A 230,686-nucleotide genomic window follows, 5' to 3' on the forward strand; every position below is an offset into this window, starting at 1 on the left:
CAAAAGCCGACATCACAGATGCTGACATCAACACAACTGCAGCATCAGTCAATAATTTTCTGTCTAATTTCATCTTATTTTGATTTGTATAGTAGTCATAACGTCGAGAATCGAATTTGCCATTAAACCACGACAATAAAGGAATCTCAATATATTTCAAATAGCGAAGATATAAAAAAACGGCGATATAACAATCGAGCATTAAGAAAATCACATTTTCCTTAATACTCGGTTTAAAACGATTTAGCATTCTAATTCAAGATCGCTGCCACCTCATCTTTGTTAATTCCGGTTATCTCTACAATTTGCAGAATGTTCATACCTTTTGAATAGAGAGATTTTACTATGTTTTTAAGCTGCTCGCTCTTCTGCTGGAGTTGCTCGCTCTTCTGCTGGAGTTGCTCGCTCTTCTGCTGGAGTTGTTCGCTCTTCTGCTGGAGTTGTTCGCTCTTCTGCTGGAGTTGTTCGCTCTTCTGCTGGAGCTGTTCGCTCTTCTGCTGGAGCTGCTCGCTCTTCTGCTGGAGTTGCTCGCTCTTCTGCTGGAGTTGTTCGCTCTTCTGCTGGAGCTGCTCATCCTTATGCTTCAGTTCCTTGTCACGGTTCATTATTGCCGTGTCACGGTCCTCTATTGCCTTGTAATATTCATCCTCCACGTTCATGTCCTGACGCATCTCGGAGTCGGCGGCAGCGGCTGTAAGACGATGGAGCATATACATCATGTCGGCATCATCCTCATATTTGTTCTCGTCAATATTGAGAACCTGCTTGTCTTCCGCATCTTTCCTCGACTGGTCGAAAACGCTGAGCACCTTCTCAAGGCGGTTGTTCACACGACCTTTCAACCTCGGTATCTGCACAATTATGCTGTTGTGGGTGAGACTTTCAACGAACGGGTCTTCCTTGCCCGCCTTTACCACCTCGCCGTTGTAGTCGAACACGTCGTGGTTGACATAAACCACCGGCTCCTCAATGTCGCCGACTCGATGTCCGAGAAGGTAAACGGCAACCATTGGATATGCGAAGCCTTTCGGCGAGTCTTTGCGGATGTTTATCTTGTTGCTGTACTGCGCACCCAGATACTGGCGGAAGCGCAGGGTCTCCGTGTCGAGCCATGTCTTCTGCAGTTCTATAAGGATGACGCGGTCCTTGAATCCCTCGCCCTCAGCATCCTTCTCCCTCACGGTGGCTGCAAAGTCAATGCGGAACATTGAAAGCGTGTCTCGTGTGGTGTTCACATACTCGTGCGGGCGCATCTCCACCTTCACCACCTCTTTCTTCAGCAGTGCAGAGAGGATGGTCTTTGATATGCGTTCGTCAGACATTATGTATTTGAACACGGAGTCGTAAATCGGATTGGCTACATGTAATATCATATACTATGGCGTTTACAGGTTATTATATTTGCAAACTTACACATTTTATGTGAATTACGGACACTTACATTACTTTTTTTTAGGGACGTCCAACAGAAAAGTGTCATTCGACTTTTTATCATATAGAATTCTCCCCCTAACGTGGGGAATGAAACCCCACATTAGGGGGTGATGTTCCCCACGCTGTGGGGGAAAAATCAAGGCCAGGAAACATAGTTGGAAACTTGCCAAATGTAAGGAGCAAGAGACATGTCACCTCGTATACAAAATAAAAGATGGAAAGCTGCACATTGAACTTTCCATCTTTTATTATTTATTAAAATTAAAATCTATATCATTACTCTGCCGGAATCCAACGTGGGTCACCGAGATTCTTGTAAGAAGAGTTCTGCACTGTAAAGTCAGCACCAGTCTTGGCAGGATTAGCCCAGAGCTGGGCAGATGTCTCAGAAATCTGAGAACCGATCTCATAACCAGAGTTCCAGTTGAAGTCACTTGTATATACAGTGCCAGTAGCATCGATATCCTTCAGACTGCTACCCTTCACTGTCTGCGCTGCATCCTTGAAGTCGTAGTATGCTCCGATGAGAGAGTTTGTACAAGCTACTGTAACTCCTGTCTGCTTCTGCAAGTCGAAGTATGGCTTGGTAGCAGGAACACAGTTCCAGATTGTGCAGTGGTCGAGAGTGATAGAGAAGTTAGCCTGGCTTGTATTCGTCAACACAGAGTTGATTGTGTTGAGAGTACTGTTGGTAATGCTGACTGTTCCCAAAGTCAATGATTTCTGGTCCTTGGTATTCACGATACCATAAGTACCAATGTTTGTCAATACACAGTCATTTATCTTGATAGCATTGACGGTAGAATTCACGATACTCTGGAAACGGAAGATACCACGGATATCCTTAACGTCACACTTCTCCATCTCGAGAGAGTTGAGAGTGAAAGTACCAGACTGGTTCAATACGTAACCGTCTGAGTTGGCACCATACTGGAGATTGAGGTTATAGAAACGGACAACATCCATGCTTGATGAGTCGAAGGAAACGCCCTTGAACTTGACAGTTGCCTTAGACTCGCCGGCTGCTCCCCAGAAATAGACAGACTTGATATTCTCTGGAACCTTGATTGTAGAGGTCTGTGCCTCCTCATTCAGAGCGGTATATTCCATTCCCTGTGGGAATACAACAACAACCTTGTCTGAAGTGGCATTAGCAAGAAGGTCTTTCACGTCATCGCCAGCAGCTACGTTGATAACCTCGTATCCGTCAGGGAAAGGTTCAGTGGTAGTGAACTTCATCTTACCACGAACGTTCTCGCCGTTGAGCAGCTGCACAGTGTAAGAAGTCTTTGCATTGAGACCACTGATTGTGAGTTCACCGGCAGCAACCTCGTCTGCAGTAACAGGCTGTGAAACGAGCACCTCATCGTCTTTTACAATCTGTGCTTCAGTAATCTGTTTGCCAGCCTTGAAGCTGACCTTCACGGTCTTTGAACCAGGCACAACATCGAGGATAATCTGCTCAGACTTGGTTGTGAAGCTATAGTTTGATTCTGTATCATCAAGATACTTCCATGTAGAACCCTTGCCGTTTGTAGCGCAGCTCTTGATACGGAAGTAATACTTTGTAGAACCCTCAAGTCCTGTCATAGTGTAAGGAGAAGTAGTGATTCTCGCATCCTCCTTGTCACCGAAATAGATGCTATGCTCAGTTGTTTCAACCTCATCGAAAAGAGTGTCGGTGCTGATTTCTATTACGTAGAACTCAGCATCTGGCATCTTCTTGAATGTAACCTCAGCCTGGTCCTCACCTGGGCTTACGGAAACCTTGGAGGAATGGAACAGACGGTCGTAAGCAGGATCAACGTCCCAGTCGTTCGTCTCAGTACAAGCGGTGAACGACGCACCTCCGAGGAGCATCATAGCTCCGAAGAGAGCCTTGCTTATAATTGATTTATTCAGTTTCATCTTGATTTCTAAAATTTAAAATTATTTATGGAGGAATCCATAAGAATTCTGCAATGAACCCTCAGACTCGTTGATGGTACTGCTGTAGATTGGCAGGAGATAGCGGTTCTTCACCTTCTCATTCAAGCCACCGCTGATGAACTCGAGGTTTGCTACATTAGTCTTTTTGGTGTTAGACTCCTTAGCCTCGTCGCCCCAGAATGTAACATACTTATAGTCAGCAGCATTCTCAGGAGCCTCGGTGTCATACCAGCGTACAGACTTCATGTCGATCTTAACGAGTCCGTTCTCTGTATAAGTCTTATAGTAGAGCTTTGTAGGATACTCATAAATCTGAGTCATATAGTCATTCTTCATCTGGTCGATCTTGGCGCTAAGCAAGTTCCAACGCTCCAGCTCGTACTTACGAACACCCTCACCAGCGAACTCCAGAGCGTTCTCGTCAACGATGGCGTTGAAGAAAGCGTCCTTGTCTGAAGAGATACCATCGATATAAGCCTTTGCCTCAGCCTTGTCAGCGTCAGCATAGGCACGCTCGTGAACGAGAGCAAGAGCCTGACGGGCAGTCAGACCGCAACCGCCGGTAGCGACATCAGGATTACCGTTGAGTTCGTTCATCACCTCAGCATACCAAAGAAGGACCTGAGAGTAACGAAGCTTCACATAGTTGATACCAGTACCGAACTTGGCATTCTTGATCTTTGCGATAGCAGACCAGTCGTCGCTGAACTTGCGAACGTCCCACTTTCCGCAATAGATGTTGAATGGTTTGTTGCCGAGCATTGTCTCGGTGGTAACGCCATTGTCAACCTTGATTTCGAAGTTGGCACATGTAACGTCGCGACGAGTATCCTTGCCGCTGTGGTCGTACTTCCAGAAGAGAGTAGAAGGCAACTGAACGTTAGCTGAAGAGTTTCCCTTCAGAGCATAAGCACAGTTGTCAGCAAAACGCACACCGATACCATAGCCCAACTCGCTGGAGTTGCCCAATCCCATAGGAACCTCGAAAAGGTTCTCCTGATACTGGGTGTCGAGAGTCTGCTTGTTGATGAGGGTCCACTCATCCTCGAAGCTTGGGTTCAGCTGGTGCTTGCCAGAACTGATGACAGCATTGAGATGTGTCAGCGCAAGGTTGTAATACTTCACGCGGTCTTCATCGCTGCAACGCTGTGTAGGATATGTAGGATCACTATTCTCTGTAGCTGTTACATATCCCTCCTTTGCAGCCTCACGAATAGCCCAACCAGAACGCTGAAGTGCAATCTGAGCGAGGAGAGCGTGAGCATAACCCTTTGTGGCATGCTCTGTGGTATAGCTGCTCTGACCAGCCCAAGGCAGATAGTTGATTGCCTCTTCAAGGTCATTGATTAGATAGTCCATGATCACATCACGGTCTGTCTTGCCGGTATTGATGTTAGAGAGGTCGTTCTTTGTAGGCTCTGTCTTGAATGGAACATCACCCCAGTTGCGTATCAACTCATGATAAAGCATAGCTCTGAGAGTGAGCGCCTCGCCCTTATACTGAAGGAGCTGCTTTTCCGTCTTGTCAGTTGTCTCTGGAGAAATTCCCTTGAGACCCTCAATGATGTTGTTGCAATACTCGATACTCTCATAGAGGTGATCCCATGCATCACGAGACTTTGCGAAAGAAGCGTCGTTGTCGGCATAATAGTTGTTCAGATCACGGCCCTTACCCTCAGCCTTGGCATTCGACTCGCCATAGGCATTAGCAAACTCAACGTCGGAGTTAGCCATAAAGGTATAGCAAAGCACCTGAGAATATGTGTAGTCCTCACAGAGAAGGCCATATGCCTTGTTGAGCACATTCTTGGTATAATATGTTGACTGCCAAACGTTGCTTGCGTCGGTGTCTGACGGTGATTTCTGGTCAAGGAAGTCGCTGCACGAAGAGAACGTAGCCAGGGCGACACCTCCCAACAATATCGTCTTTAATATATTTTTCATTTTGTTTTACTCCTTATTATATATTAGAATGATACGTTAACTCCGAATACATACAGACGGCTCTTAGGATAAGAAGCATAGTCTACACCCGGAGACATTCGAGACTTCTTGCTACTTGAGTCAACCTCTGGGTCGTTGCCTGAGTAACCTGTGATAGTAAGAAGGTTGTAGCCTGTGAAATAGAAACGCACGTTATTGAGGAACAAGTTCTTAAGCAATGACTTAGGAAGCGTGTAACCGATTGTGAGATTCTGAAGACGCAGGAAAGAAGCGCTCTCCACGAAGTAGTCGAGGAGATACATCTTGCTTACAGATACAGGGTTGTAGATGCTTGCGTTAGCGTTGATCTCGTTCAAGCGAGCGATAACGTTAGCCTCGTCACCACCATAATACTGTGCTACGTTTGTCGGGTTAGCCAATGACAGACCGTTTGCAGGGTCGATGTTTGTATATCTGTTCAGGAAATCACGGTTGAGGTTGTATCCCTTGCGTGTATCGTGGAAGAATGAAGAACCGAGCTTTGTTCCGTTCACGATCTTGTTGCCGAACTGATAGTTGAAGAATACAGAAGCGTCGAAGCCGTAGAATGTAGCGTTGAAACCGAAACCACCAGCCCATGGAGCGATGGTGTTGCCGAGCTTCTCCTTAACCACATTGCCTTCCTCGTCAACCTTCAGCTTTGGAGAACCAGGCTGCAGAGTACCGATTACTGTAGAGCTCTTGTCGAGCAGACCCTCACGGAGCTGCCATTTCTTGCCATCCCATGTGAGTTCACCGTTAGGATTCTTCTCTGCATCGTATGCTGTATAGTAGCCACGGAGTCTGTAACCCCATACTTCACCAAGGGAACCTCCCTCAACGACACGGAAGTTCTGACCTGTGTTCACGTCAGGAATAGTATAGTTTGTATCCCACTCAGAACCAGTGTTCAACTCGTCGATCTTGTTCTTGTTGTAAGAGATGTTTGCAGTCATGCTGAGAGTGAAGTTCTTCTTCTCGATGATTGAAGCATTCACAGCGAACTCAACACCCTTGTTAGATGTCTGACCGAAGTTCTTGTACATGAAGTTATAACCTGAGCTTGAAGAAATCTTGCTCAGCATCAGAAGGTCTTTGGTAGTGTTCCAATATAAATCCAAGTTACCGTTGATACGGCTGTTGAAGAATCCGAAGTCGAAACCGAGGTTACGTGTGATAGTAGTCTCCCACTTCAGGTCATTGTTTGACTTTGAGTTTCCGAGTTCCATCACAGTTCCCATCTCGCCACCGAAATATGGCTCTTTCAGTTTGCTGTAGTCGTTAGGGAAAGAGAATGGCTGATAGATGCTGCCAGAAGGGATACGGTTATTACCGGCCTCACCATAGCTCAGACGGAGCTTCAAGTTAGAAAGCCAGTCAACAGACTTCATGAAGTTCTCCTCGCTGATACGCCATCCGAGGGCTACAGCAGGGAAGAAGCCCCAACGGTTGCCAGAAGCGAACTTGCTTGAACCGTCGGCACGGAATGTAGCTGTCAAAAGATATTTGTCAGCATAGGTATAGTTCACACGTCCGAAGAATGATGCCATATTGTCCTTGGCACCGATTCTGTTGGCGTTAGGCTGAGCCTCGCCAGCACCCTGGTGGGCGAGTACCTCACCGATAGAGAAATCTGTAGGGAAATTGATTGTAGAAGAATAATAATCCTTCTGCAATGAGCTTGACCACTCCTGACCAACCAACACATTCAAACGGTCGCCCTTTGCGAAGGCATCCTTGGTATCGTATGTCAGGGTGTTGGCGTTACGCCAGTTGCGCACGTCAGTGCGGGAGAACTTAGACTTTGGAGCACCGGCACCTGTATTGTCGCTACGTGTAGCGAGCTTGTCCCAAGCCTGGTCAGTATTTTCAAATCTCCATGTGAAACCTAATTCAGAGCGGAAAGTGAAATGCTTGAACGGCTTCCAGTTCAAACCTGCATTGTAGTCCTGACGGAAACGACGCTGCTGCTTGTAAGTACCGCTCATACGGTCGTATGGATTGATATCGGTATTTGACGACTCGTCAGCATCGTCATCACTTGATGCGTTAAGTGGTTCAACAGGACGGTATGTGATTGCCTTGTTGATGATTGAGTTTGAGGCGCTTGCGTCGTTGGTATCGCCACCGGAGTTAAGACCGTCGACTACAGAATATGCCAAACGGGCATTGAAGTCGAGTGTCAACCATTTGTTCAACTTGCTGTTCAACTTAGCATTAACGTTGTTCTTGCTGAAGTTTGAACCCATCATAATGCTCTTGTCGTCGGTACGAGAATAGCTGACGTTGAACTTTGTCTCCTTGGAGCCACCGCTTACAGATATGTTGTAAATCTGCTGCAGACCGGTTCTGCCGAAGAGCTCATCCTGCCAGTTGCGACCGGTAACAGACTTCCAGATATCCATATCTCTCCAGTCACCATACTCCTGCTCCTTGCCATACTGAGTCTCATACTGATACTTGGCATAGTCGTATGGAGAGAGGACGTCGAGTTCCTTCATCACCTTGCGCACACCGAGAGAAGCGCTGAAGTTCACCTGTACCTTGCCTTCCTTACCGCTCTTGGTTGTAACGATTACAACACCGTTGGCACCACGTGCACCATAGATAGCCGTTGATGAAGCATCCTTCAACACGTCGATGCTCTCGATATCGTTAGGCGCAATGTCGCTGATTGAGCTGACAGGGAACCCGTCAACGATGTAGAGAGGAGAGTTGTCCTGAGAAAGAGAACCACCACCACGCACACGAATCTTCACATCGGCATCTGGTGAACCTTCTGTTGTAGTAACAGTCACACCAGCCATCTTACCCTGGATAGCCTCAGAGGCTGTAGATACAGGGATGTTTGCCAAATCCTTGGCACTGACAGAAGTGACAGAACCGGTAAGATCCTTTTTCTTCACCGTACCGTAACCGATTACAACGACATCATTCAAGGTTGTCGCTTCGTCCTCCATTACGATGTTAACACTGCTCTTGCCGCTAACATTGACAGTAGCAGTCTTCATACCGATGTATGAAACTGTAATCTGTTTGCCACCGGAAAGTTTGATGGAGAAGTTACCGTCAAGATCGGTAACAGCCATGTTCTTGGCTCCTTTCTCCTGGATGGTAGCTCCGATGATCGGCTCACCAGTGCTATCCTTCACATTTCCTTTTAGCGACTGCGCTGACAGACTGCCTACGAAGAACAGCATAAGCGCAATAAGTCCTAGTCGAAAAGTTTTTAAATTACCAAACATAGTTTTTACTAATAAAAATAAAATAATTAAAAAGATATTGCAAAGTTACAATTTTTCAAAATATAAACAACATAAAGAGGTGTCAAACTGCACTTAATGCGTTAAAAACTCCACAAACCATATATATTTCAATGGCAAACAACTTGTTTTGCAATGAAAACATAAGGCAAAAGGAGCGCACACCAAAAGAAGATGCGCGCACCCTTAAATATTTATACCAATGAAAAACTTCTATAAATTACTTCACGATTTTAGTCGTTTTCATGCTGCCGTCATTCATTTCCTGAACCATGATGAGCACACCACGCTGACTGCCGTCAACACGCACACCCTGGAGGTCATAGAACATTGTAGATACAACATTCTCGCCATCCACTTTCATGCTGTTGATGCCTGTGGTAGTTGTTGAACCTCCACCGAAGCCTCCCATTGCATTTGCGGCACGCACGAGATAATCGGCAGCTTTCTTGCCCTCGGCAACCGTCCATGATGTTGACGATGTCATGCCAACGAACAGCTCATCGCAGAACACTGCATATGCCTTAGCTCCTTCGGATGCAGCCCATGTAATGGTGTTGCCTTCGGATGTCAAGAGACCGAGTCCCACCTGTGCGCAGTCTGCATCAGGAGTCCATGTAGGGAACACTTTGTCAAGAGCATACTCAGCTGCCTGGTCAGCAGTGAGGATTGTCTCCATCTCGTTTACTTTATTGTCCTTTGTGAACTTCAGCACGTTAGAAGCAGGAGAAACCACATTGCCCTGGGCATCCTTTGTGTTAAACTCTACGAACTTGTCGGCAGGAACGTTCATTCCACCAACAGTGAAACGGTCCTTGATAATCATGTCTGGCTGAAGAAGAGTTGTGTTCAAGTATGCCAGACGAGGAGTTCCTCCCCACGCACGACCATAGTTGAAGGTCTCTGCATAGTTGTCTACAACACATTCGTTCATCACGTAGCCCCATTTTGAACCGTCTGTATAAGGTGCTGCTATAGTACAACCACCCTTACCATCGGCACTACGTTTCTCAACAACGAACTTACACCTATTATAATATACATCGCCACCACCGCAGAGGAAGTCAACAGTACCATGGATTTCTGAGTCTTCCCAATAATACTTACCTCCATTGTTGTTGCTATAGTATGTATCCTGATAAGAAAGCATCTTCACATTCTTGCAGATGGTTCCGTCACCCTTGTCCTGCAGACAAACCGCACGACCGGCAGAACCAGAACTGTAGTAGTCAAGTGCGTTCTGAAGAGTCAGGTCCTGTATATATAGATTCTTTCCTGTAACATAGAGAGTCGCTGTTGTTCCGATTCCCTCGTTCTTCACATCCGGAGCATTCTTGATGATGGTCTTGTCCATGCTCTGACCGATGATAGAGATATTGTTTCCAGAAACATCGGTCAGCGCAACCTTACCGAGGTCGTATGTTCCGTTTGGCAGGAAGATACATGTGCGCTCAGTAGCGCTGCTGTTTGCATTGGCAAGATCGAGCATAGTGAGGAAGTTGCCGCCGTTGCCTGGCTGGCAGACATAATATCCGAGTTCGTTCTTCTCAGTTGAAGCGTCGCCAAGGTTGGCAACAACGAGCTTGTGCATATACATGCCACCATCGGCAACGAGAGTAAGAGTTCCTGGCTCACCGGTATATTCGATGCTCTGCATCACACCGTCATTGCTCTTGTCGAGAGCGATCGAAGCGACCTCTGTTTCACCGTTCATGAGTTTCAGGTTAGCAGCACCGCTATATTTGCAGCCTGTAACGAAGATGAGAGAGTGACGGCCAGAGAGGATATCAATCTTATCGCCGTCGCTGAACGACCAGCCATGCTGCTTGTCGTGGAAAGCTCCACCTGTAGGACAGAAGCCTTCATGGTCTTCTGCATAGAAATATGGATCTGCGAGATTATAAGTATAGCGGTTTACGTCGCTTGTCACTTCAATGTCGGTTGCCACAGCGTAAAGGCTGGTAGGACCAGTCACGATGTCAGCAGTAGTATATTTGCGTCCGCCATCGCTCTTTACGAACCATCCGCGGAACGCCTTTCCGTCGGTAACGATTACGCCGTCGCCGTTTCTCAAGTTTGCTATTGGAGAATCCTTCTCCACCTGCTGAACAGCCTCAAGCACAGTTCCGTCTGTATTATAATATGTGAGGGTATAGTCTGGCTTGAATGCCACTGTCAGTTTATATGTCACAGTCTTGTCGCCTGCAGCCACCACCACGGTAACGACAGTACTGTTGTCATCCCCCTTATTATATTCAATGCTCTTGATTTCTCCATTGTCTGGAGTTCCGAACACTACAGGGTTGGCAGCCTCGTCTACCATCTGCTCCTTCTTTGAAATCTCGACGGTAGCACACATGTCGCCGTCTGCGTTTTCCTCACAGATATCAGCAGTCTGGTAATCAACTCCGTTGATTGTCACCTTGCCCAAAGCCGGAGTCTTCGAGAGGTCAACGAGTCCGTAGATGGCAAGTTCGAGAAGATATGCATTCTGGTTTGTTGTGATATTCTCAAAACGCAGTTTACAGTTTGTCTTGTTCACGTCAACATCAACATCGCATCCCGATGCCGGGTTGGCAACAGTGCTTGACACTACCACCCAGTCTGCATCACCGTCACCTTTGGCCAGGAGTTTCCATCCGCGGTTGCCACCTGTAGCACCATGACGGAAATGAACCTTAGTGACAGATGCCAAAGCCGAAGTCTCTATATATGGAGTCTCGCTCTTGGCAGCCATCAGCATACCGCCGTTCCAATCAGGGAATTTACTGGTATTGAAGTTTGTGGCACCAATCTGGGTATTGAAAACAGAGAAGGTAAGAGACTCATGACTGTATTTGGTATTCCATACCGCTGTAGTCACCTGTTTGTCGTCAGCCTTTGTCTCGTAAGCTCCCCAATCAGAGAAATCGGTGCTGTAGAGTTCTTTTGTAGCGATGGCTGAAACGAAAGTCACCTGCACTCCATAAAGATAACCACTATCAGTAGCCTTTATCTCTACATATCCTTTAGCCACTTCATCGGTTGTGGCGCGATGCTCGTTCACATCGGCTGTTGCTGCCACACCGCCAACGGTGTAACCACGATAATTGGGATAGTTCTCCACTACTACGATGTCGCGGGTTGACTTTACCGGCACCTGCAGAATCGTGCCACTGTTGAACTGTGCGTTGTTTCTGCCGATACAATAGAGTTTGCCGTTGGTGGCATCTACATGCATCGACACGCCTTCAACTGTGGAAGGAATGTCAACTGTGGTCTTCTGATAGTTCGTAGTTTCCTGGATGCCTGCCGGCAGGTCGTTCTTGAAGTCCCATTTTGCAGTCACGTCACCCTGTGCCTTAACCGATACGGCAGACAACAAGGCAATGACGCAAAACGTCAATGTCCTTAGAAAATTGTTCATGCTTTGATATAGATTAGTTTGTTTATTATGGCAAAGTTAACTCATTTATTGGACATTTACAAATAAAGCTAAAAAAAACATCCCATTCATTGTAAAAAAAACAACGAACAGGATATTTATATAGACATTTACATTTTCTTACTTGTTATTTTACCACGACCTTCAGACTTTCTTTCAGGTTCTTGCCATTGACTTTCAGTATTATCATACCATTTGACTTTGGTAGATAAATGCTTGTGTTGGTACCGTTGAAGTCGTGTTTGCCCAGGAGCATCCCGTCGGCATCGTAAGCGCTGATGACGAATTGGTCTTTTGCCTGTGCACCGTCAACACTTACTATCACCTGACCGTTGAAAGCCTGAACGAGACGCACCTTCTTGCCGTTGCTCTCGCTGTTCTGAATATAGCCAATGCCGTTGGTGGCGGAACCGAATGCTACAGATTTGCTCTTCAAGCCAAGTTCAAAAGCACCGAGGTCTGGTGCGGCGCCAGCATAGCGTATTGCCGGTATTCTGACGTTTTGTGAAGCATATTTTGTATTTTCGTCCACCACGGTGCCCTTGTCCACGAGCAGGGCATTGCCTTCCACGGGATGTGCCCAAGTGATGTTGTCCCACTGCAAATCGCCATTGGCGTCACGATCGGCAATAAGTTCTGCATAATTGTCTTCGTTTACCACATTCGACGGATCAACACTAAGGTCTGTCGTAACGAGGGTGCCGACAGAAATCTGGGTTCTTCCATATTTCATGCTTTTCTCGCCAAGCTTAGTAGGGTCTTCATGATGTGTGTCCGTCTTCAGATTGTCGTTGATGGATATACAGTTTGTTGCCACCAGCTCATGACCTGCCGCTATATCCTCATAGGCTCTATACGAATATGATTTCTTGAGCGTAAGACCGTCTACGCTTTTCAGAGCATAGCCCGTACAGTTGTTCATGATGATGTCGCCTGAGTTATGGTTCTGGTCGAATCCTTTGTTCACATTGTTTACTGCGATGCAGCGGTTCAAAACCACGTTCATCGCTCCCTGGTCTGAACCACACTTGAATCCGTTACCGTTTCCTTCAGTCAAGACACCATTGATAATAGCGTTTTCGTAAGCGAGACAGTTTTCAAACACTATCGTGACATTGTCCTTGAAGCCTCCGCTTTTCTTGAAGAAAACGTCGTAGCCGTCGTCTGAATTGTTGTATGCACGGCAGCCATAGAAATAATTTCCTGTTCCCACGGAAATCTTCGGTGCGAAACCGTCGGCATCACCATCTCCTTCGTCCTTGTTTTCAAAAGCGTCGCAGTTGAGGATATAGTTATAGGCTCCGAGATTCTTTATCTGAACGCCCGTATCACCGTTTCTATAGAATTTGCAATCTTCAATGATGTTGTCGTGGGCATCCTGTGTCCTGTTCTGGATGTCGGTTGACGAACCGCCGGTCGGCTTGTTGCGTTCGATGAGCAGTCCGTTGTCACTGGCGTTTGTCACGTCAACATGATAGAAATGCCAGTAAGACGAGGTGAGGCGTATTCCCTGGTATGGGTTGTCGCTATGCGAATGGTACGGATGGTCGCAGTTAATCACGGCGCGCCCGTCGAGGCAGACCAGCGAATTGTAATTGTCTGCCGTACCATTGCGGTCGTTGATGTTTATGCGTGCCGTAGGACGGTATTCTCCGGCTGCGAGACAGATTGTTGTTCCTGGATCCACAGCTTTGTCTATGGCAAGCTGAATGCTGGCAAGTGCCGTCTCCGGTGTCAGTCCGTCGTTGGCGTCGCTTCCCGTCGGTGAGACATAGATCTTTGGTCCTGATCCCAACTTTGCCGTTGCTATGGGTGCATCTCCCGTCATATAGTCGAGACCTGGTGTCTGGTCGTTCGGATTGTCGGGGTTGTCGGGCGATGTACCACCGCCTCCTCCTATGGTTTCCTCATCGCCGACGGCAAGGCTATAGATATACATTCCTCCTGTGATGCCTACCACTACGTCGCCATCAGCAACTACTTTACCGCTGCCCTGCTGATGTTCTTTTCCTGTAGAGGCAGGGAACGTGCCTTCAAGATTGACAAGAGCAAGCGAACGGGTTGACGACTTATTAGAAGTGCAGTATTCTATCTTCACCATCTCTCCCGCCTTGCGGTTGGGAATCACAAGCGAAGACGCATCGCCGAGCCACAACGCACCGGTGCTGCCGCCAAGTCTCAAATTACCATTGTCATTGGCAGTAATCGTGAAAGTCAATCCCTTAGCTACATCAAGTTCCGTATCGTTGGCCTTCACTGGCGCATTGTCCATGGCGAGAACATAGCAATAACGACTCTTTGAATCTTTCTTCCAGTTTGCATCACCGGAAATCAAACTTACATCAGCCTGCGAGACAGAGGTAAACGACCACGACCGATTGTCTGATTCTACATCTTGAGCCGAAAGTGTGGCACAAGACATTACCGTGGCTACAAGAGCCCATAATTGTTTCATAGGATAAGTATTAATGTTAGTAGATTACTGTATATATTGTTTTCTTTCATCTTGTCACTCCAAGATGTATGATCAGCATTGCAAATATAGTAAAATACAGACAATCCTATTCCAATGTAAGGCAAGTTATCAACGTAAACGTTTACGCCCAAATTATCAATTCCAACAATCCATAATTGCCGATATATGTAAAAGGCCGGATAGTGTGCAAAGGGGCAAAGGAGCCCCTTTCCCTTAGTATTTGTTCCGTATTCTCATCCTATTTCCGCTTGCGGCGGAAATAAAGCAGGTAACCTGTCACAGGCAGCGAAGCTCCGATGAGACTGACCACGAAAGTGATGATCTTCGTTATCATTCCTCCCCACGAACCGATGTGGAGTTGATGGAAGACCTGCATCATCTCCGTTCCCTTCGGCACAAGTTTCAGACCGAAGCCCAAGCCTGTTACGGCGAGAAGCATCAGCCAAAGGAGTGTCCACCAGCCAAGACTGACATGAAGGTCGAACAGGCGGCGTTTGCCTCCCTTGCCCCACTCCACCTTGAAGCGATGACACAGCTGCTTGCCGTTTTGGGGCAGGAATACGAATATTCCGCTTATCAGTATAAAGACAAACAACAATGTGGTGTAGGTGACAATAATCTTGCCCACCGGTCCCATCATGAGTCCGGTGTGGAATTTGGTGACATAGGAGAAGAAGTCTCTCTTTGTAGTAGTACCGTATGGTGCATCCTTGGCAGGAGACTTGGTCTTCAATGCGTCCTTGCCCTTTGCCACATCCTTATCCTCTACAGAAGATTCTTTCTTGGATGCCGGTGCGCCCTTACCAATGACGTCATCCTTTGCAGAAGGTGACGGATGGCATTTTTCTCTCGAAGAACACTTGTCGCATCCGTCGGGAGAACATTGGTGGGGAGCTGCTGCCTTTTCCTTTCGGAAAGAAGCTGTCTCGTCTTTTGCGCCTTTTCCCTTTATGGCATTGTCTGTTTTTCCTCCTTTGTCGCCCTTGGCGTGCGGAGCAACGACTCTTGGCATTCCGAGAGCATTCCTTATCTCATTCTTGAACACGAGGGTGGCTCCCGACAGGCAGATAAGCATTATGATAATGCCCAAAGGCAACGAGAGCCACAGATGGATTTTCAGAAGTATTTTCTTTGTCATAGATGTTCTTTTATCAAAACAGCACAAGGAGAGCAGAGAACCAAAACATGATGATTCTGCCACTCTCCTTAGCATAACGTAAAAATGTCTGTTTTATTTTGCGAAATTCACCTTTAGTCCTACTACAAGCATTCTGCCCGGTGAATAGAGGGCAACTTTCTGCGAAGGAGTGTCGATGCGATGGTCGGTCTTGTCGAAGATATTGTCGATGCCGATGCTTGGAACGAGCTTGAACATCCTGCCCACCGTGAAGGTATGGGTGGTGTTCAGATTTATGAACCCATGGCGTTAGGGGTGAACGACACCTGGGGCATGAGCTTTGTCAGCACATCCTGGAAGTCTGTCGCTCCTGTTTCCTTGATTGCTTTCTGCGAAAGCACATGCACGGGTGTAGTGGTGGACTTCAGCAGCTGATGGTGACCGTTTCCTGTTACCACCACCGGGTTGAGGTCTATTGACTTGCGAATGTCGTTGTCGCCATCCGTTCCATCATATACATTACTTGCCACGGCATTTACGCAGCCCAATGAAGCGGCTACGGCAACATTTAGTTATATTTGATGTTTCCTTATCGTATTTGTTTATTACCCATTTTAAAGTCTGAATCCAATCAATCCCCAATGACCGATTTGGGTAAAAAAGACTAATACCTATTTTTTATTATTTATGAAATGTTGCGTTGTTTGTCTTTCCTGAATCCACATCCTTTACCTGTTCGGCTATCTTGCCTATTATCATTTCCTGTATTTCCTTCATTTCTCCGAGTCCTTTTCCAAACACTTCCACATGATAGCCTTTTGTCTGAAGCCGCTGCTTCCACACGCCGTCGATGTCATCCTTCTGATGGTTGCCTGCGATATAGAGCAGAGGGACGAGAAGCACATTGGGATTCCTGACGCCTGCCAGCTGCTTCTCCACATTATCGATTGTAGGGAAACCTTCTATCGTGCCCACATGCCACGATGGCTTACCCTCTGCTTTCAGCAGATAGTCTATCTGACTGTACATGGCATTTGCCGGACTGTCGCTGCCATGCCCCACGAGCACAACCTGCGTTTTTGTGGCATCCACAGACTTGTCTGCAAGAAGGCTCTTGTTTATCATCTCTATCATCATGCGGCAGTCATCCACAGAATATAGCAAAGGGCGAACTGCCGACACGGAGCGGAAGTCTTTCTTCACCCGGTTTACCTCCTTCTTCAGCATCTCCGTCATCACTCCGTCGAGGAGCATCGTGCTCTGCACTACGAGCTTGCTGCAACCCAAAGTCTTCAGGGAGTCGATGGCCTGTGAAACGGAAAGTTTCCTGACGCCGCGCTTTGCAAGCATCTTTATAACCGACGGAGCGGAATATGCCTCAACGACGGCACAGTCGGTGAATATCTCTGCCACACGAGCATTAAGTCTGTCGATGGTCTGCATACGAGAGTTGTCGTTTGAAGTGCCATAATGCACAAGAAGGATTCCTGTCTTACCGTTTTCTGCATTCTGCGCCATGCTTGTTGCAACGCAGAACAAAAATATAATTATCGTCAATATGTTTCTTTTCTTCATATCAAATGGAATATAATGATTTTATTCATTACCGATTCAGACAAAGACACACGAAATACGTTACACCTGTCTTCTGAACCGCGGTGCAAAGTTAAAGACAATTGAATATATAGGCAAAACCTAAAAACTATGATATTGCATAGGCGACATTGAGATATACATCATTGATTCCACTACTTCCAAACTCGTCTGTAGAGGGCACGTCTATCCTGACGTAATTTCATTTTTGCATCGAGCTATCTCGATGCCGCTAAAACAACAATTAAAAAAATCGGCAAGCCTAATTACCGGTTTTTGAAAACCGCATCAGGCTGCCTCTCCAAAAGGAGTTCTTGGACAAGCCAAGCATCCTCGGAGTTCCTCGGCTGATCGCCTTCGGGGAGCAAGCTCTGGCAGATTTTTCACATTGATTTGACACACTCATTATACACCGCTAACCCTTTCACGGTCAACAAATATTTCTGGCGAGGATGGCGTGGTGAATCTTGAAATTTCATTTTTACCAAGCCTTTAGTAACGGCTGGCGTAAGAGAATATTCAAGGAAATTGGGACGATTCTTCAAACCGACCGCCTCCATCATTTCCTTTACGCTCTTCTCATCTGTTCCTATCGCAACAACTAACCGTTTTATATTTTCAGATAACGTAGATACGGTTTCATCAGAACTTGTATGGGTGCTTGTATGGGTACTTGTATGGGTGTCACCAACATCTGCATATCCAATCAGCATATAACGGTTCTTCAGTTCATGATGTTCGCCCAACATCAAATTACGAAAGAACTTGATGAGGAATGACTTGTTTGGCTCTATACCCTTTGACGGATTACGATAGTTAGCACGAACAAGGGCATTGCGGAAGTACCAAGAGTTGTCGGCAAACAAATCGTTGTCCACTTTGAATCCGATAGAGCGCAGATATTTGATGACAAACACCGCAGTTGTTCTTGTGTTGCCCTCACGAAACGGATGGTTCTGCCATAGCAAGGTGACGAAATCTACAATGTGACTGATGATTTCATCCGTTGACAGTCCTTTGTAATTAAAGTCCTTTTCTTGCTGAATGTCATATCGCAACGCCATCATAATGTCGGCAGCACGTCCATACACAACAGTATCTCCTTGCAATATCCATTCCTTCTTGCTGATGTCATAGGGGCGTACTTCACCAGCATGTTTGAATACACCCTCAAACAAGTGCCTATGGATATTCAGAAATTCCAATGCTGTAAACGAAAAAGACTTCTCGCTCAGTAGCTTGGCTATATTGGCAGCCACACGGTCGGCCTCTTCCTTTTCAGCATCGTCCTCGTCATGAGTAGTTTTGTTGACATAATACGATTTCAACTGCTCGCGCACATCATCAATGGTAATATCACCCTCAATGTGTCTGACAGCCGTTTCCTTCAGATAGTCCGACACCTTCAGTCCGTCAACATCCTGCAAACCAATAGCAGTGCGCCATGCCGAAGCCCTTTCGCGCTTATGTGGCTCTGCCACACGCTCGTAGGCTTCGAAGTCAAGGTATAGTTGTTTGTTTTTATCAGTCATTATTGCCAACCTTTATGTTTCCAATCTTACACACAAAAGGAATGTACCTGTCACTGCCTTTCCTCTGTGCTTTCAGTATATCACACTCTCCTAAATCTGCTGGCTTATCGGAATTGTACTCTATGAGTAGGTACTGCTTGGCATTCTTTTCTTGTCGAATCAAGAAACCTTCTGGAATGCTTTCCTTTTCCACAAGGCGAACAGGCGCAGTCAATTCAAAAGGCGTTGCTTCACTATTTTTCCAATAATGGAACATGATATAGCGAACACTTTTGAATGCTTTAATAGCTTCTGCCGACAAATTTGTTTCTTTTATGCCTAACGCAATTTTGCAAGCAGATTCAGTTTTGTGACGAGCTGAAGGAGTAATGGCATACATAAGAAGCAAATCAAGATTACCCTCAAACAAGTCTTCTCGTTTTGTATTCCAAAGTCTTACTTCGACACTATATGGAATAAATATATTGTCAGCAACCATCATCGAAACATCCTCTTCTTGCATTTCGTAGTGTTTCGAGCCAAACGATGGTTGCAAAGATGACTTTTCGGTATCATCATCTTTCACTATATCCATTGTCGTCTTTATTTCTTTAGCTCGCCAATCTTTAACTCTTTGAATTGTCAACTTTTCTATCGCACGGATATATGTCTCCATAAATTTGTAGTCAATGGAGCTAGAAGAAGTGACGGGGAGAATTATCTCATCCTTTTCCATGAGTTCTTTAGTCCATTTATATGTATATCCATACTTCTTTCCACTTTTTCTAAGTGAAGCGCAAAAGAACAGAGCAAGTCGTTCATTCAATAGACGCTTAAAGGTCAATACATTCACATCATCTGAAGCCCAATAACTATCGGTTTGGTAAAATGCTTCACCGACAGAACCATTGTATGTAACAGTAATGGTATTGCCATTGTGTATATGTGAAGAGTTTGAAACCTTTGCGGTTACACCATTATTTACAGATGTTGAGCCAATAAAGTTAATTGTTCCAGGAATCATATTGTCTTTTGTCAACCTTTTTCCTTTCTTTATATCAAATATGGTACTTATTACTATTGGTCTTGTTTTGTGATTTTTAAAGTCTCGTAGTGTAGACCACTCTTCCTCCGTCAATTCACAATCCTCAAATCCTGCAACTTTTAGATAAGCCTCCATCTCGCGGATGCGAGATTCCTCCATCTCGCGGATGCGAGATTCCATAAAGGCAAAGTCCAATCCGCCAGTTTTTGTTACAGGCAGATGAATGCATTGTTCCTTGATCTTAGTCCAAGTCCCCATATTGTTATATGAGAAAGCCTTTTTCATATATGACATCGTGCTCACGAGATAAAGACCTATATTGCGATTCTTTATGATGTCTCCAGACAAAGAAAATACATGATTATGCGTCGCCATTTTGTACTCAAAATCGCGATAATATGCATTGCCCCAAAAATCGATAGTTATGGTGTTACTCTTGAATATTTTTGCCTTTCGATCAGTCTTTCCTTTTATGCCTTGAGCTTCTACCCCCGAATTGATAAAATAAGCACCTTTACCATTTATGTCCTTCTGTTGTAAATCTGTGTCACCTGTTTGAGCAGAAAACAATTCTCCTATCTTAAACTTCTTATACGCCCACGCCTTCAGCTTTGAAGGTCGTGGGCAAACTATTTTCCCAGGTCATTCTCTCCTTTAAGCACCTGTCCTACTTTCCACGAAAGATATTCTCTAACCACATTTTGAAAGTCTTCCTCTGTTGGCACAGTATCTATTTTTTTGTGTTGTCCGTAGGTCCAATCATTACCCGAGAAAGTGATATAATCCTCTATATAGCAATCTTTGAAGTAGTGCAAATTTTTATCGTTTGCACCTTTGCCATAAAGTACAAGTCTGCATACTTCGTCATAGCGTTCCTTGGCATGGTCGGTATCACGAAGGTTTACGCTCTGCCCAGATTTTTTACGGTTCATACGCGTGTAGCCATCGTTGCTGAAATCGATGAAGCGTACCAAATCATTATCCGCATTATGCGGACGGTTCACCTCAAGCACATAAATGGCAGTCTGCACGCTTGCCTTTCCACAGAATATGTCTGCCATTTTGATTGATGCACGTAATGTATTGTTTTTGAGAATATTTGCAGTGAACGGCAAACCATTGCCACTACCAGCATTCTCTTGAATGAGGACTGCTGCCCGTCCGCCATGAGTCATTTTTTTTAATGCCTTTTCTACAAAAACGAATCCCTTGCCATCAGCAGAATAAGGAGGATTAAGCAGAAACACATTGGCAGGAAATGGTTTGTCCTTCAAGTCACCCTGTTTGTAATTTCCATCGTATTCCAAAGAGTTACCTTGGATGATGTTTGCGCTGCCGTCCTTCATTAGGATCATGTTCAAAACGGCAAGCATATATACATCCGGCAACTTCTCTATACCGAGAAGCTGTTCCATCTTGATATGGCTGATTTTCTCTTCCAGTTTGTGCGGACTATTGATTTTTTGCTTAGCATCATCTATCATGTGGTGCATTGCCGAAATAAGGAAACCTGCTGAACCCGTGGCAAAATCCCATACATAAGAGTTCATATTCACTTCACATAATTTAGCCATTAGCTCAGTAACATAGCGAGGCGTCAGTACAACATCGTTTTCGCCACCATCAGGAACATCAACCCATTCGTTCATTACATTAAACAAACGGCCAGTAAAATCAATATTGTGCAATTCTCCCGTGACATATGGCAGGATGTCATGTTTTACATCTGCATAAATAGAATGTAACTTACTTAATCCCCCCTCGTCTGGGTTCTGCAACCCTGATTGCAAAAATACCACTTTGAGAATATCCGTGATCATCTCTATTTTTTCCTTTGGCAGTTTTTTGTGCGACAGATACAGCCTTATCTTACTCATTATAATCTGTCCGTCATTATCCTCTTTATCTGTTTTTCCTGTCAAATCTTCAATACGGAGAGGCTGAACACCTTCTGCACCAAGTCCTGCCATGATAAGACCTGCTACCAACTGAACACGATTGTTAACCACTATCTGCTTTTCATCATGCAGGTTCTGATTCAATGCTTTTAGTTTGCGTTCTATTTCATCTTCAAGTGCCAGTTTGCGCTCTTCAAGTTCTTCTGGGCTTAAAACAAGTGCATCAATTTTCTCGATAAAAGTCTTTGCATTGTCTTTCAGTAAAAAAGAAATATCCTCATAAATCCCCACGTGTTTTGGCACAAAGAGATTGTCTTTAGACACATACCACACATCTACTTCGTGAATTTCCGTTTTGGCTTCATCATACCCATTTACGCCTATTGCCAAAGCCTCTTTATAGCTATCTGTAAAACTGAGTATGGCATTGGCATAATGAACAGCACCATTAACAGCATACTTCGAAATATTCTGATAATTAGGCTCTAAATTTTTCTTTGTATTGTCAACTTCGCCTTTGTCGTTAACCTTAATAAGACACCCTTTCTTGCCTTTCACTTCAATCATCACAGGAATTCTGCGGCAGTTTTCTACAGTAAGCAGATATTTAATATCTGGATAATTTTTTCCAGAACCGCCCTGTTTGCTTGGAGCCTTTTCAAGAGCCGACTCTATCTCGGAATTGATAAAGTCGGTTTTCGTGTAATATTTCTGTCCTGCGAATTGTTTCTTGCACCAATCCTCAATCCGCTCTTCTATGCTTTTTATTGTCTTAGCCATTTTGCTTTTTCTATTTATACAATTTTACTTCTCATACCCCTCATAATAATAGCTCTGCTCTATTCCCTTGAATATCACTTCGCGGTTCTCCGTATCAGAAGTGAGGTTCTGCGAGAGGAGATAACGCAGTTCGAGGTCATTGATGGGTGAGCGTTCCATGGCCGAGAGGTATTGGTCTTTGTCCACATACTGCCAATTGACCACCTTACCGAGGGAGCGTTTCAGTATCATATCGAGCCAAATGCGGGTGGAACGACCGTTGCCCTCCATGAAAGGATGACATACGTTCATCTCAACATATTTCTCAATGATGTGCTCGAAAGTGTCTTCAGCCATTTTCTCTACGGCAGCGAGGGCTGCATCAAGATAAAGACTATTGGCAAAGCGGAAACTGCCTTTGGCTATATTCTTATCGCGGATGACGCCAGCAAACGGATATAGACCATCAAACAGATAATGATGTATCTGCTGAAGACCTACTGTAGTTCCGACTGGAATTCTATCTATATCGCCCGACTCATAGAGGCGGTGTGCGTTATCTAACGATTTTTCGTCTATTTCCTTTGTTGTCATAATCTTCTAATTGTATTCGTCTTACTGGTTTGATGAGATATTAAGAAGTTTCTCCGCCTCTATCTCAATCCGGCTTTTCTTCGTCTGCACAATGAGAGAACGGACATCCACATCAAGTGCCTCTGCCACTTGAACAAGTGTTTCAAGGCTTGGTTGCGAATAGTTGGTACACCATTTACTCACTGTTGCAGGATCTTTACCCAATTGGTCTGCCAACCACTTCGCAGTTCGTTTGTTTTCTACCAATACTATTTTTATGCGATTGATGTCTTTCCGTGCCATATCTTTTAATTTATTTCATATGCAAAGATAAAAACATTCTATGAAAATCACGAAAGACTATGGAAATAGTCGCCTAAATTATTGCGTTTTACATCTATTTCGACACAAAACATGACTATTCCTAAAATTAGTTGACAGAATTGGATGCGATTAACTAATTAGGTTTACTACTTTTATTCAGTTCTCTGTTTTACTTTACAAGTTCTGTTAGTTGAACTGATTTGTTTTACAAGATTTCATCAGTAAACTGATTTGCTTTACTACCTTCTCGCATTCCAATTGCAAAGTTAATGATTATTCCTTTGATTAGTGCAAGAAATAAAAATATTTCGTAATTTTGCTGTCAGAAGCCGAAGAGGAAGCGAGCTCTGCTGAGGAGCAACTCGCCAGCAATAGGTTTCTGCATCACACTGAAATAGTGGTATGGGCGTTGTCTTTCGGGGCAGCGCCCATTATTTTAGGAGATGCTGTATGGCTAAGAAAAACCTATCAGCTGCCTGTGGCAGCAGGTCTGTTCCATGGATTGCACCAACACCTTTTTTGTTCTCCAACTTCTGTATGTACCGTTTCGGGAGTCTTGTATCCAATGCTCATATGCGGACGTTCTGTATTATAGAAACGTATGATACGAGTCAGTTCTTCCTTACAATTCTCTATTGACGGTATGCTCATCTTGTAGAGCCATTCTGTTTTGATGATGCCATTGGCGCGTTCTGCAATGGCATTTTCGAGAGGATCACCGCTTTGGGTCATGCTTATCATTATATTATGTGCCTTTAGCTCCTTAACGTATGCAGCACTACAGTACTGGCTTCCTCTATCAGAATGATGGATGAGACGGGATGCTGTTTCATCGTCAATTGTTGCCAGTGCCATACGCAGTGCCTCCAATGGGTATATGGTTTCCAAGGTCGGTCCTACTGCCCATCCCACAATCTTATGAGAATAGGCATCCGTGATAAGCGACAAGTAACACACACCCTCAGTTGTTTCTATGTACGTTATGTCACTGACCCATATTTCGTTAGGTCGCATGGGAACCACATCCTTTATCAAGTTGTCATATTTGTGGTAATGATGACTGGAGTCAGTTGTCTTGTAGTGACGACGTCTTTTCAACTGCACCATCAATCCATTGGCACGGAGCAATTCTATGAACGCATCTCGTCCAGGCATACGATCAGTGGATTCAAACAAGCGTTTGACGATGAGGTATAGTTTGGCACAACCAAGTCCAGGGTTATCCTTACGGTATTCTCTGGCCTTCTCCACTATCATGGTTTCTAAGGCATTATCGACAAAGTCATTGTCTGGATCTTCACGGTTGTAGAACGACTGTCTGCTATAACCAAACAGCCTGCAAAGGGTATTCATCGATGCTGGTGAAGACTCTTCGCGGAGCAGACTTACTGTTTGGTGCCAGATTTTTTTCTTATTGGAATATTGAATCTTTCTTCTGCAAGGTTAATCATTGTGTCGTAGGCATGGGCACGTAGTTTCTCTAGTTCTGCCTCTTTTCTTGCTTTCTTGAGCTCTGCTTTCAATTCTCTGATCTGCTCGTCTTTACTTTTGTTTGCCATAGTGTCATCGTTGTTCTCCTGCAAAGATACTAAACGATTTTCAGAAAGATAACGACCTACCCAAGAAAACAGCACCTGAATGTTGGAAATATGATGTTTCTCAACTAATTCCTCAGGCGTATTCTCGCCTTTAAGGAAATCAAGTGCAGCAAGTACTCGATCTTCTTCATCATGAATGTAGCGAGTGGATTCTACCCATACCCATTCATACTGACCTGTCGCTTCATTTAGGACACGATCTCTTTCACGTTTTACTTTTGTTCTCATACACTTTTGTTTTAGGCATCCAAAAGTGTCAAGTTTTTTTAGGGTAAGTCACAGTAGCATTTCAAAATTTCACAATCTTATTTCTACCATTTCCTTCCCTTTTCTCACTGATTATAACTATCTTTGCCATATCAGAGCTACCGCAAAATAGCACAAAGAAGAAGCGTGGTACGACAGGATATGTGCAACGGCTGAGTATCAAGGATTTGAACATTCCGAGAATGTTCGGCTAAATGTTGAAATTTCGTCCGTACCGATTAAAGTGCAATGCGCTTGATTATCAAGGATGTGAAGATAATCCGCAGAAAAGTATCATAGTATCATTCTCGGGCTTTACACAAGTACCCAAAGCCCTACAAATCAATAAGTTAAGGACAATGATACTTTTCCGGTTATTTTACAGAAAAGTATCACTAAAGTATCATCGAAGTATCATTACCAATTGGCACATCAGAATACTCCCCACGGCGTGGGGAATGAAACCCCACATAAGGGGGATTGATTCCCCACGCCGTGGGGGAAATCCGAAGCCTATGCTTTGCTCATCAAAAAAAATAGTTTACGATATCTCAACCACGTGGTTTCGCTTCTCTCCATCTTTTCCTCTTTTCAGGAAAAGGAGAAGACTGACACTATCGCCTACTTTCAAAGACTGGCGCATCTTGTCGTCGGCAACGGCAGAAAGACGGGCAAAGCCTTCTTCCGACAAGGTGCCTTCCGGAGTGTCGGCGATTGGAGATGTTATGCGATAGCGCAGATAACCTTCGTCGGTATTCATATATGTTATCTCCGCCTTCATCGTTCCGAAGGCTTTCATTCCTTCGTCATGAGGCAGGACAGTAGAGATTATGGCACTCTTGAACTTGTCTACTGCCGGTATGACTGGCGAGAAAACCACGAAATCCTGCTGCTTGACCATAAGTGATGGCTTCTCTGCCACGAAATGTCGCGACAATGAATCGTATATATGATAATGACCGTGACCCATATCCACACCGTCTACATAACCTACCACGGACGGAAACGCGCCAGCGATGTTTTTCTCTGACACCACTATTTCGTCTGCCCTCTCGTTGCCTTCCTTCGACACCCTTACCGACACGGAATACATCCGTCCCTGTATCTCCCACGGTTTGCATGGAAAGAGGTGGCTGCTCGCCACAAGTTCCATACCGTCTGAAGCCACAAGCTTTGCGAAGTAGCGGCGCTTGCCGTTCATCTGCTTCTCAAACACCTTGACGGCTACCATATCCTTGATGCCGTCAACGGGATGGGGCATCTCGCTCTGATGATGGAGGGCATACGACTGGAGTCTGCGCTCCACACGCTGCATGAGCGAAGGATAGCTGCGGCCGTCCTTTCCCGTCTGCCTCTGCTTGTCTTCTTCGCGCAGATATCTGTCGTAACCCCACATCTGCAGAAACTGCGGAAACTGGAAGTCGGCATACTCCGAACTGATCTTCACGGCGATGCCGAGAACACACGAATGCACCAGCGACGGACGGTCTACCGGCAGCTTGAGATATGCCACCAAAAGCATGCGCACCTGATGCGAGCCCATAGTGGTATAGTTGTTCTGCAAATAACGGTATATTTGCCATGCCGTGTCAACGGGATGACTGGCTGCGGTCTCAAGCGAAGCCAGCAGTTCATCCCATGAGCTGATAGTATCGGAGTCTTTCATAATATAGCGGTTTTAAAATATTGTTATGTAAGGAAAAGGGAGGGTCATAGCTGAGAGAACTTCCTGATTCCCTTGGCATAATATTTCCACAGGATAGAGAAACTGCAGAAGCCCTGTATATCCTTGTTTTCTACCGACCTCGAGGCCTGTATGAAACTGCGGTCGTCTATGAAATCGTCTTTCCATTTCTTGAAATCTCTTCTCGCCTTCACGACAGCCTTGAAGTCCTTGAATTTCCTCTCCAGTATCAGCATCTGAAAGGCGGCGAGATAATCCAGAAACCAGCGCATACGCATCACTCCCTTGAGTTCGTCGTCGGCGAGATTCTTGTATAGCATAGTGAGGTTGTTGCGGAAATTGAGATAGGTCTTCATCGGATTTCCCTTTGGCAGCGTACCGCCTCCCACATGATATGCCACGCTGTCGGGCACGCAGTAACCGTCTTTTCCCATTATCCTCAAACGCCAGCAGAGGTCTATCTCCTCGCTGTGGGCAAAGAAGCGTCCGTCAAGACCGTCGGCACGCCAATAATCTTCGGAGCGAATCATAAGGCAGGCGCCTGTAGCCCATAGTATCTTGGTGGTATAGTCATACTGTCCGTCGTCGGTCTCAACGGTATTGAATATCCTGCCACGGCAGAAGGGATAGCCGTACTTGTCGATATATCCGCCTGACGCCCCGGCATATTCAAAAGAGTTGCGGTCTTTCTCAGAAAGCAGCTTGGGCTGACAGAAGGCTGCTTCGGGATGGCTGTCCATAAACTCGAGCAAAGGCACGAGCCAATGATGTGTCACCTCTACATCGCTGTTGAGGAGCACATAGTATTCTGCGTCTATCTGCGCCAGCGCCTTGTTGTAGCCTTCGGCAAAGCCCCAGTTCTTCTCGAGCTGTATGGTGCGTACCTGCGGAAACTTCTCTTTCAGCATCTGCATGGAATTGTCGGTAGAGGCATTGTCGGCGACATATACCGTGGCGCCATCCTCTATGGAGTATTGCAAGACAGAGGGCAGGAACTTCTCCATCATACCCACTCCATTCCAGTTGAGTATCACTATTGCTATCTTATCCATAGCGCTATGGTTTTTTAATTCCACCGAGACAAGAGGCTCTGCCTATATTATATAATATTGTATTAATATATAATAATGTGTATACCCTCTTATAACGGCATCATTATTGAAAGTTATATTTGTTATCTATCCAAGATTTCACACATCAGGGCTGTCTTGTCATGGTTGAAACCACCGAGTCTGACCATCACGAGCTGGTTGTCAAGATCATCTGAAGACTTTGCCGCCGGCAGCTCCACTCTCACATAGTTGCGTGTGAAGCCATGCATCGCCCTGCCCCGGGTGGATTTCTCGAAGAGCACCTCCGCTTCCTGTCCGATATATCGGGAATAGAACGCCTGTGTCTTCTCGTCGGAAAGTTCTATGAGGCGCTTGCTCCTCAGTTTCTTGTCCTTGTCGGAAACCACATATGGGATACGCAAGGCGGCAGTGCCCGGGCGCTCTGAATATGGGAACACATGGAGATGGGTGACATCGAGGCGCTTCAGGAATTCGTATGTCTCCTCGAAATACTCGGGCGTCTCGCCTCTTGTTCCCACCATCACGTCTACTCCGATGAAGGCGTCGGGCATATATTTCTTTATCAGTTCTATCTTGTGTGCGAAAAGCGCCGAATCATAACGGCGGTGCATGAGTTTCAACACTGCGTCGGAACCGCTCTGCAACGGGATATGGAAGTGTGGCATGAAGGCGCGGCTTCGGGAACAGTATTCGATGAGGTCGTCTGACATAAGGTCTGGCTCCAGACTGCTTATGCGGAATCGCTTTATCTCCTCCACTCCATCGAGAGCCTTCACGAGGTCGAGGAAACTCTCATGGGTGGTGGCTCCGAAGTCACCGATGTTGACTCCGGTGAGAACAATCTCCTTGCCTCCCTCGGCAGCAGCCTGACGTGCCTGTTCCACGAGTGAGCTGATGCTTGGGTTGCGACTGAATCCGCGGGCATAGGGAATGGTGCAATATGTGCAGAAATAGTCACATCCGTCTTGCACTTTCAGGAAGAAGCGGGTGCGGTTGCCTCTGGAGCAGCTGGGAGCGAAGGTCTTGATGTCTTTCGTCTTCACGGAATAATGCCTGTGGAGCGACTCTCCGTTAGCAGCGGTTTCTGAGTCTGACTGCAACTGGGTCCAGGCGTCGGAGAGATACTGTATGAGACTCGCTTTCTCATTGGCTCCCAATACAAGGTCAACACCGTCTATCTTGCTGATGGTCTCTGCCTCAAGCTGGGCGTAACATCCGGTAACGACAACAAAAGCTCCGGGATGCTGGCGCACCATACGATTGATTGCCTGACGGCACTTATGGTCGGCAACTTCGGTCACCGAACAGGTGTTGATGAGGCAGATGTCTGCTTTCTCTCCTTCAGCGGCATTCCTCACTCCCATATCCTGGAGCATCCTGCCGAATGTTGAGGTTTCAGAGAAATTGAGTTTGCAGCCCAATGTGAAATAAGCGGCTGTCTTTCCTTGAAAAACGGATGTATCTATCATTTTCTTGTATTTCGATATTTTTGTTCACCTTGGTAATTACAATTAAAACTGCAATATACCATATATTATTCATCCATACATACATTATTATATATATAAAAGAATCGCTCGTTTTGCAAAGGTAGCTCATTTTTCCATAAAAACCGCTATGCGGGGCTGATGTTTTCCTAAAATTAAGTCAGGAAAAAGAAAAAACCAACTATAAAAACAGGGGATTGTAAAGGCACACAAAAACTATTATAGAAAATTTAACACTTTAATTAATTTCATATTTCACTGATTAACAACAACTTACAAAAAAGTTACATTTTACCCCTAAAAAAAACTCTAAAAAAGAGAACAACGTATCAGAAAAATACTTACCTTTGCAGCGTTTTAATAAACAAATGATTGTTTTACAGATTTAAAAAGCAAAGAAAAATGAAAAAATTGGTTTTAATGTTCGTAGCTATCGCAGCTATCTCTTTCGCATCATGTGGTAACAAAACAGCTCAGGCTGAGGGCGCTGATACAACAGACACTGCAGCAGTTGATACAGTTGACACAACTTCTGTTGACACAACTTCTGTTGACACAACAGCTAACAAGTAATTCTGCGAAAGCTAGAACTATTTAAGCGAAAAGACCAAGCCGAGGAACTCAGTTCTTCGGCTTTTTTGTGTCTATACCCTACAAAGCGACCAACGCAATCCTGCTTATCCGGCACCTGTAATTCATCTGACTGCACCAAGGACAACCCTGAACAGACTCCATCACGCTAACCAGACATACTGAAACCTGCAACCACCTTGTTAGCACCCTGCACACAAGACATCAACACAAAAAGAACGCTTATACTTATTGTTGTAACATTTCATGTAACATTTTAGGGAATCCAACGATTTACATGCTTTTTGAGAGGATTTGCAAGTTTTTTGGAAGAAAATGCCATTTATTTATCTGCCCACCACACCTATCTTTGCAAAAAAAGAAAGCAACAATCCGTTCATCGCATGGCAAAGACACATAAAAAAGATAATATCACGAAAACAATAACGACAAAAAAATCTGTTATGAATAGACTGACACCTTTACTGCTGTTCATGGTGATGATACTCTCATCATGCAACAAGGAAACCAACGACTACGTGACGGCATTCCCTTATATGGAAACGGACAAAGGGAAGTGGGGAATGATAACAACCGATGGAGAAGTGCTGTTCTCACAAGAGTTCAAAAACCAACCTACCGTGGTGAGAAACGGTGTGTTCCTGGTGAAAAACGAAGCCAACCTATGGGAAATATACAAGGCGGAGAAGAAACCGGAAAAGATTGGCTCTGAATATACCGGCGCCACAATCTTCAGCAACGGCAGGGCTATAGTATGCGAGAAGGACAAATACATCACCATCATAGACACTGAAGGAAAAACGATAAAGACTCTGGATGAGATCGACGGAAAGAGAGTCAATACCGTATTCCGATTCCAGGAAGGCTACGCAAAATACATAGCCGGAGAGGACTACGGAGTGATTGACATGGACGGAAACTCCGTAATACCATGCAACTACTGCGCCATAATGGACTGCAGCGACGGCAAGTTCATCGCCATCGACAAGAAATACAAGACGGAATACACAAGCTTCTGTTACGACAAGCTCAAATATACTGTCCTGAACACCAAAGGGGAGATACTGTTCGAGATAGACGGCAGCGAATACAACCTGGTGGGCAAATTCAAAGAAGGCTTGCTGCCGGTGTGTGTAAAGAAGAAGGATTCGGATACGGAAATATGGGGCATCATCAACGAAAAACAGGAAGTGGTGATAAAACCGGACGAAAAGATAACGGGCATCGAACAAATAAGAAACGGTATGTTCACATATTACTCAGAGGGCGGATGGGGACTGATGTCTCTGGAAGGCAAGACGCTGATAAAACCGAAATACAACTACCTGTCGTTTGACGGAGACAACAGGCTGACGGCATATAACTGGGACGAGGACAAAGGAGGCATGTGGTTTGTTGACACAAACGGCAACCATCTGAACAAAGAACCTTATCGCGGGGCGTGTGGATTTGAAGAACTCGACAACAAGCATGCCCTGGTGATGAGGACGGACAGGAGCTATTCGATAATTGATGAACAATACGAAAACCTGGCAAATCTGCCCAAGATGGTACACGCTGAAAACATGATGGGAGATGATGCCGTGGAATGTAACTATCTGGACATACCGCAGCTGCTCGACAAACTGAATGTGAACCAAAACGGAATGGAAGGGGTGTCATTCGAGTCAACTCCTGAGACTGCCGTGAAGGCGCTGTCGAAATTCCTGTATCAATATGGCGACGAGAAACACCCTGGCACTTCTGCATTCTGGTTTAAGGACAAGTCTAAAATAAGCTACGACAGGATGACAGACAATGTCTATCTCTCTGTAGAAATAAACTTCTACGGCAACATAAGCTATAGCGTCAGCGACGGACAGGGCTGCTACAACGTTGAATGGTGTGATGAAGACAACGGCAGGAAAGTGGGCTACATGTGGAACGATGTGAAAGTCAAATCGTTCCGACTGAAATTCTCCAACGATGTCACGATGAAAGGCAAACTGGACAGAATGCTGCAGGAATTGAAGAAACGCATGAGAAAAGCGGGGCGCGTGGTGAAGGAGAACAGCGGGGCGATGGTAGTGGCGCTGGACAACAACAGGACCGCCCTAATATACATGCAACCGAAAGAAATCGTAATGGAATGGGGCGACATCGGTTCGCCAGAGAGCCTGAGCATCCATGAATACGATGGCGTAAGAGAGAATCTCTCGTTAACCCCGGACGAAGAGAGGGCGGATGGAGAAAACCAGGATATCGACATGCCGACAGATGAAGAAACCGCCACAGGCTACGACAACGGTGAAGCAGGCGACAATTCCTACGGAAACACGGACGACATCCAGGAGCCTGAACCTGACGCATACGATTAAACCCCATATCGGTTATCAGAACGTTAAGCCCTAATGACCAATTGGGGTTAAACCCAAAATGAAATCGACTTTCCCGGCAGGCTGTCATACCGGTTGGAAAGTCGATTTTATCATAATCACGAATCTGGAGATTATCGCATAAGTCGCATTAACTCCAAACGGGATAATACCCCATTGAGATTAAACCCAAATCGGTCATTAGGCCGTTAAATGTGATATTTTATAACTACTTGCAGTCTTTTGCTTTTTATAAGGCGTCTTTTGTCCGTTTTTAATTCGCAATAGCTTGCTATTACTCATTTTAAAAGCCAAACAAAATCCACTCTTCTAAAAATCAAAATTCAAGCAAGCCCTAACGACCGATTTGGGTTAAAGCATTGCTTCATCATCAATATACTCTCGGTCCGAAGATGGTAGTGCCAACGCGCACCATAGTGCTTCTGCATTCCACGGCAATCTTGTAGTCGTGGCTCATTCCCCAGGAACGCAGACAGAAAGCCGCAGAGTCGGCAAAATACTTTGCCTTCACCTCATCGAAGAAGTCGGCAGCCTGCATGAACTCTGAGCGTATCTGGTTCTCGTCATCGGTATTCGATGCCATCATCATCAGTCCACAGATACGCACGTTATTAAGATTCCGCCATTCACCATCGTCGAGAAGCTGGCGGCAGGCGTCAATCGTCAGTCCGTATTTCGTCGCCTCCTGTGCGATATGCAGTTCGAGAAGCACATCGATCACGCGGTCGTGCTTTGCAGCCTGCTTGTTGATTTCCTTGAGCAGCTTGAGCGAATCCACGGCATCCACCATAGAGATATACGGTGCGATATACTTCACCTTGTTGGTCTGCAGATGTCCGATGAAATGCCATTGAATATCCTTGGGCAGCGTGTCATACTTCTTTGAGAGTTCCTGTTCGTGGCTCTCGCCAAACACCCTCTGTCCCTCGGCGTATGCTGCCTCTATATACTCGTTGGGATGAAACTTGCTCACGGCAACGAGAGTCACTCCCTCGGGAATGTTGCTCTTAACTTCGCGCAGTTTGCCTGCTACATCATAATCCATGGTAATATAATTTTAGTTGAAAATAAGATTTCCTGACTCTGCTATCTATCACCGCACCTTATTCTGCCGTTGCCCCGCCTTCGGCAGCCGGCTGCTGCTCGTATTCCGGAACGTCGTTGGGCTCCTCTTTCTTCAGTTTGGCGGCTGAGTTATGCTCGAAGACGTCCATTATCTGTGTCTCGGCAACAGAAGCTATTACATAGTCGATAGCTGTAGTTCCCATAACCTTGTCTATGTTGGCAACTGCCTGGTTGAAAGTGTTGGCATGAACGAGGTAGTTCACGTTGCTGCGCTTCTCCTTCTCTGTCTTTTCGTCGATAGTGATAAACTGGAGCTTTGCCTTGAAAAAACGGTCGGCGGATGCATCCTCGCTGAAGAAAATCTCTCCGTAAGGCGCCTTCTTTATGTCGCGCACCTCAAACTCACCGCTTATATAAGCCGACATCTCGTCGATGATAGACGACTCTGCCTCCGTGAAGCTGAGAGCGTCTACAACGTAGAGCTCGGTAATCTTTTTCTGCATTCCATCCTCCATCATCTTGTCGTAACGGATCTTGCACTCAAACCATGTTGAAGTTCTTGTTCTCATAATTCTATAGTTTTATCGATTATTTTCCTTTATATTCTTGTTCTTAATTCTATCCAGCTCTCCATACCATCTCTCCGACAATCTCTACAGGACACAACCAAGTACGTAGGGAGTTAGTTCTTACTGTCGTATCATTCATCTGCTCAATCTTTTTGCCGATATGGGGGTTCAAATGTGTTAAAACCGCCAATGGCTTGCAAAAATAAACATTAAATCGTATATTTGCAAAAAAATAAGAACTACTTTTGCATGATAGACATTAATGTAAGTTTGGACCTGATGGAGTTTGTCGAGACACAGATTCTACCGAGATATGCCAATTTCGACCAGGCCCATCGTCTGAACCACGTCAACCATGTCATCAAACAGTCGCTGGCTCTGGCCAGGAAAATCGGTGCCGACATCAACATGGCTTATGTCACGGCGGCTTACCACGACCTGGGACTGGAGGGACCGAGAGCTATACACCACCTGACGAGCGGGAAAATACTGATTTCAGACACAAGACTGAAGAAATGGTTCTCTGCCGAACAGATGAAAATTATGAAGGAGGCAGTGGAAGACCACAGGGCTTCGGCATCACACGCTCCAAGAAGCATCTACGGCAAGATTGTGGCTGAGGCTGACAGGGAACTCGAACCCGACACCGTGTTCAGACGCACGATACTCTACGGACGCGACCACTATCCGGAGATGAGCATGGAGCAGCAATGGGACAGGTTTACGGAACATCTCGACAACAAATACTCCAATACGGGATACATAAAACTATGGATTCCGGGGAGCGAAAACGAAAAGAACCTGAAGGTGATAAGGGATTATATCAACAACCGGACAGCTCTCAGGGCTTTGTTCGACAGGATTTTCAACGAACTGAACGGAAACGAGGCTGAACAATAACCTTCGGCCATCTTAATCTTAACGATATTAACTTCAATATTATTAATACTGCACAATGAGAAAGAAATTACTATTCGGACTTCTGTTTGCCGCAATGACAGCAGGGGCAGTGAAAATGAAGCCTGGAATCAATATCATCAAGCAGGCTGACGGAACGACTATAACCGTTAGAGCCTACGGAGACGAGGACTTGAGCTATTTCCTCGCTTCTGACGGCACACTGCTCTATCAGGAAGGCACAAACTTCTATATCGCCGGCGTGAAAGCCGACGGCACTCTGTATTCAACCGGAGTGCTCGCCCACGAGCCAAGCATGCGAACGATAAAGGAAATCTCTGCCATCAAAGCGCAGAATGCCAAGGCTTTCTACAATTCGATGGAGACACAGGCAAAGGCAAACAAGGTGAGACGTGAGCCTATGACACCGGACAATTCTTTGCTGCCTTCGCTCGGCAAACACAAGATACCGGTAATCCTCGTGGAATTCAGCGACGTGGAATTCAGCGTGGAGAATCCTAAGGCTACCTTCGACAAATATCTCAACGGCAAAGAACTTTTCAACAAGGAGACCGACCCGGAGATGGGACAGAACTATGCCGGCGTGGCTAAGTATTTCAAAGACATGAGCTTCGGAAAATTCGAGCCGGAATTTGAAGTGTATGGTCCTGTGAACCTTGGCAAACCTCTCGCAACATACGGAGCGGGATATTCATCACAGGAGAATATGGGACTGCTGCTCACCGACGCCTGCACAGCTGTTGACGACGAGGTGGACTTCACCCAATATGACTCTAACGACGACGGTAATATCGACCTCATCTACATCATCTACGCCGGATTCTCACAGAGTATCGCCGGAAACTCTACCGACTGCATACACCCGAAATCGGGTTATCTCTCACTGGCAAAATCGTTTGACGGAATGGACGTGAAGCGCTATGGCGTGAACAACGAGCTGAACGGCACACCGGCTGACCAGGCGAATGGACCGATAATAAACGGCATCGGACTTTTCTGCCATGAGTTCTCACACTGCATGGGACTGCCTGACCTATATCCGAAATCGGGTTCAATTGCAGAGGCTTGCATAAACCAGAATATGGACTACTGGAGCCTGATGGATGCCGGAGAATATACAGCGAACGGATACCGCCCTACTGCTTACACAGCATGGGAGCGCGAGCGTCTGGGATGGATGGAAATCGGCACACTGACCGGTCCTTCAAACGTGGAACTGAAATCGCTTGACGAGGGTGGCGCAGCATTCCGCATCTATAACGACAAGGACGAGACGGGCCACGAGTATTATATCGTGGAGAACGTGCAGAACAATGGTTGGAACAAGAACCTGTTCGGCAACGGACTGATGGTGACCCACGTTGACTATCTCTCAAGCCAGTTCTCACTCGGAGGATGCAAGGTGAACAACACTGGAGGTCATCCACGCATGCATGTCATGGCTGCCGACGGTATGTTCGTTCCTGAATACTTCCTCGGTTCTACCATCGAGGACAGCTACATCACATTCCTGAAGGAGCACAACGCTGACCTCGTGGCAAAATACGGCGGACAAGTATTCAGCATCGAAGACTATAAGGCTGAGGCTGCCGGCGACCTCTTCCCTGGCACATCGAACGCTACATCGCTGACCGACGACTCACAGCCTATGAAGGCATGGACATACAATGGAGAGACAATGGGCAAACCTATCACCGACATCACTAACGATACGGAGAAGGGCATCGTGTCATTCAAGTTCATGGGCGGCGGCGAACCTGTTGACGGTATCAACGAGGTGACTGTAAACAAGACAACTGACAGCCGTGTATACTCTATCAGCGGAACATATATGGGCAACGACATCAACAGTCTGCCAAAGGGTATATACATCCGCAACGGCAAGAAGGTGATAAACAACTAACGGTTATCCCGACGACATCCCGCCTTGTGCCGCATGTTGCCAATGATGACAAGCATTGCAAATGGCAACTGACAATGTCTACGATGACTAACAATGTCTACGATGACTAACGGCACACAGACTTCAACAATATTGCGCCCTGAAAGGCTAAAAGCCAGAATCTTTCTTCTGGCTTTATCCTTTCAGGGCGCTTTTGTTTTTTTTAAAACCCAATCGGTCATTAGGGCTTGCTTGGATTTTGAATTTTTAGAAGAGTGGTTTTTGTTTGGCTTTTAATGAGTAATAGCGAGCTATTGCGAATTAAAAACAGGCAAAAGGCACCTTATAAAAAACAAAAGACTGCAAGCAGTTATCAAAAATATACCTTTAACGGCCTAATGACCGTTTTGGGTTTAAGCCCAATCGGTCATTAGGGCTTGCTTGGATTATGTCTTGTTCATTACAGTCAGGTAAGACTATTGCAAGCTACATAATGGCTGACCTTCTATTCTTATAATAGTATGCTGCCGAATATGAAAATAGGCTGAATCCCAACAAATGAGACCCAACCTAAGGAACTTATTCAATGATCTAAACCAAAGATTCAAAATATGTTGTTCAGAGTCTGAACTTCAGACACTCACTGATTTTCTGCATCGTGGTGAGACGCGTCGGCACAAGAGGAAGACGCAACACATTCTCTATCATTCCCATCTCATGGAGCATCGCCTTCACACCGGCAGGATTACCGTCCACGAACAGGAGATTGAAGAGATCGGTAAACATGTGGTGTATCTTGCGTGCCGGCTCAAACTCTCCATTCTGCTCCAGCCTCAACATACGTGAGAACTCCTTGGGCAAAGCATTGCCGATTACGGAGATTACACCAACCGCTCCACAGGCTATCATCGGGAATGTCAAAGCATCGTCACCGCTGATAACATCAAAGGTGTCGGGCTTGTTCTTTATAATCTCGTCCACCTGCTCCAGATTGCCACTCGCCTCTTTCACGGCGACAATGTTCTTGCAGTCGCGAGCCAGACGAACAGTAGTTTCCGCCTTCATGTTGACACCCGTTCTGCCAGGAACGTTATAGAGCACCACTTTCATGTCTGTGGCATTGGCAATGGTCTTGAAATGCTGGTATAGTCCTTCCTGCGAAGGCTTGTTGTAATAAGGGCAAACGCTCAATATTCCATCGATACCTGAGAAATCGCGCGTATGGAGTTCCTCAACGATGGCTGCAGTATTGTTTCCGCCACATCCCATGAGAATCGGCACTCTGCCTGCCACTACTTCTACTACAAGTTCCTTGATCCTCTGCTTCTCGTCATCTGTCAGAGTCGGGGTCTCGCCTGTGGTGGCGAGGATGCAAAAGAAATCTGCGCCATTTTTCAACTGATATTCCACCAGCTGCTTGAGTACTACATAATCTACAGCGCCAGACGCATTAAAGGGCGTTATAAGGGCTATTCCGAGGCCCTTGAATATGTTTTGAGACATAATGGTTATGATTTCATATTAATATTCTATTGCAAATGTACTATTTTATACGTTATTTGCAAAACATTTTGCGCCCTAAAATTCAAATTCGGCAACATCACGAGATTATTTGCTGCCTATATATAAGAATACCATACCCAAAAGCACAAGAAGAAGGTCTACCATCTTGCTCTTGAGATTCTTTTCATGAAGCAACACGGCACCGAAAAGGAACGATACTATCACACTGCCTCTGCGCACCATCGACACGATACTTATCATGGCATCAGGGAAACTGAGGGCATAGAAATATACGAAATCTGCCGCACTGAGGAAGATGCTGATGAAGATGATTCCCCAATGCCAGCGGAAGGGCGTAGTGGTGTTGCGCTTGGGATACCACAACACGAGCATCATAACGAGCATCATGAAGCACTGATAGATGTTGTACCAGCTCTGCACCATCATACTGTTGAGCCCCACTCCACCTTTATCTTGCGGTGCCATGAGGTATTTGTCGTAGAGTCCGCTGACAGCACCGAGCACAGCGGCAAGGATGATGAAATATATCCACTTGTCGTGTTTGAAGTCGATGCCCTCCTTCTTGCCGCTTCTGCTGAGCATGAAAAAGGATGCGACAGCCAGCGCCACACCAATCCACTGATAAACGTTGAGCCGTTCGCCAAAGACGAGCAAGGCTCCCACCAATACCATTACAGGACGGGTGGCATTGATTGGTCCGACGATAGTAAGCGGCAGATGCTTCATACCGAAATATCCGAATATCCAGGAGGACAATACGATAAAGCTCTTGCCGATTATATATTTGTGGACCTCCCATCCTCCGGATGCCACATGGAATATCGACCCGTCGAGCACCGTAGTGCTTGACGACAAGAGGATGAACGGCAGGAAAATCAATGATGAAAACAACGTGTTGAGAAACAATACCGGAATTACAGCATTGTCGCGCAGCGACTGCTTCTTGAAGGAGTCATAGAATCCGAGAAGCGTCGCTGATAAGAATGCTAATATCAGCCACATGATTATATATATTTTTTTATTGTTTATTGTAGACCAGTTGACGGTTCATCTTCTTACTCATCAAAAGGATACTTCACGTCTTCAAGAAAGAGAGCATTGCCTGGCATGCTCTCGCCTGCCTTGCAGCGGTTTTTGCCTTCTATCACGCTCTGAAACTGTTCCAGAGTCATGCGATGGCGCCCCACCTCGATGAGCGTACCGACTACGGCTCTCACCATATTACGCAAGAACCTGTCGGCAGATATGACGAAATGCCAACAGCCACAGCCGTCGTCCACCCATTCGGCTCTTGTCACCCTGCATATAGTGGTCTTCACATCGGTATGTGTCTTGCAGAATGCAGCAAAGTCGGAAGCCGAAAGCAACAGCGAAGCTGCCTTGTTCATCAATGTGAAGTCGAGGTCGTAATGTGTCTCACACGAGAAGAAGCGATAGAATGGATCTTTACGCATGTGTATATAATAATGGTAGGTGCGCTTCGTGGCACTGAAACGTGCATGCATATCAGCATCCACCGGAATGACCTTCATCACGGAGATGTCGCGCGGCAGCAGTCTGTTGAGCTTGTATGCGAGTTGGGGACAATCAACGGATGCGTCATGCTCGAAATGTGCTACCATCACACGGGCATGCACACCGGCATCGGTTCTACCGGCTCCCACCACTTCCTTCTTCTCGCGAAGCAATGTCGAGAGGGCACGCTGCAGCTCCTCCTGAACAGAATTGCCATTGGGCTGCACCTGCCAACCGTGATATGAGGTGCCGTCATAACTCAAATAAATGAAATATCTTTGCATGAAAGTTTTTATATTATAAAGATTACGAGAACGATACGACATGGAATGAGCCTTGTCTACTTGTCTACTCGTCTACTTGTCTACTCGTCTACTTGTCTACTCGTCTACTTGTCATTTATCTTCTCTCCAACACCTGTGAGATATTCTGCTCTCTATGCACCACCCTCACTTCTATTCCGAACTTCTGGTTGAGATGCTCGGCAAGGTGTTGTGCAGAATACACACTGCGATGCTGACCGCCTGTGCAACCAAAACTGAACATCAGGTCGGTGAAGCCGCGCTGCATATAGCGAGCCACATGAGCGTCTGCCAACTTATACACGCTGTCGAGGAATGTCAGTATCTCACCGTCGTCCTCCAGGAATCGGATTACCGGTTCATCGAGCCCTGTCAATTTCTTGTATGGCTCATAACGACCGGGGTTATGGGTGCTGCGACAGTCAAACACATAACCACCGCCGTTGCCTGACTCATCTTCCGGAATGCCCTTGCGGAATGAAAAGCTGAATACCCTTACGACGAGAGGTCCCCTGCCGTCATACTTCGAGAATGTGGCAGGACCATCCTGCGGATGTCCCTTGAAGATAGAAGCGTCATCGGTCTTGAGTCCGTCAGTGCGACTCTGGCGCGGTTCTTCCTTGGGAGCAAACTGCGGCAACTGTGTGAGACGCTTCAGCATGTCTATCATATATGGATAGTGGAACACGTCGAGTTCCAACAGTTCTCTCAGGTTCTGCATAGCCGCAGGAATACTGTCGATGAAATATTTCTTACGTTCGAAATATCCGCGGAAACCGTATGCGCCGAGCACTTGCAGCGTGCGGAACAACACGAAGAGTGACAATCTCTCCACGAAATGCCTCACCGAAGGAACTTCAGTATAATTCTTCAGCGAATGATAATACTCATATATCAGTTCGCGTCGCAGCTTATGCGGATATTTCGCAGATGCCTGCCAGAGAAAGGAGGCGATGTCATAATAGAAAGGTCCTTTCCTGCCGCCTTGGAAATCTATAAAATATGGATTGCCGGCATCATCGAGCATTATGTTGCGTGCCTGAAAATCACGATAGAGGAAAGAGTCGGTGTTTTCTGATGTCAGGTCTTTGGCAAAGAGTCTGAAATTTGCCTCAAGCTTCAGCTCATGGAAGTCGAGGTCTGTAGGTTTCAGAAAACAATACTTGAAGTAATTGAGATCGAAGAGCACACTGTCCTGGTTAAACTCAGGCTGCGGATAACAATTGCTCCAGTCCAGCCCCACAGCTCCCTGCATCTGTATAGCCGGCAACTCTCGTATGGTGTTCACGAGCAACTGCTTCTCTTTCCGTGTATAGCGTCCACCTGCATCCCGTCCTGCCTTGAGAGCATCGTAGAGCGAAGTGCCGCCAAGGTCGGTCTGCAGATAGCGCAGCTCATCATCCGACACACAAAGAACGGTAGGCACCGGAAGTTTCATCGAGTTAAAATGTTCGGCAAGATATATGAAGGCGTGGTTCTCGTCGCGACTTGTTCCAATGACTCCTATTACAGTCTTGCCTGCCGCATCCGTAAATCTGTAATACTCACGGTTGCTGCCAGCTCCCGCAATCTTCTCCGTTTTGGCGGGCTTCTCACCCGACCATCCTGCATAAAGTTCTATGAGCTTTTCCATGATGCAAAAGTACGCAAATAATTCTACATACAAATATATAGATACAAAAAAAATCGGATGTCTCACGACAACCGATTTTCAAAAACAAACTACTTAAAAACTAATCTACTAAAACAAATCAAAAAATAATGTTATATTATTATGCTAATATATTCTTCTTTTATTTACGCCACAAAATTATGAATAACTTTCATCACTGCCAAATTATTTGACAAGAAAATTATAAATTAGTGATAAAAGGAACAAAAAAGGGAGCCAGCACACAAACCGGCTCCCTCTTTTGTTATCTTAACTTGTCATTTTTTACATCATACCGCCCATTCCAGGGTTTCCCATTGGCATCTGAGGCTTCTCCTCTGGCTTGTCAACGATGAGACATTCAGTCGTGAGGAACATACCTGCGATTGATGCTGCATTCTCAAGAGCTACACGAGCCACCTTGGCAGGATCGATAACTCCCGCTACACGCAGATCTTCATAAACATCCTTGCGGGCATTGTAACCGAAGTCACCCTCGCCTTCGCGAACCTTCTGTACTACTACAGCACCTTCGCCACCGGCGTTGCGCACGATCTGACGGAGAGGCTCCTCGATGGCACGCTCAACGATGTTGATACCTGTCTGCTCATCAGCATTCTCACCCTTTATGTCTTTGAGCACGCCGAGAGAACGGATGTATGTGGTACCACCACCTACTACTACACCTTCCTCGATTGCGGCACGTGTAGCGCAGAGTGCATCGTCAACACGATCCTTCTTCTCCTTCATCTCAACCTCGCTGTTTGCACCGACATAGAGCACAGCTACGCCACCAGACATCTTGGCGAGACGCTCCTGCAGTTTCTCCTTGTCATAAGTACTTGTAGTGTTTGCGATTTCATTCTTGATCTGAGCGATACGGTCGGCGATGTTTTTTTTCTCTCCGGCACCGTTCACGATTGTGGTGTTGTCCTTGGAAACAGTCACCTTGTCGCAAGTACCCAGCATCTCGAGAGTAGCCTGCTCAAGCTTCAAGCCCTTCTCCTCGCTGATAACAACGCCACCTGTCAATACTGCGATATCCTCGAGCATTGCCTTGCGACGGTCGCCGAAACCAGGAGCCTTTACAGCACAGATCTTCAAGCCGCCACGCAGACGGTTGACAACCAATGTGGTAAGAGCCTCTGAATCAACATCCTCAGCGATTACCAACAATGGGCGTCCGCTCTCGGCTGCTGGCTGCAGGATAGGCAGGAAATCCTTGATATTGCTGATCTTCTTGTCGTAGATAAGGATGTATGGGTTCTCCATCACACACTCCATCTTGTCAGAGTCTGTAACGAAATATCCGCTCAGGTAACCACGGTCGAACTGCATACCCTCAACCACATTGATATATGTGTCGCGGCTCTTGCTCTCCTCGATGGTGATAACACCATCCTTGCTCACCTTGCGCATAGCATCGGCGATGAGCTTACCGATTTCCGGGTCGTTATTGGCGCTGACAGTAGCCACCTGCTCAATCTTGTCGTAGTTGTCGTCAACAATCTCAGCATTCTCCTTGATGTAAGCAACGACTGCCTTTACAGCCTTGTCGATACCACGCTTCAAGTCCATTGGGTTGGCACCGGCAGTAACGTTCTTCAAGCCCTCGTTCACGATAGCCTGTGTGAGGATGGTAGCTGTAGTAGTACCGTCACCGGCGTCATCGCCAGTCTTGCTTGCCACGCTCTTCACGAGTTGTGCACCGGTATTCTCGAAACGGTTCTCAAGCTCTACCTCCTTGGCTACGGTAACACCGTCCTTGGTAATCTGTGGAGCACCGAACTTCTTCTCGATGACAACGTTGCGGCCCTTAGGACCGAGTGTAACCTTTACGGCGTTAGCCAACTGGTCTACGCCCTGCTTCAACATCTCGCGGGCATCTACATCAAACTTTATTTCTTTTGCCATGATTGTAATCCTTTTAATTAAATTGTTGTTCTATACTAATTATTTTGTCAATACAGCGAGTACATCGCTCTGGCGCATCATGAGATACTTCTCGCCCTCAAACTCGAGCTCTGTGCCGGAATACTTTCCGTAGAGCACCTCGTCACCCTCTTTCAGAATCATTTCCTCGTCCTTGGTGCCATGACCTACGGCAACGACTTTTCCATGAAGAGGTTTCTCCTTTGCAGTGTCTGGGATAATGATACCACCAACCTTCTCCTCTGCTGGAGCAGGTACGATTAAAACTCTGTCTGCTAATGGTTTGATATTCATAATTGTATGTATTTAATTGTTTATACTATTAATTTCCGCTGCAATCCATTTGCGAGCGTTCACCGGTCCATATACGAATAGTGTGCCAAAACGTCCATACGACATTTTGGCACACCACAGACGTGACTTATTGTCACATCTTGTTGTTTGTTTCTGTTTATTCCGGATCAAGTCCTTCGAAAATACGTTTCTCGCGGCGTTGCGCAATAAGCTGGTTCAGCTTATGCTTCCTCATCGGCATCAGCCAGCGGCGCGCATAGATGTTCGGAATGGCTACACCAATGGCGATGCACAGGATTATGAGCGACGCCTTCACTGCATTAGAGAACGCCTCTGTAAGTTCTCCCACCACGCCCTGCATCTCTATAAGTGCGAAAAGCGCACGATACATAAGCACTCCCGGCACCATCGGTATGACACTCGGAATGGCGAGACACTGATGTGGCGCATGGAACACATGCACGAACTTCACGGCAATGATGCTGATAAGCGTCGATCCTACAAGCGATGCCATGATAGGTCCCTGGTCGAGTCCTACGTTGTTGTTGCTCGCTCCGAGATTCACGAAGTTTCTCGTACATACAGCGATGATACCTCCTATGGCAACTACCCAAAGCAGCCTCTTCGGTATGTTGAAAATCATTGAGAATCCCATTGCCGATATTGCTGCCGCTATAGAATAGCTGATGTATGTGTTGTGTGGCGTCATGCTGAGGTCTTTCACAAAGTTGTCCACTCCACACACCGTAATCGCCATTGATATTCCGAACGACATCGCCGTGACCATAAGCAGCGTGTTGATGGCTCTGCTGAGTCCCATCTGGATATGGCTTTCTATCATATCCGACACGAAGTTTATCAGCGGTACGCCTGGCACAATGAACAATGCGCATGCCATGAGCGGATGCCACGGTGTGTCGGTATGCAAGATGGCATACAGCCATTCTGGCAGATACTGTGCTACAGCCGGTGTCGATATAAATGTCGAGAGCCATGCGAGGAGCGTTGATACGAATGCGGCAATTCCGATGTTCACATATCCGTTAGACCCTTTCTCGTTGAGATAGGCTCTCAATCTGAATCCCACGATGGCTGCTATCGAGGCATAGAAGAATGCCGTCCAGTCGCAGCCGAACTGTATGCAGAAACCTCCGCAGGCAAATCCCGCTCCCACAGCCACCTGATTCACCGTGTAGTTGCGCGGTTTGCCACTTATCTTCTCAAGCTCCTCCTCATATTTGTCGAGAGAATAGTCTTCTCTGATTGCCTTCCATGAGAGTTGGCTGATTTCCGTTATGGCAGTCATGTTTATGCCATGCCTGTCGCAACGTTGGAATTTGCTGAGCGAGTGTTCCTCATCGCTGAGGTTCACCTGAAGCATATTGTACGTCACATGAATGTGCAGATTCTCTTCCGGCAATCCGAGGAATGCTGCCGTACGATGCATGTTTCTGATTATTCTATTTGTATCAGCTCCACTTGCCACGAGCACTTCACCGGTTCTGAGCAACAGGTCAAGTTCGCGTCTGATTTTCTTTTCCTTTAATATTCTGTCCTCCATGAAGATCTGTGCTTGTTCCTTAGTCCTGCTTCTTTATATTTATGTAATTAGTCGATATATACTTTATGAAATCCTTTCCTTTAATCCATCACGCCAGTGGGTTCCATCCCTGCGCTTTCAGTTCAAACTCGTTTCCGTCTCTTGCCACGAGCTGCAAGCCATATTCTTTCTTCGTGATGTTTCCTATCAGTTTCACGTCGTCGAGCTGTCTCACTTTGTCCAGGTCGCCAATTGGCACGGTGAAGAGCAGTTCATAATCCTCTCCTCCGTTCAGTGCGCAGGTGGTCACGTTCATGTTCATCTCCTCTGCCATGACAGCCGTCTGATAGTCTATCGGAATGTTTTTCTCATACACCCTGCATCCGCATCCGCTCTGTTCGCAGATATGCATCAACTCGCTGCTCAGTCCGTCGCTCACGTCCATCATCGCCGTAGGCTTGATGTTCATCTTGCGCAGGTTTTCTATCACGTCGCCTCTTGCCTCCGGTTTGAGCTGTCGCTGCAGCAGATATTCTCTTCCGGCGAAATCGGGCTGGAAGTCCGTCAGCATCTTCAGGGCATTTTTGTCGTTTTTCTTCTTTGCCTCTTCCACCTGCTGATAATACACATGCTTTTCTCTCTCCAGCAGCTGCAGTCCCATATATGCCGCTCCGAGGTCTCCCGACACGCAGATGAGGTCGGTGTCCTTGGCTCCGTTTCTGTATATGATGTCTTCTTTGTCTGCCTCACCTATGCAGGTGATGGAGATAGCCATGCCTGTATATGACGAAGTGGTATCGCCTCCCACGATGTCGATGTTCCATTTGTCACACGCCATCAGCAGTCCGCTATAAAACATCTCCATGTCTTCCACCGAGAACCTCTTGCTTATAGCCAGGCTGACGGTCATCTGCCTTGGTGTTCCTCCCATGGCGAAGATGTCGCTGATGTTTACCATCGCTGCCTTGTATCCCAGGTGCTGCAGGTCGATGTATGTCAGGTCGAAATGCACTCCCTCCATAAGCATGTCGGTTGTCATAAGCACCTCCTTGTCTGGATAGTGCATCACGGCGCAGTCGTCGCCTACACCTTTCAGCGTTGAACTGTTTTTTATCTTTATTCCATCCGTAAGACGATGGATGAGCCCGAACTCTCCGAGCTTTGAGATATCTGTCATTATTTTCTTTTGTTTCTTTATATTATTTGGGTATCGCAAGTATTAAACCTTAATTCCGCAACACTATAATTTAACTTTATTTATAAGTTCCTGAGCAACAAAAAGTTGCCCAGGATTTTGCCATGTCAGAATTTTCACTTATCTTAGTGTTGCAAAAAGAAAACAAGCAAAACTCTAATATGACATGGCAAAAATACAAATTAAATCTGAGAAACTCACACCTTTTGGAGGAATTTTTTCAATCATGGAGAAATTTGACTCCATGCTTTCACCCGTTATCGACTCAACACTGGGTCAGAGATGCAGCAGTATCTTCGGATATCAGTTCAGCGAGATAGTCCGTTCGCTGATGAGCGTTTATTTCTGTGGCGGCTCATGCGTGGAAGATGTAACGTCACAACTGATGCGCCATCTCTCGTATCATCCTACCCTTCGTACATGCAGCTCTGATACCATCCTCAGAGCCATCAAGGAACTGACACAGGAAAACATCTCCTATACTTCCGACCAAGGCAAGACCTATGATTTCAATACTGCAGACAAACTCAACACATTGCTTATAAACGCTTTGGTTTCTACAGGCGAGTTGAAGGAAATTGAGGAATACGATGTTGACTTTGACCATCAGTTCCTTGAAACGGAGAAGTATGATGCAAAACCGACCTACAAAAAGTTCCTCGGCTACAGGCCTGGCGTATATGTTATCGGTGACAAGATAGTCTATATCGAGAACAGCGATGGTAACACGAATGTGCGTTTTCATCAGGCAGACACCCATAAGAGATTCTTCGCTCTTCTGGAATCCCAGAACATCCGTGTAAATCGCTTCAGGGCAGACTGCGGTTCCTGCTCGAAGGAAATCGTCAGTGAGATAGAGAAGCATTGCAAACATTTCTACATCCGTGCCAACCGATGCAGTTCGCTCTACAATGACATCTTTGCTCTGAGAGGATGGAAGACGGAGGAGATTAACGGCATCCAGTTCGAACTCAATTCCATTCTCGTTGAGAAATGGGAAGGCAAGTGCTATCGTCTTGTCATCCAGAGACAAAGACGCAACAGTGGCGACCTTGACCTGTGGGAAGGCGAATACACTTACCGTTGTATTCTGACCAACGATTACAAGTCATCGACAAGGGACATTGTTGAATTCTACAATCTGCGTGGCGGCAAGGAACGTATCTTTGACGACATGAACAACGGATTCGGTTGGAGCAGGCTCCCCAAGTCATTCATGGCGGAGAATACTGTCTTTCTTCTGCTTACTGCATTGATACACAATTTCTACAAGACCATCATGAGCAGGCTTGACACCAAGGCTTTTGGGCTCAAGAAAACGAGTCGCATAAAGGCTTTTGTCTTCAGATTCATCTCCGTACCTGCCAAGTGGATCATGACTGCAAGGCAATACGTGCTGAATATCTACACAGAGAACCGAGCTTATGCAAAACCCTTCAAAACAGAATTCGGATAAGAATCCTTTCTTTCCGGTTTGAATCTGCGTATTACCTCAAGTCGCATCGTGGGGTAAGGGGATGGTGGCTACATATTGATGTTGTGCTGTTGCTTTTTACTGAAAGCTGCTACTAACGACTCATAAATCTACCCTTAATCGTGTATTGGATGATAGTTGCGGATTTTAGGTTAAACTTGCGATACAGTTGACGAGTAAACGAGTTGACAAGATGACAAGTAAACAAGTTGACGAGTTTTAGTGGGCAAAACCAAAGTAACTTGTCCCGTCACCTTATATTATATAGGTCACAGGACAAGTCAATATCCAAACATACTCCCGTCTGCCAGCAGCCCTGGCGTTTCACTACATTGTCTGCCAGTCTGTCTGCCCCACGTGTCTATATGTTTACAAGTTCTCCGTCTCTATCATGCGCGTCTGATCATCTCACGCATGATTTCAGTCATAAGCGGCTGTGCGTTGTTTGCAGCCACCTGCACCTCTTCGTGGCTCACCTCCACCGGTGTGTCCTCGAGTCCGAGGTCAGTGATGATGCTGATTCCGAAGGTCTTGATGCCGCAATGATGTGCCACGATAACCTCCGGCACGGTGCTCATTCCCACTGCGTCGGCTCCCATGCGGTGATACATCTTGTATTCTGCAGGTGTCTCGAATGTAGGTCCCTGCACTCCCATATACACTCCATGCACCACTCTGATTCCCTTCTCTCGGGCGATGTCTTCTGCCTGTTTGATGAGGGCGTGGTCATAGGTCTCGTGCATATCCGGGAAACGTGGTCCCGTGGGGAAGTTCTTTCCGCGCAGCGGATGCTCCGGGAAGAAGTTGATGTGGTCTGTGATGATCATGAGGTCTCCGATCTTGAATTCCGGGTTCATGCCTCCCGAGGCGTTAGACACGAAGAGGGTCTTGATGCCCAGTTCATACATCACTCGGATAGGGAATGTAACCTCCTTCATGTTGTATCCCTCATAATAGTGGAAGCGTCCTTCCATCGCCATGATGTCTACGCCTCCGAGCTTGCCGAAAATGAGTTTTCCGGCATGGCCCTCCACTGTAGATACAGGGAAGTTGGGGATTTCAGAATAGGGAAACTCATAGCTGTCAGTTATTTCTGAAGCTAATTGTCCGAGTCCTGTTCCCAGAATTATCGCTGTTGTCGGACTTGTTGTCATCCTTTGCTTTAGCCAGGATGCTGTTTCTTGAATTTTTTCGTACATAGCCAATAATATTTTCGTTAAAATCTTCTTCTTGGTCTAACATGAAGCCCACTTCCACGGGCAGCACGTAGATATTCTTTTTCACCTCGTCGCTCAGTCCTTCCATTCCGCAGAGTCTGGCGTTGTCTTTTTCCGTGGTGACAATCATCTTGTCGTTGCCTTTCATCGCCTCAAATTCAGCATTGATGCGGTCGATGTCGGCATCGGTATACTGATGGTGGTCAGGAAAGGTGAGCGGTGTGATACGCTCCGTGTATGGCTTCAGGTCTACTATCATCTGCTGCGGCGACGCTATTCCCGTGAGCAGCAATATCGAGGTATCGCCTGTCAGCGTATCGAGTTTTCTGTCCTCACCGCCGTAGATGGGTCTCAGACTGCCGTATTTCAGCGTAGTGAAATATAGTTTCTGATACGGGAAGAGGTTCATCGCCTTGGTTATGACCCTGAATTCCATCGGTTTGAGTTCGGCGGGACATTTCGACACTATCACGATGTCGGCTCTCGCCTTCCCCTTCTGCGGCTCTCTGAGTCTTCCTGCCGGCAGCAGTTTGTCATACATTATCAGTCTGTGATAGTCAACGAGCAGTATGTTCACTCCCGGCTTCACGTAGCGGTGCTGATAGGCATCGTCGAGAAGTATCACGTCGGTGTCTGACGTCTCCTCGTTAGTCGTCAACTGGTCGATGCCATGACAGCGGTCTTTGTCAACAGCCACATAGATATCGGCGAATTTCTTCTTCATCTGATACGGCTCGTCGCCAATGTCGCTCATCGGAGTGTCGGCGGTGGCAAGCATATATCCCTTGCTCTTGCGCTTGTATCCGCGGCTTAGCACAGCCACTTTCACTTTGTCTCTGAGCAGATTGATGAGATACTCCACATGTGGTGTCTTGCCGGAGCCTCCCACGGTGATGTTACCAACGGAGATTACGGGGATGTCGAAGCTGCGGCTCTTCAGCATGCCCATTTCGAACATCTGGTTTCGCAGCCTCACTCCCGCTCCGTAGATCCAGCTCAGCGGCAGCAGCCAATCGTTGATTTTGATGAAATCGCCTTCCATATCTGTTGTGGAGTTATTGTTTTTTCGCTATTTTATTGTTATGACATAAGGCATGCGTGCCTGGATTGCCGACTGCCGGTTGATGTTTTTCAGCAACATGAATGTGGAGTAGTATTCTCCCATCGTCATGCGCATCTGCTCGTCGATGTAGCTGCCCGAAGAGAATCCGTTGTCCAGCAGGTCGTCCATCCAGCTTGCCTTTGCCGGATATTCGGCAGTATAGTAGTCATTCACCTTCGCAAGTTTCGCAGCCTTTGCCACGGCGTCATCGAGTCCGCCGAGCTGGTCTACGAGCTTTATCTTCAGCGCATCCTGTCCGAGCCATACTCTGCCCTGTGCTATCTTCTCCACAGCATCGGTAGAGAGACGGCGTCCGTCTGCCACACGCTGGCGGAAGAGTTTGTATCCGCGGTCGATATATGCCGAGAGATAACCCATCTCCTCTTCAGAGAACGGGCGAGCCATAGTGCCGAAACCGCTGTTCTTGTTTGTCTTCACCTCGTCGAACTTCACTCCGAGCTTCTCTGTGAGCAGTCCGCTGGCGTCTGGGAACATACCGAAGATTCCGATACTTCCCGTCAGCGTGGTTGGTTCTGCCACAATCCAGTTGGCAGAGCAGCTCATGTAGTATCCGCCTGATGCTGCCATTCCGCCCATAGAAACCACTACCGGCTTCTTTGCCTTCACGAGTTGCACGGCTCTCCATATCTGTTCTGAGGCATAGGCGCTGCCGCCTCCTGAGTTTATCCTTATCACCACTGCCTTCACGTCGTCGTCATCGGCGAGGTCGCGCAGGTCTGCCGACACCTTGGCGCCGTCGATCACATGGCTGCGAGATGCCATTCCTGTGGCGTTGTCCACGATGTCGCCATAGGCGTAATACACGGCGATGCAGTCTCCGTCGTCGGCTCCGCCGGGCACTCCGGTCATTCCTGTTATGCCAATTGTGTTCACATCGTCGTCATCCTTCAGGTTCATCAGTTTCTTCACCTCTGCCTTGAGCTGGTCAACATAGAGCAGCTTGTCCACGAGCTTGTATTTCACGTAGTCTTTAGGATCGCCCAGCGTTATCATGTTGTCGGCATACTGGTTGAGCTGTGCAACGGTCACCTTGCGGCTCTTCGCCACGTCGGTACACACCGTGTTCCATATTCCGTTGATGAATGCAGACACCTGCTCCTTGTTGGCGTCGCTCATCTTGTCGCCGGTGAACATCTCGGTTGCACTCTTGTAGGCTCCTACTTTCACCACCTGCATCTTGACGCCGAACTTTGCCATCAGGTCTTTCACGAACATCGTCTGCGAGCAGATTCCGCTCCATTCCACCTGACCGCTGGGGTTGAGATACACTTTGTCGGCAACCGACGAGAGGTAGTATGTGGCCTGTGTATACACGTCGCCGTATGCCACTATCCACTTGCCGCTCTTCTTGAAGTCTACCAACGCCTTGCGCACCGCCTGCAGCGAAGCGTAAGAGTCAGAGACGAAGAGTCCCGACTGTATGTAAATGCCCTTCACCTTGTCGTTGTTCTTTGCCTTCTTGATGGCGAGCAGCAGGTCGTCGAGTCCTATCACGTCGGTTCTGCCGCCGGAGAGCACCGCCATGATGTCGTCTTCGGCACGCTCCTGCAGCTGTCCGTTCAGGTCTATCACGAATACCGTGTTGTCAGCAACGTCCTTTGTGGCACTTGACGAGGCAATCATGCCCACGATGCTCATCACGCTCATCACTCCCACTACGAGGCAGAAGATCATGATACCTACTACCGTAGCTCCTACTTGCTTGAAAAATTCCTTCATACTCTTTCGTTTTAATGTCAATACTACTTATATAACGCTGGCAGTATCTGGAAAACTACAGCATAGTTGACATTTATTTGATTTTTCTTTCCTTCCCGTCCGCTACTCTATGGTGACGGTCACGGGATTGTCGAGTTCTTTTTTCCATTGCTTCATCCATGCGAACCACTCCTTGGCGTCCTTATAGCCGAAGGTTTCCTTGTCGCAGGTGAATGCCATGTTGTATGTGAGATAATTGCCGCCTGCCGTGTGCATGACATAGAGATACTGGTCTTTCTCCGTCGTCGGCTCGCTATCCACATATTTCTCCGGCACGTTGACTGCCAGACCAACCACGATTTTCGGTTTTCCGGCTATCGAGTCCTTGGCACCGTTAGGCCAGTTGCCGCCCCAGTCGCCCACGAGTCCGCGATGGTCGGAATACATCTTGTCGTTTAGATTGATGACTCCCGTGGCAAACTTCACGTCTTTTGCCGGCGTGTCCACCCAGGCATGCACCTCGCAGTCTCTGTGTCCGGCATAGATTATCACGTTCTGCCTCATGTTGAAGGTCTCGCCTGAGAGCTGCCACCCCTCGTCGGTGAGTTCCACGATGGTGCGGACGGGTCCGCTCGCCACCATACGCTGGCCTCTCGACAACACCGGACTGACCATTGTCGGTTTCTCGCCGTCCCAACCGCGCAGGGCTCCGAGTCCCACAGTCTTGCCTGCCCAAAGCACATCGTCACCATATCCGTCGGCAAGCTGCTTGTCATCGGGATAGAACTGGCTTGTTTCGAGTTCGAGCTGCTTCTTGTACTTGCCGTAGAGGTCGAAGGTCTGACGCTCGTCGAAATACACTCTGTATGCCACGAGTTCTGATTCGAAATCTGCTCCGTGGTGATGCAGAAGATGGAATACGTCAACTCCTTCGGGCACTGAGACCGAGTGGACGTAGGAACGGAATCCGTTCTTCACCTTCGTCTTGTTGTCTCTCATTATCATATCGCCGTATGTGCGGCGCGGATAGCTGCGGTCCGCCTGCTTTTCCGAATACAGGTCTACGGTGACCACCTTCTTGCCCTTGGCGTCCATGTCTATCACGAAGGCGAGTTCGTCATTGTGCAGGTCACGGTCCAGGTCGTCTATCTGAGATGCCACTTCCCTACCCTCGCATCTCACCACTACATCCTTCACGTTGAAGGGCACATCTTTCAGTTGCAACACCACCGGAACGTCAGCACGCCTTACATTGAGAGGATTCTTCAGCGTCACGGTGAGTGTCTTGGTATCGGCAGCTGCTTCAATAGCGCCTGCCGTAAATACAGCGAGGCAGAGGAGCCTCACGATATTACTTTTCTTCATCATTTTGTTTGTTTCGATAGAGCTGCGAGTTTACACTTGCTACTCATGGATTAGTCTTATTATATAGTAGTAGTATGTTTCTTTCCACCTTGCAGATGGGGCTTTCGGAAATCAGATCACGACTGCCGTACCGCTGCAGACCACCATCAGCATGGAGTTGCCTGAGCCAACGGTTTCATAACTGAGGCGAACGCCCACAACGGCATTGCCGCCGAGATTCACGGCATGCTGCTCTATCTCACGGAAGGCGTTGAATCTCGCTTCGGCAAACACCTGTTCATAGGTTCTGCTCCTGCCGCCGAAGAAGTCACGGATACCTGCCATGAAGTCTCTGATGGCATTGGCGCCGATTATCACTTCGCTGGTCACAATGCCCTTATATTCCTTAACCGGATGTCCCTCTATAGAGGGTGTTGTAGTTATAATCATTTCCTTTTATTTTAGTCAATACATAATTTGGGTGCTAAGTTACACATTTTTATTATTATTACCAACTTAAGTGACGCTGAAAATTAAATTGGTGTGATTTGTGCCTCATATCTTTGAGATATTTTCTTCACTCGAAGAGGGTGTATAGCATATTTGACTTTTTCACTGATTTTTTCTTAGACGTGTATTCATTGGATTTATTTTGGGATTTTCGTGGATTCGCGAGTGCTTGGGGCACTCCCTATCCTTAGCTAATAGTCTCGGCTGCTGATTTAAGACAAAAACCAGGATAAACCCAATGTTGATGATCTTTCCTGCTGACATCAGCCCCCACTCGTTCTCCCCCTTAGGGGGAGATGCAGATTACTCTTGAATATTGATAACACTCTGATAATCAAGCAACAAGGGCATCTGTCCCTCCCCTACGGGGGAGGTTAGGTGGGGGCTGATGGCTATTGGCGGAGTCATATTAAAAACTTAATGCGCAGCCGGTTTATCTTGGTTTATCGCTTGTATGCTTTTGCGAGGTGGTGACATAGTCGCCACCGATTAGTGGCGTGCAGGGTGACAGTCGAGAGCTCGCTCTCGTAAGGTCGACCTGTACGGCAGGAATCAAGCCGTAAGGCTCGCAAAAGGATACAGGTGTCTATCCCGGTTTTTGTCTAAAATCATTGGCTAAGGAAAGGAAGTGCCCCAACACTTGCAAATCCAACTAAATCAAATCAAAATCCAAGAATCATTAGTTCATATTATCAATAAATGGATGCTAACAGGTGGGAAACGGGTACAAAGTCGGCGGTTTGTAAATGTCAAACATATCGCTTTAGGGTAAAAAACCACAGGTTATAATACCCCTACACGAAGCATAGAAAACATAACTGCAAGCTATTGCGAATTAAACCCAAACAAAATCCACTCTCTAAAAGCAAAAGACTGCAAGCTGTTGCTACATATTACATAGAACGGTCTGATGAACGATTGGGGCTAATGTTTTGGGCACTTTTCATACACGGATTCTGCCCAACAGGGGCAAGCACCGTGCCCAACAGGGGCAAGCACGTTACCCAACATGGGCAAGCACCGTGCCCATTTCTTGCACTTTTTTGTTCTCCTTGCCAATGATGCTTGTGGCACTCCCTTTTCCCTTGCTGATTTCTATGCTGGATAATCTTTAGACAAAAACCAAGATACCCCCCGATGATACTTCTATGATACTTTTATGATACTTTTCTGTAAAACATTCAGAAAAGTATCATTGACGTAATTCTTTCACCGCCAGTACTTTAGATTCTGAAGTGATGCACAAAATGATACTATGACACTTTGTTTCAGAAAAACAATAATACAGGAAACGACCTCAAAGAACAAAGATTCTGACCAGATATACAATGATTTCAACAACAGGAAGATCAACCATATAGTCTCTGTCAATATTCTCAATGAGAATGCCAATCTTACAGACTGCAAGTATGCTGTATTTGCAAACTATTCTTCATCAGAGGTTATTGGACCACAAAGGCTTGGAAGATCCTTAAGGCATAAGTCACCTATCATAATAATGCCTTTTTATGAAGGTACAAGGGAACAGGAAATCCTTGAAAACATGATAAAGGACTTCAACAAGGATGCCATATACACCATCCATACTCTTGGTGAGTTGGGAGAATTTATAAAGAAATGATGTATCTCCTCATACAAGATACTGAATAAATTCATATCTTTGTATCCATAAAGTAAAAAACAAAGGAAACCTTAGCAGGAAACTAATCTTTTTTAAGGTTGTCCTTTGTTTTCTTACCTTTGTCATCAAAAGATTAACATTATGACTAAAAAAAGAAATAATACAGGAGATATAAGCCTCTCAACCAGTTTGGATGGGCTTTTTGGATTGTTCTATGATGACAATGGCAACAAGGTAGAAAGGGAATATTATCAAGGACCCAATGGAACATTCTTTACTTATGATGATAACTACAATACTGTTCCTCTACTCATGTTTGACCAGATGGCTAACTAGACATCCAAATAAATTAACTAATTATATTAGAAATATGGATGCTTTGGAAGCTGTAGGTGGTAATCCCTTTATGCTTGATATGCAGGTGTCTCCTGATCTTATGTTTACTAAAAAAGTTAATACACAATAATAAATAGTTTTATATTATGATTTTAGGTATTTGTCTTCTCATATTGTTAATTACAGTTTTTTTAGCAGCTTATTGTATAGGCAAGGCTTTAGACTTAAAATATAAGGATGATTATTTGTTTACCAATAATTCTGGTAATGGATTTGGTTGCTCTTTTACAGATGATAAAGATGAATTTGTAATTAAAGATAAAAAAGATAATGAAAAAAAATAGAGATACTAATTTTCAATATGTACCATTAGGAGCAATAATTGCTTTTCCATTTGCTATTACAGTAAAGATACTATTGGCAATTGGTAAGGTCTTTCATCTGTCATACAATGCAGTGAATATTATAGTATGGTATATGCTCTTGCCTCTCGCTTGGGCAGCAATACTTGACTATAAGCTGCATAAGCTGATATTGTCACCAATGTGGCTGCTGTTATGCGTTTGCATTATAATCCTTCAGAGGAAACAGTTCAATCAGTTCTGCGACACAATGTTCCGACTCTCACAGATATTCATTGCCTCCTTCGGCAATTACTACCTTTGGTCAGTAATCATCTGTCTACTATTGCCAACACTGATAACAGCAGTACTCCTGCTATGCTGAATCCTTATGCAATAGTGCAGAGTAGGAAAGGCATTGACCTTTAATAAAATATTTTATAGCACAACAGCAATCCTTGCATGACAAGCCCATGGACAATATCAGAAAGATAATACACATCGACATGGATGCCTTCTTTGCTGCAGTGGAACAAAGAGACAATCCGGAGCTGCGCGGCAAACCGATTGCCGTGGGGTTCGACGGACCACGCGGCGTGGTGTCTACGGCGAGCTATGAGGCAAGGCGATATGGAGTGCGCTCGGCTATGTCGATGGCAAAGGCGAAACAGTTGTGCAAGGAACTGATTATCGTGCCGTGCAGGCATGAGGTGTACAAAGAGGTGTCGCGACAGATACACGCCATTTTCCAACGCTATACAGAGCTGATAGAACCGTTGTCTATCGACGAGGCTTTTCTCGACGTGACCTGCAACAAGCCGAAGATTCTGCTCGCTCAAGACATAGCAAGGGAGATAAAGGAAGCGATAAGGCAGGAGACGGAGCTGACGGCAAGTGCGGGAGTGTCGTACAACAAGTTTCTCGCCAAGATAGCCTCTGACTACCGCAAACCCGACGGACTGTTTACCATCCACCCTGACCGTGCTCTCGACTTCATCGCAACGCTGCCGATAGAGGATTTCTGGGGCGTGGGACCGAAGACGAGAGAGACGATGCACCGCATGGGGATATTCAACGGGGAACAGTTGAGACAATGCTCGCTGAAGCATCTCACTGAGGTGTTCGGAAAGGCGGGACCCACGTTCTATAATTTCGCACGTGGCATAGACGAGCGGCCTGTAGAGAACGTAAGGATAAGGAAGTCGGTGGGTTGCGAACAGACTTTTATGGAGGATATTAACAAAAGGTCGGCGATAATAATAGAACTATACCACACTGTTATGGAACTGCTGACAAGACTGGAGAAAAGCGGATTCAGAGGACTGACGCTGAGCCTGAAAATAAAATACTCCGACTTCACCAACATCACACGCAGCATAACGTCTGACAGGGTGCTCACAAAGAAACAGGACATCCTGCCACTGGCAAAGGAACTCCTCAGACAGGTGGACACCACAACGAAACCTATCCGGCTCATCGGACTGAGCGTGTCGAACCCCTGCGACGACAAGAAGAGACCACAATGGGTGGAACAGGAACTGCACTTCAAGGAATGGGACTGAAGCTGCATACAGATGACCATCATCAACGGTTCAGCCCCTGAACGAAATCGTTTTAGTTGAATAACAGCAAATAATCACAACACCTGAGACGGAAATAGAAATTATTGTTGTATTTTTGCATTGAATTTAAATAGGTAAATAATATACAGGTATGAAACAAACTAAGATTGTAGCTTCTATCAGCGACCGCAGATGCAGTGTAGACTTTATCCGCCAGCTATTCCTGGCAGGTGTGAACGTAGTCAGAATGAACACCGCACATGCCTCACACGACGGTCTACGCGAGATTATCAAAAACACGAGAAAGGTGTCAAAACACATCGGAATACTCATCGACACCAAAGGACCGGAAGTGAGGACCACAGCCACTGACCAACCCATTGAATACAAAACGGGGGAAAGGGTGAAAATCTACGGACACAATACAGAAGATACTACTCACGACACAGTGAACGTTTCATACGAAAATTTCATTGACGACGTGAAGGTGGGCGACCATGTGCTCTTCGACGACGGAGAACTGGATATGCTCGTCTATGAAAAAGACGGCGACTCGCTCTGCGTGGAGGTGCAGAACGACGGAAAGCTGGGTTCGAAAAAGAGCGTCAACGTTCCGGGAGAGCATATCGACCTGCCGGCGCTGACTGAAAAGGACAAAGCGAACATCCTGCTCGCAATAGAAGAGGACATCGACTTCATAGCCCACTCTTTCGTGCGCAGCAAGGAAGACGTGCTGGCTGTTCAGAGAATCCTTGACGAGCACAACAGCGAGATAAAGATCATCTCAAAGATCGAGAACCAGGAGGGCGTTGACAATATTGACGAGATTATCGAGGCGTCTTACGGTATCATGATCGCCCGTGGCGACCTGGGCATCGAGGTGCCTATCGAGCGCATTCCGGGAATCCAGAGAATGATCATCAAGAAGTGTATCGAGGCAAAGAAGCCTGTTATCGTTGCCACACAGATGTTGCACACGATGATAAACAACCCTCGTCCTACACGTGCCGAGGTGACCGACATCGCCAATGCCATATACTACCGCACCGACGCCCTGATGCTCAGCGGCGAGACGGCATCGGGTAAATACCCGGTGGAGGCTGTAAAGACAATGGCTGCCATAGCCGAACAGGCTGAGAAGGACAAGATGCGCGAAAACGACATCCCTGTGCCATTGAGCAACGACTGCAACGTGAGCGAATTCCTTGCAAAACAGGCTATCGAGTCAACGGAGCGTCTCGGAGTGAGGGGAATCATCACCGACAGCCTATACGGACGCACAGCACGCAACCTGGCGGCTTTCCGCGGTCCTAACCCCGTGCTCGCCATCTGCGTAAAGGAAAGGGTGCAGAGACTGCTGGCTCTGAGCTACGGAGTGATTCCGGTGTTCCAGCATAAGAAACTGCAACCGCAGGACCAGTTCGTGGCAGCGCTGAGAATGCTGCGACAGAAGGGCTACCTGAAGATGGAGGACAAGATTGCATATCTGAGCGGCAGCTTCGGAAGGGGCGGAGGCACCACGTTCCTCGAAATCGACAAGGTGGCTGACGTGTTCAACAAGGACTTCAAACTGCCTAACACGATGAGACCTTGACAATACACGGAACAAGAAATACACAATGACTGAAAAACCGGCTTCATGGTCCGCATCGCAGGAAACTCCCGCAATGCGGACTTCTGGAACTGGGTTTATAATAATCTTTTGATAACCTTATTTTTATGAAACACGCATTGATAACAGCACTACTTGCATCGGCAACTCTTCTGGGCAACGCACAGAACCAGCAGAAAGCCGAAACCTGCAACCAACAGCATTACGTGCCGACAGCAGAGAATCTGCAGGCACGAAATGAATTTTCTGACAACCGATTCGGCATTTTCCTGCATTGGGGACTTTACAGTATGTTCGCACAGGGGGAATGGTATCTCAACTATGGTCCCAACAAGGACGAATATGCAAAGGTGGCTGACGCTTTCTATCCGCACTCCTTCAACGCCGAGAAATGGATTTCGGCGATAAAGGCTTCGGGAGCCAAATACATCTGCTTCACAACCCGCCACCACGAGGGTTTCTCGATGTGGGACACCAAACAGTCCGACTACAACATCATGAACACGCCTTACGGCAAAGACATCGTGAGACAGCTGGCTGACGAATGCCACAAACAGGGCATTGGACTGCATCTCTACTACTCTCACATCGACTGGACACGAGAGGACTACCCTGCCGGCAGAACAGGACTGACAACGGGCAAAGACCCGAAGAAGGCTGACTGGAACCACTACTACAAATTCATGAACGCACAGCTCACCGAACTGCTGACAAACTACGGAAAGGTGGACGGAATATGGTTTGACGGATGGTGGGACCACGACGAGGACACTATCCCATTCAACTGGCAGCTGCCTGAGCAGTATGCCATGATACACAAACTGCAACCGGCGTGCATCATCGGCAACAACCACCACCAGACTCCGTTTGAGGGCGAAGACATGCAGATGTTTGAAAGAGACATTCCGGGAGAGAACAAGAACGGTCTGTCTGGACAGTCTATCAGCCGGTTGCCGCTGGAGACTTGTCAGACGATGAACGGCATGTGGGGATACAAGATAAAAGACCAGAACTATAAATCGGCCAAGGAACTCATCAGACTGCTCGTGCGCACAGCGGCTAAGGGAGCCAACCTGCTGCTCAATATCGGTCCGCAGCCAAACGGCGAACTTCCGGCAACGGCTCTCGACCGTCTTGCCGACATGGGCAAATGGCTGAACGGCAATGCCGGCGAAAGCATATACCGCACTGTGGCAGGAGAAGTGGCGCTTGGCGACAGCATCGTGTCGACATGCGGAAAGGGGAAAAAGGCTCCTCTCTATATACATATCCTCACAGACAAGAAGGATGGTGAAATCGCCGTGACAATGAAGGGTAAAGCCAAGAAGGCGACAAACCTCATCACAGGCGACAAACTGGCGTTCAGAAAGGACAAAGCCACTGGCAAGACAATCTTCGAGCTGAACGACAGAAAGGGTGACGAAGACGACTATATCATCAAAGTGGAATTCTAATCCTTCATATATACAAAAAAAATGGCATAATCGCTGAAAAGTGCGATTATGCCATTTTTTTAACCCAAATCGGTCATTAGGGCTTGCATGGATTTTGTTTTTTAGAAGAGTGGATTTTGTTTGGCTTTTAATGAGTAATAGCGGGCTATTGCGAATTAAAAACGAGCAAAAGACACCTTGTAAAAAAGAGACTGCAAGCAGTAATTAAAAAACACAATAAACGGCCTAATGACCTCTAAGTTTGCAGAAGATTGCGACGAAGTCGCATAAACTCCAAAATAATCAAGGTAAAACTATGATTGCTAAAGACAGTTTCGTACCTTTGTTGTAAAAAGGTAGAATCGGTCTGTCGAAGAGGTAAACCAGCTAATGACCCAGCCGTAAAGCTATAAATCGTTTAGGTCCTCATCGACATAGTTGCAAAGACCAGATAGAAAGTTATCGGCTCTGAGCCTTGTTAGAGTGTTAGTCCATACAACTATTGACCAATTCTACACAATATAACTCGTACAAAGTTATGAAGAATTTATTTATCGGAGTTGATTTTTCGAAAGAAAAAGTTGATGTGGCTATCCTTTTTGCAGACGGACTGGCAGAAACCGCTGCTAGAGTGTTCAACGAGTTCAAGACAACCGTGTCTGGCTATAGGCAGTTGGTCAAGTGGGTTGAGCAGAATTCCTGCGGTATCGACTCGTCCTTGTGGCTCTTCTGTGGCGAGAACACGGGCGACTACAGCAAGGGACTGTGCAACTTCCTCTACGGTAAAGGCTACGACATGTGGCTTGAGAACGCAAAGAGCATCAAAGACGCATCTGGTCTTAGACGATTGAAGTCTGACCGTGCTGACGCCTCGATGATTGCAGAATACGCCATGAGGAATTACGATAAAGCCGTTATGTACGAGCCTCTTAGCGAGTCGCTTACACAACTGCGTGAGCTGTTCCTATACCGTCAGATGATCGTAAGACACAGATGCAGTTTCCAGGTGCGTAGAGGCGAAAAGCGACTCACTATGGAGAAGTCGCCAGTCAAGACAATGATTTCGCAGAGCGGACGGCACATCGTCTCTGAACTCAATAAGGAGATAGAGAAGATAGATAAGCGCATTGCCGATCTCATCAAGTCGGACGAGGAACTCACCGAGGTGTTCACCATCGTGACCTCGGTGCCTGGCATAGGAACGCAGAACGCTGTGTGCCTGATGGTGTACACCGACAACTTCCGGCGTTTCAACTACGACTCACGCAAGATTGCCTGCTATTACGGCCTAGCTCCATTTGGCAAAGATTCGGGAACCAGTGTGCATTCCGATCCGCATGTACATTATATGGCTAACCGCCAGATAAAGGCCATGCTGACGCAAGCGGCACTAGCTGCCGTCAACTTCAATCCCATTATGGCGAGGTACTACATGCGCCTCGTAGAACGAGGAAAGAAGAAGCAGGTTGCACTGAACAATGTCAAGAACAAACTTGTACATTTGGTCACAGCCATGGTCAGAAATCGCCAAACATTCACCCCTGAATATAAAATCTCAGCATAAATTGAAAATAATGGTCAAAACATTTGGATATTAACATAGAAAGCGATTTGGGTTTAACCCCAATCGGTCATTAGGTCGTTTTTGGGGTGGTAAAAAAAACTCAGCCAAGGACTCGGCAATAACTGAATCCTTGGCTGTTTTTATTATGGTAACTATGTACCTTTATTCTTGGAGTATATCAACTCCAGCTTATCACGATTAATATTCACCCCATGCCTTAATCTCGATATCTGAGAGCTTGGTAGTGCAGAATGCTGATATGAATGCACTGGCAAGACGGCTGTTGGTAATCAACGGAACGTTGAGGTCGATTGCCGCACGGCGAATCTTGTAACCGTTGGTAAGCTCAGAGCTGGTGAGGTTCTTAGGAATGTTCACCACCATGTCAATCTCGTGGTTGTGGAGCATATCAAGAGCCTTTGGAGTCTTGCCGTCGTCCGGGTCTGAAGGCCAGAGCACATGGGTGTTCTCAATGCCGTTCTCAGTGAGGAACTTACTTGTTCCGTCTGTTGCAAAGAGCTTATAACCATGTTTCACGAGCATCTGTGCAGCGTCGAGCATGTCTGCCTTCTGCTTTGCACTACCAGTAGAAAGAAGAATGTTCTTCTCCGGAATACGCTGACCTACGGAAAGCATACTCTTGAGCACGGCACAGCTTGTGTCGTTTCCGATACATCCAACCTCACCGGTAGAACTCATGTCTACACCGAGAACTGGGTCAGCCTTCTGCAGACGGTTGAACGAGAACTGAGAAGCCTTGATTCCCACGTAGTCAAGATCGAAGAGGTTCTTGCTCGGTTTCTCTACCGGCAGACCCAACATAACTCGTGTGGCAAGCTCGATGAGGTTGATCTTCAATACCTTGCTCACGAATGGGAACGAACGGCTGGCACGCAGGTTACACTCGATGACGAGGATATCATTGTCGCGAGCCATAAACTGGATGTTGAACGGTCCGTTGATGTGGAGTTCCTTGGCAATCTGACGGCCGACGCGCTTCACACGGCGCACGGTCTCAACATAGAGTTTCTGTGGAGGGAACTGTATTGTAGCGTCGCCGGAGTGTACACCGGCAAACTCGATATGCTCAGAAATGGCGTAAGCAATGACCTCACCGTCTTTTGCCACGGCATCCATCTCAATCTCCTTGGCATGCTCGATGAACTTGCTCACTACGACCGGATGATCCTCGCTGACATTGGCAGCCAACTGGAGGAAACGCTTCAGCTCGTCCTCATTAGAGCATACGTTCATGGCAGCACCTGAGAGCACGTAGCTTGGGCGCACGAGAACAGGGAAGCCTACCCTATCGATGAACTTGTCGATGTCTTCCATGCTGGTCAGAGCGCTCCACTCAGGCTGGTTGATACCGTTGTTGGTGAGCATCTGAGAGAACTTGGCACGGTCTTCGGCATTGTCGATGTCCTTAGCCTTGGTACCGAGAATCGGCACATGCTGCTCATCGAGGCGCATTGCAAGGTTATTAGGAATCTGTCCTCCGGTGGAAACGATTACGCCATAAGGCTGCTCCATGTCGATGATATCCATAACACGCTCGAATGTCAACTCATCGAAATAGAGACGGTCGCACATGTCATAGTCGGTAGAAACGGTCTCAGGGTTATAGTTTATCATCACCGAGCGGTAGCCCTCCTTGCGGATAGTATTGAGAGCCTGCACGCCACACCAGTCGAACTCAACTGAAGAACCGATGCGGTATGCACCTGATCCGAGCACCACGATGCTGCGGTGGTCGTTCTCGAAGGTGATGTCGCTCTTCACACCGGCGTATGTAACATACAGATAGTTGGTCTGTGCCGGATATTCCGCAGCAAGGGTGTCTATCTGTTTTACTACAGGAAGGATGCCATAGTTCTTGCGCAACTGTCTTACTACAAGACCTGCCTTAGCCATGCTGTGAAGCTCCTGCTCCAAGCCGACTGCACGAGCTATCTGGAAGTCGGTGAAACCATAGACCTTAGCCGTGCGCATCAGTTCCTTGTCAAGAGTATTTATGTTGCACTTCTTCATCTCCTCGTCGATGTCGATGATATGCTTCAGCTTCTCGAGGAACCACTTGTCAATCTTAGTCAGTTCATGGATATCGTCAACGGTATATCCCTTGTGCATAGCCTTCGAGATGACGAAGATACGCTTGTCTGTAGGTTCACGAAGGGCGGCGTCGATATCAGGAATCTCAAGTTCCTTGTTCTCAACGAAGCCGTGCATACCCTGACCGATCATACGGAGACCCTTCTGGATAGCTTCCTCGAAGTTGCGGCCGATAGCCATTACCTCACCGACAGACTTCATCGATGATCCCAACTCCTTGTCTACGCCACGGAACTTGCTCAAGTCCCAGCGTGGTATCTTGCAGACCACATAGTCGAGAGCCGGTTCGAAGAATGCGCTGGTGGTTTTGGTCACGGAGTTCTTCAGCTCGAAGAGTCCGTAGCCCATACCGAGCTTTGCAGCAACGAAAGCCAGAGGATAACCTGTTGCCTTTGAAGCGAGAGCTGACGAACGGCTCAAACGGGCATTCACCTCGATCACTCTATAGTCTTCGCTCTTTGGGTCGAACGCATACTGCACGTTACACTCACCCACGATACCGATATGGCGGATGATCTTGATAGCCAAGGCACGGAGCTTGTGATATTCTGAGTTTGTAAGCGTCTGTGAAGGAGCGATTACGATACTCTCTCCCGTATGGATTCCCAGCGGGTCGAAGTTCTCCATATTACAAACGGTGATACAGTTGTCGTAGCGGTCGCGCACCACTTCATACTCTATCTCCTTCCATCCCTTGAGACTCTTCTCCACAAGCACCTGTGGAGAGAAAGCGAATGCCTTCTCAGCGAGCTTGTTCAGTTCCTCCTCGTTGTCAGCGAAACCTGATCCCAGACCTCCCAATGCGTATGCGGCACGGATAATAACAGGATAACCGAGTTCGGCAGCTGCCTTGCGTGTCTGTTCGATGTTCTCGCAAGCCTCGCTCTTGATGGTCTTCACGTCAATCTCGTCGAGCTTCTGAACGAAAAGCTCACGGTCTTCTGTGTCCATGATAGCCTGCACCGGTGTGCCAAGCACCCTGACATTGTATTTCTCGAGCACACCGCTCTTGAAGAGTTCAACACCGCAGTTGAGAGCCGTCTGTCCGCCGAAAGAAAGGAGGATACCATCCGGACGCTCCTTTTCGATTACCCTCTCCACAAAATATGGCTGGACAGGAAGGAAATAGATCTGGTCGGCAACGCCCTCGGATGTCTGTACGGTGGCGATGTTAGGGTTGATGAGAACTGTTTCCACTCCCTCCTCACGGAGTGCCTTGAGTGCCTGAGAACCGGAATAGTCGAACTCACCGGCCTCACCGATCTTCAATGCGCCTGAACCTAAGAGCAGGACTTTCTTTATATTATCGTCTTTCATTATTATATTATCTTGAGTTTCTTGATACTTTGATTCCACACTGCCAGTCTCAAGAGAGAGAGGACGGCAGAATGTGACTATAACGTGTTTCAGCGAATCATTATTTGAGTGCTTCAACGAACTTGTCGAACATGAACTCTGTATCTACCGGTCCGGAGCAAGCCTCCGGGTGGAACTGGCTTGAGAACCAAGGGTTGGTCTTGTGCTTGATGCCCTCGTTGCTGCCGTCGTTCATATTCACGAAAAGTTCCTCCCAGTCCTTGCCGAGAGTCTTGGCGTCAACGGCATAGCCGTGGTTCTGGCTCGTCACGAAACACCTGTCTGTGCCAGCCATGCGCACTGGCTGGTTGTGGGAACGGTGACCGTATTTCAGTTTGTAGATGCTTGCGCCGCCTGCCTTGGCGAGCAACTGGTTACCCATACAGATACCACAGATTGGCTTTGTAGACTTTGACATCTGCTTGCGGATGATTGCCACTGCTTCCTCACACATGTCCGGGTCGCCAGGCCCATTGGCGAGGAAAAGGCCGTCGAACTCCATGTCGGTATAGTCGTAGTTCCATGGCACACGGATAACTTCCACACCACGGTTGATGAGACAACGGATGATGTTATGCTTCACGCCACAGTCAACAAGCACCACCTTGCGGCCGGCACCCTCGTTGTAGCGGATAATCTCCTTGCAGCTCACACGGTCGACGAAGTTCACTCCCTCATACATTGCCACCGGCACATTGTCCGGCTCGTCGTCGAAGAGAATCTTTCCCATCATGACACCGTGCTCACGCAACACTTTAGTCAGCTCGCGGGTGTCGATGCCGGTAATTCCCGGCACATGCTCGCGCTTGAGCCAATCGGCAAGCGACTCTACAGCATTCCAATGACTATACTGCTCGCTATAGTCGGCAACGATGATTGCCGAAGCATGGATTTTGTCACTCTCCATAAATGTAGCCAGACCATTCTCTTCGATAGTGAACGGAGGCACGCCATAGTTACCTACAAGCGGATAAGTGAGAACCATCAGCTGACCTGCGTAGGAAGGGTCGGTAAGGCTCTCCGGATAGCCCATCATGGCTGTATTGAACACCACCTCGCCAGCAACGGGCTGGTCGTAGCCAAACGACTTTCCGTGGAACTTGGTTCCATCTTCCAAGACTAAAGTTACATTTCTCATTTATATAGTTGTTTTTAAACCTTGCGGTTATTTTGTTATAATTCTATTTTCTCTTCTTGTATTTGTTCTCATAGAAGCTGACGAAGGCTCTGTTTACAAGCTCCGTGCCTCCGGGAGTAGGATAGTTACCGGTGAAATACCAGTCTCCCTTATGGCCAGGTATAGCCTCGTGGAGTCCTTCGATAGACTGGAACACGAGTTCCACCGGTGTTGTCATGCCTTCTGGGCGCAGCATCTCGATGATTTTCTGGTTTATCTCATTCACCGTGAAAGGCGTGTAGATGTCTCTCACGCAGTTGCGCATCTCGGCTCTCGGTTTCTTGAGCTCTGCGAGACAGTTCTCATAAATATCGTCAACGACATGGAGCATGTCGCGTTCCTTCAGCAGCTGCATTGTGGCACCAAAGACACAGAACTCCTCCAGGCTCGGCATGTCGATACCGTAGTAGTCGGGGTATCGTATCTGTGGCGAACTGCTCACCACCACGATCTTCTTTGGGTGCAGGCTGTCGAGAATCTTCAGGATGCTCTCTTTCAGAGTGGTTCCCCTAACGATGCTGTCGTCGATGATGACGAGATTGTCAACGTATGGCTCTATCGAACCGTATGTCACATCGTATACATGCGACGCCAGGTCCTTACGGGTGTTTCCCTCTGTGATGAAGGTGCGAAGCTTGATGTCCTTCCATGCCACCTTCTCACTCCGGACATACTGATGGAGAATCTCCTGCAGCTCGTCCTTAGTCGGTGTATGGCCGAGGTTATACAGACGTTCTATCTTCTGGTCGTTGATATACCTCTTGAAGCCTCCGAGCATTCCGTAGAACGCCACTTCGGCTGTGTTTGGTATGAAAGAGAACACTGTATGTTCGGTGTCGTAATCCACAGCCTTCAGAATACTCTCCGTGAGCTGTTCTCCGAGCTTCTTGCGCTCATTGTATATATCGCGGTCGGAACCGCGGCTGAAGTATATTCTCTCAAACGAGCATTTGCTGTCGCCACGCTGTTCGATTATCTGCTCCAGACTGTCCACGCCGTTCTTTGTCACTACTATCGCCTGTCCGGGCTCCAGCTCGTGGATGTCGTCGCAGTCGAGTCCGAATGTGGTCTGAAGCACAGGGCGCTCGCTTGCCAATGCTATCACCTCGTCGTCCTTATACCAGAAAGCCGGACGAATCCCCCATGGGTCTCTCATGGCAAACATCTCTCCGCTTCCTGTCAGTCCGCACATCACGTAGCCACCGTCGAAGTCGGTCATCGTGGTTTTCAGCACATTAGCCATCTTCACGTTGTCATCGATATAATCGGTGATGTCGCGTCCTTTGAGGCCCTTCTTCTGGGCATCTATGAAGTTGCGCTCCACCTCTCTGTCGAGGCGGTGGCCCATCAGTTCGAGAGTGATATAGGTGTCGCTGTATATTCTCGGCGACTGTCCCATAGCGAGTAGTTTCTCGAAAATCTCATGCACGTTGGTCATATTGAAATTTCCGCAGAGACAAAGATTCTTTGCTCTCCAGTTGTTTCTTCTCAGAAACGGATGCACGAATGTGAGTCCGCTCTTTCCTGTAGTGGAATAGCGCAGGTGGCCCATATACATCTCTCCTGCAAACGGAAGATTGTGGCGTGCATAATCCACATCAGCGAGCTGTTCCTCTGAGAGGTCCATGAATTTCTTGTGTACTGTGCTAAAGATCTCCGTGATGGCGTTGGAACCTTCCGCCCTCTCCCTGAACATATATTCGTGGCCGGGCAAAGCTGCGAGATTCACGCATGCCATTCCGGCTCCTTCCTGTCCTCGGTTGTGTTGTTTCTCCATCATGAGATAGAGTTTGTTAAGACCATACATCCAGGTGCCATACTTCTCCTGGTAGTATTCCAGTGGTTTCAGCAGTCTCACCATTGCCACACCACATTCATGCTTCAAAGGTTCCATTTATGAATTCTTATTAAATATGTATTATCCTTACTGTAACTATTACCCTAATATATTCAAAGCAAGGGGCTCACCCCTCGGAAGAGGAGCAGCCCCAAGATATAGATGTCAATTATTCAACGGTCACCGACTTGGCGAGATTTCTCGGCTGGTCAACGTTCTTTCCTTTGCACACTGCGATATGGTATGCAAGGAGCTGCAACGGAATGGATGCCACAAGCGGCTCAAGACATTCGAGCGTCTGCGGAATCTCTATCACTTCGTCGGCAATCTTGCTTATCGTGTCGTCGCCTTTAGAAACCAATGCTATGACCTTTCCCTTTCGTGCCTTGATTTCCTGAATATTGCTGAGCACCTTCTGATACATCTCATCATGCGGAGCTATTACCACTACCGGCATATCAGAGTCGATAAGGGCGATGGGACCGTGCTTCATCTCTGCAGCTGGGTAGCCTTCGGCATGGATGTAACTGATTTCCTTCAGTTTCAGAGCGCCTTCAAGCGCAACCGGATAGTTGTAGCCACGTCCCAGATAAAGGAAATTGCTGGCATAGGTGAAGGTCTTGCTCAATTCTGATATCCTGTCGTTCAGCTTCAACAGAGACTTCATCTTCTCTGGCACGGTACACAGTTCGCTGACAATCTTGGAGTATTGTTCGTTTGTAATCGTGCCCTTCTCCTTGCCGAGTGCCAGTGCGAGCATCAGAAGCACGGTGACCTGTCCGGTGAATGCCTTGGTGGAGGCAACGCCGATCTCCGGTCCTACGTGTATATACGAACCGGTGTCTGTGTCTCTCGGTATGCTCGAACCGATAGCGTTGCATACTCCATAAACGAATGCGCCGTTGTCTTTTGCCAGGTTCACGGCAGCCAACGTGTCGGCTGTCTCACCGCTCTGGGAGATTGCTATCACGACGTCGGAACTGTCGATAACAGGATTTCTGTATCTGAACTCGCTGGCGTATTCCACTTCCACCGATATGCGGCAAAGCGACTCTATCAGCTGCTTGCCTATGAGTCCGGCATGCCATGACGTGCCGCAGGCAACGATTATCACACGCTTGGCAGCAAGGAGCTGACGTCTGTAGTCTATTACAGCACTGAGTGTAACATTGTTGGCTTCCACGTTTATCCTTCCACGCATGCAGTTCTCCAGACATTCCGGCTGCTCGAAGATTTCCTTGAGCATGAAATGCGGGAAACCGCCTTTCTCTATCTGTCCGAGGTCGAGGTCTACGGTGCAGATTTCCGGATTAAGCGTGTCGTTGAGAGTATTCACCACCTTGAGGTCTTCGCCACGGCGTATCACGGCGATATTGTCGTCGTCGAGATAAACCACCTTGTCGGTGTATTCAATAATAGGAGTGGCGTCGGAACCGAGGAAGAACTCGTCCTCGCCTATACCGATGACCAGCGGACTCTGCTTGCGGGCAGCGATAATCTGGTCTTTGTCTCTCTTGTCGAGCACTGCAATGGCATAAGCTCCGATGAGCTGGGTGAGGGCAAACCTCACTGCCGTAAGCAGGTCTACGTTCTTTCTCGTCTGTATATATTCTATGAGCTGCACGATGACTTCTGTATCGGTATCCGAACGGAATTTCACGCCATCGGCAACGAGTTTCTTCTTCAGGTCAGCATAGTTCTCGATGATGCCATTATGAATGATGGCGATGTTCTTCGACTCTGAATAATGCGGATGTGCATTCACCGACGATGGTTCACCATGAGTAGCCCAACGTGTGTGTGCTATTCCAACAGTTCCGGATATGTCCTTATCCTCACAGAACCGCTCCAGATCTGCCACCTTGCCCTTAGTCTTGTATACGCTGAGGTCGCCATTGTCGTTTATCATAGCGACGCCCGCACTATCGTATCCTCTATACTCTAATCTCTTAAGTCCCTTAATGAGAATAGGGAAGACCTGTCTTTTACCTATATATCCTACAATACCACACATATCAAATAAAAATTTGAAATGACAGAAAGCCTTACAATCTAACCAACGTCACGATAAGCGACGTTATAGACGTCAGAGAACTGATACTTGCAATCCAGATCGACGTACTCGAACCAATTACAGAGTTTCTCTTCTTTGTTTTGTTAGGCTCCACATAAATCTGGTCATTCTGCTGCAGATAATAGTATGGAGACTTTATGATGTTTGCATCTGTCAAGTCAAGCCTGTGGGCAGACTTTCTTCCTTCGCTGTCTTCTCTGATAAGCAACACATTCTGGCGTTTACCATAGATAGTAAGGTCGCCTGCCTGTGCCAAAGCCTCGGGTAGACTTATTTTCTCTGTTTCCACAACAAACTCTCCCGGTTTGTTTACCTCACCATACACGCATACTCTGAAGCTGGACATGCGCACGGTGATGATAGGATTCTCCTTCTCTGCCATATAAGGTTTGATTCTGTCGTGGATGACAGCCTCACACTCGCGTTTGGTCAAACCTGAAACTTTCACCAATCCTATGATAGGGAAATTGATGTAACCGTTGTTGTCAACAAGGTATGTTGACTCCTTGGCATTAGCAATGTTATTATTATTACCAGTATTGAGATTGAACGGCACGGCTGCTCTTGGATCGGTGGTATTTACGGTAATCACCAAGCCATCCTTAGGCATGATCTTGGCATCGAAAAGTCCCTTCGAAGAAGATAAGTCCAGTGTGTCAATGTTCTGATAATAAGCGAATTGCTTTATGCCACCACAGCTAAAGAGGGTGAACACAGCTACCAATAATACAATTGGCATAAGTAGTTTCTTCATACTCGTTCAATTAAGATATAGTTAAAATCTTTGCAAAAATAATCCTATTTTCTGAAAGCGGCAAATATTTCTATACAAAATCCCCATTTCTCTCACATATAATTCATGTGGTGGGAAATGGGGATATGGATTATTCATTCATCGCCCCTCATGCCACTATCCTGGATAGTCAAAGGGGAAACGACTCAGTATGTTCGTCCTGTCCGTCAACTTATCTACTCGCCGACTTGTCCACCCGCTTATTGCGACCGACCTGCCGACGCGTGAACGCGACGGGAATCAATAGAACTTGAAGTAGTTGCGGGCGTTGTTGTAGCTGATGTCCTCAACCATGCGAGAGAGGCTCTCCATGTCGTTTGGCAGCAAGCCCTTCTCAACGTCGTTGCCGAGCAGATTGCAAAGCAGACGGCGGAAATACTCATGACGAGGATATGAGAGGAACGAACGGCTGTCGGTGAGCATACCTACGAAACGGCTCAGCAGACCAAGAACAGAGAGTGCGTTCATCTGGCGTGTCATACCGTCGAGCTGGTCATTGAACCACCAGCCTGAACCGAACTGGATCTTGCCTGGGCATGAACCGTCCTGGAAGTTGCCGAGCATTGTGGCGATAACCTCGTTGGCACATGGGTTCAAGCAGTAGAGGATAGTACGTGTGAGCTTGCCTTCCTTGTTGAGTTCGTTGAGGAAGTGGCTCATCGCTGTTGCTGTGGTAAACTCACCGATTGAGTCGAAACCGGTGTCAGCACCGAGCTTGTCGTACATCAGACTGTTGTTGTCGCGGATTGCTCCGTAATGGTACTGCTGTGTCCAGTCGCTTGCGAAATCCTGTTCAGCGAAGATGCGCAGGATGCAGTGTTTGAACTGGCGGACCTCCTGAGCCGAAAGCTGCTGCTTGCGCATTGCCTTCTCGAAGATTGTCTCGATCTGAGAGTCTGTATATGGTTCGTCGTAGAACTCCTCGATACCGTGGTCTGAAAGGCGGCAGCCGTTCTCATGGAAGAAGTCGTGGCGCTTCTGCAGAGCGTCCACCATATCGGCAAACTTGTTGATTGTGACACCAGCCACCTCACCGAGCTTGTTCACGTATTCAGGGAATTCAGGCTTCTCGATGTTCATTGCCTTGTCAGGACGCCATGCCGGAATCATCTTGATCTCGAAACCGCTCTCGCGAGTCTGCTTGTGGTAGCGCAGATCGTCGATTGGATCGTCGGTGGTGCAGACACACTCCACGTTGTAGCGGCGCATGAATCCGCGTGCGGTATATCCTGGCTGCTTCAGCTTCTCGTTACATTCGTCGAAGATTTCTCTTGCTGTCTTAGGACTCAAAAGTTTGTCGATGCCGAAAGCGGTCTTCAGCTCGAGGTGGGTCCAGTGGTAAAGAGGGTTGCGGAAAGTGTAAGGAACGGTCTCTGCCCATTTCTCAAACTTCTCCCAGTCTGAAGTATCCTTGCCTGTGCAGAATTTCTCGTCAACACCGTTGGTTCTCATCGCACGCCACTTGTAGTGGTCGCCTCCGAGCCAAAGCTCTGTAATACTCTTGAACTGATGGTCGTTTGCCACCATTTCAGGAATCAGATGACAGTGATAATCGATGATTGGCATCTTGGCCGCATGATTGTGGAAAAGTTCCTGCGAGGTCTTGGTTTCAAGCAGGAAGTTTTCGTCCATAAATTGCTTCATGACTTAATATTATTTTAGTATTAATTGTTAATATGTAATTTGTTTAATCTTTTCTGTGCAAATATACGGCATTTTTTTTGATTACATCATTTTTTAAGCTATATTTGCACAATCTAAACGAAAAATCAAATAGGCAAGACCTTTTATGAAAAACAAAAATTCAGTTTCTAACTATTCCTTCAAGCGCACAGACAGAGTGCTTTTGATATACACGGGAGGCACAATAGGCATGGGATGCAACCGTGAATCAGGAGCATTGGAACCTCTGGACTTTAACCATCTAATCAGCTGCCTTCCGGAATTTGCTGCCATCGAGACGGGAATCGACTCTTATCAGTTCACGCCTCCCATCGACTCCAGCGACATGACGCCGCGCTTCTGGTCGCAACTCGTAAGGATCATTGCCGACAGATACGACGACTACGACGGTTTCGTAATACTGCACGGCACCGACACCATGGCATTCACGGCATCAGCACTGTCGTTCATGCTCGAAAACCTGACAAAGCCTGTGGTGCTGACAGGAAGCCAGCTGCCTATCGGTCAGCTGCGCACCGATGGCAAAGAGAACCTCGTGACGAGTATTGAGGTGGCTTCTGCCCACCATGACGACGGCACACCGATAGTTCCAGAAGTGTGTATCTATTTCAACGGCCACCTGCTGAGAGGCAACAGGGCAACGAAAGCAAACGCCGACGGGTTCAACGCCTTTGAATCTTACAACTATCCTCATCTGGCAGATGCCGGAGTGAACATCACATACCACGAGGAGCATATCCTGAAGAGGGACTTCAGGAAGAAACTCATCCCCCACTTCGCATTAGACCCCAACGTCACCGTGTTCACGCTTTTCCCTGGTGTGCAGGAGCAGATCACGCGCCACGTAATCGAGTCGCCGGAGCTTCGCGCCATAGTGATGAGGACCTACGGCAGCGGAAACGCACCACACCACCCCTGGCTCATGCGACTGCTCAAGGAGGCTACAAGCCGCGGAATCACTGTGGTGAACATCAGCCAGTGTGATGCCGGAGCAGTGGAGATGGGCAGATACGACACGGGATTCCAGCTCAAGAACATGGGCGTGGTGAGCGGTTACGACAGTACCGTGGAGAGTGCTTTGACAAAACTCATGTTCCTGATAGGTCAGCACAACGATGTTAATCTCGTGAGATCGAACATTGTGAGAGATATCTGCGGAGAGATAACTGTGACAGAATAAAGGCAAAAGAGAAGTCTCTGACTTTTACAAATAAATCGAGTAGGAGGAAAACGAAGCTGTTTTCTTCCTATTTTCGTATTTACAGTCCTCTCACACCACCGTTCGTGCGGTTCCGCATACGGCGGTTCCTATTTCGGCTGCCATTCGAGATACTATCACATAAGATAGAGAATAGAGATACCGTTTGCCTGATTTTTTGCATTCTATGCCCGTTTGGGGTCAAAGACATACTGTCCCTTCTTGTCGGTAACGCTGCCGAAACGGATGGCATGGCGTGGACAATTATGATAGCAGGCGAAGCAAGTGAGACAGCTGCCATCATGGTTCCATTGCGGCATACCGTCATCGTCAAGCGACATGTTGCCGACGGGACACGATGCCACGCACTTCCCACACGACACGCAGAGCGACTCTTCAACATGGAAATAACGGTCGGTGACGAGTTTGCGCACAAATGCCTCGCCGAGCAGACCACTGTTGATTCTCTTCCATCTGCCCAGATAGCGCATGAAAGCCCCCTTCGCCATCTCTCTTATCTTTTCTGCTATAAACTCCATGCGCGGCTGCGCTTCATGGAGCTTGTCGCTGACCACCTTCTCCTTGTCTACATCCATAAAGGGCAGTCCGACGTATGTATTCGGCATCCGCACATCAAACACGGCATCGAGAGAAACGCCTTGTTTCTTGAGATCGCTGCGCAATATATCCATACTCTCGCCAACGGTGTCGCCAACGGTACAGACTGAATACACATAGGGTTTGACATTGCGCTCCGAACCGACGCTCAACGTCATTCCTGACAACACGCGACGAAGCAGCATCGGCGGGCGCCAACCGTGAACGGGAAAGAAGATGCCGAGAGGCTCTACGGGGTTCAGCTGCACATGAAGGGGCTGGCTGCATACAGAGGCGATGTCTACTACCCTCTCGTCTCCTGTCATGCGGGCGATGCTCTCGGCAACCCACCTGGTGTTTCCTGTGCCGGACAAATACAGTATCATAATCGTGAATTTAGGGTATTTTCTTGTTTTATTGGGAAATATTCAATATCTTAGCAAAGAGTTTGAATGTATAACACTAAATCTATAACTAATAAAGGAATATTGTATGAACGATAAAGAATTAATGCTCAGAGCCATAAGACTGTCTGAAGAGAGCGTGAAAAGCGGCGGCGGACCGTTCGGTGCGGTAATAGCACGCAACGGCGAAGTCGTGGCAGAGGCTTCCAACTGTGTCACTATAGACTGCGACCCTACCGCCCATGCTGAGGTGTCGGCAATCCGCAAGGCGGCAAAGGCTATCGGTTCATTCGACCTGGGAGGCTGCTCGATATACACTTCGTGTGAACCGTGTCCGATGTGTCTGGGTGCTATATACTGGGCACATCTCGACAAGATTTTCTATGCCAACGACCGCAAGGACGCTGCTGCAATAGGTTTCGACGACGACTTCATATACAAGGAACTGGAACTGTCGCCGGACCACCGCAACAAGCCATCGGAAATCATCATGCAGGAAGAGGCGAAAAAGGCTTTCCGCATGTGGGCGGAGAAGACAGACAAGACTGAATACTAACCCAAACCGGTCATCAGAACAGAATACACAGAAATGTCCTGATGACCGATTCGTTTTATCACAAGCCTCAACTGAGCCACAAATAGTATATTGCCGCAAGCACCGCTGCCAGCACAACGAATATGGCGGTCTTTATCAGGCAGCCTGTGATTTTCTTCACAAGCAGGAACACCACGATAAAGGCTACTATACAGAATATGTAATATCCGAAATTTTCCATCTTTTCTTGAGTTTAATGATTAATCGAGCCCAATATAAAAGGGGACTGAGCAATGAAGCTTACCGATTGGCCTACTTGAACAGATGTCTGAACGCCGCCGGAATCATCGTCTCGAACTCCATCGCCTGACGGGTAACGGGATGATAGAAGCAGAGCATATAGGCATGAAGACAAAGGCGATGTATAGGGTCGTCGCCATTGCCGTATTTTATGTCGCCACATACCGGATGTCCCATATCGGCAGAGTGTACACGAATCTGGTTTTTCCTCCCTGTCTCCAATTTGTATTCCACAAGACTATGCTCCGTGGTGCGGTCGAGCACCCGGTAATGGGTGATGGCATATTTTCCGCCATTGTCCACCGGTGACGAATATGTCACGTATGCCTTGTTGTCCTTCAGCCAGTTTTCTATCGTTCCCTCATCATTCTCCATCTCTCCACTCACCACGGCAACGTAGCGTCGGTCAAAAACTATGTCATGCCAGTTGTGCTCCAGAATCTGCTCCGTCTCCATGTCCTTGGCATAAATCATGAGTCCGCTGGTGTCGCGGTCAAGACGGTGTACGACATGTGCCGTGCAGCGCTGGCGGGTCTTCTTGAAATAGTCGTCGAGCACGGCTTTCACGTTGAGCGACTTGTGACCAGCCGCCATCGACAGGATGCCGATGTCCTTCTCTATCACCACGAGATACTGGTCCTCGTAGACAATCTTAACATAACGGCTCTTGAGCTTGTCGTTGTTTCGTTTCGTCTTGCTCACTTCTATCTTGGTGCCGGCAGCAACGGGATAGTCAAACTGTGTCACAGTCTTGCCATTAACCTTGATGCCACGGCCTTGAAGCGTGGCTTTGATCTTAGAACGGCTCTCCTTCACGTTGTTGAGGAGGAAGTTGAGCAACGTATCGTCTTGCTCCACTTGATAGTGGGCGTAATCATTGATGTTTCTGTTATATGTATGTCTCATATTGTCGTCTGAAAGAAATTTCGGGATGCAAATATATGAAAAAATCAGATACTTTTGCATCAATAATGCCAAAAGTCATTGATATTATGGCAACGAGGCGTGTTTTTTTGCCATCATCGCCCCGGCAGAGATTACCGCAGGCGGTGAAGGGATTGCTATGTCGGATAAACCAGCCCAACAATTACGGCGACAAAAATATATCCCTGAATTTTCCCCCACGGCGTGGGGAACGGTTCCCCCCAATGTGGGGTTTCATTCCCCACGTCAGGGGGAGATTTCGAAGTAATGCTTATCGTGATGGCTTTTCGATGGAAATTGATTCGTCTGGCCCCTTCTTTTCCACTCGTCAGCCCGTAAAATATCCACAAAAATTTACTTTTATTTCTCAATATCAATAATTTGCAGTAACTTTGCAGCCGATTTTGCCGTATTGGGCAAAATTCGATGCCAAGGACCAAAAGGTATGCTTCGGGAATGTCTCTGGCAGAAAAGAAAGATAACAATAAGAAAGTACTATATAATAAGGTAGAAGAAAGAAAATGATTACAGTAACCAATCTCGCTATCCAATTCGGAAAGAGAGTACTCTACAAGGATGTCAATATCAAATTCACCAATGGGAACATTTATGGTGTGATCGGTGCAAACGGCGCAGGAAAGTCTACACTGCTCAAGGCTATCAGCGGAGAACTGGAGCCTAACAAGGGAACAGTGGAACTGGGACCGGGCGAGCGTCTCTCCGTGCTCGATCAGGACCACTTCAAATATGACGCATACAGCGTGATGGACACGGTGCTGATGGGACACGAGCCTCTGTGGAACAACATGAAGGAGCGTGAGGCACTCTACGCAAAACCGGAAATGACAGAAGAGGATGGTAACCGCGCTGCCGACCTGGAGCTGAAATTCGCCGAGATGGACGGATGGAACGCTGAAAGCGACGCTGCACAGATGCTCTCTAACCTCGGCATCAAGGAGCACATGCACCAGAAGATGATGAGCGAGCTGTCAAACAACGAGAAGGTGCGCGTGATGCTTGCAAAGGCTTTGTTCGGACACCCCGACAACCTGTTGCTCGACGAGCCTACCAACGACTTGGACCTCGACACCGTGCAGTGGCTTGAGGAATATCTGAGCAATGTGGAGCAGACAGTTCTCGTAGTGAGCCACGACCGTCACTTCCTCGACGCCGTCAGCACACAGACAGTGGACATCGACTTCGGAAAGGTTACCGTATTCTCAGGAAACTACTCTTTCTGGTATGAGAGTTCACAGCTCGCCCTGCGCCAGGCTCAGAACCAGCGTCAGAAGGCTGAAGAGAAGCGCAAGGAACTGGAGGAATTCATCCGCCGTTTCTCTGCCAACGTGGCAAAGAGCAAGCAGACGACGAGCCGCAAGAAGATGCTCGAGAAGCTGAACGTTGAGGAAATCAGACCGTCATCACGCAAATATCCTGGAATCATATTCCAGATGGAGCGCGAACCGGGCAACCAGATTCTGGAAGTGGAAGGACTGAAGGCCGTGGACAACGACGGCACAGTGCTCTTCGACAACGTGAGCTTCAACATCGAAAAGGGACAGAAGGTGGTGTTCCTGAGCCACAACCCTAAGGCTATGACTGCCCTCTTCGAAATCATAAACGGCAACCGCGAGGCGCAGGCCGGCACATTCAAATGGGGTATAACCATCACCACAGCATATCTGCCTCTCGACAACACGGAGTTCTTCCAGAGCGACATGAACCTCGTGGACTGGCTCAGCCAGTATGGTCCGGGCAACGAAGTGGTGATGAAGGGCTTCCTCGGCAGAATGCTCTTCAGCGGCGAAGAAGTGCTGAAGAAGGTGAACGTATTGAGCGGAGGCGAGAAAATGCGCTGTATGATAGCAAGAATGCAGCTGAAGAACGCCAACTGCCTCATCCTCGACACTCCTACCAACCACCTCGACCTCGAGAGCATTCAGGCTTTCAACAACAACCTCGTAGGATTCAAGGGCAACATCCTCTTCAGCAGCCATGACCACGAGTTCATACAGACCGTGGCAGACCGCATTATAGAGCTGACTCCAAACGGAACAATCGACAAGCTCATGCAGTATGACGACTACATCTACGACGAGCAGCTGAAAGAGCAGCGCGCCAAGATGTATGAATAAGAATCCCGCCGTGTAGACGAGGCTGAAATCAGAACCTTTATCAATAATCCGGATAAGGGAAGCTGATTTTTCAGAACAAGCAGAATATCCAAATTCCATTTATGGCAGAACCTTGCCCCTGTTGGCAAGGTTTTTGCTGATTAAAGGGAAAAAGCAAAACATTATGAGCAAAGAAAAAGATATAAAGAAAGAAACGGAAGAGATGGAAACCTCCAAGGCAAAGCAGGCTGAGAATGCCGCCAAGGAGAATGCCGGAAAAGACAATACCGAAAAGGAAGCCGAAAAGAAAGAGGAGAAAGACCCGCTGGAGGCTGCCAAAGAGGAGATTGCTGATCTCAAGGACAAATATCTGAGAAGCGTGGCTGAATTTGACAACTACCGCAAACGCACTATGAAGGAGAAGGCAGAGTTGCTGCTCAACGGTGCCGAGAAGACGGTGGCGGCAATACTTCCTGTGCTCGACGATATGGAGCGCGCTCTTGCCAGCGCCGAGAAGACAGACGATGCCGAGGCTCTGAAAGAAGGAATGAAACTGATATTCCAGAAATTCGAGAAGGTGCTTGGCGGACTTGGCGTGAACAAGATAGAGACAAAGGATGCTGACTTCGATACCGACCTGCACGAGGCTATCGCCATGGTGCCTGGCATGGGAGACGAGAAGAAGGGCAAGGTGCTCGACTGCGTGCTGACAGGATATAAACTCAACGACAAGGTGATAAGACACGCCAAAGTGGCAGTGGGACAATAAGGTAAAGACAGAATATGGCAAACAAGAGAGACTACTACGAGGTGCTTGGCGTAAGCAAAGACGCATCCGAGGACGAGATAAAGAAAGCTTACAGAAAAATCGCCATCAAATATCACCCTGACCGCAACCCTGGCGACAAGGTGGCTGAAGAGAAATTCAAAGAGGCTGCAGAGGCTTACGACGTATTGCACGACCCTCAGAAAAGACAGCAATACGACCAGTTCGGCTTCGATGGTCCGATGGGCGGCGGAGCCGGAGGTTTCGGCGGCGGATTCGGCGGCGGATTCAGCATGGACGACATATTCTCGATGTTCGGTGACGTGTTCGGAGGCCATGGCGGCGGTTTCGGAGGCGGATTCGGTAGCGGATTCGGCGGACGCGGTGGCGGTCGCCCGGCACAGCACAGAGGTGCTGACCTGCGACTGAAGGTTAGAATGACACTCGCCGAGATTTCAACCGGCGTGACAAAGAAATTCAAGGTGAAGAAAGACGTCACCTGCTCATGCTGCGGTGGTAGCGGAGCCGAAAAGGGCAGCAGCAAGGAAACCTGTCCGACATGTCACGGCAGCGGAGTGGTGACACGCACCACACAGAGTCTCTTCGGCATGATGCAGACACAGAGTGTATGTCCTACCTGTCAGGGCGAGGGCATGATAATCAAGAACAAGTGTAAGGCTTGTGGCGGCACCGGAGTGACAAAGGGTGAAGAGGTTGTCGAGATAAAGATACCTGCCGGAGTGGCCGGTGGCATGGTGGTAAACGTGCCGGGAAAAGGCAACGCTGGAATACACAACGGTGTGGCCGGCAACATTCAGGTGCTCATAGAGGAAGAACCGAGCGACACCTTCATCCGCGAAGAAAAGGACCTCATCTACAACCTGCTCCTTGACTTCCCTACGGCAGCTCTCGGCGGACAGGTTGAGGTGCCTACCATCAGCGGCGGCAAAGTGAAGATAAAGATTGAACCGGGCACGCAGCCTGGCAAGACGCTCCGACTCAGGGGCAAGGGACTGCCGGCGATACAAGGCTACGGACATAGCACCGGAGACCTCGTGGTACACATCAGCGTGTATGTTCCAAAGACTTTGACAAAGGAGGAGAAGACAGAGCTCGAAGAGATGCAGAAGAGCGACAACTTCAAGGGTGACACTACGACAAAGCAGACCATCTTCCAGAAATTCAGAAGTTATTTCAGCTGACCGTAGCGACATCTGACACATAAACACTGATAATAGAACAGACTGCAATATAGTCTGACAAGCAACAATGGCGGAGTGTCTTTCATTCCGCCATTGTTGTTTGTATATTGTCATCATAGATGTTAAAACAGTCATAATATATGTTGTTTTAGATAATATATGTTGTTTTAGGCATCGCGTCTTTTGTGCTAAACAGGCAAATCATTAACTTTGCATCCTGATAACTATAAACATAGATAACCATAACAATAATTATACAAACAAATCATGAACTCTGCAGATCTTTTTCTCTGGATTCTCGACAATCTGAGCTATTGGGTAGTGACACTATTCATGGCAATCGAAAGCTCGTTCATCCCATTCCCATCAGAAGTAGTAGTGCCGCCGGCAGCATGGAAGGCGATGGACCCTGACAGCAACATGACATTCATACTGGTGATCGTCTTCGCAACCATCGGTGCAGACATCGGTGCGCTCGTGAACTATTACCTCGCCAAATGGCTCGGCAGACCGATAATATACAAATTTGCCGACAGCAGAATAGGACACATGTGTCTCATCGACCGCCAGTCGGTGGAAAAGGCAGAGGAGTTCTTCCGCAAACACGGAGCCACCTCCACATTCTTCGGACGACTCGTTCCTGCCGTGAGACAGCTCATCAGCATCCCTGCCGGACTGTCTGGCATGCATGTGGGCAGATTCCTCACCTTCACCACTCTCGGTGCCGGCGCGTGGAATACCGTGCTCGCCATGATAGGATGGGCGATATACAAATACACCGACTACAAGACTACACAGGACGTGTATCAGCAGGCGTTGAAATACAGTCATGAGATTGGCTACGTACTTCTCGCTCTCGCCGTAGTAGTGGTAGCATTCCTTGCATACAAAGGATTGAAAAAGAAAAAATGAGAAAATGATGAATTACGAGGAAACGATACAATATCTTTATGACAGCGTGCCGATGTTCCAGAAGGTCGGTGCGTCGGCATACAAAGAGGGTCTTTACAACACCGAGGAGCTGGACAGGCATTTCGGTCATCCACACAGGAAATTCAAGAGCATCCACGTGGCAGGAACAAACGGTAAAGGCTCCTGCTCCCACACCATCGCCGCAATTCTCCAGGCTGAAGGCTACAAGGTGGGACTATACACATCACCGCATCTCGTGGACTTCAGAGAGAGGATAAGGATCAACGGCAAATGCGTCAGCGAGGAATATGTAATCGACTTCGTGGAAAAGGAGAGGGAGTTTTTCGAACCTCTTCATCCGAGCTTCTTCGAACTCACCACTGCCCTCGCTTTCAAATACTTCGCAGAAGAGGCTGTTGACTATGCCGTGATAGAAGTGGGACTGGGTGGCAGACTCGACTGCACCAACATCATATCTCCGGAACTGGCGATAATAACGAACATCAGTTTCGACCACACACAGTTTCTTGGCGACACTCTCGCAAAGATAGCCACGGAGAAAGCCGGAGTGATAAAACCAGAGACTCCCGTAATAATCGGCGAATACACGGAGGAGACGCGCCCAGTGTTTGAATCTAAGGCAATGCAGGAGAATGCTCCAATCACATTCGCACAAGACGACAAGGAGATTCTGACTGCCACTCCAAACTCAGGACAAGGCTTCGACTACGAGACAAAAGACTTCGGCAGACTGCATGGTGAACTGGGAGGCTACTATCAGGAGCGCAACGCCAATACCGTGCTCTGCGCCTGTCGACAGCTCATCAGCATGGGGATAATAAAAGACCAGGACTGCATCAAGAAGGGTTTTGCCAATGTGACAGAAACCACTGGCCTACGCGGACGCTGGGAGAGGATACAGACAAGCCCTACCGTGATTTGCGACACGGGGCACAACGTGGCTGGCTGGCAATATCTGAGCGAACAGATAAAGAAGCAACCTTGCAAGCAATTGAGAATGGTATTCGGTATGGTGGACGACAAAGACATCGACAGGGTTTGCGAACTGCTGCCAAAGAACGCCATATATTATTTCACACAGGCATCTACCCACAGGGCAATACCTGTAGAGAAGGTAAAAGAGGATGGCGAGAAACATCAGTTGCGAGGCAACTCCTACCCTACTGTTGCTGCAGCCTACACCGCCGCTCTCAAGGATGCCGACAAGGATGATTTCATCTTCGTCGGCGGCAGCAGCTATGTGGTGGCGGATTTCCTGACGGATTTCTGAAAAGCAAGCTTACAAGCAGACAAAGAAACAAATTGACGAGTAGACGTGGAATACTATTTCATGATAATTCCCCGTCTGCTCGTTTTTCTTTTTTACTCTTTCCCTTCACCTCGTAAACAGCCATGTCAACCTGTCAACTTGACATTATCCCAATTATCCCAAGCGGATCTAACCATCGGAAATGAAAGGATAGTAAGGTAATGTAATGTCACTGATTTACAGTCTATTAGAAATCCACAAGGCTGCTGACGGCAAGACAGAATACATTGACCATATCCAAGTCAAGACCAAGGACAGAGTAACCATCCCATTGTCGGAAGAAACAAAGAAGTGGATGCCTAAAAGAGAAATGGGGAAGTCATACTTCTTCCCTTTTGTTGATAAATTGCCGTCAGGCTGTATTCAAAAAACGCCTGTGTTCAAATAAATCTGCAAGACTTATCTGGACACAGGCTTTTTCATGTTCAATTTAATCTTTGATATAGATGACAACAGGAGTAATATACGCTCGTGTCTCCAGTATTGGTGACAGACAGAGCACGGAAAGACAGGTCAAGGACTTGTCGGAATTACTAAAAGTACAATCATCGCAATAATACTATTGATTTTACGTTCCTTTCAAAGAAAGGGGTTGTGCAATAGTGGCTTAAAGGCTAAAAGCACTACCTTTGTACGCAATATAACAACACTACGTTTAAGGTCACAATTTGTGATCTCAAAAATAAAGATAGAAATATGGCAAACAACATAGATAAAAAAGAACCGGTCGCAAATTGCGACCAGTCCAAAATAGATGTTACAAAATGCGACAACCATGAACTCGCAGGTAATATCGAACCTCTAATAAAAGTAATTAGAGGGCAACAAGTTATGCTTGATAAAGATTTAGCAATGCTATATGGGGTAGAAGTTAAAGTTCTGAATCAGGCTGTTAAACGCAATGTTGAACGCTTCCCTAATGATTTTCGGTTTCAATTGACAAAGGAAGAATGTTTAAGGTCACAAATTGTGACCTTAAACGGAAAACAAGGTCAACACCTCAAATATATGCCGTATGCTTTTACTGAACAAGGCGTGGCAATGCTTAGTAGTGTTCTCCGTTCACAAACAGCCATTGAGGTCAATATTCAGATTATGCGAGCCTTTGTTTCCATGCGCCACTTCATGGTGAATAATGCTTCTATGTTCAGCCGCTTAGAAACAATAGAATATCACCAGCTGGAAATTTTACAGCACCAACAAGATACAGATAAACACTTGCAAGAATCCGACAAGCGTATAGACGAGGTGTTTCGCAGATTGGACGAGGGTAATGCAAAGCCGAAGCAAGGTGTGTTCTACAATGGGCAAGTTTATGATGCCTATACTTTCGTGTCCGACTTGATTAAGAGTGCAAAAAGACGTATCATTCTTATCGACAACTATGTTGACGAGACTGTACTGACATTGCTCGATAAAAGAGATAATAACGTGTCTGCAATCATCTACACTCAGCAGATAAGCCGTCTGTTCCAACTCGACATAGACCGTCATAATGCTCAATATGCACCGATTGATGTTGAAACATTCCGTTTGTCACATGACCGCTTCCTTTGTATAGACGATGATGTGTATCATATAGGAGCATCCATAAAGGACTTGGGCAAAAAGTGGTTTGGTTTCTCCAAGATGGAGATACTTACACCAGACGAATTGGTGGAAAGGATTAATAGAGAGTAAGACGCCTCTATATGTAAAGCAAAATATAATATGAGAAACTTGTGGATATTTCATAAGAACAAAAACTTAAAATAATGATTATGACAATTAGAAGAATAAGCATAACATTTGTGGCATTATTATTTGCTACAATTTCATTTGGACAAGTAAAAAGCATTGACGAGAGAATAGGCGAGGCTATGAATGGCAGTAATTGGGCCGAACTTAGATCTTTGTATATGTCTGATGGTAAAAACTTGCAGACACCATTTCTAAAACCGCTCTCCAGATTCTTTATAAGTCAATTTTATAATGAACCGGACAGCGCTATCAAGTATGGCAAAGAAATTTTGGAGAAGTATCAAGATGAACTAAATTCATCTGTACCTTCAATTATGTATTTCATGGCAGAAGATTATGCAACATTGGGACACTACGATAAGGCTTCCGCATTATTACACAGTCTGAACGAGGCATACCGCAAGGGTGGACAAACTGTAAATCCTGTATTTGAAGCCTATGAGGACATTTATTCTAAGCTTTCGAAATGCGGCACGTTTTCTGTGGAGAGGCCAGACTATAACGTGAGTGTGCCCTTGTTAACACATACAGGTAACCGCAAAAATCCAGAAATGATGTTTGTTATGGCTAATATCAATGGAAAAAAAGTGAAATGCAATTACGATTCAGGGGCAGGTATAAATATAATGACTACTAAGTTTGCCGAGCATATAAAGGCAACTGTCATACAGACCAAGAACATACAGATGTTGGGTATGTCTTATGCTGATAGCAAAGGCTTAGTAGTGGTGGACTCCCTAAAACTTGGTGATTTAGTTTATCGAAATGTCCCATTTTTTGTTGTCGATATGAGAACTGACAATCCGTTAGCAAACAAAAAGTTGGAGGAGCTTGGATACGAATGCGTTATAGGCAACCAGACAATGATGCCATTGGGTGAGATTTGTTTCGATTTTGACAGAATGCAGCTTGTAATCCCAGCCTCGTACACACCAAGACCTGCATATGCTCCCAATTTCTATCGTTCACCTCAGCGCCTTTTCCATTTGCCATTAACAGATGGTCGTTCAGGGAAAAAGATTGATGCAATAGTTGACACTGGCGCATCAGGAACCATCCTGACAAATCGCTATTATAAAAAGAACGAAAACTGTTTTACTGGTAGAACGGCAACTGATTCATTGCGCACGGCAGGTGTCGGTGGTGTCAATGTTGTAAAAACGATACCTGTGTCATGGACATTTACCCTTGCTGGCGAACAATATACCGAGACAAACATTCCAGTAGTAACATCTTCAGAACAGAATGAGGAATATGATTGCAGAATCGGTTTACCAACGTTAATGGCACATAGGAAATTTATTATCAACTTCAAGAATATGTGGATGAGATTTGAGGATTAGTAGAAATATTTAACACCACCAGTAACCACCCAAACGGTCATTAGGCCATTTAATGTAATATTTTACAACTGCTTGCAGTCTTTTGCTTTTTATAAGGCGTCTTTTGCTTGTTTTTAATTCGCAAGAGCTCGCTATTACTCATTAAAAACCAAACAAAATCCACTCTTCTAAAAATCAAAATCCAAGCAAGCCCTAACGACCGATTTGGGTTAAAAGCCAAACAAAATCCACTCTCCTAAAAGGACAAAATCCAAGCAAACCCTAATGACCGATATGGGATTATGGCCAACCTCTGAATCCACATTAGTGGAAATTAACACTTATTGCTTTTGATTTATTGTTTTTCTTTTGCTCGTTTCATTATTTTTCTTTTACTTTGCAGTAAATAGAATACTAACTAATAACATTTGATTATGAACACAAACGAAGCACCTAATCTATGTGGTTTGAAGAGAGAGGATTTTCAAACCACAGTAAACGGAAAGAAAACTGATTTATATATTCTCAAGAACAAGAATGGCAATGAGGTGGCGCTGACAAACTATGGCGGTGCGCTGGTAGCCATAATGGTTCCTGACAAAGACGGCAACTATGCCAACGTCATTCAAGGACACGACAACATACAGGACGTGATAAACAGTCCGGAGCCATATCTCTCCACACTCATCGGCCGCTACGGAAACCGTATCTGCAAAGGACGTTTCCAACTCGGTGGAAAGGTATACCAGTTGCCTATCAACGACGGTGAGAACTCGCTTCACGGCGGTAACGAGGGATTCAACAAGAAGGTGTGGGACGCTCTGAGGATGAACGACGAGACGGTGGTTCTCAACTACGTGTCGAGCTACGGTGAAGAGGGATTCTCAGGTGAGGTGAAAGTTACCGTTACATACACCTTCAACGATGACAACGAACTGATCATCGACTATATGGCAACGACAAACAAGAAGACCGTAATCTGTCTGACAAACCACGGATTCTTCAGTCTTGCTGGAATAGCCAACCCAACTCCGGACGTATACAACGTGGAATGCGAGATCAACGCCGACTTCTATCTGCCAATCGATGGCAACAGCATCCCTACTGGCGAGATACGCTTCGTGGAGGGCACACCGTTCGACTTCCGCACACCGAAAGCCATCGGCGAGCGCATCGACTCCGACAACGAGCAGTTGCGCAACGGCAGCGGATACGACCACAACTACGTGCTGAACAAGAAGGAAGAGGGCGAACTGAGCTTCGCAGCCCGACTGACGGAGCCAAAGAGCGGCAGAACAATGGAGATGTATACCACAGAGCCGGGAATGCAACTCTATACCGGCAACTTCGAGACCGGCATCAGCGGACAGCATGGCGCTACGTTCCCACGCCGCAGTGCGGTATGCCTGGAAGCACAACACTTCCCAGATTCGCCAAACCGTCCTTACTTCCCGTCTGTAGTGCTACGTCCGGGAGAGCAGTACAAGCAGACCACAATATACAAATTCGGAGTAAAGAAATGACAATCTGCTGACATACAGACTTATCAACAAGCATTAAATGACAATCAGCAGACAAACAGACTAACTAATAAATATTATCACGAACTCAAAATCATTTTAACCTATGGAGATAGATTATGTAAGAAGTCGTTTTGTAAAGCATTTCGACGGAAAGACAGGAAACGTTTATGCATCACCAGGAAGAATAAACCTCATCGGTGAACATACCGACTATAACGGAGGCTTCGTCTTTCCGGGAGCAATAGACAAAGGAATAATGTGTGAAATACGTCCCAACGGCACCAACAAGGTGATGGCTTATTCCATCGACCTGAAAGACCGTGTGGAATTTGACATAGACGACGAAAAAGGCCCTAAGGCAAGCTGGGCACGCTATCTGTATGGCATCGTTCAGGAGATGAAGAAACGCGGAGTTGACGTGAAAGGCTTCAACACCGCATTCGCAGGCGATGTGCCCCTCGGAGCCGGTCTGTCATCATCGGCAGCTCTCGAGAGCTGCTATGCCTACGCCCTAAACGACCTGTTCGGCGAGAACAAGGTGTCTAAATGGGATATGGTGTTGGCAGGACAGGCAACGGAACACAACTACTGTGGAGTGAACTGTGGCATCATGGACCAGTTTGCGAGCGTATTCGGCATGGAGGGCAAACTGATGCGCCTCGACTGCCGCAGCCGCGAGTTCGAATATTTCCCATTCGAACCGAAGGGATACAGACTGGTGCTCGTTGACTCCGTGGTGAAGCATGAACTGGCATCATCGGCATACAACGACCGCCGCAAGAGCTGCGAGAACGTGGTTGCCGCTTTGCAGAAGAAATATCCTGAGAAGACTATCGAAACCCTGCGCGACGCCGACTGGGACATGCTCAACGCCGTAAAGGATGAGGTTAGCGAGGAGGACATGAAGCGCGCCACATTCGTATTGGGAGAGAAAGACCGTGTGCTGGCAGTATGCGACGCACTCAACGCCGGCGACTACGAGACCGTGGGCAAGAAGATGTATGAAACCCACCACGGACTGAGCAAGGAATACGAGGTGTCTTGCGAAGAACTCGATTATCTCAACGACATCGCTCGTGAAGATGGCGTTACCGGTTCGAGAATCATGGGCGGAGGCTTCGGCGGATGCACCATCAACCTCGTGAAGGAGGACCTCTACGACCACTTCATCGCCGACGTGAAGAAGAAATATGCAGAACGCTACGGCAAGGAACCGAAGATATACGATGTGGTGATCAAAGACGGTTCGAGAAAAATCTGCTAAAGCAAAAAGAAAGAAACCAAACATAGCACAACCGAGCGGAAAGTCATTTCATTGTGGCTTTCCGCTTTTTCGTTAATATACCCCTGTAATTGTACACTTAAGATAACAAAACACCCTCTTAAACATGAAGAAAAGACAAAAAGGTGTAGAAACAACACCTACACGGACAAAAAAGTCATAATCTTTTATTGCCGATTCGAAAAATAATAGTAATTTAGCCACGAATTAAATAATTCATTGAATCTTTACGTTCCGAAAATCTATTTAGCATACATATATGAAAGGTATAAAATCTATCATTCTTGGAGCAGGAATGGCTATCGCGACGATGCTTTCATGCTCAACAGGCGGCAACACACAGCTCACTGAGTCTGGCCTCAACCCTGCCGCATTCGACACAACCATCAACAACAAGCCCGTCAAACTTTTCACGCTCAAGAACAAGAGTGGGATGGAAGTATGCATCACAAACTTTGGAGGCAGAGTGGTATCGCTCACCGTTCCCGACAAGGACGGCAAGCCGACTGACGTGGTGCTCGGCTACGACAACATCAGGCAGTATGCCGACTCGGTGAACAGTCCGAGCGACTACGGATCTACCGTGGGCAGATATGCCAACAGAATAGACAAGGGCCATCTTCACGTGAACGGCAAGGACTACCAGCTGCCGCAGAACAACTTCGGCCATTGCCTGCATGGCGGTCCGTCGGGATGGATGTATCAGGTGTATGATGCAGAACAGCCCAACGACACTACTCTCGTCATGAGACTCATGTCGCCGGACGGCGACAACAACTTCCCGGGAACAGTGAAGACCACTGCAACATACAAGGTGCTCAGCAACAATACTCTCGACATCACTTTCGAGGCAACGACAGACAAGGAGACGGTGGTAAACATGACCAATCACAGCTACTTCAACCTCAACGGCGACCCGTCGAAAGAGGGAACAAACATGGTGCTGTATGTCAATGCCGACAATTTCACCCCTGCCGACGACACATACATGACAACGGGCGAGATAAAGCCTGTGGAGGGCACACCGATGGACTTCCGCAAGCCTCATGCCATCAGCGAGACAATCAACGACACAACATATCAGCAGATAAAGAACGCTACTGGCTACGACCATAACTGGTGTCTGAACACATACAAGAACGGAAAGGGCGACGACACCAAGGTATGCGCTTCGCTCTATTCGCCGGTCACAGGCATCCTGCTCGAGATGTTCACCAACGAACCGGGAGTACAGGTATATACCGGCAACTTCCAGGGCACGGGCATTGCCTGCAAGCACGGAGTGAAATATCCCAAGCATGTGTCGGTATGTCTGGAGAGCCAGAAATACCCAGACTCACCAAACAAGAAAGACTGGCCTTCGCCATATCTGAAACCGGGCGAGAGGTATTACAGCCATGTGGCTTACCGCTTCGGAATAAAGAAGTAAATGGGGATTGAGAGAATCTGCCACTGACCAAAAACGGCAAACTATTTTGGAACTGCAGCATCAAGCGTTCCAATAGCCGTTTGGAGGTTAAGACCTAAGCGGAGTGATATCCGCAACAACAATTAACAAAAAAAACAAAACTACTAACTAAATAAATAAACTAATATGGAATTATATGACTGGCTGGTAATTGGGCTGTTTTGCCTGGCCTTAATAGGAATTGTGGTATGGGTCGTGAGCAAGAAGAACAACGACTCTGCAGATTATTTTCTCGGCGGACGCGACGCAACTTGGATTGCCATCGGAGCGTCGATCTTTGCGTCGAACATCGGTTCGGAGCACCTCATAGGTCTTGCCGGTGCTGGAGCATCGTCTGGTATGGCGATGGCACACTGGGAGATACAGGGATGGATGATACTTATTCTGGGATGGGTGTTCGTGCCATTCTATACCCGTTCTATGGTTTACACCATGCCTGAATTCCTGGAGAGACGATACAACAAGGAGAGTCGTACGATATTGTCGGTGATTTCGCTCATCAGCTACGTGCTCACCAAGGTTGCCGTGACGGTATATGCCGGTGGTCTCGTGTTCCAGCAGGTGTTCGGCATCAAGGAACTGTGGGGCATCGACTTCTTCTGGATCGCTGCTATCGGACTGGTGCTTATCACTGCTCTCTATACCATTTTCGGCGGTATGAAGAGCGTGCTCTATACTTCGGTGTTGCAGACTCCTATCCTTCTGCTCGGTTCCATCATCATCCTCGTGCTCGGACTGAAGGCCGTGGGCGGCTGGGACCAGGTGATGCAGATCTGTTCTGCTGAGCCTGTAAACGAATATGGCGACAAGATGACCGACCTGATGCGCGACCTGCGCGATCCGCAATATCCTTGGCTTGGAGCCCTTGTGGGCAGTGCCGTAATCGGTTTCTGGTATTGGTGTACCGACCAGTTCATCGTGCAGCGTGTGCTGTCGGGAAAGAATGAGAAGGAGGCCCGCCGCGGTACTATCTTCGGTGCATACCTGAAGTTGCTCCCTGTGTTCATCTTCCTCATCCCTGGAATGATTGCCTACGCACTGAACGCGAAGAGCGGTGGCGCATTCCTCCCCGTTGATGCCAACGGCGTGGCTATAAGCGATGCCGCATTCCCTACCCTCGTGGCGAAACTGCTGCCGGCAGGATTCAAGGGACTCGTGGTTTGCGGTATTCTCGCAGCATTGATGAGTTCGCTGGCTTCGCTGTTCAACTCTTCGGCAATGCTCTTCACCATCGACTTCTACAAGCGTCTCCGTCCGCAGACATCAGAGAAATCTCTCGTACGCATCGGACAGATCGCCACTGTGGTAATTGTGATTCTCGGTATCCTGTGGATTCCTATCATGAGAAGTGTGGGCAACGTGTTGTACAATTACCTTCAGGACGTGCAGAGCGTTCTCGCTCCTGGCATCGCAGCGGCATTCCTTCTTGGAATATGCTGGAAGCGTGCCACTGCCAAAGGCGGTATGTGGGGACTCCTGGCTGGCATCATAATCGGTCTGACAAGACTCGGCGCAAAGGTATACTACAGTAATGTAACTGATGCGTCAGACAACTGGTTCAAGACTGTGTTCTTCGATTTCAACTGGCTGTACTTCTGCGGTGTGATGCTCATCGTGTGCTGTCTGGTTGTAGTGGTAGTGAGCCTCATGACTCCTGCGCCTACTGAAGACAAGATACGCGGACTGGTGTTCGGCACTTCCACACCTGAGCAGAGGGCTGCCACAAGGGCAAGCTGGACGAAGTGGGATGTGATCCACAGTGTTATAATCCTTGCCATCACAGTGGCATTCTACATCTACTTCTGGTAAAAAAGACGCCCCTGACAATGACACACGAAATAAAGAATAACTATAAAGACCTAAATAATAATACCTTATGACTGACTTTTATAAAGAACACTCCAAGGTGTATGTGTCGGTAGACTGCATAATCTTCGGATTTGAAGCAAACAAGTTGAAACTGCTCATCGGAAACAGGAGAATGGATCCGGGTCGCGGCGAATGGTCGCTCTACGGTGGATTCGTGAAGGAGAACGAGAGTCTCGACGATGCTGCCAACCGCACGCTGAGAGATCTCACCGGTCTCGACAACCTGTATATGAAACAGGTGGGTGCCTTCGGTGCCGTAAACCGTGACCCGGGCGAAAGGGTCATCTCCGTGGCATACTGTGCACTCATCAATGTGAAAGACTACGACAACGAGCTACGCGAGAAGCACCAGCTGAAGTGGATCGATGTGGAGAAGATGCCAAGACTCTATTCCGACCACAACGAAATGGTGAGAAAAGCCATCAACCTGCTCCGCCGCCGCATTTCCACAGAGCCTCTGAGCTTCAATCTGCTCCCAGAACTCTTCACGCTGACGCAGCTGCAACACGTTTACGAGGCTATCCTCGGCGAGGAAATCGACAAGCGCAACTTCAGAAAGAAGATCAAGACAATCGACTTCATCGAGAAGACTGACAAGATCGACAAGATAACGTCGAAACGCGGTGCGGCATTGTATTGCTTCAACAAAGAGGCGTATGACGACGATCCTTATTTCAAACTCTAATGACAACAACATGGCCGGTCCTGAAAGTCTGGAGGCTTAAGGACTGAATCCGGACACAAGGACCGGCCATCAAACACATATCAAGATATTATGTTAGAAGAACTGAAAGAAAAAGTATTCCGTGCCAACCTCGACCTCGTGAAACACAATCTCGTGATTTTCACCTGGGGCAACGTCTCTGGCATCGACCGCGAGAAAGGTCTCGTGGTAATCAAGCCTTCGGGCGTGTCATACGACAACATGAAGGCGTCTGACATGGTGGTGGTTGACCTGAACACGGGCAAAGTGGTGGAAGGCGATCTTAATCCGTCTTCTGACACTCCTACACACCTCGTGCTCTATCGTGCCTTCCCCGAAATCGGAGGTATCGTGCACACCCACTCCACTTATGCCACGGCATGGGCACAGGCAGGAAAGGACATTCCGAACATCGGAACGACACACGCCGACTATTTCCACGACTGCATACCATGCACCGGGGACATGACGGCAGACCAGATGGCTGAATACGAGAAAGAAACGGGAGTGGTTATAGTGAACCGTTTCAAAGACATCAACTACGTACATACGCCGGGCGTGCTGGTGAAAAACCACGGTCCGTTCTCATGGGGAAAGGATGCTGACGAGGCTGTATACAACTCCGTAGTGATGGAACAGGTGGCAAAGATGGCTTTCGTGGCATTCAGCGTGAACCCTGAGACCACTATGAACCCTCTGTTGATAGAGAAACATTTCAACCGCAAACACGGTCCGAACGCTTATTACGGACAAAAGAAAAAATAATCCGGAAGGATCAGAATTACAACCGGTCATTATGAATGGTCTGATGACCGTCTGGAGATAATAACATAACTAAAGAAGAAACAACTACGAAACAATGATCAAGGCATTTGAGAATTTGGAACTCTGGTGGATTACTGGAGCACAGCTCCTCTACGGAGGCGAGACAGTAAAGATTGTTGACGGTCACTCACAGGAGATGGTCGACGGATTGAACAAGTCGGGTATCATCCCGATAAAGGTGGTTTATAAAGGAACAGCAAACTCTGACAAGGAAGTGGCATCTATTATGATGGCTGCCAACAACGAGGAGAAATGTGTGGGCGTGATAACATGGATGCACACCTTCTCGCCAGCCAAGATGTGGATACACGGACTGCAGATGCTGCACAAACCTCTGCTCCATCTTCACACACAATACAACCAGGAGATTCCTTGGGACACGATGGACATGGACTTCATGAACCTGAACCAGAGCGCACACGGCGACCGCGAGTTCGGACATATATGCTCACGTCTGCGCAAACCACGCAAAGTGGTTGTGGGATACTGGAAGGAGAAGAAGACACAGGAGCACATCGCCGTATGGGCTCGTGTCGCCGCAGCCGTTGCCGACGCCAAAGACATGCTTATCATTCGTTTCGGAGACCAGATGAACAATGTTGCAGTGACCGACGGTGACAAGGTCAGTGCTGAGCAGGTTCTCGGTTACCACGTAGACTACTGCTGCGTGTCTGAGCTGATGGAATACTGGAAGCAGGTTGCCCCTGCCGATGTCGACGCATTAGTGGAGGAATACCACAAGCTATACAAAATCGTGCCTTGCGAGGCGGGCGAGGAAATCGGCAAGAAGAAGATATGGAATGCCGCACGCGCAGAGCTTGCCATCCGTGCCTGTCTCAAGGCGAAGGGTGCAAAGGGATTCACAACAAACTTCGATGACCTCGGTTCATGGGGCGACCCTGATGCCGACGACTTCGTAGGATTCGACCAGATTCCGGGCCTCGCATCACAGCGACTCATGGCTGAGGGATATGGCTTCGGCGCCGAAGGCGACTGGAAGTCGGCTGCCCTCTACCGCACTCTCTGGTATATGACTCAGGGTATGCCTACGGGATGCTCGTTCCTCGAGGACTACACACTGAACTTCGATGGAGAGAACTCTTCACTGCTCCAGAGCCACATGCTCGAGGTATGTCCTCTCATCGCTGTCGACGACGAGCCAGTACGACTTGAGGTACACCACCTCGGAATCGGCATACGCAAGCAGCAGACGGCCCGCCTCGTGTTCAACTCAAAGGTTGGCGACGGCGTTACGGCAACGGTAGTCGACATGGGCAACCGCTTCAGACTCATCGTCAACGATGTACACTGCATCAAACCGAAACCACTGCCTAAGCTCCCTGTTGCCAACGCCCTGTGGATTCCGCAGCCTAACTTCGAGATCGGTGCCGGTTCGTGGATTCTCGCCGGCGGCACTCACCACAGTTGCTTCTCCTACGACATCACACCGGAGTATTGGGAGGACTATGCTGAGATGCTCGACATCGAATATCTGCATATCGACAAGGACTCCACATTCGAAAGCGTGAAGAGAGACCTCCGCATCAACGAAGTGTATTACATGCTGAACAAGGCATTGAGATAATAAATCTGATTATGAATGTAGGACAGCTCGAAACATGTAGAGTTGTCCTACAATCATAATCCCCAATCGGTCATTGGGCCGTTTAATGTAATATTTTACAACTGCTTGCAGTATTTTGCTTGTTATAAGGTGTCTTTTGCTTGTTTTTAATTCGCAATAGCTCGCTATTACTCATTAAAAGCCAAACAAAATCCCCTCTTCTAAAAACTCAAAATCCAAGCAAGCCCTAATGACCGATTGGGGATAATTGGTCCATACTATTACAGCAGACAAGAACATTAACACTGATATATATAATAAGGTAATGACAAACAATCCTAAAGCTACAATACAAGAAGGCAAGGCTATTCTCGGTATCGAATTCGGTTCCACAAGAATCAAGGCAGTGCTCATCGACGAGAACAACATCCCGATAGCCCAAGGCTCTCACGAATGGGAGAACCAGCTTATCGACGGACTGTGGACATACAGCATCGAGGCTATATGGAACGGTGTGCAGAACTGCTACGCTGACCTTCGTGCCAACGTGATATCCAAATACGACGTTGAGATAGAACAGTTGGCTGCCATCGGCGTTAGCGCCATGATGCACGGATACATGGCATTCAACGAGAAGCAGGAGATACTTGCCCCTTTCCGCACATGGAGAAACACCAACACAGCGGAAGCTGCCGCCAAGCTCTCTGAACTGTTCCACTTCAACATCCCTCTGCGATGGAGCATCTCCCACCTCTATCAGGCAATACTCAACAAAGAGGACCATGTGAACGACATCAACTTCCTCACCACCCTTGCCGGATATATCCACTGGCAGATAACGGGCAAGAGAGTGCTCGGAGTGGGCGACGCATCCGGCATGCTGCCTATCGACTCCAAGACCAAGAACTACGACGCTGAGATGATACGCAAGTTTGATGAACTCGTGTCACCTTACGGCTTCGACTGGAAGATAACCGACATCTTGCCTCAGGTGCTCTCTGCCGGAGAGGATGCCGGCACTCTTACTGCCGAAGGTGCCAAACGACTCGACATCTCCGGTCATCTGAAGCCCGGCACACCGGTGTGTCCACCAGAGGGCGACGCCGGAACAGGAATGGTGGCCACCAATGCCGTGAGGAAACGCACGGGCAACGTGTCGGCTGGCACATCATCGTTCTCAATGATTGTATTGGAGAAGGCCCTGTCGCGTCCTTACGAGATGATCGACATGGTGACGACGCCTGACGGCAGTCCGGTGGCAATGGTACACTGCAACAACTGTACTTCTGACCTCAACGCATGGGTGAACCTCTTCAAGGAATATCAGGAACTGCTGGGCATACCGGTGGACATGAACGAGGTGTTCGGCAAACTCTACAACCATGCCCTCAAGGGCGACGCCGACTGCGGCGGACTGATGGCATACAACTATATCTCGGGAGAACCCGTTACAGGACTGGCTGACGGAAGGCCTCTCTTCATGCGCTCGGCAAAGAGCAAGTTCAACCTTGCCAACTTCATGCGTGCCAACCTGTACGCTTCAGTGGGAGTGTTGAAGATAGGCAACGACATCCTTTTCAACGACGAGAAGGTGAAAGTGGACCGTATCACTGGCCACGGCGGACTCTTCAAGACCCCAGGCGTGGGACAGCGTATACTGGCTGCCGCCATCAACTCTCCGATTTCTGTAATGGAAACGGCTGGCGAAGGCGGAGCATGGGGCATCGCGCTGCTGGCCGGCTATCTGGTGAACAACAAGAGCAAAATGAACCTCGCCGACTATCTCGACAAGAAGGTGTTTGCCGGTAACACCGGAGTGGAAATCGCTCCTACGAAAGAAGATGTTGAAGGCTTCAACGAGTACATAAAAGAATACCAGAACTGCCTGCCAGTGGAGCAAGAAGCAGTGAAATTAAAAAAATAATAAAGTATTCGCCTTAGTCTTCGCCAAAAACAAAATATTTATATATCTTTGCAACAAAAGAAAAACTTTGTTTAACTAAAGGCGATTAAGGATAAAAAACATATTGTCTTTTAGAATACTACAAAACATAAATCGATATGAACGACAAGAAGATTATGAACAGAGCAGCCGACAACATCCGCATCCTGGCTGCGTCTATGGTAGAAAAAGCTAAATCGGGACATCCGGGAGGAGCCATGGGTGGAGCGGATTTCATCAATGTGCTGTTCTCTGAATTCATGGTATGGGATCCGGACAATCTCACATGGGAAGGTCGCGACCGCTTCTTCCTCGACCCAGGACACATGTCACCGATGCTCTACAGCGCTCTCGCATTGCAGGGAAAATTCACCATCGACGAACTGAAGCAGTTCCGCCAGTGGGAATCTCCTACTCCAGGACACCCTGAGCGCGACGTGAAGCGTGGTGTGGAGAACACATCCGGTCCGCTCGGACAGGGCCACACCTTTGCAGCCGGTGCTGCTGTGGCTGAGAAGTTCCTCCAGGCAAAACTCGGTTCAGAAGTCATCAAGCACAAGATTTATGCATACATCTCTGACGGTGGTGTGCAGGAGGAGATATCACAGGGTGTCGGACGCATCGCCGGCAACCTTGGACTCAACAACCTCATCATGTTCTACGACTCCAACGACATCCAGCTCTCTACTGAGTGCAACGTGGTGATGAACGAGGATACCGCTGCCAAATACAAGGCTTGGGGATGGAACGTGGTGACAATCGACGGCAACGACCCAGACGCTATACGCCAGGCTCTCACCGACGCACAGAAAGAGGAGGAGCGTCCTACTCTTATCATCGGCAAGACTATCATGGGTAAGGGCGCACTCAAGGAGGATGGCTCAAGCTATGAGCACAGCATCAAGACTCACGGTGCTCCTCTCGGCGGCGAGGCTTACGTAAACACCATCCAGAATCTCGGCGGCGACCCTGAGAACCCATTCGTTATATTCCCTGAGGTGGAGAAGCTCTATGCTGACCGCGCTGAGGAGCTTCGCAAGATCGTTGCCGAGCGTCACGCCGAAGAAGAGGCTTGGGCTAAGGCTAATCCTGAAAAGGCTGAATTGATGAAGGAATGGTTCAGCGGCAACGCTCCTAAGGTTGACTGGTCTGTAGTGTCACAGAAGGAGGGTTCTGCCACTCGTGCCGCTTCGGCAGCATGTCTCGGTGCTCTCGCTGAGCAGGTTCCTAACATGGTTTGCTCTTCAGCAGACCTGTCTAACAGCGACAAGACCGACGGTTTCCTGAAGAAGACCCACTCTATCGTTCGCGGCGACTTCAGCGGCGCATTCTTCCAGGCTGGTGTTAGCGAGCTGACAATGGCGTGCATGTGTATCGGTATGTATCTGCACGGTGGAGTGATACCGGCTTGCGGCACATTCTTCGTATTCTCTGACTATATGAAGCCTGCCGTACGTATGGCTGCGCTGATGGAGGTGCCTATCAAGTTCATCTGGACCCACGACGCATTCCGCGTCGGTGAGGACGGACCAACTCATGAGCCTGTAGAACAGGAGGCACAGATCCGCCTGATGGAGAAGCTGAAGAACCACCACGGCAAGGACAGCGTTCGCGTGTTCCGTCCTGCTGATGCCGACGAGACTACCGTTTGCTGGGCTATGGCAATGGAGAACATGGAAACTCCTACTGCTCTCATCTTCTCTCGCCAGAATGTTGCCAAACTGCCTGCCGGCAACGACTACGAGCAGGCTCGCAAGGGTGCATACGTAGTGGCTGGATCTGATGAGGACTTCGACGTTATCCTGCTGGCTGACGGTTCTGAGGTTTCTACATTGGTAGCAGGTGCTGAACTTCTGCGCAAGGACGGTGTGAAGATCCGTATTGTCAGCGTACCGAGCGAGGGTCTGTTCCGCACTCAGTCTAAGGAGTATCAGGAGAGCATCCTTCCTGCAGGAAGCAAGATTTTCGGTATGACCGCCGGTCTGCCTGTAACTCTTGAGGGCCTTGTAGGTGCCAACGGCAAGGTATTCGGTATGCCAAGCTTCGGTTTCTCAGCTCCTTACAAAGTGCTCGACGAGAAACTCGGCTACACTGCTGAGAATGTATACAAGCAGGTGAAGGATCTCTTGAAGTAAGAAAAAAAAAACGGCGGTCTTGTAAGTATCTCTCCTACCTCTCCCGCCGATGGCGGCGACAGAGAACAGAGGATGACAGACTGACCGACTATAAAGGATTGAAGAAAAACAAATAGGAGTCGCGGGAGGACTTCTCTAAAAAAGGAGTCCTCCGCATCTCTAACCCTAAGCCAAGAACATTGAGCTTATAAACGCAAATAATAACCCTTAAAAAACTTACGACTATGGAAGTAAAGACAGTTGGAGTGGCATGTGACCACGCAGGTTTCCCTTTGAAGCAGTTTGTAATCCAGTATCTGGAATCTAAAGGTTATCAGTATAAGGACTTCGGTACATACAGCGACACAAGTTGTGACTATCCTGATTTCGCTCATCCTCTGGCAGAGGCAGTAGAGAGCGGCGAGTGCTATCCTGGCATCGCTATCTGCGGCAGCGGCGAGGGAATGGTGATGACACTGAACAAACATCAGGGCATCCGCGCTGGTCTTGCATGGGACAAGGAAGTGGCTGGTTTGATCCGTCAGCACAACAATGCTAACGTTCTCGTTATGCCAGGTCGCTTCATCGCCAACAAATTGGCTGAGACAATAATGGACGAATTCTTCAAGACTCCTTTTGAGGGCGGACGCCACGAAAGAAGAGTAGAGAAGATTCCAGTAAAATAAACAGTGGTTCGCAATCTGCGGACAAGATGAAAAAAAAGACAAAGTTGTGGGTTTACCTTCATGGCAGACTCACAACTTTTTTATTTCAATAACTACTGTAAAACCGAAACGACAATTATCACTATCGTAATACGGAAATTGTATTTGCGGTCTACAAGATTAACGGCAAAAATTGGGTTCTTCCGTTAAATGCGTAGACGCTTGTCGTGTAGAGCGTATAGCTTTAACGTGAAGAATTCATCATTTCTGAATCCATACATTTGTCTTTTCAGCACTTTAATCTTGTTGTTTATACCTTCAGTAGGGCCATTTGATATCGGGTAGTCATACCATGCAAGTATATATGGCTTGTAGGCCCGCAAGGTAGCAGCCATTTTGACCAATGGCTGTATTTTTGAATCCATGGCCTGCCGCACCCATTCGTTTAGCACCAATTCTGCATCATCCTTGTTGGTTTGGTTCCATATTTCCCTCAAGTCTTCTTTCAGGTAATATGCAATCATCAACGGTTCATTCAAGTTCAGCACATTGTCAAGTCTTGTCTTGTATTTTGCGTCAAAGATGTCGTTGCCGTTTCTCAGCAATATCCAGCGCGTGCCCTTGATTACCTTACGCTTGTTAACGTCTTTCTCAGCATGCCACAACTGGCGGCGCAACTGGTCTATCCTTTCATTCATGAGCTTTACCACATGAAAATGATCCACGACAAGAGAGGCATTGGGGAGATTTGCCGTTACCGCCCCCGTATAAGCAGACGACAAGTCTGTGCATACGGCTTTTATGTCATTCTTTCTGTCTCCGAGCTTGTTCCAGAATTCCTCAAGCGAAGCCTTGCCGTTACCGTCACCTACAAAGACAATCCGCCCGGTTTCCAAGTCTACGACTATCGTCTTGTAAACTTGTCCCTTGTGGGTAGCGAACTCGTCTATGGATATGTATCTGAGGTTTGAAAGGTCAGGGCTGCCATACTCCTTTTGCAGGAACTCCATCTGTATGTTCCGCACCATGTCCCAAGATACATCCAGGAACCATGCAATGTCCTGTATAGTTGCAAAGCGCGACAAGTCTATAACCATATTGGCGAAAGCGGTCGTATGCCTGCGCTTGCCTTTTGCGAAATCGACATCCTCGTTCTTTATGCAGCCACAATCAGAACATTTGACACGTTGGATCTTCATCTCGACGAAAGTCTTTGAACAACCTATCGGCACGCTCACAAAGCGTCTGGCCGTGAAACCATTACGGACTACATTATGGCTTCCACACTCCGGACAGCAAAGTTTGTCTGATGGAGTTTGGATATTCAAAACTATTTTATTACTTTCGCAACGCATATCCAAACATTCTTGCAAGGATATGCCAAAAGCTTTATGCATTATGCTGGCATTCATTTATCATTGAGTTTGGTCACTACAAAGATAGATGATGCCAGCTTTATTTTTATCATAATATAAAATTTTTTTTTCTATCTATGCATTTAACGGAAGAACCAAAAATTGGGCACGGTGCTTGCCCATCATGGGCACGCTGCTTTCTCATCATGGGCACGCTGCTTGCCCCACTTGGGCAGAATAGGCACCCGATTTATAACCCAAATCGGTCGTTAGGGCTTGCCTGGATTTTGCATTTTAGAAGAGTGGATTTTGTTTGGGTTTACATACTTCTAACGGCATAATGACCGATGGATCATTTCAGCGGCTCCACATGGATATTGATATGCGTGCGCTTGCCGAAGCGGCGACGCAACTCATGTTCTATGTTCGTGGCATGCTCATGCGAAGTCGTCAGACTGATGTCGCCCGGCATTCTGAGGTGCATCTCTATGGCAATGTCGTTGCCTATATGACGGGTGCAGAGATTGTGGATGTCGCTGACACACGGTTCTCTATTGGCAATGGCAACAATCTCGTCTTCCATTTCCTTCGGCAGGCTCTTCTCGAGCAGTTCTCCAAACGAGCTGCCGATTAGTCCGAGGGCTGTCTTCACAATGAAAAGGCTCACCACAACGGCAGCTATAGGGTCGAGCACCGCCCAACTCTTTCCCAACAATATCGCTCCACCGATTCCCACAGCTGTACCTATCGAGGAGAGGGCGTCGCTGCGATGGTGCCAGGCATTGGCAACAACTGCCTGCGACCCAACTTGTTTTCCCACACGTGCCGTAAAGCGGAAGGTCCATTCTTTCAGGCCGATGCCCAGGAGAGCTGCCAAGAGGGCTATCATTCCCGGCTGATGGATTTCCTCGCCACGCATCACATCCCATATCTGAAGGCATCCGTTATAGAATATGTATAGTCCCACAGCGAGCAGGGCGAGACCGATTATCGATGTTGCGAGTGTCTCATATTTGCCGTGGCCATAGTCGTGGTCTTCATCAACGGGTTTTGAACTGATGCGCACGAAGGCTATCACCACAATATCTGTGAGGAAATCTGACAATGAATGCACGGCATCAGCAATCATGGCTGCCGAACCGCCGAGGATACCGGCAACGAACTTGAACACGAGAAGTACCACATTGACGACACTTCCCATCAGCGTGACACGATAAATCTTTTTTTCTCTTTCTTCTATTTCCATGACATACTTAATTCTTGTTATATACAAATGCAAAGGTATAAACAATTACCTATTATTAGGTATAGTTCAAAGAAAAGTATGATTAAAAAAGATAAAAAACAAGTATCAAAATCCACTCTTCTAAAAGCAAAATCCAAGCAAGCGCTAATGCCCGATTTGGGTTAAACAAAAAAATCTCCAATTCCTCAACTCTTGACCATTACAACCGTCAATCCGGTTCGTGTCGTCAAGAATTCAAGAATCAGAGAATTCAGAATATCTTTTTTCCTCCTCAACCTGGCATCACCACCCTGCAAGAAATAAAGCCTACAGGCTAATACAGCTAAGGGAGGGAATATCAATCATCAGTCTTCGTATCCGTTAGGATTGTTCTTCTGCCAATTCCAACTGTCGCGACACATCTCCTCGATGCCATAGTGTGCCTCCCAGCCCAGCTCTGCCTTTGCCTTTGCAGGATTGCAGTAGCAGGTGGCTATGTCACCGGCACGGCGTGGCTTGATAGAATACTTTATCTTGATGCCGTTGGCCTTCTCGAAGGCTTTCACCACGTCGAGCACCGAATATCCGTGACCTGTTCCGAGGTTATATACGGCAAGTCCGCAGTTGCGCTCGATAGCCTTCAGCGCACACACATGACCGGCAGCCAGGTCGCACACATGGATATAGTCGCGCACTCCCGTTCCGTCGGGTGTGTCGTAGTCGTTGCCAAACACGCCGAGCTCTTCTCTCTTGCCCACTGCCACTTGTGTGATGTAAGGCATAAGGTTGTTTGGAATACCGTTAGGGTCTTCGCCGATTTTGCCGCTCGGATGTGCACCGATAGGATTGAAATATCTCAGCAATACCACGTTCCATTCAGGATCGGCATGGTGTACGTCTTTAAGCACTTCCTCAAGCATCCACTTTGTCTGGCCGTAAGGATTGGTGCAGTAGCCCTTCGGACACTCCTCTGTGATAGGAATCATCGCCGGGTCGCCATACACAGTGGCTGAACTTGAGAAGATGATGTTCTTGCAGCCGTGCTTGCGCATCACGTCAACGAGGACAAACGTTGCCACCATATTGTTCTCATAATACTCCAATGGCTTTGCCACCGACTCTCCGACGGATTTCAGTCCGGCATAGTGGATAACGGCGTCGAACTGGTTCTCGCCGAAGATCTTCTCCATCGCGTCCCTGTCTCTCACATCGGCGTTATAGCATTTCACCTCCTTGCCGATAAGCTCTGATACTCTCTTGAGCGCCTCCGGCTTGGAGTTGAAGAAATTGTCCACCACTACTACGCTGTGACCAGCCTTGTCAAGTTCAATGATTGTGTGGGTGCCGATGAATCCGGCACCACCGCATAAAAGAATGTTCATAACTCTTTACCTATTAAAATCTTTCGAGTCAATATCTATAATATCTATCTGCAAAAGTAACGAATTTATGGCAATTACCGCCCCTTGCTCCCCTATTTCTGCTCATACATTGTTGATTTTAACATAATCCAAACATTCATTGCAACGTGGGATTCACATTATGCGTAAGAAATGTTTGCCGTTACAAAGAAAATAAGTAATTTTGCACGCATATCCATTTTTATAATTATAAAAAAGACATGATGCAGGCTATGATATTCGCCGCCGGACTCGGCACCCGACTCAAGCCGCTCACCGACCACATGCCAAAGGCTATGGTGAGCGTGGGAGGAGAACCGCTCATCAGGCACGTCATAGAGAAGCTGAAGGCAAGCGATGCGGAGCGCATCGTAGTGAACGTACACCACTTTGCCGAACAGATAACAGACTACCTAAAAGACAATAACAACTTCGGTGTTGACATCCGCATATCCGACGAATCGCAGAAGCTGCTCGACACGGGAGGCGGAATAAAGAAGGCTGCGCCACTCTTCCTCGGCGACAGGCCGATACTGATACACAATGTGGACATACTGAGCAACGTAGACCTGCAACGTTTTTATGCCGAGGCTGACCATGAGAGCGGTGTCGACGCATTGCTGCTCGTGAGTGAGAGAAAGACGAAACGCTATCTGCTCTTCAACGACGACATGAGGCTCGTGGGATGGACCAACATTGAGACGGGAGAGGTGAAATCCCCTCATGAAGGTCTCGATCCGGACAAATGCCACAAATACGCCTTCGCCGGCATACATGCATTTTCACCAAGGCTGTTCCCGCTGTTCAACGGGTTCGGCGACAAATTCGGCATCATTGACTTCTATCTCAAAGCATGTGCCGACCACAATATCCGGGGATATCTGAAAAAGGACCTCCGCCTGCTCGATGTAGGGAAGCTCGACACGCTGAAGGAGGCTGAGGATTTCATCTCCGGGTTATAAAGGAATATTAATGGATATAAAGTGACTCAGATACAAGAAACAATATCATCTAAACAATATAAGTAAATGCAACAGAAGATCATTATTTTAGACTTCGGCTCACAGACCACGCAGCTCATCGGACGCCGCGTACGCGAGCTCGACACCTTCTGCGAGATTATGCCTTACAACAAGTTTCCGAAAGACGACGAGAGCGTCATTGGAGTGATACTCAGCGGAAGCCCCTACTCTGTTCACGACAAGGAGGCGTTTAAGGTTGACCTCAGCCAGTTCATCGGCAGAATCCCTGTTCTGGGCATCTGCTATGGAGCGCAATACATCTCCTATTCCAACGGTGGAAAGGTGGAGGCTGCCGACTCTCGCGAGTACGGAAGGGCATGTCTGGAACAGTTCGACAAAGAGGACCCTCTCTTCAAAGGCTTCGTGGACAAATCGCAGGTGTGGATGAGCCACGGCGACACGATAACGGCGATACCGGAGGACTACAAGTGTATCGCGTCGACAGCAAATGTGAAGTTTGCTGCCTACGCTTCTACAAAGCAACCGGTATGGGCGGTGCAGTTCCATCCGGAGGTGTTCCACTCGCTGCAGGGCACTCAGTTGCTGAAGAACTTCGTGGTTGACATCTGCGGAAGCCGCCAGGACTGGAGCGCAGACTCCTTTGTGGAGACTACGGTGAAGGAACTGAAGGAGCAGCTGGGCGACGACAAGGTGATTCTCGGACTCTCCGGCGGCGTGGACTCAAGCGTTGCCGCCGTATTGCTCAACAAGGCAATCGGCAAGAACCTCACCTGTATCTTCGTAGACCATGGTATGCTGCGCAAGAACGAGTTCCGCGACGTGATGGAGGATTACAAGTGCTTGGGTCTGAACGTTATCGGTGTGGACGCAAGCGAGAAATTCTTCGCCGACCTGGCAGGAGTGACAGATCCTGAAAAGAAGCGCAAGATTATCGGAAGGGACTTCGTAGAGGTGTTCAACGCCGAGGCGAAGAAGCAGACGGGAGCAAAATGGCTGGCTCAGGGCACTATATACCCTGACCGCATCGAAAGCCTCAACATCACGGGCAAGGTGATAAAGAGCCACCACAACGTGGGCGGACTGCCAAAGGAGATGAACCTGCAACTCTGCGAACCGCTGAAATGGCTGTTCAAAGACGAGGTGCGTCGCGTGGGTCGTTCGATGGGAATGCCTGAGCATCTCATCACACGCCATCCGTTCCCGGGTCCGGGACTGGCAGTGCGTATCCTCGGCGACATCACTCCTGAGAAGGTTCGCATCCTACAGGATGCCGACGATATCTATATCCGCGGTCTGCGCGACTACAAGGTGCGTCTCTCCGGAGAGGATGCGCGTCGCGTATTGGCTGCCGGCGTTCCTGCCGACATGCAGAACGGCGAGATTGAGGTGTCTCTCTACGACCAGATATGGCAGGCAGGCACGGTGCTCCTCTCCACAGTACGTTCTGTGGGTGTGATGGGCGACGAGCGCACTTACGAGCATCCTGTTGCTCTGCGCGCCGTGACTTCTACCGATGCCATGACTGCTGACTGGGCTCATTTGCCATACGATTTCATGGCCAAGGTGAGCAACGAGATAATAAACAAGGTACGTGGAGTAAACCGCGTATGCTACGACATCTCCTCAAAGCCACCAGCAACTATTGAGTGGGAATAATCGGAATACCGATGAACAGCCACTCAAATAAAGATGAATTAATTTAAACTCAATAAGTTAGGGGATTCGTTGACGTAACAGCTTAATAGTCAACAAATCCCCTTTCTTGTACATTTTATCCAAAACCATCCCCGATTTCGTCCCTGCTTATCCCCGATAGGATAGCTATCCGATAGAGTTGAAATCCAATAGCTTGGCAATCTGTTCGGGGGTTGCCCTTACATATTTGTAGAACGTGCGTTCATTGGTATGACCTGTCAGCTGCATAATGGTATACATTTCACAAATGCCTTCCAAATGAATTTCTTTCCGTTGAGGGATGGAGTTATGTCTATATCAAATTTGTACATGTCACTTGCTTATTAGAACAATCCCCACTCGGCAAATTTCTCGAATCCGCCAATTCTCGTGATGTAGTTACGAGCGATTTCCACTATTTCACGATAAGGCTTACCATCTATTTCTGTGTCACCGATGGCACAGAATAACTCCACAGGCTTGCCTGTTTTTTGAGCTTTCAAGAAAGCGTAGATATTGACAGAAACATCTGCCTTGGAAAGGTCCTTTCCCATTAGACCGCCACCCGAAACTGATTGCGCCATATCACTGCCCAACTTTCTGTTTGTTGCACCCGAATCGACATCTGTTCCGCCACTCCAATCTCCAAGAGGATTAATGACAGCGGTAGGATAGAGCTTCTTTAAATCCTCAGTCTTGGCGTTACTTTGACAAATAATCAATTTATCGTCAGCTAATACATACTTGCCATCCGAAGGGTAACTCTCATAGATGTCATGGGCAATCTTGCTGAGTTCTTTCTCCTCGTCAGTCAATGGAATGCCCTTGAAAATACCATTGTCGCCACAGCGGATTTCTCCGTCTTGGTTGCTTGCAAGGATAGGGTCTTGTGCTACCATTACGAGAGATACTTTTAAGTCTCTACGCTTAGTAATACGGCTAACAATAGCTTCAGCCTCAGCGTCTGAAATGTTCACACTACTCTCAATAATGAGATTTGCAACACCATGTCCGAGCAATACTTCAACTGCTATTTTCGGATTCTCTTCTTTCTTGTACGCAAGGTCTACAATAGCTCCTGCGATACGGTCTGCCACTTTATCCGGATGGCTTGGATTTACTTTTTCAATCATAATTTATTACTTTAAATTAATTGTTTTTATGTTGTCTAAAAGTTCTGTCAACGTAATTGCTTCGTCACCTTCTGCCTCCTTGAATAATTCTTGTTGCGTAAGGGCAAGAGTATGCGCACGGCTAAGGAAACTTCCAACTTGGGCATTGCCGTTTTTATGGCAATGTATGCACTTGTAGGATATTGATGTTGTGCCACTCAACGGACTACCTGCAAAACTATATATGAAAGCCTTGTGCCCACATTCGCATTGATATGTAAGCCACTCGTTTTCATTCGCCCAAAGTCTTAACATCGTGCCAATACAGATAGGTTGACATACCATATATACTTTCAATGGTATTGTAGCCATTGCCCATTCCTTATGAGCAAGAATTTCATTTCGATGCTCATAAAGCAATTCGATGTTGTCTATATATGGACTCCATATCCTTTTTTCAGCCAAATTATGCTCTCTTTGTTTGACTAATGATGTAATTGTATCATGCACGTTTTTGAGCGTAAGATGTTCGTATTCACCTGCCGCCTTGCTGTATCGGCTACAGTGTTGCTTTAAGCGACTTAGCCTGTCGGAATTGTCTTTTTGAAAAAGAACATCTTTGATTACCTCCGATATGGTAGCCACTTGTGTAATACTTTCCAACCATTCCAATAAACCACCTAAAGTGTATATGAAATCTCTGTCTTGATATACAGGTATCAAAAACATACGGCTGTTATCGAAAATGAACTCTCTATGTTCGTAAAAGAAATCAGCATGTTCGCAAAAATACCTTATGGTATTCTTGTTACTGTGCTTTTGGCCGCCATAGAGCTTTAACTCCTTGCCACTCTTTATTTTGATTGTATTGCTAATTTTCATGCCACTATATGTAAGTTAGACATTGGTGTGTTATTGGTTGGGAACGTGAGGCGTTTGCCCATGATGTGAATGTCTTTTGACTCCAAAAGAGCGTAGTCTATTGGTGGTTCTACGCCTTGTATTAGACAATCACGGCAAATCATGAGAATCTTGCCTAAGTTGTTTTGACCGACAAACGTTCCAATGCCATTGACTTTGCAAGTCTCACTGTTTACCAAACGCTTCAAAGCAGCCTTGGATATGTTTGGATAGTCTGCCTTAGCCTGTTTGATGGTTTCCTTTTTAACCTCTGCTCTTCTTGCAGCCAACTCAAAGTTGGTGCATCCCCAAACTTCCTTTGTGTCGCAATGTTGTTTGGTTGTGTCCTCGATAATGATAGCGTCATTTGGTAGTTGCAAGAGCATCTTGGCAAAATCCGCATTGTCCTTGCACTTCTGCCATACTACGTAAAGCATCCACTGTATGCGAAATGTCGAGAAGTCACTACGGATGAATCTCTTGTATTTGTTCTTGACAAAGCGTTTGGCTGCAAAGCCGCTTGTCTGTCGGTGCATTTCCTCCTGTATAGCCCGATGTTCGTCAGATGAGTCCGAAAACTCACCGCACAAATAAAGCGTCTCACTATCATGCCAAGTCGCACCACCGAATGAAAACGGATAGCCACCTGCCATGTTAGAAAGACGCACGTTTATGCCATTCACCATATCCGAAGCCTTAGCGAATGACAAACAATTAAAGTGCGAAGCATTGATGTACTCCACACGACCTAAGATGATTTCTAATGTTTTTGATGTTGCCATAAAATTTTAATTTAAAGATGAATAATCAAGCCTTAAACTCACATCTATTTTACCACCGTGGCAATGGCTAATCTGCTCGGTTGGTTCTGTATTTAAACAGTCTCTTGATGCTTGTCAATAAATAAAAGAACAACTCCCCATTTTGGAAAGCGGTTGCAAAATTACGTTCTTATTCTGAGAAAAACGAAAAAACAGTGCTAAGAATGGTTAATCAAGAATTGTTTGGATTTTTACTAAATTACATTTGTGCTTACGCAAATGATTCCATGTGGGGCATCGTAAAATGAAAAGAGACTGCCAGAAGCAGCCTCAATTTAATCTGTTACGTTACTCGTCTAAAGTAAATATTATCGTACCATTGATTGTAATTTTTTGCTTATTGCTTGAACTGATACTTGTCATTGAATTGTATAAAATTCTCAAAATCGTCTTCGGCTTGGACTTTGCCTGTTCCCAAATATTTTTCTCTTGTGTTTTGGTGCTTCACGCCAATTTCGTTCTTGCTTATTTCCGAATGTATTTTGCCTATATCTTAGGACTTCACCCCGATTTCTCATTACCTTACGATTCTGATAAGTTCTATTGACTGATTGTGGGGCATTTGGCTCGTCTTCTACACCGAATAGAATATTTAATATTGATTTTTTCTTTTTTCTGATTGGGTGTTCTGATTCTGTGTCAGCTTCATGTGGTGATACGATATTGCCTTTGGCAACATACATGTCATCATTACTACTGTCTTTATGTACGTTGTCCGCTTCTATTTTTTTTGTACTGTCTTTCACCTTTTTGCCTTCGCGGTTAATCTCCCAAACTTTGTCTTTGCGATACACCTTGCATGTGCCGTTTTGGAAATGTCCAACTCTGTCGTACTCGTGGGGCTTTATTACCATGACTCCGGAGGCGTCAATAAACAGATACTTTCCTTTTTCGTTCTTTACAGCAGCAAGGCCTTCAGAGAAGTTGTCGGCATGACTGTACGTAAGAGGAATGCATTCCTCTCCATTTGAGTTTATATATCCGTATAGGTTGCCGCACTTTGCAACAATCATATTCTCGGAAAACACTCCAAGCGAATCGTATTTTACGGGAATGAATGCTTTGCCGTTCTTATCGATCATTCCCTGCTTGTCGCCGATAAAAACATACATGTTGTCATGGAATGTGCCATCAGGAGTGAAGGCTTCAGACAGCATGTTGTTGTTTATCTTGATTTTGTCGTAGATGGCTTCCTGAATACTATTATTCTGTATGTCCATAATGCCCCATTTGTTGTTGGCTTTATAGAAAGCCCTTTCGTTAATGACGGGCGAGATGTATCCGTACTTGCAAGGAATGACAGTCTTGTATGTCTTTCCGCTAAGTACGCCTGTCAATCCGTTCACCACGATGTGTATGTAAGGAGTGGATGGATCTGGAAAATCGTCGAATGTAAGATAAGTCGTGCCGCTGTTTTCGTTCATGACGTAAGCCTTTTCTATGTCCCAAGGCTGGATGACAGTACCGTCAATGTTGTATATTCCGTATTTGCCGTCCTGTTCTACCCAAGCCATATTGTAAGCGCCGACATTATAGAATTTGCCTATGTTGGAATATTCGAAAGGAATGACAATCTTGTTGTTGCCGTCTATCATACCTTCCTTTCCATTATAGGTAGCACGCATCGGAGCATTTTTTGAATAGCTCTCCAACTTGTCGTAGATACATGGGATGAGTGATTTTACTTCGTCTGTACCTTTCAATTCAGCATATCCGTTTTTCCCATTCTTTATGAGATACACGTACTCGCCAGAGTGCTTTATGCTGCTATATTCGCATTGCAGTAGAGTTATGTCTTGTGCGTTTAACAGACCCAACTTGCCGTTTCTCTGACATTTGTAGACATTATCACGATAGTTGTTGCCCTCTTGGAAAAGGCTGATTTCGTCATAGTTTACTGGTATGTAAACCACACCCTCCTCGTCTACCACACCATATTTATATTCGCCATCTTCTGTATACTTGCTTGCTATTGCCAAACCATTTTGGAATGAAGACACATCCGCATAAATGTGCAGCGGATTCTTCTCCTCCTCAGCTTTTCTTGCGAGGTCGGCTATGGACTGTGCATGGCTGAGTGAGGAGAATAGAAGAGATACAATTATAATAAAAAATCTCATCATCTGTAGATTTAATTAATTCTCATAATATACATCGCCGCTGTTGTTGTCAACGAGCTTGTTTCCTTCCCATTTTATTGAAATGGAAATAGACGGACGAGCCGTTACTTTACCAACGAATTGCGAAACTCTTTTGAATACCGGGCTTGACGATGATATCTTGTTGTCGTTCGCATACACACCGTTCTCGGTAATTTTAAGAGTTACGCCATTATAATAATAGCTGTTGCCAACGACAAAGTTCTTGACATCCGAATTCGTGTTGAAGCCTTCTTTTACTTCTTCTACGCTCTCGTATACGGGGTCAGAGTAAACCGTATCGGCAACATTTTCTTCAGTATATGGGAATGAGTCACTTTCGAGACTATCGTCAAAATCTGCTGTGGTGTCAACCGCTGTAGTGTCTGCATTTGTAGTAAAGCGCAAAGTTTTGCCATTATAGTAACGCCCTCCGCTAACCAGGTATATAGCAAATACTCCAACTATTATGGCAAGTATGATTACTGCTGTTTTCAATCCGCCATTTGCTTCTTCCTCCTCAATAGGTTCGTAATCTTCTGAGGTGGTCGTTTGTGCGTCTGGAGCTGGTTGTTGTGAAGGCGTAGAAGTGATTGTGCCACCACATTTAGGGCATGTCGTAGCTCTTTTTGAGACAGTTGCTCCGCAATATGGGCAGACGGACAGTTTAGGATTGTTGTCTTTGGTGTTGTTTACAATAGTATCATCTGTTGTCTTATGTGGATCGTTGCCACAATGCGGACATACTGTTGCTTTGTCAGAGACCATTCCTCCGCAGTTGTTACATTTTATAAGTGCCATGATTATTTGTCTTTAGAGTTGAACTTGTTTTCCATTGCCCACTTTGCTTCGGGCAAACCACACTCTGCTGCCTTTCTGCACAAATCCTTTGCCTTATTATAGTCAGGAGCGACCTCTCCGCTTTCTCCATGATAATAAATCTTAGACAATTCATATTGGGCTTCAGGCATTCCTTGGTTAGAGGCTAATGTAAGCCATTCTATGCCTTTGCTAACATCTCTTTTTATTGTATTTCCTCCATAATAATATAAAAATGCAAGCTTATATTCAGCGAAATGAAGACCTTGTATTGCAGATTTTTCAATATACTTAAGTGCTTCTGTTGTATCTTTTTTAACAGCTAAACCGTTTAGATGGTATATTCCCATATTATATTGAGCTATAGGGTCATTTTCGTCCGCAGCCTCTTTAATCAAATCAAATGCCTTTTGTTGGTTTTTTGGAACACAATAACCAATCTCATATAAGTATCCCAACATATTTTTGCCACGTGGACAATTCATGTCGGCTGATTTTTGGGCAAGTTCGAGCGCTTCTTTACATTCTGTTTCTTTGTGCGTAATCTGTATTATGCTACTAAGCATAGCCATAGCTTCAGCGTCACCAGTTTCAACTCTTTGTCTTAGTTCGCTTTCCGACATATTCTCATAAGTGGGTATGTATACCTTATGTCTCAGAAATATTCCATTTTCTGAGTGATATAAGTCATACCCGAGGTATATGGCTACCTCACAACCTATCGCAGCCATCAATACTATGGCTGCTATAATAAGAAGATTATTCTTATTCATATCAAATACCAATTTTATAATAGAGAATTTTATATAACCATACAGTCAAAAGAATAAGATAAAATATTGAACACATCTTTGGATATACAGATTGAAACAAATGCCAAGTATACTGATTATGACTAAATAAATCGTATATAACTATTGGAATGAATAATCCTATGGGTACAAATATAACTAAAGGGTTAGATAATATTGCATACGTAAATTCACCTCCAAATAAATAGTGGCAAGCATGAGTTAATCCGCAAAGTGGGCATGGCAAACCAAAGATAGCTTTAAAGGGACAGAAAAAGAATTCTGTCCCCCATGTAGTATATGATAATATAAGCCAAGCAAGACCTGTCACACACACTATAGATACCGATATGTAAAATGTCTTCTTAGACAAATGACAACGTTTCTCTTAATAGTTTGTAGTTGTAATCTAATGTCAATCTGTTGATTTGGAATATATCTATAACCCACCATATTAAGCCTACACCACAGCATAATGTAAGCAACAGTTTTAAAGCGCCATTGGTAGTATCTCCAAGTACGAAACGGTCGACTCCAAACTCACCTACCAATATAGAAAGAACAAGCAACAGGGTGGGGTCTTTGAATGTGATGTATTCGATGGTCTCCCATTGTTCATCTGTGAGGTTAGAAAGAATGTCCCTAATCTCATTGAACTTGCTCTGTGGTAGTTTTTGGCGATTTTCGACAAGAAAATGCTGAACACGTTTTTTGCGTTCTTCTGATATACCTACTGTTTTCTGCTCAGTATTGCGTTGTTCAGAAGATTGTTCCTTCGCTTCTTTTGAGAAATTTGGACATCCACAATTTGGACACATTTCAGCATCAGCAGAATATTCTGCACCGCAATCTTCACATTTTGTCATTTTTTCTATTGGTGCTCCACAATGTGGGCATACAGTGGCTTTATCTGAAATCATTTCGCCACATTCTGTGCATTTAATAAGTGCCATATTAATAGTATTTAGTGTTACTGAATAAGTCACAACAATTTGATAAACATTTATCAAAAAAATAGAAATGCTTTTTCATTTTGCTTCATTTGACGCACCTTCAGCCCAAACAGTGTTGTTAGTAATTTGATGTTAGGGAGCATAAAAAGAAAAGTGAGGCTTTATTGCTCCTTTTCCCTCTGTGTGACGGCTTGGACTCCGTTGGTTTATGGAAAAAGGAGAATAAGCCCCACCTGTACGTATCTCGTTTTTGTATACGAATACACGCCAAGCAGAGACATATTCTCACTACACTCCAATAAACCATTTTGCGAAAGTGTCCAAGTTTCACTCGTATAGGAATATAGCGAAATACGCTTCTCTAAATATGTCCGTCAATAAAGCCTATTTCGGCAATATGACACTGCAAAGATAACAATAAATGTTGAGACTAAAGAATTTCTCTTCATGAATTTGCTGTTTTGTGTTTGTATTTAGAACCCGTTGGCGGAATTAGATTAGTGCACACTTAATCCTAATGTCAGTTTGTATTAAATTGGGCACGCTGCTTGCCCAACTGGGGCAACGTGCTTGCCCATCATGGGCAACGTGCTTGCCCTAGTTGGGCAGATTTGCTGTCAGACGTCTGCCCAATAAGTTAATGTTGCAACACCCATATTCCTGTTTTCAGGATTCTGCCAACGCATACAATTCCTGTCGTCTAAATTCCTTTCATCTGATAATTCTTTTTATCTGACAATTCTCTTTTCATCAGCAAACCATCCAGACAATAGGCTGACAATTGCCTGACAGCCAACTATCTGTCTGTCAGAACATTACGGCAAAAAACCAGATGGTCTGACAGTTTTTAAGCAATTCTTGGTTTTTACTGAGAATCAGCGATATGGGCAACTTTTGCTCATATCGACCAACTTAAATTAATTCCGCCAACGGGTATTTAGAATAATTTTTTATCTGTGCAATCTATACTGCATCTGTGTCACAATAATCTTTTAGATTTGATTGATACATTTTTTATATGGTTTTATTTCTATCATTTATTCTCATGTTGCAAACATACTACTTGAGAGACTACTATTGCAAAATTGAATATTAAAAAATCTGAAGACTTGAAAGAAAAGGCATTTTGTATACCGGAAAATTTTCTAAAAGATGCATGGCAACCCCTTGTGGTCGATGCCTCGCTCCCTCTATAGGGGTATGCAAAGAGAGGATACGGTGGAAGCCCTCCCTATAACTCATATATATACAGTACTTTAGAGTAGCTTGAATAGCTTTTGCTGCTACTGAATGCTACACCTTATAATATAAGGTGGGCAACTATGTTTGCCTTGTATATACATAAAATTACGTGAATTTACACCTTATTATATTTATAAGGACTGATGTAGATTGTCTTTTTGAGGCTTGAAATCAATTGATTTTAAGTAGAGTAAATCGTGTAAGTGACTGATATCATGGTTGTGTATGAAGTTCGTGCAGTCCCCGATAAATATCCCAGACAATAACTAACTCTCTGAATATCAGATATAGAGTATAATCGAGTTGGAATAATCCTGATGCCCCATGCCTTGACATGATGCCCCGGCTTGAATCCGGGCGTAATGTCACCTGCTTGAATATGGGCAAAGAATAAATACCAACTACAAAGAGACTTGTCTCGCAGCCACACGACTGCCGACAAGTCTCTTTTGTTTTCCATCATGATCTTAAGACCTTTTCCAAGAGGAGAAATAAATTACTCCTACTATTGACTTCAGCCCCCACCTAACCTCCCCCGAAGGGGAGGGACAGATACAATTGATAGTATGATTGTCAAAGGATAATCCATAATCGGAGTAACCAGTTCCTTCCCTTGGGGAAGGTTAGGATGGGTTGTCCTACGGGGGAGAACGAGAGGGGGCTGAAGTCGATCTGGTATTCAGATTATCAACTGTCTATCACGTTCCATAACCTTCTACGCAAAAAATAATCGAAACCCCAAGTTCTTCACAGAGCCTGGGGTTTCTTGTCAAACAACGCATTTCTGAAAAACTGTTCTGAAATGCGCAAGCAAGTCAATCACTCTCACCATGAAGGTGAATCTTTCTGATAGCCTGCCCAATTGGAATTGACAGACTCATCATATTCATTAGCATCGTCATCCCACAGTCCTTTCTTGTGAGATTTACTGTCTGCCCAGTTGTCATGAGATCCAGCGAGCATCCTACCATAGGTCTGGACATTCACGACTCCTGTTGCCGGCTTGATATATTTATTCTTTTTCATAATTCATTCATTTTAAGTCGTTAATATTCAGTCAGTGCATCAGAATGAGGGCTATCTTACCACAACCTTCGTTCCATTCACCATGTAGATGCCGCTTGGCAATGCCACTGTGCGTGTCTCGCCAGCCTTAAGAGAGGTAGTGTCTATTGTCTGTCCGTTGATGTTGCGGATATTGGTGCGCAGGTCCTTCGTTGCCGTGATGGTCAGCTTGCCTGTCTCTGCCGAGAACATGAAGCCGGCGCTCGTCGTTGTAGTCTCCGTAGCATTGTCTATCCATGATGTCTCAGTGTTCGGCTCAAGAGAGATGTTGAGGTAGCGCACATTGTTCGCTCCGTTCTGACATGCGTAGTATGATCTGAATGGCAATACGTACACATCCTGGAATCTCTCGTCGAGGAGAAGTGATGAAATGAACTTGTCCTTGTTGAAATAGAATATTCCGTCAGTCTTCGGCACTTTCACTCCGCAGTATGATCCGTAGTTCACGAGGGTTGTTGCTTCGCCCTTGATCTTGCCCGTTGCAGTCTCACCCTGGATGAGAGGCTGTGTGAGCGTTGCCGGTGTAGCCTCGATAGTAGAACCGCTCTGGCGAACAACGAAGAGTACCTTGTCGCTGTTGGTTTCCTCCATCTGGTCGATGCTCACGATGTAAGACTGGTTTGGCTTCGTAACGGGCACTCCTTTGAATGGCGAGAAGTGTGCGTCTGCCTCATAGATATATTCGCCTGTCTCCTGGGCGTTGCTGAATGTGTTGTCGGTATTCATCGTGTAGAACGTGAATGCGCAGTTGTCTTTGGTCTGCACATAGCTTCCTGTCTCTGTGTCCACTGCCACTGTGAATGGGAGCATCAGCGATACCCACTTCTTTGTTTCATTGTGGTTGAGCGTCACCTTTCTCTTGTATACCACCTCGTTGGCAGCATTGAGTCGGATGCTGTAAGGAGCGAAGAACGGCTGCTGGTCTACCAGTTCGATATCGTTTTCCGACACGAAATCGTCACCGGAGAGGGATTTCGTCACTACGTTCTTCAGGTTGGCTGTCACACCCTCCGGCATATAGAGCAGTGCGTTGTCGCCGAGCTTTGCCTTAAGGTCGGTGAGGGTTCCCCATGTAGGATCCGTATCACTGAAGAGAAGCGAGTTGATGTTGCTGGCGTCAAAATAGAGGATGTGCTTGGTGTCTACAGGAGCGTTCTCCTTCTTGTTAGTGATGTCCTCAGCAATCTTGTCGATAATCTGCTTTGCGTATACATATCCCTGACCGGTTGCGATAGGATTGTCGTCAGTGTCTTTCAGCGATACCTTCACGCCTACGTAATAGTTTGCGTCATAAGTGTTTGGCACTACGGCGTCGTTGTACACCTTGGTATAAGTCAGCTCCGGCGCATAGTCTACTGTAGTCAACTTGAGGTCTGTAGAGTAGTATGCATAGAAGGCATGGCGTGGAGTAGTTGTAGGAGCGATGTTGTAGCGGGTCTCGTCGCAGACCACGAGATAACGCTTCACGTAGTCGTCACCATTGTTCACGCGCATCTCCTGCCAAGTTCCGCCCTGAGTATTGTATGCTGTATTTGAATAGCGGTTCTCTACATAATAGTATGTACCGTCACCTGTTGTTCCAGCCTTGAAGATGTCAGAGTTGTTACACTTGAACGCCTTTGTTCCTGCCACCTTCACCTCAATCTTCTTGGTGTAGTCGTAGTCGGCAGCATCAGAGCGATGAGCCTGGAGGTTCTCATTAATCAAATCGTAGTAATCAGACTTCACGAAGTGGTAGCGAGAGTGCTTGCCCTCTGAGCCAATGTTAGTGTATGTCTCATCAGCATTCTTGTGGTGGAGTCCCTCGAAAGCGAAACGCAAACCATTAGTACCGAAGTTTTTAGGCACTGCGAAATCCACCTTGCCGTTAGTACCGATGGTGAAGTCGTCGGCGAGATACTGGTTCTTGAGTTTCTTCTCTCCCGATGGCTGGGTACAAGAGATATCCATCTTGTCGATGTATGGGTTGAGAGCCTCAAGCTGTACCTGCAGGCAAACGTATGCCAACTGATCACCTGTAAGTCCTTCAATCTGGAACTTGATGGCGTCGTTGTTAAGTTTCTCAAGAACGATGTCGCCAGTAGGATTCTCTCTGTTTACTGCCACTTCTTGAGCTACACCATTACCTGTCTTGTCAAACATCCTGACAGTGAATGAATTGTCAGAGCTTGTAACCGCTGAGTTAACAGCGATAGCATTAGACTGAGTAATGTTATAGGCGGCTTTACCATTACTATCATAAGAAATTATGTAAGAATGTGTACCGCTGACATAGAAGAGGGTTGTACCATCGGTATTAAATGAAGAGGCTTGGTTAGACTTGGTCGTAGTTTCCAAAGAATAGGTTGTAGGACCAAACCAACTAGAATTTTCTATGTGACGTAAATAATAAACCGTTGAGTTTCCCGATTTCGTTGACAACTTTCCATCTGTAGCATAATTCCATTCCACTTTGGTTGGAGTGAACTTCAGACTGGCATTCATATAATTACCCTTACCGTCGGTGATATAGATTTTGTCACCTGTCTTGATGTTCTGAGCAACATTATTTGCGTAAACCAAGCGAGCGCCCACAATACGATAGCCTACAGGGATGTTGACTTCACCCTGTGCTACGGCATCAGTTGGTGTTTCAAGCCAATAAGTATTGTTCTTGAGACCAATATAAGTATTGGTTCCATCAAAGCTTAATTTGGCAATGTTTCCTTCACCAGCGGTTCCAGGTTTTGCAGTACCACCAACTATTCCAGAATTATCGTATAACAGGAAGTCGGCCTTGAGATCCTGTACGTTTTTGTACCAATACTTATAAGATGTATAGCCTTTTACTGTTTCCTGTTTGATAGATCCAAGGTCTACTCTCTGTGTCTGGAAAGGCAAAGCAAGACAACTTACACCTCTCGTCAAAGTGGTTACACCTGGCTTAAGGTTCTCATTGAACTTTTCCGTACATTCGAAAGTAATGACAAAGGAAACTATATCGACTTTTGCAAGCCCCGATTGTCCAGCATTAGGATGTTCCTGTTTAAAATACAGAATATTTCCCATGTCAGTATTGTTCATAGAAGTTCTCTGCATAGTAATGCCCGTACTACCTGTCTTTTGTATAGTTACAGACTCCTTTGTATCTTTAAACGTAGCATCCATTTCCTTAAGTGTTGTGGAAACTGCAGCTTCACTATTTGAATTTATTACCAACTTATAACTCGTAAAGCGATATCCCTTTGGTAATGAAAGAGACATGTGATTACAAATTGTACTCGAACCTGAAGCAATGATTAGCTTACCATCAGTCTGTGCTGAAACATTATTAGCATGAACACTCATCAAACCTGCTTCTGTAAGGGTTGCTTCGTCTGAAGTAATCAATGTCAATGGCAATTGGTTATGCACCCAGGCTCCACCATAGCCATTAAGATGTTGTTCATTATCGGTACTCGACGCCGATATCACATTACCGGTCTTTGGACTAATACTAACGGTCTGCGCACAGAGACCACCGCAAATCATCGTCAAGATGAGAATTGCGGCAGCCCTGATTACGCTTCTGTAATTAGCGACATTTAAATTTGTAGTTTTACTTTTCATAATTTTTAGTTTTTGTGGCCGCCTCCCGAAGGAGGCTGTCCATGATTAAACTTACTTTTTTGTTAGCGACATTATCTGTTTTAAGATTCACAACATTATTAATTATTGCTTACTTATTTTATATGTGGAGAACCTGCGACCATAAAGATTCAGCAGGTGTGTTGGCTTGTTTCCGATAAACCTGTCGGTCTAAGGTGGCGACCGTCGTGTCAGGTTCTTGTTTGTTGTAACGATGCAAAGTAAATGAAATAATTCCATACTTGCAATAATTTCATTTCACTCATTGTAGCAATACACTTTGTTTCATGTAACGCTACGCAGAATAATACAATTGTTACAAAACAACACGTTTTTTATAAAATTTGGATACAAAACAAAATAAACCAAACAGGATATTTTTTACAAAGTTACAAAATCAATGAATGTCGTAAATTCTCGCATCAAGCTAAAGCACAACGTTTTACAAAATACAAAAAGCATAATAACGCAATTTGTAACATTTGCAATCTACAAATTTTTGCGACATATCGCAAGAGAGGCTTGAAATGTAATTATTTTGCTATTATTAACAAAGAAAAGAAGTATGAATAAAAGAAAATAATTATATTTGCAGCGAATAAATAACGCGATTAATATATAATTGCATCGCAATTAAAGCTAAATCATTCAATACTAACCATACAAAGAAGACTTACCGAGAAACCTCCTGGGAAACAGCATCACTCCTTGACACTGAAGCAAGCAAATGAAATATAACGACATATAAGGAAGTGGACCGATACCGACAACGGAAATGGATGGTAAAGACGTGAAAGGAAAAGACAAATGGAGAAGAAACTAAACACTATATTGCTGATACTGGCAGTGACTATCGCCTTCATAGCTTGTTCACAGGATGAACAGGCAAAATCAACGGCTATAAAGAAGGCAAATTCCAAATACACCTTCGAATACGTTAGAGGCATCAGTCTGACTCAGCCCAAGCGCGCCCTGAAGATGATTGAGACCGGAAAGAAAGACGGTTCGATGACGAACATCGAGGCGAATTATCTCATGAGCATGGTTTACAACAACGCGCTGAGAAACTACAGCAAGGCGGCAAACTATGCCGTGGCAGCCCTCAACGACCCAGACATCAACAAATATCCGGAAAAGGAAAGGCAACTTTACTACATGGCTTCATCGCAGTTTTACAGCTGCGGCAACTATGTGGAAAGCCTTACCATGGCAGACAAGGGCATAAAGTTGGCATACGAGCATAAGGACAGAAAGCTCATGTCACAGCTGCTGATGACCATCGGCGAATGTCATGGCGAAGTGGGAAACATGTGGCATGCCATAAATACCTTCGACCGCTGCATACAGATAATTACAGAACAACTGAAGAAGACTCCCGACTGGGACACATATTTCGACCTCGCCACCGTGTACTCACTGAAAGCGAATTCGGCTATCGACATCAAGGAATACAAGCTGGTAATCGACATGCAGCCGAAATACAAGAAATGCCTGGACAAGCTGAACAAACTGAAGGAGGATGTGAGCGGTGCCAACGACGTGGCAAACGCCGGATACTACTCGCTATTGTCAATAGCATACGAGAAGAGCGGCAATCATGCAAAAGCAAGGGAATGCTTCGACAACCTGCTCTCCACACGTACTGCCCTCTTGCCCGACGGTGCATCATACGTAGTGCCTTATCTGCTGGAGACAAAGCAATACAAAGAGGCGTTGAAAAAAATCAACGAAGAGGAGAAGACTTGGATGTCGCACGGAAGAGACACCGTGGACTACATTTACTCCAACACCATACTCATGAACAAAGCCCGTGTGCTGCAGGCTCTCGGAAGATATGAGGAGGCGATAAATACCGGAATGAGGGCATATAACCTGAGCGACTCGCTGACACGACGCATCAAGGAGCAGAACGCCACATGGCTATCGGAGAAGATGGGCAAGAAAGTGCTGAAGAGTTATATAGAAAACCAGGACAAGCAGCTGACGATAAACAGATGGGCAAACATCATCATGGGTGTATTGCTCTTCATCTGTATCACACTGATTGTCTTCGTCATTCGCGACAACAGGATAATAAAGAACAAGAACAGGGTGTCGTCATCGCTCATCGGGGAACTGTCTAAATACAAAACGGAACTTTTCGACAGGATGTTGGAACATCCAGACAAGGTGAATAATGCAGCATCAGCCAATGACAAGGCATCTGCAACAGATGACAAAGGAAAGGCTGTGAACTCCGGTGAGACAGTAAAGACGGAAAAGAAGACTGACAGCAAGGCTCACAACGAGGAGTATGAGCAATTCCTGAAGATTGAGAAGATGATATTCGAAAAGAACCTGTTCATCCGCACCAAACTATCGAGAACCGAAGTGGCAGCCGAAGCCGGAATGTCGACAAGCCATTTCAATGCCGTATTCGACAAATACTCTCAGCTGACGTTCACTAACTATATCAACAACCTGCGTATGGAGCGTGCGGCAAAGCTGCTGAAGGAAAAGCCGAACTATTCTATCGAAGCCATCGCCCAGGAATGCGGTGTGCCGGTGAGACAGACGTTCTACAGACTGTTCTCGAAGAAATACGGTATGACGCCGGCGGATTATAGAGACAATATCTAATCCTAAAACGGGATTAAGCCGTCTCCCTCCAATGGTAATCAGGACGCTTAACCAAAATCAAGCATCAGGACGCTTGATATGTTAATTTGAACCGACAGAACCCGTTTTATTATTTCATTAGCGGGTTAAATCAGATTTTCATCAGTGGAGCAGGAAATGGCTTGAGGGGCTTACAGTTTCTCCAGCGCTGCCACCACGATTTTTTCTCTCCCCATCTCGAGCAGTCCCTGACTCTCCAGCTCATGCAGGGCTTTAGAAACATTGAGACGGCTCTCGCCGATCTCCCTTGCCAGTCTCACCATACCAACGACAAGCGTTTTCTTGCCGGCAGGATGGAGACAACGGGAAGAGAGGAAAAAAGCAATCTTCTTTCTGATGCCCTCCGGTCTTCGGCGCCAGGGCAGATGCTGCATCCTTTGAGTCAAAGTGCAAAGGATATTCATCAGATTGAGGCGGAACACCTCAGAGGCAGTAACGATTTTCATTATCTCCGCCTTGTCTATCGTCAGGAGGTTACACTCCGTGGCGGCAATGAATTTGCGTGAGTACCGCTGTGTCAATCCGAACAAACGCTCGGGCTGCAACACGCAAGGCGTGGCAACACACTCCACTATGCGATACCCACCATCGTCGGCAACCGTCTCCACATCCAGTTCGCCCTGCAAGACAAACGACAGTCCGTTGCACACCTCTCCTTCGGCAACAACCGTTCCGCCCCGCTCCACCTTGGAGAAGCCAAGTTTGACATGAGCTATGACATTGTCAAACTCGCTCAGGCTCATTCCCTGGAACAGAGGAAGGCGAGCCAGCAGACTATATGGATTGAAGTGATTACCCACGATATATTATTTATCCACGATATATCCCTTCATCGAAGGAGAGAACCACACAGCATTCTTTCCTTCAGAATCAGAATAGATGAAATAAGCCATCAGCTCCGTATGCTTCTCCAACACCTTCTTCGCCTTGTCGAGACCGAGCACCATGAATGATGTGGCATAGGCGTCGGCAGTGGCGCAGTTGTCGGCAATCACCGTAGCAGACAGGATATTGTGCTGCACGGGGCGACCGGTCTTGGGGTCGATGGTATGGGCATATTTCTTGCCGTTCTTATAATAGAAATTGCGATAGTTTCCACTTGTCGCCATCGCCTTGTCGGTGACATTGAGCACGGTCTGCAGTTCCTGGTTCACGTTCAGCGAATCGTCGGTAGGCTTCGTAACACCAATCTTCCACGGCATACGCTCATCGTTGACGCCACTCACCACAATCTCTCCTCCTATCTCCACCATATAGTTCTTTATTCCCTTTGAGGCGAGCAGGCGCGCCACCATATCGCAGCCATAGCCCTTGGCGATGGCACTGCAGTCGAGCATCGTGGCAGGATTCTTCTTCACCACTCTCCCACTCTTCATGCTTACCTTATGGAAGCCCACAATCTTCCTCAGCTGGTTTATCTTCCTGTTGTCAGGCATCTTGCCGTGTTTGAATCCGAATCCCCATGCGTTCACCAATGGCGCCACGGTGATGTCGAAAGCTCCGTCGGTCTCTCCAGACACCTGTTCTGCCAACTTGAACACCTCGGTGAACATACTGTCAGCCACGACATCCTCATTGCGGTTTATTCTGGAAATAATGGACTTTGGATTGAAAGTGGAAAGCGAATTGTCCACCTTCTTCAGCTCAGCCTCGATTTCCGGCTGCAAGTCTTTGTCGCTCTGATATGTAATATTGTAAACGGTGCCGAACACGAAGCCCGTATTCTTCTGGAACGGAGCATTGCGCTGCTTGGCTACAATCAGCACCGCCGCTATAACGACAAACGAGAGGATACCCAACTTGAGGTATCTCATTTTCTTTTTATTATCCATATTTCTTTGATTTGTTTGCATTTATGTCTCTTTGAATTATACCTTATATACCTTTATTATATATCGACGTATACCTTCATTTCTTACATCAACATCAGAGATTACCTTCCTCTGGATGCACCATGCTATATATCCAGCGAGATGTTGAAGAGAGCACCGAAAGCCGTAGTGCCAGTCTTTCCGAATCCCGGCACATACCATGACTTGCCGAGCTTTCCCTCGTCTGCTGTCAGCTTCTGCTTGTAGCGCAGGCTCCAGCCGAGATGCAGCGGACCGACGAGCTTCACGTCTACTCCCAGGGCAGCCTCAAGCCAATGATAGTTGCATTTTGCGCCCTTCACCTCGTATGGCGTGACGCCTCCCCACACGGGGTCTTCAACTCCCGGCGAAGCAAGGTCATACTTGTATGAAGTGAATGCATACCGCGCTCCCACATAAAGCCGGTAGATGTCGTGTTTGTTTTTCAACACGTTGAAATCCATTCCGGCACGGAAGAACGGTGCACTCGTCTTATAAGACATCTGTGTATTCTCCTCCGTGTGGTCTGCCTTGCCGTAACCCACCTCTACCACAGGGAAATACCTGTCACGCAGGTTGAGATGGAGGGCAGCCTCATACTGTCCGTAGTCGCTCACCGCCATCATGACGGGACCTACGGCATCCACCGACACTGAGAAGCCACGGAAGAGCGCCACGGTGTCGCGTTCTGCCACATTCTTCTTGGCAGCGGCATTCCGCTTCTGTGCATTGGCAGGGATTGCCATCACAAGGAGAAGCATCACCACGCTAATGGCGAGGCGAGAAATAAATGTGGAAGTGGGTCTTCGATGTGTCATAGTCAACGTTATGATAGTTAATAGCCACGGAGTCGATGGCGTGATGTGTTGTTGTCACTCCTTTAATCTTGTGGAAATATGATGCCGCACAATCCGTGGACTCAAAGTGCATCATATCTTCCTTGTCCACAACAATGGTGTCGAGGGATGCCGTCACACCATCCGTCAGCTCCACGAAGAAGGAGTCTCTGGGCTGCGCATTGCTTATGGGCAACGAGAATTTCGTGATGTCCTGGTCCTTGTTTATCAGCACGGAGTCAGAACCGTCGGTGCGGTTTGTCGACACCGTCATGGCGAGCCTCATCGTGTCCGTTCTCCCGTCAGCATCGAGCAGGGCATAATTGGTGAGCACCTTGTTGTTGAGCGGACAGTCCACCGAAGAGCAGGATGCTGCGACGGCGGCAACGGCGATAATTGCCGGCAACGACAGGCGGAAGGGTGAAAAATTCATATTTCGTTATTCTTGATTCAAAGATGTATTCTTGATTCAGATTTCCTTCTCCACCTGATAGTCGTTTCTCGTAGAGGAGTTGCGGCTTATCAGGTCGCCGAGGAATCCGGCGAGGAAGAGCTGCGTTCCGATCATCATCATCGTGAGAGCGATGTAGAAGAAGGGCGACGAGGTGACGAGTCTCTGCGGAATGCCGTTGGCGAGACACCAGAGCTTGTCTATGCCAAGTCCGAGAGCCGAGAGAAAACCAATCATGAACACCAGCGTGCCGAGGAATCCGAACACATGCATCGGCTTTCTGCCGAAGCTGCTCAGGAACCACAGCGTTATAAGGTCGAGGTATCCGTTGAAGAAGCGGTTCCAGCCCATGAATTTCGATTTGCCGAACTTGCGTGCCTGGTGGTGTACCGGCTTCTCGCCTATCTTGTCGAAGCCGGCATTCTTTGCCAGATATGGTATATATCTGTGCATCTCGCCATACACCTCGATGTTCTTCACCACATCCTTGCGGTAGGCTTTCAATCCGCAGTTGAAGTCATGCAGATTATGTATTCCGCTGACCTTCCTTGCCGTGGCGTTGAAGAGCTTTGTCGGAATGGTCTTGGAGAGGGGGTCGCCCTGCTTGCGGTTCATCTTGTAGCCCGAAACAAGGTCGTAGCCGTCTTCCTTTATCATGCGGTAGAGCTCCGGAATCTCGTCGGGAGAATCCTGCAGGTCGGCATCCATGGTGATCACCACATCGCCTTCTGCCTTGTGGAATCCGCAATACAGAGCGGGACTCTTACCGTAGTTGCGACGGAATTTTATTCCCTTCACATTCTGCGGATTCTCAGCGCGAAGCTGCTCTATCACATCCCACGACTTGTCGGTGGATCCGTCGTTCACGAATATCACCTCGTATGTAAAGCCTTTGCTCTTCATCACTCGCGCTATCCACGCATAGAGCTCCGGCAATGATTCGTCCTCATTATATAGAGGTATAACTACTGATATATCCATAGTCTGAAAATGTATTATCTATTGTTTGCGCATCAGCGCACCCACGGGCACACTGATGATAATGCCTAATATCACGTTGAGCGTCAGAAACTGGAACGCTATCTCTATCGGCCTTATCGTTCCCATGGTGGCCTGCAGGATTGCTATCATCTGCTTGGGATCCATGCCATACACCTCCGTAACGGCTTTAGCTGTCTCTGGCATTGAAAGCATAGCGATGGTCTGGTTCACCATGTAGCCTTGGTCGATAAACTGGAAATATACGTACTGTCCCACTGCCATGAGGATAGTGGCATAGAAGTATGTCATTATGGAATAGAGAGTGGCTTTGCCAAAGGAGATCCTGCCTCCGAGAATGCGGTCGCGGAACTTGCGGAGCCTCATGGCTGCCAAAATGATGGAGTATATGCCGATTGCCATTCCTGCGAGTCCGAGCATGGGCATCTGCAGATTGCCAATGAAGCAGAAGAAACTGACAACCCACATCACACCGATTATCGCTCCGTCGATTCGGGCAAAGGCGGTAAACTGCCGGTATTCGTCGTTAGAAGACTTGTTGATATCCATATTCTTTGTTCTTTCTTTCTTCTTTCTTTATTCTTTCGTTGTTATTTCGATGCAAAAGTACTTATTTTATATGGTATAACGAGTATAGGCAGACTTTTTTTTGAAATTTCGAAGGAAAAAGTTTGTGGAAAAGATAAAAAGCATTACCTTTGCACCCGCAAAAGTGAACAAGACGGGTAAGTCTTGTACGGTCAGCTCCCTTCGAATCCTCCAGGACGGGAACGTAGCAAAGGTAGTTGGTTGTAGCGACGCGATACAAGTAGCTTGCCCACCCGCCTCTTTAGCTCAGTTGGCCAGAGCACGTGATTTGTAATCTCGGGGTCGTTGGTTCGAATCCGACAAGAGGCTCCACAAATGGGAAATGAAAAGATGAAGGGAAATGAGAGATGATATCCTGGTTTCAGGAAGCATCTCTCTTTTTTTGTTTATATAATGTTTATACACCCCAAACACTTGTGATATTCTACATCGTCAGGCAACGGTTCGTCCCAAATGGGGATTGGCGGATTATCCCGGCTGGCATCACCATAAGTCAGGAATATAGTTTTGTGGTTAGTGCTGCATAGCGAAACGGATGGCGGATATCACTAAAAAAAATGACATAAAAAAAAGCCCTGCTGCTTGCGCAAACAGGACCAATGAAAGGAGGAGTGGTACCACCAGGAATCGAACCGGGGACACAAGGATTTTCAGTCCTTTGCTCTACCAACTGAGCTATGGCACCATCATAAATTTATTAATGCAAACAACGCATAAGCGTGATTTGTGGTTGCAAAGGTACACAAAAAGTTTTAACCTGCAAACTTTTCCTTCATTTTTTATCAAAAAACTTATTAATCGAGAGAAAACAAGAATTCATTTTCTTTTCCTAACGGTTTTTTCAGAAGAAAACAAAGATAACCTTCTGTATGTATTTCCGATTGGACAAGTCCGCTGATTTTTAGAAGAAAGTCAGACGACTTACCCAATTAACAATATGAATATATGCATTTATCCATTTTTGCCTGAAATCAGAGGACAAACCACCAGACAGGCAAGTGAATCAGCCGACAAGGAATCAACAACCCTATCAAAGCCGGACGGAAACAAAGCTATATAGCAACCACAAGACCATCACAACTGTTAAAAAAAGATAGAGCAGCGAGAAATGTCACCCATTTTGTTGTGTCATTTAGAAACAAAGGGTATCTTTGTATTAATAAATAAGTATCTTAAACCGAAATCAGAAGAAGGACAACATACAGTATGGAAGAAAAAGAAATTGAGAAGACGAAAAGAGTGAACCCATTCCTCGAACAATACAAGACACCGCACGAAACGGTGCCTTTCGACAAGATAAAACTCGAGGACTACGAGGAGGCATTCCTCGAAGGCATCAGGCGCGACGACGAACAGATAGAAAAGACTATCAACAATCCCGCAGAACCAACTTTCGACAACACGATAATCAACGTTGACGACGATAAGGACGGATACTACGACTTGCTGTCGAGGGTTTCCACGGTGTTCTTCAACCTGCTCAGTGCGGAGACCAACGACGAGATGGACGCCCTGGCACAGAAGATGCAGCCGATACTGACGAAACACGCCAACGACGTGAGACTCAACAAGAAACTCTTCGAGAGGATAAAGGCGGTATACGACAACCACCGCGAACTGACTCCTGAGGAACAGAGACTGCTCGACAACTGCTACGACGGATTCGTGAGAAGCGGTGCGCTGCTCGACGACGAGGGAAAGGAGAAACTGAGAAAACTTACCGAGGAGGCAAGCATGCTGTCGCTGCAGTTCTCGCAGAACCTGCTGAAGGAGACAAAGGCATACACCCTGCATATCACCGATGAGAAAGATCTCGACGGACTGCCCGACACGGCGAAGGAGGCGGCTGCCATGACTGCAAAGGAACAGAAGAAGGAGGGATGGATATTCACACTCGACTATCCCAGCTACAGTCCGTTCATGACATATTCCACACGCCGCGAACTGAGACGCGAGATGTATATGCAGCGCAACACGATGTGTACTCACGACAACGGGGAGAACAACCTGGAGATATGCAAGAGAATCGTTAACCTCAGAAGGGAGATAGCACAGCTGCTGGGATATGAGACGTATGCCGAATATGTATTGAAAAACCGTATGGCGAGCAATACACAGAACGTGTACAAGCTGCTCGACGACCTCATCGACGCCTATATGCCTACGGCAAAGCTGGAGGTGGCCGACATCGAGAAGAAGGCGAAGAGCATGGAGGGCGACGACTTCAAACTGGAGCCTTGGGACTTCAGCTTCTATTCCCACAAACTGCAACTAGAAAAGTTCAACCTCGACGCCGAGATGCTGCGCCCGTATTTCGAACTGAGCCGCGTGATAGACGGAGTGTTCGGACTGGCAAACAGACTATACGGCATAACATTCAAGGAGAACAAGGACATCCCCGTCTATCATCCCGACGTGAAGGCATACGAGGTGTTCGACAAGGACGGTTCGTATCTCGCCGTGTTCTATGCCGACTTCCATCCGCGCAAGGGAAAGCAGGGCGGAGCATGGATGACGGAATATCAGGGACAATGGATTGACAAGAAGGGGGAGAACGTGAGACCACACGTGAGCGTGGTGATGAACTTCACGAAACCTACTGCCGAGAAGCCGGCGCTGCTGACACTGGGCGAGGTGGAGACTTTCCTCCACGAATTCGGACACAGTCTCCACGGCATGTTCGCAAACACCAGATTCGAGAGCCTTTCAGGAACCAACGTGTGGTGGGACTTCGTGGAACTGCCGTCGCAGTTCATGGAGAACTATGGCGCCGAGAAGGAGTTCCTGCGCACCTTCGCCTTCCACTACAAGACCGGCGAACCGCTGCCCGACGAACTGATAGAGCGGATCAGGAAGAGCCGCAACTTCATGGTGGCATACGGCTGCATGAGGCAGGTGAGCTTCGGACTGCTCGACATGGCGTACTATACAAAGAAGGATGCCTTCACCGACGACATCATACCGTTTGAGAAAAAGGCATGGCAGAAAGCGATGGTGCTGGAACAGCTGAAAGACACGTGCATGACGGTGCAGTTCAGCCACATCATGGCTGGAGGATATGCCGCCGGATACTACAGCTACAAATGGGCTGAGGTGCTCGATGCCGACGCCTTCAGCGTGTTCAAGAAGAACGGCATCTTCAACAGGGAAACGGCACAGAGCTTCCGCGACAACATCCTGTCGAAGGGCGGCACGGAGCATCCGATGACCCTATACAAGAGATTCCGCGGATGTGAACCTACCATCGACGCACTGCTTGAGAGAAACGGAATAAAGAAAGCTTCGGCAGAGGAGAACCGCCAGACTCAACAATAACGACAAACACTATCAAGAATCATGGACGACAAAGAGAAACAGCTCAGGCTTGACCTCAAATACCTGCGCATGGCAGGTATATGGTCGGAGAACAGCTACTGCGAGAGAAGAAAGGTGGGATGCCTTGTCGTGAAAGACAAAATGATAATCAGCGACGGCTACAACGGCACGCCAAGCGGATTCGAAAACGTGTGTGAGGACGAGAACAACGTGACTCACCCCTACGTGCTCCATGCCGAGGCAAACGCCATAACGAAACTCGCCCGAAGCTCCAACAACAGCGACGGAGCGACGCTCTACGTCACCGACGCTCCATGCATAGAATGCTCCAAACTGATAATACAGGCCGGCATCAAGCGTGTCGTCTATGCCAGGGAATACAGGCTCAGCGAGGGCATCGACCTTCTGAAAAGGGCTAAAATCAATGTGATACATCTTAATCCAGACGAATATGAGACAAAATAGACCCAACCGACTGACGCCGATGCTTATGGCAATCTGCGTGATAGTGGGTGTGGTGATCGGCACTTTCTATGCCAACCATTTCTCGGGCAACAGACTGAATATCATAAACTCGGGAAGCAACAGACTGAACAACCTGCTGCATATCATCGACGACCAATATGTTGACGACGTGAACATCGACTCGCTCGTTGATATGGCGATACCGCAGATACTTTCTGACCTCGACCCTCACTCGGTTTATATCAGCGCCGAAGACGTGCAGAGAACGCAGGACGACCTCAAGGGCTCGTTCTCGGGAATCGGCGTGGAATTTGTTATCCGACAAGACACCATCCACGTGCAGAACGTGGTGAAGAACGGTCCGGCACAGCAGGCCGGCGTGTTGGCCGGCGACAAGATAGTCAGCGTGGACGGAAAGCCTTTCGTTGGAAAGGTGGTGACCAACGAAGAGGCGATGCGCCGACTGAAGGGACAAAAGGGCACTAAGGTGAAAATCGGAGTGATGAGGTATGGATCGAAAGCCGTGAAATACTTCACCATAACGCGTGCCAACATTCCTCAGAAGAGCATTTCGGCGGTGTATATGCTCGATGAGAATACGGGATATATCAAGATAAAGAACTTCGGTGAGAACACTTACGCCGAACTGCTCGTGGCTCTGGCGGAACTGTCGCAGGAGGGATTCGCAAACCTCGTGATAGACCTGCGCGACAACACGGGCGGATATCTCGAATCGGCTGTGCAGATGATAAACGAGTTCCTGCCCAAGAACAAGCTCATTGTATATACCGAAGGAAGGAAATCGCCAAGACAGGAGTTCCGCAGCGACGGCAGCGGCAGCTATCAGAGCATACCGCTCGTAGTGCTCATCAACGAGGCGTCGGCATCGGCTTCTGAAATCTTTGCCGGAGCTATACAGGACAACGACCGCGGAACGATAATCGGACGCCGCTCGTTCGGAAAGGGACTGGTGCAGAAACAGATGGAATTCCCCGACGGCAGCATTATCCGTCTGACCACCGCCCGCTACTACACCCCATCGGGACGCTGCATCCAGAAGCCTTATACGGCTGGCGACAATGTTGACTACGAAGAGGACCTGCTGGCGAGATACCAGCACGGCGAATTCTTCTCACAAGACAGCATCAAGCACACGGGACCTGCCTACCACACCGGCATCGGCAGGACGGTGTATGGCGGTGGCGGCATCACGCCTGACATCTTCGTACCGGAAGATACTATCGGCATGACGTCATACCTGAAAGAGGCGAGCATGAGCGGACTCATCCTGCAATTTGCCTTCGTATATACCGACGACAACCGCATCAAACTGAACTCGTATAAGGAGATGATGGAACTGGCTGACTATCTGAAGAAACAGAACCTCGTGGACAAGTTCGCCACATTCGCCAACAAGAACGGACTCCAGAGGCGCAACCTGATGATAAAGAAGTCGCACAGACTGCTCGACCGCTATATCAATAGCCGCATCATATACAACATCCTCGACGAGAAGGCATGGACGCAGTATATCAACGGCGACGACAAGGTGATAGACGCTGCCCTCAACGTGTTCAAGAACAATGCGGCGTTCCCCAAGAAACCTCAGCCTGCTCCTAAAGCTGCCACAAAGAAGGCAGCAGCAAAGGGAAAGAAGCTGCATAATGGCAAATGAGGCGAAACTGGATGACGACCTGAACCCGACCATAATAATCTGACAAAGAAAAACTAACGGTTATGCTTACAAAGACAGAATTGAGAAAGGCTGTCAGACAGCTGAAGAAGCAACATACGCAAGAGGAACTCAAGGCGCTTTCTACCGTAATCACGGGAAAGCTCCTTGAGCTTCCATGCATCAAGGAGGCAACAACGGTGATGCTCTATTGTTCTCTGCCCGACGAGGTGTATACCATGGATATGATACACAGGCTGCACGGCGAGGGAAAGAAAATCGTGTTGCCAAAGGTGATCAGCGACTGCGAGATGGAACTGAGGGAATACGATGGCGACGCTGACCTGGAGGTGGGTAGCTTCGGCATCATGGAACCGTGCGGAAAACTCTTCACTGATTATGAAGACATCGACGTGGCGGTGATTCCGGGAATGGCTTTCGACAAGGACGGCAACCGCCTCGGCAGAGGAAAGGGATATTACGACCGCTTTCTGAACGCTGCCGGAAAGAGGGGCGTCAATGAAAAGTGTGAAAGCGGAAAAGGCGTCAATGAAAAGCGTGAAAACAGGAAGGGGAATACATATAAAATAGGTATATGTTTCCCGTTCCAGTTCGTAGATGCAGTGCCTGCCGACGAACATGACAACAGGATGGACATGGTGGTCTGCGGTCAATAAAACTTTATATCAGTTATTATCATGCTGCCCACCTCGGCATTGAGACGGGTGATGAGCCGCTGCTTCATCATGGAGAGATCTTGACGAAGGGCGGGATTCTTTATCTTCACCATCAGGGTCTGGTTCTTGATGAACTTCTCTCCGGTGTATGCCACCACGCCCGGCCCCACGACCCTATCCCATGCGTTTACAAGACGATGCTGGAGGAGCGGCGTCTCAAGGCCGTTGCGTCTCAAACAGAGATTGAGCACATCGGCAAGATTCTGTACATCACGTCTGAACATATATTTTCTCCTTTCCTTTTTTGATTCTTAATCCAATCCCTACAAACAGCCATCCGGCTGTGTGTATGTAGGTCTATACTATCTTTCCCCCCTCCACATTGAATATCCTGTAACTGGAGTCGCTCGCTTCGAGAATAGAGTCGAGATGGTCGCGGTTGGTGTCGGTGATGAATATCTGTCCGAACGCCTCACCTGAAACGAGCCTTACTATCTGTTCCACGCGCATGGCGTCGAGCTTGTCGAACACATCATCGAGGAGAAGTATCGGACAGGTCTTCGACACTGTGGCGGAGAGATAGTTGAACTGTGCCAGTTTCAGCGCCACCACGAAGGTCTTGTTCTGCCCCTGACTGCCCTCGCGCTTCATCGGGAAGCCATCGAGAAGCATCTCCAGGTCATCCCGGTGTACGCCATGCAGGGAATATCCCACGGCACGGTCTTTCATTCTGTCGCGACGGATAACATCGAGCAGCGGACCGCGCTGACAGTGCGACACATAGTTGAGACTCACCTTCTCCTTGCCGCCGGAGATTCGTGTATGGTAATCCTGAAACTGTGGCAGCAGCTCGCTGACGAAGGCCTTTCGCTTCTCGTATATCAGTTCGCCCTCCTTCGCCATCTGTTCCTCCCAGATGTCGAGCAGTGCGTCGTCTGGTTCTTCTTCCATCTTCAGGAGGGAGTTGCGCTGCTGCAATGCCTTGTTATATCTCGACAGAGCCTGCAGATATGTGGCGTCGGTCTGCGATATCACCACGTCCATCAAGCGCCTCCGCTCGTCGCTCGCTCCCTCGATGAGATATGTGTCTGAGGGGGAAATCATTATCAGCGGAATGAGTCCGATATGTTCCGACAGCCGCTTGTAGTCTTTCTTGTTGCGACGGAAACGTTTCTTCACTCCGCGCTTCATGCCGGTATAGATATCCAGTTCGTCGCCAGCCTCGTTTTCATACACTCCCTCGATTACACAGAAATCCGAGTCGTGGTTGATTACCGTGGAGTCTACGGAACTGGTGGCACTGCGACAGAAAGAAAGATAATACACGGCATCGAGGAAATTCGTCTTGCCCTCTCCGTTTGAACCGATGAAGCAGTTGATGCCCGGCGAGAGCTGGAGCGATGATTCCCTTATGTTCTTATAGCCGAGAATATTGATGTTCTTTAGATACATGACTTTCTTTCCGGAGTATTTTCTGATTATCAAATTTATTGTCTCACAATCTTTTTCCGTGGTGCCCGCTGCCTCTCGCATGGTCTCCACTAACCTCTGCCAACAGGGCTGGCATGGCGAAAATGATTGTTTTATCACTGCAAAGTTAAAGGTTTATGAGTCAAGAAAGAAAAAAAACAATCATAAATTTCAATATATGAGAATATTTACGTAATTTTGCCACGCTTTATAAATTAGGAATAATAAACAAAATCATAAAATGGCAATATCAGTTGAAAAAAAGGGCGCTGAGAACAAAGACAACGCTCTGAACAAGAAAGAGGCTGCCCTCATCAAGAACAGGAAGGCTCTCATCTACGGTGTGTTAGCAATCATCATCATCATCGCTGGCTATCTGGCTTACAAGACTTACTATGCTGAGCCAAGAGAGGACGAGGCAAGCACTGCAATCGCCAAGGGTCAGGATTACTTCGCAAACCAGCAGTTTGACAAGGCTTTCAATGGCGACGGTGCCGGATTCAAGGGTTTCAAGGCCATCACTTCTGACTATAGCGGAACTAAGGCTGGCAATCTGGCTAACCTCTATGCCGGACTCTGCTGCGCAAACCTCGACAAATGGAAAGAGGCTGCCAGCTATCTGGAGAACTATTCTTCTGCCGACGACATGATGATCAGCCCTGCTGCAGTGGCTGCCCTGGGTGACGCTTACGCTCACCTGAACCAGCTCGACAAGGCTGTGGAGTCTTTCAAGAAGGCTGCCAAGATGGCTGACGACGAGGCTGAGGACAACACCAACAACAGTATCTCTCCTACTTTCCTCATCAAGGCTGGCGAAATCCTTGAGAGCCAGAACAAGAAGGACGAGGCTCTGCAGATCTATCAGGACATCAAGAAGAAGTATGTCAACTCTGCCGCTTATCAGCAGATAGACAAATATATCGAAAGAGCTACAACAAAATAATGGCAACAGCATTACACAACTTGTCTGACTACGAGTTTGACAAGATACCCGACGCGAGCAATATGTGCTTCGGCATCGTAGTGGCAGAGTGGAACCCTGAGATTACGGGCGCACTGCTCAACGGATGTATGAGCACGCTTGAGAAGCATGGCGCTCTGCCTGAAAACATACACGTGAAGACGGTGCCGGGAAGTTTCGAACTTATCTATGGTGCACACCAGATGACTCTCAACGGCGGATACGACGCCATCATCATCCTGGGAAGCGTGATAAAGGGTGAGACTCCACACTTCGACTACATCTGTCAGGGCGTGACCTACGGTATCGCAAGACTCAACGCCAAGAGCGAGATTCCTGTAATCTACGGATTGCTCACCACACTCGACATGCAGCAGGCGCTCGACAGATGTGGAGGCAAATACGGCAACAAGGGTGACGAATGTGCAATCGACGCCATCAAAATGGCGAAGTTCTAAACAATGCGCTATTGAACGCAATTTTAAATCAGTAATAAAATCATCTATAATCGGGGCGGGCTGCATCAGGTCCGCCCTTATTTATACACAAGTTGACAAGTTGACAAGTTAACGAGTTGACGAGGAGATTAGTACACTGTTTACCAACTAAAAATCCTATTAAGCGAGAGACATGGGAATGTATTCACATTTCAGAGCGTGAGGATTTTATCAAAAAAAAATGCTATTATGAAATTGATATCATGGAACGTCAACGGACTGAGAGCCTGCGTGGGAAAAGGATTCAGCGAAATATTCAAAGAACTCGACGCTGACTTCTTTTGTCTGCAGGAAACGAAGATGCAGGAGGGACAACTCGACATCTGCTTCGAGGGTTACAAGTCGTATTGGAACTATGCCGAAAAGAAGGGATACTCCGGTACGGCGATATTCACCAGACACGAACCGCTGAACGTGTCGTACGGCATAGGAGTGGAGGAACACGACCACGAGGGAAGAGTGATTACGCTGGAGATGCCGGATTTCTTTCTTGTCACCGTTTACGTGCCAAACTCACAGAATGAGCTGCGCCGACTGGACTACCGTATGACATGGGAGGATGACTTTCTGGCTTATATCAAGAAACTGGACGAAAAGAAGCCGGTGATTTTCTGTGGCGACCTGAACGTGGCTCACGAGGAGATTGACTTGAAGAACCCCAAGACAAACCGCCGCAATGCGGGATTCACCGACGAGGAGCGCAACAAGATGACGACGCTGCTCAACAGTGGATTCACCGACACCTTCCGTTTCTTCTATCCTGACCAGAAGGAGATATACTCCTGGTGGTCATACCGCTTTCATGCGAGGGAGAAGAACGCAGGGTGGCGCATAGACTATTTCATCACATCGGCAAGGCTCAACGACCGCCTCGTGGGTGCAAAGATACACACGGAAATATTCGGCTCCGACCACTGTCCTGTGGAGCTGACGATAAGATAATTAGATAAAAAGATAATCAGAAAAACGGCATAATCACCGATTGGGGATAAGCCCCCAGTCACAGTCATTATGCCGTTTTTTATTTTTATCCCAAAGCGGTCATTAGGGCTTGCTTGTATTTTGCTTTTTAGAAGAGTGGATTTTGTTTGGCTTTTAATGAGTAATAGCGAGCTATTGCGAATTAAAAACAGGCAAAAGACACCTTATAAAAAGCAAAAGACTGCAAGCAGTTGTAAAATATGACATTAAACGGCCTAATGACCGATTTGGGTTTATATCTGCTTTATAAAGTTGACGGGCTGGACAGGGACTAAACGCCCTTACACTCCCTCGTCATCGCTTGAACTCTCGCCATTGGTGTCGCTCTGCTTCATAGAGAAGCTGCCGTCGCGGGAGATGGTGATGGAGATTGGGATATAGTCATCGCTGAGCTCATCAGGACATCCCACGCTGCCGAGGAACACGAGTCTTCCGTCTTTCACCTCAAGGAATGCCAGACCGAGGGCTGTAGACTTGGCGAGATAGGAAGCATCCACAATGTTGGAGTATGCCGCCTTGGTGAGTTCACGCCTTACGAACTCCGAACCGTCGGGTCTGATGATCGTCAGCATGAAGCGGTTGTCATAATACCGCTTGCCGTTGTCGTCGGTAAACTCATTGTCTGTGGCGCTGCGCTTCACGGTCACCTTATAGGTCTCGCCGCCCCACTCCACCTTTTCTGTGCGCTCAAACTCCGACATCTTCTTCGGACCGCTCTGAACGGGCTTTACAACGGGTTTCGTGGCTATTATATCTTTTGTCTTTTTTTTCTCCTCACACGAGGTGATGCCAAGCAGACAAAGTGCCGCAATGGCGAAAAATACGGTTTTCTTCATTCTTATGTCCTTTTCAAATAAAAGCATACTGCCCACTATCCGGCGTATGCAAGTCACTGTCTGCAAAGGTAATGCAAAAAAACGAGCCAGCGTGAAGTAAAGTCCTAAAAATGCTTTACCTTTGAAAGAATTAGGTACACAAAGCCTCATCAAACGTTTTTTTTCATTAACTTTGCATATATTCGACAATCCAAATAGCATTGAAACGAAATGATGAACAGACTATACTTTAACTTTCTTATTGTCTTTGCAGCACTAGCCATGGCCGGGTGCTCCCGGAAGCAGACTCCCCGGCAGCAGCCTGAATCTGTTGACACCATACCGATGCTGGTGATGCAGGTGCAGAAGTGTTCGCGCCTGTATACCGCGGAATACAAGATGCACAAGATAATAACCCACGATGACGAAATACGCATGAAGGGCAAGTTCCTCAACCAGGACTACGACGTGGCGCTGCCCATGGGCTCCCGAAAGATCGCCATACCTATCGACGCCACGGTGAAGGCGTATATCGATCTCTCCTCGTTCTCTGAGAAGAACGTCCGCCGCGTCGGAGACAAGATTGACGTCACGCTCCCCGACCCTCGCATCGAGATGACATCGAGCCGCATCAACCACGGCGAGATAAGAAAATATGTGGCTCTGACCCGACAGAATTTCTCCGACAAGGAGATGGCGGGCTATGAACAGCAGGGGCGACAGGCTATCATCAACGACATCCCGCAGACGGGCATCATGGAGATGGCAAAGGAGAGTGCGGCAAGGGTGATGGTGCCTTTCTTCTTGGGAATGGGATTCAACGAGAAGGACATAACGATATCGTTCCGCAAGGATTTCTCCGACAACGAGATAAAGAAAATGATTGTGACCGCAAGTGATGCGGAAAGAATATAGGAATGGGATATTATGGACAAGACCGGAAAAAACAAGATAACGCTCACAAAACTGAACATCATGCTATGGGCAGTGGCGGTGATTGCCGTGGTGGTATTGGTGTTTGGCTTCTGCCATACGGCGAAGACTTCATCGGCAAGGCTGGAGGTGGACGACAGGATCGATGTGACGCCTACCATCATAACGTCGATGAAACAGATCGGAGAATGGGAATTCCTCTCCGTAAACGACGAGGAACTGGTGGACACCATCAAGAGAGGATTCCTGCGCGACGACAAACTGGTGAGGATATACTACGGCAAACTGAGTCTTGGCATCAACATGCATGATGTGTCGCCTCGCTGGATTCGTCAGCAGGGGGACAGTGTGTTGGTGGCGCTGCCGAAGATTGAACTGCTCGACAAGGATTTCATCGACGAGGCACGGACAAAGGCTTTCATAGAGACGGGCAGCTGGACGGATGCCGACCGCGACTCCCTATACCACCGTGCCTACGCCAAGATGCTGACGCGCTGCCTCACTGAAGAGAACATCAAAACGGCAAGGGAGAATGCCTCTCTGCAATTCGGAAAGATGCTGAAGGCGCTCGGCATTGAGAAATTCGCCATATCATGGCAGGAGTGAACCACACAAAGCGATGATTAATCCCGAATAGGTCGTTATATTAAACCCGAATCGGTCGTTAGGGCTTGCTTGGATTTTGTTCTTTTAGAAGAGTGGATTTTGTTTGGCTTTTAATGAGTAATAGCGAGCTATTGCGAATTAAAAACAGACAAAAGACGCCTTATAAAAAACAAAAGACTGCAAGCAGTAATTAAAAAATACAATAAACGGCCTAATGACCGATTTGGGTTAAATTATCAGCCCCTCCTTTCTTGCGCAATGCGAAAAGGGAGGGGCTGATTCTATAAGACGGGATTGTCTCTTACTTTCTCTTCTCCAGCAATATCACGGTCTTGCCGCTCTTGTCGGTGAGCGTGAGTTTGCCAGTGCCGTCGAGAGAATACTTGGCTGTCTTTCCGAGAGCGTCGAGCACCTGGCGCTCCACTTCCATGTTGGCGCAGAGCATCCGTGTGCAGCCCATCTGACCGAAGTCGATGCCACCGTTGCCCTTCACCTTCAGTGTTCCTGTCAGTCTGTTGCATCCCGTACAGCCATACACGTTGTTGTCCTTGGCATCGAAACCCAGGAATGGAGCTTCCTCCACATCTGCCTTGTCCACCTTAGAACCGTTCACTTCCATTATATTCCACTCTCCGTTGAGAGCTGTAGCGTCGCCAACGCTCTTTGTAGAGCCGCACGACATCATCACGGCAGCAGCAAGGGCTGCCAATGCGAAATTTTTCTTCATGTGCTTGAAACTTTTGTTGATTGTAGTTTGTGTAATATCATGACGCGCTCCGGCATGACGATGCTGGGGGCGCATCACAAATATGAATAATCTTTTTCCTTAAGTAATACCGCTTGATGCAGCGGTTTTATGACTGCTTGCTATCTTTTATCTTTGCCGAGCTCTCCCTTATCATGAGTTTCATCGGCACCACCTCGTGGTAGCGCTTCGTGTCGCCCTTTATCACTCTCATCAGCAGTTCGCAGGCCAGGGTTCCTGTCTTATGCGACTGGTCTTCTATCGTGGAGAGCTTCGGTGTGACATATTCAGATGCCTCGGTGTCGGTGAAACCGATTATCGCCACATCCTCCGGAATCCGCAGTCCCAACGACTTTACCGCTGTGAAGGCGGCATAGGTGATGATGTCGTTGAAGGCAAGGATGGCATCGGGGCGGTTTTCCTTCTTCAACAGGCGTATCGTCTGCTGCTGTGCCAGTGCGAAGTTTATTTTGCCGCACACTATGATATCTCTGTCTATCGGTATCTTGTTTGCCTTGAGCGCCTCCAGATATCCGTGCTTGCGCCGCTTCACCATGTCGAGGTGGTTGGGACCTCCGAGAAACGCTACTCTCCTGCTGCCGGTCTTGATGAGATGCTCCGTTGCCTGCTGCGCTGCCTCGTCACCGTTTGCCACCACTTGTGAGAAGAGTTCCGGCATGCAGGTGCGGGCGAAGAACACAAGGGGGATTCCCATCTTGTGTATCTCCTCGAAGTGGGAATAGTCTGTGGTGTCTTGCGACAGACAGGCTATGATTCCTTCCACGTGCATGTTTATGAAGTTGTCGATAGCCTTCTCTTCCTTCAGATAGTCTTCGTGGCTGTTTATAGCCATCACCAAATATCCTTCCTGCGAGGCATAGTCTTCTATTCCGTCGAGTACAGCTGAATAGTAATGGGTCACGAGATTGGGCACTACCACTCCTATCACCTTCGGTGCTTCGCTTCTGAGGCTCTGTGCGAATGGATTTGGACGATAGTTCAGCTCTTTGGCGAGCTTCTGCACCCGCTCTCTGAGCTCTTCGCCCACTTCATGGCTGTTGCGCAAGGCTCGTGAAACAGTGGCGATGCTGACTCCGAGCTGCGCCGCCAGGTCTTTTAGCGATACTCTATGCTGTTTCATATAAATTCTTTATGATGTAATGAACAAGTCTATACAAAAAAAAAACACCGCCTCTGTTGGTGTCATACGCCGGTGATATGATACTACATATAAGTCGTACTATAATCAGTATGCAAATTTAGACATTTTGTTTGATTCTGCAAACGTTTGCGTGTTATTTTATCCCAAAAGGGGTATGACATTGCCACTTTTAGCATTAACTTTGCAGCGTGAATTCAAAAAGAGTAATGAATAGTTGATAATAAGTTAGTTAGAAAACATGTCGGTCGGGTTATGTTGCGAAACATATCCGACCTTTTTTTATACCCTTCTGGCAATCGGATTTGCATGGATTTATGATTGCTGAAGCACCTACATTTTGGGCACATTTTGGACAGCAACCGTGCCCAACCGGGGCAAGCACGTTGCCCAACCGGGGTAAGCACCGTGCCCAACATGGGCAAGCACCGTGCCCAAAATAAGGACAAATATTGTCTTTTTATCAACACAAAATAACCCGACGGCACCGCTGCCGCCGGGCTTCCCTTTTAAATCATCCAAGTATAGATAGTCTCCGGTTGGTATTCTACGTATTTTTTTCAGCTATTGCTGTTACTCGCCAGTAAAAGTCTTTGCGTCTGTCGTATATATGGATAGTTGGTCCTTTGTATAAGTATGTCTTAACATACAGCGCAAATTTACAAATATTCGTCCTTTTCAGAGTGTCAAACGGTAAAAATGGTGTGTCAATGCGTACAAAGCATTGATTCAGCGGCATTTACAATGGCCGTCAATTCTGACAATTTGACGTATTGACACTCCGGTACTCCTGCGGACTACAGTTGTTTTTCACCGAAAAGGCGCGGCGGAAGGTGGAAAGGGAGTTGAATCCCGACAATTCCGCCACCACATCCAGGGTGTAGTCTGTGGTAGTGAGCAGATTCTCCGAGTGGGAGATGCGGTAGCCGTTCACAAACTCATAGAAGGTGGTCTGCCTCTCCTTGTTGAAGAAGTTGCTGAGGTATGTTCGGTTGGTGCCCAACTTCTGTGCCAGGTCCACGAGGCGCAGTCGCGGTTCGAGATAAACCTTATCTACAGTGAAGAGTTTCTCAAGCTGTTCTGAAAGTAGCTTGATGCGTTCGTTGTCGCTTTCTTCCGTCTCTCCGTCGGCAGCAGCAGGGGCAAGGGGCTCGGCGGTTTCGGTCGGCAATGAGTCTATCACTTCTTTTATCACCAGCTCCTGTCTGTTGATGAAGTAGCACACCACCATCCATCCCACGAGCGACGACAATATATATATGGTGTCGATGAGGGTGGAGGGATATATGCAGTCCACCACCCAGATGCAGAGGATTATGAAGAAGAGCAGTGTCACTCCTCTCAGCCAGTGCAGGTTGATGTTCTCCTGATATGAGTATTCGTTCTTGAGCCAGCGGTGATAGCGTGGCAGGTCGTGTGCCACCCAGACGATGCACCACAGGCCATAGGCGAGCGACAACAGCCAGAGGAGCATATAGAAGAGGTCGTTATGCGTCACTACATAGAGCAGCGACATCACCACGAACGGCACTTCTGTCATCACCATCCACCTCGTCTTTATCCATCCCGGCCGGCACAGTTCCACGAGGATGAAGCCGTATATCGGCACGGCGATGATGTCTACACATGTGGCGATTGCCGACAGCGAGGGGTCGTAGGCGTTGTCGGTGTCTATGATGGCGAGGTCTTTCACATTCTGCAGCGCTATCATCAGCATGATGAAGGCTATCATGTGTTTTGCCCGCCCTTTGGATCGGAACCAGAAGAGCCATGCCATCATCGAATAGAACATGATGGCCATTCCGTATGTGATGAAAAGGTATTTCCAGTCGCCTGTCATGGTATGGTTATTGGGGATTGACTTTATGACTTGCAAATATAATACTTTTCCGCTGATTTACGTGCCAATTGACTTAAGAAAAATACTTATTATAACTCCGCATTCTGACATCAGCCCCCACGTAGCCTCCCCCGAAGGGGAGGGATAGATACTCTGATTATGGATAATCCTTTGATAATCAAACAGTCAAGAGTAACCGTCCCTCCCCTACGGGGGAGGTTAGGTGGGGGCTGAAGTCAATAGCCGAAGTAACTTATTCCTTCCCTTGGGGAAGGTCAGGATGGGTTTGAGGTCAGGTGGGGGGCTGAAGTCATCACACCTCTCACACTTTATCCTCTTCCAGGAACTTGCGTGCTGCCCTCAGCTGATGGCGCATGATGCTTATCAGTTCCTGGCTCTCCTGCAGCATGTTCAGATAGAGCATCGACACCTTCAGGTTTTGGGCGGCGTTGACATCCTGCTGCATACGGTTGATATGGCGGTCGCGGAGTGCCGACAGCTCGTCTTTACACTCGTCGCCGATGGTCAGCGTCTCGCGGTAGAGGTCGTAGCGGTTTGTCGATATCATCTGCTCCGTGTGACTCATCAGCTCGTTGATGCGGCGGCGCACCTCCTCAAACTCGTCGATATACTCCTTTGGCATCGGCTGGAAGTTGTTGTCGAGATGCTCCTTTATCGGGTCGAGCATACGGCGCAGGCAGTACATATACTGCTGGTTGCAGTTCACTCCCAGATGGAACCACGTGTTGCGCTCCAATGCTATGCGCTCCGGAATGCGGCGCATGGCGAGGAATTCCTGTCGGCGTAGCTTCTTCAGCGTTTCGCGCTCGCTGTTCACCTCTCTGTAGCTCACCTTGAGTTCCTTGAGTCTTTCGTTGCTCACGCCGTCCACGATTTTGTTGAACACATCACAGGTGAAGCGTGTCACGAAGCTCTGTGTGCGTCCCACATGCTTGCGCAGCAGGTCCCATACGATATCCTTGTCTTTCGTGCGCATCATCAGGTTGAAAATATCATCCTTCTTGTCCTCGGAACTCTTCTTCTTGTATGCCTGACCGCTACGCCAGAGCAGATAGATGTCGAGCACCATGAAGGCTATCATCACCACGAATCCTCCGAAATGCATCATCGTGCAAACCAATGCACAGGCGGCGAAGGCTACTCCTGCAGTGACGAACCATCCGCCGATTACCGACAGCACTCCGGTGACGCGGAACACAGCACTGTCGCGGCTCCATGCCTTGTCGGCGAGCGATGTTCCCATTGCCACCATGAAGGTGACATAGGTGGTGGAGAGCGGCAGTTTGTAGTTCGTTCCGATGATGATGAGCATGGCGGCGAGCACGAGGTTCACAGCGGCTCTCACTTCATCGAAGGCTGCTCCCTGGGCGAGCTCCATTTCTTCTTTGTTGAATCTGCTGTCAATCCATTTCGTCGAAGAGCTTGGCATGATTTTCGAGAGTCCGTTGCCCATATCCTGCACGGCGCGCACGATGGAGCGGGCTACTTTTGATGATCCGAACATCTCGTCGCCTTCGTCCTGACGGCTCAGGTCTACGCTGGTCTTCACCACATTCTGTGCTTTCTTTGATGTCGCCATCGCAACGATCATTATTATTCCTGCCAGCACCAGATATATCAGCGGACTCTTTGCCGAGGTCATCAGCGAGGTCATCATGAAGGCATTGGGGTCGCCGTTGCCGTTTGCCATGAAGTCCTGCATGGAGTCGAGACCGGCGAGGGGCACTCCGATGAAGTTCACGAGGTCGTTGCCGGCGAAAGCCATTGCCAGGGCGAAGGTTCCGAGCAGCACTATTATCTTGAAAACATTCACGCGCAGCAGATAGAGTATCTCGTTGAGGATGGTGGAAGCCACAAACACTACGACCAGCAGCATCTGGGTGTTGTCATTTATCCAGTTTTTTGTGGCGTCGCTGATGAACGGCGAACCGCCGAGTCCCTTGATGAAGATGAAGTATGCGAGGGCTGTGAATGCTATACCGCCGAAGATGGCGATGCTATAGCGCAGGTGTTTCTTGTATCTGAAGGTGAAGACGAGTCGCGAGAGCCACATCACGGCGGTACCGAAGAAGAAGGCTATCGCCACCGACACGAAGATGGCTATGATGACGCTCAGCGCCTTGCTGGAGTTCATCAGGTCAGTAATCATGAGCGACGGGTCGGCGTTCATCTTGAAGAGTGCCAGGATGAAGGTGGCACCGAGAAGCTCGAAGACGAGCGACACGGTGGTGGAGGTTGGCATGCCGAGGGTGTTGAAGATGTCGAGCACCACCACGTCGGTAACCATCACCGCCAGCAATATCGTCATCACCTCGGCGAAGGTGTAGTTGGCGGGGTGCATGATGCCATGGCGTGCCACGTCCATCATTCCGGCGCTCATCACCGCTCCTATGAGGACTCCTGCCGACGCTACAACAAGGACAGTCCTGAAGCGTGCCACCTTGGCACCTATGGCTGACTGCAGGAAGTTCACAGCGTCGTTGCTCACTCCCACAAACAAGTCGAACACTGCCAGCAAGAGCAGGAATGCGACTATCACAAAGTAGATTGTTTCCATAATTAATATATTTATCCGCTTGCAAAATTACTTTGGCAATATTACAAGCAGTTTAAACAGATATTACATTTCTGTTACAACGGCGATTTTTTCCTGTATTGTTCCGACGGTCTTCTCGCCCTGCCTGTCTGCAAGTTTTCTCTTTTTGGAAGTAATATGCGGATTGATAATGGGCAAACCTGATGTTTTTTTAGAAGGAATATGTAGTTTTGAACTGTAGGGAAACAACTAATATAACTCCGCATACTGATTTTAGCCCCCATCTAGCCTCAAACCCATCCTAACCTTCCCCAAGGGAAGGAACTGGTTACTCCAGCTAAAGGCTATCAGCCCCCACCTAACCTCCCCCGAAGGGGAGGGACAGATACTCTGATTACGGATAATCCTTTGACAATCAAACAGTCAAGTGTAACCATCCCTCCCCTTCGGGGGAGGCTAGGTGGGGGCTGAAGTCAGTAACCAGAGTAACTCGTTCCTTCCCTTTGGGAAGGTTAGGATGGGTTTGTGGTTAGGTGGGGGCTGAAGTCAGTAACCAGAGTAACCTGTTCCTTCCCTTGGGGAAGGTTAGGATGGGTTACCCTTCAGGAAAGTTAGGTGGGTGCTGTTATTCAATACGTATTGAACCAACATTGGGTTTATCCTGGTTTTCTTCTACAAAACACAGGACTATCATACAAACACACTGACATCAGCCCCCACCTAACCTCCCCCGAAGGGGAGGGACAGATACTCTAATTACGGATAATCCTTTGATAATCAAACAGTCAAGTGTAACCGTCCCTCCCCTTCGGGGGAGGCTAGGTGGGGGCTGAAGTCAGTAAGCAGAGTAACTCGTTCCTTCCCTTGGGGAAGGTTAGGATGGGTTACCCTCCGGGAAGGCTAGGTGGGTGCTGTTATTCAATACGTATTGAACCAACATTGGGTTTATCCTGGTTTTCTTCTACAAAACACAGGACTATCATACAAACACACTGACATCGGCCCCCACCTAACCTCCCCCGAAGGGGAGGGACAGATACTCTAATTACGGATAATCCTTTGATCATCAAACAGTCAAGTGTAACCGTCCCTCCCCTTCGGGGGAGGCTAGGTGGGGGCTCAAGTCAGTAAGCAGAGTAACCTGTTCCTTCCCTTGGGGAAGGTTAGGATGGGTTTGAGGCTAGGATGGGGGCTGTTATTCAATTCGTATTAACCACCCAGGGGCTTATCTATGTTTTCTTCGAAAAACCAAAACAAACCATCCTATTCCTTTGCCATTACCCGAAAAATCATTACTTTTGCTATCACATTATTATAAATAACGAAACAACAACCCGCTTATGAGAAAGATAACTAACCCGTTCGCCGGCATGGAAGGATTCCACTGCTTCGGCTGCTGCAAAGACAATGACCACGGCGTACACATGGACTTCTATGAAGACGGCGACGACGTAGTGTGCTTCTGGAAACCCGACGGCGAATACCAGGGATGGCGAAACACGCTGCACGGAGGAATACAGGCAACGCTGCTCGACGAGACGGCGGCATGGGTGGTGTTCAGGAAACTGCAGGTCATGGGCGTCACATCGAAGCTGGAACTGTCATACCGCCGCCCCGTGCTCACCACCGACTCGCAGATCACTCTCCGCGGACATATCACCGAACAGAAGCGCAACCTGGCTTTCGTAGAACTCACGCTGGAGAACTCCAAAGGGGAGGTATGCACCACGGCACGCGCCGTATACTATCTATTTACCCAGGAGAAGTCTAAGGAAAATGGCTTCACCGGCTGTTGAACCGAAGACGAAGAACTCCTGTTCTGACTTCATGGCAATGACTTGCCTTCTTAATGGCTCCTCATCTGATATCAGACAAAGCTGGGCAAAAATACGAACACACACTGGCATCAGCCCCCACCTAGCCTCCCCCGAAGGGGAGGGACAGATACTCTAATTACGGATAATCCTTTGATAATCAAACAGTCAAGTGTAACCGTCCCTCCCCTTCGGGGGAGGCTAGGTGGGGGCTGAAGTCAGTAACCAGAGTAACCTGTTCCTTCCCTTGGGGAAGGTTAGGATGGGTTACCCTTCAGGGGAGGGACAGATACCTTAGGCAATCAGTCTACCATCGGTTATCAGTCTGTCATCGGTTATCAGTCTGTCATCGGTTATCAGTCTGTCATCGGTTATCAGTCTGTCATCGGTTATCATAAAGAGGAGTAACCGTCCCTCCCCTTCGGGGGAGGCTAGGTGGGGGCTGATGTGATTGGCTGAAATCAAGATGCAAAGTAACTTGTTCCTTCCCTTGGGGAAGGTCAGGATGGGTTTAAGGTCAGGATGGGTTTGAGGTCAGGATGGGTTTTTAAATCACATGACACCAGCCCTCCTCTCTGTTAAAATATCATAACACATTAATTTTTTCTCACAACAAACACAATCTCCTACGGAAAAAGTCACTAACTTTGCATCGATTATATAAAAATCGAGTCAATAAAAGCCAGAGGCTGAAACAGAAATGCGGACGCCACTGCTGATAAAGCATATACATAAAAGCGGCGCATAAATGCGTTAGACATCTGAAATACAATTTTATTAATGCTAAGTAAGCTAAGGCTATAAAACGAACAAGAGGCGCAAGCCCACTAAAGCAAAGCCGAGGCAGCACAGTATAGAAGAGAAAAGGCATCAGTAAGTCAGTGTCGCCGCACAGATGTAGAATATATACAGAGAAAGATAATTCATTAGCAAGTAAGACGATAAATTAACTAGAAAATGAGATTAAAACATTTCCCAACAGGTTTATTGCGCTGCGGTATATCCAAGCGCAAGGCTAAACTTTTCGTGACAGCACTTATGGTAGCTGCCACAGCACAGACGTGTTTTGCACAGACTACTGGAACAGGAACAAGTGGCAAAGAGGGTGAACAGTCCAACACAGCATGGACAGGCTGTACACCTGAAGCCGCCAATGACCAAACCGTTTACCTTTATAACGTAGGTACCAAGCAGTTTCTTGGTAAGGGTGGCCGCTGGGGCACCGAGGCTACCATGAACGTGGAGGGTGTGCCGTTTACGCTGAATTATGGAAGTGGCACCTTCACGCTTACCTCACAGGTGAAGCAGGAAAGTGGTTCTTCCACTGGAAAGCTGACCTTGATGGATGGAAAAAACTCGGTGCATGACAAGGGCAATTATTTTGTTGACCAAAATGGATCTTCCTTCACCGCCACGAAGCAGGGTGACGGCTATGTGATTACTTCAAAAGCTACAACTTCAGGTAGCACTATGTATAATAAAACCTATAAAGTGGTGGCGTTAGGTGCAAACCAGAAGGCATATGCCAAACTCTCAAGCGCTGCTTGGTTGGAGGGCGACTCTACCGCCTACGCTACATGGATTATCGTGACGAAGGAAGAGCGCTTAGATGCTTTCGAGAAAGTAAACGACGCCCATAAGGCAGCTGTGAACGCCACCTTCTTGATGTCCGACTTCGACTTCGCCCGTAACGACAACTCTTGCTCGGAATGGAAGACAGGGGCTACCTCCACAGGAACCACCACAGGAACACTCTCTTATAAGGGCAACAAGGTCTGCAAGCCAACGGATGCTATTCCTTCGACCATTAAGGAGTACACGTACACCAGTAAACATGATTATGATTATAAATTTTTTGGTTCTTCCGTTAAATGCATAGATAGAAAAAAAAATTTTATATTATGATAAAAATAAAGCTGGCATCATCTATCTTTGTAGTGACCAAACTCAATGATAAATGAATGCCAGCATAATGCATAAAGCTTTTGGCATATCCTTGCAAGAATGTTTGGATATGCGTTGCGAAAGTAATAAAATAGTTTTGAATATCCAAACTCCATCAGACAAACTTTGCTGTCCGGAGTGTGGAAGCCATAATGTAGTCCGTAATGGTTTCACGGCCAGACGCTTTGTGAGCGTGCCGATAGGTTGTTCAAAGACTTTCGTCGAGATGAAGATCCAACGTGTCAAATGTTCTGATTGTGGCTGCATAAAGAACGAGGATGTCGATTTCGCAAAAGGCAAGCGCAGGCATACGACCGCTTTCGCCAATATGGTTATAGACTTGTCGCGCTTTGCAACTATACAGGACATTGCATGGTTCCTGGATGTATCTTGGGACATGGTGCGGAACATACAGATGGAGTTCCTGCAAAAGGAGTATGGCAGCCCTGACCTTTCAAACCTCAGATACATATCCATAGACGAGTTCGCTACCCACAAGGGACAAGTTTACAAGACGATAGTCGTAGACTTGGAAACCGGGCGGATTGTCTTTGTAGGTGACGGTAACGGCAAGGCTTCGCTTGAGGAATTCTGGAACAAGCTCGGAGACAGAAAGAATGACATAAAAGCCGTATGCACAGACTTGTCGTCTGCTTATACGGGGGCGGTAACGGCAAATCTCCCCAATGCCTCTCTTGTCGTGGATCATTTTCATGTGGTAAAGCTCATGAATGAAAGGATAGACCAGTTGCGCCGCCAGTTGTGGCATGCTGAGAAAGACGTTAACAAGCGTAAGGTAATCAAGGGCACGCGCTGGATATTGCTGAGAAACGGCAACGACATCTTTGACGCAAAATACAAGACAAGACTTGACAATGTGCTGAACTTGAATGAACCGTTGATGATTGCATATTACCTGAAAGAAGACTTGAGGGAAATATGGAACCAAACCAACAAGGATGATGCAGAATTGGTGCTAAACGAATGGGTGCGGCAGGCCATGGATTCAAAAATACAGCCATTGGTCAAAATGGCTGCTACCTTGCGGGCCTACAAGCCATATATACTTGCATGGTATGACTACCCGATATCAAATGGCCCTACTGAAGGTATAAACAACAAGATTAAAGTGCTGAAAAGACAAATGTATGGATTCAGAAATGATGAATTCTTCACGTTAAAGCTATACGCTCTACACGACAAGCGTCTACGCATTTAACGGAAGAACCAATTTTTTGGGGGAACCCAGAGTCATACTTCTGTGATCGTAACCACGGAGGATCATGAAGCTACTTGGGAAAGAGAGTGCCAGGAAGCCTCAGAGCATGGTCGTGGTTATACAACAACAGTTATTTACGAGAAGAAGAAAACTGAGGACAAGGTTGTTGAGGGTTACACCTACTACTTAGGTAACGGTTACGACGAAGGAGAATACACCACCGACCCCATCACAGGCAAGACGATGAGTCAAAAAGAGAACCGTCAGCAATCCTACGGTGGTGCTTGGACTGCCAACATCCACGGTGCCCGCGGTTCGGTGGTGCAGACCATTCCCACTAAGAACATGATCAAGGAGGGTTGGTATCGCGTGAGCTGCGTGGGCTTCACCACCGCCACAAAGGGTATCGCTCGCCTCTATGCCGCAGCAGGTATGGGTAACACTACCGGTTCGGCCACGGCACAGAGCGAAAAGTTTGCTACCGCCAGCTTGCACCGGATTGATCCTGCCAACAAGCCCGCCACCTATGTGGCCGCTTCGAAGCTCCTCGACACGCCCAACGTAAACACCTACGACGCTTCGGTGAAGGTGTATGTGTCGGAGAAGACCCCAGGAGTCTATGAGACGCTCTCGTTTGGTATTCAGGTGGGTAGCGCTGCCGACGAAAGCCAGGACGCCGATGCCGAGGCATGGACCTGCTTCGACAACTTCAAGATTGAGTACCTCGGTACGCCCCCCAACACGCTCATCCTCGATGAGGACCAGGAGGACGGCGCCTATATCAATGCCCAGGCAGCGGACGACAACAAGACGCTCCAGAAGTCGGTGGTTTACCTGCACCGCACCATGAACACTGACAAGTGGAACTCACTGGTGTTGCCCATCAGCCTCAATGTGGGTCAGGTGAAGAGCATCTTCGGCGACCAGGTGCACATCTCTGAGTTCAAGGGTGCATACGATGAGAATCACCCGCAGCGCATCATCTTCGACCCGATCACTGCCAACCGCAACGACCCCAATGCCATCGCTATCGAGGAGGGCAAGCTCTATCTCGTGAAGCCGACGGCCGACGGTGGCATGCCTCAGGGACAGCCGGAAAAGACGTTCACTTACGGTGACAAGACCATCTCGGTGACGAACTACTACACCATCGTGGGTGTGACCTTCAAGCAGAAGAAAGATGTGAAAGACATTAACTACAGCGCTCGCGTGGAGGGCACAAAAGGCTCTGAGGAGTATGGAACAGCCCAACAGGTGCAGTTTGTGGGTACTTACGTGAACTGCTACGACAACAACAACATTCCCGCCTACTCCTATGTGCTCAATGGCAACAACGTGGGTGGCACAACCGGCCTCTGGTACTACCGCACCGTGCCGACCAAGACCAAGGGTTTCCGCGGATGGCTGCAGTCGGTTAATGGCCAGGTCTCAAAGGTCTTCGAGTATGAGATTGAGGGCGTGGTCGAACAGGTGAACGGCAACACGACAGCCATCGACGGCATCGAGGCAGCGCAGCAGCACAGCGCCAACATCTACAACCTCAACGGACAGCTTGTGCGCCAAGGCGCCACCTCTACCGAGGGTCTGCCCAGCGGCCTCTACATCGTAGGTGGCAAGAAGTTGGTAGTGAAGTAATCCATAGGTTAAACTCTTTAATCAGCAATAAACATGAAAAAGCAATATATAAAGCCCACAGCCGTTAAGGTGGCAGTGAAGGGCACCCTGATGCACACCGGAAGCATTCAGAACACCACTGGGGATGTGCAGACAGGTGTACAGGAAAACGATAAGGATGGTTTCGAGGCCGGTTCTAAGGATCACAGCACCAACCTCTGGGACCAGTGGGAGGATTAACCCCCAAGCGAATGTCACCCCGACATTCCTAACAACATAGATGTTTACAGGCGGATGTGTCCGTTATCGTAACAGTAACGATATTTTATTTCGGAATAACTATCCACAAGCCGGCCGTCAACGATGACAGCCGGCTTGTTTTGCTTATGTGAGCCATGAAGATCGTAGCGATAGAGCAACGCGTGCTGGACTCGGTATACCCTGGGTATTTTATCGTATTATCCCAAATCGGTCATTAGGGCTTGCTTGTATTTTGCTTTTTTAGAAGAGTGGATTTTGTTTGGCTTTTAATGAGTAATAGCGAGCTATTGCGAATTAAAAACAAGCAAAAGACGCCTTATAAAAAGCAAAAGACTGCAAGCAGTTATTAAAATTATACATTGAACGGACTAATGACCGTTTTGGGATTATCATTGGTACGCCCTGAAAGGGCAAAAGCGTTAATCCCTAAATACATATTCCTTGTTGTATTTTGCTCATTGACAAATACTCTGGTTTTTAGACAATATAAGAGAAACACTCCATAATCGAAACATGCAAATCTGGGTATAAACAGACGAGGAGCAAGGAATCACATCATCTACTAACAAAAAAAACTTAAATAGAAGAAATTGTTTTCTTATTACAGAGGATTTAGATAACTTTGCAGAATATAGGCACTTGAAGGAAAACAAACGACCTAATGACCGATTTGGGTTGAAGTCTGCAATAGCAAAAACCTCAACTGACCACAACGACAAGAGATATGAGATACGCAATAATAGCAGCCGGCGAAGGATCAAGGCTCGCCACCGAAGGAATAGATATGCCGAAACCACTCGTGGAGGTGAATGGCGAACCGCTCATCGATCGCCTGATAAGGATATTCGCTGACAACAACGCCGAGGAGATTGTAGTGATCTGCAACGACAAGACGACACTCGTCAGCAGCCACCTGATGAAGATTCAGGAGGACGGACTCAACGGCAGACGCATCCCGCTGCGCTTCGTGGTGAAGAGCACACCCAGCTCCATGCACAGCCTATACGAGATAAGCCGGTATCTGGAGGGCGCACCATACTGTCTTACCACCGTGGACACGATATTCCGCGAGAAGGAGTTCAGCAACTATATCATGGCTCTGAACGACGCGATGGAGACATATTCAGCTGACGGACTGATGGCGGTGACCGACTATATCGACGATGAGAAACCGCTGTATGTGGATACCGACGGGACGATGACCATCACAGGATTCCTCGACCATAGCGACTCCTGCCGATATATCTCCGGAGGCATCTACGGACTGTCCCCAAAATCCATCGCCACGCTGCATGCCTGCATAGAGCGCGGAGAGAGCAGGATGAGGAATTTCCAAAGGGCTATGGTGGCTGACGGACTGCATCTGGAGGCCTTCCCCTTCAGCAAAATCCTCGACATCGACCACAAGAGCGACATCGGGAAGGCTGAGGAGTTTTTGAGAGTATGAAGCCTCTCCTAACCTCCCCTAAAGGGAAGGGACTCCAAAGCGCATACACATCGGCTGACATCTGCTACAACGACGTCAATAGCCTCGCCGCTGACAACAGCCCCCACCTAGCCTCCCCCGTAGGGGAGGGACTCAAAAGCCTCCTCCTAACCTCCCCCTAAAGGGAGAGGGACTTGGGTACTTCGGATTATAAGGGGTACTTCGGATTATGAGGGATACTTCGGATTATGAGGGACAAGCGGGGGAAATTATGAATTATGAAAGTGAAGTATGAATTAATCTCCATATATCGGGCTGAGAGGTATTCGCCAAATTCCGTGGAGCGCGACAAAGCCATCATGGATGCGGTATGCGAAAAGCTCAGTACACGATATAACATATATAAAACAAGGGAAGAAGACATCGAGACGGAAGGGATGCCGCTGATGCAGAGACTGCCAGACGCCCATCTGCCACACTCCAGCGCCCCACTACTTGTCCTCTCTATGGCAAGGAGCAGGAAAGCACTCGACATCCTGACGCAGATGGAAGGTGAGGGAGCGAGAGTGATAAACCGTCCGCAACCTGTCCTCAACGCCACAAGGAGCGTCATCGACAGGATGATGAGAGAGAACGACTTTCCCTGTGCCCCACTCCACGGCGACCACGGATGGTGGATAAAGCGAGGCGACGAGGCGGCGCAGGAGAAGGGTGACGTAAGATTTGCTGCCAACGAGAAGGAGAGGGACATCATCACAGAGGAATTCAGAAAGAGAGGAATAACCGACATCGTGACAACGGCACACGTAGACGGCGACCTCGTGAAATTCTACGGTGTGGCAGGAACGGCATTCTTCCACACTACCTACCCGACGGATGGCGGATTCTCGAAGTTCGGCGACGAGAGGCGCAACGGCACATCACGCCACACGTCCTTCGACATTGCCGCCCTGCATAGCGACGCCTCGCGGTTGGCTCAGCTTACGGGAATAGAGGTGTATGGCGGCGACTGCATAGTGAGGTCCGACGGTTCGTATGCCATCATCGACTTCAACGACTGGCCCAGTTTCTCCGTCTGCCGACACGATGCGGCAGAGGCAATAGCGACAATAGCGGAGTGACGTCATCAGCCCCCACCTAACCTCCCCCGTAGGGGAGGGACAGATGGCAATGGCTGTTGACGACTGCTGAGGAAATACAATAGCGAAGTGACCTGCATAGAAAAGACAGTAACGGAGTAACCTCAGAGGAAAGACAATAACGGAGTAACCTCAGAGGAAAGACAATAACGGAGTAACCTGTATAGAAAATACAGTAACAGAGCAACCTGCATCTCCCCTACGGGGGAGAACGAGAGGGGGCTGAAGATGATTAGAGAAGTAACTCCGAATATTGGCATCAGCCCCCACCTAACCTCCCCCGTAGGGGAGGGACAGACAGCAATGGAAGGTGAAGGCTGCTGATAAGACAGCAATGGCTAATAAGGTTGCTGAGGATCTTCAATTAATAAAACAAACAAAACAAACGACATGGCAACATTTAAGGAGATGCTCAAGGCATCAATGAAATCTAAAGATACGGAAGAATGGCTGGACGTGTATTTCACACGACCTATAGGACTGGTGTTCACACTGCTGTGGAAACGCCTCGGAGTTCACCCAACGGTGATAACGATACTCGGCATGATACTCGGAGCAGCGGCAGGATGGATGTTCTGGCATAGCGAACTGGAATATAACATCTGGGGAGTGGTGCTGATGATGCTGAGCAACTTCTGCGACTCCACCGACGGACAGCTGGCACGACTGACAGGAAAGAAGACACTCGTGGGACGAGTGCTCGACGGCTTCTCGGCTGACGTTACATTCTTCTGCGTGTATTTCGCTCTCTCCATGAGAATGATGACCGAACTGATTCCGGGCACCGACGTGACCTGGGGACCATGGATATGGGTGATGGCATTCATGGCAGGCATCATGAGCCACTCGCCGCAATGTCTGCTCTCCGACTACTACCGACAGATACACCTGTTTTTCCTGAAAGGCAAGGAGGGCAGCGAACTCGACAAGTCGGAGGAACAATGGCGGATCTTCCGCGAGCAGCCCAAGAAGGCGCTCTTCTTCCGTGCCTTCTATTACAACTACGCCAAATACTGCGCCACACAGGAGCGACGCACGAAGAATTTCCAGCTCATGATGGCAGAGGCGACAAACCGCTACGGTGCACCGCTGAACCTGCCTGCTGCGCTGAAAGAGGAATTTCTTGCCGGCAGCCGTCCGCTGATGAAATACACCAACCTGCTCACCTTCAACATGAGAGCCATCGCCCTGTATATCGCCTGTCTGATAGACCTGCCATGGCTATATCTGCTGTTTGAAATCGTGGTGATGAACATTATGTATATATACATGCACCATGAGCACGAGAACCTCTGTCACAAGATGGTGCAGAGAATAGTAGCCTGCAGCGAGGCAAAAGCGACGAAGGAAAACGAGAACAAGGAGGAATCCGATGAGAACAAGGAGTCAGAAGACTGCCACAATACAGATATCAAGGAGGACTGACGATGCGGATTAAAGGATTTATCTTTGACTACGGCGGTACGCTCGACACCAGAGGCAACCACTGGGGAAAGGTGTTGTGGCACGGGTATGAGAGAACCGGAGTGCCCGTAGGCGAACAGGATTTCAGAGATGCCTACGTATACGGCGAGCGCACGCTTGCCACCAGTCAGATAGTGAAACCCGACTTCACCTTCCGCGACACACTGCAGGCTAAGATAAGGCTGCAGCTGCAATGGCTGGAGGAGAAGAGGAATCTGGGCGACGCCACAGGATATCTCAAGAGAATCCTCGACGACGTGTATCAGCAGACCATGCAAACGACAAAGGAGTCTGCACTGGTGCTGGAGGAATTGGCAAAGAAATACCCACTCGTGCTCGTGAGCAACTTCTATGGCAATATCGCCACCGTGCTCCGCGAGTTCAGCCTCGACCATCTGTTCGGCGACATCATAGAGTCGGCAGTAGTGGGAATAAGGAAACCCGACGCCCGCATCTTCGCCCTGGGAGTGGAACGGCTCGGCATGAAAGCCGAAGAGGTGGCAGTGGTCGGCGACAGCTACGACAAGGACATCCTGCCCTCCCACTCCATCGGTTGCCACACGATATGGTTCAAAGGCGAAGGATGGACAGACGAGGTGGTGGAGAATCCCGTTGCCGACAAGGTGATAGGGAGTCTGAAGGAGATTCTGTCGCTGGCGGAATGACGGGCGAAGGAGCTCACCTTTGTCTGATGAAGACAACATAAGGATACAATTCCGAAAATCAAGAGAGAAATGAAAAGACTGAAATCATTATTCATATTGCTGCTGCTCTCCACCCTCATGGCGAGCGCACAGCAGATCACCGGTGTCATCGTTGACGAGGCCACCGGCGACAGCATACCCCTTGCCAGCATCAGGTATAAGGGGCACGGCAAATCGTATGTGAGTGACAATGGAGGTCGGTTCACAATAGAGAAGCACGACGGCTGGTATGCCACATTCAGCGCCGTGGGCTATCAAGACCTCAAACTGCTCATAGGCACCAACTCTCCCAACCACATGCGCATCACGCTGAAGCCCGACACCAAGAGTCTGTCGGGAGTGACGGTGAAGTCAAAGCGCAAGAGATACAAGAGAAAGGAAAACCCTGCCGTGGCACTGATGCGACGGGTGATAGCAGCCAAGAAGCGCACCGACATAGAAAATCACGACTTCTTCCAATATGCCAAATACCAGAAGCTGACACTGGCGGTGAACGACATCTCGCCGAAGGAACTGGAAAGGAAGGGCACGAAGAAGACCAACTGGATGGTGAACCAGGTGGAGGCTTGCCCATACAACAACAAGCTGATAATGCCGGTAATGGTTGACGAGACCATCTCGCGGCAGATATACCGCAAGGACCCTCATTCGGAAAAGACAATCATCGTGGGACAGCATATGGACGGCGTGAACAAGTTCATACAGACCGGCGAGGTGATGGGCACAGTGATGAAAGACGTGTTCAGCAACGTGAACATCTACGACGACCAGATACGACTGCTGCAGGCACGCTTCACCAGTCCGATAGGAAAAGACGCCATACAGTTCTACCGCTACTATATCGTAGACACGGTGAAGGTGGAGCGCGACTCGTGTTTCCATCTGCAGTTCCTGCCCAACAACCAACAGGACTTCGGATTCTCCGGCGAACTGTGGATTGTGAAGGACTCCACGCTCCACGTGAAGCGCTGCCATCTGACGCTACCTTCCAAGTCGGGAGTGAACTTCGTGGAGGGCATGCAGATACAGCAGGCTTACACCAAGCTGGACAACGGCGAATGGGTGCTGACGCAAGACGACATGGTGGCGGAGCTGTCACTGCTCAGCGTACTCACCAAGGCGATAGTGATAAGAAACACGCGGATGACAGACTACGGCTTCGACTCCATACCGGCGAAACATTTCAAAGGGAAGCAGAAGGAGATATACCAGCCCGACGCCAAGATCCGCGACAGGATGTTCTGGCAGCAGGTGAGAATGGTGCCGCTGACGAGGTCGGAGGCGAGGATGCCGCAGTTTCTGCGCGACATAGAGAACTCGCGCAACTTCAAATACGCTCTCTTCGCCCTCAAGGTGGCAATAGAGAATTTCGTGGAGACGGGATCGCAGCAGGCACCGAGCAAATTCGACATCGGACCGATAAACACGATGATCACGAGCAACTTCGTTGACGGAACGAGAACGCGACTCAGCGGACAGACTACGGCAAACCTGAACAGGCACTGGTTTCTGAAGGGCTACTACGCCCACGGCTGGGGCAGCAGGAAGAACTACTATAATGCCGACCTCACCTACTCGTTCAACGCCAAGCAGTATCTGCCCCACGAATACCCGAAGCGCACGCTGACACTGTCGTCGTCGCATGACGTATGCTCACCGTCGGACAAGTTCCTGATTACCGACAAGGACAACGTGTTCACATCGCTGAAGTGGACTAAGGTGAAGGAGATGATGTTCTACAACAGACAGCAGCTCGCCTTCGAATACGAATGGTATGGCGGACTGAAGGCTATGGCGAAGCTGAAGACCGAAGAGAATGAGGCGTGCGGCGACCTGAAGTTCATACCGCTGTCGGCAAACGGCGTGGCTCCGGCAGAGCCATGGAAGATACGCACCACGGAGGCCTCGGTGATGCTGAGATATGCACCGGGCGAAACGGTGGTGAACACAAAGCAGAACAGAGTGTCGGTCAACCGCGAGGCTCCTGTCTTCACCATCTCCCACACGATGGGAGTGAAGGGGGTGCTGGGAGGCGACTACAACTACAACTTCACCGAAGCCACGATATACAAGCGCTTCTGGATGAACAGCTGGGGCGACCTGAACGTTGACCTCAGAGGCGGAATACAATGGAACAAGGTGCCGTTCCCGCTGCTAATCATGCCAGCCGCCAACCTGTCGTATCTCGCACAATACGGCACGTTCAACCTCATCAACAACATGGAATTCCTGAACGACCGCTATGCCAGCATCGACGTGTGGTGGAACATGAACGGAAAGATACTTAACCGCATCCCGTTCATCAAGAAGCTCAAGTGGAGGGAGTATATAGGAGTGAAATGTCTGTGGGGTAACCTGACAGAGAAGAACAACCCATACTCTGCCTGTAATATCGGCAACACGCAGCTGATGCAATTCCCCGACGGTGCCAACCTGATGGACAAGAACAAGCCCTATGTGGAAATCGTGGCTGGAGTGAGCAACATCTTCAAGGTGCTCAGCGTGCAGTACGTGAGACGCCTCAACTATCTCGACCTGCCTACGGCTCACAAACAGGGAGTGAGGTTCAAGCTGATGTTCAAGTTCTGACGGAAGGCGGAACAGAGAGAAACAATATCAAATAATCAATAATCAATACCCATACAATAATGCCACAGCAACAATCAGACATAAGACAAAAGACAAGATACAAGAAACCCCGGATGTACAAAGTGACGATGCACAATGACAACATCACGACGATGGAATTCGTAATCAAGGTGCTGATAGAGATATTCCATAGAACTCCCGATGACGCAGAACAGCTGATGCTGAAGATACACCACGAAGGTTCGGCTATGATAGGTGTCTACACCTACGACATGGCACGAACGAAGGTGCGCACCGTCACTCTGATGGCACAGGAGAAGGGCTTTCCGCTCAAGACCACATACGAACCAGAATGATACGGAGAGCAGAAGAATTTAACCCAAATCGGCCATTAGGGCTTGCTTGGATTTTGCTTTTTTAGAAGAGTGGATTTTGTTTGGCTTTTAACCCAAATCGGTCATTAGGGCTTGCTTGGATTTTGCTTTTTTAGAAGAGTGGATTTTGTTTGGCTTTTAATGAGTAATAGCGAGCTATTGCGAATTAAAAACAAGCAAAAGACGCCTTATAAAAAGCAAAAGACTGCAAGCAGTTATTAAAATTATACATTGAACGGACTAATGACCGTTTTGGGTTTAATGAGTAATAGCGAGCTATTGCGAATTAAAAACAGACAAAAGACGCCTTATAAAAAACAAAAGACTGCAAGCAGTCATTAAATAATTCTATAAACGGCCTAATGACCGATTCGGGTTTAAGACTTGGCACAAAAGACAAGACAAAACGGAAACAGAAAGAAGGAAAGTATGGAATTAAGAAACTCACATAGCATAAACAAAGCGGTGGAGACGGCATTGGACATTGCCGTAAGCATGGCACACGAATACATAATGCCGGAGCATCTGCTGATGGGACTGATACAGCAGGAGCCGTTCAAGCTGGCTCTTCAGAAGAGCAGAGTGGACTACAACAAGCTGCATGCAAGACTCACAAAATATCTCAAAGACCAGGACAAGAAGTTTGGCAAATACCAGGTGCCCGTTCCGTCGGCACAGTTTACTGACCTGGTACAAAACGCATGCACCATAGCCAAGAGATTCAAGAAAGAATTCGCCGGCGTGAGAGAATACATTGTGGCACTCGCCAATCTGCAGGACTCTATGGCTGCCTATATACTTGACACCGCAATAGAAGACCATGAGAGCGAATTCATGGAATACCTCACCGAAGCATATCCGCAGTTTCTGGAATATGAAGACGACACTCCCGACCTCGACGATGATGACCTCGACGACGACGATGATATGTTTGACGACGACGGCCAGCCGATGCCGTTCACGAGTCCGGAAGACTGGAAGAGTCTTGTGACCAACATTTCTGAAGTTGCCAAGACCCACACGCCGCTGATAGGCAGAGAGAAGGAGCTGGACAGGACGATACAGGTGATATGCCGGATGGAGAAGAACAACCCTCTGCACGTGGGCGATCCAGGCGTAGGCAAGACGGCATTGATATACGGACTGGCAAACCTGATAAACAAGGGGCAGGTGCCCGACAGGCTGAAGGGTGCCACGATATACGGCATGGACATGGGACAGCTGCTCGCCGGAGCACAGTTCAGGGGCGACTTCGAAAAGCGTCTGAAACTGATCCTCGACGGTGCGAGCAAGGAGAAATCCATACTCTATCTCGACGAGATACACAACATCATCGGCGCCGGCAGAGGCAGCGACGGTGGTCCCGACGCCTCCAACATCCTCAAGCCTTATCTTGAGAGCGGCGCAATATGCTTCGTGGGTGCCACCACGCATGAGGAATACAACCGCAAGATGCTCAAGGACGGTGCAGTGACGCGCCGTTTCCAGACCATCGACATCAAGGAGCCTTCGGTTGAGGAGGCGATAAAGATAGTAACCGGACTGCAGCCGAGCCTGCAGAAATACCACAAGGTGTCGTATCGCAAGGAGGCTCTGGAATATGCCGTGACAGCCAGTGCGAAGCATATATCAGGACGCTGCCTGCCCGACAAGGCCATCGACCTTCTCGACGAGGCGGGGGCTTATCTGGAGGTACACCCAGTGGAGAACCGCCGCCGGTCGTGGGTGACGAAAAGCCTCATCGACGACATCCTCGTCAAGGTGTGCAAGATTCAGGCTACGGCTCTCAAGGAGGAGGACAACGGGGCGCTGATGACCCTGCGCGAGAGGATGCTCGAAAGCATCTACGGACAGGACAAGGCGATTGACGAAGTGACGGAGGCGGTGATGATGGCTAAAGCAGGTCTCACCGAAGACGACAAACCGCTCGCCTCGCTGCTCTTCGTCGGTCCTACGGGAGTGGGAAAGACGGAGGTGGCACGTATGCTCTCAAAAGTGCTCGGAGTGGAGCTCGTGCGCTTCGACATGTCGGAATACACGGAGAAACACGCCGTGGCGAAACTTATCGGTTCGCCGGCGGGATACGTGGGATATGAGGACGGCGGTCTGCTCACCGACGCCATCAGGAAGACTCCAAACTGCGTGCTGCTGCTCGACGAGATTGAGAAAGCTCACAGCGACATATACAACATACTGCTGCAGGTGATGGACTATGCCCGTCTGACCGACAACCGCGGACAGAAGGCTGACTTCCGCAACGTGATCCTCATAATGACATCAAACGCCGGAGCACAGTTCGCCGCACAGGCCAACGTGGGATTCACGGGAAATGTGACGAAAGGTGAGGCGATGATGAAGCAGGTGAAGAAGACTTTCAAGCCGGAGTTCATCAACCGACTCAGCGACATCGTGGTGTTCAACGAGATGGACAAGAACATGGCACGCCTGATCCTCAACAAGAAGCTGAAGGAACTGAAGGACAAGGTGGCTGCAAAGGAACTGACCCTGAAGATCAGCGACGCTGCCTTCGAACACATGCTCGGGAAGTGTTTCACCAAGGAATATGGAGCGAGAGAGGCTGACCGCGTGATTGCCCACGAACTGAAACCGCTGATAATGCGCGAGATTCTGTTTGGAAAGAGAAAGAAGGGCAGCACTCTGGCAGTGGACTTCAACAATGGCGTGATGGCTGTCAGAAGCGGTTCAAAAAGCCAGTCGGCAGATAATGCATAAACCACAAACCGTAACGGCATACTGACAATATGATATTCGGATTAGACTCCACAATAGCCTTCCCCGACCCGAGGCTGGGCGAAGACGACGGACTGTTTGCCGTGGGCGGCGACCTGAGCATCGACCGCCTGCTGCTGGCATACAGCAACGGCATATTCCCATGGTACAGTTTCCGCGACTGCAAGGAAATATGGTGGTACTGTCCCATGGACCGCTTCGTGATATTCCCCGACAAGATACACGTGAGCCACTCCATGCGCACTCTGATGAGGAAGCAGGAATACTCCGTGAGCATCAACCGCGACTTCGACGGAGTGATAAGCAACTGCAGTCAGCTGCGCTACAACGAGGCTGGAGCATGGCTCGGCGAAGATATGATAAAGGCATACAAGGCGCTACACGAACAGGGCTTCGCTGCCAGCGTGGAGGTGTGGGACAAGGACGACAGGCTCGTAGGCGGTCTCTACGGTGTGAACATCGGAGCGGCTTTCTTCGGTGAGAGCATGTTCTCACTCGTGCCGTCGGCTTCGAAACTGGCACTGATAGAGTTGGCAAACATCATGAAGGACAATGGCGGCAAGCTCATCGACTGCCAGTTTGAGACTCCTCACCTGAAGACCATGGGCGGCGAGCATATCTCCTACGACGAATATATGAAGATTCTGCAACAAACAAATATATAGTCACAAATAATAACAGTCTTATAGCACCACCAATAAGTTTTCAACGTTACACTTGCAAAAAATCTCAAAAAGGTGTATATTTGCACTGCGATAAATCTCAAAAAGGTGTATATATGCGCAATTAAAAATCTCAAAAAGGTGTATATTGGCACAGTCAAAAATCTCAAAAAGGTGTATCGTATAGGGGATAGATATTTTGAATAGGTGTAAAAGGCGTTACTATGAAGAGAAAAATATACAAACAGCTCCTTGACTGGAAGGAGAAAAGAAACGGCGAAGTGGCATTGCTCATAGAGGGTGCACGACGCATCGGTAAGAGTTATATCGTAGAAGAGTTCGGCAAGAATGAATACGAGTCATATATTCTCATCGACTTCAACAAGGCTCCGCAAATGGTCAGAGACTGGTTCGACCTCTATTTGGAAGACCTTGATATGCTGTTTCTCTATCTGAGTCAGCATTACAAGGTGAGGCTACACGAACGCAAGTCGCTTATCATTCTTGACGAGGTGCAGCTGTGTCCTAGGGCGAGAGCTGCCATCAAGTTCTTGGTGAAAGATGGTAGATATGACTACATTGAGACCGGATCGCTGGTAAGCATTAAGAAAAATACGCAGGGCATCGTACTACCATCCGAAGAGCGCCCTATACAGATGTACCCAATGGACTTTGAAGAGTTTCTATGGGCCACTGGTAACGACATGCTGATGGACTTGATACGTAAGATGTATGCAGAAAAGAAGCCAATGGGACAGGCTTTCCATCGTCAGGCTATGGATGTATTTCGTCTCTATATGATAGTGGGAGGAATGCCACAAGCCGTCAAGAAGTATGTAGAGACGAAAGATTTCGATGCCGTAGATGCCGCCAAGCGCGACGTGCTGACCATCTACCGTAACGACATCTTCAATTACGCAAGTGAGATTGCCGACAAGGTGGTGTCTGTTTTCGATCAGATTCCTCCTCAACTTTCAACGCATGAGAAAAAGTTCCGTCTGTCAGCTCTAAAACCAGGTGCAAAATATCGTGATTGGGATGATGCTTTCTTCTGGCTGAAGGACGCAAGAGTTGTCAACATCTGCTACAACTCGACTGAGCCGAACATCGGACTGAAGATGAATGAAGACCGTACCACTCTGAAGTGCTACATGAACGATACGGGCTTATTAATCAGTCACGCTTTTGACGAAAAGGGTATTGTCTCGTCAGAGATTTATCAGAAACTGCTCTTTGGAAAACTTGAGGTGAACGAAGGGATGCTCATTGAGAATATTGTGGCACAAATGCTGACTGCCAGCGGCAACAAACTCTTTTTCTATAGTAAGTCATCCGAAGAAGCCGAAAACCGTATGGAGATAGACTTCTTGCTCCAAAAGGACAAAGTGACAACACGTCATAATATTCGCCCGATAGAAGTAAAAAGTGGCAAGAACTATACATTGTCTTCCATAACAAAGTGTATGAAGAAGTTTGGAGAATACATGACCTCTCCTACGGTTTTGCATGCAGCCGACTACAAGGTGGAAGATGGTATCACATATCTTCCGCTTTACATGACACCATTATTGTGAATAAAGAAGCTAATATACAAGCATTGAATGATTACAACTAACAGAATACTATTATGAACACGGAAGGATACAAGAGCAAGGAGTACGGACAGCCAACGAAGCGTTTCGTACAGACCATGCAACTGAAAGACGACTCAGAACTGATGAAGGAATACCGCAAGGCTCACGACAAGGATCATTTCTGGCGAGAGATAGAAGAGGGAATAAAAGCAGTGGGAATACTGGAGATGGAGATATACATCCTTGGCAACCGTCTTGTGATGATCGTCGACGCTCCGCTTGACTTCTGCTGGGACGAGGCGATGGCGCGTCTTGCCACCCTGCCCCGACAGGAGGAATGGGAACGCCATGTGGCGATGTTCCAGGAATGTGCCGCCGATGCCACGTCTGACCAGAAATGGCAGATGATGGAAAGGATGTTCTATCTGTATTGACATAAAAGCCTCATTCCATGGATACTTTTGTCCATTTTGGGGCACGGTGCTTGCCCAACAGGGGCAAGCTGCTTTCTCAACAGGGGCAAGCTGCTTGCCCCACTTGGGCACGGATAGTAATCATTTCCTTTACATTTTGTTGTCCTTGCCAAGGATTGTGATTTGGCTATTTGCAAAATGAAAAAGACCAACCGGAATAGGGTCTTTATGCAGGTCTTACCTGACAGCAACAGTATATTCTTATCACACGCACTGAAAAGGGTGCGTCACAGACTTATGACACACCCTCCTCAATCATTTATGCGAAATTGTTATTTGACTTCAATATTCTTGGTAGCCTTTGTCTCCTCCTTAGGAGTAAGCTTTGGAATCCTCAAAAAAAAATGTGTAACTTGGTCACCAACTTAAAAATCAATGCATGAATCAAATAAATTATAAAAAATCAATAAAGAAACAACTACTTTCTATGGCGATGCTGATGGCGATGTCGCTTTCAGCCAGTGCCCAGCAACTGCTTCCTTATCAGAATACGAACCTTTCTGTTGAGGCTAGAGCCAATGATTTGCTTTCCCGTCTTACCTTGGAAGAGAAGATGAAGTTGATGATGGATACTTCGCCAGCCATTGCCCGATTGGGCATTCCACAGTTTCAATGGTGGAACGAGGCGCTGCATGGAGTGGGACGAAACGGATTTGTTACCGTTTTTCCTATCACGATGCACATGGCGGCTTCGTGGGACGATACCTTATTATATAAGGTGTTTACTGCCGTGAGCGATGAGGCAAGAGCCAAGGCGCAGGAGGCGAAGAAGAGCGGCAACATCAAGCGCTACCAGAGTCTGAGTTTCTGGACTCCGAATATCAATATCTTCCGCGACCCACGATGGGGACGTGGACAGGAAACTTATGGAGAAGATCCTTATCTGACCACAAGAATGGGACTTGCTGTGGTGAATGGTTTGCAGGGACAGACCTTTGATGGCAAACCGATGTCGGCTCCGGGAGTTCTGGCTCCGGCTTCCTCACAGGCTCCCCAATACGTCAAGCTCCTGGCCTGTGCCAAGCATTTTGCCGTTCATAGTGGTCCGGAATGGAACCGGCACAGTTTCAATGTAGAGGATTTGCCTGAGCGTGATTTGTGGGAGACTTATCTGCCTGCCTTCAAATCACTGGTGCAGGATGCAAATGTGGCAGAGGTGATGTGCGCCTATCAGCGGATTGACGGAGCACCTTGTTGCAGCAATGCCAGGTATGAACGACAGATTCTTCGTGATGAATGGGGATTCAAGGGATTGATAACTTCCGATTGCGGAGCCATCAACGACTTTTATGTGCCCGGCCGACATGGTACGGCGAAGACTCCGGCTGAGGCTACGGCGCAGGCAATTGGTGCCGGAACCGACGTGGAATGCGGAAGCGTTTACCGTTCGCTTCCTGAGGCGGTGAAGACAGGAATGATAAGCGAGGAAAAGGTGAACGAGAGCTTGAAGCGCCTGCTGATAGCCCGTTTCCGCCTGGGTGATTTCGATCAGGACAAGAACGTGCCTTGGACTCAGATTCCATCTTCCGTCATCGCCAGCAAGGCGCATAAGGATTTGGCTGAGAAGATGGCAGAAGAGGGAATCGTGCTTCTTCAGAACCGGAAAAATCTTCTGCCGCTGAAATCAGCAGGAATGAAGATCGTCGTGATGGGGCCAAATGCCAACGATTCCATCATGCAATGGGGCAACTATTCGGGTTATCCTACTTCTACCACCACCATCCTGCAGGGCATAAGAAAATATGTGAAGGAAGCCAAGTATATTCCTGCCTGCACGTTGACAAGAAATGAAGTTTCAGAAAGCCGATTCAATCTCCTGACTTCTGCCGATGGTAGCAAGGGGATGAAGGCTACTTATTGGAACAATTCTGAGATGAAGGGCGAGCCGGTGGCTACAGCCATGATGACTTCGCCTATCAACCAGAGCAATGGTGGAAATACCGTCTTTGCACCGGGAGTGAATCTTACGGATTTCTCTGCCCGATACGAGGGCGTGTTTACTCCGGAAGAGGATGAAACCTTGAACGTCAGAATGGGGTGCGATGATGGTTACCGGCTCATCATTGATGGCGATACGGTGGCGAATGTATGGAAGGGACGTGCCCGTGTGCAGATGCTCAACAAGCCAATTTCCGTGAAGGCGGGAAAGCCGATGAAGATACAGGTGGATTATTTCCAGAAGACCGATATGGCGGTGATGCAGTTTGACATTGTGAAGAACTATACGCCAACCGAGTCTCAGCTTCTGGCTGAGGTTGGCGATGCTGACGTGGTGGTTTTCGTAGGCGGAATCTCTCCTAGTCTTGAGGGTGAGGAGATGAAGGTTTCTGAGCCGGGTTTCAAGGGTGGCGACAGAACTGATATCGAATTGCCTCAGGCTCAGCGCAAGGTGATGGAGATGTTGCATCGGGCTGGCAAGCGAGTGGTGTTCGTCAACTGTTCAGGCAGTGCCATTGCCATGGTTCCAGAAACAGAGAATGCGGAATCTATCCTTCAGGCTTGGTATCCGGGCGAACGGGGTGGAGAAGCCGTGGCAAAGGTACTCTTTGGCGAGGTGAATCCATCGGGCAAGCTTCCGGTAACCTTCTATAAGAGCGTGAATGATCTTCCTGATTTCCTCGATTATACGATGAAGAATCGCACCTACCGTTACTTTAGGGGCGAGACTCTCTTCCCATTCGGACATGGATTGAGCTATACATCGTATGAATATGGAAAGCCGACATTGAAGAAAGTTAAGAGTGAAGAACGAAGAGTGAAGAATGAAGAACGAAAAATGAAGAATTCTTCGGCTTATTCCTTGAGTTTCTCTTTATCTAATAAAGGTAATAGGGAAGGAACGGAAGTGGCTCAGGTTTACATCCGTAGAATGGATGATGCTGAGGGTCCTATCAAGACCTTGAAAGCTTTCAAGCGAATTACTTTGAAGGCAGGCGAGAAGCAGCAGGTAACCATCAGTCTGCCTCGTCAGAGTTTCGAAGGTTGGGATTCCCAGACCAATACCATGCGTGTGGTTCCCGGCAAATATCAGATCTTCGTAGGTGGTTCGAGTGCCGATGCTGCGAAGAATGTGATAGAAGTGAAAGTGAAATAAAATGCTTCAAGAGGGTGTGTCATAAGTCTGTGACGCACCCCTTTTTATTTTTTGCCTTTTCACAGATACGAAATCTTTAAAAAACATTTTTATTTATCGAGTAGGAGGTAAACACTAATCATAGGTGTTTATCTCCTACTTTCATGTTTACCGACCTCTCACACCACCGTACATGCGGTTCCGCATACGGCGGTTTCGTGCTTTTACACCTCACGGTGTGTGACAAGTTGTTTTCAGTCATCCCTTCGAGATACGTCACTTCTATTCTATTGTCGGATTCCGTCCTATCTTGTAAATAGAGAGTTCCTTTTCGGACATCTGACTACAAAAGACTCTCAAGGTAGCAGTCATTTACTGTTACACTGCACGATTCAGTCCTTCCCTATAGGCACACGTGCCTTGGGTACTATGACCTCTGCTGACTTCTCACGGCAAGCTTTACTCCGTCATGGTGCATCGAATAACTCATCTTCACCCATGCGTCCGTGAGACCTCACTAGTTAAGCATATTGTCTTTCCATCTTATACCCACTTGATTTACTACATGCAGTTCCGAGTAGTTATTGGACTTTGACTCTTTTTGCAGCCTTATCCCTGTAAGTAGCCTTATATCAAGTTTCTGTGCGTTGGGTCAGATATTTGCCGCTGACTTCTTTCAGATTCCGCGTCACCACGGACACCCTTGTCTCTCTGGCTAGACGATTCCCACTACTAGGGCTCGTAAGGGACTTGCACCCATTAGACAACACACATGCTAGTCAAACAAAAAGGGTGCGTCACAGACATATGACACACCCTCTTTATTGTTGTCGGAGGTCTGTTCTTATTATCCTCCGAAATTATCGAAACGAATCATATCGTCTTCCACTCCGAGTGAATGCAGAAGGTCGAGCACGGTCTTCGCCATCATTGGCGGTCCGCAGAGATAATACTCACAATCCTCAGGGTCCTCATGCTGCTTGAGATAGGTGTCGCCCATCACAGGAGCCACGAAGCCCGGCGTATACTTCACTCCCGCTGCATCTGCCTTCGGGTCCGGACGGTCGAGGGCGAGGTGGAAATGGAAGTTAGGATATTCCTTCTCCAGCTGCAGGAAGTCGTCGAGGAACGGTATCTCCTCCAGTGCACGCGCTCCATAGAAATAGTGCATCTCACGGTCACGGCAGTTTCTCGTTCTCAGCATATGCATGATCTGAGCACGCAGCGGAGCCATTCCGGCGCCTCCGCCCACCCATATCATCTCGCGCTTGGTGTCGTATTGCGGACGGAACTCACCATAAGGTCCCGACATGACGACCTTGTCGCCCGGCTTCAGCGAGAAGATGTATGACGAGGCGATACCCGGACTGACATCAAGGAATCCCTTGCCCTGGTCTTTCGGTTTGAAAGGCGGCGTGGCGATACGAACGTTGAGCATGATGATGTCGCCCTCATCGGGATAGTTTGCCATAGAATAAGCACGGATGGTAGGCTCGGTGTTCTTGCATTTCAGCGAGAAGAGTCCGAAGTCTTTCCATGCCTGCATATATGTATCGCCGATAAGCGACTTGTCGATATCCTTGTCGAAATCCATGTCGAAGGCTGGAATACGGATCTGAGCGTAGGATCCCGGTTCGAAGTGCATGTGCTCTCCCTTTGGCAGAGCCACGGTGAACTCCTTGATGAAGGTGGCAACGTTGCGGTTTTCTATCACCGTGCATTCCCATTCCTTCACTCCCATCACCTCTTCGGGCACCTTCACTTCCATGTCGCCCTTCACCTTCACCTGGCATCCCAGACGCCAGTTGTCTTTAATCTCCTTGCGCGAGAAATGCGGTTTCTCGGAATCGAGAATCTCGCCGCCTCCACGCAGCACCTGGAGTTTGCACTGTCCGCAGCTTGCCTTTCCGCCGCAAGCCGACGGCAGATGGATGCCGTTGTCGTTGAGGGAGTTCATCACAGTGTCGCCCTGCTCCACTTCAATCACGTTGGAGCCATTGACGGTGATTGTCACCTTGCCGCTCGGACTAAGATATTTCTTTGCGACCAGCAGCACTATCACGAGCACGAGTATCACTGCAAGGAATACTCCGATGCTGGCCAATATATAACTGATGTTCATTGTTTGAATTCTGTTAAAGTTATTCTGTCAACTTATCTACTCGTCTATATTTTCAATCCCGAGAAACACATCATCGCTATCGCCATGAGTCCTACGACGATAAACGAGATTCCGAGTCCCTGTAATGGCTTCGGCACATCGCTATACTGCATCTTCTCCCTTATGGCTCCCATGCTCACGATGGCGAGAATCCATCCCAGACCAGAACCGAGGGCATATACGAAGGCGTCGCCCACGCTGCCCAGATACTGGGTGTTTGAAGGGTCGAGGTTGATGCGCTGCTGCATGAAGAGCGACGCTCCCATGATGGCACAGTTAACGGCGATGAGGGGCAGGAAGATACCGAGCGCTCCATAGAGAGTCGGCGAGAAACGTTCAACCACCATCTCCACCAGCTGCACGATGCCGGCGATTACCGCGATGAAGAGGATAAACGAGAGATAGCTAAGGTCTACCCCCTTGATGATACAGTCGGGGCCGAGCACCTTGGTCTGCAACAGGTAGTTGGCAGGCACGGTGACCACGAGCACGAACGTCACGGCGACGCCGAGACCGAGCGATGTCTTCACGTTCTTGGATACGGCAAGGAACGAGCACATGCCGAGGAAGAATGCGAAAATCATGTTGTCCACGAAGATGGACCTAAAGAAAAGGTTTATCAAGTGTTCCATTTACTTCTCCTCCTTGTAAAAATAAGCACGATGAATCCATATCACCACTCCGATGAGGATGAGCGCCATGGCAGGCATGGTCATCGTTCCGTTGTTCAAATATCCCATTTCGTAAACACTCTTTGGCAGGATTTCAAATCCGAGCAGCGTTCCTCTGCCGAGCAGCTCTCTCACCGCTCCCACCACCACGAGGATGATGCCGTAGCCGAGTCCGTTGGCGAAACCGTCGACAAACGACGGCCAGGGCTTGTTCTGCATGGCGAAAGCCTCAAGACGACCCATAAGGATACAGTTGGTGATGATGAGACCTACGTAGACAGAGAGTTCCACGCTGACATCATAGACGTATGCCTTGAGCACCTGGCTCACGATGGTAACGAGGGCTGCCACCACAACGAGCTGCACCACGATACGGATACGCGTTGGCACGGTGTTGCGGATAAGCGAGATGATGAGGTTGCTGAATGCCGTGATCACGGTCACGGCAAGTCCCATCACAAGGGCAGGCTTGAGCTGCGACGTGACGGCGAGTGCCGAACAGATACCGAGCACCTGAACGAGCACCGGGTTCATGAAATTGAGAGGCGCTGTGAAAACGCTTTTTATTTTATTTTCCATATTATCATTGCTTCTTTAAATGATTACTTTTTCTCACCGTCGCCAGCGTCGTTGGCTTCAGTCTGTGAGGTCTGTCCGGCGAAGAGTTTCCTGTATTTTGCGAAGCCCTCCTGCAACATGTCGCTCACTCCCACCGAGGTGAGGGTAGCTCCCGTAACGGCGTCGACCTCGCAGCTCTTGTCTTTTACTTCGCTCGCCTTCTTCACCTTTATCACCGGTTTGCCGTCGGCGCCATAGATGGTCTTTCCGCGGAAGAGGTCCTGCCAAGCCTTTGAATCCTTGATTTCGGCTCCCAGTCCGGCTGTCTCGCCCTCATGGTTGAAGTATGCGCCATAGATGGTGTTGCAGTCTTCGTTCACGGCGATATATCCCCAGATTGGTCCCCAGAGTCCCATACCGTAAACAGGCACCACGAATTTGTGCTTGCCGTCTACGGTGCAGTAATAAACTGCGAGTTTGCCTGCCTTGTAGTCGGCGCTGTTGAGAAGGAATCCTGCAGTCTCGCCACCTTTTCCGCCCTTGGCTATCTCTTTGCCGTCGGCATTGATGACAGCGTCGCGGTCTACCACTTTTGCATACTGTTCGGCACTCTCCTGGTCGGAGAGGTTGCGGATGTTGAGGGCGGCAAGTATCTGCTTCTTCTTGTCGAGCGCCACGTTGACGTCTTGCGCCGGCTTCAGCGAACTGCTCACAAAGGCGAGCAGGAAAGCCACCACTACAACCATTATGCAGCTGTATGCTATGATGTATGTATTGCTATTCTTGTTCATAATCAGTATTTTATACCTTATTGTTATTTCTTGGCTCGTTTCATTCTCTTGCTGATGTTTGCCTCAACAACATAGAAGTCGATTGCCGGAGCCATCATGTTGCCGAAGAGGATGGCGAGCATCATTCCCTCTGGATATCCGGGGTTCATCACTCTGATGATTACGGCGAGTGCGCCGATGAGTATGCCGTATATCCATTTGCCGGTCTCGGTGCGTGCCGATGTCACAGGGTCTGTAGCCATGAACACCGCACCGAAGCAGAATCCGCCCAGCACAATATGCTCATACCACTCCACAGGGGTCTGTCCTGTGGCCTGGAAAATCGCTGCCATCACGCCTCCGCCGAGGAACACGCTGAGCATAGTCTTCCATGAGGCGATGCCTGTCCAGAGGAGTATCACGGCTCCGATGGCTATCGCTATGACACTGGTCTCGCCGATACTGCCGGGAATGAGTCCCACGATGCTGTCGAAAAGCGATGCCGACGGTGCAGAGCCCTGTGCCATCTGTCCGAGAGGAGTGGCGCAGGTGAAGGCGTCGGGCAGCGTGTTGCCGAGTCCGAAGATACTGTCGGTGGCAACCCACACCGAGTCGCCGCTCATCTTCGTAGGATAAGAGAAGAAGAGGAACGCACGGGCGAGAAGTGCCACGTTGAAGATATTCATACCGGTACCGCCGAAGATTTCCTTACCGAAGATTACGGCGAATGCCACTGCGATGGCGATACACCACAACGGGCAGCCAACGGGGAGAATCATCGGGATGATGATACCGCTGACGAGGTAGCCTTCCTGTATCTCCTCACCTTTCCACTGTGCCCAGGCAAATTCTATTCCCAGACCTACCACATAGCTGACGAGCAGCTTGGGCAGCATCACGAGAAATCCGTAGGCAAACATCTCCAGGAGGGTGCCTGTCTGGTGTGCTGCGGCATAGTTCTGGTAGCCGATGTTATACATTCCGAATAGGAGTGCCGGCAGCAGTGCGATTACCACCATACTCATTATTCGCTTTGAGTCAATGGCATCGTGGATATTGGTGCCGCTCTTCGATGTGGTGTTCGGGACATATAGGAATGTCTCGAAGCCATCGAAGACGCTGCGCAGCGAATGCAGCTTGCCGCCTTCTTCGAAGTTCGGCTTTATTTTGTTCAGATAGTTTCTTAAAAATGACATGGTCTGTTGTATTTATAGTTAGCTGTTTTCCTTTCTCAATATGTCGAGTCCCTGACGCACGATGTGCTGCAGCTCGAGCTTGGAGGAGTCAACGAACTCTGCCAGGGCGAAGTCTTCAGGACTCACCTCATATATGCCGAGCTGTTCCTGCTTGTCGATGTCGCCGGCGATGATTGCCTTGATGAGATATTCGGCATAGATGTCCATAGGGAACACCTTGTCGTATTCGCCGCTCATTATCATGTGGCGCTCGCCGCCTTTCACTCTGGCATCGAGGCGATACTCCCTGTTCTTGCCGAAGAGCCATGAGAAATAGCTTCTCGACACGCTGAACTGCTTCAGGCGTGGCATTATCCAGCCTGCCAGCTCGTCGGCGTCGTTGCCTTCGGGGATTATCGTCACCTCGCTGGTGTGTGCGCCGAGGAAACGGCTGTATGATGCAGCACCTGTGTCGGCAGTTTTCTCCACCGGTTTGCCTGTCAGAGGGTTGCCCATGATGATGCGCACGTTGTCGCCACGGTAGGCTCCTGCCACGAGGGTTTCGATGTCTTGGCCCACGAGCATGTCGGCGTAGCATGGGGCTGTAACCTCAGAACCGGCGAGGGCTACCGTGCGACGGAGGTCCACGCGGCCGCTATTGAAGAGTCTGCCGAAGAATATCACCGCCGTAGGGTCTACGGTCCATACCACTTCGCCCTTGTTCACGGGGTCGATGTGATTGACCTGCACTCCCACGTTGCCTGCCGGGCACTTGCCCTTGAAGGTCACCACCTCCACATCGGCAGCGCTTATGTTCTGCTTGTCGCCGACGCCGAGATAGGTCTTCGCCATCTTGCTGAGCGCCGTGAGTCCTGTCTGGAAATCTTTCTCCTGTCCCTCAAGTTCGAATTCGAAATCGCCTGCCAGCGGCATATCCCTGAGAGCGGAAACGAAAATAGCTTTAGGCTTTGTCTGCGGATTGGTTGACACGGCATAGGGCAACTGGTTGATATAACCGAAGAGGCCCGCTTCGAGAAGTGACTTCTCCACATCGTCGCCGGTCATCTCTTTTACGTTTTTCACTCCGAAATCAACAAACTCCTGATTTGCGTCGGCTTTCACCCTCACGCTGAGGAGCTTTCGACGGTCGCCGCGTTCTACAAGACAAACTTCTCCGCTGACCGGTGAAGAGAATCCCACTTCGGGATAGTCTTTGTTGATGAACAATACATCGCCAGCCTTGACTCTGTCGCCTTCTTTCACCATCACCTTTGGTTTTACTCCCTCAAAAGAGGATGGCGTGAGGGCATACACCTCGCCGGGCTTCAAGACGCGCTTTGTCTTTTCTGCCTTGCCGGCAAGGTTGATGTCAAGTCCACGACTTAATCTAACAAATTTTGTCATAAAATACTTGTTTAATTATTTTGCTAAGACACTTATACCATTGGAAACAAATTCTCGGCAAAGATATAAAAAGTATTTATATTATCATATAATTTGGATTTTAAAAGTCTATTAACTATTCGATAAAATGAGATTTACCCTACCCTTTGTCAAGCGTATATTACAAATCACATGCACTGTGGCAAGCGATTTGTGAATTAGGAGACCAAAGCGAACAACGCGCCGCTGACATATATTTGGTTTCTCTCTGGGTTTTCGGATTTCCGAATCTACAGCCAGTTCCTTTCACCACAATTATAGTCTTTCCATAAAAAAGATTTGGCACTTAAAGAGAAATGACGTAAATTTGCACACGCATTGACATTTTTTATCGCAGATGGAAAATTGACAATTTTATCACATGATGGGAATCGACAAAACTACAGACATTCTGAAACAGGCGGCGGAGAGTCTATTATCTCCGGAATGCTCCACGGGAGGCCGTCTACGACTGCATTGCGATGGTAAAGGATTGCTTTCGGACAATGGCATTGAGGAAATTTTGAAGCGTTTCCCACCTTATTTTATATCAGTACATCCGGCGGTGTTACCGTGTCAATACAAACACACTCTCAAGACAATAAGCAAATAAGTATCATAGATTTTTAATTCAATAATGGAACAGGAATTTGAGCTCATCGCCAAAACCTTCATGGGTCTTGAGCCCGTATTGGCACAGGAGCTAACGCAACTCGGAGCTAACAACGTAGAGATTGGTCGCCGCATGGTGTCGTTCACTGGCGACAAGGAGATGATGTATCGCGCTAACTTCCAACTGCACACGGCGATTCGTATCCTAAAACCGATAAAGCATTTCAAGGCCCAGAGCGCCGATGATGTTTATAACGAGGTGAAGAAGATTGACTGGAGCAAGTATCTCGACCTGAAAGATAGCTTCGCCGTTGACTCCGTGGTATTCTCCAACGAGTTCCGCCACTCTAAGTTCGTGGCATACAAAGTGAAGGACGCCATCGTTGACCAGTTCAGAGAGAAGACAGGCAGCCGTCCGAACATCTCGGTGTCGAACCCCGACATACGCCTCAACATGCACATCGCCGAAGACCGCTGCACGCTGTCGCTCGACTCGAGCGGTGAGAGCCTGCACCGTCGCGGATACAGACAGGAATCGGTGGAAGCTCCTCTGAACGAGGTGCTGGCTGCCGGAATGATCCTCATGTCGGGATGGAAGGGCGACACTGACTTCTACGACCCGATGTGTGGTTCGGGAACTATCGTTGTGGAGGCCGCCCTCATAGCACGCAACATGGCACCTGGACTCTTCCGCAAGGAGTTCGCATTCGAGAAATGGAAGGATTTCGATGCTGACCTCTTCAGCAGCATATACGACGACGACTCGCAGGAGCGTGAGTTCACACATCACATCTACGGTTCTGACGTGGACATGAAGGCTGTGAACACTGCCATCATGAATGTTAAGGCTGCCGGACTGAGCAAGGACGTGACAATCACATGTGCCGACTTCAAGGACTTCAAGCAGCCTGGGGGCAAGGCTTTCATGATAACCAACCCGCCATACGGCGAGCGTATCTCTACACCGAACCTGCTCGGAACATACAAGATGATTGGAGAGACGCTGAAGCGCAACTTCAAGAACGGCGAGGCCTGGGTGTTGAGCTACCGCAAGGAGTGTTTCGACGAGATCGGACTGAAACCGTCGCAGAAGATTCCTCTCTATAATGGTTCGCTGGAATGCGAGTTCCGCAAATACCTGATGTTCGAAGGCGGTTTCCGCGAGTTCCGCAGCGAGGGAAACATCCTGAAGACTGAAGAGGAGAAGAAGCAGATGGCTGAAAAGCACCGCTTCAAGGAGCACCGCGAATTCAAGAAGCGTCTCGACGAACTGGAGCATTTGGACGAGGAGGAAGACATCCGTTCGTTCAAATTCCGCAAGAGCCCGTATGCCGACGCACTGAACTTCGGCAAGAAGGCTGACAAGAAGCCGAGAACGAAGACCCGCCGTGATTTCGACGACGACGACAACCGCCGCGCACGCAAGAACTACGACAAGGGCGGAAAGAAGTATGACCGTGGCGACCGACGTGGCGGAAAGAACTTCGACAGGGGATATGACAGAAAAACAAAAAAGTTTTAACTGATATAATGATGAATAAAAACCTTATCAAGACGGTGGCACGACGAGTTGCCGCTGCTGCCGCCTGCATTCTGATCACTATGAACGCAGCAGCACAGTTGAAGCAGTTCTCACTCGAAGACCTGAACTTCGGTGGAACGAACTACCACAACATGATTCCAGAGTATCGCAACATCACATGGTGGGGCGACGAGCTCGTGCTCCGCAACGCTGAGGAGTGTAAGCTCGTAAACAAAGCCAACGGCAAAGAGACGACTCTCTTCACCGAGGCACAGCTCAACGCATGGGCGAAGACCAACGAGGATTCCAAGATACTGAACCTCGGCTGGGCACAGTTCCCATACGCCGGCAAGAGTCTCGTGCTCATCGCCAACAAGCAGGAGCGCATGCTCATCGACTTCAAGAAGAAAGCGGTGGTATGGCGCCAGGCTTCAAAGGGACAGGAGTTTGCCGACTGGAACAACGCATCGAAGGCTGTGGCATACGTTAGCGACCACAACCTCTACGTTATGGACGCTGAAGGAAAGACGACACAGCTCTCTACCGACGGCAGCCGCGAGATTGTATACGGACAGGCAGTACACCGCAACGAGTTCGCCTCGATGAAGGGCACATTCTGGAGCCCGGACGGAACGAAGCTCGCCTTCAACCGCATGGACCAGTCGATGGTGGCTGACTATCCTCAGGTGAACACCTTCGAGCGTGAGGCCACCTATGAGCCTGACAAATATCCTATGTGCGGAATGACGAGCCACAAGGTGACAATCGGCGTGTATGACATGAAGACGGGAAAGACGGTGTATCTGAAAGCCGGCGACCCTACTGACCGCTATTTCACCAACCTGGCATGGGCACCGGACGGCAAGAAGGTGTATATGTTTGAACTGAACCGCGACCAGAACGACTGCCGCCTCACCGCATACGACGCAGAGACAGGAGAGAAGACCGGTGAACTGTATCGCGAGGTGGACGAGAAATACGTGGAGCCTCTCAACCCTATCGTGTTCCTGCCTTGGGACAAGTCACAGTTCATCATGCAGAGCCGTCAGGATGGCTACAAGCACCTGTATCTCTGTACCCTCAGCATGCACGGCAGCAGAATGGCAACCAACACGGAGTCACTTGAAGTAGAGCAGCTGACAGAAGGAAAATGGGAAGTGCTCAGCGTGCTCGGTTTCAACAGCAAGACAAAGAGCATCATATACAAGTCTAACGAGGCAAGCCCTATCCAGCAGAACGTATACTCGGTGAGCGTGGCCAACAAGAAGCGCACACGCATCGATGAAGGCGGCAAGGGATGGCACGAGGGTTCGACAATTAGCGCCAGCGGCAGATACCTGCTCGACAACTACCAGGAGCCTACGGTGCCCCGTCGCATCGTGGCTATCGACACTCAGACAGGCAAGAGCCACTGCATCCTCAACGCCAAGGACCCATGGAAGGAGAAGGGATACAACATTCCGGAATACTCTTGCGGCAAGCTGAAGGCTGCAGACGGCACTACCGACCTCTACTGGAGAATGGTGAAGCCGGTGGATTTCGATCCTAACAAGAAATATCCTACTGTGGTTTATGTATACGGTGGCCCTCACGCCCACAACGTGGACGCACGCTGGCACTACAGCTCTCGCTCATGGGAGACATACATGGCGCAGAAAGGCTATCTGCTCTTCATCCTCGACAACCGCGGAAGCGAGCATCGCGGAAAGGACTTCGAGCAGGCTACATTCCGTCAGCTCGGACAGGAGGAGATGAAGGACCAGATGAAGGGAGTGGAATATCTCAAGTCGCTGCCTTACGTTGATCAGGACCGCATGGGCGTTCATGGATGGAGCTTCGGCGGATTCATGACAATCTCGCTGATGACAAACTATCCTGACGTGTTCAAGGTGGGAGTTGCCGGCGGACCGGTAATCGACTGGAAATGGTATGAGGTGATGTATGGTGAGCGCTATATGGACACTCCGGAGAGCAACCCGGAGGGATATGCAAAGACTTCGCTCCTGAACAAGGCCAAGGATCTGAAGGGCAAACTGCAGATCATCACTGGTATGAACGACCCTACCGTTGTTCCACAGAACTGCCTCATGTTCCTCAATGCCTGCAGCGAGGCCGGCACTCAGCCTGACTTCTTCGCTTATCCTGGCGAGGGTCACAATATGATGGGTCACAAGAGCGTTCACCTGCATGAGCGCATCACACAGTATTTCGAGGATTATCTGAAATAAACCCCAATTTGGGATAATCACATTTTCTTGACTCTACATCAGTCAAGACTGCTATCACAACGAGGGCTTCTGCGATTTGCAGAGGCCCTCGTTGACATAAGGGATATAAAGAAAACGTGGAGCAGATGAATAAAAATCATCGTCAGTATGCTTGTTTGCGGATAATTATCACTACCTTTGTAAAATACAAACCCAAACGGTTTAATTACCGTTTGGGGAATATGTTAGAGCACCACTGGCAATGGCTCCGCCATGATAATCCGAACCACTCAAAAAGATTCTTCAATATGACATACATTATAATAATGACCACGTCGATTATCTCATATCTGATACTGAGATACGGATTCGGCATGGACGACCCGGAAACTTTCATGAAAAGCATGGGCATTGGAGTGATAGCAGGAATAGCTCGCTTGGTATACAAAAGCCATAAAAGGGAACAGGAAATCGAGGCCGATGCAGCAACAGAATCTTCAACAGCAACAGCATCATCAACAACAGCATCATCAACAGACAAGACAATGAAACAAACAGACAACAACATGGAAAGCAGCAGGACGGGAACGAAAGACCTGTGTCTGCAACTGCTCGACAAGCAGGGCATAGAGTATGAACAGGACAAAGAGAACAAAGATGAATACTGGATTGAATACAAAGGCGAGCGGATGTACCTGAGAATGAGCAACGAAAGACCGTTCATCACCATCTTCGACACGTTCTGGAGAAAATACCCGGCGGAAAACCTTGAAATGGTATCGACAGTGAGAAAGGCGATAAACATGGCAAACCTGAACTACAACGGGTTCAAGTTGCTATACTCCTTCAACGAAGACTCCATGTGGCTACATACAAGCGTATTCATGCTGATGATTCCGGAGATACCAGACGTGGAGATATTTTTCACCGAAACACTTGACCAAACGATATTCTCACACAGGGCATTCGACGAGGTGATGTTCGAAGTCATGAAAGAACAAAAAAATGATTAACTATAATTACGCACTATTGTGTGACGGTAAAATACATACCAAGTTATTTTTTCACCGTCACTATTTGGCGATAAACACTTTATATTGTAATTTTGCACCAAATATAAACAAAAGAAACTCTATTTAGATTATGAAAATACTCCTTTTAGGCAGCGGCGGTCGCGAGCATGCACTGGCTTGGAAAATAGCACAGAGCAAGAAAGTGGAAAAACTCTTCATCGCTCCGGGCAATGCCGGAACAGCTCTCGTGGGCGAAAACGTGAATATCAAAGCCGACGACTTTGAGGCTCTGAAAAACTTCTGCGTGGACAACGGCGTCAACATGGTTGTGGTAGGACCTGAGGACCCACTGGTGAAGGGCATCTATGATGACTTCAAGAACGACGAACGCACGAAGGACATTCCGGTAATCGGTCCGTCGAAGAAGGGCGCCGTGCTCGAGGGCTCTAAAGACTTTGCAAAGGGATTCATGGAGCGCCACGGCATTCCGACAGCGAAATACAGGACTTTCGACGGAACATCGCTCGAAGAGGGACTGAAATTCCTGGAAACGCTGAAGGCACCATACGTGCTGAAGGCTGACGGACTGTGTGCCGGAAAGGGTGTGCTCATCCTCCCTACCCTGGAAGAGGCAAAGAAGGAACTGCGCGAGATGCTCGGCGGCATGTTCGGAAACGCATCGGCACAGGTGGTGATAGAGGAATTCCTGAGCGGTATAGAATGCTCGGTGTTCGTGCTCACCGACGGCAAGGACTACAAAATCCTGCCTGAGGCTAAGGACTACAAGCGCATCGGAGAGCATGACACGGGCCTGAACACCGGTGGAATGGGAAGCGTGACACCGGTGCCATTTGCAACGGAGGAATGGATGAAGAAGGTGGAAGACCGCATCATCAGACCTACCGTGGAGGGACTTGCAGAGGAGAACATCGACTACAAGGGATTCATATTCTTCGGACTCATCAACGTGGAGGGCAACCCTATGGTGATAGAATACAACTGCCGCATGGGTGACCCGGAGACGGAGAGCGTGATGCTGAGGATAAAGAGCGACCTCGTTGACCTGCTCGAAGGTGTTGCCGAGGGAAATATCGCAGAAAAGGAGATTGAATTCGACGAGAGGGCTGCCGTATGCGTAATGCTCGTGAGTGGCGGATACCCAGAGAAATATGCCAAAGGCTACCCTATCAGCGGAGTTGACCAGGTGGAGGGAAGCATCGTGTTCCACTCCGGCACGGCAATGAAAGACGGCGAAGTGGTGACCAACGGCGGACGCGTAATCGCTGTGAGCTCCTACGGAAAGGACAAGGAGGAGGCTCTGCAGAAATCGTTCACTGAGGCAAACAAGATCTGCTTCACTGACAAATACTTCAGAAGAGACATCGGACAGGACTTGTAGGAAACAACTGCTGCTGAATGAAAAAGAGAATACAGAACAGACTGGCAGAGAGCCGCTTCGCCTTTCCCGTGATGATCATTTATGGCATAGCGGTATGGCTGGGGGCGGGCACCGTGGCTGAAGGGGCATACCTTCAGCTGGCGTTCTTCGTGGCTTCCACGCTGCTGATGATGATGCTCAACAACACCAACTCGCTGATAAGGATATACAGCCGCATGGTGTCATGCTCGTTCGTGGCAATGACGTGTGCTGCCACATTCCTGTTCAGCTCGCTGGAGAGCTGCGCCACGGGTACTTGTTTCATACTGTTCTATCTCTCGCTGCTGCGTTCTTACCAAGACAAGAGGGCACCGGGAATAGCGTTCTATTCATTCGCATGCCTGGGAATAGCAAGCCTCTTCTTCGTGCAGATTCTGTATTTCGTGCCGTTCCTGTGGATTCTGATGGCATCAAACATGATGGCGCTGACACACAGGATGTTCTGGGCTACAGTGCTCGGACTGGTGATGCCATACTGGTTTGCTGTGGGCTACTATGTGGTGACCAACCAGTTCGACGCATTCATAGACCACTTCGCAGAACTGGCTCAGTTTGAACCGCTCCTGCAATATGAGGCACTCGACATACACCGCATAGCGACATTCGGACTGGTGCTGCTGCTGGCGGTGATAGGAATAATACACTACATGCGCAACAGTTACCAGGACAAGATTCGCACGAGGATGATATTCGAGATGTTCATCACGGTGGACATCCTCTCATTTGTGTTCATCATATTGCAGCCACAGCATTTCGACAATCTGCTGCCGATAATAATAGTCAACACCAGTTGCCTGTTCGCCCACTATGTGGCGCTGACAAGGACCTGGCTCACAAACGTGACTTTCATAGTGATGTGTCTCGCGACATTAGGTTTAACAATTTTCAACTTGATGCCATGACGGAATTTCTTGCACAATTCGGATACCTCGGCATGTTCATATCAGCACTGCTCGCCGGCAGCGTGCTGCCTTTCAACAGCGAAGTGGTGATAGGAGCACTGAAGGTGATGGGACTCGACCCATGGATACTACTCATAGCCGGAACGGTGGGCAACGTGCTCGGCGGACTGTTCAACTACTGGATAGGCACCTTCGGACGCATGGACTGGATAGAGAAATATCTCCACATCAAAGAGGAGAAGATAGAGAGGGCACAGCGTTTCATGGCGGGACGCGGAGCACTGATGGCATTCTTCGCCTTCGTGCCCATAATCGGCAGCGCCATAACTGTGGCACTCGGACTGATGCGTGCCAACCTGCCCGTGACGACATTGAGCATGACGGTGGGCAAGTTCATAAGATACGCACTGATAGTATTTGGAATACAACTGTTCCAATAAACTGCTAACACGACTGTCTAAAGAAGATTCTGACAGCAAACAGAAAATGATTTTCTGACTAACAACATAAATATAACATTTAAAATTAAGATTATGAAACCTACATTAGTTTTGCTCGCTGCCGGTATGGGCAGCAGGTATGGAGGGCTCAAACAACTTGACGGACTGGGACCTAACGGAGAGACCATCATGGACTACTCTATATATGATGCCATACAGGCTGGATTCGGTAAGATTGTATTCATTATCCGCAAGGACTTCGAGGAGGACTTCAGAGAGAAGATCCTCAAGAAGTATGAGGGACACATCCCTGCAGAACTCTGCTTCCAGAGCCTCGACGCACTGCCAGAGGGTTTCTCTTGCCCTAAGGACAGAGTGAAACCATGGGGTACTAACCATGCGGTGATGATGGCAAAGGATGTGGTGAAGGAACCTTTCTGCGTCATCAACTGCGACGACTTCTACAACCGCGACTGCTTCATGGTGATTGGCAAATTCCTGAGCGAACTGCCGGAGGGAAGCAAGAACAGATATGCCATGGTGGGATTCCGCGTTGGCAACACCCTGTCGGAGAACGGCACCGTTTCTCGCGGTATCTGCTCTAAAGACGCCGACGACAACCTCACCACAGTTGTGGAGCGCACAAAGATAATGCGCATCGACGGCAAGGTGAGCTATATGGATGAAGAGGACAAGTGGGTAACAGTAGACGACAACACTCCTGTTTCCATGAACGTATGGGGATTCACTCCTGACTATTTCGAATACAGCGACGAATTCTTCAAGGAGTTCCTCTCAAAACCAGAGAACATGACGAACCTGAAGTCGGAGTTCTTCATCCCGCTGATGGTAAACAAGCTTATCAACGAAGGCACAGCGACAGTGAAGGTGCTCGACACCACAAGCAACTGGTTCGGAGTGACTTATCCAGAAGACAGACCTGGAACCGTGGAGCGCATACAGAAGCTCGTCAACGACGGCGTTTATCCAGAGAAGTTGTTCTAAGATTTCAAGTTGACGAGTTGACGAGTTAACAAGTTGACGAGTTGACAAGTAGACAAGTATACGAGTAGACGAGCGGACAAGCAGGTTAACAAGCAAACAAGCCGGCTCATCTACTCGTAAACTAAATATAAATCCCCGATGAACATAAACCTACTTACTGAGGTTGAGGTAGAGAGCCTCAACCGTCTTATCGATGAAGCAAATCATATTGCAATATACACACACCGCAGTCCCGACGGCGATGCCATCGGTTCGACACTCGGTATGGCAAACTATCTGAAACAGAGAGGAAAGGAAGACGTGAAGGTCATCGTGCCCGACATGTTCCCGAACTTCCTGCAGTGGCTGCCGGGCACGATGGACATTCTGAGACACGACAAGAAAAAGGAGGAGGCAGAAGCTGCTACCCGCAATGCTGACCTGCTGCTGTGTCTCGATTTCAACGATGCAAGCAGGACGGCTGAACTGGAACCGCTCATCACGGAGTCTACGGCCCACAAGGTGCTTATCGACCATCATCTGAACCCGACGGTGGATGCCGACATCAGCGTGTCTCACCCCGAGGCGTGCAGCACATGCGAACTGGTGTTCCGACTGATATGGCAGCTTGGCGGATTCGAGGAGATGGACAAGGATGTGGCAGTACCGATATACTGCGGAATGATGACCGACACGGGAGGTTTCACATACAACTCCAACCGTCCGGAGATATTCTTCATCATCAGCCAACTGCTCACAAAGGGAATCAACAAAGACAAGATATACCGCAACGTGTTCAACAACTACAGTCTCTGGCGACTGAGACTGATGGGCTACGTGATGTATACCAAACTTAACGTATTCGCAGAATACCATGCCGCTTATTTCACTCTGACAAGGCGCGACCTGAAGCATTTCCATTTCATGAAGGGCGATGCCGAGGGACTCGTCAACATGCCGCTGCAGATAAAGGGCATGAAACTGAGCATCTCACTGCGCGAAGACACAGAGAAGCCTGACACCATTTGGGTGAGCCTGAGGTCGGTAGACGATTTCCCCTGCAACAAGATGGCAGAAAAATACTTCAACGGCGGCGGACATCTCAATGCCTCCGGCGGTCATCTGAACTGCACGATGGACGAAGCTGAGATGCTTGTGAACAAGGCTATCAGAGAATTCCGCTGGTAAGCCACAATGCATTCATGACAATGACGCCACGTTAAAGTAACGTAATAAGCCAGTGAGAATAATAGGTATTTGAACAAATATTCGTATTTTTGCAAGGATAAATTCCAACGAATAAAAATGACAATGAAGAAAATAGCATACTTCCTGATGACGCTCGTGGCAGCAGTAACGGTATTCTCAAGCTGCAGCGACGACGAGACATACGCCGACCAGAAGAAGCGCGAGAGAAATGCCATCAACCGCTATATCAGCGAAAAAGGCATCAAGGTGTTGAAAGAAAGTGAGTTTGAAGCCAATGGCTGCGTCACCGACACTGCAAAAAACGAATTCGTTTATCTCGACGACTCCAACGTATACATGCAGATAATACGCAAGGGATGCGGCAAGAAGATTGAAAAGGGCGAGACAACCACTGTGCTCTGCCGCTACGAGGAATACAATTTGCTGACCGACTCCCTGCAGTCAACCAACATGATCGGTTATTACATCTCTGTAGTAGACAAGATGAACGTGCAGAACACGAGCGGCACATTCACCGCCTCTTTCGAAGCCGGCGAGAGTCTGATGTATTCGCTCTATGGCAGCACATCGGTGCCAAGCGGATGGCTCGTGCCGTTTACCTACATCAACGTGGGCAGACCGGAGAAGGAGGGCGACGAGATTGCCAAGGTAAGACTCATCGTGCCTCACACACAGGGACACCAATACGCTACGAGCGGTGTGTATCCATGCCTGTACAACATCACTTACGAAAGGGGAAGATAAACCTATACAAAACAATAAGGCGGGCGAAAGCTTGCCTTTTTTCATCACAGATGATTATAATTAACAAAATATTCACTCACCAATGAAAAGGAATTCAAAGATATGACACTGATAAAGTCTATTTCCGGTATCCGCGGAACGATAGGCGGACAGACAGGCGACACGCTGAATCCGCTGGACATAGTGAAATTCGTGACGGCATACGCCACATTCATCCGCAAGAGCGGAAAATCTGACAGCAACACCATCGTTGTGGGCAGAGACGCACGCATCAGCGGCGAGATGGTTCGCAGCGTGGTGTGCGGTACATTGATTGGCATGGGCTACGACGTGCTCGACATCGGTTTTGCCACCACTCCTACTACGGAGCTTGCCGTTATAATGTCGAAGGCTGCCGGTGGTATCATCATCACAGCCAGCCACAACCCTCGCCAGTGGAACGCACTGAAACTGCTGAACAACGAAGGCGAGTTCCTCACAAAGGCTGACGGCAACGAAGTGCTTGAGATTGCCGAGAAGGAAGACTTCAACTATTGCGACGTTGACCACCTGGGCCAATACAAGAAGGACGACACGTTCAACAAGAAGCATATCGACTCTGTGCTCAACCTCGCTCTCGTAGACAGAGAGGCAATCAGGAACGCACATTTCAAAGTATGCGTAGACACCATCAACTCTGTGGGCGGCATCATACTGCCGAATCTTTTCGAAGCTCTCGGAGTGGAATACAAGATTCTGAACGGCATCCCTGACGGAGATTTCAACCACAATCCTGAACCGCTGGAGAAGAATCTCGGTGGCATCATGGGCGAGATGGCAAATGGCGGCTACGACCTGGGTATCGTGGTGGACCCAGATGTTGACCGTCTGGCTTTCATCTGCGAAGACGGAAAGATGTTCGGCGAGGAATACACTCTCGTGTCTGTTGCCGACTATATCCTGGCTAACACCAAGGGTGGCGGTAACACCGTTTCTAACCTGAGCAGTACAAGAGCCTTAAGAGACGTAACAGAGCGCTACGGCGGCACCTACACTGCTGCTGCCGTGGGTGAAGTGAACGTGACGACAAAGATGAAGGAGGTGGGAGCTCTCATCGGTGGCGAAGGCAACGGCGGAGTGATCTATCCTGAGAGCCACTACGGTAGAGACGCTCTCGTGGGCATCGCCCTCTTCCTCTCTTCACTGGCTAAGAAGGGTATGAAGGTGAGCGAACTGCGCAAGTCCTTCCCTAACTATTTCATCGCCAAAAACCGCATCGACCTCACTCCGTCAACCGACGTCGACGCTATCCTCGTGAAGGTGAAGGAGATGTTTGCCGGCGAGAAGGATGTGAAGGTTACCGACATCGACGGTGTGAAAATTGACTTCCCCGACAAGTGGGTTCATCTACGCAAGAGCAACACCGAACCAATCATCCGTGTCTACAGCGAGGCGCAGACAATGGAAGAGGCTGACGCTATCGGAAAGAAGCTGATGCAGGTGGTGTATGACATGCAGTAAGGCTAAATTCAATTGGTGTGAAGCATCAAAGATAAAGGAGGTGGAGCACATCGATATATGACATCAAAAACCAGCGATGGGAAACATCAAAGATAATGATGCACAACATCAAAGGAAATGATGCACTACATGTAAGACAATCAAGATAAACAAACGACGCAGTTCGAAGGACAACACCTTGAACCGCGTCGTTTTATTTTATACTGATAATGGACAAAAAAAATGCCCAAGAGGGGCAACACCCGAAGCAAGAAACGTGCCCCATGTGAGAAAGCAGCTTGCCCCATGTGAGAAAGCAGCTTGCCCAATATGGGCAAGCCCCGTGCCCAATTTCGAACCATTTCCCCTATGTTTGAGAAGACAATCTGGAGCCGTCATAGACTAACAGCTTCTGATGCAAGAAAAGTAAACTGCAGCTGCAATATACTAAAGCAACTTATGCAAGAAAGTAATCTGCATCTCCCCTACGGGGGAGAAGGAGAGGGGGCTGAAGTCAGTGGAAAAGAATACAATACAGATGATAACCATCGCATAATTACACTAGCCCCCACCTAACCTCCCCCGTAGGGGAGGGACGAATAGCAAATCTTACAAAAGCAGTTTATATTGACAGACTGCTATGGAATCACTCTGCCACCAGCTTCTTTCCCTCGCCATACGCCTGGTGGGCAATTCTGTTTATGATATTCTCAGCCATGTCTACGGCGATGCTGCCGAGCGCCTCACACTCCGTGAAGCCCTCACACGCCTTGGAGAGTGTGGCAAAGGAACCACAGAGCAGCGACTCGAAATTGCGCTTGTATTCGCTCACCATCACATCATAGAACTCATCTGAACGGCAGGCGAAGCGCATCAGATCCATCGGCGTGGTCTTGTTGCCGGCAGCTACGAAAGCCTGCAGCTCGCGCTCCAGTTCTTCTTCCACGTAATTGATACGGGAGATGGCGAAGAACACTTCCTGATTGAAAATCCTCGACACATCCTCGATATGCTCCGACATCACCTTCTTCACGTTCTTCGGCTCATACACGGTCATGTCGGCACTGTCGGCAGACTTGCCTTCTATCACTCCGAGAGTGAAATACTTAAAAAAAGTGCGCACCACAGCGGCGAGCACTTTGTCTTTTCCTATATTCTCCATAATCTGTTATTCAAAAGTCTTGAACTCATATCCTTGTTCCTTGAGCCAGCGCAGCGACTCTGGCAAAGCATAATGCAGTTTGTCGATGCTCTTGAGCGAATCGTGGAAGGTGATTATCGATCCGTTGCGGGCATAGCGCTTCACGTTGGCAACGATATCATCGGCTGTCATCCACTTACTGTAGTCGCGGGTCACGAGATCCCACATCACGATGCGATACTTGCGACCTACCCAGAAATACTGTTCCCAGCGCATCCATCCGTGTGGCGGACGGAAGAGGTGGCTATGTATGAGATCGTTGGCTTTCTGCACATTCTCACTGTAGGAACGCGTGGTATGCTTGAATCCTCCCCAGTGGTTGAAGGTGTGGTTGCCCACTTGATGACCTGCCGCCACGATCTGGTCGTACAGCTCCGGATGCTTGCGCACATTGTCGCCCACCATAAAGAAAGTGGCATGGACACCGAACTCTGCGAGAGTCTTCAGAATGAATGGTGTTGCCTCGGGGATAGGACCATCGTCAAACGTGAGGTATACAGCACGCTCATTCTTGTCCATCCTCCATGTCGCTCTGGGATATAGCCAGCGCAACCATATTGCCGGTTGCTCTATAAACATATTTTGTCCTGTTGTTTTCTCGTTAGAGATATGATATGAGAAGACAGTCTATCGCCTGTTTCTGCCCTACTCCACTGTCATCATGGGGTTGTAGGCTGTCATGCGATAGACTGTCTGAAAGTTCATCTTATTCCTGCGGCATCTGTCCGCCTCTTGCTGAATACTGCTGTGCCACACGGTTCAGGATACCGTTGATGCGACGTGCCTCAGCCGGGTCGAAACTGTTTGCCACCTCAAGTGCCTGGTTCAAGACATAAAGCTGAAGCATGCAGTCGCGCTGCGACATGAGGAAGCGGTCTTGGCTGAGCGAGAGATACCAGTTGGCATACTGCTCTGCGTTCTTCACCACATATCCGAGCATCTGCTTTGCCTTCGCCTTGTTGCCGATTTCGGCGTAGGCGGCGGCATAGTCGAGACCTCCGCTCATGAAGTTCACCGGCACGTTGTATGCCGGCATCATCTTGTCGGCATAGGCGAGCACCTTGGCTGCCTTGTCTTTCTTGCCCTCTATGATGAGATGCAGGGCGAGGGTCGACATCAGCTTGCGGTGGGTGTTACACATGCGCATCACGGTCTCGTCGAGATAGAGTCCCGGTTTGCCGAGGCCGCCGAACTTGAATCGCTTCATCACGTTGTAGTATGTCTTCTCCGTGTCGAAGTTCTTAGCGTTGCCCTTGTTTGTGGTAAACGGCGTGATGCGGTTGGCGAGTCCCTCCTGGATGAAGTTGTCGCCGAGGTTCATGTAGTTCTCCTGTCCCACGGTCATCGCAACATAGATAGGACGCACCCAGTTGCTCTGTGCGATGAGCTCGAGCATCATGAGGTCGCTCTTGTAGAGGGCGTTCTTGCCCTTCAGCGAGATTACCATGCGGTCTGGAATGGTGTCGCTCGCCATCATCATGCCGCTCTTGCGCACGGCGTCCTTGTCTATCGTCACATAGAGTGTGTCGGTAGGGATGAAGTGGCTGTCCTTGTCGCGGCTGCGCACCCAGTATTTCAACACGTTCTTGAGTTCGAACGGATTGTCGCCCCACTGTGCCTTTGCCTGCTCCGGATACTCCTTATAGAAGTTGAGCACCTCCTGCTTGGCGTCTGGATGCACCTCGATGTATTCGTTGGTGCCTGAGCAGTAGTCGAGTCTCGGCCATGTGATTGGCAGCGACGGCGAGTCGTATGCCGGGCGCACCATCTGGTCGATATACCAGTCGGTCTGCAGATACGACAGGTTGCAGACACGGGCATCGGTACGGATTCCCTCTGTATCCTGGTCATACCAGAGAGGGAAGGTGTCGTTGTCGCCGTTGGTGAAGATGATCGGATTGCCCTTGTCTTGCAATGACATGAGATAGTTCTGTCCGAAATCGCGGCAGGTATATCTTCCACTGCGGTCGTGGTCGTCCCATGTCTGGCTTGCCATCTGTATCGGCACGAGCAGACAGGCAACCGAGATGGCTGCTGCCAATGCTACATTGTCTTTCTTGAACTTCTCTCTTATCAGGTCGATGATTGCTGCCACACCCATTCCGCACCATATCGCGAAGGCATAGAATGATCCGGCGTAGGCATAGTCGCGCTCACGAGGCTGCATAGGTGTCTGGTTGAGGTAAATCACGATGGCGAGTCCGGTCATGAAGAAGAGGAAGAACACCACCCAGAACTGCTTTGTTCCCTTGTCGCCCTTGGCGAGTGCCTGCCAGAAGAGTCCGATAAGACCGAGCAGCAGCGGCAAGCAATAGAACACGTTGTGTCCCTTGTTCTCCTTGAGGTCATCAGGGAGCTTGCTCTGGTCGCCGAGACGCAAGTTGTCAAGGAACGGTATTCCTGAAATCCAGTTTCCGTGCTCCAGCTCTCCATTGCCCTGCAGGTCGTTCTGACGACCGGCGAAGTTCCACATGAAGTAGCGCCAGTACATGAAGTTGCACTGATATGAAAGGAAGAAGCGGATGTTTTCGAGCTGTGTAGGCATCTTCACCTGGATAGGCTCTCCGCATCTGTCGTAGTCCACGTTATATCCGTCTACTCCGCCCATCCAGCTCTCGTAGGCATCGGCATGGGATGAGTCGTACATACGTGGGAACACCATGTTCTGGGCATAGTTATACTTGTCTTTGGTGTTCACTATGAAGTATGAGTCTTTCTCGTCCTTGCTTGCTTTCTCCTTGCGCTGGTACACCGGTTCTCCGATGGTCTTCGAAGGAATGCAATACTGTCCGTCTTCGTCGAATTTCACCTGTGAGGTGTATGCCTGTCCGTAGAACAGCGGACGGTCGCCATACTGGTCGCGGCTGAGATAGCTGCCCAGAGTGAAGATATCCTCCGGAGAGTTCTGGTCCATCGGCGGATTGGCGGTAGAACGGATCACGATTACGGCGTATGTGGAATATCCTATCATCAGCATCAGCATGGAGAGCAGCATGGTGTTCTTCATACGGGCGGTGATGAGGTATTTTCCGTCTTTCTTGTATTTCAGGGCGAGATACAATATTGTAAGCACCACAACTCCGATTACCACTGCCGACCATCCGAATCCGTAGAACGGAATACCGAGCAGGCCAACGGAGAGCACGAACGAGAGGTTGCCCCTCAAGCCGTTGTTGCCGTTGAAACTCTCGTAGATAGCCCACACCACGGTGGCAACGAGCAGCATGATGTAGATTATCACTCCTGTATTGAAGCTGAAGCCGAGGGTGTTGACGAAGAAGAGCTCGAACCATCCGCCCACCTTGATGATGCCTGGCACTACTCCATAGAGTATCGCCGCAACGATGATGAACGAGATGAAGAGCGCCACGAGAGAGCCCTTGCCGTTGGCATTCGGGAATTTGCGATAGTAATATACGAGCACGATTGCCGGCACGCAGAGCAGGTTGAGCAGGTGGACACCGATGCTCAATCCCGTCATATACATGATGAGCACGAGCCAGCGGTCGCTATGGGGCTCGTCGGCATGGTCTTCCCACTTCAGTATGAGCCAGAACACCACTGCGGTGAAGGCTGACGAATAGGCATAGACCTCTCCCTCTACGGCGCTGAACCAGAAGGTGTCGCTGAACGTGTATATCAGCGCACCCACCATTCCGCTCGCCTCGATGGCGATGAGCTTTGACTTGGTGAGGTCTTCCCATCCGTTGAGGAGCAACTTACGCGTCAGATGCGTGATGGTCCAGAAGAGGAACAGGATACACGTGGCACTGAGCAGGGCGCTCATGGTGTTGACCATCCTCGCCACCTGCGACGGGTCGCTGGCAAAATGGGAGAAGAGGTTGGCGGTGAGCATGAAGAACGGTGCGCCAGGCGGGTGACCGACCTCCAGTTTGTAACCTGTTGTAATAAACTCCGGACAGTCCCAGAAACTGGCTGTCGGCTCGATAGTGCTGCAATATACAAAGGCCGCAATAAGGAAGGCGAGCCATCCGAGTATATTGTCAACTAATCTAAATTGTTTCATCAAGTTATATTGTTGTTAATGTTTTATGCCAATAATAGATTTGCAAATGTTCCACAAATGATTTGCAAAAATACTAAATTTAAAGCGAGCAGACTCACATTTTTTATATTTTAACTGATAAAGCCATAAATATGCCCCCAACAAAGGGACACCCCGTTCTGGAATCATCAATTCCCGAACGTCTTCCACTCCGGCAATTCCGGAACGGGAGCCTCAACGCATATCGGCTGCTTGGAGACAGGATGCACAAACTCCACCCTGCGGGCGAGCAGCGAGATGCTGCCGTCGGGATTGCTGCGCTTGGCACCATACTTCAGGTCGCCCTTGATAGGACAGCCGATGCTGGCGAGCTGACAGCGTATCTGATGGTGACGGCCGGTGAGGAGCTTCACTTCGATGAGGGTGTAGTTGTCTGTCGCACCGATCACCTTGTATTTCAGTATCGCCTTCTTGGCACCGGGCTTCTCGCGGTCGTAGCTATAGCTCTTGTTCTGCTTCTCGTTTCTCACGAGCCAGCTCTCTATCGTTCCTTCCTCGTGGGGCGGACGGTTCTTGGTGAGCGCCCAATATGTCTTGTGCACGTCGCCCGTACGGAACATGTCGTTGAGTCGCGACAGGGCTTTCGACGTGCGTGCAAAGACCACAAGTCCGCTCACAGGACGGTCTAAACGGTGTACCACGCCGAGGAACACGTTGCCGGGCTTGGCATACGCCTCCTTGATATACTCTTTCACGGTGTCGGAGAGCGGTTTGTCGCCGGTCTTGTCGCCCTGCACAATCTCTCCGCTGCGCTTGTTGACGATGATGATATGGTTGTCTTCGTAAACTACGTTCATGCCTGATGGATAAAAAACTTCAAAAAAAAAGAAGCTCACCCCTACCCCTCCGGAATGAAGGCACAGTGGACGAGCTTCTCTAAACCTTAGATATGTATCTGAATTACATGTTCATTCCGCCGTCGATCTGGATAACCTGACCGCTGACATAGCTTGACATGTCTGAAGCCAGGAAGAGGCATACGTTGGCGATGTCTTCTGTCTGACCGCCACGGCGCAATGGAATCTTCTTCATCCAGTCCTTGCGGATATCCTCTGGCAGCTGGGCTGTCATGGCTGTCTCGATAAAGCCTGGAGCAACGGCGTTGGCACGGATGCCCTTAGGTCCGAGCTCCTGGGCGATACTCTTGGCGAGAGCAATCATACCGGCCTTTGAAGCGGCATAGTTGCACTGGCCTGCATTGCCGTGGACACCCACTACAGAAGCCATGTTGATGATAGAACCACCGCGCTGGCGCAACATGATTGGAGAGCAAGCGTGGATGAAATTGAAGGCTGACTTCAGGTTGACGTTCAGCACAGCGTCCCACTGAGCCTCTGTCATGCGCAGCATAAGTCCGTCTTTTGTAATTCCGGCGTTGTTCACGAGGATGTCGATAGAACCGAAGTCGGCATGGATCTGCTTCACGGTCTTCTCTGTCTCGGCAAAGTCGGCAGCGTTGCCGGCATAAGCGCGGCAGGTCACTCCGAGTGCCTCGATTTCCTTGCGTGTGGCCTCAAGGCCTGCTGCCATATCGTCGTTGAGCACGAGGTCTGTGAATGCGATGTTTGCACCCTCCTGGGCGAATTTCATTGCGACAGCCTTACCGATGCCGCGTGCCGCACCCGTTACGAGTGCTGTCTTACCTGTTAATAATCCCATTTTCGTTGTATTTATATTTATAATATGTATATACTGTATTTCTATCTACCCGTCACCTTATCCTAAGCACGGAGAAGGATGAAACTGTCTGATGCTTCAATCCTGACGCGCACTGTCTGAATTCTTGTTCGTGATCTTGCCCAGCGCACCGTATACCACCTTGGCGACAAGCGGTTTGCTCGCCTCAGGAGTGATGCCATGACCCAGGCGGCCACAGATATAGGGCACTTCCAGTCCCTTGATGCAATAGTGGGTGATGTCGGCTACGAGTTCCACGTTGTCGATGTCGAACTCTCCTTCGCGCTTGCCGTCGGTATACACCTTGCGGAAGAGTTCTATCTCATCCTCGTCGAAATGCTTCCTCACCTTCTCCACCATCCAGATGTTGCGAAAGAAGGCGGCTCTCAGATTACCGTTTCTCACCACGGTTTCCTTTATCATGCTCAGATGGGTGTATATCAGTTCGATGATCTTGTCCTGAGGCCTGACATTCCTCGCCGCCACCTCGTCAAGCTTGTCCGACAAGCGCTCCAGCTCTCCCTCTATCACGGCATAATAGATGTCTTCCTTGCTGCTGAAATAGGTATACAGCGTGCGGCGCCCCTTGCCTGAAGCCTGGGCGATATCGTTCATAGTGGTGTTTTCGAGTCCGTTGCGGGCAAACAACTGTCTTGCCACATCAACCAACTTCTGTCGGGTCTTTGATATTGACATGATAATATGATAAGTGTTCCGTGTATGTTCCACCGGCCATGGCGCTCAGACACACACCGATTGTACCCTCGATGCACATTCCGTCTTCTTGCACACGGCCATTAACATGTGCAAAAGTATTTATTTCTATGGAAATTGCAAAATAAATAACCATTTATGTTCTGTTTTTACATCTTTTTTAACCCCAACAGTCTGTTTACGACCTGTCGCCACCTTTATTAGCCACATAAACCTCCGGACGGAAACTGGATATCCACAAAGCATTTACCACGAGCATTCACCCCTGACAAATTAAACGTGCTAATGACTGTTTTTGAGTGTTATAAATTCTCATCCTGCCACAGACGCCCTGCACACCTTATAATATATTGCCCTTCCGGCACGAATCCGGAATATCCACTACCGACCTATAGACAACAATCTGCCAAACCCAAATGTCCATATATTACGGACCCATATAAGCCATTCCACCGCAATCTCTCCGCCGCATCCATCACGTTCGTGCCAAACATTCTGAACGGTAACGCTATCATATTGCGGCAATCCCTTCACCGCACACATCAAAACGTTCCAAATACCGATTCGAATCAACAAATACGGCATTATTCCATTGATGCAAGTCAATATTACACCAAATACTAAAGATTTCCGCTGAAAAGTTTTGCAGTTTCCCGAAAACTTCATACCTTTGCACACGCAATCAAGAAATGCACAAATAATCAATATCGCGGAGTGGAGCAGTTGGTAGCTCGCCAGGCTCATAACCTGGAGGTCGCATGTTCGAGTCCTGCCTCCGCAACTACGAAAGACGTAATGTAGACAATACATTACGTCTTTTTTTTGTTGTATGCTCGGCACGAGCATTGTCTAACGGGTGCAAGTCCCGAGTAAGCCTTAATAGCGGGAATTACATAGCCAAAGGCAAGGGTGTTCATCGTGAGGTGAAATCTGAAAGAAGCCGGTGGCAAACATCTGACCTAACGTACAGAAACTTCATACAAGGCATATGACCGTGGGTAAGGTTGCAACACAGACCAAAGCCCCATAGCTATTCGGAACGGTCGGTGTAAATGAAGTGGGTATAAGATGGAAAGACAATGCCCTTATCCGAGGAGGTCTCACGGACGCTTCAAATAGTCTTTTTTACGAAAGAAGCGGAGTAAAGCTTACCGTGAGAAGTCAGCAGACGCCATAGTAGTGCAATAGTCGATAACGTTGCACGAAGGGCTGAACCTAACAATTAAACGATAGTAATTGAAACATACCTCATGAAGGAAAGAATGCAGAAAACATTATCCCAAGTTAATGGCTGCCCCCAAAGAGATAGGTCGGAAACCGAATGGTATGGGGGAGTGCAGACCTTCATGTGGATGTGTGAAGACAACATCGTGGAAGTACCATTCGACAAGGAGCACCTTTTCGAGCAAATCCTCAGTCCTTCCAATCTCAACCGAGCCTACAAGGCTGTTATGAGAAACAAAGGCTGTGGTGGTATCGACAAGATGTCATGCGAGCAGTTGCTCCCATGGCTCATGACCAACAAGGATGTGCTCATCCGTTCCTTGATGGACGGCTCTTACCGTCCGAACCCAGTGAAAAGGGTAGAAATACCCAAAGACAACGGCAAGATGCGCCTGTTGGGAATACCTACAGTAGTAGACCGTGTGGTGCAACAAGCCATCAACCAAGTACTGACTCCCATCTATGAGAACCAATTCTCCAAGACAAGCTACGGCTTCCGACCGAGAAGAGGATGCCATGATGCACTGCGTGGAGCGCAAAGGATAATCAACGAGGGCTACACCTATGTAGTAGACCTTGACCTTGAACGCTTCTTCGACACCGTGAGCCATAGCAAGCTCATAGAAATCCTCAGCCGTACGATAAAAGACGGCAGAGTTGTCAGTCTTATACACAAATATCTCCGAAGTGGTGTAATGAACAAAGGCTTGTTTGAAGCGAGTGAGGAAGGAACTCCCCAAGGAGGACCGCTAAGTCCGTTGTTGAGCAACATCATGCTCAATGAATTGGATAAAGAACTTGAACGCAGAGGGCTTCCCTTTGTACGCTATGCAGATGACTCGATGATATTTTGTAAGTCCAAGAGGGCAGCAATGCGAGTGAAGGAGTCTATAACCCGATTTATAGAGAATACTCTATATCTCAAAGTCAACAAGGAAAAGACCGTAGTGTCGTATGTGCGCGGAGTGAAATACCTCGGCTACTCCTTTTATGTGATGAAGGGCAAATGCCAACTCACAGTGCACCCAAAGTCCAAAGCCAAGATGAAATCAAGGTTGAAAGAATTGACAAGTCGCAGCAACGGATGGGGATACGCCAAGAGAAAGCAAAAGCTGAAAGAATACATAAGAGGGTGGGTCGGCTATTATCATCTTGCTAATATGAAACGTCTCTTACTTGATACTGATGAATGGTTAAGACGTCGAATACGCATGTGTATATGGAAAGCTTGGAAGAAAGTCAAGACAAAAGTGGCAAACCTCATCAGATGTGGCATTAATAAATACCAAGCATACGAATGGGGTAATACTCGCAAGGGCTATTGGCGAATAGCTGACAGCCCTGTTCTAAAAAGGGCGATAGATAACAATAAACTACGCTCCGCAGGGTATGCTACTTTAATGGAGGCATATCTCGAATGGTATCCAAAATAGGAACCGCCGTATGCGGAACCGCACGTACGGTGGTGTGAGAGGTCGGAAAACGAAAGTAGGAAGAAAACTGCTTCGTTTTCCTCCTACTCGATTATGCCACTTATAACCAAAGGTATAAAGGTTCACCAGTATACCAAAAGTTGCAGGATGTTTTCGAGGACGAATGACAACCATACCGATGTTGTATTTCGGATTATCAGCAGGGAAACAACCTACAAACGTAAATTCATCAGAACTTCTTTTCTCTGAGCATAGGCTCCTATGTTACAGAGTATTAGCATGAATAGTAATAATGTTCTAACTGTTTGTTTTATTGTTTTCATTCCGTCTCTACATCTTTAGGTTGTACAATCAGTTCCAATCGCTTGACATCGTCTTCTGTCAGTTGGACATTCCCTCCATTTCTGTAATAGTCGAGCACTCTTTCTGCGCCATGTCGGTCCAACACAGCATGTTCTTCTGCTTTCATGTAGTATTCTACAGCAAGTTGCTTGTTTGATTTGCCATTATCGTCAGGTTCATAATAGAGGTCGCCAAGAATCAGATAGGCGAGAGGTACACGATGAGCAATTATGCCAAGCTTTGTTGCATCTGCTCTCAGTCTGCCTTCCCAATCAGGTATGGTTAACAGCAGTTCAGCCAAGGAACAACCTTGATTTGCTGCCTCTTTTATCATATTCATCCCTGATATTGTGTCTCCTTGGTCAACAGTAATCATTCCGAGGAGTGTCTTTGCTTCAGGACTGTCGCTCGCACGTAGTACATGCTCTATACTGTCTGGATCCTCTTGAATATACGACTTATAGCCATCCATTAGGAGAAATAATGTTTTGTAATCATTACCATCTGGCAAGCCGTAGATATAATCATCAATGCGATTGATTGCTCCACGCCACTCAGCCATGTGAGCCATAGTAATCATACCAAAGAAATCCTTCTTTACCCCAATACCATCTCGATAACAATCTGCCAGTTTCAGATATGCCGAACCATCGCCCCAGCGAGCTTGATAGAGTAATGACATGACTGAGTCCTGCGGAGTAACAGTCATGCCATTCTGCTCTGTTAACTTCTGTGAAGACAAAGTTTCCTCCATCACCTGTTGCTCTGAGCAACTTGCAAGAAGCAACATCGTTATTAAATATAAGCACCAATTCTTCATCTTTTATAACTTTGTGTTTGGTTCTTACTCAACATCGTATTAGTTTTTATAGATTACTTACCAATTCAGTTTATGCTTGCCGCATATATCACATTCATTCCATGGAATATGTTCGTCAACATGAACATGTCCACTGCCTTTAAATGTTGGCATCCCTGTAGAATAATTTGGATTTATGCCATACCCACTTCCTCCACAACTACTACATTCCTCAGAAATGAGTCCACCAAGATAATAGTAGTCATATCCAGTACCGTGACAATATCCACAATACAAATAGCCATTAGGAGGCAAAGATTTCTTGTCTGCAGAGCAAGATGTCATTGTACTTAAAAACATCATCATTAATATAATCCACGAATACATATTGAATCTCATCTCACAATACCCTAATTCGTGTCGGGCACAACTTCTAAGTTTGTTATTTTGTATGTTTATGATAATAGAGAGAGAAAAGTAACCTCTAATCTATCACTTCATTGGCTTGACATCATCGAAATTCATCTCTTTCTCTATCAAGAAAATCTTTGGCCAGTCTTACTAGTCTTTTGTTTGCAAGACACAGATGTTCCTGCAAGTTCTTCTTGACAGCATTACTTCCTATCTTTCCTCTCTTGTAGTTCTTGATGAGTAGATTGATATTTTCGAGTTTGCTTCTTAGCAACCATTCAAACAGTGTACCTTGCTCACGAGGCAGATCGGAATACCACTCGTCGATGCCGTCACGATGTGCCCGATAAGTGGTTAGCGTGTACATATAGTCATCGTGAATGAGTTTCGTTGTCTCTTTGTCATTACACAGATCCGCCAGTTGCTTGTATGCTTCTATCAGCCGATAGTCAACAGGCATGACAGAACGCCAGGCTGCCATATTCATGTCGGCTTGGGTACCACAGTCGTATGTTTCCACAACTCCATTAATTACCCGAAATAGTTTTTCGTAACTATTAGGTTCTTGCCATTCGCCACCTGTTTTTTTATAGAAGTGCTTCATCTGTAGTCGTGCTACCTCATGCCAGACAAAGGATGCGCTTGCTTCATCCATACCAGAATTGACCATACTTGCGTATGAATCGAACAGGGCAATAACGATAGAAATGGTGTCTTTGTAGTCTTTTGTAATCCACTTGTTATACTCTTCATTGTCCATGCCCAAGTCTTCCAAACTGTAGCTGCCAGTTTTGCTATACGCTGTATCTGCAATGGATAGCAAGGAGTCAACCGTATGTTCTGAACAGGTAACGTATGCCATCACTTTTTTCTTGTCAACATCCAGATGTTTCAAGACAAATGGAATGCTGTCTTTAGCAACCATCACAGTATCGGATTCCTGATTATCCAATCCGCCTTTATTTCCTTTACAGGATACTACGGAAAGGACAAACAGAAACAATACCGACATTTTGAATATTGCAGTAGTTTTCATGTTGTTCATTTTTGTTATTTAATTTCTATTCTTGCCACCTCATCCACATTCTTTATCCTACGGATATTTTCAATGGCTTGCTTTAGTTCTTTGGAAGAATGCACCTCAGAAAACATGAGATTTTTTTCACAAGCATTTCTGCCTCCTTTGGTTTGGGCATGTTTTCTCTCGCAAGCGTCACCTGAATGTTATAGACAGCGGAATCATTTGTGGTCGCACTGTGTGCATAGCTAAGTGATTTCAACTGACACCATTTTAACATGATTAAGGAGTCACGAACTATTGTTCCTGGAGTATATGAAATGGAATCTGTTGGTATAAACGCTTCTTTGTCATCGTAGTCGTAAATGACAGATCCGTTTTTCAAAGCCTTGATATGAGTGCGTACTTGGCTGTTCTTTGCTTCTATTAGTTTTACTTCCAGTCTTTCATCAGATTTATAGTCGTACTCCGAGAGGTGCTCTTCTACAATTTGACAGATACTGTCCTGCAGTTGATGGCTAATATGATTGTCTTTACGATACTCGCTATTACAGATGTCATAGAGAGTGTAATATCCGTTCTTACGCAGTTCCAACTCGCCAAACCAATGTCTTGCTGTATGATAGACAAAGGCATCATACTCCGGTTTCACCAACAGACCATATCTGTCACGCAGTCCTATCTTCCCTGTTTTCTTGTCCTCTATGCTGAATATGCCAGGATAGGTGTCAAGAGTATAATATCCGGTTCTTCCTACATTGAAGCATGTGTATTGGTTGTTGCCTATTGCCAAACTTGGCAACATTATGCCCACATAGATGGCTGACATAACGGACAGCAACATTTTTTTCTTGTTCTGGTAAAATGAACTACATACATAGATCACCATGCTAAAACTGATGCCCAACATGGCCATTCGCAACAGTCCGGCATGGGTTTGGGCAAAGAAGAATATCAGCATGGATATAACCAACACCCACACTTTTCCTTTCTCCAATCCATAATATCTTTTAAGCAGATGGAAACTCAGTGTCGGAGCCACGACACAGGCGAACAGACATATCCTCGCATTCATAGCGAGACCAGCATACAATGTGCCTGTTGTTATCAACAGTAGGGAACAGTATGTCCTTGCAGTCTTATCCGTCCAGAGCAGTTTGCCAAGTGCGTCTTTCCATGTCAAGGTGTCTGTCAGAAAACCCTTACGGAAGATATTGACGAGGAAGACCGCCAAAGGAACTACCCACAACCATGTAGCCACAGCTAAAGTAAGCCCTACATACCACCATTGGTCAAAGTCGATGTTCAACAATGGAAATACTTTTGAGGCAAGCTCATTAAGTTTTATGTCAAGTTCTGTACTGACAGCGAAGGCTGCCAATCCCATGAACAGCAGTCCTGGAATCCATGATTTCTTTTCCCTATGGTAAAGCGTGAACGAGAGCAGCAGACGTGACATAATAAGTAACATCACAATCCATGTTGCAGGAGTAGCGACCCATGCTATTCTGCTTCCCAATGCGGCTATAGTCCACAATGAACAGATAGCCAAATCAATTTCTAATAGTATCTTTCTCATCTTATCCTTATTTTATTCTATTTCCATCAATATTGCCGTATAGTTGTCATCACCTTGTTTTTGACAGAGAAAGTCAAATACATCAAGTATCTCTTCCAAGGGCTTGTCGTCCAACATCCTTGCTTGCAGGATGTCTGGAGCTATGCTTTTGTATAGTCCGTCCGAACACAGCAACACTCTGTCACCAGTCTGTAGCTGGATTTGTCGAATATCTGGTACAGCCACTTCCGGACGGTAAGAGAAGAAGCATTTGGCAACAATCTCCCATCCGAAATCAAGCCGGATATGGTCTTTTGTCTGATAAAGTAATCCATCACCAGGTCTTTGTACATAACAACGACTATCACCAATATGTGCAATGGTTGCCACATCGTTCTCAATACTTACCATGACCATGGTCGTACCCATCTCTGCATGATGAAGTTCAAATGTCTTTTTGTCAATTGCACAACTCGCTTTCTTGCAAGCAAGTTTCACCTTTGAGTCACAATCGGGCATACTGATATGCTTCTTCCAAAAGTCAGATATAGTATTGCATACCGTTTCACTGGCTGTCTCTCCAAAGGAATGACCGCCCATACCGTCACAGACTATTCCCATGAAACAATTGTGCTCTGGCATTTCCAAAACGTTAAAGCAATCTTCATTATTGCTTCGCCGACCAGTCTTGCTTATTGTTGCATATCTTATCTCCATATTAATGTTAGTTATACGAATAAGGCTCGTTTCAAGTAGTAAGCCTTGACAAGACACCTACATTGAAACGAGCCCTGTATTATATATGCGTATTCAAAGTGTTGGCTATCCCCTTGCCTGTTTTTTTTCTTTATGTGTCATTTTAATGTAATATCATCCGTTACTTTCATATCATCGTATTCATCATCCCAGTATATCATTGGTGCCAATTCTTCCCTTAATTCAGGGAATTGATACTCTCTTAACTTTTCCAATTTGTTTTCAACCTCATCTTTTGACTTTGCAAATACAAAACTACAATGCCAATAATTGTCGCTGAGATAATCACATTCATCAAACCAAAGATGATGTTTCACGAACTGTCCTACATATACACCATCCTTGGGCATTTCCTTACACGAATAGTCTGCTATCTCGTAAATATCCTTAAACGTAGTTCCAAGGACATGTATCTGCTCTGTAATCTTAATTTTCTTCATATCGATTTCCCTAATCCGTGTCGGGCGCAACTTCTAAGTTTGTCTGTTTATGAGATATAGAGATCAGAAGTAACCATATCCTATCAGAAAAAAATTCTTATTTTTCTATAAAGCTCACTTTGTTCAAACATTGCTTTGTAAGCACGATGAATCAAATGTCTCATTATACACCATTTAGCACCCATTTCCAAACAGGCACAACCTCTATTTTCAACCCATCGCGCTCCATCACTCCCTCGTCCTCGTATGTCACAATCATTGCCTTTTTCAGAGGATATAAAGAATTAAGGGCTACCAAGGCTTTTACCTCACGTTCCAATGTAGACTCGTCGCTCATTCTATAACTGGCTTGAACAGCCAGACCCTCGTCGGGTACATAGAAGTCAACCTCAATATTGCGGTTGAAATAATAGATGCCACAGCCATACTTCTTATATAATGTTATGGCACATAGGTTTTCAAGCAACAGTGTGTCAGGGTTGTTGATGAAGAGGTGCAACAGTCCGTTGTCCACAAAATAGTGCTTCTTCACCGTTTCTTTTTCTGTGAACTTAGAGGCATAGTTGTCCAATGATATCAACAGACAAGACTCCTGCAAATATCTCACATACTCCATAATGGTTGACGCACTGCATCGAACACCTGTCGACTTAACCAAGTTGCTCAATCTGTTCAACGAGCAGGGTTGCATCACGCTTTCTGCCAAACGACGCACACACAGACGCAGGGCATCCTCGTTCTTTATCTTATGACGCACAATAAGGTCATTGAAGAATATGCGGTTGTACAAGCTGTTGAGCCAGATGCGCTTCTCGCGGAAGTTGACCAATTCCGGGAAACCTCCCCATTCAAAGTAAGTTCTGAAATGACGCTGCAACTCATTAGCCTTCCTGCCATACTGCCATCCTCCTGCAATGTTTACACCAACAGCCGTAAGGTATTCGTTAAAGCTATACGGAAAGACATTCACACTAAGATACCTGCCTCCCAAAACGGTCTCTATGTCACGGCTCAGCATCTTGGCATTGCTTCCCGTAACATAAACACGATACTTCAAGTTAGCAAGACGACGCGCAAAGTTAGCCCAACCATCCACATTCTGTATCTCATCAAAGAAGAATATCGGCTGACCGCTATACATGCTGTGATAGGCTTGAATTATGAGATCGAAGTCTGTAGCAGCCATCCCTTGCAGACGCTCGTCATCGAAGTTTACATAAACAATGTCCTCCAAAAGCTTTCCTTCTGCCAATAATTGCTGCACACGTTGATACAACAAGTAGGATTTTCCTGCCTGTCTTACACCCACAAACACATAGTTGCCATACTCTTCCAAGTCAAGGGGACGCTCCACCAACGGTATGCTTCCTATATATTCTTGATTCTCAGAGATTATCGTTCTAAATATTTCCTTATCCATACTCTGCTTTTTCCTACAAAGATATGATTTTTATTCGGTGGTGCAAAATAAAAATGGCGAATTTTATTTTGCACCACCGAATAAAAATCATATCTTTCCTGCGGATAAATAACGAAAAATCATCGAAGGATTATCTAAGATGTATCGAAGAATTATCGAATACTTAACGACCGTTGCATTTCAATCCCAAAAAGCAAATTTGTCATACGAGGTGTCTTGCACAAACACTTTATCTCCAAATACCATATCGTCGGGCTTCTTTATTCGAATGATGGGGCAACAGGCGAAAGCACAATCCCCTACACTCGCATTTGACAGAAATTTGATATATAAGAGTCTCTCGTTATGATAAAAAGCTTCTGCTCCTATTCTCTTTAAAGAGTTTGGAAATACCGCTCTTACCATGTTGGAAGGATAGAAGGCACGAACACCTATTGTCTCCAGTCCTTCAGGGAAGTTAATGGTTGCAAGTCTTTCGCAGAATCGGAAAGCATAATCTCTTATCTCTCGGACTCCACTATGCAGTATGACCTTTCGCAGATTACCGCAGAACATAAAACCATCTATCTTCCTAACCGATGAAGGAATGTCAATCTCATGTAGAGAATAACAACATTCGAAGCCATTCAAATAGTTTAGGTTTCGTGGCAGAATTATATTCTGCAACGCTTCACAGTGTCGAAACGCATTTCTTCCTATCTGTGTTATTTCATCATGCAACTCCACACTTTTCAATGATATGCATCCGTCAAATGTGTCGCTCTCTATCTCCATTATGGAACGTGGAATGACAATATGTTCCAATGCTTCACAACCCATAAAAGCAGCATCGCCTATTGAGACAATATCATTATGCAACTCTATATCCCGAAGCCGTTTTTGCAAACAGAAAGCAAACGGTTCAATGACTTTGACGCTTTGTGGAATTATGAAATGCTCTTTCTCTTGCCAACAGTATATCAGACGACTCATGTCTTTGGAATAGAGAACGCCGTCTTTGAGTGTTATATAATCAGACTGATTATCAATCTCTGAAATTTGCACTTTGAAACATTTCGTCGGAGCCGCACAAACAAACGGACGTTGTTCATACGATGCAAACGGACTTTCAAATTGTGTTTCTATTTGAATAGACTTTGGAATATGAAGGACTCCGATATTGTCGTAGTTCTTCCACAACAGCTCATTCTGTTGCATAATGACTTCCTTTTCCATTGCGTTTTAGTCTATATCATCCGTTACCATCACATCATAGAAACTGTCGTCGCCAGCCCAATAAATCATGGGAGCCAATCCCTCCGAAAACTTGTTGTAGTTGGTTTGTGGCGAGACAATCTCCAGCTCTACAAGTTTTCTATCCAGTTCCTCTTTGGTTCTTGCAAACACTATATTCCAAAAGAACCGGTCTTCTGACGCATAGTCTTCTGAGTCGAAACAAGGATATAGCTTAACGTCTTTACCAACGTAGATGCCATCTTTATCCCATCTCTTAATGGCATACAAAATAGCCTCAGTTACATTCACAAACTTTACTCCGAGAACAATAAACGAATCTGTATTCTTAATCGTCTTCATATCAATTGACTTTGCTGTATTTTACATAAACGGTTTCATGTATAGCACAACTATACTTCACTAATGCTGTCTTGCGCCTTGATGGCATCATGCACCTTGACAATTATTTTTCCAAGGTGAACTTCTTTACAACCTTACCTTTTCTGTCTATCACACCATAAAGATTAATTTCCTTATCATTAGTCATGCCAAAGCCATCTTCGTCAGAATAGAACCTGCCGTCTGGATTGATTTCCCATCTCACTTCTGCCACACCATTTTTATAATGATAGATGTCTCCAGGAAAAACGAAAGCACGACATTTTACTATGTCAACAACTTTTTCCGATAATCCTTCCAAACTTCCCCAATCAATATCGTCATCTGTAACAGCCACAAGCTGTTCTCTCTCAGACATAAACTCGTATGCACATTTCGCGTCATCATCCATCAGATAGCGAGGTTTGCAGTAGCCATCTATCGCTTGCCTCACTAATGTCATGCCCTCTCCGAGGCTTCCTTGACTGTATGGAGATTCATTATACCGGGAAGTCCCCAGTACCTTATAAAGTTTCTCTTCTTCAGACATGTTTGCATAATCTGCTGAACCATCATCATACAGCAGAGATTGAGGATCCCCGAGGGCGAATAAACTGCGCAAAGCATCTTCCTTTCCGAGCGCGAAATCATCTTCGTTGATTTCATCCTCATCCTTTGCCATACTTAGGTAACGCAGTTTCCTTATCAAGTCACGTTCTTCCTCATTCGCAATATTATACGCTTCCTGTATAAAGCTATCGAAAGATTTTTTTAAAGCCTTTGCTGCCCTTTCATTAAGAGAGTCATCTCCTTTAACTTTCATTTTAATATCCGCAAACCTCACAAGCCGTCCCAAACACCTGGATTTACTGAGATTTGGCGTTTCATTCAAAAGTTCATCATATCCATCATTCAACTGAACAGACGCATTATTTTCTCCTTTCGAATTAGCTTGCACATTCATCTTCGCTTCTTCATATGACTTATATCCATATATGGCTGCAGCCAATGAAGTAAAACGATCATTATCAACGACCTTTACCGCATCTAACATCATTTCTCTTATTTCATCAGGAGTATTGTCTGTCAATTCTTCAAATTCTTTCATCGTCACCACAACAATGTTATACCATTCATTTCTTCCCGACAAACGAACCTGCGTCATAGGTGATTTTTCAACAGTCTCCTTACCTATTCTTACTACTTCGTAATTGACGGCACAGGCAACATTTTCTTTAACCGGTATTGGGAAACGTAAATGAATGAGTAGCCCTTTGCTTTTTACAACACTCAACGCCACCTGGAAAGTACAATATTTCCCATGTACTCCTGTTATAAACACTTTATCTTCACGGTTGGGTTCTATACCATCCGTTGCAAACATTTTTTCAATACAATCCTCAAGAGTAATAACCTTTTGATTGGTATTGTTGTATTTATTTTTGAAAACATTGAATAATCCCATAGTAAATACCCTAATCCGTGTCGGGCGCAACTTCTAAGTTTATTATTTGTTTATGAGATATAGAGTATGGAAGTAACTACATCCTATCAAAAAGCCTCTAATCTTTCGAACTCCTTCCTGAAATCCGACATTCATATTCAATATCGGCGAAATATACAAGGCATAATGCTATGCTTCAGGCTCATATCGTACCGATTTGGCTATAAGCTCTTGAGTTTTGTTTCGATAATCATTGTTTTCTCGTAACTCTGTCAATATACTGCAAAACTCCTGCTCAGTCAATATCGTTTTGTATGGATTGCTCTCGCCCTTAGTATGATATAATGCCATACCACGTGTTGCCATCAAAGCTGTACGGAAACGCTCACTCTGTTCGAACATAGCATTATAGGCTTGGCGGACAAGAGCTGCGAACTCTCCGCTCTGTCGGTCTATAGCTTTACCTTTCCACCATACTATCTGGTCAGTTTGCCATCCTGCCGAAGTCTGTTTCTTTGCATCTTTTCCTTTCATGCTACATATTCGACGCTGTTTGTTTATGTCCTGCAGCTTCAATGATTGGAGAAAACCCTCCATACTGCCGCAGACAACGCCTTCAAAACGGAAGCCATTGCTGCAAAAGTTACTCAACACATCAGCAGGATAAGCATTCTTTGACCATATGTCTATAGCTTGCCCTCTCCATATCTGCCACTTTACTCTTATCTTTCTGAATATTGAAATCATATTCTTCGTTAATTTGTTACAAATAGTAAAACCTCTCGTAGTTGAACCGTGACAACTCACTTTGCGTGGTGTCCAATGTCTTTAGGCGTTCGGGTATCTCATGCAGTGGTATGCCGTCGTCCAGAAGCCTTCTGAGTTGGGTGAACATGATGCGGTTTGTCCGGTCCATGCTCTCTTTGTCAGTAGCCACACCATACTCTTCTGCTTCACTCATCTCAGATATAATCATACCAGAGAACAGGCCATGCAGTCCTTCCTTCTTGGCAAACTCCATGGCATGACACCATATACCGATGATGCCTCCACAATGTTTGCGAAGATAATAGGCTTGCGGATGCCCGACGATAATACCGTCAAAGCCTTCCTCCCCATCGTTCATACGGAAGTACAAGCCATTGTTCGAACCGTGACCAAGCAGCATGATACGCTCACTTAGCGACGTATGGCGAAGCTGATACCCGATTTCTTTGTTGGAGCAATATGATTCCATCACTCGTGCTCCCAACCCTTCATAAAGGATTGAGAGCATTTCGGTCGTTTTATCTGTCGGATGTATCACTAACATAGTCTTTCCTTTTGTCTCGTTTATGATAATAGGGAGAGAAAAGTAACCTCTAATCTATCACTCCATTGGTTTGACATCATCGAAAGTCATCTCTTTCTCTATCAAGAAAGTCTTTGGTCAGTTTTACCACTCTTTTGTTTGCAAGAGACAGATGTTCTTGCAAGTTCTTCTTGACAGTATTGTTGTCTATCTTTCCTCTCTTGTAGTTCTTGATGAGCAGATTGACATTTTCGAGTTTGCTTCTTAGCAACCATTTAAACAGCTCACCTTGCTCACGAGGCAGATCGGAATACCACTCGTCGATGCCGTCACGATATGCCCGATAAGTGGTTAGCGTGTACATATAGTCATCGTGAATGACTTTTGTTATCTCTTTGTCATTACACAGATCCGCCAGTTGCTTATATGCCTCTATCAACCGATAGTCAACAGGCATGACAGAACGCCAAGCTGCCATATTTATGTCGGCTTGGGTACCACAGCTGTATGTTCCCATGACTCCATCAATCACCCGAAATAGTTTTTCGTAACTGTTAGGTTCTTGCCATTCACCACCTGTTTTTTCATAGAAGTGCTTCATCTGCAGTCGTGCTACCTCATGCCAGACAAAGGATGCGCTTGCTTCATCCATACCCGAATTGACCATACTTGCGTATGAATCAAACAGGGCAATAACGATAGAAATGGTGTCTTTGTAGTCTTTTGTAATCCACTTGTTATACTCTTCATTGTCCATGCCCAAGTCTTCCAAACTGTAGCTGCCAGTTTTGCTATACGTTGTATCAGCGATGGATAGCAAGGAGTCAACCGTATGTTCTGAACAGGTAACGTATGCCATCACTTTTTTCTTGTCAACATCCAGATGTTTCAAGACAAATGGAATGCTGTCTTTAGCAACCATCACAGTATCGGATTCCTGATTATCCAATCCGCCTTTGTTCCCTTTACAGGAAACTGGGGAAAGGACAAACAGAAACAATACCGTCATTTTAAATATTGTAGTAGTTTTCATGTTGTTCATTTTTGTTATTCAATATCTATTCTTGCCACCTCATCCACATTCTTTATCCTACGGATATTGTCAATGGCTTGCTTTAGTTCGTTGGAAGAATGTACCTCAAAATCCACCGTGGTTTCCACAATGCGGTCTTGGGTTACTGTATGGAGTTTCGAAATGGATAGGTTCTGTTGCTCTGTAATGCAAGCAACCACGTCACTGAGCAGATGATGGCGGTCGATGCCACGGATGCAGATACGGACGGGGAAAAGGAATTGTTCGTTCTCCTTGAAATCCACAGCTACAATGGTATCGCCCTGCTTGGATGCCTGACGGATAGCGGTGAGGCAGTTGCGCTTGTGGAGCGTAATCTGTCCCTCTGTATTCTTGAAACCGACGACTTCGTCTCCCGGCAACGGATGGCAGCAGGAACAACGCTTATACTCCATCTTTGGACGGTCGGTGAAGAAACTGCCCAAACTACGCTTTGCCTTATAGGTAAGCACATGGTTCTGCCAATCTGCTTCAGGTACTGCATCCTCTGCAGTGCCTATCTCTACACAATCGCCACGATGGAGCACCGTCTTGACAGAGGACAGCTTACCATTGATACGTGCATACACGGCATGAAGTCCAACTTCGGTATGAATTTCGAAGGCAAAATCGAGTGCAGTGGCATACTTGGGCAGTACGATACATTTGCCTTTGGGTGTGAAAGCCATAATGTTATCATGGTAGAACGATGCCGTCACACCATCCATATAGTCCATCTCGTTGGTGTGGTAAGCTATATCCTTGAGCACAGCCCTGAACTTTTCCAACCATGCCTTTAGGTTTTCCTCCGTGCGTTCAGCAGTACAGCCAAGGCGGTTGTTGCGTATCATACGTTCAGACGAGATATGCACTTCCTCCCATTGTCCCTTTGGATTGAGAAACTTCACATGGAAACTCTGGTAGCCGTTCTCCTTCGGAGCGTTGATATAATTGACCACAGAACAAGGACGCTCCTTGAAATAGTCGGACAACACGGCATAGATATGCAAGCTCTGCTTCTTCTCCTCCTGCAAGCCGTCAGCCTTGTAGATGATACGCAGGTAATGCTTGCTGTCGATATGTTCGAAATCACAACATTTGGACTGCATCTTGCGCCAGATACTGTAAGGTGAGCGCATACGGAGCTCGATGCGTGCGTCAATGCCGTTAGCTTCAAGTATCTCCTTAGTCTTGGCGATAAAGACATCCACATCTGGTTTTTCCGACAGCTGAAGTTCAGCCAACTGCTTCTCTATTTGTTCATACTCACGTGGACAGCGATAGCGGAACGACAGGTTTTCAAGTTCCGTCTTTACGTTATACAAACCAAGGCGATTGGCAAGAGGGGCATAGAAATAATCTGTCTCCGAGGCAATCTTCATCTGCTTGTCAGGGCGCATACTGCTTAGCGTGCGCATATTATGAAGTCGGTCTGCCAATTTCACCAGGATGGCACGCACATCAAACTGTACAGACGATAGCATTTGGCGGAAGTTATCCACCTGCTTCGACTGGTCATACTGAGCTTTCTTCTGCTTAGTCACGACACCGACAAGAAATGCCACATCATCCCCGAAACGTTCACGGATCTCATCTATACTGTACGGACAATCCTCTACAACATCATGTTGAAACGCTGCCATGACAGGGTTAGCTCCCAGTTCCAACTCTTCTGCCACAATGCGTGCCACGGCAACAGGGTGACTGATATAGGGTTCACCCGACTTGCGCAGTTGGTCTTTGTGGGCATAAGCGGCAAAGTTGTATGCTTCATGCAGCAAGTTCATCTGCTTCTCGTCCACTCGTTGAGCCATCAATGTGAAGATAGCGTCCACATCGGTTTGTATCTTCTTTTCATACTTCTCATTCATAGTCTTTTCATTTTTATCGTTCATTATAAGAGAGTGGAAGAGTTGTTGATATTATATCAACTTTCTTCAGAAAACATGAGATTTCATGTTGCAGGAGTACCGACCCATGCTATTCTGCTTCCCAATGCGGCTATAGTCCACAATGAACAGATAACCAAATCAATTCCAAATAGTGTCTTTCTCATCTTGTCTCTCTTTTATTCTATTTCTATCAATATAGCCGTATAGTTGTCATCACCTTGTTTTTGACAGAGAAAATCAAATACATCAAGTATATCTTCCAAGGGCATGTCGTCCAACATCCTTGCTTGCAGGATGTCGGGTGCCATGCTCTTGTACAAGCCATCAGAACAGAGTAATATCCTGTCTCCTTTCTGAATGGTGAACTGCCTAATGTCGGGAACAGCGACTTCTGGACGGTAGCTGAAGAAACAGCGTGACACAATTTCCCATCCGAAGTCAATGCGCACATGATCTTCGGTTTGGTAAAGTAATCCCTCACCTTGCCTTTGCAGGTAGCAACGGCTGTCGCCCACATGGGCTATTGTCGCCTTGTCGCCTTCAATGCTGGCCATGACCATCGTAGAACCCATCTCTGCATGGCTGAGGTCATAGGATTTCTGGTTGATGGCATTACAAGCCTTTCTGCAAGCCATAACAACTTTTTGGTCACTGTCTGGAGTGTCTGTATTATCCTGCCAGTATTTTGAAATGGCATCGCAGACTGCCTCACTTGCCACCTCGCCAAAGGAATGACCTCCCATGCCGTCACATACTATTCCCATAAACAGGTTGTTTTGTGGCATATCAATGACCTTGTAAGCATCCTCGTTATTATGCCTTCTACCGGTCTTACTTATTGTTGCATATCTTATCTCCATATTATGATTATTTTTAGTTTATGATAGTATAGAGGCAAATGTAACATTTTATATATAAGTAACGTAGCTTTTTCTCTTATATTATTCTTGATATTGTCATTTTTACCACTTGATGAATCTTTGCAACTTTGGTTTCAAGTCCTCATGCTTGGAATAGTCGAACATCAAACATCTATTAGCTTCCTTGAAAGGTATAACTGCATGGTATTCGCCTGCAGCAAAGCAATCAATCTGATAAGGATGATATGTCAAGACAATGCCTTCTGGCAGTACGGCAAAGTGAGTCAAAGGAAAATCCTTCTCGGTAAATGCCTTTTCGTTGTAACCATTCCATCCAGCCCAATCATCGCAAGAATAATTATGTACAAGAAATGACCGCATTACCTCGTCCATACCGCTTGTATCAATCATTGGACAATGGAAAGAGAAAATACTATGCGTGAAATCCTCCCATGAATTTTCACGTTCGTAGCAAAAATCGTATTCTTTCTTCAAACTCTCCAATGCTAAATGCCGAAAATGTTGTACCATCGCAGGTTTCACGGAATTGTTGACATCCAACAATCCGCCTCTTCGCTTGTCATATGTGATGTAATACTCACGAGGTAAATCATGAAGTCCTCCATTGTAAAGACTTGCCCAATAATAGTATGTGGTATAGTCTTCACAGTCAACCACTTTCTTCACTCTTATATTGCAAGTCATTCTAAGCTCCAACGTATCTTCTATTTGATACTCTGCCCGACAAAGTTTTTCCCACAATACACCATATTCATCCAAAGAATGCAGTAAATCCTTTAACGATGTACACTTCCCAACTGGAATGCCCCTATTGTTTTCCAACTGATAAAACGCATCGTCTCTAATAGCAGCCATCATCCATTCCCGAATAGCCTTGTCAGACTCAGCATCACCTTTCGGTATATCCAAATCAACACTAAATCCAGCTTCCATCCGTTCGTACTTACTCCTTGGCTTGATATAATAGTTCTTTGCCAATCTTTCTGTTGTCGTATCGGGGGCATCACTCTTTTTCTTTGCGTTGTATAAGTCACCGAATGAAACATCTTTTGTTTGTGCCCCTGCCACCAAAGTTACCATACCTTCTTTCTTAGGTTTGCGACAAAACACATCATCTTGGAGTCCAACACATTTTCCATCAGAGAAGCAAATCGTATCAGAACTTGCGAAAAGATGTAAGCTTTTCCACTGACCAAGATAATAAAATCCAGACTCACAGCATGGAGATGAGAACAATATCTTTCTATCCTTAATGTCATAAACATCATTGTCGTCAATGCTCACATAGTTGACGGTATTGTCAATAGAAGTGATATTTGTTGCTCCAATTTGAGGATAATAGAAGCCATTACGTTCATACTTTAGAAGGTAGCATGGTGTCTTTTCATCGGAATGTTCATAGTTCCAAACGATAAACAGACTGTCACCAATTCGTTCTTGAATAGTGAACGTATCACCATCCAAGACAAGGGTATCTTCGTCAATGACTTCCCCTTTTAATCCGACTCCCATACGCAAACCATGACAGCCAGTAAGAACTGCAAGCATAAGGAATATAAACAGAAGTTTTTTCATAGTGTAATATCATCTGTTACTTTCATATCATCGTATTCGTCGTCCCAGTAAATCATTGGAGCCCATTCTTCCCTAAATCCAGGGAATTGAAACTCTCTTAACTTTTCCAATTTGTTTTCAACCTCATCTTTTGACTTTGCAAATACAAAGCTACGATGCCAATAATTGTCGCTGAGATAATCGCATTCATCAAACCAAAGATGATGTCTCACGAGCTGCCCTACATATACACCATCCTTGGGCATTTCCTTACACGAATAGTCTGCTATCTCGTAAATATCCTTAAACGTAGTTCCAAGGACATGTATCTGCTCTGTAATCTTAATTTTCTTCATATCGATTTCCCTAATCCGTGTCGGGCACAACTTTTATTGTTACTTCTTTCTATTCATCAACCATTCAATCAGTAGGTTCACCTCTATGCTCAACATTCCAATAGTTACTGGAAGTTTATGTGGACGAACAACAACCATACCGATGGTATATTTCGGATTATCAGCAGGGAAGCAACCTACGAATGTAAATTCGTCCGAACTTCTTTTATTGTCATCACATTGTAGAATGTTGTATATACCTGCCAGTTTAATACCTCTTGGAGCAAGCCGATGTTGTATGCCTGTCTTCTCAAAAATGCCAGTAGCTATTTTCTTGACATATTCCAAAGATGATTTTTGATGATACATTTGGTTAAAGGAGATTGCCAACTCTATAGCATTACTCTTTTGGATGGTATCATACGCTTGTTCCCATAAATCCGCTCCATTTGGCATGGTCATGAAAGCCTTGTACATTCCGATTCGTGACTTCATCAGTAACGCATTTTCAAATGTAACTTTTCCATAGCCACCTCTTCGCCAATTATGGTCACGTATTTTTAGACTATCATTAACTTCCAATATTCCGCATTCGGTATCGACCATTTTCCCTAAAGACGTATTTGACTTCTCTAAACATTTTGCAGCTATAAAGGGTACAAAAATATCTGTGGAACAAACCTGTTTCTTGAATGGTACATATACCATGTCACCACACCATCCACAATCGTCATCTAACTGTTTCTCCAATGATGCCCATGCTAATACTTCTGATGTTGTGGCATCAATAACGGCTATTTGCCCATACATACCATCTGTTTCTAACATCATATTTCTATCTAATAGGTTGTAGCATGAGTCTATAAGTTCTTTGTCTGCTAATGGACAAATTTCAACACTATTGTTGAAATAGGAAACTTCTTTTCTCTGAGCATAGACACCTACGCAATAGAATATTAGCATAAATACCAATAATGTTCTAAATGCTTGTGTTATTGTTTTCATTCCATTTCTACACCTTTAGGTTGTACAATCAGTTCCAATCGCTTGATATCCTCTTCTGTCAGATGGATATTTCCTCCATTTCTGTAATAGTCGAGCACTCTTTCAGCACCATGGCGTCCCAATACAGCATGTTCTTCTGCTTTCATATAATATTCCACAGCAAGTTGCTTGTTTGATTTGCCATTCTCATCAGGCTCATAATAGAGGTCGCCAAGAATCAGATTGGCGAGAGGTACACGATGAGCAATTATGGCAAGTTTTGTTGCATCTGCTCTCAGTCTGCCTTTCCAGTCAGGTATGGTAATCAGCAGTTCTGCCAAGGAACAACCTTGATCTGCAGCCTCTTTTATCATATTCATCCCCGATATTGTGTCGCCTTGGTCAACAGTAATCATTCCGAGGAGAGTCTTTGCTTCAGGACTGTCGCTCGCACGCAGCATTTGCTCTATGCTGTCTGGATCCTCTTGAATATACGACTTATAGCCATCCATTAGGAGAAATAATGTTTTGTAATCATTACCATCTGGCAAGCCGTAGATATAGTCATCTATGCGATTGATTGCTCCACGCCCCTCTGCCATGTGAGCCATAGTAATCATTCCGAAGAAATCCTTCTTCACACCAATACCATCTCGATAACAATCTGCCAGTTTCAGATATGCCGAACCATCGCCCCAGCGAGCTTGATAGAGCAATGACATGACTGAGTCCTGCGGACTTACAATCAAACGTTTCTGTTCTGTCAACTTTGTTGCAGAAGCCATTTCTTCCATTATTTGTTGTTCCGAACAACTTGCAAGGAACAACATCATTATCATATATACGAACCAATTTTTCATCTTAAATTTCTTGTTTTTATTCTTACTTACTCAACATAGCATTGGCCTTCTGGGTATAGTCAGCAGCTCTATCTCTTGCTTTGTCTGCTTTATGAGAATATACCAAAGTTTTGTCTGCCATATTCCTCGCCCTGTCTTGATATATCTTCGCCCTGTCATATTTCTTCTGTCTTACATAATACTCGGCTTCTCTTAAATTATTTTGTGTCTGTCTGTTATAGTAATCCGCCTCTCGTTGGTAGCTTTCCGCTTGCCGCAGATAATATGCAGCTTCACGCTGGTACGATTGGGCTTGGCGAACGTAAAAACTTGAAGTCTGAGCATTAATTGCCAGATTAAACATGGAAAATAACAATATAACCACTAAATGTTTCATATTTCAGATGTATCAATATTCTTTCTTATGATAGAGTTTGGAGGTAGAGCATCCATGTGCAGCACAATTAACACACTCTGTATGCCCAGGCTTGTGCTCATAAATTTGACAACCGCACCCACTGTTACATCTTCCATAAAAGAAAGACCGTCCTTTGAAGGAGACATCAGAGTTAGAACGTGTCTCTACATAATCAGCCACAATCTCTCCTGTTCCTCCGCATCTGTTACATGTATATCCTGCATAAACACCATATCCGCTACATAGTGTACATGGGAACGTCTTCTGACTTTCTTCCTCATATATGTTTTCATTTGCGTATGAACCACTCGCAGTTGAAGGTTTTGAGTCACAACTTACAATTGTAGAAGTGACTATAATGCAGAACAATACTACAAAGATACTTGCTAATGACTTCATATTTCAATACCCTAATCCGTGTCGGGCACAACTTCTAAGTTTGTTATTTGTCTGTTTATGAGATATAGAGTACCGAAGTAACCATTTACTATCAGAAAAAAACTGCATTGGAAAACAAAAAGCAGAAGACCATGGAATACAAACTACATAGCCTTCTGCTATTTTATACTTTCAGAATAATCCTGCTGATTGATTATCTTTTCAAAGTGAACTTCTTTACAACCTTACCTTTTCTGTCAATAGCACCATAAAGATTAATTTCTTTGTCATTAGTCATGCCAAAGCCATCTTCGTCAGAATAGAACCTGCCGTCTGGATTGATTTCCCATCTCACTTCTGCCACACCATTTTTATAATGATAGATGTCTCCAGGAAAAACGAAAGCACGACATTTTACTATGTCAACAACTTTTTCCGATAATCCTTCCAAACTTCCCCAGTCAATATCGTCATCTGTAACAGCCACAAGCTGTTCTCTCTCAGACATAAACTCGTATGCACATTTCGCGTCATCATCCATCAGATAGCGAGGTTTGCAGTAGCCATCTATCGCTTGCCTCACTAATGTCATGCCCTCTCCGAGGCTTCCTTGACTGTATGGAGATTCTTTATACAGGGAAGTACCCAATACCTTATAAAGCTCTTCTTCAGACATGTTTGCATATTCTGCTGAGTCATCATCATACACTTTATTCCATAATACTTGATACACATTCCTTCCTTCACATTTTAATAACATTAAAAACATGAAGAGAATTATTTTTCCAATACTTGTCCATACACCTTTGAACGCCATACTTCTTACAACGGAATACATTGTTCCATAGTCATCCACACTGATATTGCAGTACTGGATATACGCAATTATAGCGTTTATCAAACAACCAGCAACAAATAAGTAGAAGCCAACTTTTTCTGCTTTCAAAAGCCAATAGAATCCAGCAATGGCAATACATACAGCACAAGTGCTTCCAAGAGCATAAAGGTCAAAGCCATTGTCTCCTTTCATGAGGTTAATCAAGTTCATAATCAAGCCTAAGCCTGAAAAGGCAATATTAAGCCACAGAATAGCATTAAACCATGAATTCAAACCATTTCCATTCTTCAGTTCCATATTATTCTCCCTATATTCGTGTCGGGCGCAACTTTTATTCTTTTATGTTAATTTTCTCTTACTCTTTCCTCCAAGTATCTAACCGCAAAGTCTAATGACTTGATGATGTGTGGTACTATGTCCTTGGCAGATTCTATGTCTGTAATTTTGTGGTCGTAATCCAAGGACACCTTAGCATCATCTTTTTCAGACAAAAGAGCCTTGATGAACTTCACATTTCTATTCGTCTCATTCACGGCTTCCTTTAGCAACTCCTTATCATTTGACAGAAGTCCTGCTACAAAAGGAATACAGAAACGAATCATGGATTCATCTTTACCAACCACATAAATATATATTTGTTCTTTGTACTTAAAATGCCAACCTAAAGAGGGCATCAGTATCGTTTGACCACACATTTGGCGAATTTCGTTTACAATTTCTTCCTGCTTCATAATCACAATAGTTTTTTGCTATTTATGATAGGAGAGGGAGAAAAGTAACCATTTCCATCAGTCCAACATCACAAACGCTGCCCAATGGAATGGATCGGGATGCTTCTGTCTGATGATTTCTTTGGCTTCCTCAAATGCCTTACGTTTGTTCCAGACATTATTCTTGTCGGCAAGGCATTCATAGAATGTAGTCATAAATTCAGAAGTAACTTTGTCATCTACATTCCATAGCGACATGATGATGGTACCAACACCAGCTTTTTTGAAGGCACGCTGTAAACCAAACACTCCTTCTGCTGTCACTTTACCTTGTCCTGTCTTACATGCTGAAAGAACCAACAAGTCAGTTCCTTTGAAATCAAGATTTGCAATGTCTTTAGCTGTCAGCACACCACCAAGCACACCATCTACATTCTTCTTGCCTAACCAAGCAGCATTGCCTCCAGCAAACACCAATCCAGATAAAGACATCGCATCAGTATAACCACGAAGGAAATCCTTGTCTTTCGCCTCATCCGGAGTATAATAGAAGCCATGTGTAGCTATGTGTACTATGGATGAAGATTTACCACTTAAAGCCACAAAAGACTCTGCATTTCCCTTAGAACCGGAATAGGCTTTTACTGCAACCCCATTGTCCTCCAATGTTTTTTCTATCTTCTTAACTTCATCTTTCGTATTGCGCAAATCCTTAAAACCGGACTTTCCATACTCAGAACGCACCAGCGCTGCCAAATCAGATTTTTCATACGCCTTACTTTCTTCTTCCATCTTTTGTGGAGCCAAACTATATTGCAATCCTCCATAAAGCGTAGCAGTTCTATTGTTTTTACAAGAATGATGAACTTTCACAATTTCTCTTGCGGAAGTCAATCTTACAAATTCATAATGCTGCCCTAATGTCGTTCCATCTGAAAGAGGAAGAGCTTCTAATGCTATGCTATGCATGATGCCTGATGGAATATAATACACAGTACTTCTTTCAGTAATGTTTGCTCCGATTGATTTCCAAATCAAATTAAAAGCCCCATCCTGCAATTGCTCATAATTGTAGAGTGTAAAACTTTGCATACCATCTAAAAGGGAATCAAGTTGCTGCTGGTCGAAACACTTTACTAAAAGAGGATGTCTCTTACTCTTGTCATATATATATGCTACATATTGGCGGACGGAATCTTCTGTTTGATAATCAGAAAAGTCTATCACAACTTCATTATCAGCCAGACAATTCCTAACCTTTTCATAGTTTATGTCAAGATATGTCTCATATTCGTTGTAACTTTGGCATTTGTAGCTAAGCCGTTGTTCCAACTCTCTTTGGCGAATCGTTAAGCTATCTATTTCAAGCTTATTGTATTCATAGTTGCTTCTCAATGCAAGAAGTCTATTGTTTATAGCCAAGAGATTACGATAATTGGCAATGTCTTCATCAGTTCCTTCATTGCGGATAATATCAACTACCGATTTTTCTGTTTCAAGCAGCAAGGACTTTGAGAACAATAAAGCATTATAACAAGTTTCAGTTAATTCACTATCGAAGTTTCCGCATTTTATGGCAAAAGCAGCCGTCCCACTAAGGTTATTCAGCGTTTCCATCCAGAACTGTTCTCTTTGCGAAGGAGTCGAGTATCGCCAAAGTTGTTTCATATTAACAAGCAAGCAATTCATGGACATACGAAACAGACTATCTGCCTCGTTTATATTTCCACGAGCACCTTCAATATTGGCCAACGTGAAGAGCGCCTGACTATAAGTACCAGAAGTCTCTCCATATTTATTCCTGCTCGTCTCTACATATTCACTAAAAGTCGCATAAGCATCATCATAACGCTTAAGCATGAAATAGGCTTCAGACTTGTTCAGTAAGCTTGCGAATTTGGAAGGTGAATCTTCCGTTCTCTTATCATAGAGAGTATTGTATGCTTTATCAAAACACGCTATTGCCTTGTCGAATTTCTTAAAATCGGCATAGCAGCATCCTTTTACATTATAAAAGTTAGCTATCACTTCCTTGTCTTGATAGGAATGACCAACACCACGTTCCAAACTGTCCAAACACGCAAAGGCTCTCGTACTGTCATTGTCCAGGGCATAGAGTGTACACAGCTTACTGTATGACTGGTACTGCTGATCACTATTCCTGCCATTCAAAATTTTAGTTTGCTCAATATAGTGCTTTGCAGCTCTGATAGCATCTTTGTATTGCCTTTGCTGTTGTTTCAGGTTCATCATACTATTATAGTAATTGAGTTTTGCCTGTTCCCGATCAGAGAAAGGCAAATCCAGCATCACATCCCAACATTGCAGCAATTGCGTCTCGACCATGGCAAACTCTTTCCGTGCCAAATATTCATTTGACCAATATAGATGATACACCGTCCTCAGCTTGGCAGAATTGGACACATGATACAGAGAGTCCAACGCTTTCAGATACTGATTATAACCAATAATGTCGCCTACAGTTCTATATAATGCAAGTAAGTCAACCATAACTTTGGATTGAGCGAAATCCTCGTTGGCTTCAGTCGCAATTTGCAAAGCATTCAGATAGTGTTGTTTGGCTTTTTCCCATTCCCCCAATCCAGCTTTCAAGGCTCCCATAGCTTCAGTTGCCTGTATCTGAAAGCCTACATCTCCAAGTTCCCGATAGCCCTTTTGTGCTTTTTCCAGATGTTCATAAGCAATATCAAATTTACCTGCGTGAATATCCAAGGTACCTTGAGCCATCCAATAATGAGGGCTTCCGATTCTATATGGATTTGTCTGTGCCCATATACAAGAGATAGATAAAAGCCAAATAAAAACGACAGATATATAACGTTTATGGTTCATCATCTTATCTTTAGTTTTATTTATGTAATGAAGTTATCGTGTCGGAAGATATTGAGTCGGTATCAATACTATCTGTTGGTACGGTCATATCAAACACATCGTTTTCATCGCCACGCACATTGTCAGTAGGGGAGTTTTCTACAAACAGAGGATTGATGGCAAAGAAACCGATAACCAATACGGCAGCTATGCTTGAAATCCAAAGCCAAGTCTTTCTGTGATAGTGAGACTTCATTTCCATTTGAAACTCTGTCATGGCTTTCAACTTCTCTCCACGGCTCACAATCGCCTGTTTAACATTCTTCGTAAACTCATATTGCTCCTTTTTCTCTGCATCCTCTTCTATCTCTTTCAGAAACTGTACCTTCTCTTCCTCCGACATGGTTTCATCATGAAGCAAGTATTCGTCTATCCGGTCTTGAAAATTAATATTGTCCATATCCATCTGCCATTTTATGAGTTCAAATAGTTGTGATAAATGTTTCGTGCCGAAGTACGCAATGACTCCATGCACTTGTGCTTCTTTGTTTTGAGAGCGTTCTTTGAATCTATTGTCGGTATTTCCAACAGGATTGTGTCCAAGTCCTTTTCCTCATAGTAGAACTTGCTCAATATCTCGCAGCACCGCTCCGACATGTGTGATATGACATCAGCAATGATGTCGAGCATCTTGTTGTCTTCCGAGTCGTATAGCATATTGATGTACTGCTGCGCATCAAATCCCTCTTCCTTGATTTTCCGTCCCATTTCCGTTTCAGGGTCTGCGTAAGAAGGATGCTCCCTTACCCATTCCAGATACTTGATGCGTGCGATACCCATAAAATAAGTAAGGATGCTGCTACTCAGCGGTTCATTGTTCTTGCCCATCACCCTTCCTTCGCTCACATAAATCTTTCTGCGTTCTATATTCTCCCACATCGCAATGAATGTGTTTTGGAAAATTTCCGTGGCAGATTCCTCATCAGCGAAGAACACGCCACGGTAGTTTGCCCAGAAGTATCGTGAGCAATATACATACAGTTCCGACTGTATCTTCTTGTTCTTATCGTACATACCCGCAACAAGTCGGGCTTCCTTCTCCTGTTGCGATGTACGCATTTGTATTGTCTTTGCCATTCTATTTGTTCAAAATATCAGTTATATTATATTTTCCGATGTCTTCACCAGTCATTTCAGGCTGTTGTAGTCTGCTAGTGGTATTGCAGTTGACGAACTTTCTGATTCGTCTTATAAACTCTTCATTGCTTACCTTCTCACTCTTCTTCTGCTCAGTCCACAAGGCGTATGTCAATTTGCCAACGGCAGGTTTCTTCATCTCGAAGTTTACTTGGTCGCTTCTGCATGCACTGATGGTGATCCATCGTTCCGCCAATGGCTTTGCCTTAGTATTAATGATATTCCCTTTGCCATTGTCACCCATAAAAAACGATTTAATCGCCTCAAAGGTTTCATATAAGCCGCGAGCATTTTGGCTGTCAACCACCAATGTATCTTCCACACCTCGTACTATTTCATCATCTTCTCCACGAGTTCCGTCACCACTATGGCAAGCATCTATTACCACAAGTAGTTTACCTTTTGCACCGATTTTGTTGCGGATAGCATTGAGATACACATTCAGTTCATCGTCCGTCAAGTGCTTCTCACCATGATAAGTCGCACTTGCTTTCCGACAAGCATCATACGGAATCCAACATTCATCCAGTCCGTCCTTCTCGTCATTATGCACATCCGTCATCTGTTGTCCATGCCCAGAGTAATGGATATATACCACATCCCCTTGCTTGCACGATGCAGCCATTCTCTTAAACGCCCCCACTATACCACTCTTTGTCGCCTGTCTGTTCACCAATGTCGTTACAGACCTGAAGCCGGCACTTTTCAACATTCCCTGCACAAGAGGCACATCCTTGTCGCCATTAATCTTATTCCATGCCTTGTCCTGCTGTTCGCCCAACCCAATAACCAATGCTCTCTTTGTCTGTGCATTTATCGGCACAGACAAAGAGAGCAACAAAAGAAGGTATGTAATGATTTTTATCCTCATTCGGTGTTCATAAGTATATATAGATCACTTTACAAAGTATCTCATATTACGTGGCAAAGAGACTATATATCATTATATGCATCTTTATCCATCTGTTTTTATTTTATGCCTATTTATTGACTTTCCATGCCTTTCAAACTGAAATGTTTCAAACATTTTCCATTCCAGTCAAAGACTGATATGATGTTGTATCTTCCTCCGCCATTGTAATAAGTGTATGACTGCGCAATGGGCAGTTCTTCTTCCGAAGACATCCCAAGGACACCAGCATTGCAAGGCAACTGTATTGTTGGCAATCCTTCGGTTAGAGGGATTATATACGAATAGCAGTTCCTGTCGTCACAACCCTCAACCAAGATTTTATCCTCTTCCGCATTGATGTACACGTTATTTATCGTTGGAATGGATGTGAATGAAACCCTTTGCGCTTTATCTTCATAGCCAAGACATTCATAATCGCTGCGTGGATTTGTAGTCAACAGTTTCAATAACGTTTTGTCTTTCGGCTTGTATGTCCATAATGTCACGACATCCATTTCATTGTATGTGCTGTCTACGTTTGCAAATACAATAAGATTGTATGACTCTGCAGCAACTCGTGCCGTTGTTGGCAGATTAAGCGATTGTATAAGGGATGAAGAGGTCTTATCAACAGGAATATTTGCAAGGACACATGCAAATGTTGCCATTAACATTACCAACAATACAAAGAATATTCTTCTCATATTATTCCACCATTTCATAATTCGTATATTCAGGCAACCATTTATCCAAAAGTTCATCAGCCTTACGCTCCATTTCTCTGGTCACATGACTTTGCACCTTGCTATAAGCTACGCTCAACGACATCACTTCGTCCAACCACCCGATAATCGGGATACGTTTTGCAGAAATCAAGTCAATGGGCAGCACCACATACGCAATGGCTGTGGCTAAAGCCACCTTATCGCTTGCAGGTGTCTTGCTGTCTAACATCACAAAATAGGTAAGCAGCACTGGTCGTGCAGCCACACGTCCTACCTTCTTGGTGTATTCACCTATATAGAACATCAAGTTCTTGAAATCTATTCCGTTCATAATATTTTTATCGATATTTCTTGATTACGATATGTCCTACACGTTCCAACTCCTTTCGGACTTCACGTTTGAAATGCATATTTTCGGGATTACGCCCTCGGTCGTTCGTGTCGGTGAAATATCCCTCCATACCATCTTCAAACACAACGTATAGTTGTCGGTAAACCTTATCACCTATTTAATAAAGGCGTGCTTCGCCACGTTCAGCGTTGCGCATACGCCGCCATGCCTTGTCACACCACTCAATGCTATTCTCCTTGTAATAAGAACTTCCGCTTGTGAGGTCATCTATAAAGCCAAATATGTCTGAAAGAAATCCCATTGTTCAATTTTTACTTTGTACTTCTTTGAGCAGATTGGATATGGTCTTTCTCCCATTTACGAAACGACTCCGCTTTGCTTGTATGTTCCTTAGCTGCACTCAAATCCCCCCTTGCTATGGCAGCCTCAGCACGCTTTTCATGCCATTCTGCATTATGTTGGGCTGATTCTGCTCTGTCAAGATGATATGACTTGTCATTTACAAAGCCATGCAACTGCTCCTGATCTGCAACATCAGCAAAAGCCACATCTGGACGCAAGCTAACCTGACCTTGCTCCTGAGGTGTTACAGTAGAGGCATAAACATCAGTCTGATTAAAGTTGTCAAGACAATCACTGAAGGTAGGCGGTGTTCCGTTGTGTGCTTCCATATAATCATGAGCAAAAGATACTCCTGCTTCGATTGCTGCCACACGAGCAGCACCATCGGGATGTGTTTCGCTCTCAACCGTTCCACCCAACGAAGCTTCCATCTTTCCTTCGTCCATACCATTCAATCCTGCACGAACTCCAGCCATATAGTCGCAGCAGAGTTCTTCTTGATGAGAGTCAAAACCTGTATTCAGCCCTTGCAATGCACGGTGCGCTCCTTCATGTGTCATCACCAAGTCAAAGCCTTCTTTGTCCGTAATGCCCATATCAAGCATTTGTTGCCGGTTGAATACAAGAATATCATCATCCTCTGTGAAATCCATACCTGTCATCACGCCAGTAGTCCAATCCTCATGAACGTCCATCGGAGCATTCATATTGAAGAAGTCACTTGCTTCTTGCACAGATTGCAACACCATTTCATCAGAGAGGGTATCTCCCCATGCTTTATGAAAATTATCAAACCAACTGTCTGGCAAGTGGTCGTAAATAAAATCAAATAATCCGTCCATAACTCATTCTATTTTATAGTTCTAAGGATAAAGAGCACCTACCTCAAAACTTCCTATCAGTTCAAACTCATTTGTCTCTCGGCTTTTTTATAAATAGACACCCATGGCTCGTATCTAAATAAACGACAAAGACATAATGCCTATAAAAATTGGTTCTTCCGTTAAATGCATAGATAGAAAAAAAAATTTTATATTATGATAAAAATAAAGCTGGCATCATCTATCTTTGTAGTGACCAAACTCAATGATAAATGAATGCCAGCATAATGCATAAAGCTTTTGGCATATCCTTGCAAGAATGTTTGGATATGCGTTGCGAAAGTAATAAAATAGTTTTGAATATCCAAACTCCATCAGACAAACTTTGCTGTCCGGAGTGTGGAAGCCATAATGTAGTCCGTAATGGTTTCACGGCCAGACGCTTTGTGAGCGTGCCGATAGGTTGTTCAAAGACTTTCGTCGAGATGAAGATCCAACGTGTCAAATGTTCTGATTGTGGCTGCATAAAGAACGAGGATGTCGATTTCGCAAAAGGCAAGCGCAGGCATACGACCGCTTTCGCCAATATGGTTATAGACTTGTCGCGCTTTGCAACTATACAGGACATTGCATGGTTCCTGGATGTATCTTGGGACATGGTGCGGAACATACAGATGGAGTTCCTGCAAAAGGAGTATGGCAGCCCTGACCTTTCAAACCTCAGATACATATCCATAGACGAGTTCGCTACCCACAAGGGACAAGTTTACAAGACGATAGTCGTAGACTTGGAAACCGGGCGGATTGTCTTTGTAGGTGACGGTAACGGCAAGGCTTCGCTTGAGGAATTCTGGAACAAGCTCGGAGACAGAAAGAATGACATAAAAGCCGTATGCACAGACTTGTCGTCTGCTTATACGGGGGCGGTAACGGCAAATCTCCCCAATGCCTCTCTTGTCGTGGATCATTTTCATGTGGTAAAGCTCATGAATGAAAGGATAGACCAGTTGCGCCGCCAGTTGTGGCATGCTGAGAAAGACGTTAACAAGCGTAAGGTAATCAAGGGCACGCGCTGGATATTGCTGAGAAACGGCAACGACATCTTTGACGCAAAATACAAGACAAGACTTGACAATGTGCTGAACTTGAATGAACCGTTGATGATTGCATATTACCTGAAAGAAGACTTGAGGGAAATATGGAACCAAACCAACAAGGATGATGCAGAATTGGTGCTAAACGAATGGGTGCGGCAGGCCATGGATTCAAAAATACAGCCATTGGTCAAAATGGCTGCTACCTTGCGGGCCTACAAGCCATATATACTTGCATGGTATGACTACCCGATATCAAATGGCCCTACTGAAGGTATAAACAACAAGATTAAAGTGCTGAAAAGACAAATGTATGGATTCAGAAATGATGAATTCTTCACGTTAAAGCTATACGCTCTACACGACAAGCGTCTACGCATTTAACGGAAGAACCTAAAAATTGCTTCATAAAAACAAAAGGGTTGGACATGGCTTGTGCTATAATACTCCAAAATGACTTACAATAATTAATCGTATAGTTCAATATTTTATCCCTGCGAATATAAACAATATAGCACAGGAATTCGCTCAACACGAATAACACATATAATATACACAATAGGGCAATTTCCACTACAGCCATCCAATACAACCATCCCTCGCTGGGCATATAATGGAAAACACACCAAATAGCACAAGAAAAAACGGCTGAAACAAATAGCCATATTGAGAAAAATAAAAATTTAACTTTCAACATTGTCACAAATAAAGAATAGATTAGTTACGATATGATTTCTTATGTATTCTTTTAATTTTAGAATATTAGCATCCAAAATCTTTATTTTTTCATTTGTTTGAATTTACGATTCAAATACTCTAATTCTGCATCACACATGGGGCATGTTCCTTGACAATCACCTTGGTGATGACATACTGAAGGCTGATAATCTATTGAGTGTTTTTCTGCAAAAGATACACGCAAATTTCTAAGATACTTGCACTTAATTTTTCCTGGAGGTAATTTGTCTTTAGCCATGTTCTGGAACAATGTAATTAAACAATTCTATATCATTGAATCCCATGTCTTCAAGTGTAGTCACACTCTGTTTTTGATTTGTAGGCGTGTTATAATTGGGGATTAAGGGAACTCTAACATTAACCTTGTCCTGAACTTTCTTTGATGCCAAAAGCTTAAGATTCGCCATCAACAACTCTATAGGTTTACCAGTATAAGAAGAATATATTTGTGGATTCAAATCCTTTATGTCAACAATAAAAGAGTCAACTATCGGAATTAAAGTCTCTATCACTTTTGTATCAACATAAAGACTTGTTTCCAAGTTTATTTTCCATTCTTTTTCACAAATATTTCTAAACTCTCTTATATAGTCAGCCCTCAAACATGGCTCGCCACCACCAAATGTCACGCCACCACCTGTCATATTCATGTAAATATTATCAATCTTTATTTCTCTATATAATTGTTTAGCAGAAATCATCTGCCATCGTTGTTTGTAACCATGACAATGTTGATTAATGCAATATTTACATTTTAAAGGACATCCATAGAAACCGACAAGTGTAGTTACGCCTTCACCATCGGTTTCTATACGATGCCTTTCAATACCCAATACAGGTGCTCTTCGAGAGTTAATATTTCTGTCAAACCAAGCTACGATATCACTTTTATATTCTTCCATCATAGTCTTAAAACAAGATTCTATGTTTATCCAAATATTTTACTAAGTCCTATCTTTATTTT

At 47.0% G+C, this 230,686-nt stretch carries 188 protein-coding genes, 3 tRNA genes, 1 other RNA gene, 1 pseudogene and 1 riboswitch (2 of these 194 cut by a window edge); of the genes and pseudogenes, 77 read left to right on the forward strand and 116 right to left on the reverse strand.

Annotation, left to right across the window (positions count from 1 at the left end):
- The 21 genes from ACDC99_RS05945 to mtaB all read right to left on the reverse strand — a co-directional run.
- Positions 1-28, reverse strand: the 5' end (the start) of a protein-coding gene (locus ACDC99_RS05945) for a pectate lyase family protein (RefSeq protein WP_044074104.1). Its footprint begins 1,772 nt before the window's first position; only the first 28 of its 1,800 coding nucleotides appear in the window; it begins with the start codon at positions 26-28; the stop codon falls past the left edge of the window.
- 223 nt (positions 29-251) lie between these two features.
- The gene (locus ACDC99_RS05950; RefSeq protein WP_370756176.1) at positions 252-1,373 is read right to left on the reverse strand and encodes a hypothetical protein; all 1,122 of its coding nucleotides are present in this window, start codon (positions 1,371-1,373) and stop codon (positions 252-254) included.
- 337 nt (positions 1,374-1,710) lie between these two features.
- Positions 1,711-3,342 (reverse strand): DUF5123 domain-containing protein, encoded by a 1,632-nt coding sequence (locus tag ACDC99_RS05955; RefSeq protein WP_022316008.1) that lies wholly within the window; start codon positions 3,340-3,342, stop codon positions 1,711-1,713.
- 21 nt (positions 3,343-3,363) lie between these two features.
- Positions 3,364-5,307, reverse strand: a complete 1,944-nt coding sequence (locus tag ACDC99_RS05960) for a RagB/SusD family nutrient uptake outer membrane protein (RefSeq protein ID WP_044066264.1) — start codon at positions 5,305-5,307, stop codon at positions 3,364-3,366.
- A gap of 23 nt (positions 5,308-5,330) precedes the next feature.
- Complete coding sequence (locus tag ACDC99_RS05965; protein ID WP_044073274.1) at positions 5,331-8,570, reverse strand: SusC/RagA family TonB-linked outer membrane protein; 3,240 nt, start codon at positions 8,568-8,570, stop codon at positions 5,331-5,333.
- Positions 8,571-8,808: 238 nt separating this feature from the next.
- Positions 8,809-11,994, reverse strand: a complete 3,186-nt coding sequence (locus tag ACDC99_RS05970; RefSeq protein ID WP_370756178.1) for a pectinesterase family protein — start codon at positions 11,992-11,994, stop codon at positions 8,809-8,811.
- 145 nt (positions 11,995-12,139) lie between these two features.
- A complete protein-coding gene (locus ACDC99_RS05975) occupies positions 12,140-14,467 on the reverse strand; it encodes a right-handed parallel beta-helix repeat-containing protein (RefSeq protein ID WP_370756180.1) in 2,328 nt (775 codons plus the stop codon).
- 259 nt (positions 14,468-14,726) lie between these two features.
- A complete protein-coding gene (locus ACDC99_RS05980) occupies positions 14,727-15,626 on the reverse strand; it encodes a PepSY-associated TM helix domain-containing protein (RefSeq protein ID WP_370756182.1) in 900 nt (299 codons plus the stop codon).
- A 93-nt stretch (positions 15,627-15,719) separates the two neighbouring features.
- On the reverse strand, positions 15,720-15,863 hold the full coding sequence (locus ACDC99_RS05985; RefSeq protein WP_288176886.1) for a hypothetical protein: 144 nt from the start codon (positions 15,861-15,863) through the stop codon (positions 15,720-15,722).
- Between the two features lie 35 nt (positions 15,864-15,898).
- Complete coding sequence (locus tag ACDC99_RS05990; protein ID WP_370756184.1) at positions 15,899-16,135, reverse strand: hypothetical protein; 237 nt, start codon at positions 16,133-16,135, stop codon at positions 15,899-15,901.
- A 151-nt stretch (positions 16,136-16,286) separates the two neighbouring features.
- Entirely contained in the window at positions 16,287-17,123 is an 837-nt protein-coding gene (locus ACDC99_RS05995; protein WP_370756186.1) for a sirohydrochlorin cobaltochelatase, read from the reverse strand.
- A gap of 458 nt (positions 17,124-17,581) precedes the next feature.
- Positions 17,582-18,730: a Fic family protein gene (locus tag ACDC99_RS06000; protein WP_370756188.1), complete on the reverse strand. Its 1,149-nt coding sequence runs from the start codon at positions 18,728-18,730 to the stop codon at positions 17,582-17,584.
- Positions 18,723-20,387: a restriction endonuclease subunit S gene (locus tag ACDC99_RS06005; RefSeq protein ID WP_370756915.1), complete on the reverse strand. Its 1,665-nt coding sequence runs from the start codon at positions 20,385-20,387 to the stop codon at positions 18,723-18,725. The genes ACDC99_RS06000 and ACDC99_RS06005 overlap by 8 nt, the downstream gene beginning before the upstream one ends.
- Complete coding sequence (locus ACDC99_RS06010; protein ID WP_370756190.1) at positions 20,384-22,432, reverse strand: HsdM family class I SAM-dependent methyltransferase; 2,049 nt, start codon at positions 22,430-22,432, stop codon at positions 20,384-20,386. The genes ACDC99_RS06005 and ACDC99_RS06010 overlap by 4 nt, the downstream gene beginning before the upstream one ends.
- Before the next feature lie 24 nt (positions 22,433-22,456).
- Entirely contained in the window at positions 22,457-23,005 is a 549-nt protein-coding gene (gene fic / locus ACDC99_RS06015) for a protein adenylyltransferase Fic (RefSeq protein WP_370756192.1), read from the reverse strand.
- A gap of 21 nt (positions 23,006-23,026) precedes the next feature.
- Positions 23,027-23,287 carry a helix-turn-helix transcriptional regulator gene (locus ACDC99_RS06020; protein ID WP_370756193.1) on the reverse strand — a complete coding sequence of 87 codons (261 nt, stop codon included), beginning with the start codon at positions 23,285-23,287 and terminating at the stop codon, positions 23,027-23,029.
- Positions 23,288-23,776: 489 nt separating this feature from the next.
- A complete protein-coding gene (locus ACDC99_RS06025) occupies positions 23,777-24,661 on the reverse strand; it encodes an IS3 family transposase (protein WP_042517742.1) in 885 nt (294 codons plus the stop codon).
- A 32-nt stretch (positions 24,662-24,693) separates the two neighbouring features.
- Positions 24,694-25,134 carry a hypothetical protein gene (locus tag ACDC99_RS06030; RefSeq protein ID WP_052484576.1) on the reverse strand — a complete coding sequence of 147 codons (441 nt, stop codon included), beginning with the start codon at positions 25,132-25,134 and terminating at the stop codon, positions 24,694-24,696.
- A gap of 559 nt (positions 25,135-25,693) precedes the next feature.
- Positions 25,694-26,818 carry a hypothetical protein gene (locus ACDC99_RS06035; RefSeq protein WP_370756195.1) on the reverse strand — a complete coding sequence of 375 codons (1,125 nt, stop codon included), beginning with the start codon at positions 26,816-26,818 and terminating at the stop codon, positions 25,694-25,696.
- Between the two features lie 44 nt (positions 26,819-26,862).
- Positions 26,863-27,888, reverse strand: a complete 1,026-nt coding sequence (locus ACDC99_RS06040; RefSeq protein WP_042517839.1) for a glycosyltransferase family 2 protein — start codon at positions 27,886-27,888, stop codon at positions 26,863-26,865.
- Between the two features lie 122 nt (positions 27,889-28,010).
- Entirely contained in the window at positions 28,011-29,378 is a 1,368-nt protein-coding gene (gene mtaB, locus ACDC99_RS06045) for a tRNA (N(6)-L-threonylcarbamoyladenosine(37)-C(2))-methylthiotransferase MtaB (RefSeq protein ID WP_044073282.1), read from the reverse strand.
- Positions 29,379-29,798: 420 nt separating this feature from the next.
- On the opposite strand from mtaB, the gene ACDC99_RS06050 reads away from it, so the two are divergent.
- Positions 29,799-29,969 carry a PG1828 family lipoprotein gene (locus tag ACDC99_RS06050; RefSeq protein WP_022317203.1) on the forward strand — a complete coding sequence of 57 codons (171 nt, stop codon included), beginning with the start codon at positions 29,799-29,801 and terminating at the stop codon, positions 29,967-29,969.
- Between the two features lie 461 nt (positions 29,970-30,430).
- Positions 30,431-32,344 carry a WG repeat-containing protein gene (locus ACDC99_RS06055; RefSeq protein WP_370756197.1) on the forward strand — a complete coding sequence of 638 codons (1,914 nt, stop codon included), beginning with the start codon at positions 30,431-30,433 and terminating at the stop codon, positions 32,342-32,344.
- Positions 32,345-32,732: 388 nt separating this feature from the next.
- Here the strand turns inward: ACDC99_RS06055 and ACDC99_RS06060 are convergent, their stop codons facing one another.
- Both ACDC99_RS06060 and ACDC99_RS06065 read right to left on the reverse strand, forming a co-directional pair.
- Entirely contained in the window at positions 32,733-33,407 is a 675-nt protein-coding gene (locus ACDC99_RS06060; protein ID WP_370756199.1) for a YggS family pyridoxal phosphate-dependent enzyme, read from the reverse strand.
- Between the two features lie 58 nt (positions 33,408-33,465).
- Complete coding sequence (locus tag ACDC99_RS06065; RefSeq protein ID WP_022317200.1) at positions 33,466-33,996, reverse strand: DUF4494 domain-containing protein; 531 nt, start codon at positions 33,994-33,996, stop codon at positions 33,466-33,468.
- 249 nt (positions 33,997-34,245) lie between these two features.
- Between ACDC99_RS06065 and ACDC99_RS06070 the strand changes: the two genes are divergently transcribed.
- Together ACDC99_RS06070 and ACDC99_RS06075 are read left to right on the forward strand one after the other, a co-directional pair.
- Positions 34,246-34,896 (forward strand): HD domain-containing protein, encoded by a 651-nt coding sequence (locus tag ACDC99_RS06070; protein WP_288762988.1) that lies wholly within the window; start codon positions 34,246-34,248, stop codon positions 34,894-34,896.
- 55 nt (positions 34,897-34,951) lie between these two features.
- Positions 34,952-36,817 (forward strand): M6 family metalloprotease domain-containing protein, encoded by a 1,866-nt coding sequence (locus tag ACDC99_RS06075; protein WP_370756200.1) that lies wholly within the window; start codon positions 34,952-34,954, stop codon positions 36,815-36,817.
- A gap of 597 nt (positions 36,818-37,414) precedes the next feature.
- Here ACDC99_RS06075 and dapA read toward each other — a convergent pair.
- The 8 genes from dapA to thiL form a co-directional block, all read right to left on the reverse strand.
- Entirely contained in the window at positions 37,415-38,299 is an 885-nt protein-coding gene (dapA, locus tag ACDC99_RS06080) for a 4-hydroxy-tetrahydrodipicolinate synthase (RefSeq protein ID WP_022316224.1), read from the reverse strand.
- A 105-nt stretch (positions 38,300-38,404) separates the two neighbouring features.
- Entirely contained in the window at positions 38,405-39,322 is a 918-nt protein-coding gene (locus tag ACDC99_RS06085) for a DMT family transporter (RefSeq protein ID WP_022316223.1), read from the reverse strand.
- A gap of 53 nt (positions 39,323-39,375) precedes the next feature.
- Entirely contained in the window at positions 39,376-40,119 is a 744-nt protein-coding gene (truA, locus tag ACDC99_RS06090; RefSeq protein ID WP_370756202.1) for a tRNA pseudouridine(38-40) synthase TruA, read from the reverse strand.
- A 115-nt stretch (positions 40,120-40,234) separates the two neighbouring features.
- Positions 40,235-41,770: a RapZ C-terminal domain-containing protein gene (locus ACDC99_RS06095; protein WP_042518965.1), complete on the reverse strand. Its 1,536-nt coding sequence runs from the start codon at positions 41,768-41,770 to the stop codon at positions 40,235-40,237.
- A 303-nt stretch (positions 41,771-42,073) separates the two neighbouring features.
- Positions 42,074-43,702, reverse strand: coding sequence for a chaperonin GroEL (groL, locus tag ACDC99_RS06100; protein WP_042518963.1), 1,629 nt, complete (start codon positions 43,700-43,702; stop codon positions 42,074-42,076).
- Positions 43,703-43,741: 39 nt separating this feature from the next.
- The gene (locus tag ACDC99_RS06105) at positions 43,742-44,014 is read right to left on the reverse strand and encodes a co-chaperone GroES (protein WP_022315805.1); all 273 of its coding nucleotides are present in this window, start codon (positions 44,012-44,014) and stop codon (positions 43,742-43,744) included.
- 157 nt (positions 44,015-44,171) lie between these two features.
- Complete coding sequence (locus ACDC99_RS06110) at positions 44,172-45,575, reverse strand: threonine/serine exporter family protein (protein ID WP_320875378.1); 1,404 nt, start codon at positions 45,573-45,575, stop codon at positions 44,172-44,174.
- An 88-nt stretch (positions 45,576-45,663) separates the two neighbouring features.
- Positions 45,664-46,731 carry a thiamine-phosphate kinase gene (gene thiL / locus ACDC99_RS06115; RefSeq protein WP_370756204.1) on the reverse strand — a complete coding sequence of 356 codons (1,068 nt, stop codon included), beginning with the start codon at positions 46,729-46,731 and terminating at the stop codon, positions 45,664-45,666.
- 184 nt (positions 46,732-46,915) lie between these two features.
- Here thiL and ACDC99_RS06120 point away from each other — a divergent pair, with 184 nt between their 5' ends.
- Complete coding sequence (locus ACDC99_RS06120; RefSeq protein WP_005814044.1) at positions 46,916-48,205, forward strand: IS1380-like element IS612 family transposase; 1,290 nt, start codon at positions 46,916-46,918, stop codon at positions 48,203-48,205.
- Positions 48,206-48,612: 407 nt separating this feature from the next.
- Here ACDC99_RS06120 and ACDC99_RS06125 read toward each other — a convergent pair whose 3' ends face one another.
- From ACDC99_RS06125 to ACDC99_RS06145, 5 genes are all read right to left on the reverse strand, one after another.
- The gene (locus tag ACDC99_RS06125) at positions 48,613-49,422 is read right to left on the reverse strand and encodes a purine-nucleoside phosphorylase (protein ID WP_082026325.1); all 810 of its coding nucleotides are present in this window, start codon (positions 49,420-49,422) and stop codon (positions 48,613-48,615) included.
- The gene (gene lpxK, locus ACDC99_RS06130) at positions 49,307-50,482 is read right to left on the reverse strand and encodes a tetraacyldisaccharide 4'-kinase (RefSeq protein ID WP_370756206.1); all 1,176 of its coding nucleotides are present in this window, start codon (positions 50,480-50,482) and stop codon (positions 49,307-49,309) included. Before lpxK ends, ACDC99_RS06125 begins: the two co-directional genes overlap by 116 nt.
- A gap of 27 nt (positions 50,483-50,509) precedes the next feature.
- Positions 50,510-52,282 carry a signal peptide peptidase SppA gene (sppA, locus tag ACDC99_RS06135; RefSeq protein WP_370756207.1) on the reverse strand — a complete coding sequence of 591 codons (1,773 nt, stop codon included), beginning with the start codon at positions 52,280-52,282 and terminating at the stop codon, positions 50,510-50,512.
- Positions 52,283-52,384: 102 nt separating this feature from the next.
- Positions 52,385-53,629, reverse strand: coding sequence for a DUF4861 domain-containing protein (locus tag ACDC99_RS06140; protein ID WP_370756208.1), 1,245 nt, complete (start codon positions 53,627-53,629; stop codon positions 52,385-52,387).
- A gap of 108 nt (positions 53,630-53,737) precedes the next feature.
- Positions 53,738-54,055: a heavy metal-binding domain-containing protein gene (locus tag ACDC99_RS06145; RefSeq protein WP_022315798.1), complete on the reverse strand. Its 318-nt coding sequence runs from the start codon at positions 54,053-54,055 to the stop codon at positions 53,738-53,740.
- Positions 54,056-55,370: 1,315 nt separating this feature from the next.
- On the opposite strand from ACDC99_RS06145, the gene ACDC99_RS06150 reads away from it, so the two are divergent.
- The 7 genes from ACDC99_RS06150 to ACDC99_RS06180 all read left to right on the forward strand — a co-directional run bounded on the left by ACDC99_RS06150 (position 55,371) and on the right by ACDC99_RS06180 (position 62,584).
- Positions 55,371-55,736 (forward strand): helicase-related protein, encoded by a 366-nt coding sequence (locus ACDC99_RS06150; RefSeq protein ID WP_370756210.1) that lies wholly within the window; start codon positions 55,371-55,373, stop codon positions 55,734-55,736.
- Between the two features lie 141 nt (positions 55,737-55,877).
- Entirely contained in the window at positions 55,878-56,072 is a 195-nt protein-coding gene (locus ACDC99_RS06155) for a hypothetical protein (RefSeq protein ID WP_044073306.1), read from the forward strand.
- 146 nt (positions 56,073-56,218) lie between these two features.
- Complete coding sequence (locus tag ACDC99_RS06160) at positions 56,219-56,416, forward strand: hypothetical protein (protein ID WP_044079981.1); 198 nt, start codon at positions 56,219-56,221, stop codon at positions 56,414-56,416.
- A 470-nt stretch (positions 56,417-56,886) separates the two neighbouring features.
- Positions 56,887-57,975 carry a DNA polymerase IV gene (gene dinB / locus ACDC99_RS06165; protein WP_370756212.1) on the forward strand — a complete coding sequence of 363 codons (1,089 nt, stop codon included), beginning with the start codon at positions 56,887-56,889 and terminating at the stop codon, positions 57,973-57,975.
- A gap of 151 nt (positions 57,976-58,126) precedes the next feature.
- Positions 58,127-59,569: a pyruvate kinase gene (pyk, locus tag ACDC99_RS06170; RefSeq protein WP_044074636.1), complete on the forward strand. Its 1,443-nt coding sequence runs from the start codon at positions 58,127-58,129 to the stop codon at positions 59,567-59,569.
- A gap of 125 nt (positions 59,570-59,694) precedes the next feature.
- Positions 59,695-61,041: an alpha-L-fucosidase gene (locus ACDC99_RS06175; protein WP_042518937.1), complete on the forward strand. Its 1,347-nt coding sequence runs from the start codon at positions 59,695-59,697 to the stop codon at positions 61,039-61,041.
- Positions 61,042-61,558: 517 nt separating this feature from the next.
- The gene (locus tag ACDC99_RS06180) at positions 61,559-62,584 is read left to right on the forward strand and encodes an IS110 family RNA-guided transposase (protein WP_042517114.1); all 1,026 of its coding nucleotides are present in this window, start codon (positions 61,559-61,561) and stop codon (positions 62,582-62,584) included.
- Positions 62,585-62,782: 198 nt separating this feature from the next.
- Here ACDC99_RS06180 and carB read toward each other — a convergent pair whose 3' ends face one another.
- From carB to uxaC, 6 genes are all read right to left on the reverse strand, one after another.
- Entirely contained in the window at positions 62,783-66,013 is a 3,231-nt protein-coding gene (carB, locus tag ACDC99_RS06185; protein WP_022315921.1) for a carbamoyl-phosphate synthase (glutamine-hydrolyzing) large subunit, read from the reverse strand.
- A 100-nt stretch (positions 66,014-66,113) separates the two neighbouring features.
- A complete protein-coding gene (carA, locus tag ACDC99_RS06190; RefSeq protein WP_370756214.1) occupies positions 66,114-67,190 on the reverse strand; it encodes a glutamine-hydrolyzing carbamoyl-phosphate synthase small subunit in 1,077 nt (358 codons plus the stop codon).
- Between the two features lie 43 nt (positions 67,191-67,233).
- Positions 67,234-69,123, reverse strand: coding sequence for an amidophosphoribosyltransferase (locus tag ACDC99_RS06195; protein WP_022315919.1), 1,890 nt, complete (start codon positions 69,121-69,123; stop codon positions 67,234-67,236).
- Positions 69,124-69,235: 112 nt separating this feature from the next.
- Positions 69,236-71,080, reverse strand: coding sequence for a glutamine--fructose-6-phosphate transaminase (isomerizing) (glmS, locus tag ACDC99_RS06200; RefSeq protein ID WP_370756216.1), 1,845 nt, complete (start codon positions 71,078-71,080; stop codon positions 69,236-69,238).
- A 31-nt stretch (positions 71,081-71,111) separates the two neighbouring features.
- A complete protein-coding gene (locus ACDC99_RS06205; protein WP_022315917.1) occupies positions 71,112-71,894 on the reverse strand; it encodes a polysaccharide biosynthesis/export family protein in 783 nt (260 codons plus the stop codon).
- 279 nt (positions 71,895-72,173) lie between these two features.
- Complete coding sequence (gene uxaC / locus ACDC99_RS06210; protein ID WP_042518931.1) at positions 72,174-73,577, reverse strand: glucuronate isomerase; 1,404 nt, start codon at positions 73,575-73,577, stop codon at positions 72,174-72,176.
- A 145-nt stretch (positions 73,578-73,722) separates the two neighbouring features.
- Between uxaC and ACDC99_RS06215 the strand changes: the two genes are divergently transcribed.
- The gene (locus tag ACDC99_RS06215) at positions 73,723-74,796 is read left to right on the forward strand and encodes an asparaginase (protein ID WP_044066288.1); all 1,074 of its coding nucleotides are present in this window, start codon (positions 73,723-73,725) and stop codon (positions 74,794-74,796) included.
- Positions 74,797-74,999: 203 nt separating this feature from the next.
- On the opposite strand, the gene ACDC99_RS06220 is transcribed toward ACDC99_RS06215, so the two are convergent.
- Positions 75,000-75,797: an EFR1 family ferrodoxin gene (locus ACDC99_RS06220; RefSeq protein ID WP_370756219.1), complete on the reverse strand. Its 798-nt coding sequence runs from the start codon at positions 75,795-75,797 to the stop codon at positions 75,000-75,002.
- Between the two features lie 106 nt (positions 75,798-75,903).
- Between ACDC99_RS06220 and ACDC99_RS06225 the strand changes: the two genes are divergently transcribed.
- On the forward strand, positions 75,904-76,371 hold the full coding sequence (locus tag ACDC99_RS06225) for a nucleoside deaminase (RefSeq protein ID WP_022315913.1): 468 nt from the start codon (positions 75,904-75,906) through the stop codon (positions 76,369-76,371).
- Positions 76,372-76,438: 67 nt separating this feature from the next.
- Here the strand turns inward: ACDC99_RS06225 and ACDC99_RS06230 are convergent, their stop codons facing one another.
- Together ACDC99_RS06230 and ACDC99_RS06235 are read right to left on the reverse strand one after the other, a co-directional pair.
- Positions 76,439-76,591: a hypothetical protein gene (locus ACDC99_RS06230; RefSeq protein ID WP_022315912.1), complete on the reverse strand. Its 153-nt coding sequence runs from the start codon at positions 76,589-76,591 to the stop codon at positions 76,439-76,441.
- Positions 76,592-76,662: 71 nt separating this feature from the next.
- On the reverse strand, positions 76,663-77,556 hold the full coding sequence (locus ACDC99_RS06235) for an RluA family pseudouridine synthase (protein WP_370756221.1): 894 nt from the start codon (positions 77,554-77,556) through the stop codon (positions 76,663-76,665).
- A 35-nt stretch (positions 77,557-77,591) separates the two neighbouring features.
- Here ACDC99_RS06235 and ACDC99_RS06240 point away from each other — a divergent pair, with 35 nt between their 5' ends.
- The 20 genes and pseudogenes from ACDC99_RS06240 (at position 77,592) to rpiB (ending at position 100,936) form a co-directional block, all read left to right on the forward strand.
- Positions 77,592-77,954, forward strand: a complete 363-nt coding sequence (locus ACDC99_RS06240; protein WP_370756223.1) for a hypothetical protein — start codon at positions 77,592-77,594, stop codon at positions 77,952-77,954.
- A gap of 141 nt (positions 77,955-78,095) precedes the next feature.
- Entirely contained in the window at positions 78,096-79,709 is a 1,614-nt protein-coding gene (locus ACDC99_RS06245; RefSeq protein ID WP_022315910.1) for an ABC-F family ATP-binding cassette domain-containing protein, read from the forward strand.
- A 163-nt stretch (positions 79,710-79,872) separates the two neighbouring features.
- Entirely contained in the window at positions 79,873-80,457 is a 585-nt protein-coding gene (locus ACDC99_RS06250) for a nucleotide exchange factor GrpE (RefSeq protein ID WP_022315909.1), read from the forward strand.
- Positions 80,458-80,471: 14 nt separating this feature from the next.
- Positions 80,472-81,656, forward strand: a complete 1,185-nt coding sequence (dnaJ, locus tag ACDC99_RS06255; RefSeq protein WP_370756225.1) for a molecular chaperone DnaJ — start codon at positions 80,472-80,474, stop codon at positions 81,654-81,656.
- A 267-nt stretch (positions 81,657-81,923) separates the two neighbouring features.
- Positions 81,924-82,568 (forward strand): DedA family protein, encoded by a 645-nt coding sequence (locus ACDC99_RS06260; RefSeq protein ID WP_022315907.1) that lies wholly within the window; start codon positions 81,924-81,926, stop codon positions 82,566-82,568.
- Positions 82,569-82,575: 7 nt separating this feature from the next.
- A complete protein-coding gene (locus tag ACDC99_RS06265) occupies positions 82,576-83,859 on the forward strand; it encodes a bifunctional folylpolyglutamate synthase/dihydrofolate synthase (protein ID WP_288745478.1) in 1,284 nt (427 codons plus the stop codon).
- Between the two features lie 205 nt (positions 83,860-84,064).
- The gene (locus ACDC99_RS06270) at positions 84,065-84,286 is read left to right on the forward strand and encodes a site-specific integrase (RefSeq protein WP_022315905.1); all 222 of its coding nucleotides are present in this window, start codon (positions 84,065-84,067) and stop codon (positions 84,284-84,286) included.
- A 58-nt stretch (positions 84,287-84,344) separates the two neighbouring features.
- Positions 84,345-84,437 (forward strand): annotated as a pseudogene (locus ACDC99_RS06275) (recombinase family protein); the annotation flags it as partial.
- A 157-nt stretch (positions 84,438-84,594) separates the two neighbouring features.
- Positions 84,595-85,578, forward strand: coding sequence for an ORF6N domain-containing protein (locus ACDC99_RS06280; protein WP_370756227.1), 984 nt, complete (start codon positions 84,595-84,597; stop codon positions 85,576-85,578).
- An 80-nt stretch (positions 85,579-85,658) separates the two neighbouring features.
- Positions 85,659-86,981 (forward strand): pepsin/retropepsin-like aspartic protease family protein, encoded by a 1,323-nt coding sequence (locus ACDC99_RS06285; RefSeq protein WP_370756229.1) that lies wholly within the window; start codon positions 85,659-85,661, stop codon positions 86,979-86,981.
- A gap of 413 nt (positions 86,982-87,394) precedes the next feature.
- Entirely contained in the window at positions 87,395-88,483 is a 1,089-nt protein-coding gene (locus tag ACDC99_RS06290; protein ID WP_044079970.1) for an aldose epimerase family protein, read from the forward strand.
- A 103-nt stretch (positions 88,484-88,586) separates the two neighbouring features.
- Positions 88,587-89,747, forward strand: a complete 1,161-nt coding sequence (gene galK / locus ACDC99_RS06295; protein WP_302749634.1) for a galactokinase — start codon at positions 88,587-88,589, stop codon at positions 89,745-89,747.
- Positions 89,748-90,024: 277 nt separating this feature from the next.
- Entirely contained in the window at positions 90,025-91,194 is a 1,170-nt protein-coding gene (locus tag ACDC99_RS06300; protein WP_022317636.1) for an aldose epimerase family protein, read from the forward strand.
- A 165-nt stretch (positions 91,195-91,359) separates the two neighbouring features.
- Positions 91,360-93,042, forward strand: coding sequence for a sodium:solute symporter (locus ACDC99_RS06305; RefSeq protein ID WP_044064963.1), 1,683 nt, complete (start codon positions 91,360-91,362; stop codon positions 93,040-93,042).
- 67 nt (positions 93,043-93,109) lie between these two features.
- Positions 93,110-93,787 (forward strand): NUDIX hydrolase, encoded by a 678-nt coding sequence (locus ACDC99_RS06310; protein WP_022317634.1) that lies wholly within the window; start codon positions 93,110-93,112, stop codon positions 93,785-93,787.
- A gap of 90 nt (positions 93,788-93,877) precedes the next feature.
- A complete protein-coding gene (locus tag ACDC99_RS06315) occupies positions 93,878-94,570 on the forward strand; it encodes an L-ribulose-5-phosphate 4-epimerase (RefSeq protein WP_022317633.1) in 693 nt (230 codons plus the stop codon).
- A 94-nt stretch (positions 94,571-94,664) separates the two neighbouring features.
- Complete coding sequence (gene araA / locus ACDC99_RS06320; protein WP_022317632.1) at positions 94,665-96,215, forward strand: L-arabinose isomerase; 1,551 nt, start codon at positions 94,665-94,667, stop codon at positions 96,213-96,215.
- Positions 96,216-96,519: 304 nt separating this feature from the next.
- Positions 96,520-98,118, forward strand: a complete 1,599-nt coding sequence (locus ACDC99_RS06325; RefSeq protein ID WP_022317631.1) for a xylulokinase — start codon at positions 96,520-96,522, stop codon at positions 98,116-98,118.
- Between the two features lie 137 nt (positions 98,119-98,255).
- The gene (locus ACDC99_RS06330) at positions 98,256-100,271 is read left to right on the forward strand and encodes a transketolase family protein (RefSeq protein WP_370756232.1); all 2,016 of its coding nucleotides are present in this window, start codon (positions 98,256-98,258) and stop codon (positions 100,269-100,271) included.
- 224 nt (positions 100,272-100,495) lie between these two features.
- Positions 100,496-100,936 (forward strand): ribose 5-phosphate isomerase B, encoded by a 441-nt coding sequence (gene rpiB, locus ACDC99_RS06335; protein WP_022317629.1) that lies wholly within the window; start codon positions 100,496-100,498, stop codon positions 100,934-100,936.
- Positions 100,937-101,121: 185 nt separating this feature from the next.
- On the opposite strand, the gene ACDC99_RS06340 is transcribed toward rpiB, so the two are convergent.
- From ACDC99_RS06340 to galE, 3 genes are all read right to left on the reverse strand, one after another.
- Complete coding sequence (locus ACDC99_RS06340) at positions 101,122-102,327, reverse strand: ISL3 family transposase (RefSeq protein WP_042517111.1); 1,206 nt, start codon at positions 102,325-102,327, stop codon at positions 101,122-101,124.
- Positions 102,328-102,622: 295 nt separating this feature from the next.
- Positions 102,623-103,516, reverse strand: coding sequence for a cation diffusion facilitator family transporter (locus ACDC99_RS06345; RefSeq protein ID WP_288768082.1), 894 nt, complete (start codon positions 103,514-103,516; stop codon positions 102,623-102,625).
- 344 nt (positions 103,517-103,860) lie between these two features.
- Complete coding sequence (gene galE, locus ACDC99_RS06350) at positions 103,861-104,877, reverse strand: UDP-glucose 4-epimerase GalE (RefSeq protein ID WP_022317627.1); 1,017 nt, start codon at positions 104,875-104,877, stop codon at positions 103,861-103,863.
- 239 nt (positions 104,878-105,116) lie between these two features.
- On the opposite strand from galE, the gene ACDC99_RS06355 reads away from it, so the two are divergent.
- Together ACDC99_RS06355 and guaA are read left to right on the forward strand one after the other, a co-directional pair.
- Positions 105,117-105,857: a nucleotidyltransferase family protein gene (locus tag ACDC99_RS06355; protein ID WP_022317626.1), complete on the forward strand. Its 741-nt coding sequence runs from the start codon at positions 105,117-105,119 to the stop codon at positions 105,855-105,857.
- A 66-nt stretch (positions 105,858-105,923) separates the two neighbouring features.
- Positions 105,924-107,534: a glutamine-hydrolyzing GMP synthase gene (gene guaA / locus ACDC99_RS06360; protein ID WP_044064968.1), complete on the forward strand. Its 1,611-nt coding sequence runs from the start codon at positions 105,924-105,926 to the stop codon at positions 107,532-107,534.
- Positions 107,535-107,896: 362 nt separating this feature from the next.
- Here the strand turns inward: guaA and ACDC99_RS06365 are convergent, their stop codons facing one another.
- The 10 genes from ACDC99_RS06365 to ACDC99_RS06410 all read right to left on the reverse strand — a co-directional run bounded on the left by ACDC99_RS06365 (position 107,897) and on the right by ACDC99_RS06410 (position 120,300).
- Entirely contained in the window at positions 107,897-108,685 is a 789-nt protein-coding gene (locus tag ACDC99_RS06365) for an S-adenosylmethionine synthetase N-terminal domain-containing protein (RefSeq protein WP_370756235.1), read from the reverse strand.
- Between the two features lie 6 nt (positions 108,686-108,691).
- Positions 108,692-109,546 carry a hypothetical protein gene (locus tag ACDC99_RS06370; RefSeq protein ID WP_042518875.1) on the reverse strand — a complete coding sequence of 285 codons (855 nt, stop codon included), beginning with the start codon at positions 109,544-109,546 and terminating at the stop codon, positions 108,692-108,694.
- Complete coding sequence (locus tag ACDC99_RS06375; protein WP_370756236.1) at positions 109,543-110,346, reverse strand: NADAR family protein; 804 nt, start codon at positions 110,344-110,346, stop codon at positions 109,543-109,545. Before ACDC99_RS06375 ends, ACDC99_RS06370 begins: the two co-directional genes overlap by 4 nt.
- Positions 110,339-110,462: riboswitch (SAM-I-IV-variant riboswitch) on the reverse strand. It overlaps the preceding gene by 8 nt.
- Before the next feature lie 303 nt (positions 110,463-110,765).
- Positions 110,766-112,508: a WG repeat-containing protein gene (locus ACDC99_RS06380; RefSeq protein WP_370756238.1), complete on the reverse strand. Its 1,743-nt coding sequence runs from the start codon at positions 112,506-112,508 to the stop codon at positions 110,766-110,768.
- 12 nt (positions 112,509-112,520) lie between these two features.
- A complete protein-coding gene (locus ACDC99_RS06385; RefSeq protein WP_370756240.1) occupies positions 112,521-113,324 on the reverse strand; it encodes a zinc ribbon domain-containing protein in 804 nt (267 codons plus the stop codon).
- A gap of 2 nt (positions 113,325-113,326) precedes the next feature.
- Entirely contained in the window at positions 113,327-114,115 is a 789-nt protein-coding gene (locus ACDC99_RS06390; RefSeq protein ID WP_370756242.1) for a tetratricopeptide repeat protein, read from the reverse strand.
- Position 114,116: 1 nt separating this feature from the next.
- A complete protein-coding gene (locus ACDC99_RS06395; protein WP_370756916.1) occupies positions 114,117-114,470 on the reverse strand; it encodes a DUF2752 domain-containing protein in 354 nt (117 codons plus the stop codon).
- 28 nt (positions 114,471-114,498) lie between these two features.
- Positions 114,499-115,086, reverse strand: coding sequence for a TM2 domain-containing protein (locus ACDC99_RS06400; RefSeq protein ID WP_370756244.1), 588 nt, complete (start codon positions 115,084-115,086; stop codon positions 114,499-114,501).
- A 2,067-nt stretch (positions 115,087-117,153) separates the two neighbouring features.
- Complete coding sequence (locus ACDC99_RS06405) at positions 117,154-117,354, reverse strand: hypothetical protein (RefSeq protein WP_370756246.1); 201 nt, start codon at positions 117,352-117,354, stop codon at positions 117,154-117,156.
- Positions 117,355-117,405: 51 nt separating this feature from the next.
- A complete protein-coding gene (locus ACDC99_RS06410; protein WP_370756247.1) occupies positions 117,406-120,300 on the reverse strand; it encodes a hypothetical protein in 2,895 nt (964 codons plus the stop codon).
- 1,506 nt (positions 120,301-121,806) lie between these two features.
- Here ACDC99_RS06410 and ACDC99_RS06415 point away from each other — a divergent pair.
- On the forward strand, positions 121,807-123,618 hold the full coding sequence (locus tag ACDC99_RS06415) for a helix-turn-helix transcriptional regulator (RefSeq protein WP_370756249.1): 1,812 nt from the start codon (positions 121,807-121,809) through the stop codon (positions 123,616-123,618).
- A gap of 170 nt (positions 123,619-123,788) precedes the next feature.
- On the opposite strand, the gene ACDC99_RS06420 is transcribed toward ACDC99_RS06415, so the two are convergent.
- The 6 genes from ACDC99_RS06420 to ACDC99_RS06445 form a co-directional block, all read right to left on the reverse strand.
- The gene (locus ACDC99_RS06420) at positions 123,789-124,457 is read right to left on the reverse strand and encodes a Crp/Fnr family transcriptional regulator (protein ID WP_370756251.1); all 669 of its coding nucleotides are present in this window, start codon (positions 124,455-124,457) and stop codon (positions 123,789-123,791) included.
- A gap of 6 nt (positions 124,458-124,463) precedes the next feature.
- Positions 124,464-125,471, reverse strand: coding sequence for an FAD:protein FMN transferase (locus ACDC99_RS06425; RefSeq protein WP_231557025.1), 1,008 nt, complete (start codon positions 125,469-125,471; stop codon positions 124,464-124,466).
- Positions 125,472-125,614: 143 nt separating this feature from the next.
- On the reverse strand, positions 125,615-126,325 hold the full coding sequence (locus ACDC99_RS06430) for a DUF6048 family protein (protein ID WP_156132500.1): 711 nt from the start codon (positions 126,323-126,325) through the stop codon (positions 125,615-125,617).
- Positions 126,276-126,776 carry a DUF6452 family protein gene (locus tag ACDC99_RS06435; RefSeq protein ID WP_022316073.1) on the reverse strand — a complete coding sequence of 167 codons (501 nt, stop codon included), beginning with the start codon at positions 126,774-126,776 and terminating at the stop codon, positions 126,276-126,278. The genes ACDC99_RS06430 and ACDC99_RS06435 overlap by 50 nt, the downstream gene beginning before the upstream one ends.
- Before the next feature lie 36 nt (positions 126,777-126,812).
- Positions 126,813-127,775, reverse strand: a complete 963-nt coding sequence (locus tag ACDC99_RS06440; protein WP_022316074.1) for a glycosyltransferase family 2 protein — start codon at positions 127,773-127,775, stop codon at positions 126,813-126,815.
- Between the two features lie 18 nt (positions 127,776-127,793).
- Positions 127,794-128,342 carry a DUF4199 domain-containing protein gene (locus ACDC99_RS06445; protein ID WP_042518857.1) on the reverse strand — a complete coding sequence of 183 codons (549 nt, stop codon included), beginning with the start codon at positions 128,340-128,342 and terminating at the stop codon, positions 127,794-127,796.
- A 174-nt stretch (positions 128,343-128,516) separates the two neighbouring features.
- Here ACDC99_RS06445 and ffs point away from each other — a divergent pair.
- Positions 128,517-128,615: signal recognition particle sRNA small type (gene ffs, locus ACDC99_RS06450), an RNA gene on the forward strand.
- Position 128,616: 1 nt separating this feature from the next.
- Positions 128,617-128,693, forward strand: a tRNA-Thr gene (locus tag ACDC99_RS06455).
- Between the two features lie 300 nt (positions 128,694-128,993).
- Here the strand turns inward: ACDC99_RS06455 and ACDC99_RS06460 are convergent.
- Positions 128,994-129,066 (reverse strand) — tRNA-Phe (locus ACDC99_RS06460).
- A gap of 521 nt (positions 129,067-129,587) precedes the next feature.
- On the opposite strand from ACDC99_RS06460, the gene ACDC99_RS06465 reads away from it, so the two are divergent.
- From ACDC99_RS06465 to ACDC99_RS06480, 4 genes are all read left to right on the forward strand, one after another.
- On the forward strand, positions 129,588-131,696 hold the full coding sequence (locus tag ACDC99_RS06465; protein WP_288967014.1) for a M3 family metallopeptidase: 2,109 nt from the start codon (positions 129,588-129,590) through the stop codon (positions 131,694-131,696).
- Between the two features lie 21 nt (positions 131,697-131,717).
- Positions 131,718-132,161 (forward strand): deoxycytidylate deaminase, encoded by a 444-nt coding sequence (locus tag ACDC99_RS06470; RefSeq protein ID WP_022317681.1) that lies wholly within the window; start codon positions 131,718-131,720, stop codon positions 132,159-132,161.
- Complete coding sequence (locus tag ACDC99_RS06475; RefSeq protein WP_044073514.1) at positions 132,148-133,836, forward strand: S41 family peptidase; 1,689 nt, start codon at positions 132,148-132,150, stop codon at positions 133,834-133,836. The genes ACDC99_RS06470 and ACDC99_RS06475 overlap by 14 nt, the downstream gene beginning before the upstream one ends.
- A gap of 62 nt (positions 133,837-133,898) precedes the next feature.
- Positions 133,899-134,510 (forward strand): 5-formyltetrahydrofolate cyclo-ligase, encoded by a 612-nt coding sequence (locus tag ACDC99_RS06480; RefSeq protein WP_278841414.1) that lies wholly within the window; start codon positions 133,899-133,901, stop codon positions 134,508-134,510.
- Here the strand turns inward: ACDC99_RS06480 and ACDC99_RS06485 are convergent.
- Both ACDC99_RS06485 and recF read right to left on the reverse strand, forming a co-directional pair.
- The gene (locus ACDC99_RS06485) at positions 134,504-134,794 is read right to left on the reverse strand and encodes a DciA family protein (RefSeq protein WP_288576490.1); all 291 of its coding nucleotides are present in this window, start codon (positions 134,792-134,794) and stop codon (positions 134,504-134,506) included. The genes ACDC99_RS06480 and ACDC99_RS06485 overlap by 7 nt on opposite strands.
- Before the next feature lie 73 nt (positions 134,795-134,867).
- Positions 134,868-135,962 (reverse strand): DNA replication/repair protein RecF, encoded by a 1,095-nt coding sequence (recF, locus tag ACDC99_RS06490; protein WP_370756917.1) that lies wholly within the window; start codon positions 135,960-135,962, stop codon positions 134,868-134,870.
- 259 nt (positions 135,963-136,221) lie between these two features.
- On the opposite strand from recF, the gene ACDC99_RS06495 reads away from it, so the two are divergent.
- The 3 genes from ACDC99_RS06495 (at position 136,222) to ACDC99_RS06505 (ending at position 138,380) form a co-directional block, all read left to right on the forward strand.
- Positions 136,222-136,923, forward strand: a complete 702-nt coding sequence (locus ACDC99_RS06495) for a tetratricopeptide repeat protein (protein ID WP_370756255.1) — start codon at positions 136,222-136,224, stop codon at positions 136,921-136,923.
- On the forward strand, positions 136,923-137,399 hold the full coding sequence (gene ribH, locus ACDC99_RS06500; protein ID WP_022317675.1) for a 6,7-dimethyl-8-ribityllumazine synthase: 477 nt from the start codon (positions 136,923-136,925) through the stop codon (positions 137,397-137,399). Before ACDC99_RS06495 ends, ribH begins: the two co-directional genes overlap by 1 nt.
- Before the next feature lie 225 nt (positions 137,400-137,624).
- Positions 137,625-138,380, forward strand: a complete 756-nt coding sequence (locus ACDC99_RS06505; protein ID WP_197070923.1) for an exodeoxyribonuclease III — start codon at positions 137,625-137,627, stop codon at positions 138,378-138,380.
- A 320-nt stretch (positions 138,381-138,700) separates the two neighbouring features.
- Here the strand turns inward: ACDC99_RS06505 and ACDC99_RS06510 are convergent, their stop codons facing one another.
- Positions 138,701-139,255 carry a DUF4738 domain-containing protein gene (locus tag ACDC99_RS06510; protein ID WP_320875254.1) on the reverse strand — a complete coding sequence of 185 codons (555 nt, stop codon included), beginning with the start codon at positions 139,253-139,255 and terminating at the stop codon, positions 138,701-138,703.
- Positions 139,256-139,465: 210 nt separating this feature from the next.
- Here ACDC99_RS06510 and ACDC99_RS06515 point away from each other — a divergent pair, with 210 nt between their 5' ends.
- Both ACDC99_RS06515 and ACDC99_RS06520 read left to right on the forward strand, forming a co-directional pair.
- Entirely contained in the window at positions 139,466-140,149 is a 684-nt protein-coding gene (locus ACDC99_RS06515; RefSeq protein WP_370756256.1) for a DUF4230 domain-containing protein, read from the forward strand.
- Positions 140,150-140,161: 12 nt separating this feature from the next.
- A complete protein-coding gene (locus tag ACDC99_RS06520) occupies positions 140,162-140,773 on the forward strand; it encodes a DUF4230 domain-containing protein (RefSeq protein WP_042518845.1) in 612 nt (203 codons plus the stop codon).
- A gap of 301 nt (positions 140,774-141,074) precedes the next feature.
- Here the strand turns inward: ACDC99_RS06520 and ACDC99_RS06525 are convergent, their stop codons facing one another.
- The 4 genes from ACDC99_RS06525 to ACDC99_RS06540 all read right to left on the reverse strand — a co-directional run bounded on the left by ACDC99_RS06525 (position 141,075) and on the right by ACDC99_RS06540 (position 147,095).
- A complete protein-coding gene (locus ACDC99_RS06525; RefSeq protein WP_022317670.1) occupies positions 141,075-141,500 on the reverse strand; it encodes an META domain-containing protein in 426 nt (141 codons plus the stop codon).
- A gap of 127 nt (positions 141,501-141,627) precedes the next feature.
- Positions 141,628-142,659, reverse strand: coding sequence for a LacI family DNA-binding transcriptional regulator (locus tag ACDC99_RS06530; protein WP_044074571.1), 1,032 nt, complete (start codon positions 142,657-142,659; stop codon positions 141,628-141,630).
- Positions 142,660-143,428: 769 nt separating this feature from the next.
- Entirely contained in the window at positions 143,429-144,517 is a 1,089-nt protein-coding gene (locus ACDC99_RS06535; RefSeq protein ID WP_302414900.1) for a helix-turn-helix domain-containing protein, read from the reverse strand.
- 322 nt (positions 144,518-144,839) lie between these two features.
- Entirely contained in the window at positions 144,840-147,095 is a 2,256-nt protein-coding gene (locus ACDC99_RS06540; protein ID WP_370756259.1) for an inorganic phosphate transporter, read from the reverse strand.
- Between the two features lie 1,319 nt (positions 147,096-148,414).
- On the opposite strand from ACDC99_RS06540, the gene ACDC99_RS06545 reads away from it, so the two are divergent.
- From ACDC99_RS06545 to xyl3A, 16 genes are all read left to right on the forward strand, one after another.
- On the forward strand, positions 148,415-148,870 hold the full coding sequence (locus ACDC99_RS06545) for a PaaI family thioesterase (RefSeq protein ID WP_370756261.1): 456 nt from the start codon (positions 148,415-148,417) through the stop codon (positions 148,868-148,870).
- A 975-nt stretch (positions 148,871-149,845) separates the two neighbouring features.
- Entirely contained in the window at positions 149,846-150,793 is a 948-nt protein-coding gene (locus tag ACDC99_RS06550; protein WP_370756262.1) for a hypothetical protein, read from the forward strand.
- A 52-nt stretch (positions 150,794-150,845) separates the two neighbouring features.
- Complete coding sequence (locus ACDC99_RS06555) at positions 150,846-152,051, forward strand: ISL3 family transposase (protein ID WP_042517111.1); 1,206 nt, start codon at positions 150,846-150,848, stop codon at positions 152,049-152,051.
- Between the two features lie 42 nt (positions 152,052-152,093).
- Positions 152,094-153,686 (forward strand): hypothetical protein, encoded by a 1,593-nt coding sequence (locus ACDC99_RS06560; protein ID WP_370756264.1) that lies wholly within the window; start codon positions 152,094-152,096, stop codon positions 153,684-153,686.
- Between the two features lie 33 nt (positions 153,687-153,719).
- A complete protein-coding gene (locus ACDC99_RS06565) occupies positions 153,720-153,905 on the forward strand; it encodes a hypothetical protein (protein WP_370756265.1) in 186 nt (61 codons plus the stop codon).
- Between the two features lie 745 nt (positions 153,906-154,650).
- Positions 154,651-155,373, forward strand: coding sequence for a nucleotidyltransferase family protein (locus ACDC99_RS06570; RefSeq protein WP_042518831.1), 723 nt, complete (start codon positions 154,651-154,653; stop codon positions 155,371-155,373).
- 257 nt (positions 155,374-155,630) lie between these two features.
- Positions 155,631-156,473, forward strand: a complete 843-nt coding sequence (locus ACDC99_RS06575) for a hypothetical protein (RefSeq protein ID WP_278841007.1) — start codon at positions 155,631-155,633, stop codon at positions 156,471-156,473.
- 408 nt (positions 156,474-156,881) lie between these two features.
- Entirely contained in the window at positions 156,882-157,916 is a 1,035-nt protein-coding gene (locus ACDC99_RS06580) for a CDP-alcohol phosphatidyltransferase family protein (RefSeq protein ID WP_022316399.1), read from the forward strand.
- 2 nt (positions 157,917-157,918) lie between these two features.
- On the forward strand, positions 157,919-158,620 hold the full coding sequence (locus ACDC99_RS06585; protein WP_370756268.1) for an HAD family hydrolase: 702 nt from the start codon (positions 157,919-157,921) through the stop codon (positions 158,618-158,620).
- A 69-nt stretch (positions 158,621-158,689) separates the two neighbouring features.
- On the forward strand, positions 158,690-161,248 hold the full coding sequence (locus tag ACDC99_RS06590) for a DUF5686 family protein (protein ID WP_370756269.1): 2,559 nt from the start codon (positions 158,690-158,692) through the stop codon (positions 161,246-161,248).
- 59 nt (positions 161,249-161,307) lie between these two features.
- Positions 161,308-161,604: an ATP-dependent Clp protease adaptor ClpS gene (locus ACDC99_RS06595; protein WP_042518824.1), complete on the forward strand. Its 297-nt coding sequence runs from the start codon at positions 161,308-161,310 to the stop codon at positions 161,602-161,604.
- 447 nt (positions 161,605-162,051) lie between these two features.
- A complete protein-coding gene (locus tag ACDC99_RS06600; RefSeq protein WP_288745800.1) occupies positions 162,052-164,355 on the forward strand; it encodes an AAA family ATPase in 2,304 nt (767 codons plus the stop codon).
- A gap of 29 nt (positions 164,356-164,384) precedes the next feature.
- Positions 164,385-165,038 carry a leucyl/phenylalanyl-tRNA--protein transferase gene (gene aat / locus ACDC99_RS06605; protein WP_370756271.1) on the forward strand — a complete coding sequence of 218 codons (654 nt, stop codon included), beginning with the start codon at positions 164,385-164,387 and terminating at the stop codon, positions 165,036-165,038.
- A 221-nt stretch (positions 165,039-165,259) separates the two neighbouring features.
- Positions 165,260-166,609: an ATP-binding protein gene (locus tag ACDC99_RS06610; protein ID WP_042518820.1), complete on the forward strand. Its 1,350-nt coding sequence runs from the start codon at positions 165,260-165,262 to the stop codon at positions 166,607-166,609.
- Positions 166,610-166,662: 53 nt separating this feature from the next.
- Positions 166,663-167,043: an L-rhamnose mutarotase gene (locus ACDC99_RS06615; RefSeq protein ID WP_044073503.1), complete on the forward strand. Its 381-nt coding sequence runs from the start codon at positions 166,663-166,665 to the stop codon at positions 167,041-167,043.
- Between the two features lie 418 nt (positions 167,044-167,461).
- Entirely contained in the window at positions 167,462-170,176 is a 2,715-nt protein-coding gene (gene xyl3A / locus ACDC99_RS06620; protein ID WP_370756274.1) for a xylan 1,4-beta-xylosidase, read from the forward strand.
- An 826-nt stretch (positions 170,177-171,002) separates the two neighbouring features.
- Here the strand turns inward: xyl3A and nqrF are convergent.
- From nqrF to ACDC99_RS06650, 6 genes are read right to left on the reverse strand one after another with little or no spacing between them, the layout of a single operon-like run.
- Entirely contained in the window at positions 171,003-172,277 is a 1,275-nt protein-coding gene (nqrF, locus tag ACDC99_RS06625) for an NADH:ubiquinone reductase (Na(+)-transporting) subunit F (protein ID WP_022315611.1), read from the reverse strand.
- Between the two features lie 44 nt (positions 172,278-172,321).
- Positions 172,322-172,948 carry an NADH:ubiquinone reductase (Na(+)-transporting) subunit E gene (nqrE, locus tag ACDC99_RS06630; RefSeq protein WP_022315610.1) on the reverse strand — a complete coding sequence of 209 codons (627 nt, stop codon included), beginning with the start codon at positions 172,946-172,948 and terminating at the stop codon, positions 172,322-172,324.
- Positions 172,949-173,566 carry an NADH:ubiquinone reductase (Na(+)-transporting) subunit D gene (locus ACDC99_RS06635; protein ID WP_022315609.1) on the reverse strand — a complete coding sequence of 206 codons (618 nt, stop codon included), beginning with the start codon at positions 173,564-173,566 and terminating at the stop codon, positions 172,949-172,951.
- Between the two features lie 23 nt (positions 173,567-173,589).
- The gene (gene nqrC / locus ACDC99_RS06640) at positions 173,590-174,336 is read right to left on the reverse strand and encodes an NADH:ubiquinone reductase (Na(+)-transporting) subunit C (protein WP_044079928.1); all 747 of its coding nucleotides are present in this window, start codon (positions 174,334-174,336) and stop codon (positions 173,590-173,592) included.
- 23 nt (positions 174,337-174,359) lie between these two features.
- On the reverse strand, positions 174,360-175,511 hold the full coding sequence (locus ACDC99_RS06645; protein ID WP_022315607.1) for an NADH:ubiquinone reductase (Na(+)-transporting) subunit B: 1,152 nt from the start codon (positions 175,509-175,511) through the stop codon (positions 174,360-174,362).
- An 18-nt stretch (positions 175,512-175,529) separates the two neighbouring features.
- Complete coding sequence (locus tag ACDC99_RS06650; RefSeq protein ID WP_022315606.1) at positions 175,530-176,894, reverse strand: Na(+)-translocating NADH-quinone reductase subunit A; 1,365 nt, start codon at positions 176,892-176,894, stop codon at positions 175,530-175,532.
- A gap of 655 nt (positions 176,895-177,549) precedes the next feature.
- On the opposite strand from ACDC99_RS06650, the gene ACDC99_RS06655 reads away from it, so the two are divergent.
- The 10 genes from ACDC99_RS06655 to glmM all read left to right on the forward strand — a co-directional run bounded on the left by ACDC99_RS06655 (position 177,550) and on the right by glmM (position 189,483).
- Positions 177,550-179,046, forward strand: coding sequence for a THUMP domain-containing class I SAM-dependent RNA methyltransferase (locus ACDC99_RS06655; RefSeq protein ID WP_370756277.1), 1,497 nt, complete (start codon positions 177,550-177,552; stop codon positions 179,044-179,046).
- An 8-nt stretch (positions 179,047-179,054) separates the two neighbouring features.
- Positions 179,055-181,274, forward strand: a complete 2,220-nt coding sequence (locus ACDC99_RS06660) for a S9 family peptidase (protein WP_370756279.1) — start codon at positions 179,055-179,057, stop codon at positions 181,272-181,274.
- 287 nt (positions 181,275-181,561) lie between these two features.
- Positions 181,562-182,266, forward strand: coding sequence for a hypothetical protein (locus ACDC99_RS06665; RefSeq protein ID WP_370756281.1), 705 nt, complete (start codon positions 181,562-181,564; stop codon positions 182,264-182,266).
- A gap of 130 nt (positions 182,267-182,396) precedes the next feature.
- Entirely contained in the window at positions 182,397-183,665 is a 1,269-nt protein-coding gene (gene purD, locus ACDC99_RS06670) for a phosphoribosylamine--glycine ligase (protein WP_022315602.1), read from the forward strand.
- A 17-nt stretch (positions 183,666-183,682) separates the two neighbouring features.
- Positions 183,683-184,606, forward strand: a complete 924-nt coding sequence (locus ACDC99_RS06675) for a hypothetical protein (protein ID WP_370756283.1) — start codon at positions 183,683-183,685, stop codon at positions 184,604-184,606.
- On the forward strand, positions 184,603-185,046 hold the full coding sequence (locus tag ACDC99_RS06680; protein ID WP_022315600.1) for a YqaA family protein: 444 nt from the start codon (positions 184,603-184,605) through the stop codon (positions 185,044-185,046). Before ACDC99_RS06675 ends, ACDC99_RS06680 begins: the two co-directional genes overlap by 4 nt.
- 93 nt (positions 185,047-185,139) lie before the next feature.
- Positions 185,140-186,051 carry a glycosyltransferase family protein gene (locus ACDC99_RS06685; protein ID WP_022315599.1) on the forward strand — a complete coding sequence of 304 codons (912 nt, stop codon included), beginning with the start codon at positions 185,140-185,142 and terminating at the stop codon, positions 186,049-186,051.
- Between the two features lie 138 nt (positions 186,052-186,189).
- Positions 186,190-187,218: a DHH family phosphoesterase gene (locus tag ACDC99_RS06690; protein ID WP_022315598.1), complete on the forward strand. Its 1,029-nt coding sequence runs from the start codon at positions 186,190-186,192 to the stop codon at positions 187,216-187,218.
- A 123-nt stretch (positions 187,219-187,341) separates the two neighbouring features.
- Positions 187,342-187,983 (forward strand): DUF4827 domain-containing protein, encoded by a 642-nt coding sequence (locus ACDC99_RS06695; protein WP_042518790.1) that lies wholly within the window; start codon positions 187,342-187,344, stop codon positions 187,981-187,983.
- Positions 187,984-188,085: 102 nt separating this feature from the next.
- Positions 188,086-189,483 (forward strand): phosphoglucosamine mutase, encoded by a 1,398-nt coding sequence (glmM, locus tag ACDC99_RS06700; protein ID WP_288761869.1) that lies wholly within the window; start codon positions 188,086-188,088, stop codon positions 189,481-189,483.
- A gap of 625 nt (positions 189,484-190,108) precedes the next feature.
- On the opposite strand, the gene ACDC99_RS06705 is transcribed toward glmM, so the two are convergent.
- The 6 genes from ACDC99_RS06705 to ACDC99_RS06730 all read right to left on the reverse strand — a co-directional run bounded on the left by ACDC99_RS06705 (position 190,109) and on the right by ACDC99_RS06730 (position 197,102).
- Positions 190,109-190,624 carry a hypothetical protein gene (locus tag ACDC99_RS06705; protein WP_044065385.1) on the reverse strand — a complete coding sequence of 172 codons (516 nt, stop codon included), beginning with the start codon at positions 190,622-190,624 and terminating at the stop codon, positions 190,109-190,111.
- 6 nt (positions 190,625-190,630) lie between these two features.
- On the reverse strand, positions 190,631-191,242 hold the full coding sequence (locus ACDC99_RS06710; RefSeq protein WP_022315593.1) for a polysaccharide deacetylase family protein: 612 nt from the start codon (positions 191,240-191,242) through the stop codon (positions 190,631-190,633).
- A gap of 127 nt (positions 191,243-191,369) precedes the next feature.
- Positions 191,370-194,690, reverse strand: a complete 3,321-nt coding sequence (locus ACDC99_RS06715; RefSeq protein ID WP_370756287.1) for a protein O-mannosyl-transferase family — start codon at positions 194,688-194,690, stop codon at positions 191,370-191,372.
- A gap of 167 nt (positions 194,691-194,857) precedes the next feature.
- Positions 194,858-195,526: an RluA family pseudouridine synthase gene (locus ACDC99_RS06720; protein WP_042518783.1), complete on the reverse strand. Its 669-nt coding sequence runs from the start codon at positions 195,524-195,526 to the stop codon at positions 194,858-194,860.
- A gap of 103 nt (positions 195,527-195,629) precedes the next feature.
- Positions 195,630-196,388 carry a 3-oxoacyl-[acyl-carrier-protein] reductase gene (gene fabG, locus ACDC99_RS06725; RefSeq protein WP_044065387.1) on the reverse strand — a complete coding sequence of 253 codons (759 nt, stop codon included), beginning with the start codon at positions 196,386-196,388 and terminating at the stop codon, positions 195,630-195,632.
- A 96-nt stretch (positions 196,389-196,484) separates the two neighbouring features.
- Complete coding sequence (locus tag ACDC99_RS06730; protein ID WP_042518781.1) at positions 196,485-197,102, reverse strand: TetR/AcrR family transcriptional regulator; 618 nt, start codon at positions 197,100-197,102, stop codon at positions 196,485-196,487.
- A 726-nt stretch (positions 197,103-197,828) separates the two neighbouring features.
- Between ACDC99_RS06730 and ACDC99_RS06735 the strand changes: the two genes are divergently transcribed.
- Both ACDC99_RS06735 and ltrA read left to right on the forward strand, forming a co-directional pair.
- Positions 197,829-197,901, forward strand: a tRNA-Met gene (locus ACDC99_RS06735).
- Positions 197,902-198,370: 469 nt separating this feature from the next.
- Complete coding sequence (gene ltrA, locus ACDC99_RS06740) at positions 198,371-199,777, forward strand: group II intron reverse transcriptase/maturase (protein ID WP_044075172.1); 1,407 nt, start codon at positions 198,371-198,373, stop codon at positions 199,775-199,777.
- A gap of 319 nt (positions 199,778-200,096) precedes the next feature.
- On the opposite strand, the gene ACDC99_RS06745 is transcribed toward ltrA, so the two are convergent.
- From ACDC99_RS06745 to ACDC99_RS06885, 29 genes are all read right to left on the reverse strand, one after another.
- Entirely contained in the window at positions 200,097-200,939 is an 843-nt protein-coding gene (locus ACDC99_RS06745) for a hypothetical protein (protein ID WP_370756290.1), read from the reverse strand.
- A gap of 490 nt (positions 200,940-201,429) precedes the next feature.
- Positions 201,430-202,374 carry a hypothetical protein gene (locus ACDC99_RS06750; RefSeq protein ID WP_370756292.1) on the reverse strand — a complete coding sequence of 315 codons (945 nt, stop codon included), beginning with the start codon at positions 202,372-202,374 and terminating at the stop codon, positions 201,430-201,432.
- Positions 202,375-202,447: 73 nt separating this feature from the next.
- The gene (locus ACDC99_RS06755; RefSeq protein WP_370756293.1) at positions 202,448-203,926 is read right to left on the reverse strand and encodes a hypothetical protein; all 1,479 of its coding nucleotides are present in this window, start codon (positions 203,924-203,926) and stop codon (positions 202,448-202,450) included.
- 12 nt (positions 203,927-203,938) lie between these two features.
- Positions 203,939-204,622, reverse strand: coding sequence for a PP2C family protein-serine/threonine phosphatase (locus ACDC99_RS06760; RefSeq protein WP_094387991.1), 684 nt, complete (start codon positions 204,620-204,622; stop codon positions 203,939-203,941).
- 137 nt (positions 204,623-204,759) lie between these two features.
- On the reverse strand, positions 204,760-205,101 hold the full coding sequence (locus tag ACDC99_RS06765; RefSeq protein WP_370756295.1) for a hypothetical protein: 342 nt from the start codon (positions 205,099-205,101) through the stop codon (positions 204,760-204,762).
- Between the two features lie 163 nt (positions 205,102-205,264).
- Complete coding sequence (locus tag ACDC99_RS06770) at positions 205,265-206,521, reverse strand: ATP-binding protein (RefSeq protein WP_042518019.1); 1,257 nt, start codon at positions 206,519-206,521, stop codon at positions 205,265-205,267.
- A 180-nt stretch (positions 206,522-206,701) separates the two neighbouring features.
- On the reverse strand, positions 206,702-207,736 hold the full coding sequence (locus ACDC99_RS06775) for a leucine-rich repeat domain-containing protein (protein WP_370756297.1): 1,035 nt from the start codon (positions 207,734-207,736) through the stop codon (positions 206,702-206,704).
- A 6-nt stretch (positions 207,737-207,742) separates the two neighbouring features.
- Positions 207,743-208,096 carry a hypothetical protein gene (locus tag ACDC99_RS06780; protein ID WP_370756299.1) on the reverse strand — a complete coding sequence of 118 codons (354 nt, stop codon included), beginning with the start codon at positions 208,094-208,096 and terminating at the stop codon, positions 207,743-207,745.
- 103 nt (positions 208,097-208,199) lie between these two features.
- Positions 208,200-209,579, reverse strand: coding sequence for a hypothetical protein (locus tag ACDC99_RS06785; protein WP_370756300.1), 1,380 nt, complete (start codon positions 209,577-209,579; stop codon positions 208,200-208,202).
- Positions 209,580-209,747: 168 nt separating this feature from the next.
- A complete protein-coding gene (locus ACDC99_RS06790; protein WP_370756302.1) occupies positions 209,748-210,305 on the reverse strand; it encodes an NADAR family protein in 558 nt (185 codons plus the stop codon).
- A 16-nt stretch (positions 210,306-210,321) separates the two neighbouring features.
- Positions 210,322-210,870 (reverse strand): hypothetical protein, encoded by a 549-nt coding sequence (locus ACDC99_RS06795; protein ID WP_370756303.1) that lies wholly within the window; start codon positions 210,868-210,870, stop codon positions 210,322-210,324.
- 76 nt (positions 210,871-210,946) lie between these two features.
- Complete coding sequence (locus ACDC99_RS06800) at positions 210,947-211,891, reverse strand: hypothetical protein (protein WP_370756305.1); 945 nt, start codon at positions 211,889-211,891, stop codon at positions 210,947-210,949.
- 5 nt (positions 211,892-211,896) lie between these two features.
- Entirely contained in the window at positions 211,897-213,771 is a 1,875-nt protein-coding gene (locus ACDC99_RS06805) for a RelA/SpoT family protein (protein ID WP_370756307.1), read from the reverse strand.
- A gap of 197 nt (positions 213,772-213,968) precedes the next feature.
- Positions 213,969-214,652: a PP2C family protein-serine/threonine phosphatase gene (locus ACDC99_RS06810; protein WP_370756309.1), complete on the reverse strand. Its 684-nt coding sequence runs from the start codon at positions 214,650-214,652 to the stop codon at positions 213,969-213,971.
- A 102-nt stretch (positions 214,653-214,754) separates the two neighbouring features.
- The gene (locus ACDC99_RS06815; RefSeq protein WP_370756310.1) at positions 214,755-216,248 is read right to left on the reverse strand and encodes a DUF3298 domain-containing protein; all 1,494 of its coding nucleotides are present in this window, start codon (positions 216,246-216,248) and stop codon (positions 214,755-214,757) included.
- Entirely contained in the window at positions 216,245-216,583 is a 339-nt protein-coding gene (locus tag ACDC99_RS06820; protein WP_044073006.1) for a hypothetical protein, read from the reverse strand. The genes ACDC99_RS06815 and ACDC99_RS06820 overlap by 4 nt, the downstream gene beginning before the upstream one ends.
- A 39-nt stretch (positions 216,584-216,622) precedes the next feature.
- Positions 216,623-217,567, reverse strand: a complete 945-nt coding sequence (locus ACDC99_RS06825) for a serine hydrolase family protein (RefSeq protein WP_370756313.1) — start codon at positions 217,565-217,567, stop codon at positions 216,623-216,625.
- The gene (locus tag ACDC99_RS06830) at positions 217,564-218,406 is read right to left on the reverse strand and encodes a hypothetical protein (RefSeq protein ID WP_370756314.1); all 843 of its coding nucleotides are present in this window, start codon (positions 218,404-218,406) and stop codon (positions 217,564-217,566) included. The genes ACDC99_RS06825 and ACDC99_RS06830 overlap by 4 nt, the downstream gene beginning before the upstream one ends.
- A gap of 22 nt (positions 218,407-218,428) precedes the next feature.
- Entirely contained in the window at positions 218,429-218,782 is a 354-nt protein-coding gene (locus ACDC99_RS06835) for a hypothetical protein (protein ID WP_370756316.1), read from the reverse strand.
- 613 nt (positions 218,783-219,395) lie between these two features.
- Positions 219,396-220,316: a hypothetical protein gene (locus ACDC99_RS06840; RefSeq protein WP_370756318.1), complete on the reverse strand. Its 921-nt coding sequence runs from the start codon at positions 220,314-220,316 to the stop codon at positions 219,396-219,398.
- A gap of 47 nt (positions 220,317-220,363) precedes the next feature.
- Positions 220,364-220,750, reverse strand: a complete 387-nt coding sequence (locus tag ACDC99_RS06845) for a hypothetical protein (RefSeq protein ID WP_370756320.1) — start codon at positions 220,748-220,750, stop codon at positions 220,364-220,366.
- A 57-nt stretch (positions 220,751-220,807) separates the two neighbouring features.
- Positions 220,808-223,585, reverse strand: coding sequence for a CHAT domain-containing protein (locus tag ACDC99_RS06850; protein ID WP_370756321.1), 2,778 nt, complete (start codon positions 223,583-223,585; stop codon positions 220,808-220,810).
- Positions 223,586-223,598: 13 nt separating this feature from the next.
- Positions 223,599-224,021, reverse strand: coding sequence for a hypothetical protein (locus ACDC99_RS06855; RefSeq protein WP_370756323.1), 423 nt, complete (start codon positions 224,019-224,021; stop codon positions 223,599-223,601).
- A 14-nt stretch (positions 224,022-224,035) separates the two neighbouring features.
- Positions 224,036-224,698: an RNA polymerase sigma factor gene (locus ACDC99_RS06860; protein ID WP_370756325.1), complete on the reverse strand. Its 663-nt coding sequence runs from the start codon at positions 224,696-224,698 to the stop codon at positions 224,036-224,038.
- Between the two features lies 1 nt (position 224,699).
- A complete protein-coding gene (locus ACDC99_RS06865; protein ID WP_082030957.1) occupies positions 224,700-225,629 on the reverse strand; it encodes a caspase family protein in 930 nt (309 codons plus the stop codon).
- A gap of 113 nt (positions 225,630-225,742) precedes the next feature.
- The gene (locus tag ACDC99_RS06870; RefSeq protein ID WP_370756327.1) at positions 225,743-226,354 is read right to left on the reverse strand and encodes a hypothetical protein; all 612 of its coding nucleotides are present in this window, start codon (positions 226,352-226,354) and stop codon (positions 225,743-225,745) included.
- A gap of 1 nt (position 226,355) precedes the next feature.
- Complete coding sequence (locus ACDC99_RS06875; protein WP_044080580.1) at positions 226,356-226,706, reverse strand: YkvA family protein; 351 nt, start codon at positions 226,704-226,706, stop codon at positions 226,356-226,358.
- A gap of 178 nt (positions 226,707-226,884) precedes the next feature.
- A complete protein-coding gene (locus ACDC99_RS06880) occupies positions 226,885-227,028 on the reverse strand; it encodes a hypothetical protein (RefSeq protein ID WP_370756330.1) in 144 nt (47 codons plus the stop codon).
- A 10-nt stretch (positions 227,029-227,038) separates the two neighbouring features.
- Positions 227,039-227,911 (reverse strand): hypothetical protein, encoded by an 873-nt coding sequence (locus tag ACDC99_RS06885; RefSeq protein WP_370756332.1) that lies wholly within the window; start codon positions 227,909-227,911, stop codon positions 227,039-227,041.
- Between the two features lie 251 nt (positions 227,912-228,162).
- On the opposite strand from ACDC99_RS06885, the gene ACDC99_RS06890 reads away from it, so the two are divergent.
- The gene (locus tag ACDC99_RS06890; protein WP_042517111.1) at positions 228,163-229,368 is read left to right on the forward strand and encodes an ISL3 family transposase; all 1,206 of its coding nucleotides are present in this window, start codon (positions 228,163-228,165) and stop codon (positions 229,366-229,368) included.
- Positions 229,369-229,762: 394 nt separating this feature from the next.
- Here the strand turns inward: ACDC99_RS06890 and ACDC99_RS06895 are convergent, their stop codons facing one another.
- The 3 genes in view from ACDC99_RS06895 to ACDC99_RS06905 are tightly spaced (at most 23 nt apart) and all read right to left on the reverse strand, a layout consistent with a single transcriptional unit that may run on beyond the window.
- Complete coding sequence (locus ACDC99_RS06895) at positions 229,763-229,960, reverse strand: hypothetical protein (RefSeq protein ID WP_370756333.1); 198 nt, start codon at positions 229,958-229,960, stop codon at positions 229,763-229,765.
- Positions 229,953-230,627 carry a radical SAM protein gene (locus ACDC99_RS06900; protein WP_370756335.1) on the reverse strand — a complete coding sequence of 225 codons (675 nt, stop codon included), beginning with the start codon at positions 230,625-230,627 and terminating at the stop codon, positions 229,953-229,955. The genes ACDC99_RS06895 and ACDC99_RS06900 overlap by 8 nt, the downstream gene beginning before the upstream one ends.
- Positions 230,628-230,650: 23 nt before the next feature.
- Positions 230,651-230,686, reverse strand: the final stretch of a protein-coding gene (locus ACDC99_RS06905) for a hypothetical protein (protein ID WP_370756337.1). 150 nt of this gene lie beyond the right edge of the window; the window shows 36 of its 186 coding nt (coding positions 151-186); its start codon lies off the right edge, out of view — the gene reads right to left on this strand; its stop codon occupies positions 230,651-230,653.

This window comes from Prevotella pectinovora (genome assembly GCF_041323955.1).
Classification (GTDB): Bacteria; Bacteroidota; Bacteroidia; order Bacteroidales; family Bacteroidaceae; genus Prevotella; species Prevotella pectinovora.

Excerpts from the sequence above, each read along its gene's own strand:
- ACDC99_RS06495 (WP_370756255.1), top strand. The coding sequence starts at position 136,222 with ATGGCAATATCAGTTGAAAAAAAGGGCGCTGAGAACAAAGACAACGCT.
- ACDC99_RS06380 (WP_370756238.1), bottom strand. The coding sequence starts at position 112,508 with ATGATGAGATTTTTTATTATAATTGTATCTCTTCTATTCTCCTCACTC.
- ACDC99_RS06515 (WP_370756256.1), top strand. The coding sequence starts at position 139,466 with ATGATGAACAGACTATACTTTAACTTTCTTATTGTCTTTGCAGCACTA.
- ACDC99_RS06095 (WP_042518965.1), bottom strand. The coding sequence starts at position 41,770 with ATGGAAAAGCTCATAGAACTTTATGCAGGATGGTCGGGTGAGAAGCCC.
- ACDC99_RS06865 (WP_082030957.1), bottom strand. The coding sequence starts at position 225,629 with ATGAGGATAAAAATCATTACATACCTTCTTTTGTTGCTCTCTTTGTCT.
- ACDC99_RS05980 (WP_370756182.1), bottom strand. The coding sequence starts at position 15,626 with ATGACAAAGAAAATACTTCTGAAAATCCATCTGTGGCTCTCGTTGCCT.
- ACDC99_RS06825 (WP_370756313.1), bottom strand. The coding sequence starts at position 217,567 with ATGAAAACAATAACACAAGCATTTAGAACATTATTGGTATTTATGCTA.
- ACDC99_RS06580 (WP_022316399.1), top strand. The coding sequence starts at position 156,882 with ATGGCAACATTTAAGGAGATGCTCAAGGCATCAATGAAATCTAAAGAT.
- glmS (WP_370756216.1), bottom strand. The coding sequence starts at position 71,080 with ATGTGTGGTATTGTAGGATATATAGGTAAAAGACAGGTCTTCCCTATT.
- ACDC99_RS06535 (WP_302414900.1), bottom strand. The coding sequence starts at position 144,517 with ATGACAGGCGACTGGAAATACCTTTTCATCACATACGGAATGGCCATC.
- ACDC99_RS06610 (WP_042518820.1), top strand. The coding sequence starts at position 165,260 with ATGAAGAGAAAAATATACAAACAGCTCCTTGACTGGAAGGAGAAAAGA.
- dnaJ (WP_370756225.1), top strand. The coding sequence starts at position 80,472 with ATGGCAAACAAGAGAGACTACTACGAGGTGCTTGGCGTAAGCAAAGAC.
- ACDC99_RS06665 (WP_370756281.1), top strand. The coding sequence starts at position 181,562 with ATGACATACATTATAATAATGACCACGTCGATTATCTCATATCTGATA.
- ACDC99_RS06745 (WP_370756290.1), bottom strand. The coding sequence starts at position 200,939 with ATGAAGAATTGGTGCTTATATTTAATAACGATGTTGCTTCTTGCAAGT.
- uxaC (WP_042518931.1), bottom strand. The coding sequence starts at position 73,577 with ATGAAGCAATTTATGGACGAAAACTTCCTGCTTGAAACCAAGACCTCG.
- ACDC99_RS06445 (WP_042518857.1), bottom strand. The coding sequence starts at position 128,342 with ATGGATATCAACAAGTCTTCTAACGACGAATACCGGCAGTTTACCGCC.
- ACDC99_RS06375 (WP_370756236.1), bottom strand. The coding sequence starts at position 110,346 with ATGGCAACATCAAAAACATTAGAAATCATCTTAGGTCGTGTGGAGTAC.
- ACDC99_RS06325 (WP_022317631.1), top strand. The coding sequence starts at position 96,520 with ATGACAAACAATCCTAAAGCTACAATACAAGAAGGCAAGGCTATTCTC.
- ACDC99_RS06530 (WP_044074571.1), bottom strand. The coding sequence starts at position 142,659 with ATGAAACAGCATAGAGTATCGCTAAAAGACCTGGCGGCGCAGCTCGGA.
- ACDC99_RS06685 (WP_022315599.1), top strand. The coding sequence starts at position 185,140 with ATGAAACCTACATTAGTTTTGCTCGCTGCCGGTATGGGCAGCAGGTAT.
- ACDC99_RS06345 (WP_288768082.1), bottom strand. The coding sequence starts at position 103,516 with ATGGAAATAGAAGAAAGAGAAAAAAAGATTTATCGTGTCACGCTGATG.
- ACDC99_RS06310 (WP_022317634.1), top strand. The coding sequence starts at position 93,110 with ATGACTGACTTTTATAAAGAACACTCCAAGGTGTATGTGTCGGTAGAC.
- ribH (WP_022317675.1), top strand. The coding sequence starts at position 136,923 with ATGGCAACAGCATTACACAACTTGTCTGACTACGAGTTTGACAAGATA.
- ACDC99_RS06120 (WP_005814044.1), top strand. The coding sequence starts at position 46,916 with ATGGCAAAAATACAAATTAAATCTGAGAAACTCACACCTTTTGGAGGA.
- ACDC99_RS06680 (WP_022315600.1), top strand. The coding sequence starts at position 184,603 with ATGACGGAATTTCTTGCACAATTCGGATACCTCGGCATGTTCATATCA.
- ACDC99_RS06405 (WP_370756246.1), bottom strand. The coding sequence starts at position 117,354 with ATGAAAAAGAATAAATATATCAAGCCGGCAACAGGAGTCGTGAATGTC.
- ACDC99_RS06510 (WP_320875254.1), bottom strand. The coding sequence starts at position 139,255 with ATGAAGAAAACCGTATTTTTCGCCATTGCGGCACTTTGTCTGCTTGGC.
- ACDC99_RS06220 (WP_370756219.1), bottom strand. The coding sequence starts at position 75,797 with ATGATACTGTATTTGTCCGGCACAGGAAACACCAGGTGGGTTGCCGAG.
- ACDC99_RS06730 (WP_042518781.1), bottom strand. The coding sequence starts at position 197,102 with ATGTCAATATCAAAGACCCGACAGAAGTTGGTTGATGTGGCAAGACAG.
- ACDC99_RS06885 (WP_370756332.1), bottom strand. The coding sequence starts at position 227,911 with ATGGACGGATTATTTGATTTTATTTACGACCACTTGCCAGACAGTTGG.
- ACDC99_RS06300 (WP_022317636.1), top strand. The coding sequence starts at position 90,025 with ATGAAAGGTATAAAATCTATCATTCTTGGAGCAGGAATGGCTATCGCG.
- ACDC99_RS06155 (WP_044073306.1), top strand. The coding sequence starts at position 55,878 with ATGACTAAAAAAAGAAATAATACAGGAGATATAAGCCTCTCAACCAGT.
- pyk (WP_044074636.1), top strand. The coding sequence starts at position 58,127 with ATGAAACAAACTAAGATTGTAGCTTCTATCAGCGACCGCAGATGCAGT.
- ACDC99_RS06480 (WP_278841414.1), top strand. The coding sequence starts at position 133,899 with ATGCTTACAAAGACAGAATTGAGAAAGGCTGTCAGACAGCTGAAGAAG.
- ACDC99_RS06470 (WP_022317681.1), top strand. The coding sequence starts at position 131,718 with ATGGACGACAAAGAGAAACAGCTCAGGCTTGACCTCAAATACCTGCGC.
- groL (WP_042518963.1), bottom strand. The coding sequence starts at position 43,702 with ATGGCAAAAGAAATAAAGTTTGATGTAGATGCCCGCGAGATGTTGAAG.
- ACDC99_RS06175 (WP_042518937.1), top strand. The coding sequence starts at position 59,695 with ATGAAACACGCATTGATAACAGCACTACTTGCATCGGCAACTCTTCTG.
- aat (WP_370756271.1), top strand. The coding sequence starts at position 164,385 with ATGATATTCGGATTAGACTCCACAATAGCCTTCCCCGACCCGAGGCTG.
- rpiB (WP_022317629.1), top strand. The coding sequence starts at position 100,496 with ATGGAAGTAAAGACAGTTGGAGTGGCATGTGACCACGCAGGTTTCCCT.
- ACDC99_RS06780 (WP_370756299.1), bottom strand. The coding sequence starts at position 208,096 with ATGAAGACGATTAAGAATACAGATTCGTTTATTGTTCTCGGAGTAAAG.
- ACDC99_RS06355 (WP_022317626.1), top strand. The coding sequence starts at position 105,117 with ATGATGCAGGCTATGATATTCGCCGCCGGACTCGGCACCCGACTCAAG.
- ACDC99_RS05985 (WP_288176886.1), bottom strand. The coding sequence starts at position 15,863 with ATGTTCAAGCTCGTTCCAAGCATCGGCATCGACAATATCTTCGACAAG.
- ACDC99_RS06810 (WP_370756309.1), bottom strand. The coding sequence starts at position 214,652 with ATGGAGATAAGATATGCAACAATAAGTAAGACCGGTAGAAGGCATAAT.
- ACDC99_RS06075 (WP_370756200.1), top strand. The coding sequence starts at position 34,952 with ATGAGAAAGAAATTACTATTCGGACTTCTGTTTGCCGCAATGACAGCA.
- ACDC99_RS06635 (WP_022315609.1), bottom strand. The coding sequence starts at position 173,566 with ATGGAAAATAAAATAAAAAGCGTTTTCACAGCGCCTCTCAATTTCATG.
- ACDC99_RS06385 (WP_370756240.1), bottom strand. The coding sequence starts at position 113,324 with ATGGCACTTATAAAATGTAACAACTGCGGAGGAATGGTCTCTGACAAA.
- ACDC99_RS06675 (WP_370756283.1), top strand. The coding sequence starts at position 183,683 with ATGAAAAAGAGAATACAGAACAGACTGGCAGAGAGCCGCTTCGCCTTT.
- nqrF (WP_022315611.1), bottom strand. The coding sequence starts at position 172,277 with ATGAACATCAGTTATATATTGGCCAGCATCGGAGTATTCCTTGCAGTG.
- recF (WP_370756917.1), bottom strand. The coding sequence starts at position 135,962 with ATGTATCTAAAGAACATCAATATTCTCGGCTATAAGAACATAAGGGAA.
- ACDC99_RS06690 (WP_022315598.1), top strand. The coding sequence starts at position 186,190 with ATGAACATAAACCTACTTACTGAGGTTGAGGTAGAGAGCCTCAACCGT.
- ACDC99_RS06085 (WP_022316223.1), bottom strand. The coding sequence starts at position 39,322 with ATGTGGCTGATATTAGCATTCTTATCAGCGACGCTTCTCGGATTCTAT.
- ACDC99_RS06565 (WP_370756265.1), top strand. The coding sequence starts at position 153,720 with ATGAAAAAGCAATATATAAAGCCCACAGCCGTTAAGGTGGCAGTGAAG.
- ACDC99_RS06760 (WP_094387991.1), bottom strand. The coding sequence starts at position 204,622 with ATGGAGATAAGATATGCAACAATAAGCAAGACTGGTCGGCGAAGCAAT.
- ACDC99_RS06240 (WP_370756223.1), top strand. The coding sequence starts at position 77,592 with ATGAAAAAATCAGATACTTTTGCATCAATAATGCCAAAAGTCATTGAT.
- ACDC99_RS06465 (WP_288967014.1), top strand. The coding sequence starts at position 129,588 with ATGGAAGAAAAAGAAATTGAGAAGACGAAAAGAGTGAACCCATTCCTC.
- ACDC99_RS06790 (WP_370756302.1), bottom strand. The coding sequence starts at position 210,305 with ATGATTTCAATATTCAGAAAGATAAGAGTAAAGTGGCAGATATGGAGA.
- ACDC99_RS06365 (WP_370756235.1), bottom strand. The coding sequence starts at position 108,685 with ATGATTGAAAAAGTAAATCCAAGCCATCCGGATAAAGTGGCAGACCGT.
- ACDC99_RS06230 (WP_022315912.1), bottom strand. The coding sequence starts at position 76,591 with ATGGAAAATTTCGGATATTACATATTCTGTATAGTAGCCTTTATCGTG.
- ACDC99_RS05950 (WP_370756176.1), bottom strand. The coding sequence starts at position 1,373 with ATGATATTACATGTAGCCAATCCGATTTACGACTCCGTGTTCAAATAC.
- ACDC99_RS06600 (WP_288745800.1), top strand. The coding sequence starts at position 162,052 with ATGGAATTAAGAAACTCACATAGCATAAACAAAGCGGTGGAGACGGCA.
- ACDC99_RS06305 (WP_044064963.1), top strand. The coding sequence starts at position 91,360 with ATGGAATTATATGACTGGCTGGTAATTGGGCTGTTTTGCCTGGCCTTA.
- ACDC99_RS06520 (WP_042518845.1), top strand. The coding sequence starts at position 140,162 with ATGGACAAGACCGGAAAAAACAAGATAACGCTCACAAAACTGAACATC.
- ACDC99_RS06140 (WP_370756208.1), bottom strand. The coding sequence starts at position 53,629 with ATGATGAAGAAAAGTAATATCGTGAGGCTCCTCTGCCTCGCTGTATTT.
- ACDC99_RS06060 (WP_370756199.1), bottom strand. The coding sequence starts at position 33,407 with ATGGATTATGATGTAGCAGGCAAACTGCGCGAAGTTAAGAGCAACATT.
- ACDC99_RS06000 (WP_370756188.1), bottom strand. The coding sequence starts at position 18,730 with ATGACTGATAAAAACAAACAACTATACCTTGACTTCGAAGCCTACGAG.
- ACDC99_RS06860 (WP_370756325.1), bottom strand. The coding sequence starts at position 224,698 with ATGGCAAAGACAATACAAATGCGTACATCGCAACAGGAGAAGGAAGCC.
- lpxK (WP_370756206.1), bottom strand. The coding sequence starts at position 50,482 with ATGGAAGGCGATTTCATCAAAATCAACGATTGGCTGCTGCCGCTGAGC.
- ACDC99_RS06265 (WP_288745478.1), top strand. The coding sequence starts at position 82,576 with ATGAATTACGAGGAAACGATACAATATCTTTATGACAGCGTGCCGATG.
- ACDC99_RS06880 (WP_370756330.1), bottom strand. The coding sequence starts at position 227,028 with ATGGGATTTCTTTCAGACATATTTGGCTTTATAGATGACCTCACAAGC.
- ACDC99_RS06290 (WP_044079970.1), top strand. The coding sequence starts at position 87,395 with ATGAACACAAACGAAGCACCTAATCTATGTGGTTTGAAGAGAGAGGAT.
- ACDC99_RS06180 (WP_042517114.1), top strand. The coding sequence starts at position 61,559 with ATGAAGAATTTATTTATCGGAGTTGATTTTTCGAAAGAAAAAGTTGAT.
- ACDC99_RS06055 (WP_370756197.1), top strand. The coding sequence starts at position 30,431 with ATGAATAGACTGACACCTTTACTGCTGTTCATGGTGATGATACTCTCA.
- sppA (WP_370756207.1), bottom strand. The coding sequence starts at position 52,282 with ATGAAGGAATTTTTCAAGCAAGTAGGAGCTACGGTAGTAGGTATCATG.
- guaA (WP_044064968.1), top strand. The coding sequence starts at position 105,924 with ATGCAACAGAAGATCATTATTTTAGACTTCGGCTCACAGACCACGCAG.
- ACDC99_RS06285 (WP_370756229.1), top strand. The coding sequence starts at position 85,659 with ATGACAATTAGAAGAATAAGCATAACATTTGTGGCATTATTATTTGCT.
- ACDC99_RS06270 (WP_022315905.1), top strand. The coding sequence starts at position 84,065 with ATGTCACTGATTTACAGTCTATTAGAAATCCACAAGGCTGCTGACGGC.
- ACDC99_RS06850 (WP_370756321.1), bottom strand. The coding sequence starts at position 223,585 with ATGATGAACCATAAACGTTATATATCTGTCGTTTTTATTTGGCTTTTA.
- ACDC99_RS06695 (WP_042518790.1), top strand. The coding sequence starts at position 187,342 with ATGAAGAAAATAGCATACTTCCTGATGACGCTCGTGGCAGCAGTAACG.
- ACDC99_RS06430 (WP_156132500.1), bottom strand. The coding sequence starts at position 126,325 with ATGACACATCGAAGACCCACTTCCACATTTATTTCTCGCCTCGCCATT.
- ACDC99_RS06755 (WP_370756293.1), bottom strand. The coding sequence starts at position 203,926 with ATGAGAAAGATACTATTAGAAATTGATTTGGCTATCTGTTCATTGTGG.
- ACDC99_RS06010 (WP_370756190.1), bottom strand. The coding sequence starts at position 22,432 with ATGGCTAAGACAATAAAAAGCATAGAAGAGCGGATTGAGGATTGGTGC.
- ACDC99_RS06040 (WP_042517839.1), bottom strand. The coding sequence starts at position 27,888 with ATGGATAAGATAGCAATAGTGATACTCAACTGGAATGGAGTGGGTATG.
- ACDC99_RS06110 (WP_320875378.1), bottom strand. The coding sequence starts at position 45,575 with ATGGAGGACAGAATATTAAAGGAAAAGAAAATCAGACGCGAACTTGAC.
- ACDC99_RS06260 (WP_022315907.1), top strand. The coding sequence starts at position 81,924 with ATGAACTCTGCAGATCTTTTTCTCTGGATTCTCGACAATCTGAGCTAT.
- ACDC99_RS06160 (WP_044079981.1), top strand. The coding sequence starts at position 56,219 with ATGATTTTAGGTATTTGTCTTCTCATATTGTTAATTACAGTTTTTTTA.
- ACDC99_RS06315 (WP_022317633.1), top strand. The coding sequence starts at position 93,878 with ATGTTAGAAGAACTGAAAGAAAAAGTATTCCGTGCCAACCTCGACCTC.
- ACDC99_RS06590 (WP_370756269.1), top strand. The coding sequence starts at position 158,690 with ATGAAAAGACTGAAATCATTATTCATATTGCTGCTGCTCTCCACCCTC.
- ACDC99_RS06280 (WP_370756227.1), top strand. The coding sequence starts at position 84,595 with ATGGCAAACAACATAGATAAAAAAGAACCGGTCGCAAATTGCGACCAG.
- ACDC99_RS06020 (WP_370756193.1), bottom strand. The coding sequence starts at position 23,287 with ATGGCACGGAAAGACATCAATCGCATAAAAATAGTATTGGTAGAAAAC.
- ACDC99_RS06750 (WP_370756292.1), bottom strand. The coding sequence starts at position 202,374 with ATGAACAACATGAAAACTACTGCAATATTCAAAATGTCGGTATTGTTT.
- carB (WP_022315921.1), bottom strand. The coding sequence starts at position 66,013 with ATGAAAGACGATAATATAAAGAAAGTCCTGCTCTTAGGTTCAGGCGCA.
- ACDC99_RS06705 (WP_044065385.1), bottom strand. The coding sequence starts at position 190,624 with ATGGAGAATATAGGAAAAGACAAAGTGCTCGCCGCTGTGGTGCGCACT.
- ACDC99_RS06660 (WP_370756279.1), top strand. The coding sequence starts at position 179,055 with ATGATGAATAAAAACCTTATCAAGACGGTGGCACGACGAGTTGCCGCT.
- thiL (WP_370756204.1), bottom strand. The coding sequence starts at position 46,731 with ATGACAGATATCTCAAAGCTCGGAGAGTTCGGGCTCATCCATCGTCTT.
- ACDC99_RS06030 (WP_052484576.1), bottom strand. The coding sequence starts at position 25,134 with ATGAGAACAAAAGTAAAACGTGAAAGAGATCGTGTCCTAAATGAAGCG.
- ACDC99_RS06400 (WP_370756244.1), bottom strand. The coding sequence starts at position 115,086 with ATGGCACTTATTAAATGCACAGAATGTGGCGAAATGATTTCAGATAAA.
- ACDC99_RS06245 (WP_022315910.1), top strand. The coding sequence starts at position 78,096 with ATGATTACAGTAACCAATCTCGCTATCCAATTCGGAAAGAGAGTACTC.
- ACDC99_RS06330 (WP_370756232.1), top strand. The coding sequence starts at position 98,256 with ATGAACGACAAGAAGATTATGAACAGAGCAGCCGACAACATCCGCATC.
- ACDC99_RS06835 (WP_370756316.1), bottom strand. The coding sequence starts at position 218,782 with ATGAAACATTTAGTGGTTATATTGTTATTTTCCATGTTTAATCTGGCA.
- mtaB (WP_044073282.1), bottom strand. The coding sequence starts at position 29,378 with ATGATAGATACATCCGTTTTTCAAGGAAAGACAGCCGCTTATTTCACA.
- ACDC99_RS06805 (WP_370756307.1), bottom strand. The coding sequence starts at position 213,771 with ATGAATGAGAAGTATGAAAAGAAGATACAAACCGATGTGGACGCTATC.
- ACDC99_RS05965 (WP_044073274.1), bottom strand. The coding sequence starts at position 8,570 with ATGTTTGGTAATTTAAAAACTTTTCGACTAGGACTTATTGCGCTTATG.
- ACDC99_RS06845 (WP_370756320.1), bottom strand. The coding sequence starts at position 220,750 with ATGAAGCAGGAAGAAATTGTAAACGAAATTCGCCAAATGTGTGGTCAA.
- ACDC99_RS06870 (WP_370756327.1), bottom strand. The coding sequence starts at position 226,354 with ATGAGAAGAATATTCTTTGTATTGTTGGTAATGTTAATGGCAACATTT.
- ACDC99_RS06435 (WP_022316073.1), bottom strand. The coding sequence starts at position 126,776 with ATGAATTTTTCACCCTTCCGCCTGTCGTTGCCGGCAATTATCGCCGTT.
- ACDC99_RS06890 (WP_042517111.1), top strand. The coding sequence starts at position 228,163 with ATGAATGCCAGCATAATGCATAAAGCTTTTGGCATATCCTTGCAAGAA.
- ACDC99_RS06785 (WP_370756300.1), bottom strand. The coding sequence starts at position 209,579 with ATGGGATTATTCAATGTTTTCAAAAATAAATACAACAATACCAATCAA.
- ACDC99_RS06025 (WP_042517742.1), bottom strand. The coding sequence starts at position 24,661 with ATGAATACCCTTTGCAGGCTGTTTGGTTATAGCAGACAGTCGTTCTAC.
- ACDC99_RS06715 (WP_370756287.1), bottom strand. The coding sequence starts at position 194,690 with ATGAAACAATTTAGATTAGTTGACAATATACTCGGATGGCTCGCCTTC.
- ACDC99_RS06425 (WP_231557025.1), bottom strand. The coding sequence starts at position 125,471 with ATGAGATACCTCAAGTTGGGTATCCTCTCGTTTGTCGTTATAGCGGCG.
- galE (WP_022317627.1), bottom strand. The coding sequence starts at position 104,877 with ATGAACATTCTTTTATGCGGTGGTGCCGGATTCATCGGCACCCACACA.
- purD (WP_022315602.1), top strand. The coding sequence starts at position 182,397 with ATGAAAATACTCCTTTTAGGCAGCGGCGGTCGCGAGCATGCACTGGCT.
- xyl3A (WP_370756274.1), top strand. The coding sequence starts at position 167,462 with ATGAATCAAATAAATTATAAAAAATCAATAAAGAAACAACTACTTTCT.
- fabG (WP_044065387.1), bottom strand. The coding sequence starts at position 196,388 with ATGGGATTATTAACAGGTAAGACAGCACTCGTAACGGGTGCGGCACGC.
- ACDC99_RS06065 (WP_022317200.1), bottom strand. The coding sequence starts at position 33,996 with ATGAGAACAAGAACTTCAACATGGTTTGAGTGCAAGATCCGTTACGAC.
- dinB (WP_370756212.1), top strand. The coding sequence starts at position 56,887 with ATGGACAATATCAGAAAGATAATACACATCGACATGGATGCCTTCTTT.
- ACDC99_RS06555 (WP_042517111.1), top strand. The coding sequence starts at position 150,846 with ATGAATGCCAGCATAATGCATAAAGCTTTTGGCATATCCTTGCAAGAA.
- ACDC99_RS06440 (WP_022316074.1), bottom strand. The coding sequence starts at position 127,775 with ATGGATATATCAGTAGTTATACCTCTATATAATGAGGACGAATCATTG.
- ACDC99_RS06050 (WP_022317203.1), top strand. The coding sequence starts at position 29,799 with ATGAAAAAATTGGTTTTAATGTTCGTAGCTATCGCAGCTATCTCTTTC.
- fic (WP_370756192.1), bottom strand. The coding sequence starts at position 23,005 with ATGACAACAAAGGAAATAGACGAAAAATCGTTAGATAACGCACACCGC.
- ACDC99_RS06575 (WP_278841007.1), top strand. The coding sequence starts at position 155,631 with ATGAAAGTGAAGTATGAATTAATCTCCATATATCGGGCTGAGAGGTAT.
- ACDC99_RS06250 (WP_022315909.1), top strand. The coding sequence starts at position 79,873 with ATGAGCAAAGAAAAAGATATAAAGAAAGAAACGGAAGAGATGGAAACC.
- ACDC99_RS06800 (WP_370756305.1), bottom strand. The coding sequence starts at position 211,891 with ATGAACAACATGAAAACTACTACAATATTTAAAATGACGGTATTGTTT.
- ACDC99_RS06550 (WP_370756262.1), top strand. The coding sequence starts at position 149,846 with ATGAGATTAAAACATTTCCCAACAGGTTTATTGCGCTGCGGTATATCC.
- dapA (WP_022316224.1), bottom strand. The coding sequence starts at position 38,299 with ATGTCTCAAAACATATTCAAGGGCCTCGGAATAGCCCTTATAACGCCC.
- ACDC99_RS06710 (WP_022315593.1), bottom strand. The coding sequence starts at position 191,242 with ATGTTTATAGAGCAACCGGCAATATGGTTGCGCTGGCTATATCCCAGA.
- ACDC99_RS06145 (WP_022315798.1), bottom strand. The coding sequence starts at position 54,055 with ATGATTATAACTACAACACCCTCTATAGAGGGACATCCGGTTAAGGAA.
- glmM (WP_288761869.1), top strand. The coding sequence starts at position 188,086 with ATGACACTGATAAAGTCTATTTCCGGTATCCGCGGAACGATAGGCGGA.
- ACDC99_RS06070 (WP_288762988.1), top strand. The coding sequence starts at position 34,246 with ATGATAGACATTAATGTAAGTTTGGACCTGATGGAGTTTGTCGAGACA.
- ACDC99_RS06390 (WP_370756242.1), bottom strand. The coding sequence starts at position 114,115 with ATGAATAAGAATAATCTTCTTATTATAGCAGCCATAGTATTGATGGCT.
- ACDC99_RS06795 (WP_370756303.1), bottom strand. The coding sequence starts at position 210,870 with ATGTTAGTGATACATCCGACAGATAAAACGACCGAAATGCTCTCAATC.
- truA (WP_370756202.1), bottom strand. The coding sequence starts at position 40,119 with ATGCAAAGATATTTCATTTATTTGAGTTATGACGGCACCTCATATCAC.
- ACDC99_RS06650 (WP_022315606.1), bottom strand. The coding sequence starts at position 176,894 with ATGACAAAATTTGTTAGATTAAGTCGTGGACTTGACATCAACCTTGCC.
- ACDC99_RS06035 (WP_370756195.1), bottom strand. The coding sequence starts at position 26,818 with ATGAAAGACTCCGATACTATCAGCTCATGGGATGAACTGCTGGCTTCG.
- ACDC99_RS06195 (WP_022315919.1), bottom strand. The coding sequence starts at position 69,123 with ATGGAACCTTTGAAGCATGAATGTGGTGTGGCAATGGTGAGACTGCTG.
- ACDC99_RS06105 (WP_022315805.1), bottom strand. The coding sequence starts at position 44,014 with ATGAATATCAAACCATTAGCAGACAGAGTTTTAATCGTACCTGCTCCA.
- ACDC99_RS06645 (WP_022315607.1), bottom strand. The coding sequence starts at position 175,511 with ATGTCATTTTTAAGAAACTATCTGAACAAAATAAAGCCGAACTTCGAA.
- ACDC99_RS06125 (WP_082026325.1), bottom strand. The coding sequence starts at position 49,422 with ATGTACGAAAAAATTCAAGAAACAGCATCCTGGCTAAAGCAAAGGATG.
- ACDC99_RS06340 (WP_042517111.1), bottom strand. The coding sequence starts at position 102,327 with ATGAATGCCAGCATAATGCATAAAGCTTTTGGCATATCCTTGCAAGAA.
- ACDC99_RS06855 (WP_370756323.1), bottom strand. The coding sequence starts at position 224,021 with ATGGACAATATTAATTTTCAAGACCGGATAGACGAATACTTGCTTCAT.
- ACDC99_RS05995 (WP_370756186.1), bottom strand. The coding sequence starts at position 17,123 with ATGGCGCAGAATGCAGAAAACGGTAAGACAGGAATCCTTCTTGTGCAT.
- ACDC99_RS06205 (WP_022315917.1), bottom strand. The coding sequence starts at position 71,894 with ATGAAGAAACTACTTATGCCAATTGTATTATTGGTAGCTGTGTTCACC.
- nqrC (WP_044079928.1), bottom strand. The coding sequence starts at position 174,336 with ATGAACAAGAATAGCAATACATACATCATAGCATACAGCTGCATAATG.
- ACDC99_RS06475 (WP_044073514.1), top strand. The coding sequence starts at position 132,148 with ATGAGACAAAATAGACCCAACCGACTGACGCCGATGCTTATGGCAATC.
- ACDC99_RS06655 (WP_370756277.1), top strand. The coding sequence starts at position 177,550 with ATGGAACAGGAATTTGAGCTCATCGCCAAAACCTTCATGGGTCTTGAG.
- ACDC99_RS06875 (WP_044080580.1), bottom strand. The coding sequence starts at position 226,706 with ATGAACGGAATAGATTTCAAGAACTTGATGTTCTATATAGGTGAATAC.
- ACDC99_RS06900 (WP_370756335.1), bottom strand. The coding sequence starts at position 230,627 with ATGATGGAAGAATATAAAAGTGATATCGTAGCTTGGTTTGACAGAAAT.
- ACDC99_RS06595 (WP_042518824.1), top strand. The coding sequence starts at position 161,308 with ATGCCACAGCAACAATCAGACATAAGACAAAAGACAAGATACAAGAAA.
- galK (WP_302749634.1), top strand. The coding sequence starts at position 88,587 with ATGGAGATAGATTATGTAAGAAGTCGTTTTGTAAAGCATTTCGACGGA.
- ACDC99_RS06775 (WP_370756297.1), bottom strand. The coding sequence starts at position 207,736 with ATGGAAAAGGAAGTCATTATGCAACAGAATGAGCTGTTGTGGAAGAAC.
- ACDC99_RS06765 (WP_370756295.1), bottom strand. The coding sequence starts at position 205,101 with ATGAAGAAAATTAAGATTACAGAGCAGATACATGTCCTTGGAACTACG.
- ACDC99_RS06150 (WP_370756210.1), top strand. The coding sequence starts at position 55,371 with ATGACACTTTGTTTCAGAAAAACAATAATACAGGAAACGACCTCAAAG.
- ACDC99_RS06895 (WP_370756333.1), bottom strand. The coding sequence starts at position 229,960 with ATGGCTAAAGACAAATTACCTCCAGGAAAAATTAAGTGCAAGTATCTT.
- ACDC99_RS06820 (WP_044073006.1), bottom strand. The coding sequence starts at position 216,583 with ATGAAGAAAATTAAGATTACAGAGCAGATACATGTCCTTGGAACTACG.
- ACDC99_RS06615 (WP_044073503.1), top strand. The coding sequence starts at position 166,663 with ATGAACACGGAAGGATACAAGAGCAAGGAGTACGGACAGCCAACGAAG.
- ACDC99_RS06235 (WP_370756221.1), bottom strand. The coding sequence starts at position 77,556 with ATGAGACATACATATAACAGAAACATCAATGATTACGCCCACTATCAA.
- ACDC99_RS05975 (WP_370756180.1), bottom strand. The coding sequence starts at position 14,467 with ATGAAACAATTATGGGCTCTTGTAGCCACGGTAATGTCTTGTGCCACA.
- ACDC99_RS06830 (WP_370756314.1), bottom strand. The coding sequence starts at position 218,406 with ATGAAAAATTGGTTCGTATATATGATAATGATGTTGTTCCTTGCAAGT.
- ACDC99_RS05955 (WP_022316008.1), bottom strand. The coding sequence starts at position 3,342 with ATGAAACTGAATAAATCAATTATAAGCAAGGCTCTCTTCGGAGCTATG.
- ACDC99_RS06225 (WP_022315913.1), top strand. The coding sequence starts at position 75,904 with ATGAACGATAAAGAATTAATGCTCAGAGCCATAAGACTGTCTGAAGAG.
- ACDC99_RS06585 (WP_370756268.1), top strand. The coding sequence starts at position 157,919 with ATGCGGATTAAAGGATTTATCTTTGACTACGGCGGTACGCTCGACACC.
- ACDC99_RS06720 (WP_042518783.1), bottom strand. The coding sequence starts at position 195,526 with ATGAACGTAGTTTACGAAGACAACCATATCATCATCGTCAACAAGCGC.
- nqrE (WP_022315610.1), bottom strand. The coding sequence starts at position 172,948 with ATGGAACACTTGATAAACCTTTTCTTTAGGTCCATCTTCGTGGACAAC.
- ACDC99_RS06570 (WP_042518831.1), top strand. The coding sequence starts at position 154,651 with ATGAGATACGCAATAATAGCAGCCGGCGAAGGATCAAGGCTCGCCACC.
- ACDC99_RS06415 (WP_370756249.1), top strand. The coding sequence starts at position 121,807 with ATGGAGAAGAAACTAAACACTATATTGCTGATACTGGCAGTGACTATC.
- ACDC99_RS06485 (WP_288576490.1), bottom strand. The coding sequence starts at position 134,794 with ATGTTCAGACGTGATGTACAGAATCTTGCCGATGTGCTCAATCTCTGT.
- ACDC99_RS06770 (WP_042518019.1), bottom strand. The coding sequence starts at position 206,521 with ATGGATAAGGAAATATTTAGAACGATAATCTCTGAGAATCAAGAATAT.
- ACDC99_RS06840 (WP_370756318.1), bottom strand. The coding sequence starts at position 220,316 with ATGGAACTGAAGAATGGAAATGGTTTGAATTCATGGTTTAATGCTATT.
- ACDC99_RS06545 (WP_370756261.1), top strand. The coding sequence starts at position 148,415 with ATGAGAAAGATAACTAACCCGTTCGCCGGCATGGAAGGATTCCACTGC.
- ACDC99_RS06215 (WP_044066288.1), top strand. The coding sequence starts at position 73,723 with ATGAAAAACAAAAATTCAGTTTCTAACTATTCCTTCAAGCGCACAGAC.
- araA (WP_022317632.1), top strand. The coding sequence starts at position 94,665 with ATGATCAAGGCATTTGAGAATTTGGAACTCTGGTGGATTACTGGAGCA.
- ACDC99_RS06370 (WP_042518875.1), bottom strand. The coding sequence starts at position 109,546 with ATGAAAATTAGCAATACAATCAAAATAAAGAGTGGCAAGGAGTTAAAG.
- ACDC99_RS05970 (WP_370756178.1), bottom strand. The coding sequence starts at position 11,994 with ATGAACAATTTTCTAAGGACATTGACGTTTTGCGTCATTGCCTTGTTG.
- ltrA (WP_044075172.1), top strand. The coding sequence starts at position 198,371 with ATGAAGGAAAGAATGCAGAAAACATTATCCCAAGTTAATGGCTGCCCC.
- ACDC99_RS05960 (WP_044066264.1), bottom strand. The coding sequence starts at position 5,307 with ATGAAAAATATATTAAAGACGATATTGTTGGGAGGTGTCGCCCTGGCT.
- ACDC99_RS06525 (WP_022317670.1), bottom strand. The coding sequence starts at position 141,500 with ATGAAGAAAAATTTCGCATTGGCAGCCCTTGCTGCTGCCGTGATGATG.
- ACDC99_RS06815 (WP_370756310.1), bottom strand. The coding sequence starts at position 216,248 with ATGAAAAAACTTCTGTTTATATTCCTTATGCTTGCAGTTCTTACTGGC.
- ACDC99_RS06540 (WP_370756259.1), bottom strand. The coding sequence starts at position 147,095 with ATGGAAACAATCTACTTTGTGATAGTCGCATTCCTGCTCTTGCTGGCA.
- carA (WP_370756214.1), bottom strand. The coding sequence starts at position 67,190 with ATGAGAAATGTAACTTTAGTCTTGGAAGATGGAACCAAGTTCCACGGA.